Source organism: Leifsonia araucanica (assembly GCF_051161895.1).
Classification (GTDB): domain Bacteria; phylum Actinomycetota; class Actinomycetes; order Actinomycetales; family Microbacteriaceae; genus Leifsonia.
On sequence record NZ_JBMBTW010000002.1, the window covers coordinates 1,804,711 to 2,031,655 of the forward strand.

At 68.7% G+C, this 226,945-nt stretch carries 216 protein-coding genes (2 of these 216 running past the window's edge); 65 read left to right on the top strand and 151 right to left on the bottom strand.

Annotated elements, in window-relative coordinates; genetic code table 11:
* From ACN6M5_RS08660 to purN, 6 genes are all read right to left on the bottom strand, one after another.
* Nucleotides 1-1,354, bottom strand: partial view of an ABC transporter ATP-binding protein gene (locus ACN6M5_RS08660; protein WP_085370198.1) — the 5' portion only. Its footprint begins 461 nt before the window's first position; the window shows 1,354 of its 1,815 coding nt (coding positions 1-1,354); its start codon is at nt 1,352-1,354; its stop codon lies off the left edge, out of view.
* On the bottom strand, nt 1,351-3,195 hold the full coding sequence (locus tag ACN6M5_RS08665; protein ID WP_434949304.1) for an ABC transporter ATP-binding protein: 1,845 nt from the start codon (nt 3,193-3,195) through the stop codon (nt 1,351-1,353). The genes ACN6M5_RS08660 and ACN6M5_RS08665 overlap by 4 nt, the downstream gene beginning before the upstream one ends.
* 391 nt (nt 3,196-3,586) lie before the next feature.
* On the bottom strand, nt 3,587-4,792 hold the full coding sequence (gene ddaH / locus ACN6M5_RS08670) for a dimethylargininase (protein WP_434949305.1): 1,206 nt from the start codon (nt 4,790-4,792) through the stop codon (nt 3,587-3,589).
* Between the two features lie 25 nt (nt 4,793-4,817).
* A complete protein-coding gene (locus ACN6M5_RS08675; protein WP_434949306.1) occupies nt 4,818-5,897 on the bottom strand; it encodes a Glu/Leu/Phe/Val dehydrogenase family protein in 1,080 nt (359 codons plus the stop codon).
* Nucleotides 5,898-6,001: 104 nt separating this feature from the next.
* Nucleotides 6,002-7,597, bottom strand: a complete 1,596-nt coding sequence (gene purH, locus ACN6M5_RS08680) for a bifunctional phosphoribosylaminoimidazolecarboxamide formyltransferase/IMP cyclohydrolase (protein ID WP_434949307.1) — start codon at nt 7,595-7,597, stop codon at nt 6,002-6,004.
* Entirely contained in the window at nt 7,594-8,187 is a 594-nt protein-coding gene (gene purN / locus ACN6M5_RS08685) for a phosphoribosylglycinamide formyltransferase (RefSeq protein WP_434949308.1), read from the bottom strand. Before purN ends, purH begins: the two co-directional genes overlap by 4 nt.
* Before the next feature lie 95 nt (nt 8,188-8,282).
* On the opposite strand from purN, the gene ACN6M5_RS08690 reads away from it, so the two are divergent.
* Nucleotides 8,283-8,681 carry an ArsR/SmtB family transcription factor gene (locus ACN6M5_RS08690; RefSeq protein ID WP_434949309.1) on the top strand — a complete coding sequence of 133 codons (399 nt, stop codon included), beginning with the start codon at nt 8,283-8,285 and terminating at the stop codon, nt 8,679-8,681.
* A gap of 3 nt (nt 8,682-8,684) precedes the next feature.
* Nucleotides 8,685-9,350: an SRPBCC domain-containing protein gene (locus tag ACN6M5_RS08695; RefSeq protein WP_434949310.1), complete on the top strand. Its 666-nt coding sequence runs from the start codon at nt 8,685-8,687 to the stop codon at nt 9,348-9,350.
* Nucleotides 9,351-9,366: 16 nt separating this feature from the next.
* Here the strand turns inward: ACN6M5_RS08695 and ACN6M5_RS08700 are convergent, their stop codons facing one another.
* From ACN6M5_RS08700 to sucC, 5 genes are all read right to left on the bottom strand, one after another.
* Nucleotides 9,367-10,689 carry a threonine/serine exporter family protein gene (locus tag ACN6M5_RS08700; RefSeq protein WP_434949311.1) on the bottom strand — a complete coding sequence of 441 codons (1,323 nt, stop codon included), beginning with the start codon at nt 10,687-10,689 and terminating at the stop codon, nt 9,367-9,369.
* Nucleotides 10,686-11,981 (bottom strand): cell division protein PerM, encoded by a 1,296-nt coding sequence (locus ACN6M5_RS08705; RefSeq protein WP_434949312.1) that lies wholly within the window; start codon nt 11,979-11,981, stop codon nt 10,686-10,688. Before ACN6M5_RS08705 ends, ACN6M5_RS08700 begins: the two co-directional genes overlap by 4 nt.
* 55 nt (nt 11,982-12,036) lie before the next feature.
* Nucleotides 12,037-13,446 (bottom strand): hypothetical protein, encoded by a 1,410-nt coding sequence (locus tag ACN6M5_RS08710; RefSeq protein ID WP_434949313.1) that lies wholly within the window; start codon nt 13,444-13,446, stop codon nt 12,037-12,039.
* A gap of 130 nt (nt 13,447-13,576) precedes the next feature.
* Nucleotides 13,577-14,464 (bottom strand): succinate--CoA ligase subunit alpha, encoded by an 888-nt coding sequence (gene sucD / locus ACN6M5_RS08715; RefSeq protein WP_085370209.1) that lies wholly within the window; start codon nt 14,462-14,464, stop codon nt 13,577-13,579.
* A 17-nt stretch (nt 14,465-14,481) separates the two neighbouring features.
* Entirely contained in the window at nt 14,482-15,645 is a 1,164-nt protein-coding gene (sucC, locus tag ACN6M5_RS08720; RefSeq protein ID WP_085370210.1) for an ADP-forming succinate--CoA ligase subunit beta, read from the bottom strand.
* A 263-nt stretch (nt 15,646-15,908) separates the two neighbouring features.
* Between sucC and ACN6M5_RS08725 the strand changes: the two genes are divergently transcribed.
* Together ACN6M5_RS08725 and ACN6M5_RS08730 are read left to right on the top strand one after the other, a co-directional pair.
* Nucleotides 15,909-17,624 (top strand): hypothetical protein, encoded by a 1,716-nt coding sequence (locus ACN6M5_RS08725; protein ID WP_434949314.1) that lies wholly within the window; start codon nt 15,909-15,911, stop codon nt 17,622-17,624.
* Between the two features lie 69 nt (nt 17,625-17,693).
* A complete protein-coding gene (locus tag ACN6M5_RS08730) occupies nt 17,694-18,509 on the top strand; it encodes an oxygenase MpaB family protein (protein WP_434949315.1) in 816 nt (271 codons plus the stop codon).
* Between the two features lie 17 nt (nt 18,510-18,526).
* Here the strand turns inward: ACN6M5_RS08730 and ACN6M5_RS08735 are convergent, their stop codons facing one another.
* The 3 genes from ACN6M5_RS08735 to ACN6M5_RS08745 form a co-directional block, all read right to left on the bottom strand.
* Nucleotides 18,527-19,564 carry an FUSC family protein gene (locus ACN6M5_RS08735; RefSeq protein WP_434949317.1) on the bottom strand — a complete coding sequence of 346 codons (1,038 nt, stop codon included), beginning with the start codon at nt 19,562-19,564 and terminating at the stop codon, nt 18,527-18,529.
* Nucleotides 19,561-22,056: an ATP-dependent helicase gene (locus tag ACN6M5_RS08740; protein ID WP_434949318.1), complete on the bottom strand. Its 2,496-nt coding sequence runs from the start codon at nt 22,054-22,056 to the stop codon at nt 19,561-19,563. The genes ACN6M5_RS08735 and ACN6M5_RS08740 overlap by 4 nt, the downstream gene beginning before the upstream one ends.
* Nucleotides 22,057-22,122: 66 nt before the next feature.
* Complete coding sequence (locus tag ACN6M5_RS08745) at nt 22,123-23,187, bottom strand: glycerophosphodiester phosphodiesterase family protein (protein ID WP_434949319.1); 1,065 nt, start codon at nt 23,185-23,187, stop codon at nt 22,123-22,125.
* A 63-nt stretch (nt 23,188-23,250) separates the two neighbouring features.
* Here ACN6M5_RS08745 and ACN6M5_RS08750 point away from each other — a divergent pair, with 63 nt between their 5' ends.
* Together ACN6M5_RS08750 and ACN6M5_RS08755 are read left to right on the top strand one after the other, a co-directional pair.
* On the top strand, nt 23,251-23,784 hold the full coding sequence (locus ACN6M5_RS08750; RefSeq protein ID WP_434949320.1) for a hypothetical protein: 534 nt from the start codon (nt 23,251-23,253) through the stop codon (nt 23,782-23,784).
* Between the two features lie 60 nt (nt 23,785-23,844).
* Nucleotides 23,845-24,642: a Bax inhibitor-1/YccA family protein gene (locus ACN6M5_RS08755; protein ID WP_168690015.1), complete on the top strand. Its 798-nt coding sequence runs from the start codon at nt 23,845-23,847 to the stop codon at nt 24,640-24,642.
* A gap of 75 nt (nt 24,643-24,717) precedes the next feature.
* On the opposite strand, the gene ACN6M5_RS08760 is transcribed toward ACN6M5_RS08755, so the two are convergent.
* Nucleotides 24,718-26,448: a DUF4012 domain-containing protein gene (locus tag ACN6M5_RS08760; protein WP_434949322.1), complete on the bottom strand. Its 1,731-nt coding sequence runs from the start codon at nt 26,446-26,448 to the stop codon at nt 24,718-24,720.
* Nucleotides 26,449-26,785: 337 nt separating this feature from the next.
* Here ACN6M5_RS08760 and ACN6M5_RS08765 point away from each other — a divergent pair, with 337 nt between their 5' ends.
* The 4 genes from ACN6M5_RS08765 to ACN6M5_RS08780 are packed head-to-tail and all read left to right on the top strand — an operon-like array spanning nt 26,786 to nt 31,518.
* A complete protein-coding gene (locus tag ACN6M5_RS08765; protein WP_434949323.1) occupies nt 26,786-28,054 on the top strand; it encodes a nucleotide sugar dehydrogenase in 1,269 nt (422 codons plus the stop codon).
* Nucleotides 28,051-29,367, top strand: coding sequence for a hypothetical protein (locus ACN6M5_RS08770; protein ID WP_434949324.1), 1,317 nt, complete (start codon nt 28,051-28,053; stop codon nt 29,365-29,367). Before ACN6M5_RS08765 ends, ACN6M5_RS08770 begins: the two co-directional genes overlap by 4 nt.
* Nucleotides 29,364-30,602, top strand: a complete 1,239-nt coding sequence (locus ACN6M5_RS08775; RefSeq protein WP_434949325.1) for an MATE family efflux transporter — start codon at nt 29,364-29,366, stop codon at nt 30,600-30,602. The genes ACN6M5_RS08770 and ACN6M5_RS08775 overlap by 4 nt, the downstream gene beginning before the upstream one ends.
* Nucleotides 30,595-31,518 carry a glycosyltransferase family 2 protein gene (locus ACN6M5_RS08780; RefSeq protein WP_434949327.1) on the top strand — a complete coding sequence of 308 codons (924 nt, stop codon included), beginning with the start codon at nt 30,595-30,597 and terminating at the stop codon, nt 31,516-31,518. The genes ACN6M5_RS08775 and ACN6M5_RS08780 overlap by 8 nt, the downstream gene beginning before the upstream one ends.
* An 18-nt stretch (nt 31,519-31,536) precedes the next feature.
* Here the strand turns inward: ACN6M5_RS08780 and ACN6M5_RS08785 are convergent, their stop codons facing one another.
* The 18 genes from ACN6M5_RS08785 to ACN6M5_RS08870 all read right to left on the bottom strand — a co-directional run bounded on the left by ACN6M5_RS08785 (nt 31,537) and on the right by ACN6M5_RS08870 (nt 51,476).
* Nucleotides 31,537-32,580, bottom strand: coding sequence for a glycosyltransferase (locus ACN6M5_RS08785; protein WP_434949328.1), 1,044 nt, complete (start codon nt 32,578-32,580; stop codon nt 31,537-31,539).
* Nucleotides 32,573-33,730 (bottom strand): glycosyltransferase family 4 protein, encoded by a 1,158-nt coding sequence (locus ACN6M5_RS08790; RefSeq protein ID WP_434949329.1) that lies wholly within the window; start codon nt 33,728-33,730, stop codon nt 32,573-32,575. Before ACN6M5_RS08790 ends, ACN6M5_RS08785 begins: the two co-directional genes overlap by 8 nt.
* The gene (locus tag ACN6M5_RS08795; protein ID WP_434949330.1) at nt 33,727-34,668 is read right to left on the bottom strand and encodes an NAD-dependent epimerase/dehydratase family protein; all 942 of its coding nucleotides are present in this window, start codon (nt 34,666-34,668) and stop codon (nt 33,727-33,729) included. The genes ACN6M5_RS08790 and ACN6M5_RS08795 overlap by 4 nt, the downstream gene beginning before the upstream one ends.
* The gene (locus ACN6M5_RS08800; protein WP_434949331.1) at nt 34,665-35,324 is read right to left on the bottom strand and encodes an acetyltransferase; all 660 of its coding nucleotides are present in this window, start codon (nt 35,322-35,324) and stop codon (nt 34,665-34,667) included. Before ACN6M5_RS08800 ends, ACN6M5_RS08795 begins: the two co-directional genes overlap by 4 nt.
* A complete protein-coding gene (locus tag ACN6M5_RS08805; RefSeq protein WP_434949332.1) occupies nt 35,321-35,950 on the bottom strand; it encodes a sugar transferase in 630 nt (209 codons plus the stop codon). Before ACN6M5_RS08805 ends, ACN6M5_RS08800 begins: the two co-directional genes overlap by 4 nt.
* Complete coding sequence (locus tag ACN6M5_RS08810; protein ID WP_434949333.1) at nt 35,947-37,083, bottom strand: DegT/DnrJ/EryC1/StrS family aminotransferase; 1,137 nt, start codon at nt 37,081-37,083, stop codon at nt 35,947-35,949. Before ACN6M5_RS08810 ends, ACN6M5_RS08805 begins: the two co-directional genes overlap by 4 nt.
* Nucleotides 37,080-38,942: a polysaccharide biosynthesis protein gene (locus ACN6M5_RS08815; RefSeq protein ID WP_434949335.1), complete on the bottom strand. Its 1,863-nt coding sequence runs from the start codon at nt 38,940-38,942 to the stop codon at nt 37,080-37,082. Before ACN6M5_RS08815 ends, ACN6M5_RS08810 begins: the two co-directional genes overlap by 4 nt.
* Nucleotides 38,943-39,113: 171 nt before the next feature.
* Nucleotides 39,114-40,700, bottom strand: coding sequence for a glutamine-hydrolyzing GMP synthase (guaA, locus tag ACN6M5_RS08820; RefSeq protein ID WP_085370252.1), 1,587 nt, complete (start codon nt 40,698-40,700; stop codon nt 39,114-39,116).
* 22 nt (nt 40,701-40,722) lie between these two features.
* Nucleotides 40,723-41,172, bottom strand: coding sequence for a DUF3817 domain-containing protein (locus ACN6M5_RS08825; protein WP_085370226.1), 450 nt, complete (start codon nt 41,170-41,172; stop codon nt 40,723-40,725).
* 4 nt (nt 41,173-41,176) lie between these two features.
* Complete coding sequence (locus ACN6M5_RS08830) at nt 41,177-41,971, bottom strand: SURF1 family protein (RefSeq protein WP_434949337.1); 795 nt, start codon at nt 41,969-41,971, stop codon at nt 41,177-41,179.
* Between the two features lie 45 nt (nt 41,972-42,016).
* A complete protein-coding gene (locus ACN6M5_RS08835; protein WP_434949338.1) occupies nt 42,017-43,369 on the bottom strand; it encodes a cation:proton antiporter in 1,353 nt (450 codons plus the stop codon).
* A 2-nt stretch (nt 43,370-43,371) separates the two neighbouring features.
* Nucleotides 43,372-43,902 carry a cation:proton antiporter regulatory subunit gene (locus tag ACN6M5_RS08840; protein WP_085370229.1) on the bottom strand — a complete coding sequence of 177 codons (531 nt, stop codon included), beginning with the start codon at nt 43,900-43,902 and terminating at the stop codon, nt 43,372-43,374.
* An 89-nt stretch (nt 43,903-43,991) separates the two neighbouring features.
* Nucleotides 43,992-45,881 (bottom strand): ABC transporter ATP-binding protein/permease, encoded by a 1,890-nt coding sequence (locus ACN6M5_RS08845; RefSeq protein ID WP_434949339.1) that lies wholly within the window; start codon nt 45,879-45,881, stop codon nt 43,992-43,994.
* The gene (locus ACN6M5_RS08850; protein WP_434949340.1) at nt 45,859-47,061 is read right to left on the bottom strand and encodes a peptidoglycan-binding protein; all 1,203 of its coding nucleotides are present in this window, start codon (nt 47,059-47,061) and stop codon (nt 45,859-45,861) included. Before ACN6M5_RS08850 ends, ACN6M5_RS08845 begins: the two co-directional genes overlap by 23 nt.
* A complete protein-coding gene (locus tag ACN6M5_RS08855) occupies nt 47,058-47,984 on the bottom strand; it encodes a hypothetical protein (RefSeq protein WP_434949341.1) in 927 nt (308 codons plus the stop codon). The genes ACN6M5_RS08850 and ACN6M5_RS08855 overlap by 4 nt, the downstream gene beginning before the upstream one ends.
* The gene (locus ACN6M5_RS08860; protein ID WP_434949343.1) at nt 47,985-48,413 is read right to left on the bottom strand and encodes a peptidase inhibitor family I36 protein; all 429 of its coding nucleotides are present in this window, start codon (nt 48,411-48,413) and stop codon (nt 47,985-47,987) included. It lies immediately after the preceding gene.
* Nucleotides 48,414-48,532: 119 nt separating this feature from the next.
* Nucleotides 48,533-50,320: a glycerol-3-phosphate dehydrogenase/oxidase gene (locus ACN6M5_RS08865; RefSeq protein WP_434949344.1), complete on the bottom strand. Its 1,788-nt coding sequence runs from the start codon at nt 50,318-50,320 to the stop codon at nt 48,533-48,535.
* A 37-nt stretch (nt 50,321-50,357) separates the two neighbouring features.
* Nucleotides 50,358-51,476 (bottom strand): GuaB3 family IMP dehydrogenase-related protein, encoded by a 1,119-nt coding sequence (locus ACN6M5_RS08870; RefSeq protein WP_168690924.1) that lies wholly within the window; start codon nt 51,474-51,476, stop codon nt 50,358-50,360.
* Between the two features lie 44 nt (nt 51,477-51,520).
* On the opposite strand from ACN6M5_RS08870, the gene ACN6M5_RS08875 reads away from it, so the two are divergent.
* On the top strand, nt 51,521-52,666 hold the full coding sequence (locus ACN6M5_RS08875; RefSeq protein ID WP_434949346.1) for a MalY/PatB family protein: 1,146 nt from the start codon (nt 51,521-51,523) through the stop codon (nt 52,664-52,666).
* A 19-nt stretch (nt 52,667-52,685) separates the two neighbouring features.
* Here ACN6M5_RS08875 and ACN6M5_RS08880 read toward each other — a convergent pair whose 3' ends face one another.
* The 4 genes from ACN6M5_RS08880 to groES form a co-directional block, all read right to left on the bottom strand.
* Nucleotides 52,686-54,374 (bottom strand): ABC-F family ATP-binding cassette domain-containing protein, encoded by a 1,689-nt coding sequence (locus ACN6M5_RS08880; RefSeq protein WP_434952358.1) that lies wholly within the window; start codon nt 54,372-54,374, stop codon nt 52,686-52,688.
* 97 nt (nt 54,375-54,471) lie between these two features.
* Nucleotides 54,472-55,974: an IMP dehydrogenase gene (guaB, locus tag ACN6M5_RS08885; protein WP_168690035.1), complete on the bottom strand. Its 1,503-nt coding sequence runs from the start codon at nt 55,972-55,974 to the stop codon at nt 54,472-54,474.
* Between the two features lie 88 nt (nt 55,975-56,062).
* Complete coding sequence (gene rarD, locus ACN6M5_RS08890; protein ID WP_434952360.1) at nt 56,063-57,004, bottom strand: EamA family transporter RarD; 942 nt, start codon at nt 57,002-57,004, stop codon at nt 56,063-56,065.
* A gap of 119 nt (nt 57,005-57,123) precedes the next feature.
* Complete coding sequence (gene groES, locus ACN6M5_RS08895) at nt 57,124-57,420, bottom strand: co-chaperone GroES (protein WP_055894868.1); 297 nt, start codon at nt 57,418-57,420, stop codon at nt 57,124-57,126.
* 137 nt (nt 57,421-57,557) lie between these two features.
* On the opposite strand from groES, the gene ACN6M5_RS08900 reads away from it, so the two are divergent.
* Nucleotides 57,558-58,748, top strand: a complete 1,191-nt coding sequence (locus ACN6M5_RS08900) for a THUMP-like domain-containing protein (RefSeq protein WP_434949347.1) — start codon at nt 57,558-57,560, stop codon at nt 58,746-58,748.
* 67 nt (nt 58,749-58,815) lie between these two features.
* Here ACN6M5_RS08900 and ACN6M5_RS08905 read toward each other — a convergent pair whose 3' ends face one another.
* From ACN6M5_RS08905 to glmS, 8 genes are all read right to left on the bottom strand, one after another.
* Entirely contained in the window at nt 58,816-59,457 is a 642-nt protein-coding gene (locus ACN6M5_RS08905) for a DUF4190 domain-containing protein (protein WP_434949348.1), read from the bottom strand.
* Nucleotides 59,458-59,649: 192 nt separating this feature from the next.
* On the bottom strand, nt 59,650-60,732 hold the full coding sequence (gene tsaD / locus ACN6M5_RS08910; RefSeq protein ID WP_434949349.1) for a tRNA (adenosine(37)-N6)-threonylcarbamoyltransferase complex transferase subunit TsaD: 1,083 nt from the start codon (nt 60,730-60,732) through the stop codon (nt 59,650-59,652).
* Nucleotides 60,729-61,214, bottom strand: a complete 486-nt coding sequence (rimI, locus tag ACN6M5_RS08915) for a ribosomal protein S18-alanine N-acetyltransferase (RefSeq protein WP_434949350.1) — start codon at nt 61,212-61,214, stop codon at nt 60,729-60,731. The genes tsaD and rimI overlap by 4 nt, the downstream gene beginning before the upstream one ends.
* On the bottom strand, nt 61,211-61,831 hold the full coding sequence (tsaB, locus tag ACN6M5_RS08920; RefSeq protein WP_434949351.1) for a tRNA (adenosine(37)-N6)-threonylcarbamoyltransferase complex dimerization subunit type 1 TsaB: 621 nt from the start codon (nt 61,829-61,831) through the stop codon (nt 61,211-61,213). Before tsaB ends, rimI begins: the two co-directional genes overlap by 4 nt.
* A gap of 9 nt (nt 61,832-61,840) precedes the next feature.
* Nucleotides 61,841-62,320: a tRNA (adenosine(37)-N6)-threonylcarbamoyltransferase complex ATPase subunit type 1 TsaE gene (gene tsaE / locus ACN6M5_RS08925; protein ID WP_434952362.1), complete on the bottom strand. Its 480-nt coding sequence runs from the start codon at nt 62,318-62,320 to the stop codon at nt 61,841-61,843.
* Between the two features lie 50 nt (nt 62,321-62,370).
* Nucleotides 62,371-63,534 carry an alanine racemase gene (gene alr, locus ACN6M5_RS08930; protein WP_434949353.1) on the bottom strand — a complete coding sequence of 388 codons (1,164 nt, stop codon included), beginning with the start codon at nt 63,532-63,534 and terminating at the stop codon, nt 62,371-62,373.
* Nucleotides 63,531-63,887 carry a holo-ACP synthase gene (locus ACN6M5_RS08935; RefSeq protein ID WP_085370240.1) on the bottom strand — a complete coding sequence of 119 codons (357 nt, stop codon included), beginning with the start codon at nt 63,885-63,887 and terminating at the stop codon, nt 63,531-63,533. Before ACN6M5_RS08935 ends, alr begins: the two co-directional genes overlap by 4 nt.
* Before the next feature lie 10 nt (nt 63,888-63,897).
* On the bottom strand, nt 63,898-65,748 hold the full coding sequence (glmS, locus tag ACN6M5_RS08940) for a glutamine--fructose-6-phosphate transaminase (isomerizing) (RefSeq protein WP_434949354.1): 1,851 nt from the start codon (nt 65,746-65,748) through the stop codon (nt 63,898-63,900).
* 43 nt (nt 65,749-65,791) lie between these two features.
* On the opposite strand from glmS, the gene coaA reads away from it, so the two are divergent.
* The 3 genes from coaA to ACN6M5_RS08955 all read left to right on the top strand — a co-directional run bounded on the left by coaA (nt 65,792) and on the right by ACN6M5_RS08955 (nt 67,471).
* Nucleotides 65,792-66,757: a type I pantothenate kinase gene (coaA, locus tag ACN6M5_RS08945; protein ID WP_085370242.1), complete on the top strand. Its 966-nt coding sequence runs from the start codon at nt 65,792-65,794 to the stop codon at nt 66,755-66,757.
* A gap of 82 nt (nt 66,758-66,839) precedes the next feature.
* Nucleotides 66,840-67,148 (top strand): helix-turn-helix domain-containing protein, encoded by a 309-nt coding sequence (locus ACN6M5_RS08950; RefSeq protein ID WP_434949355.1) that lies wholly within the window; start codon nt 66,840-66,842, stop codon nt 67,146-67,148.
* Between the two features lie 17 nt (nt 67,149-67,165).
* Nucleotides 67,166-67,471, top strand: a complete 306-nt coding sequence (locus tag ACN6M5_RS08955; RefSeq protein ID WP_247597133.1) for a helix-turn-helix domain-containing protein — start codon at nt 67,166-67,168, stop codon at nt 67,469-67,471.
* Between the two features lie 13 nt (nt 67,472-67,484).
* Here ACN6M5_RS08955 and glmM read toward each other — a convergent pair whose 3' ends face one another.
* The 3 genes from glmM to rplM are packed head-to-tail and all read right to left on the bottom strand — an operon-like array spanning nt 67,485 to nt 69,865.
* A complete protein-coding gene (glmM, locus tag ACN6M5_RS08960) occupies nt 67,485-68,846 on the bottom strand; it encodes a phosphoglucosamine mutase (protein ID WP_434949356.1) in 1,362 nt (453 codons plus the stop codon).
* Nucleotides 68,847-68,873: 27 nt separating this feature from the next.
* Entirely contained in the window at nt 68,874-69,371 is a 498-nt protein-coding gene (rpsI, locus tag ACN6M5_RS08965) for a 30S ribosomal protein S9 (protein ID WP_085370245.1), read from the bottom strand.
* A gap of 47 nt (nt 69,372-69,418) precedes the next feature.
* Complete coding sequence (gene rplM, locus ACN6M5_RS08970) at nt 69,419-69,865, bottom strand: 50S ribosomal protein L13 (RefSeq protein WP_055894840.1); 447 nt, start codon at nt 69,863-69,865, stop codon at nt 69,419-69,421.
* Nucleotides 69,866-70,123: 258 nt separating this feature from the next.
* On the opposite strand from rplM, the gene ACN6M5_RS08975 reads away from it, so the two are divergent.
* The gene (locus tag ACN6M5_RS08975; protein WP_434949358.1) at nt 70,124-71,371 is read left to right on the top strand and encodes a sensor histidine kinase; all 1,248 of its coding nucleotides are present in this window, start codon (nt 70,124-70,126) and stop codon (nt 71,369-71,371) included.
* Entirely contained in the window at nt 71,368-72,015 is a 648-nt protein-coding gene (locus ACN6M5_RS08980) for a response regulator (RefSeq protein ID WP_434949359.1), read from the top strand. Before ACN6M5_RS08975 ends, ACN6M5_RS08980 begins: the two co-directional genes overlap by 4 nt.
* 36 nt (nt 72,016-72,051) lie before the next feature.
* On the opposite strand, the gene truA is transcribed toward ACN6M5_RS08980, so the two are convergent.
* The gene (gene truA, locus ACN6M5_RS08985; RefSeq protein ID WP_434949360.1) at nt 72,052-72,921 is read right to left on the bottom strand and encodes a tRNA pseudouridine(38-40) synthase TruA; all 870 of its coding nucleotides are present in this window, start codon (nt 72,919-72,921) and stop codon (nt 72,052-72,054) included.
* Nucleotides 72,922-72,998: 77 nt separating this feature from the next.
* On the opposite strand from truA, the gene ACN6M5_RS08990 reads away from it, so the two are divergent.
* A complete protein-coding gene (locus tag ACN6M5_RS08990; protein WP_434949361.1) occupies nt 72,999-75,026 on the top strand; it encodes an acyltransferase family protein in 2,028 nt (675 codons plus the stop codon).
* A gap of 10 nt (nt 75,027-75,036) precedes the next feature.
* On the opposite strand, the gene ACN6M5_RS08995 is transcribed toward ACN6M5_RS08990, so the two are convergent.
* The 39 genes from ACN6M5_RS08995 to ACN6M5_RS09185 form a co-directional block, all read right to left on the bottom strand.
* Nucleotides 75,037-76,065 carry a GNAT family N-acetyltransferase gene (locus ACN6M5_RS08995; protein WP_434949363.1) on the bottom strand — a complete coding sequence of 343 codons (1,029 nt, stop codon included), beginning with the start codon at nt 76,063-76,065 and terminating at the stop codon, nt 75,037-75,039.
* A 78-nt stretch (nt 76,066-76,143) separates the two neighbouring features.
* On the bottom strand, nt 76,144-76,698 hold the full coding sequence (rplQ, locus tag ACN6M5_RS09000) for a 50S ribosomal protein L17 (RefSeq protein ID WP_168690044.1): 555 nt from the start codon (nt 76,696-76,698) through the stop codon (nt 76,144-76,146).
* Between the two features lie 69 nt (nt 76,699-76,767).
* The gene (locus tag ACN6M5_RS09005; protein WP_055894825.1) at nt 76,768-77,763 is read right to left on the bottom strand and encodes a DNA-directed RNA polymerase subunit alpha; all 996 of its coding nucleotides are present in this window, start codon (nt 77,761-77,763) and stop codon (nt 76,768-76,770) included.
* Nucleotides 77,764-77,888: 125 nt separating this feature from the next.
* Nucleotides 77,889-78,287 carry a 30S ribosomal protein S11 gene (gene rpsK / locus ACN6M5_RS09010; protein ID WP_055821293.1) on the bottom strand — a complete coding sequence of 133 codons (399 nt, stop codon included), beginning with the start codon at nt 78,285-78,287 and terminating at the stop codon, nt 77,889-77,891.
* A 41-nt stretch (nt 78,288-78,328) separates the two neighbouring features.
* The gene (rpsM, locus tag ACN6M5_RS09015) at nt 78,329-78,703 is read right to left on the bottom strand and encodes a 30S ribosomal protein S13 (RefSeq protein WP_055894822.1); all 375 of its coding nucleotides are present in this window, start codon (nt 78,701-78,703) and stop codon (nt 78,329-78,331) included.
* Between the two features lie 170 nt (nt 78,704-78,873).
* Nucleotides 78,874-78,987, bottom strand: coding sequence for a 50S ribosomal protein L36 (rpmJ, locus tag ACN6M5_RS09020; RefSeq protein WP_021759549.1), 114 nt, complete (start codon nt 78,985-78,987; stop codon nt 78,874-78,876).
* 78 nt (nt 78,988-79,065) lie between these two features.
* Entirely contained in the window at nt 79,066-79,287 is a 222-nt protein-coding gene (gene infA / locus ACN6M5_RS09025; RefSeq protein ID WP_021759551.1) for a translation initiation factor IF-1, read from the bottom strand.
* A 185-nt stretch (nt 79,288-79,472) separates the two neighbouring features.
* A complete protein-coding gene (gene map / locus ACN6M5_RS09030; RefSeq protein WP_434949369.1) occupies nt 79,473-80,303 on the bottom strand; it encodes a type I methionyl aminopeptidase in 831 nt (276 codons plus the stop codon).
* 6 nt (nt 80,304-80,309) lie between these two features.
* Entirely contained in the window at nt 80,310-80,918 is a 609-nt protein-coding gene (locus tag ACN6M5_RS09035) for an adenylate kinase (RefSeq protein ID WP_179150747.1), read from the bottom strand.
* Nucleotides 80,915-82,237, bottom strand: a complete 1,323-nt coding sequence (secY, locus tag ACN6M5_RS09040; RefSeq protein WP_085368809.1) for a preprotein translocase subunit SecY — start codon at nt 82,235-82,237, stop codon at nt 80,915-80,917. Before secY ends, ACN6M5_RS09035 begins: the two co-directional genes overlap by 4 nt.
* An 83-nt stretch (nt 82,238-82,320) precedes the next feature.
* Nucleotides 82,321-83,055: a 50S ribosomal protein L15 gene (gene rplO, locus ACN6M5_RS09045; RefSeq protein WP_168690046.1), complete on the bottom strand. Its 735-nt coding sequence runs from the start codon at nt 83,053-83,055 to the stop codon at nt 82,321-82,323.
* Nucleotides 83,055-83,240, bottom strand: coding sequence for a 50S ribosomal protein L30 (gene rpmD, locus ACN6M5_RS09050; protein ID WP_085368811.1), 186 nt, complete (start codon nt 83,238-83,240; stop codon nt 83,055-83,057). The genes rplO and rpmD overlap by 1 nt, the downstream gene beginning before the upstream one ends.
* The gene (rpsE, locus tag ACN6M5_RS09055) at nt 83,240-83,959 is read right to left on the bottom strand and encodes a 30S ribosomal protein S5 (RefSeq protein ID WP_082581390.1); all 720 of its coding nucleotides are present in this window, start codon (nt 83,957-83,959) and stop codon (nt 83,240-83,242) included. Before rpsE ends, rpmD begins: the two co-directional genes overlap by 1 nt.
* Nucleotides 83,956-84,327: a 50S ribosomal protein L18 gene (gene rplR / locus ACN6M5_RS09060; protein ID WP_085368812.1), complete on the bottom strand. Its 372-nt coding sequence runs from the start codon at nt 84,325-84,327 to the stop codon at nt 83,956-83,958. Before rplR ends, rpsE begins: the two co-directional genes overlap by 4 nt.
* A gap of 2 nt (nt 84,328-84,329) precedes the next feature.
* The gene (gene rplF, locus ACN6M5_RS09065) at nt 84,330-84,866 is read right to left on the bottom strand and encodes a 50S ribosomal protein L6 (protein WP_085368813.1); all 537 of its coding nucleotides are present in this window, start codon (nt 84,864-84,866) and stop codon (nt 84,330-84,332) included.
* Nucleotides 84,867-84,872: 6 nt separating this feature from the next.
* Nucleotides 84,873-85,271, bottom strand: coding sequence for a 30S ribosomal protein S8 (gene rpsH / locus ACN6M5_RS09070; protein ID WP_055894808.1), 399 nt, complete (start codon nt 85,269-85,271; stop codon nt 84,873-84,875).
* A gap of 103 nt (nt 85,272-85,374) precedes the next feature.
* Nucleotides 85,375-85,962: a 50S ribosomal protein L5 gene (gene rplE, locus ACN6M5_RS09075; RefSeq protein ID WP_085368814.1), complete on the bottom strand. Its 588-nt coding sequence runs from the start codon at nt 85,960-85,962 to the stop codon at nt 85,375-85,377.
* Entirely contained in the window at nt 85,962-86,321 is a 360-nt protein-coding gene (gene rplX / locus ACN6M5_RS09080) for a 50S ribosomal protein L24 (RefSeq protein WP_085368815.1), read from the bottom strand. Before rplX ends, rplE begins: the two co-directional genes overlap by 1 nt.
* A 3-nt stretch (nt 86,322-86,324) precedes the next feature.
* Nucleotides 86,325-86,693, bottom strand: coding sequence for a 50S ribosomal protein L14 (rplN, locus tag ACN6M5_RS09085; RefSeq protein ID WP_055894798.1), 369 nt, complete (start codon nt 86,691-86,693; stop codon nt 86,325-86,327).
* Nucleotides 86,690-86,995 (bottom strand): 30S ribosomal protein S17, encoded by a 306-nt coding sequence (gene rpsQ / locus ACN6M5_RS09090; RefSeq protein WP_055894793.1) that lies wholly within the window; start codon nt 86,993-86,995, stop codon nt 86,690-86,692. The genes rplN and rpsQ overlap by 4 nt, the downstream gene beginning before the upstream one ends.
* Nucleotides 86,995-87,324: a 50S ribosomal protein L29 gene (gene rpmC / locus ACN6M5_RS09095; RefSeq protein ID WP_085368816.1), complete on the bottom strand. Its 330-nt coding sequence runs from the start codon at nt 87,322-87,324 to the stop codon at nt 86,995-86,997. Before rpmC ends, rpsQ begins: the two co-directional genes overlap by 1 nt.
* Complete coding sequence (gene rplP, locus ACN6M5_RS09100) at nt 87,324-87,743, bottom strand: 50S ribosomal protein L16 (protein ID WP_055894786.1); 420 nt, start codon at nt 87,741-87,743, stop codon at nt 87,324-87,326. The genes rpmC and rplP overlap by 1 nt, the downstream gene beginning before the upstream one ends.
* A 2-nt stretch (nt 87,744-87,745) precedes the next feature.
* Nucleotides 87,746-88,522, bottom strand: a complete 777-nt coding sequence (gene rpsC / locus ACN6M5_RS09105) for a 30S ribosomal protein S3 (RefSeq protein ID WP_085368817.1) — start codon at nt 88,520-88,522, stop codon at nt 87,746-87,748.
* Nucleotides 88,522-88,914: a 50S ribosomal protein L22 gene (gene rplV / locus ACN6M5_RS09110; RefSeq protein ID WP_055894778.1), complete on the bottom strand. Its 393-nt coding sequence runs from the start codon at nt 88,912-88,914 to the stop codon at nt 88,522-88,524. The genes rpsC and rplV overlap by 1 nt, the downstream gene beginning before the upstream one ends.
* Before the next feature lie 24 nt (nt 88,915-88,938).
* The gene (rpsS, locus tag ACN6M5_RS09115) at nt 88,939-89,220 is read right to left on the bottom strand and encodes a 30S ribosomal protein S19 (RefSeq protein WP_055894775.1); all 282 of its coding nucleotides are present in this window, start codon (nt 89,218-89,220) and stop codon (nt 88,939-88,941) included.
* 9 nt (nt 89,221-89,229) lie between these two features.
* Nucleotides 89,230-90,069 (bottom strand): 50S ribosomal protein L2, encoded by an 840-nt coding sequence (rplB, locus tag ACN6M5_RS09120; protein ID WP_055894771.1) that lies wholly within the window; start codon nt 90,067-90,069, stop codon nt 89,230-89,232.
* Between the two features lie 26 nt (nt 90,070-90,095).
* Nucleotides 90,096-90,392, bottom strand: coding sequence for a 50S ribosomal protein L23 (rplW, locus tag ACN6M5_RS09125; protein ID WP_085368818.1), 297 nt, complete (start codon nt 90,390-90,392; stop codon nt 90,096-90,098).
* On the bottom strand, nt 90,392-91,042 hold the full coding sequence (gene rplD, locus ACN6M5_RS09130; RefSeq protein ID WP_085368819.1) for a 50S ribosomal protein L4: 651 nt from the start codon (nt 91,040-91,042) through the stop codon (nt 90,392-90,394). Before rplD ends, rplW begins: the two co-directional genes overlap by 1 nt.
* Before the next feature lie 4 nt (nt 91,043-91,046).
* Nucleotides 91,047-91,706 carry a 50S ribosomal protein L3 gene (gene rplC / locus ACN6M5_RS09135; RefSeq protein ID WP_055894761.1) on the bottom strand — a complete coding sequence of 220 codons (660 nt, stop codon included), beginning with the start codon at nt 91,704-91,706 and terminating at the stop codon, nt 91,047-91,049.
* An 11-nt stretch (nt 91,707-91,717) separates the two neighbouring features.
* A complete protein-coding gene (gene rpsJ, locus ACN6M5_RS09140; protein WP_005050520.1) occupies nt 91,718-92,026 on the bottom strand; it encodes a 30S ribosomal protein S10 in 309 nt (102 codons plus the stop codon).
* Nucleotides 92,027-92,407: 381 nt separating this feature from the next.
* A complete protein-coding gene (locus tag ACN6M5_RS09145; RefSeq protein ID WP_434949379.1) occupies nt 92,408-92,881 on the bottom strand; it encodes a hypothetical protein in 474 nt (157 codons plus the stop codon).
* Nucleotides 92,882-92,884: 3 nt separating this feature from the next.
* A complete protein-coding gene (locus tag ACN6M5_RS09150; RefSeq protein WP_434949380.1) occupies nt 92,885-93,766 on the bottom strand; it encodes a hypothetical protein in 882 nt (293 codons plus the stop codon).
* A gap of 412 nt (nt 93,767-94,178) precedes the next feature.
* Nucleotides 94,179-95,372, bottom strand: coding sequence for an elongation factor Tu (gene tuf, locus ACN6M5_RS09155; RefSeq protein ID WP_055894752.1), 1,194 nt, complete (start codon nt 95,370-95,372; stop codon nt 94,179-94,181).
* Nucleotides 95,373-95,485: 113 nt separating this feature from the next.
* Entirely contained in the window at nt 95,486-97,600 is a 2,115-nt protein-coding gene (gene fusA, locus ACN6M5_RS09160; protein ID WP_085368821.1) for an elongation factor G, read from the bottom strand.
* A gap of 118 nt (nt 97,601-97,718) precedes the next feature.
* Nucleotides 97,719-98,189, bottom strand: coding sequence for a 30S ribosomal protein S7 (gene rpsG, locus ACN6M5_RS09165; RefSeq protein ID WP_055894744.1), 471 nt, complete (start codon nt 98,187-98,189; stop codon nt 97,719-97,721).
* Nucleotides 98,189-98,563 carry a 30S ribosomal protein S12 gene (gene rpsL, locus ACN6M5_RS09170; protein WP_055787040.1) on the bottom strand — a complete coding sequence of 125 codons (375 nt, stop codon included), beginning with the start codon at nt 98,561-98,563 and terminating at the stop codon, nt 98,189-98,191. The genes rpsG and rpsL overlap by 1 nt, the downstream gene beginning before the upstream one ends.
* A gap of 387 nt (nt 98,564-98,950) precedes the next feature.
* Entirely contained in the window at nt 98,951-99,247 is a 297-nt protein-coding gene (locus ACN6M5_RS09175; RefSeq protein ID WP_085368822.1) for a WXG100 family type VII secretion target, read from the bottom strand.
* Nucleotides 99,248-99,372: 125 nt separating this feature from the next.
* A complete protein-coding gene (locus ACN6M5_RS09180) occupies nt 99,373-100,047 on the bottom strand; it encodes a hypothetical protein (RefSeq protein WP_434949381.1) in 675 nt (224 codons plus the stop codon).
* 68 nt (nt 100,048-100,115) lie between these two features.
* Nucleotides 100,116-101,426, bottom strand: a complete 1,311-nt coding sequence (locus ACN6M5_RS09185; protein ID WP_434949382.1) for an alpha/beta hydrolase — start codon at nt 101,424-101,426, stop codon at nt 100,116-100,118.
* Between ACN6M5_RS09185 and ACN6M5_RS09190 the strand changes: the two genes are divergently transcribed.
* Complete coding sequence (locus tag ACN6M5_RS09190) at nt 101,416-101,733, top strand: hypothetical protein (protein WP_434949383.1); 318 nt, start codon at nt 101,416-101,418, stop codon at nt 101,731-101,733. The genes ACN6M5_RS09185 and ACN6M5_RS09190 overlap by 11 nt on opposite strands.
* Before the next feature lie 459 nt (nt 101,734-102,192).
* Here ACN6M5_RS09190 and ACN6M5_RS09195 read toward each other — a convergent pair whose 3' ends face one another.
* From ACN6M5_RS09195 to ACN6M5_RS09215, 5 genes are read right to left on the bottom strand one after another with little or no spacing between them, the layout of a single operon-like run.
* Nucleotides 102,193-103,083, bottom strand: a complete 891-nt coding sequence (locus ACN6M5_RS09195; RefSeq protein ID WP_434949384.1) for a hypothetical protein — start codon at nt 103,081-103,083, stop codon at nt 102,193-102,195.
* Entirely contained in the window at nt 103,080-103,682 is a 603-nt protein-coding gene (locus ACN6M5_RS09200; RefSeq protein ID WP_434949385.1) for an alpha/beta fold hydrolase, read from the bottom strand. The genes ACN6M5_RS09195 and ACN6M5_RS09200 overlap by 4 nt, the downstream gene beginning before the upstream one ends.
* A complete protein-coding gene (locus tag ACN6M5_RS09205; RefSeq protein ID WP_434949386.1) occupies nt 103,679-104,305 on the bottom strand; it encodes a hypothetical protein in 627 nt (208 codons plus the stop codon). The genes ACN6M5_RS09200 and ACN6M5_RS09205 overlap by 4 nt, the downstream gene beginning before the upstream one ends.
* A 34-nt stretch (nt 104,306-104,339) precedes the next feature.
* On the bottom strand, nt 104,340-105,749 hold the full coding sequence (locus tag ACN6M5_RS09210) for a putative T7SS-secreted protein (protein WP_434949387.1): 1,410 nt from the start codon (nt 105,747-105,749) through the stop codon (nt 104,340-104,342).
* 9 nt (nt 105,750-105,758) lie between these two features.
* Nucleotides 105,759-106,082, bottom strand: coding sequence for a hypothetical protein (locus ACN6M5_RS09215; protein WP_085368827.1), 324 nt, complete (start codon nt 106,080-106,082; stop codon nt 105,759-105,761).
* Between the two features lie 112 nt (nt 106,083-106,194).
* Here ACN6M5_RS09215 and ACN6M5_RS09220 point away from each other — a divergent pair, with 112 nt between their 5' ends.
* Nucleotides 106,195-110,682, top strand: a complete 4,488-nt coding sequence (locus ACN6M5_RS09220) for a type VII secretion EssC family protein (RefSeq protein ID WP_434949388.1) — start codon at nt 106,195-106,197, stop codon at nt 110,680-110,682.
* Between the two features lie 19 nt (nt 110,683-110,701).
* Here the strand turns inward: ACN6M5_RS09220 and ACN6M5_RS09225 are convergent, their stop codons facing one another.
* From ACN6M5_RS09225 to ACN6M5_RS09320, 20 genes are all read right to left on the bottom strand, one after another.
* Nucleotides 110,702-111,190 (bottom strand): DUF6121 family protein, encoded by a 489-nt coding sequence (locus ACN6M5_RS09225; RefSeq protein ID WP_434949389.1) that lies wholly within the window; start codon nt 111,188-111,190, stop codon nt 110,702-110,704.
* A gap of 47 nt (nt 111,191-111,237) precedes the next feature.
* Nucleotides 111,238-112,410 carry a cation:proton antiporter gene (locus ACN6M5_RS09230; RefSeq protein ID WP_434949390.1) on the bottom strand — a complete coding sequence of 391 codons (1,173 nt, stop codon included), beginning with the start codon at nt 112,408-112,410 and terminating at the stop codon, nt 111,238-111,240.
* Nucleotides 112,411-112,515: 105 nt separating this feature from the next.
* Complete coding sequence (locus ACN6M5_RS09235; RefSeq protein WP_143465684.1) at nt 112,516-113,235, bottom strand: hypothetical protein; 720 nt, start codon at nt 113,233-113,235, stop codon at nt 112,516-112,518.
* 2 nt (nt 113,236-113,237) lie between these two features.
* Nucleotides 113,238-114,047 (bottom strand): hypothetical protein, encoded by an 810-nt coding sequence (locus ACN6M5_RS09240; RefSeq protein ID WP_085368832.1) that lies wholly within the window; start codon nt 114,045-114,047, stop codon nt 113,238-113,240.
* Nucleotides 114,044-115,093 (bottom strand): type IV pilus assembly protein PilM, encoded by a 1,050-nt coding sequence (gene pilM, locus ACN6M5_RS09245; RefSeq protein ID WP_434949391.1) that lies wholly within the window; start codon nt 115,091-115,093, stop codon nt 114,044-114,046. Before pilM ends, ACN6M5_RS09240 begins: the two co-directional genes overlap by 4 nt.
* Before the next feature lie 19 nt (nt 115,094-115,112).
* Nucleotides 115,113-115,958 carry a prepilin peptidase gene (locus ACN6M5_RS09250; RefSeq protein ID WP_434949392.1) on the bottom strand — a complete coding sequence of 282 codons (846 nt, stop codon included), beginning with the start codon at nt 115,956-115,958 and terminating at the stop codon, nt 115,113-115,115.
* Nucleotides 115,955-117,685 carry a hypothetical protein gene (locus tag ACN6M5_RS09255; RefSeq protein ID WP_434949393.1) on the bottom strand — a complete coding sequence of 577 codons (1,731 nt, stop codon included), beginning with the start codon at nt 117,683-117,685 and terminating at the stop codon, nt 115,955-115,957. Before ACN6M5_RS09255 ends, ACN6M5_RS09250 begins: the two co-directional genes overlap by 4 nt.
* Nucleotides 117,685-118,362 (bottom strand): PulJ/GspJ family protein, encoded by a 678-nt coding sequence (locus ACN6M5_RS09260; RefSeq protein WP_434949394.1) that lies wholly within the window; start codon nt 118,360-118,362, stop codon nt 117,685-117,687. Before ACN6M5_RS09260 ends, ACN6M5_RS09255 begins: the two co-directional genes overlap by 1 nt.
* Nucleotides 118,359-119,717 carry a type IV pilus modification PilV family protein gene (locus ACN6M5_RS09265; RefSeq protein ID WP_434949395.1) on the bottom strand — a complete coding sequence of 453 codons (1,359 nt, stop codon included), beginning with the start codon at nt 119,715-119,717 and terminating at the stop codon, nt 118,359-118,361. The genes ACN6M5_RS09260 and ACN6M5_RS09265 overlap by 4 nt, the downstream gene beginning before the upstream one ends.
* A 102-nt stretch (nt 119,718-119,819) precedes the next feature.
* Nucleotides 119,820-120,251 (bottom strand): type IV pilin protein, encoded by a 432-nt coding sequence (locus tag ACN6M5_RS09270; protein WP_434949396.1) that lies wholly within the window; start codon nt 120,249-120,251, stop codon nt 119,820-119,822.
* Between the two features lie 171 nt (nt 120,252-120,422).
* The gene (locus ACN6M5_RS09275; protein WP_434949397.1) at nt 120,423-121,649 is read right to left on the bottom strand and encodes a type II secretion system F family protein; all 1,227 of its coding nucleotides are present in this window, start codon (nt 121,647-121,649) and stop codon (nt 120,423-120,425) included.
* Nucleotides 121,649-123,199 carry a type IV pilus twitching motility protein PilT gene (locus tag ACN6M5_RS09280; RefSeq protein ID WP_434949398.1) on the bottom strand — a complete coding sequence of 517 codons (1,551 nt, stop codon included), beginning with the start codon at nt 123,197-123,199 and terminating at the stop codon, nt 121,649-121,651. Before ACN6M5_RS09280 ends, ACN6M5_RS09275 begins: the two co-directional genes overlap by 1 nt.
* An 8-nt stretch (nt 123,200-123,207) precedes the next feature.
* The gene (locus ACN6M5_RS09285; RefSeq protein WP_085368839.1) at nt 123,208-124,878 is read right to left on the bottom strand and encodes a GspE/PulE family protein; all 1,671 of its coding nucleotides are present in this window, start codon (nt 124,876-124,878) and stop codon (nt 123,208-123,210) included.
* Nucleotides 124,879-125,044: 166 nt separating this feature from the next.
* Nucleotides 125,045-125,275, bottom strand: a complete 231-nt coding sequence (locus ACN6M5_RS09290; protein ID WP_085368840.1) for a hypothetical protein — start codon at nt 125,273-125,275, stop codon at nt 125,045-125,047.
* A gap of 101 nt (nt 125,276-125,376) precedes the next feature.
* Nucleotides 125,377-129,252 (bottom strand): DNA-directed RNA polymerase subunit beta', encoded by a 3,876-nt coding sequence (locus ACN6M5_RS09295; RefSeq protein ID WP_168690063.1) that lies wholly within the window; start codon nt 129,250-129,252, stop codon nt 125,377-125,379.
* A gap of 44 nt (nt 129,253-129,296) precedes the next feature.
* Nucleotides 129,297-132,794, bottom strand: coding sequence for a DNA-directed RNA polymerase subunit beta (gene rpoB, locus ACN6M5_RS09300; protein ID WP_085368842.1), 3,498 nt, complete (start codon nt 132,792-132,794; stop codon nt 129,297-129,299).
* A gap of 298 nt (nt 132,795-133,092) precedes the next feature.
* A complete protein-coding gene (locus ACN6M5_RS09305; RefSeq protein ID WP_434949399.1) occupies nt 133,093-134,118 on the bottom strand; it encodes an SDR family oxidoreductase in 1,026 nt (341 codons plus the stop codon).
* A gap of 82 nt (nt 134,119-134,200) precedes the next feature.
* Entirely contained in the window at nt 134,201-134,878 is a 678-nt protein-coding gene (locus tag ACN6M5_RS09310; RefSeq protein WP_434949400.1) for a response regulator, read from the bottom strand.
* Nucleotides 134,875-136,023, bottom strand: a complete 1,149-nt coding sequence (locus tag ACN6M5_RS09315; protein ID WP_434949401.1) for a sensor histidine kinase — start codon at nt 136,021-136,023, stop codon at nt 134,875-134,877. The genes ACN6M5_RS09310 and ACN6M5_RS09315 overlap by 4 nt, the downstream gene beginning before the upstream one ends.
* Nucleotides 136,020-136,574, bottom strand: coding sequence for a hypothetical protein (locus tag ACN6M5_RS09320; RefSeq protein WP_434949402.1), 555 nt, complete (start codon nt 136,572-136,574; stop codon nt 136,020-136,022). Before ACN6M5_RS09320 ends, ACN6M5_RS09315 begins: the two co-directional genes overlap by 4 nt.
* Before the next feature lie 95 nt (nt 136,575-136,669).
* On the opposite strand from ACN6M5_RS09320, the gene ACN6M5_RS09325 reads away from it, so the two are divergent.
* Nucleotides 136,670-137,584 (top strand): spermidine synthase, encoded by a 915-nt coding sequence (locus ACN6M5_RS09325; protein WP_085368934.1) that lies wholly within the window; start codon nt 136,670-136,672, stop codon nt 137,582-137,584.
* Nucleotides 137,585-137,616: 32 nt separating this feature from the next.
* On the opposite strand, the gene ACN6M5_RS09330 is transcribed toward ACN6M5_RS09325, so the two are convergent.
* The 4 genes from ACN6M5_RS09330 to ACN6M5_RS09345 form a co-directional block, all read right to left on the bottom strand.
* A complete protein-coding gene (locus ACN6M5_RS09330) occupies nt 137,617-138,519 on the bottom strand; it encodes a 5-oxoprolinase subunit C family protein (RefSeq protein WP_434949403.1) in 903 nt (300 codons plus the stop codon).
* Nucleotides 138,516-139,133, bottom strand: a complete 618-nt coding sequence (locus ACN6M5_RS09335; RefSeq protein ID WP_434949404.1) for a 5-oxoprolinase subunit B family protein — start codon at nt 139,131-139,133, stop codon at nt 138,516-138,518. The genes ACN6M5_RS09330 and ACN6M5_RS09335 overlap by 4 nt, the downstream gene beginning before the upstream one ends.
* Entirely contained in the window at nt 139,130-139,891 is a 762-nt protein-coding gene (locus ACN6M5_RS09340) for a LamB/YcsF family protein (RefSeq protein WP_434949405.1), read from the bottom strand. Before ACN6M5_RS09340 ends, ACN6M5_RS09335 begins: the two co-directional genes overlap by 4 nt.
* A 106-nt stretch (nt 139,892-139,997) precedes the next feature.
* Nucleotides 139,998-140,624 (bottom strand): CGNR zinc finger domain-containing protein, encoded by a 627-nt coding sequence (locus ACN6M5_RS09345; protein WP_434949406.1) that lies wholly within the window; start codon nt 140,622-140,624, stop codon nt 139,998-140,000.
* Nucleotides 140,625-140,671: 47 nt separating this feature from the next.
* On the opposite strand from ACN6M5_RS09345, the gene ACN6M5_RS09350 reads away from it, so the two are divergent.
* A complete protein-coding gene (locus tag ACN6M5_RS09350; RefSeq protein WP_434949407.1) occupies nt 140,672-141,319 on the top strand; it encodes a GNAT family N-acetyltransferase in 648 nt (215 codons plus the stop codon).
* On the opposite strand, the gene ACN6M5_RS09355 is transcribed toward ACN6M5_RS09350, so the two are convergent.
* The 7 genes from ACN6M5_RS09355 to ACN6M5_RS09385 form a co-directional block, all read right to left on the bottom strand.
* Nucleotides 141,316-141,846, bottom strand: coding sequence for a SprT-like domain-containing protein (locus ACN6M5_RS09355; protein WP_168690071.1), 531 nt, complete (start codon nt 141,844-141,846; stop codon nt 141,316-141,318). The two genes, ACN6M5_RS09350 and ACN6M5_RS09355, sit on opposite strands and share 4 nt — an antisense overlap.
* Nucleotides 141,847-141,936: 90 nt before the next feature.
* Nucleotides 141,937-142,533, bottom strand: coding sequence for a hypothetical protein (locus tag ACN6M5_RS09360; protein WP_247597136.1), 597 nt, complete (start codon nt 142,531-142,533; stop codon nt 141,937-141,939).
* Nucleotides 142,534-142,615: 82 nt separating this feature from the next.
* The gene (locus tag ACN6M5_RS09365; RefSeq protein ID WP_434949408.1) at nt 142,616-143,785 is read right to left on the bottom strand and encodes a PQQ-dependent sugar dehydrogenase; all 1,170 of its coding nucleotides are present in this window, start codon (nt 143,783-143,785) and stop codon (nt 142,616-142,618) included.
* An 83-nt stretch (nt 143,786-143,868) separates the two neighbouring features.
* Nucleotides 143,869-150,303, bottom strand: coding sequence for a DUF5979 domain-containing protein (locus ACN6M5_RS09370; RefSeq protein WP_434949409.1), 6,435 nt, complete (start codon nt 150,301-150,303; stop codon nt 143,869-143,871).
* Nucleotides 150,304-150,541: 238 nt separating this feature from the next.
* Nucleotides 150,542-150,844: a DUF427 domain-containing protein gene (locus tag ACN6M5_RS09375; protein WP_168690074.1), complete on the bottom strand. Its 303-nt coding sequence runs from the start codon at nt 150,842-150,844 to the stop codon at nt 150,542-150,544.
* Between the two features lie 43 nt (nt 150,845-150,887).
* Nucleotides 150,888-151,514 (bottom strand): 2-phosphosulfolactate phosphatase, encoded by a 627-nt coding sequence (locus ACN6M5_RS09380; RefSeq protein WP_434949410.1) that lies wholly within the window; start codon nt 151,512-151,514, stop codon nt 150,888-150,890.
* Nucleotides 151,511-152,011, bottom strand: coding sequence for an EVE domain-containing protein (locus ACN6M5_RS09385; RefSeq protein WP_434949411.1), 501 nt, complete (start codon nt 152,009-152,011; stop codon nt 151,511-151,513). Before ACN6M5_RS09385 ends, ACN6M5_RS09380 begins: the two co-directional genes overlap by 4 nt.
* Before the next feature lie 241 nt (nt 152,012-152,252).
* Between ACN6M5_RS09385 and ACN6M5_RS09390 the strand changes: the two genes are divergently transcribed.
* Genes ACN6M5_RS09390 through ACN6M5_RS09405 form a run of 4 tightly spaced genes read left to right on the top strand, consistent with a single transcriptional unit; the run spans nt 152,253 to nt 155,209 of the window.
* The gene (locus ACN6M5_RS09390; protein WP_085368856.1) at nt 152,253-152,669 is read left to right on the top strand and encodes a YciI family protein; all 417 of its coding nucleotides are present in this window, start codon (nt 152,253-152,255) and stop codon (nt 152,667-152,669) included.
* A gap of 4 nt (nt 152,670-152,673) precedes the next feature.
* The gene (locus tag ACN6M5_RS09395) at nt 152,674-153,945 is read left to right on the top strand and encodes an RNA polymerase sigma factor (protein ID WP_434949412.1); all 1,272 of its coding nucleotides are present in this window, start codon (nt 152,674-152,676) and stop codon (nt 153,943-153,945) included.
* Between the two features lie 44 nt (nt 153,946-153,989).
* Nucleotides 153,990-154,553 carry a hypothetical protein gene (locus tag ACN6M5_RS09400; RefSeq protein WP_085368858.1) on the top strand — a complete coding sequence of 188 codons (564 nt, stop codon included), beginning with the start codon at nt 153,990-153,992 and terminating at the stop codon, nt 154,551-154,553.
* Complete coding sequence (locus ACN6M5_RS09405) at nt 154,550-155,209, top strand: DUF1684 domain-containing protein (RefSeq protein WP_434949413.1); 660 nt, start codon at nt 154,550-154,552, stop codon at nt 155,207-155,209. Before ACN6M5_RS09400 ends, ACN6M5_RS09405 begins: the two co-directional genes overlap by 4 nt.
* A 17-nt stretch (nt 155,210-155,226) precedes the next feature.
* Here ACN6M5_RS09405 and ACN6M5_RS09410 read toward each other — a convergent pair whose 3' ends face one another.
* On the bottom strand, nt 155,227-157,449 hold the full coding sequence (locus tag ACN6M5_RS09410) for a HelD family protein (protein ID WP_434949414.1): 2,223 nt from the start codon (nt 157,447-157,449) through the stop codon (nt 155,227-155,229).
* A gap of 276 nt (nt 157,450-157,725) precedes the next feature.
* On the opposite strand from ACN6M5_RS09410, the gene ACN6M5_RS09415 reads away from it, so the two are divergent.
* On the top strand, nt 157,726-159,420 hold the full coding sequence (locus tag ACN6M5_RS09415) for a DEAD/DEAH box helicase (RefSeq protein WP_434949415.1): 1,695 nt from the start codon (nt 157,726-157,728) through the stop codon (nt 159,418-159,420).
* An 84-nt stretch (nt 159,421-159,504) separates the two neighbouring features.
* On the opposite strand, the gene ACN6M5_RS09420 is transcribed toward ACN6M5_RS09415, so the two are convergent.
* Together ACN6M5_RS09420 and ACN6M5_RS09425 are read right to left on the bottom strand one after the other, a co-directional pair.
* Nucleotides 159,505-160,092, bottom strand: coding sequence for a TetR/AcrR family transcriptional regulator (locus ACN6M5_RS09420; RefSeq protein WP_434949416.1), 588 nt, complete (start codon nt 160,090-160,092; stop codon nt 159,505-159,507).
* The gene (locus ACN6M5_RS09425; RefSeq protein ID WP_434949417.1) at nt 160,085-160,969 is read right to left on the bottom strand and encodes an alpha/beta fold hydrolase; all 885 of its coding nucleotides are present in this window, start codon (nt 160,967-160,969) and stop codon (nt 160,085-160,087) included. The genes ACN6M5_RS09420 and ACN6M5_RS09425 overlap by 8 nt, the downstream gene beginning before the upstream one ends.
* A 30-nt stretch (nt 160,970-160,999) precedes the next feature.
* Here ACN6M5_RS09425 and ACN6M5_RS09430 point away from each other — a divergent pair, with 30 nt between their 5' ends.
* Together ACN6M5_RS09430 and ACN6M5_RS09435 are read left to right on the top strand one after the other, a co-directional pair.
* Nucleotides 161,000-161,611, top strand: a complete 612-nt coding sequence (locus ACN6M5_RS09430; RefSeq protein ID WP_434949418.1) for a hypothetical protein — start codon at nt 161,000-161,002, stop codon at nt 161,609-161,611.
* Between the two features lie 9 nt (nt 161,612-161,620).
* Entirely contained in the window at nt 161,621-161,989 is a 369-nt protein-coding gene (locus ACN6M5_RS09435) for a hypothetical protein (protein WP_434949419.1), read from the top strand.
* A 106-nt stretch (nt 161,990-162,095) separates the two neighbouring features.
* Here ACN6M5_RS09435 and ACN6M5_RS09440 read toward each other — a convergent pair whose 3' ends face one another.
* Nucleotides 162,096-162,551: a universal stress protein gene (locus ACN6M5_RS09440; RefSeq protein ID WP_434949420.1), complete on the bottom strand. Its 456-nt coding sequence runs from the start codon at nt 162,549-162,551 to the stop codon at nt 162,096-162,098.
* 192 nt (nt 162,552-162,743) lie between these two features.
* Between ACN6M5_RS09440 and ACN6M5_RS09445 the strand changes: the two genes are divergently transcribed.
* Both ACN6M5_RS09445 and ACN6M5_RS09450 read left to right on the top strand, forming a co-directional pair.
* Nucleotides 162,744-163,349 carry a M15 family metallopeptidase gene (locus tag ACN6M5_RS09445; RefSeq protein WP_434949421.1) on the top strand — a complete coding sequence of 202 codons (606 nt, stop codon included), beginning with the start codon at nt 162,744-162,746 and terminating at the stop codon, nt 163,347-163,349.
* A 138-nt stretch (nt 163,350-163,487) separates the two neighbouring features.
* On the top strand, nt 163,488-164,309 hold the full coding sequence (locus ACN6M5_RS09450) for an alpha/beta fold hydrolase (RefSeq protein WP_434949422.1): 822 nt from the start codon (nt 163,488-163,490) through the stop codon (nt 164,307-164,309).
* 10 nt (nt 164,310-164,319) lie between these two features.
* Here the strand turns inward: ACN6M5_RS09450 and ACN6M5_RS09455 are convergent, their stop codons facing one another.
* Both ACN6M5_RS09455 and ACN6M5_RS09460 read right to left on the bottom strand, forming a co-directional pair.
* The gene (locus ACN6M5_RS09455) at nt 164,320-164,703 is read right to left on the bottom strand and encodes a UBP-type zinc finger domain-containing protein (protein ID WP_434949423.1); all 384 of its coding nucleotides are present in this window, start codon (nt 164,701-164,703) and stop codon (nt 164,320-164,322) included.
* A 29-nt stretch (nt 164,704-164,732) separates the two neighbouring features.
* Nucleotides 164,733-165,308 carry an NUDIX hydrolase family protein gene (locus ACN6M5_RS09460; protein ID WP_085368872.1) on the bottom strand — a complete coding sequence of 192 codons (576 nt, stop codon included), beginning with the start codon at nt 165,306-165,308 and terminating at the stop codon, nt 164,733-164,735.
* Nucleotides 165,309-165,425: 117 nt separating this feature from the next.
* Here ACN6M5_RS09460 and ACN6M5_RS09465 point away from each other — a divergent pair, with 117 nt between their 5' ends.
* The 3 genes from ACN6M5_RS09465 (at nt 165,426) to ACN6M5_RS09475 (ending at nt 171,835) form a co-directional block, all read left to right on the top strand.
* Nucleotides 165,426-166,076 carry an alpha/beta hydrolase gene (locus tag ACN6M5_RS09465; RefSeq protein WP_434949424.1) on the top strand — a complete coding sequence of 217 codons (651 nt, stop codon included), beginning with the start codon at nt 165,426-165,428 and terminating at the stop codon, nt 166,074-166,076.
* Between the two features lie 68 nt (nt 166,077-166,144).
* Entirely contained in the window at nt 166,145-171,046 is a 4,902-nt protein-coding gene (locus ACN6M5_RS09470; protein WP_434949425.1) for an Lhr family ATP-dependent helicase, read from the top strand.
* Between the two features lie 12 nt (nt 171,047-171,058).
* Complete coding sequence (locus ACN6M5_RS09475; protein WP_434949426.1) at nt 171,059-171,835, top strand: DNA-formamidopyrimidine glycosylase family protein; 777 nt, start codon at nt 171,059-171,061, stop codon at nt 171,833-171,835.
* A 118-nt stretch (nt 171,836-171,953) separates the two neighbouring features.
* On the opposite strand, the gene ACN6M5_RS09480 is transcribed toward ACN6M5_RS09475, so the two are convergent.
* Together ACN6M5_RS09480 and ACN6M5_RS09485 are read right to left on the bottom strand one after the other, a co-directional pair.
* Nucleotides 171,954-172,529, bottom strand: coding sequence for an NADPH-dependent FMN reductase (locus tag ACN6M5_RS09480; RefSeq protein ID WP_085368876.1), 576 nt, complete (start codon nt 172,527-172,529; stop codon nt 171,954-171,956).
* A gap of 102 nt (nt 172,530-172,631) precedes the next feature.
* Nucleotides 172,632-173,480: a DEAD/DEAH box helicase family protein gene (locus ACN6M5_RS09485; protein WP_434949427.1), complete on the bottom strand. Its 849-nt coding sequence runs from the start codon at nt 173,478-173,480 to the stop codon at nt 172,632-172,634.
* 200 nt (nt 173,481-173,680) lie between these two features.
* Here ACN6M5_RS09485 and ACN6M5_RS09490 point away from each other — a divergent pair, with 200 nt between their 5' ends.
* The 3 genes from ACN6M5_RS09490 (at nt 173,681) to ACN6M5_RS09500 (ending at nt 176,678) form a co-directional block, all read left to right on the top strand.
* On the top strand, nt 173,681-174,220 hold the full coding sequence (locus ACN6M5_RS09490; protein WP_434949428.1) for a hypothetical protein: 540 nt from the start codon (nt 173,681-173,683) through the stop codon (nt 174,218-174,220).
* 53 nt (nt 174,221-174,273) lie between these two features.
* Nucleotides 174,274-174,825 carry a MarR family winged helix-turn-helix transcriptional regulator gene (locus ACN6M5_RS09495; RefSeq protein ID WP_434949429.1) on the top strand — a complete coding sequence of 184 codons (552 nt, stop codon included), beginning with the start codon at nt 174,274-174,276 and terminating at the stop codon, nt 174,823-174,825.
* Nucleotides 174,826-174,926: 101 nt separating this feature from the next.
* Nucleotides 174,927-176,678, top strand: coding sequence for an LCP family protein (locus ACN6M5_RS09500; RefSeq protein WP_434949430.1), 1,752 nt, complete (start codon nt 174,927-174,929; stop codon nt 176,676-176,678).
* A 111-nt stretch (nt 176,679-176,789) separates the two neighbouring features.
* Here the strand turns inward: ACN6M5_RS09500 and poxB are convergent, their stop codons facing one another.
* A complete protein-coding gene (gene poxB / locus ACN6M5_RS09505; protein WP_434949431.1) occupies nt 176,790-178,523 on the bottom strand; it encodes a ubiquinone-dependent pyruvate dehydrogenase in 1,734 nt (577 codons plus the stop codon).
* Between the two features lie 173 nt (nt 178,524-178,696).
* On the opposite strand from poxB, the gene ACN6M5_RS09510 reads away from it, so the two are divergent.
* The 3 genes from ACN6M5_RS09510 to ACN6M5_RS09520 all read left to right on the top strand — a co-directional run bounded on the left by ACN6M5_RS09510 (nt 178,697) and on the right by ACN6M5_RS09520 (nt 180,294).
* The gene (locus ACN6M5_RS09510; protein ID WP_085368883.1) at nt 178,697-179,044 is read left to right on the top strand and encodes a VOC family protein; all 348 of its coding nucleotides are present in this window, start codon (nt 178,697-178,699) and stop codon (nt 179,042-179,044) included.
* A gap of 153 nt (nt 179,045-179,197) precedes the next feature.
* Nucleotides 179,198-179,833 (top strand): ScbR family autoregulator-binding transcription factor, encoded by a 636-nt coding sequence (locus ACN6M5_RS09515; RefSeq protein ID WP_434949432.1) that lies wholly within the window; start codon nt 179,198-179,200, stop codon nt 179,831-179,833.
* Between the two features lie 80 nt (nt 179,834-179,913).
* A complete protein-coding gene (locus tag ACN6M5_RS09520; protein WP_085368885.1) occupies nt 179,914-180,294 on the top strand; it encodes a DUF3566 domain-containing protein in 381 nt (126 codons plus the stop codon).
* On the opposite strand, the gene ACN6M5_RS09525 is transcribed toward ACN6M5_RS09520, so the two are convergent.
* Nucleotides 180,275-180,934, bottom strand: coding sequence for a TetR family transcriptional regulator (locus tag ACN6M5_RS09525; RefSeq protein WP_434949433.1), 660 nt, complete (start codon nt 180,932-180,934; stop codon nt 180,275-180,277). The genes ACN6M5_RS09520 and ACN6M5_RS09525 overlap by 20 nt on opposite strands.
* A gap of 109 nt (nt 180,935-181,043) precedes the next feature.
* On the opposite strand from ACN6M5_RS09525, the gene ACN6M5_RS09530 reads away from it, so the two are divergent.
* The 6 genes from ACN6M5_RS09530 to ACN6M5_RS09555 are packed head-to-tail and all read left to right on the top strand — an operon-like array spanning nt 181,044 to nt 185,577.
* Complete coding sequence (locus tag ACN6M5_RS09530) at nt 181,044-181,670, top strand: biotin transporter BioY (RefSeq protein ID WP_434949434.1); 627 nt, start codon at nt 181,044-181,046, stop codon at nt 181,668-181,670.
* Nucleotides 181,667-182,827 carry a class I adenylate-forming enzyme family protein gene (locus ACN6M5_RS09535; RefSeq protein ID WP_434949435.1) on the top strand — a complete coding sequence of 387 codons (1,161 nt, stop codon included), beginning with the start codon at nt 181,667-181,669 and terminating at the stop codon, nt 182,825-182,827. The genes ACN6M5_RS09530 and ACN6M5_RS09535 overlap by 4 nt, the downstream gene beginning before the upstream one ends.
* Nucleotides 182,824-183,987 (top strand): thiolase family protein, encoded by a 1,164-nt coding sequence (locus ACN6M5_RS09540; RefSeq protein ID WP_434949436.1) that lies wholly within the window; start codon nt 182,824-182,826, stop codon nt 183,985-183,987. Before ACN6M5_RS09535 ends, ACN6M5_RS09540 begins: the two co-directional genes overlap by 4 nt.
* Nucleotides 183,984-184,670: an energy-coupling factor ABC transporter ATP-binding protein gene (locus ACN6M5_RS09545; protein WP_434949437.1), complete on the top strand. Its 687-nt coding sequence runs from the start codon at nt 183,984-183,986 to the stop codon at nt 184,668-184,670. Before ACN6M5_RS09540 ends, ACN6M5_RS09545 begins: the two co-directional genes overlap by 4 nt.
* Nucleotides 184,664-185,260 carry an energy-coupling factor transporter transmembrane component T family protein gene (locus ACN6M5_RS09550; RefSeq protein WP_434949438.1) on the top strand — a complete coding sequence of 199 codons (597 nt, stop codon included), beginning with the start codon at nt 184,664-184,666 and terminating at the stop codon, nt 185,258-185,260. Before ACN6M5_RS09545 ends, ACN6M5_RS09550 begins: the two co-directional genes overlap by 7 nt.
* Nucleotides 185,257-185,577: a CHY zinc finger protein gene (locus ACN6M5_RS09555; protein ID WP_434949439.1), complete on the top strand. Its 321-nt coding sequence runs from the start codon at nt 185,257-185,259 to the stop codon at nt 185,575-185,577. Before ACN6M5_RS09550 ends, ACN6M5_RS09555 begins: the two co-directional genes overlap by 4 nt.
* 26 nt (nt 185,578-185,603) lie before the next feature.
* Here the strand turns inward: ACN6M5_RS09555 and ACN6M5_RS09560 are convergent, their stop codons facing one another.
* From ACN6M5_RS09560 to ACN6M5_RS09575, 4 genes are all read right to left on the bottom strand, one after another.
* Nucleotides 185,604-186,596, bottom strand: coding sequence for an NAD(P)-dependent alcohol dehydrogenase (locus ACN6M5_RS09560; RefSeq protein WP_434949440.1), 993 nt, complete (start codon nt 186,594-186,596; stop codon nt 185,604-185,606).
* Between the two features lie 35 nt (nt 186,597-186,631).
* A complete protein-coding gene (locus tag ACN6M5_RS09565) occupies nt 186,632-186,850 on the bottom strand; it encodes a helix-turn-helix transcriptional regulator (protein ID WP_434949441.1) in 219 nt (72 codons plus the stop codon).
* Nucleotides 186,844-187,272 (bottom strand): hypothetical protein, encoded by a 429-nt coding sequence (locus tag ACN6M5_RS09570; RefSeq protein WP_434949442.1) that lies wholly within the window; start codon nt 187,270-187,272, stop codon nt 186,844-186,846. Before ACN6M5_RS09570 ends, ACN6M5_RS09565 begins: the two co-directional genes overlap by 7 nt.
* Nucleotides 187,273-187,412: 140 nt before the next feature.
* A complete protein-coding gene (locus tag ACN6M5_RS09575) occupies nt 187,413-192,401 on the bottom strand; it encodes an ExeM/NucH family extracellular endonuclease (protein WP_434949443.1) in 4,989 nt (1,662 codons plus the stop codon).
* Between the two features lie 214 nt (nt 192,402-192,615).
* Here ACN6M5_RS09575 and ACN6M5_RS09580 point away from each other — a divergent pair, with 214 nt between their 5' ends.
* Nucleotides 192,616-193,497: a LysR substrate-binding domain-containing protein gene (locus tag ACN6M5_RS09580; protein ID WP_434949444.1), complete on the top strand. Its 882-nt coding sequence runs from the start codon at nt 192,616-192,618 to the stop codon at nt 193,495-193,497.
* 58 nt (nt 193,498-193,555) lie between these two features.
* Nucleotides 193,556-194,122 (top strand): GIY-YIG nuclease family protein, encoded by a 567-nt coding sequence (locus ACN6M5_RS09585; protein WP_434949445.1) that lies wholly within the window; start codon nt 193,556-193,558, stop codon nt 194,120-194,122.
* Here the strand turns inward: ACN6M5_RS09585 and ACN6M5_RS09590 are convergent.
* A complete protein-coding gene (locus ACN6M5_RS09590; RefSeq protein WP_434949446.1) occupies nt 194,061-194,780 on the bottom strand; it encodes a TetR/AcrR family transcriptional regulator in 720 nt (239 codons plus the stop codon). The two genes, ACN6M5_RS09585 and ACN6M5_RS09590, sit on opposite strands and share 62 nt — an antisense overlap.
* 69 nt (nt 194,781-194,849) lie before the next feature.
* Between ACN6M5_RS09590 and ACN6M5_RS09595 the strand changes: the two genes are divergently transcribed.
* Nucleotides 194,850-196,169, top strand: coding sequence for a glycosyltransferase (locus ACN6M5_RS09595; RefSeq protein ID WP_434949447.1), 1,320 nt, complete (start codon nt 194,850-194,852; stop codon nt 196,167-196,169).
* A gap of 19 nt (nt 196,170-196,188) precedes the next feature.
* On the top strand, nt 196,189-196,824 hold the full coding sequence (locus ACN6M5_RS09600; RefSeq protein ID WP_434949448.1) for a hypothetical protein: 636 nt from the start codon (nt 196,189-196,191) through the stop codon (nt 196,822-196,824).
* Nucleotides 196,825-196,873: 49 nt separating this feature from the next.
* On the opposite strand, the gene ACN6M5_RS09605 is transcribed toward ACN6M5_RS09600, so the two are convergent.
* Nucleotides 196,874-197,284, bottom strand: coding sequence for a RidA family protein (locus tag ACN6M5_RS09605; protein WP_434949449.1), 411 nt, complete (start codon nt 197,282-197,284; stop codon nt 196,874-196,876).
* Nucleotides 197,285-197,344: 60 nt separating this feature from the next.
* On the opposite strand from ACN6M5_RS09605, the gene ACN6M5_RS09610 reads away from it, so the two are divergent.
* From ACN6M5_RS09610 to ACN6M5_RS09620, 3 genes are read left to right on the top strand one after another with little or no spacing between them, the layout of a single operon-like run.
* Entirely contained in the window at nt 197,345-197,689 is a 345-nt protein-coding gene (locus ACN6M5_RS09610) for a hypothetical protein (RefSeq protein WP_434949450.1), read from the top strand.
* Nucleotides 197,690-197,737: 48 nt separating this feature from the next.
* Nucleotides 197,738-198,544: an IclR family transcriptional regulator gene (locus ACN6M5_RS09615; protein ID WP_434949451.1), complete on the top strand. Its 807-nt coding sequence runs from the start codon at nt 197,738-197,740 to the stop codon at nt 198,542-198,544.
* On the top strand, nt 198,541-199,569 hold the full coding sequence (locus ACN6M5_RS09620; RefSeq protein ID WP_434949452.1) for a Gfo/Idh/MocA family protein: 1,029 nt from the start codon (nt 198,541-198,543) through the stop codon (nt 199,567-199,569). Before ACN6M5_RS09615 ends, ACN6M5_RS09620 begins: the two co-directional genes overlap by 4 nt.
* On the opposite strand, the gene ACN6M5_RS09625 is transcribed toward ACN6M5_RS09620, so the two are convergent.
* A complete protein-coding gene (locus ACN6M5_RS09625) occupies nt 199,559-200,320 on the bottom strand; it encodes an MBL fold metallo-hydrolase (RefSeq protein ID WP_434949453.1) in 762 nt (253 codons plus the stop codon). The genes ACN6M5_RS09620 and ACN6M5_RS09625 overlap by 11 nt on opposite strands.
* Nucleotides 200,320-201,522: a M20 family metallopeptidase gene (locus ACN6M5_RS09630; protein ID WP_434949454.1), complete on the bottom strand. Its 1,203-nt coding sequence runs from the start codon at nt 201,520-201,522 to the stop codon at nt 200,320-200,322. The genes ACN6M5_RS09625 and ACN6M5_RS09630 overlap by 1 nt, the downstream gene beginning before the upstream one ends.
* 222 nt (nt 201,523-201,744) lie before the next feature.
* Between ACN6M5_RS09630 and ACN6M5_RS09635 the strand changes: the two genes are divergently transcribed.
* The gene (locus tag ACN6M5_RS09635; protein ID WP_434949455.1) at nt 201,745-202,776 is read left to right on the top strand and encodes a pyridoxal-phosphate dependent enzyme; all 1,032 of its coding nucleotides are present in this window, start codon (nt 201,745-201,747) and stop codon (nt 202,774-202,776) included.
* A gap of 7 nt (nt 202,777-202,783) precedes the next feature.
* On the opposite strand, the gene ACN6M5_RS09640 is transcribed toward ACN6M5_RS09635, so the two are convergent.
* Nucleotides 202,784-203,497, bottom strand: coding sequence for a GntR family transcriptional regulator (locus ACN6M5_RS09640; protein WP_434949456.1), 714 nt, complete (start codon nt 203,495-203,497; stop codon nt 202,784-202,786).
* A 310-nt stretch (nt 203,498-203,807) separates the two neighbouring features.
* Here ACN6M5_RS09640 and ACN6M5_RS09645 point away from each other — a divergent pair, with 310 nt between their 5' ends.
* From ACN6M5_RS09645 to ACN6M5_RS09670, 6 genes are read left to right on the top strand one after another with little or no spacing between them, the layout of a single operon-like run.
* Nucleotides 203,808-205,004: an ABC transporter substrate-binding protein gene (locus ACN6M5_RS09645; RefSeq protein WP_434949457.1), complete on the top strand. Its 1,197-nt coding sequence runs from the start codon at nt 203,808-203,810 to the stop codon at nt 205,002-205,004.
* Nucleotides 205,001-205,945 carry a carbohydrate ABC transporter permease gene (locus ACN6M5_RS09650; RefSeq protein WP_434949458.1) on the top strand — a complete coding sequence of 315 codons (945 nt, stop codon included), beginning with the start codon at nt 205,001-205,003 and terminating at the stop codon, nt 205,943-205,945. The genes ACN6M5_RS09645 and ACN6M5_RS09650 overlap by 4 nt, the downstream gene beginning before the upstream one ends.
* Complete coding sequence (locus tag ACN6M5_RS09655; RefSeq protein WP_434949459.1) at nt 205,942-206,772, top strand: carbohydrate ABC transporter permease; 831 nt, start codon at nt 205,942-205,944, stop codon at nt 206,770-206,772. Before ACN6M5_RS09650 ends, ACN6M5_RS09655 begins: the two co-directional genes overlap by 4 nt.
* On the top strand, nt 206,769-207,521 hold the full coding sequence (locus ACN6M5_RS09660; RefSeq protein ID WP_434949460.1) for an SIS domain-containing protein: 753 nt from the start codon (nt 206,769-206,771) through the stop codon (nt 207,519-207,521). Before ACN6M5_RS09655 ends, ACN6M5_RS09660 begins: the two co-directional genes overlap by 4 nt.
* Nucleotides 207,522-207,576: 55 nt before the next feature.
* On the top strand, nt 207,577-208,524 hold the full coding sequence (locus ACN6M5_RS09665) for a sugar phosphate isomerase/epimerase family protein (protein WP_434949461.1): 948 nt from the start codon (nt 207,577-207,579) through the stop codon (nt 208,522-208,524).
* A 4-nt stretch (nt 208,525-208,528) separates the two neighbouring features.
* Nucleotides 208,529-209,959, top strand: a complete 1,431-nt coding sequence (locus ACN6M5_RS09670; protein WP_434949462.1) for a xylulokinase — start codon at nt 208,529-208,531, stop codon at nt 209,957-209,959.
* A 38-nt stretch (nt 209,960-209,997) separates the two neighbouring features.
* On the opposite strand, the gene ACN6M5_RS09675 is transcribed toward ACN6M5_RS09670, so the two are convergent.
* Nucleotides 209,998-211,650: a phospholipase D-like domain-containing protein gene (locus tag ACN6M5_RS09675; protein ID WP_434949463.1), complete on the bottom strand. Its 1,653-nt coding sequence runs from the start codon at nt 211,648-211,650 to the stop codon at nt 209,998-210,000.
* Between the two features lie 173 nt (nt 211,651-211,823).
* Here ACN6M5_RS09675 and ACN6M5_RS09680 point away from each other — a divergent pair, with 173 nt between their 5' ends.
* A complete protein-coding gene (locus ACN6M5_RS09680) occupies nt 211,824-214,199 on the top strand; it encodes an ATP-binding cassette domain-containing protein (protein WP_434949464.1) in 2,376 nt (791 codons plus the stop codon).
* Nucleotides 214,200-214,246: 47 nt separating this feature from the next.
* Here ACN6M5_RS09680 and ACN6M5_RS09685 read toward each other — a convergent pair whose 3' ends face one another.
* The 6 genes from ACN6M5_RS09685 to ACN6M5_RS09710 form a co-directional block, all read right to left on the bottom strand.
* A complete protein-coding gene (locus ACN6M5_RS09685; protein WP_434949465.1) occupies nt 214,247-216,364 on the bottom strand; it encodes an RICIN domain-containing protein in 2,118 nt (705 codons plus the stop codon).
* Nucleotides 216,365-216,488: 124 nt separating this feature from the next.
* The gene (gene arfA / locus ACN6M5_RS09690) at nt 216,489-218,024 is read right to left on the bottom strand and encodes an arabinosylfuranosidase ArfA (protein WP_434949466.1); all 1,536 of its coding nucleotides are present in this window, start codon (nt 218,022-218,024) and stop codon (nt 216,489-216,491) included.
* Between the two features lie 12 nt (nt 218,025-218,036).
* Complete coding sequence (locus ACN6M5_RS09695) at nt 218,037-219,338, bottom strand: family 1 glycosylhydrolase (RefSeq protein WP_434949467.1); 1,302 nt, start codon at nt 219,336-219,338, stop codon at nt 218,037-218,039.
* A gap of 5 nt (nt 219,339-219,343) precedes the next feature.
* Nucleotides 219,344-220,222, bottom strand: a complete 879-nt coding sequence (locus ACN6M5_RS09700; protein ID WP_434949468.1) for a carbohydrate ABC transporter permease — start codon at nt 220,220-220,222, stop codon at nt 219,344-219,346.
* Entirely contained in the window at nt 220,222-221,172 is a 951-nt protein-coding gene (locus ACN6M5_RS09705; protein ID WP_085368902.1) for a carbohydrate ABC transporter permease, read from the bottom strand. Before ACN6M5_RS09705 ends, ACN6M5_RS09700 begins: the two co-directional genes overlap by 1 nt.
* Nucleotides 221,173-221,265: 93 nt before the next feature.
* Nucleotides 221,266-222,528 (bottom strand): ABC transporter substrate-binding protein, encoded by a 1,263-nt coding sequence (locus ACN6M5_RS09710; RefSeq protein WP_434949469.1) that lies wholly within the window; start codon nt 222,526-222,528, stop codon nt 221,266-221,268.
* Nucleotides 222,529-222,695: 167 nt separating this feature from the next.
* Between ACN6M5_RS09710 and ACN6M5_RS09715 the strand changes: the two genes are divergently transcribed.
* The gene (locus ACN6M5_RS09715; RefSeq protein WP_434949470.1) at nt 222,696-223,295 is read left to right on the top strand and encodes a gamma carbonic anhydrase family protein; all 600 of its coding nucleotides are present in this window, start codon (nt 222,696-222,698) and stop codon (nt 223,293-223,295) included.
* 9 nt (nt 223,296-223,304) lie between these two features.
* Here the strand turns inward: ACN6M5_RS09715 and ACN6M5_RS09720 are convergent, their stop codons facing one another.
* Nucleotides 223,305-224,348, bottom strand: coding sequence for a LacI family DNA-binding transcriptional regulator (locus ACN6M5_RS09720; RefSeq protein WP_085368905.1), 1,044 nt, complete (start codon nt 224,346-224,348; stop codon nt 223,305-223,307).
* A gap of 369 nt (nt 224,349-224,717) precedes the next feature.
* On the opposite strand from ACN6M5_RS09720, the gene ACN6M5_RS09725 reads away from it, so the two are divergent.
* The 3 genes in view from ACN6M5_RS09725 to ACN6M5_RS09735 are tightly spaced (at most 13 nt apart) and all read left to right on the top strand, a layout consistent with a single transcriptional unit that may run on beyond the window.
* The gene (locus ACN6M5_RS09725; RefSeq protein WP_434949471.1) at nt 224,718-225,620 is read left to right on the top strand and encodes a UbiA family prenyltransferase; all 903 of its coding nucleotides are present in this window, start codon (nt 224,718-224,720) and stop codon (nt 225,618-225,620) included.
* Between the two features lie 13 nt (nt 225,621-225,633).
* The gene (locus tag ACN6M5_RS09730; protein ID WP_434949472.1) at nt 225,634-226,680 is read left to right on the top strand and encodes a sensor histidine kinase; all 1,047 of its coding nucleotides are present in this window, start codon (nt 225,634-225,636) and stop codon (nt 226,678-226,680) included.
* On the top strand, nt 226,677-226,945 hold the 5' portion of the coding sequence (locus tag ACN6M5_RS09735) for a response regulator transcription factor (RefSeq protein ID WP_434949473.1). The gene runs 364 nt beyond the window's last position; only the first 269 of its 633 coding nucleotides appear in the window; its start codon is at nt 226,677-226,679; its stop codon lies off the right edge, out of view. Before ACN6M5_RS09730 ends, ACN6M5_RS09735 begins: the two co-directional genes overlap by 4 nt.

The window sequence follows — 226,945 nt, forward strand, 5'->3', positions numbered from 1 at the left end:
CGCTGAACAGGTACGCCTCCTGCGTCACCATCACGATCGCCCTCCGGAGGTCCTTCGGGTGCAGGTCGCGCAGATCGACGCCGTCGAGCGTGACGGAGCCGTCACTCGGGTCGTAGAACCGCGAGATCAGCTTCGCCAGCGTCGACTTGCCCGCTCCGGTGGATCCGACGAGCGCGATCGTCTGCCCGGCCGGGATGTCCAGGCTGAAGTTGGGCAGGATGACCCGGTCGCGCTTGTACGCGAACGTGACCTCGTCGAAGCGGACGTTGCCCTCCGCGTCCCACAGGTCGACGGCCTTGACCGGATCCGGAACCGAGGGCTCCTCCTCCAGCACGCCCGAGATCTTCTCGAGCGCAGCGGCGGCCGACTGGTAGGAGTTGTAGAACATGGCCATCTCCTCCATCGGGTCGAAGAACCGGCGCGTGTACAGCAGCGCGGCGAGCAGCACGCCGATGGCGAGCTGGCCGTCCGCCACCCGGAAGCCGCCGACGAGCAGGACGACACCGACGGTCACGTTTCCGATCATCACGAGACCGGGATCGAAGATCCCGAACAGCTGGATGACGCGGGCGTTGACGTCGCGGTAATCCTCGACGAGACCGCCGAACTCCTTCTCGTTGCGCTTCTCCTTGCGGAACGCCTTGACGGCGCGGATGCCCGTCATCGTCTCGACGAACTGCACGATCAGCTTCGCCGACGCCACCCGCGAGATGCGGAACAGCCTCTGCGAGCGCTTCTGGAACCAGCGGGTCAGGAAGTACAGCGGCACCAGCGAGCACACCAGCACCACACCGCTCACCCAGTCGAGGGAGAACAGCGCGATGGCGATGAACAGCATGTACAGGAAGCCCTGCACCAGCTGGTTGATGCCGGAGTCGAGCAGCTCGCGGATCGAGTCAAGGTCGCTCGTCTGACGCGAGATGATGCGACCGGACGTGTACGACTCGTGGAACTCGAGCGAGAGCTTCTGCGTGTGCAGGAACACCCGCTTGCGCAGGTCGATCAGGATGGCCTGACTGATCCGCGCGCTCAGCACCGTGTACCAGGCGATCAGCACGGCGCCGATGACGCCGGTGAACAGGTACGCGATCCCGGCGGCCGCCAGCGGGAACCAGTCCTCCTTGAGGAGGGCAGGCAGACCGTTGTCGATACCGAACGCGATGATCGCGGGGCCGGCCACCTGGCCTGCCGTGCTGACCACGACGACGGCTGCCGTCAGGATCAGCCGCAGGCGCAGCGGGCGCATCAGCGAACCGAGCAGGCGCAGGGACCGCTTGCGGATCTGCTTGCTCTCCTCTTTGGTGAAGTCGTTGCGCTCTTCGCCTTCGACTCCCAATACGGTCGCGGTGCTCACAGGTTCACCTCCTGAAGGATCTCTTCTGTCTGTTCGTCTTCGAGGCTCGAGATGACGAACCGGTAGTGCTCGTTCGTCTCGAGGAGCTCATGGTGGGTGCCGACCGCTGTGATGCGGCCGTTCTCGAGCAGGGCGACCCGGTCGGCGAGCATCACCGTCGACGGACGGTGGGCGACGACCAGCGCCGTGGTGGCGGCGAGGACGCGGCGGAGTGCCGCCTCGACGAGGGCCTCGGTGTCCACATCCAGTGCGGACAGCGGGTCGTCGAGCACCAGGATGGACGGGTTTGCCGCGACGGCACGCGCGAGCGCCAGGCGCTGACGCTGACCGCCGGACAGGCTGAGCCCCTCCTCGCCGACCTTCGTCTCCACGCCCTCCGGGAGGTCGTAGACGAAGCCGGCCTGGGCGATCTCGACGGCCTCGGCGAGCACGCGCTCCGCCTCGTCCGAGTTCGGGTCGAGGTCGTCACGGCCGAGCAGCACGTTCTCCCTGACCGACGCGGAGAACAGCGTGGCGTCCTCGAACGCCATCGCGATGCTCTTGCGGAGGTCGTAGCGGGTGAGGTCGCGCACATCCACGCCGTCGACGCGCAGCGAACCGCCCGTGACGTCGTAGAGCCGGGTCGTGAGGGCCGTGAGCGTCGACTTGCCGGATCCGGTGAGACCGACGAGCGCCATCGTCTCCCCCGGCTCGACCGTGAGGTCGATGCCGTCGAGGAGGTCGGGGAAGCGCTCCGGCGAATCCTGGTACCGGAAGTGCACGTCGTCGAACACGAGCTCTCCGCGCGGGTTCTCGATCTTCTTCGGCTCTGCCGGGTCCTGGATGGTGTTCGCCTCGTCCATCACCTCGAAGAACCGGTCGGCAGCCGTGCGGGTGTCGAAGGTCATCGAGAGCAGGAAGCCGATCGACTCGACGGGGAACCGCAGCACGGTCGCCGTCGCGAAGAACGCCACCAGCTCGCCGACGGACAGCTGACCCTGCGAGGACAGCCAGACGCCGACCACCAGGCAGATGCCGAACGCCACATCCGGGACCAGCAGCAGCCAGAGCCAGATGCCGGCGATGGCCTTCGCCTTCTCGATCTCGGTGCCGCGCAGCTCCTCGGCCTGCGACTCGAACCTCTTCAGGGCGTGCTTGCCCCTGCCGAACGCCTTGAGGACGCGGATGCCGTGCACCGACTCCTCGACAGCGGTCGCGAGGTCGCCTGCCTGGTCCTGGCTGCGGCGGGCGATCACCGAGTATTTGCCCTCGAAGATGAACCCGTAGATCCACAGCGGGATCGAGCAGACCAGGAAAATCAGTCCGAGGATCCAGTTCCAGCTGATCAGGATGGCGAAGCCGACGACGATCGTCACGACGTTCACCACCAGCAGCACGATGCCGAACGACAGCCACCGGCGGATGAGGCCGAGGTCGCTGACGGCGCGCGACAGCAGCTGGCCACTCGGCCAGCGGTCGTGGAACGCGACGGGCAGGTCCTGCAGCTTCTCGTAGAGGCCGTTGCGCATCTTCGCCTCGACGTGCGTGCCCGGCGTGAGCACGAACCAGCGGCGCAGCGAGATGAACACGGCCTCGGCCGCGCCCAGCCCGACGACGAGCAGCGCCGCCGGCCACACGGCCGACGAGTCACCCGTCGACAGCGGTCCGTCGACCAGCCAGCGGAGCACCTGCGGGATGCTCAGTGCGACCAGGCTGGCGAGGAGGGCGGCGACCATGCCGAGCAGGATGCGCGGAGCAGCCGACTTGGCGAACGGCAGGATGCGCAGCAGAGTCCGCACGGTGCCCGCCCGTGCTTTCGTATCTTTTTGTGGGGGGTGCTGATGAGTTTCAGCGACAGACATTATCGATCCGTTTTCTTGTGTAGTGATTGCTTCGCGGGTCAGACAGTGACCCGATTCTGAGCGTGCTGAGAGGTCGTGCGGGGTCGTCAAAAGGGAGCGTTCCACCGGGGGTGGACTCCGCGGACCGTTGATGGTCCGCGCGACGTGCCGACGACAGTCAGCCGGGAAGCATGTCCTGCCTGGGACCTACCAGGCGGGGGCTGGCTCCGGGGACGCATAAGCGACGGCGGCGACGAGTCCGAACCCGATCATGGTTCGTGTGTTCTCTGTCGTTGTCATGGCGTCCTCCCTAGCCCGAATGCGTTCACGTAAATGCCGCCTAGGCAGCCCTACAGCCTATGGCCGCGCACAGCCGATGCACAAGAGGGGAAGGAAAACTCGTCGCGCCCGGCTACCGGATGCGGATCGACAGGCAGGTCACGCATCCCTCGAGCTTCTCGAACTCGCTGATGTCGACCTGCACGACCGTGTATCCGAGGTCCTCGACGAGGGCGATCGACGCCGGGGCGGACGACGACATCAGCACCGTGTCGTCCGAGAGGACCACGACGGCGGTGCCGTGCGCTTCGGGAACGGGGAGGAAGCGCTCGAACACGCTGGGGTTGTCCACGAGGGGCTCGTAGCCGATGACGGTGCCGTCCGGCAGCGCGGTCACAGCTGTCTTGAGGTGCAGCGCCTTGGTCACCGGAACGCCGACGACGGTGTAGCCGAGCGGCGCGACGAGAGCACGCAGCTGGCGGATGCCCTCCGCGTTGGTGCGGCCGCCGCGGCCGACGTAGACAGTCGAGCCGACCTTGAGCACGTCCCCGCCGTCGAGCGTCCCCGGCTCCTGGATGCGCTCGATACGCAGCCCCTGCGCGCGCAGCGCCGCCTCGGTGCCCGGGGTCTCCGCACGGCGCGAGTCCGCGCCAGGGAGGCTGATCACGGCGGTGTCGCCGAACACGATGGCCGTGTCCTCGACGAAGACGGAGTCCGCGAGCCCGTCCGCGCTCGCGACCTCGACGGTCTGCCAGCCGGCCTGAGAGAGGGCGGCGACGTACGCATCCCACTGCTTGTCGGCGAGCTCGGCATCCACCGGCTCACGGTCGATGTGGGTGACGAGGCCGTCTGCCAGGTTGGTGGCCGGGATGCGGACGAGCGCGATCCTGGTGCCGGAGCCGAACGCCGACTCGTCGTCGATGGCGTGGTAGACAGCGTATCCGGCGGTGGGCAGCGCGATGGCGACCGCGAGCCAGAACGGCAGGTTCAGCCCGATGAAGGACTGGAAGATCTGCGCCCAGGCCGCGGCGGCGAAACCGACGTTCAGAGCGGTGAACAGCACGATCGTGCCGAGCAGGGTGCTCACCAGCGCCACGACGACACCCGTGATGACGGCGATCCAGCGACGGACCAGGCCGCCGAGGAGTGCCGCGGCGAAGGTGAGCACCAGCGCGACCAGCGCGTTGTACATCACGTATGGCGTGATGCTTCCGAGCGCTGCGGCGTTCAGCTGGTTGGCCGCCAGCAGAACGAAGGTCGCCGCGATGAACGCGATAGCGCCCACCGCGACGGCAGCGGAAACGGATGCGATGAGCCGGCGGCCCCACGAAGTCGTCATGGGAACCAACCCTAGCGGAGCGTTTCTATGCGTTTGCTGGCTCGCGCAGGCGCGCGAGTGCGATCTCCTCCGCCGCTTCCAGCGTGGTGATCCCGCGCTCCTCGGCGACGGCGAAGATCTCAGTGACGGTGTCGCCGATCCGCTCCACCCTCTCCTGCGTGGCAGCAGCGGATGCGTCCTCCTCGTTCATCATCGAGAGGAAGATCACCCCGCCCGCGTTCACGACGAAGTCGGGCGCCCAGAGGATGCCGCGCGCCGCGAGACGCTCCGCTCCCGCACGGTGCGCGAGCTGGTTGTTGGCCGGGCCGACCACGGCCTTGACCCGCAGTTCGTCGATCACCGTGTCCGTCAGCACGCCGCCGACACCGGCGGGCACGAACAGGTCGCCATCGACGGTGTGCGCCTCGGCCGGCTCCACCCAGCGTGCGCCGAGCGCATCCGCCAGTGCGCGCTTCGCCGGGTTGACGTCGGTGACCGTGAGCTCGGCGCCCTCGCTCGCCAGTCGCATCGCGATGATCGAGCCGACGTGGCCGAGCCCGAGGACGGTGACGCGGCGACCGGCCACCGAGCGGGTGCCGACAGCGCGCTCCAGCGTCGAGAGCAGGCCGGCGTACACACCGGCCGCCGTCGCGTCGCTCGGCTCTCCGACGCCGCCCTCGGAGGACGGCAGGCCGCAGACGTGCGCCGTGCGCGTCGCGACGATCGACATGTCCTCGGCCGAGGTGCCGACGTCTTCGGCGGTCATGTAGGCGCCGCCGAGGCTCTCCACGGCGTCGCCGAGGTCGAGCATCAGCTCGTAGCGCTGTTCGTTCGTGAGCACCGTGCCGCGCGGGAGGTAGACGACCGTCTTCCCTCCGCCGCGGTTGAGGCCGGCGGCCGCGTTCTTGAGGGTCATGCCCTCCGCAAGCCGGAGCGAGTCCGCAACCGCCTCCGCCCAGGAGTCGTACGTCCAGACACGGCAGCCGCCGAGCGCGGGGCCGAGGATGGTGGAGTGCACCGCGACGCTGATGGTCAGGCCGCTCCGCCTCCCCTTCACGACATGCAGCGTTTCGTGCGGCAGGTTCACTCCGGTCGTTTCGACCAGTTCAGCGGGCAGGACGGACATCGGTGTCTCCTCGTGGGATCGCGGTTGTGCAATTTCGGTGGCCTTGTGAGCCGCCGATCATTCTCCCACGAGTCCCGCCCGTGCGCCTCCCCTGCGGGAGCGCACTAGTGGAAGAAGTGACGCTCCCCGGTGAAGTACATCGTCACGCCCGCGGCCTTCGCTGCGGCGATGACGTCCTCGTCGCGGATCGAGCCGCCCGGCTGCACGATCGCGCGCACACCGGCGTTGATCAGGATCTCCGCCCCGTCGGCGAACGGGAAGAACGCGTCGGACGCGGCGACGGCACCGGATGCGCGCTCACCGGCGCGCGTGACGGCCAGGTTGCACGAATCCACCCTGTTCACCTGCCCCATGCCCACGCCGACGGATGCGCCGTCGTTCGCCAGCAGGATCGCGTTGGACTTCACAGCGCGGCACGCCTTCCAGGCGAACTCGAGGTCGGCGCGGGTCGCCGCGTCCGCCTCCTCGCCGGAGACGAGCGTCCAGCCGGCCGAGCTGCCGTACGACGTGGATGCGGTGTCGAAGCGGTCCGCATCCTGAACGAGCACGCCGCCCGAGATCTGCCGGAACTCCGTGGCCTTGCGGGTGTAGTCCTCCGGCAGCTGCAGGATGCGAAGGTTCTTCTTCGTCTGCAGGAGTTCGAGCGCCTCCGGCTCGAAGCCCGGCGCGATCAGGACCTCGGTGAAGATGCCCTTCACCGCTTCCGCCATCGCCAGCGTCACGATGCCGTTGGCCGCGATCACGCCGCCGTACGCGGAGACGGGGTCGCACTCGTGCGCCTTCCTGTGCGCCTCGGCGATGTCGTCGGCGACCGCGATGCCGCACGGGTTCGCGTGCTTGATGATGGCGACGGCCGGCTGGTCGAAGTCGTACGCGCTGCGGAGGGCTGCGTCAGCATCCACGTAGTTGTTGTACGACATCTCCTTGCCGCCGAGCTGGGTGGCCTGCGCGATGCCGCGCCCCGTCGGGTCGGCGTAGAGCGCTGCTGCCTGGTGCGAGTTCTCGCCGTAGCGCAGGGTCTGCTTGAGTTCGGCTGCGACCTCGAAACGTTCGGGGAAGTCGGCCGTGCTCGGCGCATCCCCCGCGAACCAGGCGGCGACGGCGCCGTCGTATGCAGCGGTGTGCGCGAACGCCCGCGCGGCGAACTCCCTGCGCTGGTCGAAGGTGGTTCCGCCGGCCGCGATGGCGTCGGCGATGCTGCCGTAGTCGCCGGGAGAGACGACGATGGCGACGTTGGCGTGGTTCTTCGCCGATGCGCGGACCATCGCAGGGCCGCCGATGTCGATCTGCTCGACCACGTCGTTGCCGACGGCGCCGGAGGCGACCGTCTCCACGAACGGGTAGAGGTTCACGACCACGAGCTCGAACGGCTTGATCTCCAGGTCTTTCAGCTGCTCCTCGTGCGAGGCCAGCCGGAGGTCGGCGAGCAGGCCGGAGTGGATGGCGGGGTGCAGGGTCTTCACGCGGCCGTCGAGCGACTCGGGGAAACCGGTGACGCTGGCGACGTCGGTGACCTCGTAGCCCGCATCCCGGATCGTGGACGCCGTGCTCCCGGTGGAGACGATCTCGACACCCGCGTCTGCGAGCGTCTTCGCGAGCTCGAGGAGCCCGGTCTTGTCGCTGACCGAGATCAGCGCGCGGCGGATCGGGACGATGTCCCTTTCGCGGTAGAGGCTGGCGTCGTGGCGGGGTCCACTCATGCTCGTGCAAGCTCCTTGAGGTCGATGTGTCCGTTGGCGATGTCGAGGACGGCGTCGATGAGCAGCCGTCGCTCCACTGGTTTGATGCGTTCGTGCAGGGCGGCCTCCGTGTCATCGGGATGCACGGGGACGCGCTCCTGGCTGATGATCGGCCCGGCGTCCACGCCGTTGTCGACCACGATGAGGCTCGCGCCGGTCTGGGTGACTCCGGCGGCCAGCGCATCCCGGACCCCGTGGGCGCCGGGGAACTCCGGAAGGTATGCGGGGTGGGTGTTGATGAGGTTGGGCGAGAATGCGGCAACGACCCTCGGTGGCACGAGGCGCATGAAGCCGGAGAGGATCACCAGGTCCGGCTGCCACTGCTCGATCTGCTTCAGGAGCTCGTCGCCCCACTCGTCCCTGTCGTCGAACGACGAGAACGGGACGGTGAACGACGGGATGCCGAACTCTTCCGCGTGCGCGAGCCCGTCCGCGTCGCGGTCGGCGCCGACGGCGACCACCCTGGCGGGGAACTCCGCGTCCTGCGACGCTTCGAGCAGGGCGCGCAGGTTGGACCCGCCGCCGGAGATCAGCACCACAATCGAGAGCACGCCACAAGCCTAGCGGCGGGCACGGTGGGAGGCGGACCACCGCTTTGATAGTTTAAGACTTGACTTATATAAGCAGTGACGCAATCATGGATGCCATGCACGCTTTCGATGTCCTCGGCGATCCGGTCAGACGCCGCATCCTCGAACTGCTCGTGGACGGCGAAGAGGCCGCCGGCGACATCACGGCGGTCATCGCCCGGGAGTTCGGCATCAGCCAGCCGGCCGTCTCGCAGCACCTGCGCGTGCTGAGAGAACACGGCTTCGCGAGCGTGCGCGCGGACGGCACCCGCCGGATGTACGCGGTCGCCCCCGACGGACTTCGGCAGGCGCACACCTGGCTGAGCCCGTTCGAGCGGTTCTGGACAGGGCCGCTCTCCGCCCTCGGGACGGAGCTCGCCCGGGGCAAGCGCGCCGCGCGGATCGCCGCTTCCGGCGGCGACGCCGCGCACCACCCATCTGATTCCACTCACACCACACCGCAGGACGAGGAGTAAATCATGGTCGACGTCAACGCACAGATCGACGCGGTCAGCCGCGCCCTCCGCACCGAGGAGATCGACGGGGAGCCGACGCGCATCCAGACCATCTCCCAGGACTACCCGGCGGACATCGCCGACGTCTGGGACGCCACCACCACGGCGGACAGGATCGCGCGCTGGTTCCTCCCGGTCACCGGCGACCTCCGCCTCGGCGGCCGCTACCAGCTCACCGGCAACGCCGGGGGCGAGATCCTCGCCTGCTCCGCGCCGGCGGATGGGTCGGCGGAGTACCGGATCACGTGGGAGTTCGGCGGCGGCGTCACCTGGGTCACCGTCCGGCTCACGTCGATCGGGCAGGACAGCACCCGGTTCACCCTCGAACACAGCGCGCGGGTGGCCGACGTCCCCGAACAGCTGTGGGAGACGTACGGGCCGGGCGCGACCGGCGTGGGCTGGGACCAGGCCGTGCTCGGGCTCGCCCTCCACTTCGGCACGCAGGACAGCGCCATCTCGCCCGAGGAGGGCCAGGCCTGGGCACTCTCCGACGAGGGCGCGGCGTTCACCCGCGCGGCGGCCGACCGCTGGGCGGAGGCCCACCTCTTGGCGGGCGCAGAGCCCGAGACGGCAGCGCGGACCGCGGACGCGACCTTCGCCTTCTACACCGGCAGGACAGTGGAGGACTGACGCCGCCGCGGGCCGGTCAGACCAGCCGCAGGCCCCACGCGGTCGGGGCGACGCTGTAGATCTGTCGGTACAGCGCCGTCCCCACCAGCACACCGAGCGCGATGGCGACGATCGAGCCGACGATGGTCGGGAAGCTGCTCGAATCGAAGTTCACTCCGGATGCGCTCTGGGTGAGACCGATCAGCCCGGTCGCACCCGGCACCAGCAGCCAGAACGCGGGCAGGAAGCACACCACCGCCGGAGGCGCGCCCCTGATCGACTGCACCAGATACGCCACCACGGTGAGCGCGAGCGCCCCGAAGAACCCGCTGAACTCGCTCCCCATGATCACCGCGCCGAGCAGCTGGGCTCCGTATGCGACGAGCAGCACCAGGGTGAGGAAGTAGAGCGAGCGCCGCGGCCCGCAGTAATAGAGGAAGATTCCGAGCGAGAACAGCAGGACGCCCACCCACGGCTGGAAGGCGCCGAGCGGCGGGTGCGTGGTGAGCAGAGCAGTGGATGCTGGGACGCCCGTGATCGTCAGGGCCGCCAGGATCCCGAACGACAGGAAGAGCAGTTGCGCGATCCCGGAGACGAGCCTGCTCGCCCCCGCGACCATGTCCCCCGCCGCGAGCTCCTGGATGCCCGTGGTGAGCACCGCGCCGGGCAGCAGGGTGACCAGCGGCGGCACGAGCACCTGCAGCGGCTCGGGGACCAGATCGGTGCGCGCGGCGGCGAAGACGATCAGCGCGAGCGCGAACGCCGTGAAGACGGGGAGCAGGATGGCGGCGTACGTGCCGGGCCGCACCAGCAGCTTGGCCACACCGACCAGCACACCGAGCACGAACGCGTAGACCATGCTGATCGGCTCAGCGCCGAGGAGCACGAGGCCGACCCCCGCCGCCGCGAGGCCGTGACCGAGCACACGCACGACCGTCGGGAAGCGCGGCTTGGCCGCCGTGACCGCTTCGATGGCCTCGATGCCCTGGACGGCGGTGATCGTTCCGGCGAGCGCGTGGTCGACCACGGTGTAGATCTTGGCCGCCCTGTCGAACCGCACCTCGCCGCCCGGCGACTCCGCGATGTCGAAGCGCGTCTCTTTCTCGTCCGGCATCCCCACGAAGATCAGAGTCGGGAACACGATGAGGGCGGCGTTCGGCGACCCGAGCGCGACGGAGACGCGTTTCAGCGTGCGCTGGATGTCCGTCGCCGCCGTACCGACCGAGAGCAGCGCGCTGCCCAGCTTGACCAGGAACTCCTGCAACTGCGCCGACGGGCTCTCGACGAGCTGCCTCGCCTCGACCGACCGGCGGTGGATCTCCAACTTCGGGAAGCGGAACGGCACGTTCCAGCGGCTCATCGTCTCGCCCGACCTCCCGCCACCAGCCCGATGATCGCCGCGACGGCGACCTCCGCCGCCGCGATCGAACCCACCAGCCACGGATTCGGACCGACGTCGTGCAGCCGTCCTGGACCGATGGCGCCGGACGACCACCAGGCCAGGAGGCCGAGTTCGATGCCCGCAACGATACCGATGCCGAGCGCGGCCACCAAGAGTCCGGATGTCCCATGCAGGTCGTGCATCCTGGTCGCTCGCGAGCGGAGCAGCGCCGCGGCGAGGAAGCCGGCGACGATCGGCACGAGCACGCCGATCAGCCCGAACGAGAACCCTCCGGCGGGGATGACGCCGAACAGCGGCAGCCCGGGCAGCGGCCCGAGCTCCGTGCCGATCGGGCTGACCGACGAGCCGGTGCCGATCGCGAAACCGGGGCCGACCATCCAGGAGGCGAGCCAGATGACCAGGTTCGGGATGAACGCGAGCTGCGCGATGGTGAGCGCCGCGCCGCCGAGAGCACCCGCCTGCAGTTGCTCGTACAGGCTGATGATGCCGCCGTAGTTGCCGAGGATGAGAATCGTGAGCACGAGGGCGGCGCCCGCGATCACCAGCGCGGCAGCCCCGGTGCCGGCGCGGAGGGCCACGGCCGACGCATCCCGGATCATCGGCGGGATGCGGTTGGTCGCGGCTGCGGTGGCGGAGAGCACGGCGCCCCGGGACTGTGGCGCTTCCGCCTGGCCGCTCCGCTCGCCCCGGTCGTTCCGGTCGTTCCGGTCGCTCAGCCCGATGTCTTTGCCATCGCGCTCGGCCCGCAGGGCGGCGAAGCCGAACCCGCAGAGCACCCCGACGGCGTAGACGAACGGCGGCAGAACGATCCCCTGCCAGACCGATGGATGCACGGGGGCGCTCCCCGCGGAGAAGGTGACGGCCGCCGAGAGCACGGCGAAGGCGACGACGGCGCTCACGGCGCCCGTGAGGCGGAACGGCGTCTCCGCGGCGCGCAGGCCGGTGCGCACGCCGAGTCCTGCGGTGAGCACGGCGAAGCCGAGCGCCGCGATCGTGACCTGGAACGGGATGACGGCGCCGGGCAGCCCGAGGGTCGCCGCCGCCTGAGCGTCGAGCGTGACGGTGAGGTTGACGCCGTGGCCGACGAGCCAGATGTCCGCGGACGCCCGCCAGAACGTGAACCAGTCCGCCGCGAGGTGATACTGGGCCGCCCAGAGGACGGTGAGCGGCACGAGGGAGATCGCGAGGCCGATCGCGACGACGATGACCGCCTCCAGCGCGGCGAGCAGGGCGACGGTTGTGCGATTCATGACCGAATGGAGCCTACCGGTCGGGCGTCGCGCCGCTCCGCCGACACTTCGGCGGTCAGGAGACGGTCATGACGGGGGTCTCGTCGTCCGCCGCCTCCGGCACCGTGATGACCGGCCGCTGCACCAGTTCGAGCACGGCCACCACCAGGGCGGCGATGACCAGCGTCCAGATGATGAGCGACGGCGTCAGCGGGCGGACGAACAGCACGATGGCCGCGGCGATGGCAGCGATGAGCGCGCGCAGCAGGGTCCGCTGCGCGTACAGCCACTCCCCCGTCCGCCCCGTGCTGATCCCGTGTCGTTCGGCGGAGGTCCGCACCCAGGCGACCCCGGATCCGAAGAAGCCGCGCAGCCGTCTCGGCACGGCGAACGGTCCCGAGTACCAGCCGACGACCGCCACCACGATGGCGAGCACGAGCACGGCGATCCCGGTGTCCCTCATCGCCGTGGTGAGTGTGTCGAACACGGTCCGCGCGACACCGGACGGGATCAGCGACGGCGACACGGAGCCGACGAACACCAGCCTGCCGATGCCGATCCCCGCCACGATGATGACCATCGACAACGCCAGCGCCACGGCCGCCCAGACCAGGGCGAGTGCGCGGCGTCTGGCCACGACCACGCCTGCCGCGAGCAGGAGCAGCGCCACCCACGGGAGCCACGCCCCCGCCGCGACCGCGACGCCATAGAACAGCTGGATGGTCGGAAGCGACGAATTCTGCGCGATCGTGATGGTGCGATCCACCGACGGGATCTGCGACGCGAAGGTGAGCCCCTGCTTCACCAGGATCGCCTTGACCCTGTCGATGATCGGCCCGAGCTGAACGCCGACCGAGCCGTCAGACCCGACGGCGATGGCCGCCTTCGGATCGTTCTGCATCGTCGCGACCAACTGGGTGTGGCTCGCCCGGAGTGCTTCCTGCCAGACCTGGGCGAACGCGTCCGACCGCACGAACCCATCCACTGTCGATCGCATCAGCGACAGGATGCCCTGGGCGGCCGGCCCCTTCAGCGCCTCGAGAGCGCGGGTGGCCGCCGGACCGGTGCCGAGCGAGGTGATGCCATCGACCACGTCGGACGTGATCGCCGGCACATCCACGTTCTCCTGGATGACGTCCATCGTCTGGCTGGTGACGAACGACTGCACACCGGGGTCCTTGGCCAGCGGTGCGTATGCCGCGACGAACGCATCCGTGTCTGTCAGCTGCACCTTTGCCCAGGACGAGACGACGGCGACCGGGGCGAGCAGGGCGCCGATCAGGATGAGCACGGCGGCGAGCAGAGTCCAGGCCCAGCTCCTGGTGTGCCTTCGCGGCACAGCGGTGCTGGCAACGGCTGCGTCGTGCGGGGGAATCGGCTGCGTCGGATCGTTCTCGATGGTCTCGATGGTCTCGCGCAGTCCGGCGTTCTCGGCTTCGAGCTGGGCGATGCGCTGGAGCAACTCGCTGTTGGTGATGCGTGCCATGTCGCTCCCCCCTTTCCCGCTGCTGCTCACTGTAGCGCTCGGGGCCGTCCCCGCGGCGGAAAAAACAAGGACCCCGTGGAGAACTCCACGGGGTCCTTGCCTGTGGAGGGATGCGCTCCCTCCGATGGTTCTACAGCGCCGCGTAGACCTCGCGGAGCAGGGCTGCGGTCTCGGACGGCGTCTTGCCGACCTTGACACCGGCGGCCTCGAGGGCCTCCTTCTTCGCCTGGGCGGTGCCCGCCGAGCCGGAGACGATGGCGCCGGCGTGGCCCATCGTCTTGCCCTCGGGAGCAGTGAAGCCTGCCACGTAGCCGACGACCGGCTTGGTGACGTTCGCCTTGATGAAGTCGGCGGCGCGCTCTTCCGCGTCGCCACCGATCTCGCCGATCATGACGATGGCCTTGGTCTCCGGGTCCGCCTCGAACGCCGCGAGAGCGTCGATGTGGGTCGTGCCGATGATCGGGTCGCCGCCGATGCCGATGGCGGTCGAGAACCCGAGGTCACGGAGTTCGTACATCATCTGGTAGGTGAGCGTTCCCGACTTCGAGACGAGGCCGATCGGGCCCTTGCCGGTGATGTTCGCCGGGGTGATGCCGACGAGCGACTCACCGGGGGTGATGATGCCGGGGCAGTTCGGCCCGATGATGCGGGTCTTGTTGCCCTTCTCCTGCGCGTACGCCCAGAACTCGGCGGAGTCCTGCACGGGCACGCCCTCGGTGATGATGACGAGCAGCGGGATCTCGGCGTCGATGGCCTCGATGACAGCATCCTTCGTGAACGCGGGCGGGACGAACGCGATGGACACGTCCGCGCCGGTCTTCTCGATCGCTTCCGCGACCGTTCCGAAGACGGGGAGCTCGACATCGCCGTGCGTGACGGTCGTTCCGGCCTTGCGGGCGTTCACGCCACCGACCACCTGGGTGCCCGCCTTCAGCATGAGGGCGGTGTGCTTCGTGCCCTCACCTCCGGTGATGCCCTGAACGATGACCTTGGAATCCTTGTTGAGGAAGATAGACATTCTTGATCGCGCCCTTACTACTTCGCAGCCAGTTCGGCGGCCTTGTCGGCGCCTTCGTCCATGGTGAGAGCCAGCGTCACCAGCGGGTGCGCGGCTTCGGTGAGGATGCGGCGACCCTCGTCGACGTTGTTGCCGTCGAGACGGACGACGAGCGGCTTGTTGGCCTCGTCGCCGAGGATCTCGAGCGCCTTGACGATGCCGTTGGCGACCGCGTCACAGGCGGTGATGCCGCCGAACACGTTCACGAACACGCTCTTGACCTGCGGGTCGTTCAGGATGACGTCCAGACCGGCGGCCATGACGGCTGCCGATGCTCCGCCGCCGATGTCGAGGAAGTTGGCCGGCTTGACGCCCTTGTGCTTCTCGCCCGCGTACGCGACGACATCGAGCGTGCTCATGACGAGCCCTGCGCCGTTTCCGATGATGCCGACTTCTCCGTCGAGCTTCACGTAGTTGAGGTCGCTCGCCTTGGCCTTCGCCTCCAGCGGGTCGGCTGCTGCCTTGTCCTCGAGCGCCTCGTGGTTCGGGTGGCGGAAGCCGGCGTTCTCGTCGAGCGTGACCTTGCCGTCCAGGGCGATGATGTCGCCCTCCTCGGTGAGCACGAGCGGGTTGACCTCGACCAACGTCGCGTCCTCGCCCTTGTAGACCTCGTACAGCTTCACGAAGACGTCGGCGACCTTGCCTGCAAGGTCGTCCGGGAATCCGGCGGCCTTCGCGATCTCGGCGGCCTTCGCCGCGTCGACACCGGTGATCGGGTCGACCTCGATGCGCGCCAGCGCCTCGGGCTTCTCGACGGCGAGCTGCTCGATCTCCATGCCGCCCTCGACGCTGGTGAGCGACAGGTACGAGCGGTTGGCCCGGTCGAGCAGGACCGAGAAGTAGAACTCTTTCGCGATGCGGGCGCCACCGGCGACCATCACGCGACGGACGATGTGACCCTTGATGTCGAGCCCGAGGATGGCCTTCGCGGCTTCCTCCGCCTCATCCGGGTTCTTGGCGACCTTGACGCCGCCGGCCTTACCACGACCACCGACCTTCACCTGCGCCTTGACGACGACCACTCCGCCGAGCTTCTCCGCCGCTGCGCGCACCTCCTCAGGGGTGTCCGCGACGATGCCCGGAAGGACCGGGACACCGTACTGCTCAAACAGGTCTCTGGCCTGATACTCGTATAGATCCACGGTTATCCAATCCGCTGGTTCCGGCACGCTCGTGGCGCTTGCCGGCCGATTTCTCCTAGGCAGTTCGGCGGGAGAATAGCTCGACGCCGAGATAAATTTCGCCAGAAAGAACTCTAGCGCGTCCTGCTGAACGCCCGCGAAACGAGCCGCGAAATCCACAGCGATCGTGGATGCTCCCTCCACAGCCGGGCTCCCCCATCCACTTCTCCACAGCTTCGGCCCCGAGCCCCACTGCCCCCTCCCGACAGACGACGGTGGATGCCATGACACACCGAATAACAACTCTCATCACCTCCTTCGCGGTGGCCGGTCTGCTGTTCTTCTTCTCGGCGATCCATCTCGCCACCGGAGCGCAGGCCCTCTCGGCGAATGGCCACGGACCCGGCTATCTCTCCGCGGACGGCTGGTGGCTCGGCACGTACTCGCTCGACGACGGATCGCGCGGCTTCTGCCTGCAGGCCGGCAAGAAGAGTCCGACCGGCCACGAGGTCGATCTCGTGGCCGGGTCCACCCTCGACTGGTACTCGCCGGAGCAGGCGGCGAAGCTCGCCTTCATCTCGCGCTCCTGGGCGGGCACCTCCGATCGAGGAACGGCGGCGGCGGGGCAGCTCGCGACCTGGATGGTCACCGGCCTCGACACCGCCACCGCGGCGTCATACGCGGCCAGGGCCGGAGCGGACGCGGCGACCGTTCTCAGCTGGGCGCACTCGATGGTCGCCGAGTCCGGCACGCTCGGCTCACGGTCGGTCGAAGCCGCCGCGCTGGTGGAGCTCGCGGAGGACGGGGCGGGCCGGTTCCGCGTCGAGCTCACGGTCGACCGGCTGACGAGCGGCGCCGAGGTCCTCCCGCCCCGCAAGCACTGGGGAACGGCCACGCTGACCGGGGCCACCTTCGAAGACGGCTCGACGACCGCCGACATCCAGAACGGCGTCGACATCCCCATCCTTCCCACCGGCGCGGCGGCGAGTGTGTCCGTCACCGCCGACGCCCGGTTCGTTGGACTTCCCTACGGCGACAGGCTGACGATCGCCATCCCTCGCGGTGACGCGCAGGCGCTCCTCGTCGCCGTTCCGGCCGACGCGGAAGCCCACGCGAAAGCCGACGCCACCGGCGTCTCCCCCCTCCCCTTCCAGCCGACGGTCTCGACCGTGACCAGCGAGGCCGTCGCCGAGCCGGGCGCGACGATCTCGGACCACCTCACCGTCGGCGTCGCCGGCGACGACGGCCTGCTGCCCACCTGGGCTGTCTGGTCGTCACCGGACGGCCTTGCCCCGGTGCGCGCCACCATCAGGAGCCGGCTGCTCGGCCCGTTCGCCGACCCGATCGTCGAGGCCCCGGATGCACCGTCCGACGCTCCCATCGCGTGCGAGGTGGAACTGGTGGTCAGCGGTACAGGCGAATACGAGACGCCCGAGTGCGAGCTGCCCGCCGTCGGTCACTACGTGTGGGTCGAGTCGATCACGCCCGCCGACACCCCTGCGACAGAAGGCGGCAGCCGCCTGCGCCCGTGGCGCTCCGCGTTCGGCGTGGCGTCGGAGATCACCCGGGGCGTGAAGCCGGAGGTTCCCGAGGTTCCCGAGGTTCCGGAGGTTCCGGAGGTTCCGGAGGTTCCGGAGGTACCGGAGGTTCCCGAGGTGCCGGAAGTACCCGAGGTTCCCGAAGTACCAGAGGTTCCCGAAGAACCGGAGCCCGAAGTCCCCGACGCGCCGGAAGTGCCCGAATCGCCGGAGGTCCCCGAGGAACCGGCCACGCCCGAGCTGCCTGCCGTCCCCGAGCCGCCTGCCGCGCCCGAGCCACCCGCGCTCCCCGCCGTCTCGCCAGCCACCGTCCGCGACCCCGAACTGGCGAACACAGGATCGGACGCCGACGGGCTGATCCCGGCCGTCTGCGCGGGCGGCGCCGCTCTCTCCCTCGGCTTGGGCCTCACCGGACTCACCATCCGCAGCCGCGAGCGTCGAGCCGCCCTGGCCGCACGATGATGCCCAGCGAGCTGACCGGCGCGGACGCGCATCCCGGACCTTCGCAGACTGTCGCGGCAGGATGGGGCGATGCGAACCCGTCAGGCTCCGGCCGGTCTCAGCGCGAAGGACATCGCGGCCGAGGCCATCTATCTGGCCGGAGGCGGCAGGGCGCTCCTCCTTCAGATCGCGCACCCGGCCGTCGGACGGGGCGTGGTGGAGCACAGCGACTTCGCCAACCGGATGATGGACAGACTCCACGCCACCATGACCTTCGTCTATGCGTCGGTGTACGCCTCGCCGGACGAGTTCGCCGTGGTCAGGCGGTCGGTCAACAGAGCGCACGCGCCGGTGCGCGCCGCGGCGAGCGCGGACGCCCCCGCGTACAACGCGTTCGATCCGCAGTTGCAGCTGTGGGTCGCCTCCACTCTGTACGCCACGATGGTCGACCTTTACGAACGCTTCTTCGGCCGGATCCCCGACGCCGACGGCGAGCGGATCTACCGCGAGTTCACGGTGCTCGGCTCCGCCCTGCAGGTGCCGCGGGAGGCCTGGCCGGCGACCCGCGCGGACTTCGACGCGTACTGGGCGGAGACCGTGGCCGGCCTGCGCCCGACCGCGGACACCAAGCGGGTCGCCCGGCAGATCCTCTACCCGTCCGCCATTCCCCGGTGGATGCGCGCCGTGTTCCCGCAGGCGCGGCTGGTCACGGTCGGCCTCCTGCCACCGGACGTGCGGCGCCGCTTCGGCCTCGCCTGGAACGTCCGGCTGCAGCGGCGGTTCGACCGGTGGATGGGGTGGGCTGTCCTCGTCTACCCGCGCCTTCCCGCGCGGCTCCGGCACCGACCACGGGATGCGTACCTGAAGCGGCTGCGCGCGACCATCGGCGAGCGCTCAGCCGCCTGACCGGCCGGCGGCCCTGCTCAGGCCGCGAGTCCGCGCGCGCGTTCGATCCATCGCGCCGCGAGGACGAGCAGGATTCCGACCGCAGCGCCCAGCACGGTCTCCAGCACCCGGTCCACGGCGAGGGTCGAGAGCGCGACCTTCGTCGTCGACAGGTAGGAGACGGACAGCGCCATCGGGGTGATGAACACCAGAGCGGTGCCGTAGTGGGCGCCGACGAGCACTTCGGCGAAGACCTGGCACACCACGATCACGCCGATCACGAACAGCGGAGATGGGGACCAGAACAACAACAGGACGGTCAGGCCCACCCCGATGATCGTGCCGACCACGCGGTGGACGGAGCGCGAGATGGAGTGCGCTGCCCGTGCAGGCGGGATGACGGCCACGAGGCTGACGACGGCCCAGTACGCGTGGCCCAGCCCGAACGCCAACGCGATCCCGCCCGCGACGACCACCCCGACGACGTTCTGCGCCACGGCGAGCCAGACCCGCGCATCCCGGATCGCCGACGTGTCGACAGCCGGGGCCCGGCGCAGCTCTTTCAGGAGCACGGGGTTGGAGGCGGTGCCCGTGAGGCGCCGGATGAGCCAGCCGGACATGGTCAGCAGCCAGGAGAATGCTGCGGACAGGGCGGCGAGCCCGATCCGGAGCCCGATCTCGTGCGCCGGTGTCGGCACGGCGGCGCAGACGAGGAGGGCGAAGACGAAGAACAGCGGTTGAGCGGGGAGCAACTGGAACGTCGCGGCCAGGATGGTGCCGAGCGTGACCACCACGATGAGCAACGGCACGAGCAGTGCCAGCGGTTCTCCGAGCGCGGCGACCACCGTTCCGAGCGAGATGGTCGTAACGAGCACCACCGCCGCGATCGAGACGCTCCGGATGCGCAGGCGGTACGGCTCGTTCCGTCCGTACAGCGCGGTGAACGCGCCGAAGGATGCGTACGCTGCGAGGTCGAGCCTGCCGACCGCGAAGAGGATCAGCAACGGAACGGCCACGGCCGTCGCGGCCCGCAGGCCGACCTCGACGCTCAGCGTTGTGAGCTGCGGGGCCCTCACAGTTTTTCGATGGGGGCGATCTTGATGAGCAGCTTCTTCGCTCCCACCTTCTCGAACTGTACGTGCGCGACCCGCTTGGCTCCTTCGCCGGTCACCTGCGTCACCCGGCCATCGCCGAAGTCCGTGTGCCGGATGCGGTCACCGGAGGCGAGCTCCAGGTCGCCGTTGTCCCGCACCTGGCCGGTGACCCTGTTCGGCCACTCGGTCTTCGGACGATCGGAGGGCCGCCCGCCCGCGGAGAACCCGCCCGACGTGAGGCTCTCGTTCCAGCGGCCTCCGCCGCCGGATCCCGACCCGGAGCCGAGACCGGGACGCCGCGCGTTGAGCGCGCGAGACTGGCTACCTCCCCGACCGTTCGCGGTGCCGGGCGACTGCTTCCAGTCGATCAGATCGGCGGGGATCTCTTGCAGGTAGCGACTCGGCATGGCCACGGCGGTCTCGCCGAACTGCGCGCGTGTCATGGCCAGCGACAGGAAGAGGCGCTTCTTGGCGCGCGTGATACCCACGTAGAACAGGCGTCTCTCCTCGGCCGGCCCTCCCGGCTCGTTCGCGGACATCCGGTGCGGAAGGAGGTCCTCCTCGATGCCGGTCAGGAAGACGGCATCGTACTCCAGGCCCTTCGCGGTGTGCAGGGTCATCAGCGAGACGGTTCCGCTCGAATCGTCGATCTCGTCCGCTGCCGCCACGAGGGAGACCTCGGTGAGGAAGTCGACCAGACCGCCATCCGGGTTGTTGCGTGCGAACTCGCGGGTCACCGCGACGAGCTCGTCCACGTTCTCCGCGCGGGCCTCGTCCTGCGGATCCCTGCTGTTGCGGAGCACATCCAGGTAGCCGCTGCCGTCGAGCAGGAAGGTGAGCACATCGGCGACCGACGAGACCCCCGCGGGATTCTCCGGGTCGATCTTGGCGGCCGCGTCGTCCAGCAACGTCGCGAGCTGCAGGATCGCGGTCGTCACCTTCGGTCCGAGCCCGAGCGAACCCGCGTCGCGCATCGCCTGGCGGAAGTTGATCCCGTTGTCCTCCGCGTAGCTGGCCAGCTGGGTCTCGGTCGCCGGACCGATCCCGCGCTTGGGGGTGTTCAGGATGCGGCGCAGCGCGAGGGTGTCGTCCGGGTTCGCGACGGCGATCAGATACGCCATCGAGTCCTTGATCTCGGCGCGCTCGTAGAACTTGGTGCCGCCCATGATCCGGTACGGCAGGGCGGAGCGGATGAAGATCTCTTCGAGCGCACGGGTCTGAGCGTTCGTCCGGTAGAACACGGCGATGTCTTTGTAGTCCATGCCGGCGCTGTGCAGCTTCTCGATCTCGTCGGCGACGAACTGCGCCTCGTCGTGACCGGAATACCCCGTGAAGCCGATGATCTTCTCACCGTCGCCGACCGCGGTCCACAGCTTCTTGTCCTTGCGGTCGAAGTTGTTGGCGATGACGGCGTTGGCTGCGCTCAGGATGTTCTGCGTCGACCGGTAGTTCTGCTCGAGCAGCACCACCTTCGCGCCGGGGAAGTCGCGCTCGAACTCGACGATGTTCCGGATGTCCGCGCCGCGGAACGCATAGATCGACTGGTCGGAGTCGCCGACGACGGTGAGGGAGGCGCCGGGGATCACGCCCACCGCATCCCGCATCGACTCGACGTGGTGGCCCTGGGCCTCCAGCTCGTCGGCGATGGCCGGCGCGATCGGCATGGTCAGCTCGCGGATCAGGGAGTACTGCGCGTGGTTCGTGTCCTGGTACTCGTCGACCAGGATGTGGCGGAAGCGCCGCTGGTACAGGGCCGCCACCTTCGGGAAGGCGCGGAACAGGAACACGGTCTCCGCGATGAGGTCGTCGAAGTCGAACGCGTTCGCCGTGCGCAGGGCGCGCGTGTACTGTCGGAAGATTTCGAGGAACATCACCTCCTGCGGGTCGCTCAGGTTCGCAGAGCGTGCATACGTCTCGATGTCGGTCAGCTCGTTCTTGAGCTTGGAGATGCGGCCGGCCGCTCCCGCCACCGTGAAGCCGAGCGTGTCGGCGTCGAGTCCCTTGATGATCCGCTTGAGCAGCGCCCGGGTGTCGCCGGAGTCGTAAATCGTGAAGCTCTGCGTCTTGCCGATGGTCTCTGCCTCACGACGCAGGATGCGGACGCAGGCCGAGTGGAACGTGGAGATCCACATGCCCTGCGCCTTGCCGCCGAGCAGCACCTCGACGCGCTCGCGCATCTCGGCGGCGGCCTTGTTCGTGAACGTGATCGCGAGGATCTGGCTCGGCCAGGCCTCTCGGGTCTCGATGAGGCCGGCGATGCGGCGCGTCAGCACGCTGGTCTTGCCCGATCCGGCGCCGGCAACGATCAGCAGGGCTGCTCCGCGGTACTCCGCCGCCTCGCGCTGCTGGGGGTTCAGACCGGCGAAAAGCCGGTCGTTCGCGGAGTCTCCACCGTCGCCGGGGCGCCCGTGACCGGATCGGCCGTCGAGGATGATCGGGGTGGCGGAGGGAGAGGCGTCGGGGAGGCTCGTCATGTCTCCAACGATTTTAGCCTCCACCCCTGTCATCCCAGCCGCGAGACGTTCAGGGACCCGGTGATATCAGTGTTCGTCGCGCACGGCGACGGCCAGATCCGGGTGGTCGGCGAAGACCCCATCCACTCCGGAGTGCAGCAGGATCGAGAACAGCCTCCGCCAATCGCCCCACTGGTCGTCGCGGCCCTGCCCGCGGAAATCCTCCGGCATCAGCGCGTTCTCCGGCCGGAGCGTCCAGCAGTACACGCCGAGGCCCGCCGAGTGGGCGGTGTCGACCAGGTCCGAGGTCACCGCGCCGACATCGATGTCCGACGGGTCGTCCTCGAACAGGGAGACGGCGACGGAACCGGATGCGAGCACCTGCGACACCTCGACGCTGATGCCGTCGACGCGGTCGGGGGCGGCCGCCGCTCCGAGCGCGTACAGCCCGCGCGCCGTCAGGTCGTCGGCATATCCGGCGGCAGCGGACCCCTGCGCTGCCGCGCGATCGGCGGGGACGCCCGAGTCCTCGAGCAGGTAGACGCGCGTGCCGCGGAAGCCCTGCCTGCGCACCTGACCGAGCACGGTCTTCTCGAAGCTCTCGACGACCAGCCCCGGATTGTCGAGCCACCCGGCCTCCGCCACCTCCGCCGCGAAGAGCTCAGCGAGCGGCAGGCCGATGGAGTCGAAGTATGTCGCGTGCTTGATCTCCGCCACCACCCCGAGCCGGCGTGCGGCATCGTCCGACGCCGTGTCGACGATCTCGAGCAGATCCCGCAGCCTCAGCACCGGATATCTGCCGTCGAAGGTCGAGCTCGCCTGCCGGATCGCGGGCAGCCGCTCCTTCGCCCGCAGCATCGCGAGCTCCTCCCAGGTGAAGTCCTCCGTGAACCACCCGGTCAGCGGCGTGCCGTCGATCTCCTTGGTCGTCCTCCGCCCGGCGAACTCTGCACGCGTCGCGACGTCTGTCGTGCCCGAGATCTCGTTCTCGTGCCGGAGCACGAGGACGCCGTCCTTCGTGGCGACGATGTCCGGCTCGACCGCGTCGGCACCCAGCGCGAACGCGAGCTCGTACGAGGCCGCCGTGTGCTCCGGACGGTACCCGGGCGCGCCCCGGTGACCGATCACCAGAGGGGCCGTCCGAGCTCGCATGTTGAGATACTAGCCCGCGGGTTGGGGGTTCTCTCGCGCGCATCCGGGTGACAGAATCAAGCGGTGTCCGAAGCGGAACCGCCCTCTCCGAACGGCTGGGTCGAGCCAGCGAGCCGACTGGATCTGCACTGGGGCGCGTACCGCCAGCGACTCGTCATCGGCCTCGGGATGCTCGTGGTCGGCACCGGCTTCATCCTCATGACGAGCGCGTACAGCCTGCCGTTCCTCCTCGTCGGCTCCGTGCTCCAGCCCGCAGGCTGGGCCGTGCTCCCCTCAACGATCGGACGCAGGGTCTCCGTCGCCATCCCTGTGCTCGGGTTCACCTGGCTCATGCTCGGCGGGGCCGGCTTCGCCTGGTGCTTCTGCGTCCCGCTCGCCGCGTGGCTGCTGATCCGGCTGCGCCCGCTGCTGAGTTACGTCGTGCTCGTGCTGCCGATCGCATCCAGCATCGTCCTGGCCAAAACGATCCACGAGTACTCCCAGGGCTGGGTGTCGATCGCGGTGAGCACGGTGGTCATCGTGGCGGCCGCGTGGCTGGCACGATGGGTCGCGATCACCCTTGATTCAAGGCAATCTGTCAGAACTCTCAGACAATAAATCGGTAGGTTTAGTGCACAGATCCGGCTCGTCCGGACCCCACACGCAAGCAGAGGAATCATGGCTACCTCCAACCCGGCATTCTCACAGAGCCCGGCCTTCCAGAACGGGTCAGCGGCCGCTGCGACACTCAGCGCCGAGAACCTCCAGGAGATGTACAACGCACCGGCGGCCGGCGCCGTCGAAACCGACCGCATGACCGTCGAAGACACGATCGTCAAGACCGCGGTCAGCTTCGGCGTGCTCCTCGTCGGAGCGGTCATCGGCTGGATCGTCCCCGTCCTATGGATCCCCGCTGCGATCGTCGGACTCGTTCTGGCCTTCGTCAACATCTTCAAGAACCGCAAGAAGCCGTCTCCGGCGCTCACGCTGGCATATGCCGGCGCGCAGGGCATCTTCATCGGCGGGATCTCGCTGTTCTACGAAAACCTGGCCGGCGGCGTCGTTCTCCAGGCCGTCATCGGCACGATCGTCGTGGTGGGTGTCACGCTCGCCCTCTTCGCCAGCGGCAAGATCCGAGCATCCGCGAAGGCGACGAAGGTCTTCCTCATCGCGATGGTCGGCTACCTGCTGTTCTCCGTGGTCAACGTCATCCTGATGCTCACGAACGTTTCGGACGACCCCTGGGGCCTCCGCGGCGAGTTCCGCATTTTCGGCATTCCGCTCGGACTGATCATCGGCGTCCTCGTCGTCATCATGTGCGCATACTCGCTCGTGCTCGACTTCGACGCCATCCAGCAGGGCGTGAAGAACCGCGCACCGCGCGTCTTCGGCTGGGCCGGCGCCTTCGGCATCATGGTCACGGTCATCTGGCTCTACCTCGAGCTGCTCCGCATCTTCGCGATCTCGCGCAACTAGCACACCCGCACCGAAAGGGCGGGCAGGGAGCACACGCTCCCTGCCCGCCCTTTTCGCGTCGGCCTGCGGTCGCCCCTACTTGCCGATCGCCGCGCAGTCCAGCGTGCCGTAGCTGGTGACGATCGGGTTGACCATCGGAGTCACCGTCGCGTCCAGCTTCTTGGTCTTCGTCTCGCCGGCATCGAACAGCACGTCGAGGGTCATCGTCTGGCCGGGGCCCATCTGCTGGACTCCCTGCGCGACGGTGTACTCGCCATCCGTCCCGATCATCGGGGCGGTAGACGGCTTGGCGTCGATAGCCGTACCGAGAACCTTGTATCCCTTCGGGGCGTACACGCTGGTGCCGATCTGCACGTAGCCCTGCGCGACGAGCACGCCGTTGCCCATGACGTACGGCGGGAGGATCTCAGCGGCGTTCGCGGGCGCAGTGCTGTTCAGAGCGACCCGCGTGAACACGTAGCGATGCTTGTCTGAGCAGACCGCCTGCGACACCTCCACCTTGGCCTTGAGGAAGTAGTCCATCTTCGACGGGGTCTGGTCCATGAAGTAGACGCCGAACTTGTCGGTGTCCGCTGTACTCACCGGCGGCTCCGAGTAGAACGGGGTCTGCTTGATCAGATCCTGTTCCGCCTTGTTGCCGGTCCACATCTTGACACGTCCCTCTTCACCGGACTTGAGGAGCGTGGCGAGCAACGATTTGGGGTTGGCTCCGCCCCCGAGGATCTTCGAGAAGGCCCCGACCGAAATGGTCTGGTTGATCCTGTCCACGGTCGCCGGGTCCGGATACATCGTGTAGATGTCGATGAGCAGGATTCGGACGGCGTTCTCCGAGTTGATCTGCAGGCCGGGGAGGACGTTGATGGGTCCGGTCGCCTTGAGGAGGTTGCCCAGCGTGACCGTGTCCATGGCGATGACGCCGTCGATGTCATCACCCTTGGCGGTCTTCCACATCGTCTTTGCCACCTCATAGGTGAGGGAGAAGCGAGGGGTGATGGTGAGGTCCTGGACCTGCCGGCCGAGACCGTACGGGTAGAGCTTCTTCACGTCCTCCGGTATCGGGACGACGTAGTCGCTGAACGCGGGAAAGTCTCGTCCCGACGCCGACGACTGCTTGACGAGGTTGATCTTGCCCTTGTCGAGCTGGAGGAGGGCCATGGACCCCGTCGTCCCGCCGTTGGGGAGCAGTTCGCCGCTGTTCTCGAACACGATCAGGTAATTGCGCGGGCGGTCGTTGCCCATCGCTCCGGGGAGGACGTGCAGCGCGTTCTTGACCTGAACGACCTGCGAGTCGACCTTCGTCAGCATGTCCGCCATCTGCTTGGTGGCTTTGGTGACCGGTCCGATGGTGCTCGAGGTGTCGATCGCCTCGACCTGCTTGGTCGCTTTGCTGAACGCTGCAGCAGCCGCATCGACCTTCGGGGTGGCCGCGACGATGGGCTTGAGGTTGATCGCACCGTTCACCGGCTTGATGCTGTCGGGCGAGACAGTGTCGAGCAGCCCGACGAGGGGGTCGATCGCGTCCACCACGACGCTGTCGGTCGCGCCGGCGAGTGTCCTCACCGCGCTGAGGTTCGGGCCGACGAACGGGACGACCTCGCCCGCTCGCCAAATAGGATCGCTCGTCAGGTCACGAGCCGAGTTCACCTTGGGGCGCAGCTTCGCGAGCGTGGCCTTCGCGCCCTTCACATCCTGGGCGACGATCTGCGTCTTGAGGGTCGTCACCATGGGAAGCGCAGACTCGAGTTCCGACTTCGCGGTGAGGGCTCGCAGACCCACCCAGGCGACGCACCCGATGAGTACGATCACGAAGGCGCCTGCGCCGATCAACCAGTAGCGACGGCGACGACTCGGCTTCCGCGCGTGGGCAACGCCAGCACGTCGTTGAGGGAGCGGTTCGGGCATTGGACCATTGAAGCAGACCAGACCTGAAGATACGGCTGAGAACCTTCTGCACGGCACCCGAATGTCACCCGTACAGGTCACGTCTGTCCGCTCTTTCAGGCGTCGGACGGCGACCAGGGCGTGAGCCAGGGAATCGTCTGATAATTTAGAGTTTCGGAACGGGCGGTCTGTCCCGTATCTGGACTAGCAGGTCGTGCGCGGGACACGCGTGTAGCGTCCGCGAACGGAACCCGGGGAACCCATGAGCCTCCAGAATGAAATCGTCGTCGTCATCGGCCAGGGCTATGTCGGCCTGCCCGTCGCGATGCGCGCCGTCGAAGTCGGATACACGGTCGTCGGTCTCGATGTCGACGAACGCCGCACGAACAGCCTGCGCGAAGGCGTCTCGTACGTCGACGACATCTCCTCCGAAGAGCTGGTGGCGGCCATCGAATCCGGACGGTACACGCCGACGACCGACTACGCAGCCGCCGAAGGCTTCGACATCGCCGTCATCACCGTTCCGACGCCGCTTCGCGAGGGCCTTCCCGATCTCAGCTTCATCGAGGATTCGGCCGCCTCGCTGTCCGAGCGGCTGAAGCCCGGCGCGACCGTCATCCTCGAGTCGACGACATACCCCGGCACCACGGAGGAACTGCTCGTCCCCATCCTCGAGCGCGGCTCCGGCCTGACCGCCGGAACCGACTTCTCCGTCGGATACAGCCCGGAGCGCATCGACCCGGGCAACGCCACCTGGGGCTTCCGCGAGACCCCGAAGGTCGTCTCCGGCATCGACGATGTGTCGCTCTCCCGCGTCCAGGCGTTCTACGACCGCCTCGTCGCCACCACCGTTCCGGTGTCCGGCACGAAAGAGGCGGAGCTGACGAAGCTGCTCGAGAACACCTTCCGGCACGTCAACATCGCGCTCGTGAACGAGTTGGCGATCTTCGGCCACCAGCTCGGCGTCAACGTCTGGGAGTCGATCGACGCTGCATCCACCAAGCCGTTCGGATTCATGAAGTTCACGCCCGGCCCCGGCGTCGGAGGCCACTGCCTCCCCGTCGACCCGAGCTATCTTTCGTGGCAGGTGCGCCGCAAGCTGGGCCAGAGCTTCCGTTTCGTGGAACTCGCGAACGACATCAACGACCACATGCCCGACTACGTCGCCCAGCGTCTCATGGTCCTCCTCAACCGCAAGGGCAAGGCCATCAACGGAGCGCGCATCGTGCTCGTGGGCCTGTCGTACAAGCGCAACACCGGCGACATCCGTGAATCCCCCTCGCTGCGCCTGATCGACGTGCTCGCCGACCTGGGCGCGGAGATCGTCGGGGTCGACGACCGCGTCGAGGACTACCGGTGGCCGGCAGGCATCGCACGCGCCGCATACACGGAGGAGACGATCTCCGGCGCCGACGCCGTCGTCCTCATCACCGACCACGACGACTTCGACCTCGATCTGCTGAACTCGGCGACCGTCCCGGTGCTCGACACGAAGAACCGCCTCAGCGGCGCCACGTCCGAGCGACTGTGATCGAGGCGCTCGGCCGAGCGGTCGACCGGGTCTCACCGGTCGGCGGGCAGACGTCCGTGTGGAGGATCACGGGGTATGCCCTCTTCTTCCTCGTCCTCGCGACGCCCACACTCTTCCAACCGGTCAAGATCCTCCTGCTGCTGATCGTTCTCGCGGCGATCGCTGCCGGATGGTGGCGCGGTACCGCGCCGATCATCCCTCGTCGCGAGCTCGTCGTGCCGGTCGTCGCGCTCTCGGCCGTCGGCGCGGGGTACGTCATCCTCGGCATCGCCCACGGGTTCACGGCCGGTGCGCTGTCCACGGCGCAGGTGTACGTGGTCTGGCCGCTCATCTTCCTGGCGCTCACACTCGCCATCACGACCGAGACGCACCTCCGCGGCCTGTACCGCACGATCATCATCGCGTGCATCAGTTGCGGGATCTTCGGCTGCTGGTTCATCGTCGCGAACATCGGACTGCTGCCGGGAAAAGCTCTTCTCGACGCACTTCCCCTGAAGACGATCTTCGCCTCGACCGGCCCCGGTCAATACTCCGCGAGCTTCCCCTTCCTCTCGACGCTCCTCTTCGCCGTGCCGTTCCTCCTCGGGATGCTCGCCTGGCCGCGAGGCCGACGCGCGCCGTTGCACCGGGCATTCGTCATCGTCGCCATCGTCCTCTGCGTCGCAGTCATCCTGCTCTCCGGTCGCCGCGCCCTCCTGCTGGCGATCGCCGTGGCGATCATCCTCTTCCCCGTCCTCTACCTGCTCACAGCGAGTCGGCGGCCGACCGCCCGATTCTGGTGGACCTTCTCCGGCAGTGTCCTCGCGGCGATCGCCCTCCTGCTGGCGGGCGCTGCCGTCGCCGGAATCGACCTCGGCGCGGTCTTCGGATCGTTTCTCCAAGGATTCCAGCCTGGTCACAGCCAAGACGCCCTGATCAGGACGGAACAGTCGCGATACCTGTGGGAGGGTTGGCTCCGCTGGCCGATTTTCGGCTCCGGTCTGGGCGGCACCACCGCCGGCTTCGTTCGGGACGCAGCCACTCCGTGGGCATTCGAGCTCTCGTACAACGCCGCGCTGTACAACTTCGGTCTCTACGGCGTCGCGGTCTACGGGATCGCGATCGTCGGGATGATCGTCCACTCCATCATCGTCGCGCGGCGGAACCCGAGTGTCCGGCCGTACATGATCCCGGCCCTGATGGGACTCGTGTGCTTCCTCGTCGGCAATGCCACGAACCCCTATCTCGCGAAGTTCGACTCCCTGTGGGTTCTCTTCCTCCCTCTCGCTATTCTCAACGTCGCCGCGCTCCGCGGTTTTCGGAGGGAGTCATGAGGCTGCGCACCCCGTCGATGTCGAAAGCGATCGACCTGGTGCTGTCGCAGGTGGTCCCCTTCGCACTCGCTGCGATCACCACCTTCGCGACGGCCGGCATCCTCGGCACCGCTGATCGGGGTCGTCTCGCCCTCATCCTGAGCACAGGAGGGCTGATCGGGGCGATCGGCTTCCTCAGCCTCCACGTCGGCATCGTGCACGCGACCGTCAGAGGCGATCGCACCGCCACCCGGCGGGGCTGGATCGTCGGAGCCTGCATCGCGGGCGGCGTGCTCGTCGTCGGTGTCATCGGCGGTCTCTTCGTTCCTCCCGCTGCCGACGCCAGCACGCTGTACGGCCGGAACACGGTCATCTTCGCCTCGATCGGCGGAGCACTCGTGCTCTTCAATCTCGTCGTCCTCCGCACCCGCCAGGGCCTTGGCGCCTCGCGGACCTTCCGGAACGCCTGGTTCATCCAGTCCGCGGTGTTCCCCCTGATCGGCCTCCCGGTCGCTGTCATCACCCACGACCCGTACGCCGTCGCCGTGTGCTGGTTCATCGCCCTCATCGCCTCGACGCTCTACGCCGCGTTCCGCCGGATGCCCGACGTCTCGACGGCCGACGCCGTGCACGTCCCGACGCGCTCGATCGTCGCGACCGCGCTCGCCAGTCACGTTGCCGTCCTCGGCCAGCAGCTGCTGTTCCGGGGGGACATCGTCGTTCTCGGTTTCTTCGTCAGCGCTCAGCAACTCGGCATCTACTCCGTCGCCGCGCCCATCGCCGGCATGATCTGGGTCTTCTCGGAAGCTCTCAGCCTGCTGGCCTTCGACACCGGAGGCAAGGTCCAGACACCCGAGGAGACTCGCGCGCGGCGGCGGCGTCTCGTCGCCGTGAACGCGATCGTCGGCGGCATCGGCGCGGTGATCGTCGCACTCCTGAGCTGGCTCCTCATCCCCTGGCTGCTTCCCGAGTATGTGGACGCCATTCCACTGATCCTGATCCTCCTCCCCGGCGTCGTCGTGCAGGGCTACGCACGCATCACCCTGTCCAGCGTCCTCACCTCCGGCGATCGGCGTGCACCGCTCTGGATCGGGATCGGGTCCGCCATTCTCAGCGTCGTGTACATCCCGTTGTCCGCACTGCTGGGGATCGCCGGCGCCGCCATCGCGTCGAGCATCATCTACGCCCTTCAGAGCGTCCTCGTAGCCATCGTCGTCCGGAGATCGCGGAAGCAGAGGAGCGAACAGCTTGCCTGAGCACGAGAAGGTGACCGTCGGAGCCGTCGTGGTCGCGTACAACTCCGAGGACCTCCTGGCCGGTTGTGTGACGTCGATCGCGCAGGACCCGCAGGTGGTCTCCATCGTCGTCGTCGACAATTCTTCGAGCCCCGCCGCCCGCGCCGTCGTCGACGGTCTCGACCTGCCGGATGGGTTGGTCACCTACGTCGACCCCGGCGCGAACCTCGGGTTCGCACGTGGCTGCAATCTCGGCGCGGCGAGCGCCGGCTCCGTCACCCACCTCGCCTTCGTCAACCCCGACGTCCGTCTCACCCGGCCCCTGTCGGAGCTCGCTCGAGCCGCCTCGTCCTCCGGGTCGGCGGTGACGGCTGGTCTGTTGGTGTCTCCGACGACGGGCGTCGCCAGCAACACCAGAGCCCTCGCGTCCTGGCGCCACGAGTTCGCGAAGGCGATCGTCGGCAGTCGCGCGTATGTCGGATCGTCCGTTCAACCGTCACAAGAGAGTGAGCCCGTCGACGTCGGCCAGGTGGATGGTGCGCTCCTCGTCATCGCAGCTCAGACGTTCGAGAGACTCAACGGGTTCGACGAACGCTTCGAGCTCTACTACGAGGACGTCGATCTCTGCGCCCGCGCCCATGCCGCCGGCCGGGTCACGGCGATCCCGCATGCCTGGGGGGATCACGTCGGGGGCGCGAGCTCAGCGTCGGCGTCCACCACGTCGTACTGTCTGAGCCGCATCAGCCGCATCCGGTACTTCCGCAAGGCGTACGGCCCAAGCGGCTTCACGCGGCTCCGGCTCTTGTGCCTCGGCGTCACGGAGTTTCTCGCGCGGTCGCTGACCAGGCAGGGTGAGGGGCAGCGGACACGGAGGACCTCGCTCGCTCAACAACGCGCAGAGCTGCGCTCCCCCGGCTCGGTGCGCCTCCTCGGCTGAACGATCAGTCGACGGTGTTCAGAGTCCGACGGCCGCGAGCCAGTCCGGCTCCCACCTGTCGTACGAAAACTGCGTGACGGCCGTATCCAGGGCGGTTCTCCCCCGGGCGCTCCTCGACGATTCCGGCTCGCCGCAGATCGCCACGAGCGCGTCCGTCCATTCGCTCGCGCTCGACGCGGCGAGCCCGTCTGCGCGCGAGAGGATGGTCGCATTCACACCGACGGGACTTCCCACCAGCGGAAGACCGGTCGCGGCATACTGCAGTAACTTGTACCCGCATTTCCCGCGGTTCCACAGGCTGTCCGGGAGCGGCATGATGCCGAAGTCGGCAGCTGCCAGTTCCGCAGCCACGGTGGACGGGTTCCACTCGACACGGTCCACCATCGATTCGAGCCCGCCGAGATCGGCCTGTCCGGCACTGATCAGCTTCACGCGCAGACCGGTCACCGAGTGCGCGCGAAGGAGTGCGGGCTCGATGCTGAGAAGGTGTGCCTCGGTCGACGGTGACCCGAGCCAGACCGCTACCGGATGGCCCGTGTCGATGGCATAGTCCCGCTTGACGATGTAGTCACCAGGCTCGATGCAACTCGGGATGACGACGACCTCGCCCGATGCGGAGGACGCCAGCTCGGCGAGGAAATCGTTCCCCGCGATCACGACGTCCGAAGCGCGCACGCTGCGCTCCCAGACGCGTCGCTTCGACCACAGTCGGTCGATGGCGCGCGGCGGGGTGTGCGGCAACGCATCGTCGAAGTCGTAGACGCCCCGCGCGCTCGATCGGAGCAGGCGCGATTCGATCCCCCCGTTGGAGAACGGGGATGCTTGCCGCGAGATCAGCAGCGGTGATGACGAGTTCCGCTGGGCCAGCCGCCGGAGGCGCGTCTCCGCAGAGAGGACGCGTGCCGGATGCCGCAGCAACTCCCCCGGCGCGTTGGTCCGCCCACCGAGATAGTCGGAGACCGTCGCGCCATCGCGCAACCGGTCGGTCCAGCTGAAGACACGCACACGCGCGCTCCCGCCGCCGCGACCGTACGTTGTGACCGCTGTGAGGACGTCAGCCACGCCGTCGCCTGCTCGTCAATTGGCTTCGATAGAACGCCTCGTGACGCTCCCAGACGATGTGGTTGCTGAACTCGGCCACCACGCGCGCCCGCGCTGCCTGCCCCATGCGTTCACGAACATCCCGGTCGGCGAGAAGAGTGGCGAGCGCCTCGGCCAGCGCGGACGACGACGTCCGTGGAACGACGAATCCGGTGACGCCGTCGACCACGGAATCCACGGCTCCCGTCGCATCCGTCGTGACGGTGGGTCTGGATGCCGCCGCAGCCTCGAGGACCACGTTCGGGAACCCCTCCCGCTTCGTGGGGAGGCACAGCACGTCGATGAGGTGGAAATACGGTTCAGGGTCGTCGACATGACCGGTCAGGACGGTCTTCGATTGCCAGTCTCGCCGATCTCCGGTGTCGTCCTCGCTGCCCCCGACGACGAGGAGCTGATGAGGGATCCCTTTCGCGACGAGGTCGGAAAGAGCCTCGGAGAGGAGGTCCAGACCCTTGTCAGCGGTGAGCCTGCCGACGAAGCCGATGGTCGGGATGCGGCGGTCGATTCCGTGTCGCTCGGCGAGCGCGTCGAGCGCGGCGTCGTCGAAGTTCGCTCTGTCGAGCGCGGCGACGTCGACACCGTTGGAGCTGCCCAACCCGAGGACGCGCACTTTCGAGGCAGGGGTGACGCCGAGTTCGACCGCGCGCGCGGCGAGGCTCTGACTCACCGCGAGGACCACGTTCGCCGAGCGGACGGCCAGACGCTCCAACAGCGTGAACACACGGCGACTCACACCCGTCGAGGTTTCCAGGCGGAGACCGCGGAGCATGTAGACGCGACCAGGGACCCGTGTCAGACGAGCGGCGATGCCGCCGAGGAGGCCGGCCTTGGGGGTGCCGACCGAGACGACGTCAGGGCGCAGTCTGCGCAGCAGGCGCGTCCAGGCGATCAGCGAGCGCAGGTCGGACAGGGGGGACGGCTCGCGGGCCATCGTCAGTGCGTGGACCGTCACGCCGTCGACCTCTGCCAGCGCATCCAGCCGGGCGCCCGGCGACGATACGACGTGGACGTCCCAGCCGCGTTCGGCGAGGAACTGCGGGAAGCCCGCCATCAGGCGCAACGAGAGGTCGACCGTCACGCCGAGGACGATGCGCGGCTTGCCCGCGGTCATCGGCTCGCGTGCCGCTCTCGGTACCAGTCGATGGTCTGTCCGAGCGCCGTCTCGAAGTCGGTCGGCTTCACATCGGGGAACAGCTCCCGGATGCGGATGCCATCCGCCTGAGACGCGCGCACGTCGCCGACGCGCGGCTCGACGTGCTCGACGGCGACGTCGATGCCGAGGTGCTCCTGCATCAGGTCGATGACGCGCAGCAGCGGGGTGCTCGTGCCGAACGCGAGGTTGACGGGATCGAGGGAGCTGACCCGGCGCTGCACCGCGTCCAGCAGAGCGGAGCAGACGGTTTCGACGTACGTGAAGTCGCGGGACTGCAGGCCGTCGCCGTGCACGGTCAGCGGCTGGCCGTTGAGTGCTGCGTCGAGGAACTTGGGGATCACGGCCGCGTAGACGTGGTCGGCGGCCTGGTACGGGCCGAAGACGTTGAAGAAGCGGAACGCGAGGGTGCTCATCCCGTACGAGTAGTTGTACGCGATCGTGTAGCCCTCTGTCGCGTGCTTGGTGACCGCATACGGGCTCATCGGCCTGGTCCAGTCGAACTCCGACTTCGGGAGCTTGGTGTTGCTGCCGTAGACCGAGCTCGACGACGCGACGACCACGTGCTCGACACCGGCGAGACGGGATGCTTCGAGCACGTGCAGCGTGCCCGTTGCGTTCGCGTGGTGCGAGGGCAGCGGCGCGGCCACCGAGCGCGGAACGCTGCCGAGCGCCGCGAGGTGCACGACCGAGTCGACGCCGGAGACGGCCTCGTTCAGGGCGTCCTCGTCGAGGATCGACGCTTCGATGAAACGCACGTCGACGCCGTCCAGGTTGTCCAGGCGACCGGTGCTGAGGTCGTCGATGACGCGGACCTCAGCGCCGGGGACGTGCGAGGTGACATAGCGTGCGAGGTTGGAGCCGATGAATCCGGCCCCGCCTGTGATGAGTAGTTTCATTGGTCTTTCGAATATTCGCGTGCAGGTACACCGACCACGGTGCTGCCTTCGGGGAAATCTCTGGTGACGCAGGCGGCAGCGCCGACGACGCTTCCCCCTCCGACGTGGAGACCTTGCAGCACAACGCTACCTGCTCCGATCAGCGTGGAAGCTCCGACACTGACCTCGCCGGAGACGATGGCGCCGGGGTTGACGGAAACGAAGTCGCCGAGCACCGCGTCGTGGCCGACGATGGAACCCGGGTTGAGGTGCACAGCGCGGCCGAGCCGGACGTTCGTGGACACCTGGGCGCCGGAGCAGATCACCGAGCCGGCACCGATCAGCGCGACCGAACCGACGACGGCGCTGGGATGGATCAGGGTGGCCGGTTCCAGGCCTGCGGCGCTCAGGCGCGCGTCGATGCGCTCCCGGACCGCCGGGCTACCGATGGCGACGACATAGTGCGCGGAGACACCGCGCGCCAGCCAGTCGTCGATCGGGCCGAGGAGGTCGACATTCCGCGCAGCCAGGCGAGAGCCGACGAGGCCGTCTGCGCCGTCGTCGAGCACGCCGAGGATATCGAACCGTCCGGGGTGGGCTGCGTTGACCGCTTCTGCGACGTCCAGCGTCTCCCGGCCGAATCCCCCTCCACCGACGATGACGAGCGGAACCGTCACGCCCCGCCTCCCGACGGCTCTGCCGCACCGAACTCCGGCATCGTGGCGTGGCCGTCGTGCGAGATGCCCTCCCGCACGAACACGGAGCGGACGGTGCGCACGAGGATCAGCGCATCCAGCCGGAAGCTGCGGGTGTCGACATACTCGACGTCGAGTTCCAGCCTGCGCTCCCACGGCACGTCGTTGCGGCCGCTGGACTGGGCGAGGCCGGTGATTCCGGGACGGACCTCGTGGCGTCGTGCCTGGCGAGGGGTGTACCGCCCCAGGTAGGACACGAGCAGCGGGCGGGGGCCGACGAAGCTCATGTCTCCGCGCAGGACGTTCACCAGGCTCGGCAGCTCGTCCAGGCTGGAGGCGCGGAGCGTCTTCCCGAAGCGGGTCAGCCGGTCCTCGTCGCTCACCAGGCCGGCCTCGACGTCCACGGACTTCATGCTCCGGAACTTGCGCAGGGTGAACACGGTGCCGCCTCGGCCGGGACGCGGCTGCGAGAAGATCACAGGACGGCCGAGCTTGATCGCGACGAGCACGGCCACGATGCCGATGACCGGCGAGAGTACGACGAGAAGGATGCCGGACGCGACGGCGTCGAGCAGGCGCTTGCCTTTGTCATACCCTCGCGTGCTCACGAATGCGCTCCGAGGAAGGAGTGGATGCGATCCTGCACGCGGTCGAGCTGATCCTGATCGAGCACGGACCCGCTGGGGAGGGTGATGCCGACCTCGAAGAGGTGCTGTGCACTGCCGTCGACGAGTGCCCCCGCGTCGGCGAACGCCGGCTGCAGGTGCATCGGCTTCCAGAGCGGACGGCTCTCGATCTGGTCGGCGTTCAGCCACTCGCGCAGCTCTTCCGCCGTCCAACCGGACTCGGACGGCTCGACCAGGATGGAGGTCAGCCACTTGTTGTCCGACTCGTCGCCTTCTCCCTGGAAGATCGAGACGCCCTGGACGGGTGCGAACAGGTCACGGTAGAGCTCCCGGACGGCGGCGCGGCGTGCGATCATCGCGTCGAGTCGCGAGAGCTGCGCACGGCCGAGAGCGGCCAGGAGGTTACTCATCCGGTAGTTGTAACCGATGTCGACGTGCTCGTAGTGCACCACCGGCTGACGCGCCTGCGTCGCCAGGTAGCGTGCACGGGAGGCGAGCGCCTCGTCGTCGGTCAGCAGCATTCCGCCGCCGGAGGTGGTGAGGATCTTGTTGCCGTTGAACGACAGCGCGGCCGCGACCCCGTATGAGCCAGCCGCCTTGCCGCGGTAGCTCGCCCCCAGCGACTCCGCCGCGTCGGCGAGGACCGGGATCCCGTAACGCTCTGCCAGAGGCAGGATCTCGTCGTAGTCGGCGGAACGGCCGAGGAGGTCGACAGGGACGATCGCCGCGACACGTCGTCCTTCGGCAGCGAGCTGGGCGAGAGCCTGCTCGAGGAGCGCAGGCGAGATGTTGCCGGTGACGGGGTCGGAGTCGACGAAGAACGGCGATGCCCCCGTGTATGCGATGGCGTTCGCGGTCGCGGCGAACGTCATCGTCGCGGTGGCCACGGTGTCTCCGGCGCCGACGCCCAGCCCGAGGAGCGCGAGGTGGAGGGCGGCCGTGCCCGAGGAGAGGGCGACCGCGTGCTGCACGCCGAGGCGCGTGGCGATGTCCTGCTCAAAGCCGTCGACGTCAGGACCGAGCGGGGCGATCCAGCCGGAGCGCATCGCGTTGAGCACATACTCCTGCTCGAGGTCTCCGACATCCGGCGAAGACATGTAGATCTTGGAACTCAACGCTTCACTCCCCCGAGGCTTCCGCGCTCGATTCCGACGATCGCCGTCTCGGCCTGGTCGTCTTCCCAGCGGCGCTGCCATTCGGAGCGGTCCAGCCTGCTGGGATCGATCGGCAGCACCCGTGCGTGCGAGATGAGCGCGTGCGTGCGGTGCGCGCCCGCCTCGCCGACGCCGGTCAGCTCTTCGTGCAGCTTCTCGCCGTCGCGGAGGCCCGTGTAGATGATTTCGAGGCTCTTACCGGACTGCGCGATCATGCGCCGCGCGATGTCCAGGATGCGCACGGGCTTGCCCATGTCGAGGATCAGGACCTCGCCGGGCGAACCGATGGCGCCTGCCTGCATGACGAGCTGGCACGCCTCAGGGATGGTCATGAAGTACCGGGTGGCATCCGGATGCGTGACGGTCAGCGGCTTGTCAGCGGCGATCAGCGCTTGGAAGGTGGGCAGAAGCGAGCCCCTGCTGCCGAGCACGTTGCCGAACCGCACGGAGAGGTAGGAGTGACCGGTCTCTTTGCCCGCCCACGCCGTCAGCCGCTCCGCCGCACGCTTGGAGTGCCCCAGGATGCTCGTGGGGTTCGCCGCCTTGTCGGTGGAGATGTTCACGAAGGTCTCCACACCGATCGCCATCGCTGCGCGGAGCACGTTGAGCGTCCCCAGCACGTTCGTCTTCCACGCCTCGTCCGGATACTGTTCGAGCATCGGCAGGTGCTTGAGGGCTGCGGCGTGGAACACCACCTCTGGCCGGCGGGCGACGAAGATGCGCTCGAGCGCGTCGGCGTCGCGGATGTCCGCGAGGATGACGTCTGTCGAGTCGAGCAGGCCGTGTCCGGAGATCTGCAGCTGGGTCTGCTGGAGGCCGGTCTCGTCGCGGTCGAGCATCATCAGCTCGGCCGGACCGAACTTCGCGATCTGCCGGCACAGCTCCGAACCGATGGAGCCGCCGGCGCCGGTGACCAGGATGCGCTTGTTCGAGAGGTAGTCGGCGATGGACGCGACGTCCGTGTCGACCGGGTGCCGCCCGATGAGGTCTTCGATGGAGAGGTCGCGGACGTCCTTGAGCGTGGTGCGGCCGTCGTTGAGGTCGTCGAGCTCGGGAAGCACCTTGACCTTGAGGCCGACGGAGTCTGCCATCGCGGTGACGCGCTGCAGCAGATTGGAGTCCGCACGGGCGACGCACACGACGAGCGCCGTGGCGCGTGTGGAATTCGCGACCTTGACGATGTCCTTGAACCGTCCGAGGACGGGCACACCCATCAGGTGCAGATTGCGCTTGCTCCTGTCGTCGTCGAGGAAGCCGACCGGGATGTACTCGGACTCGCGGTCCGTCAGCATCCGGCGCGCCATCAGGCTGCCCATGAAGCCTGCACCGAGCAGGAGCACGGGCTGCGCGTTGTCCGGGCGCATCCGCTGGGTGACGTACATCCGCTTCAGATACCGCACGGCCCCCATCAGCCCGTATGCGATGAACCCCGAGATCAGCATGAGGCTGCGCGGGACTCCGATCTGGGCCGAGAAGATCACGACGGGCACGGAGGAGAACAGGGCGATCGTGACGACCGTGTATGCGACGGCGCGTGCTTCCTCGAAGCTGCCGTATGTGAACCGTCCGCGGTAGACACCGAAGGTCCAGCCGAGCAGGAGCTGGAGGACGATCACCACCAGGCAGAGGAAGAGGACGGGCACCCAGTGCACCCGGGAGACGACGAAGTCGTAGCGGAAGACGACGGCGGCGACGATGGCGAGAGCCCAGGCGACCGCATCGGTCAGGTACTGGACGCCGAAGCGGACGAAGATCGACTCACCGCGCGCTCGCGTCTCATCCTGGACGTGAGTGCTCCAGAGCCAGTTCTTCACGGACATCGGTGGTGCGGACTCGCTTTCGTGTACTACGGCATCGGGATGGCGCAGAGGCCGACGCCATTTTCCCACACATTGTCAGGGTTTTCGTACCCTACGGTATTTATCACGTGTTAAGGGCCGGGACGCGCAAGCATCCCGGCCCTTTTCAGGCGGTGGCCTCAGCCGGGCCGCCTACTCCCATTCGATGGTTCCCGGCGGCTTCGACGTGACGTCGAGCACGACGCGGTTGACGCCGTCGACCTCGTTGGTGATGCGGTTGGAGATCTTGGCGAGCAGGTCGTACGGCAGGCGCGTCCAGTCGGCGGTCATCGCGTCTTCGCTGGACACCGGGCGCAGCACGATCGGGTGACCGTATGTGCGACCGTCGCCCTGCACTCCGACCGAGCGGACGTCGGCGAGGAGCACGACCGGGCACTGCCAGATCTCGGTGTCGAGGCCGGCGGCGGTGAGCTCTGCGCGCACGATGGCGTCCGCGTCGCGGAGGAGGTCGAGACGCTCGCGCGTGACCTCTCCGACGATCCGGATGCCCAGCCCTGGGCCGGGGAACGGCTGGCGGCCGACGATCTCCTCCGGGAGGCCGAGCTCGCGGCCGATGGCGCGCACCTCGTCCTTGAACAGGGTGCGCAGCGGCTCGACGAGCTCGAACTGCAGGTCTTCCGGGAGGCCGCCGACGTTGTGGTGGCTCTTGATGTTGGCGGTGCCCGTCCCCCCGCCGGACTCGACCACATCCGGATACAGGGTGCCCTGCACGAGGAAGCGGATCGGGTCGCCCTCGCTGGCCGCCTCGGCGATCAGGTCGGCCTGGGCCTTCTCGAAGGTGCGGATGAACTCGCGGCCGATGATCTTGCGCTTGGTCTCCGGGTCGCTCACGCCGGCGAGCGCGTCGAGGAACTGGTCCTGCGCGTTCACGGTCACCAGGCGGATGCCCGTGGCCTTGACGTAGTCCTCCTCGACCTGACGGGCCTCGTCCTTGCGCAGCAGGCCGTGGTCGACGAACACGCAGACGAGCTGGTCGCCGACGGCCTCGTGCACGAGCGCGGCGGCCACGGCGGAGTCGACGCCGCCGGACAGGCCGCAGATGACCCGGCCGGAACCGACCTGGGCGCGGATCGCGGCCACCTGGTCGGCGATCACGTTTCCGCTGTTCCAGTCGGCGGGGATGCCGGCGGCGCGGTGCAGGAAGTTCTCGAGCACGGCCTGGCCGTACGCGGAGTGCTTGACCTCGGGGTGCCACTGCACGCCGTAGAGCTTGCGCTCGTCGTTCGCGAAAGCGGCGACCGGGGTGGAGTCGGTGGACGCGAGCACCTCGAAGCCCTCAGGGGCCTTGGAGACCGAGTCTCCGTGGCTCATCCACGCCGTCTGCTCCTCGGGCTGGCCGTCGAGCAAGACGCCCGCGTCGCTGATCCGCACGGCGGTCGAGCCGTACTCGCGCTGACCGGTGTGCGCGACCTCGCCGCCGAGCGCCGTGGCCATCACCTGGAAGCCGTAGCAGATGCCGAGCACGGGGACGCCGAGGTCGAAGATCGCCTCGTCGAGCTGCGGGGCGCCCTCCTCGTAGACGCTGGACGGGCCGCCGGACAGGACGATGCCCGCCGGACGCTTGGCCGCGATCTCGGAGGCGGTGACGGTGTGCGGCACGATCTCGGAGTAGACGTTCGCCTCGCGCACGCGCCGGGCGATCAGCTGCGCGTACTGCGCGCCGAAGTCGACGACGAGCACCGGACCGGACGGGTTGGCGGAGTCTGCGCCTCCGAGCAGGTCGGAGAATGCTGGGTCAGTGCTAATTTGATGCCTCCACGAGGGTCGCTTCCTCGGCCTCACGGCCGGCCAGATAAGACTTCACCTGCTTGGTGATGCGGGTTTCCACGAAGAACGACAGGAACGGGATGACGCCACCGAGGGCGATCGCCACGAACTTCGTGAAGTTCCACCGCATCAGGCTCCACAGGCGGAAGTCGGAGAACAGGTACACGACGTACAGCCAGCCGTGCGCGATCAGGATGCCCGTGCTCAGGTCGACGCCCGTCGGCGTCACCGGGTCGTTCACCGGAACCAGGGCGAAGACGCCGTGGTTGCCGAACGCGAAGAGCTGGTAGCCCATCCCGTACTTGATGACCATCTCGAGGCAGAGCAGCAGCAGCATGATGCCCGTGATGTATGCGAACACCTGGTAGAACCGGAGCGCCCCGCGGATCTTCGGGAAATCGGCGAGCTTGGGAGCGAGGGGCATGGGTCTATTCTACTTTCCCGAGCGGGGCGGCCGTTCCGGCGGCGAGCTCGCGCAATTCGTCTTCCTTCTCCTTCGCGTCCTTCACCAGGCGATACCAGAAGAAGACCGCGAATCCGGCGAAGATGATCCACTCCGCCGCGTAGAAGATGTTGAGCCAGTTGAGCGTGCGCTCCTGGATGGGCGGGGGCGAGTCGATCTTCGTCAGCCCGGCGGGCGGCGTCTTCTCGACGACGTATGCGGAGTACACGTCCATGCCGTCCACACCGGTCCAGAGGTTGTAGAGGGCGGCGACCGACATGGTGGTCATCGCCGTCGGGTGCTTCTTGTCGCTCGGGACCTCCGGCCCCTCTGTCGGCAGCAGCCTGCCGACGATCTCCTGCTGGGCGGCCGGCTCATCGGCGAGCCGCGCCATGACCGACTTCGCGGTCGCTTCGTCGGCGGCCCACCCGCGCGCGACGGCGAGGGCGACGGGACGCGCGCCCTCCTCGGCGCCTGGCACGGTCGCGTGCGCGACGACCCACCAGCCGGCGGTTCCGTGGTTGAGCCTGCCCTGCACCAGCTGATAGTCGGTCGGCACGAACGAGCCGGTCACGCTGATGAGCTGGCCGGTCGCCGTGTCGGCGATCGGGCCGCCCGGCTTCGCCACCTTCGCGAGCGGCAGCACGGTCTCGCTCGGGATCTCGACGACCTTGCCCGCCTCGACGGCGCGTTCCAGCTGCCACTGGCCCAGCCACGCGAATCCACCGGCCAGCAGCAGCGCGAAGACGAGTGCGCCGATCCACCGCGGGCGCAGCATCATCTGGAACAGTGTGGTCTCTCCACTGCCGCTGGTCGTGCTAATGGCTCAGTCCCGCTTTCGGTCGCTGCTGTCTTCGTGCATGGCCTGCTCGACGACGCGGTCGATGGCCTGCCGGGTGTCGTCCGATCGCGCCTCTGGGTCGAGGTCGGCTGTCGCCGCCTCCACGAGCGCGATCTCCTCGTCGAGCATCGGATCGCGCTCGGGTTTCTTCGTGCGCTTCTTCTTCGGGCTTTTGCCGGTCCGGAGAATCATCGCACCGATCTTCTCGGAGTTTGCTGCGAGCACGGGCCCGAGGACGGCCATGATCAGCACGTACAGGCCGGCGAACGGCTGGATGCGCTCATCCAGCCCCGCGCTCAGCGACAGCGTGGCGAGGATCAGCGCGAACTCGCCGCGGTTCTGCAGGATGACGGTGGTGTTGATGCCGGCCTGCACGCCCATCCCATTGATCCAGGCGACGAACTGCCCTGCGAGGATGTTCAGCACGATCGTCAGCAGCACCGCCAGCAGCACGGGGACCACGACGGACGGGAACTGGGCAGGGTTCAGCGCGAGGCCGAAGTTGAGGAAGAAGAACGCGGCGAACACGTCCCGCAACGGGATCGCGATGTGCTCGATCTTGTTGCGGTACTTCGTCGCGCCGAGCACGAGCCCGATGAGGAACGCGCCGATCGCATCCGTGACGCCGAGGATCTCGCCGATGCCGGCGAACAGCACGGCGAAGCCGAAGAACAGGATGGTGAACAGTTCGTCGTCTTTGGTGCGGAACAGCTTGGACACGTACCGGCCGCCGAACCGCGCGATCGTGAACATCACCACGAGGAAGGTGAACGCGATCGCCAGTTTGGCGACGATCGGCCAGAAGTCCGTCTCGCCGCTCAGCACCACGGAGACGATCGCGAGGTAGATCGCGATGAAGATGTCCTCGACGACGGTGACGCCCAGGATCATCGGCGTCTCTGTGTTCGCCAGGCGTTTCAGCTCGATCAGCAGCTTGGTCACGATCGCACTGGACGACGTGGCCGTCATTCCGGCGATGATCAGGGCTTCCCTGGTGCCCCAGCCGACCATGAAGCCGAAGATGAGGCCGACGCCCATGTTCACGACGATGTACGAACCGCCGGAGATGATGAGCTTGCCGAAGTTGCCGAAGAATTCGTCCTGATCGAACTCCAGCCCCAGGTTGAACAGCAGCAGGACCAACCCGAAGATCGCGATGAGCTCGATGTAGTTCGACTCGAAATTGAGCGGGAACCACCCGGTGTGCGGGCTGGCGAGCAGCCCGACGAGCATGTAGATGGGGATCGCGGGGAGACCCACCAGCTTGCCGAGACGCCCGAGCACGTATGCCACGAGCAGGAGGACGCCGAGAATGATGAGGTCTTCGCCGAGATGCATGGCTACCCCCCAGGCGGTGCGTCGACGGTGGCGCGGACGGGCAGCTCACCGGTGCGGAAGAATGCGAAAGCCTTTGCCACCTTCTCCGGCGACCCCGCGACGACGAGCGTGTCGCCGGGGAACACCTTGAAGTCGGGAGCCGGCGCCGGGTTGGCGGACTCGCCGCGCACGACGGCGACGACGGTCAGCCCGACCATCCCGCGGTCGGCGGGGCTGCCGAGCTGCTGCCCGGCGATGTGGTCTTCGTAGTCGACGCTGAACCAGTCGATGCTGAGGCCGGGGATCTGGTCGAGCGCGGTGAGCGACTCGGTGATCTGCGTGCCACCGAGCAGCTCGGCGAGCGTGTGGGCCTCGTCGTCGTTCAGGCGCAGCGAGACCTTCGTCACGTCTGCACCGTCTTCGTGGTCGGAAAAAGTGATGAGGTCGCTGTGACCGGACCGGTGGGCGATCACGCCGACCTTTCCGCCATCGTCTGTGACGAAGGTATGCAGCACCCCGACCCCGGGCAACTTGACCCGTCGAACGTCAACCATGTTCCGTCTCCAACCGACTCACGTGGAGCTACAAGCCTACCGGAGGGCATCTGTGCGTGAGCCCTGGACCAGATCGTGGAGCGAGGTGGTCAGTGGCGTAGTGCGTCACTCGGCCGGATTCGCGCGGCACTGATGGCTGCCAGCATCCCACCGATCGATCCAACAACGATCCCGCCGACAACCGCGCCCGGCGCGAGTGCCAGATCGAAGACGGGAGCCCAGCGTTGCGCGATGGTCACGATCAGAAGACCTCCCACTCCTGTCGCCAGTCCGACTACCCCGCCGACCGCGCCAAGCATCACTGCCTCCACGATGACCTGCCAGAAAAGATGCGACGCCCTCGCTCCGATCGCGCGCCGCAACCCGAACTCCTGCCTGCGTTCCATCACGGCAGAGACCATCGCGTTACCTAAACCGAAGATTGCTGCGATGACGGAGATGCCGGTAAGGACGTAGAGCAGACTCTGGACATCGGCTTCCACCTCCGCCCGAAGATCGCTCGGGTCTGTCGGTGCCGTTACTTCGACTCGTGACGGTAGGAAGGGATCGATTGCGAACGAAATCTGCTTTGCGACTTGCTGCGCTGCACCTGCACGTGAGACCACGAGGGCGACCACTCGGTCTGAGCGGCCGAGCGCGGCTGAATCCTCGTTCGAGACGATCACGGCGTTCGGAAGGTGCGGAAGCCGAGACGAAGAGTTGATTGTCCCGGCGACGACGAACGGCTGGGAATTGATTGTCACGACCGGGCGGAGGTCGGGGGAAGCCAGTTGGAGACGCTTGGCGAGAACGCTTCCGACCAGCACGTGACCAGTTTCGAGGCGCTCGACTCCGTCTGCCCAATCCAGGTCCGCTCGCGCTGCCTCCGCTATCTCGGGCGTCGCACTGTAGCCGACCACCTCAATCGGCTCTCTCGTCGTCGTCGCTTGCGCTGTAGCCGGTGAATGAGTAGCGAGCAAGCCAGCAGACTCCACGCCGCTAATGCGCTCGATGTCCCTGAGCGTCTCGCCCGTTCGCTGCGACGAGCGCGGCGTCCATTCCGCTTTCACGTCTCGATTGACATGCGCGTCGAACGTGTCGCGCACCTGAGCCTGCGATGACTGGGCAACGCCCATGGTGCCCACCGCGAGAGCGACTCCGAGCGCTACTGCGGACACGAGGCCGACGGACCGCGCTACACGCGACGCCAGTGTAGAGAAAGCATCCCCGATGAGGTCAGCAATTCGAAGGCGGGACGGGCGTCCCGGCCCGCCTGGGCTAGGGCGAGGCTCCGGGAGTTCGAAAGCACCCGTCGTCGATCTCTCCGTGAGGCGGCCGTCTACCATGACGACGCCGCGGCGCGCTGACTGTGCAACCTCCGGTGAATGTGTGACGAGGACGACAGTTGCACCAGACCGATTCACCTGCTGCAGGGCAGCGACGACGCTCGCTCCACTTTCGGAATCAAGATTGCCCGTCGGCTCATCGGCAAGCACGATCGGCGCGCCCGACGCTAGCGCACGCGCAATCGCCACACGCTGACGCTCGCCCCCTGAAAGATTCGCCGCTCGTGTGAACGCGAGCGATTCGATTCCGAGCGATGCGAGTGACTCCAGAGCGCGCTTCCGTCGTTCCGTCCGGCGAAGGCCTCTGTACAGAAGTCCCAGTTCGACGCTGTCGATCGCCGGCCTTCGGTCCAGGAGATGAAAACTCTGAAAGATGAACGCGAATGTGTCAGAGCGGAATCGCGCCAGGTCTTTGCGGGAGAGAGAACGGGTGTCGACGCTGCCGAGCAGGTAGTCACCGGCATCCGGCGTGTCAAGCAGTCCGATGATGTTCAGCATCGTCGACTTGCCGCCGCCCGAGGATCCCTCGATCGCTACGAACTCGCCCGGCGCGACGGAGAAGTCCAGTCCAGAAAGCACGTCTCGGTTCGGAGGAAACGCCTTCGAGATGGATCGGAGAACGACTGCGTTCTCAGCCGACTCGGACAACGTCACCTGCCTTGAGCGCCCCCTGCTGCGACGGTTCGATAGCGCTGCGTCCTTCCAGCACCGCCTTCTCGGTCACCGCGACGCGGCGAAACGATCCGTCTGGTTCCCGCTTGAGAACATGCGATCTGCCACCGGACTCCGCGACGACGGCGCTCGCGGGAACCTGAAGCGCGGATCGAGCGAGGATCGCAACGACGATGGATGCGTGGTGACGTTGACTTCGGTAATCATCGGCGATTTCGCCGCCCAGCGTGAGCGTTACGCTGGTGCTACCGGTACTCGTCTTCTCGCCTTCGTCTGAGTTTCCCGTGCTCGGCGCGACATCCGACACCTCCGCGGTCACGGTGTCTCCATTCGGCAAGGTGATATGCGCGGGCATTCCCGATGTCAACTGTGACGCCGCGGAGTCGCCCACCTCGGCCCGGGCGACCAATCCTCCGAACTCAAGCGCAAGCGCCGTCTCAGTGCTAACGACGGTTCCTACCGATGGAGTGCTTGCGACGCGCGCGGGGAGGACAGGAGACACCAGCAACTCTGACATCGGGACGACAGGAGTTCGAAGGGATTCGGGCACCTCTACGTCGGAAGTCGGCGTTTCCGTTTCGGGTCCTGAGACCGTCTTTGCAGGACTGTTCGCCGTCGGAGCGGGTGGCGGAAGCACGAGCTTGTGATCCGCCGCCTCATAGAGGGATTCCACAGCGCGCATCGTCTGCCTGCCGAACCGCCCGTCATCGTCAATTGGATATCCCGCGACAGCGAGGCTCCGTTGCAGCTGAGCGACATCCGGGCCTTCCATACCGAGGGCGAGATCCCGGTAGAAGGGAAAGGTTCCGACCATTGCAAAGATGGGCCGCCCGTTCAGGACGGTTACCACGTCGCCCGCCTTGAGGGTGGCCCCCGGCACCGACTGTTGATCGGTGACTACGACGAGGGAAGCATCCCTCGGCTGGGGAAGGGCGAACGACTGGGTTGCCTCCGCGACGAGCGCGATCGGCACAGTGACGATCCGCTCGAGGTCGCCTTCTGTCACTTCAGCGACGATCGGCTTCGGGGCAGGCGGACGTGCGGCCGCTTCGCGCTGTGCGGGAGACTGCAGGATCGACGCCGCCAACCATCCGCCGGAGATGAGCAGTACGCCAACAGCAGCCCCTGCGATGACGAGCAGCCGACGCAGACGCTTTGTCATTCGGTCGCGTTCCCGCTGTGGAGTCTGCGCACAGCATCCGCCCAGTCGTCCTGGATCGCCTTTCTAGCACGCTCCAGTTCGTCAGCATGCTTGCGCACCTGTTCGCGCTGTTCGTCCCAGGATGCGTCGTAGTACGCCTGAGAGAACCCGCTCTCCCGACGGCACTTCGCATCCTCCGTCGCCGTCTCGATCTCTGCGCTCGAAGCCGTCGATCCGGCACTCCACATCGACGTCAAATCTCCGCCCAATATGCCGAGCTTCTCCCTCATTGCCTCCGTTGGCATATCGATCGGCGATCGTGGGACTTCGAATGAAATCTTCGGTGTCAGACACGTCCGCCACCGCTTCGCCGCCGCTTCAACTTCCTCGGAAGCGAGAGCGACCGCATCGGCGTCCATAGCAAGGCTTGTCGCTCCCTGGTACTTCGTCACTGCGAGCGGATACTCCTTGTCCGCTCGCTTGTGACAGGCGTCAAGCGTGTCGGCGTATGACGGCGACGCCTCTCCCCGGGTCGTCGAATACTCAATCGCCTCGCGGCGATCCGCCTCGTAGGATCCTGGGGGTGGAGCCGGGCGATAGCCCCATTCGGATGCAATCGCAACGGAGAACAGTTTCCGCCCATACCGCGTAGATGTTTCGCTCCCTCTGGACTCCGGATCCACGATCGCAACCTTGTACTCTTCGCCGCTGTCAACCATGCAGGCACGAACAATCGCGCTGCTGACCGCCGACGCGACAGTGAAGTGCATCTCAGTCGGACGGTACTCGTCGAGCGGCATGACCCACTGATCGAGATTCTTGTCGGGAAGCCCGGGCGTCGTCGTTGGCCCTTCTGCGCCGGAGCAGCCGGCGAGCACGATGAGCAGAGGCGCAACGCCGGCTATCGCGTAGAGCGATGACCGGCGCCCATTCGCGAAGACCATCTAGACGAACTTGCCCGACGAGATACGGTCGTGGAACTGCTTGGTCACGACGCCGGCCGCATCGTGGATGTTGCCGTCATACTTCCCGACACCCACGAAGACGTAGTCGCCGCCGTAGTTGGGATGCTGGTACCACATAACGTTGCTGGAGCCACCGTTGTTGAACAGCGACGATGCAGACTCCGCACCGCTGATATTCGTGCCCTCGTACTTGCCGTAGGCCTTGGCATAGTCGTCCATCCAATACTGGAACTTACTGAGACCGAGCCCGTTGCCGGCGGTCTCGTACATCGTGTCCCTCCAGATGCACGCGTAGTACTTCGGGCAGTGCGATGTGGCGGCCGAGGCGGGGTCGGTTGCGATCACTGAAAGGGTTGCGGCGGCCATAACCGTTGCGCTCGCCGCGACGAGCTTCTTGAATCGAGACATTCTTCTCCTTGGTGGTGCTCCCCGTGATATTGAAAATCACAGGGTGAAACCCACAGTACACCACTAGAAGAATCTAAAACTCCACCTTCCGGATTCGAGCCCTACTTCGCCTACTTCGCCTACTTCGCCGTCTTTGGCGACTTCTCCGCTTTCAGTGCCGCGGCGTCGACATCCACGATGTCCGGCGCCTCCAACCGGATGCGGTCGGCCGATTCGTCGTCCGGCTGCAGCTGGCTCGCGCGTTCGGCGGCGACGCGTTCGAGGTAGGTGCGCACCTCGCGCTCCTCGCGCGCCTTGTCCCAGCCGAGCACGCCGGCGAGCAGCCGCGCGGCGACGGGGGCGGCGGAGACGCCGCGGTCCCACGCTTCGATCGAGATGCGGGTGCGCCGGGCGAGCACGTCTTCGAGGTGCAGCGCGCCCTCGTGCGACGCCGCGTAGACGACCTCCGCGCCGATGTAGTCGTCCGCGCCGGGCAGCGGGTTGCCGAGCTCCGGATCGTCGCGGACGAGGGCGAGGATGTCTTCGGCCATCGTGCCGTAGCGGTTGAGCAGGTGCTCGATGCGGGCGACGTGCAGGCCGCTGTCCGCCGCGATGCGCTTGCGCCTGTTCCAGGCCGCCTGGTATCCCTCCGCGCCGACGAGGGCGATGTCCATCGTCGCGCTCGCGGGGATCTTGCCGTCGAGCGCATCCACGGCCGCGTCGATCGCGTCCTTCGCCATGATGCGGTACGTGGTCCACTTGCCGCCGGCGATCACGACCAGGCCGGGCACGGAGTGCGCGACGAGGTGCTCGCGGGAGAGCTTGCTGGTCTCCTCCGACTCCCCGGCGAGCAGCGGCCGCAGCCCGGCGTACACGCCCTCCACGTCCTCGCGGGTCAACGGGATGCCGAGCACCGCGTTCACGTGCGCCAGCAGGTAGTCGATGTCCGCGGCCGTCGCGGCGGGGTGGGCCTTGTCGAGGTGCCAGTCGGTGTCCGTGGTGCCGATCAGCCAGTGCCTGCCCCACGGGATGACGAAGAGCACGCTCTTCTCCGTGCGCAGCAGCAGGCCCATCTTCGACTGGAACCTGTCTCTCGGCACGACCAGGTGGATGCCCTTGGAGGCCCGCACCTTGAACTGGCCGCGCTCCCCCACCATCGCCTGGGTGTCGTCCGTCCACACACCGGTCGCGTTGACGACCTGCTTGGCCCGGATCTCGAACCGCTCCCCGGTCTCCAGGTCGTGCGCCTGCACGCCGACCACGCGCTCGCCCACCTTGATGAAGCCCTCGACGCGCACCCTGGTGGCCACGTGGGCCCCGTAGTGCGCTGCGGTGCGGGCGAGGTTCGCGACATAGCGCGCGTCGTCCACCTGCGCGTCGTAGTAGGTGATGCCGCCGACCAGCGCGTCGTTCGCCAGGCTCGGGATGGCGCGCTGCACCTGCCGCTTGGACAGGTGACGGTGGTGCGGAACGCCCGGCGGGCGGAGGCCGGTGTAGGAGAAGATGTCGTACAGCATCATGCCGGCGCCGACGTATGCCCGCTCGACCACCCGCTTCTTGAGGGGGTAGAGGAAGCGCACCGGCTTCACCAGGTGCGGGGCGATGCGCTGCAGCAGCAGGCCGCGCTCGATCAGCGCCTCGCGCACCAGGCGGAAGTCGAGCTGCTCCAGGTACCGGATGCCGCCGTGCACGAGCTTCGACGACCTGCTCGACGTGCCGGAGGCGAAGTCGCGCGCCTCGACCAGTCCGACGCTGAGGCCGCGGGTGACCGCATCCACCGCGCTGCCGGTGCCGACGATGCCGCCACCGACCACGAGGATGTCGAGCTCGGTGTCTTTGAGCGCGGCGATCGCGTCTGCTCGCTCTGCGGGGCCGAGCCGTGACGGATACGTCACGGCGGGGTTGGACGCGGATCCTTGTGTGACCATCGTTCTCTCCCTTACTCGGCCGCCTTCGGCCGACGTCTTATTGCGCTCGGTACGGCGCGACGACGACCTCGACGCGCTGGAACTCCTTCAAGTCCGAGTATCCCGTGGTTGCCATCGAGCGTCGAAGGGCTCCCACCAGATTCGCAGAGCCTTCGGCGACCGGGGCCGGGCCGTAGAGGATCTCCTCGAGCGGGGCGACCTGGCCGACGGAGACGCGGTTGCCGCGCGGCAACTGCGAGTGGTGCGCCTCTGCGCCCCAGTGGTATCCGCCGCCGGGGGCGTCCGTCGCCCTGGCCAGCGTCGAGCCGAGCATGACGGCGTCCGCACCGCAGGCGATGGCCTTGACGATGTCGCCGGAGCTGCCGAGGCCGCCGTCCGCGATGACGTGCACGTAGCGTCCGCCCGACTCGTCCATGTAGTCGCGGCGAGCGCCGGCGACGTCAGCGACCGCCGTGGCCATCGGAGCGTGGATGCCCAGGGTCGAGCGGGTGGTGGACGCCGCGCCGCCGCCGAAGCCGACGAGCACGCCGGCAGCACCGGTGCGCATGAGGTGCAGGGCGGCCGTGTACGTGGCCGCGCCGCCGACGATGACGGGCACATCCAGTTCGTAGATGAACTTCTTGAGGTTGAGCGGCTCGACGCTCTTGGAGACGTGCTCGGCGGACACCGTCGTGCCGCGGATCACGAACAGGTCGACGCCGGCGGCGACGACGGTCTCGTAGAGCTCCTGCGTGCGCTGCGGAGAAAGCGCTCCGGCCACGGTGACGCCGCCCTCGCGGATCTCGGCCAGGCGTGCCGTGACGAGCTCCGGCTTGATCGGCTCCGCGTAGATCTCCTGCATCCTGGCCGTCGCCTTGTCGGCGGGGAGGCCGCGGATCTCGGCGAGCAGCGGCTCCGGGTCTTCGTAGCGCGTCCAGACGCCTTCGAGGTCGAGGACGCCGAGGCCGCCGAGCTGGCCCATCATGATCGCGGTGGTCGGAGAGACGACGGAGTCCATCGGCGCCGCGAGGAACGGGATGGAGAACTGGTACGCGTCGATGGACCACGACACCGACACATCCTCGGGGTCGCGGGTGCGCCGGCTCGGAACCACGGCGATGTCATCGAAGGCGTAAACGCGGCGAGCGCGCTTGGCGCGCCCGATCTCAATCTCCATACTCACTCGTTCAGTCTATGGCGGAGGGCTGGCAGAGTGGTCCCATGACGGTCGAAGCCTCCCCGCTCTCCCAGCTCAGGACCCGCACCAGCGAGAAGTGGCGCGCGTATCCGGACGACGTGCTCCCGCTGTTCGTCGCCGAGATGGACTACCCGCTCGCCGAGACGGTCGCCGCTGCGCTGCACGACGCCATCGCCCGCTCCGACACCGGATACATCGGGCCGGACGACGCCGCGAAGCGCGCCTTCGCCGACTTCGCCTCCGCATCCTGGGGCTGGGAGGCGGAGCCGGAGCGCACGCTGACGACCACGGACGTGAGCGTCGTCATCGTCGAATCCCTGCGGCTGGCGATCCGGCCGGGCGACCGGGTGATCATCACGCCCCCTGTCTACCCGCCGTTCTTCGAGCTGGTGCCCGAGGCCGGCGGAGTGGTCGACGAGGTGCCGCTGCAGTTCTCCGATGCAGACGGCTGGGCGCTCGACCTGGACGGCATCGAGCGCGCGTTCGCCGCGGGCGCCCGTGCGTTCCTGCTCTGCAACCCGCACAACCCGCTCGGGTTGGTGCACTCCGCCGAGCAGCTGGCGGAGGTGGCCGCGCTGGCCGCGCGGTACGACGCCGTGGTGGTGAGCGACGAGGTGCACGCGCCGCTGACCCACCCGGACGCCACGTTCACCCCGTTCCTCTCCGTCTCCGCGGAGGCCCGCCGCCACGGGATCGCCGCCCACGCCGCGAGCAAGGCCTGGAACCTCGCCGGGCTGAAGTGCGCGTTCTTCGTGACGGCCGACGACAGGATGACCGACCGCATCAGGTCGCTGCCCATCGAAGTGGAGGTGCGCACCAGCCACCTGGGACGCATCGCCACCGAGGCCGCATACCGCGACGGCCGCGCCTGGTTGACGGATGCCCTGGCCACCATCGGCAGCAATCGCGCGCGGCTCACGACGCTGCTGGCCGAGCACCTCCCGGATGCGCGCTACCGCGAACCGCACGCGAGCTACCTCGCCTGGGTGGACCTGCGCGCGCTCGGCTGGGGAGACGACCCGAGCGCGCGCATCCTGACCGAGGCGAAGGTGGCGCTGAACCCCGGCGCCGACTTCGGCCGGCAGGGCGCCGGGTTCGTGCGGCTGAACTTCGCGTGCTCGCCCGCAGTGCTGGAGGAGGCGGTCACGCGCATCGCCCGGATGCGCTGACCCGGGATGCGCTGACCCGTCAGCGCGCCCTCGCCACCCGCCCTTCGTCCCACACCGGCTCGTCCGTCTCGTACACCTCGCCGTCCGCGCCGAAGACGAGGAACCGGTCGAACCCGCGCGCGAACCAACGGTCGTGGGTCACCGCGAGCACCGTGCCCTCGAACCCGGCCAGTCCGTCTTCGAGAGCCTCCGCCGACACCAGGTCGAGGTTGTCCGTCGGCTCGTCGAGGAGCAGCAGCGTCGCCCCGGACAGTTCGAGCAGCAGGATCTGCAGCCGCGCCTGCTGCCCGCCGGACAGCGACTCGAAGTTCTGCTCGGCCGCGACAGCGAGGCCGTAGCGGTCGAGCACCCTGCTGGCCGCCTCCCTCGGCATCCCGTCCCTGCGGTCGTCGCCGCGGTGCAGGATGTCGAGCAGCGTCCTGCCGACCAGCTCCGGATGCTCGTGGGCCTGCGCGAACAGTCCGGGCGCCACGCGCGCCCCGAGCTTCACGACACCCGTGTGCGGCACCGCCGTACCCGCCACCTCTGCGGAGGCCAGGTGACCGGCCGCCGGGTCGGGATCGGTCCCTCCCGCGGCCAGCAGCCGCAGGAAGTGCGACTTGCCGGAGCCGTTGGAGCCGAGCACGGCGATGCGCTCGCCGAACCAGACCTCCGCGTCGAACGGGCGCATCAGCCCGGTCAGTTCCAGGCCGTGGCATTCGACGACGCGGCGTCCCGTGCGCGCGCCGGTCAGCTGCATCCGCACGTTCTGCTCGCGCGGTCTGGCCTCCGGCGGACCGGCGGCGAGGAACTTCGCGAGCCTGGTCTGCGCAGCCTGGTACGCGGAGGCGAGATCGCTGTTGTACTTCGCTTTCTCCTTGAAGCGCAGCGCGAGCGCCTTGAGCTTCGCGTGCTCCTCGTCCCAGCGCCTGCGCAACTCGTCCAGGCGCTCCATGCGCTCCTCGCGGGCCGCGTGGTAGCCGCCGAAACCGCCGCCGTGCGTCCAGGTGGTGTTGCCTGCCGCGCCGAGCTCCAGCGTGACGATACGGTCGGCGGCGCTCGCGAGCAGCTCCCTGTCGTGCGAGACGAGCAGCACCGTCTTGCGGGTGGCGCGCAGCTGCTCCTCCAGCCAGCGCTTGCCTGGCACATCCAGGTAGTTGTCCGGCTCGTCGAGCAGCAGCACTTGCTCCGGACCGCGCAGCAGCGCCTCCAGCACGACGCGTTTCTGCTCTCCGCCGGACAGACTGCGCACCGGCCGCAGCCTGGCGCGCTCGAACGGGATGCCGAGCGCCGCGACTGTGCAGTTGTCCCAGAGCACTTCCTGGTCGTATCCGCCCGCATCCGCGTACTCGGCGATGGCCGTGGCGTAGCGCAGCTGGGTGTCCGTCTCGTCGCGCTCGATGATCGCGTCCTCCGCGGCGATCAGCCGCTCGGCCGCCGCGCGCACAGCGGGAGGGGCCACCTGCACGAGGAGGTCGTGCACCGTCCGGTCGTCGCGCACGTGGCCGACGAACTGGTCCATCACCCCGAGACCGCCGTCGATGACCACCGAACCGGAATCCGGTCGCAGCTCACCCCGGATGATCCGCAGCAGCGTCGACTTCCCCGCGCCGTTCGCGCCGATCAGTGCCGAGACGCGTCCATCACCCACCCGGAACGAGACGTCGTCGAGCAGCGGCCGGCCGTCGGCGAGAGTGTACGAGACGCCCGAGACGTCGATGTGGCCGATGACGGGACTCCTGAACTGGATGCGGACAAAGCCTTCCAGAATAGACGAAACCGCCGCCCACGGGGAGTGGGCGGCGGTTTCGGTGGAGCAGGTGGCGTCAGCGCGTGTAGTTCGGCGACTCGACGACCATCTGGATGTCGTGCGGGTGCGACTCCTTGAGCCCGGCCGGCGTGATGCGCACGAACTTGCCGCGCTCTTTGAGCTCGGGGATGGTGCGGGCGCCGACGTAGAACATCGACTGACGCAGGCCGCCGAGCAGCTGGTACGCCACGGCGGACAGCGGGCCGCGGTACGGGACCTGACCCTCGATGCCCTCGGCGATGAGCTGCTCGTCGCTCGGGACGTCCGCCTGGAAGTAGCGGTCGCGGGAGTACGAGGTCTTCTTGCCGCGGGTCTGCATCGCGCCGAGCGAGCCCATGCCTCGATAGTTCTTGAACTGCTTGCCGTTGACGAACACCAGGTCGCCGGGCGACTCGGCGGTTCCGGCGAGCAGCGAGCCGAGCATGACGGTGTCCGCTCCGGCGACGAGCGCCTTCGCGATGTCTCCCGAGTACTGCAGGCCGCCGTCGGCGATCAGCGGCACACCGGCCGGACGCGCGGCGAGCGAGGACTCGTAGACGGCGGTCACCTGCGGAACGCCGACGCCGGCGACGACGCGGGTGGTGCAGATGGAGCCTGGTCCGACGCCGACCTTGATGGCGTCCGCGCCGGCGTCGATCAGTGCCTGGGCGCCGGAGCGGGTGGCCGCCTGGCCGCCGATCACGTCGACGTGGGCGGCGCGCGGCTCGTGCTTGAGCCTGCTGATGATGTCGAGGACGCCGCGGCTCTCGCCGTTCGCCGTGTCGACGACGATCACGTCGACTCCGGCGTCGATGAGGGTCATCGCGCGCTCCCAGCCGTCGCCGAAGAAGCCGATGGCGGCGCCGACGCGCAGGCGGCCCTCGTCGTCCTTGGTGGCGTTCGGGTACTTCTCGCTCTTGTCGAAGTCCTTGACGGTGATGAGACCGCGCAGGCGACCGTCGGCGTCGACCAGCGGGAGCTTCTCGATCTTGTGCTCGGCGAAGATGGCGACGGCGGAGTCCGGGTCGATGCCGACCGGCGCGGTGATCAGCGGCATGCGGGTCATCACGTCGCGCACGTACGTGCTGGTGCGCTCGAACGGCGACACGAAACGCATGTCGCGGTTGGTGATGATGCCGACGAGCTTGCCGTCCGCCTCGACCACGGGGAGGCCGCTCACGCGGAACTGGCCGCAGAGCGCATCCACTTCTTCGACGGTGGCGTCAGGAGTGGTGGTGACCGGGTTGGTGATCATGCCGGACTCCGACCGCTTGACCTTGTCGACGTGTGCCGCCTGGTCTTCGATCGAGAGGTTGCGGTGCAGGATGCCGATGCCGCCCTGGCGCGCCATGGCGACGGCCATGCGGGACTCGGTGACGGTGTCCATCGCGCTCGACAGGAGCGGGGCGGAGACCGAGATGCGCTTGGTGAGCCGCGAGGAGGTGTCGACCTCGCTCGGGATGACGTCCGTGTAGCCGGGAAGCAGCATCACGTCGTCGTAGGTCAAACCGATGAAACCGAACGGATCCGACTGATCCATTTCACCCCTTAGTCGTTGCGGAGTTGGAAGAAGTCCGCCGCCACCAGCGCCTGCGGATAATCAATCGTAACGGCAGAACCCTGGTGTTTTATTCCACGGTCGCGACGTCGAGTTCCGCGCCTTTCCGCCCGGAGCGGCTGGCGACGATCATGTCGACGCACAGGATGAGCAGCGCCAGCCAGACGATCGCGAACCCGAACCAGCGCTCGGGCGGCATGGCCTCGTGCAGCACCACCACGCCCACCAGGAACTGGATGAACGGCGCGAAGTACTGGATGAACCCCATGTAGACCAGCGGCAGCCTCCGCGACGCGGCGGCGAAGAACAGCAGAGGGACGGCCGTGATCACGCCCGCGCCCGCCATCGCGACCGTGTGCCAGACGCTCACGGTGCCGATGGTGATGCCGACCGTCGCGCCCACCACCACCAGCTGCACGATGGCGACCGGCGTCAGCCACATGGTCTCCAGGGTCAGCCCGGAAACCGCATCCACCGCCCCGCCGACGCGCTTCTTGATCAGGCCGTACAGCCCGAACGAGAACGCCAGGATGAGGGCGATCCACGGCATCGAGCCGTAGCCGATCGCCAGCACGACCACGGCGACGATGCTCACGCCGACCGCCACCCACTGCGCGACCCGCAGCTTCTCGCGCTGCACGAGAACACCGAGGAACACGGTGACGATCGGGTTGATGAAGTAGCCGAGCGCCGCCTCCACGACGTGCCCGCTGACCGTCGCGAGCACGTAGGTCTGCCAGTTCACGTAGATGAGGGCGCCGGCGACGCCCATCGTGAACACGACGCGCTTGTTCAGCAGCAGCGCTCCGAACACCCGCCAGCTGCGCGTGACGGTGAGCAGGATCGCGCAGAACACGAGAGAGAACAGCACCCGCCACGCCACGATCTCCCACGCGCTCGCCGGCACCAGCGACAGGAAGTAGATCGGCAGGATGCCCCAGAGCACGTATGCGGAGATGGCGTAGACGAGTCCGGAGCGGCGGTGTTCGGACAGCGGCTTCTCTGCGACGATCTTCTGGCCGGGGGTGGTTTCGCTCTGGGACACGGAGCGATCCTACGCGGGGCTGCCGACGCCGGGACGCGAAAGGGCCCGGATGCGCGTACGCATCCGGGCCCTCGAACAGCCGGTCGTCAGCGGACGACGACGGCCAGAACGTCGCGAGCGGAGAGGACGAGGTAGTCCTCGCCACCGAACTTGACCTCGGTTCCCCCGTACTTGGAGTAGATGACCTTGTCGCCGACGGCGACGTCGAGCGGAACGCGGTTGCCGTTGTCGTCGATGCGGCCGGGACCGACGGCGACGACTTCACCCTCCTGCGGCTTCTCCTTGGCAGTGTCAGGAATGACCAGACCAGATGCAGTGGTCTGCTCAGCCTCGACCTGCTTGATGACGATGCGATCCTCGAGCGGCTTGATGGAGACCGACACGTTTGACCCTCTTTCCTACAAACACAGGCGTGAACAAAGACGTGAGTTAGCAAACTCATAGTGAGAGTGCTAATAGGAGTTTAGGGGGTGCGTTAGCAGTCACGCAACGTGAGTGCCAAGAGGGTAGCGTGAGGGGCATGGATCGGTCGGAACTCGTCGAGCTGCTCTCCACCGAGGGGCTGCGGCTGCTCGATTCCCTGCCGCCGTACCACTCCGAGCGGGATGTGCTCCGGATGGTCAGCGACCTGCGCAAAGCCGGGCACTCCCCCGGGCTCGTCGCCGCCGTCCTCACCCAGGCGAAACTGCGGTCGAAGGCGAAAGCGAAGTTCGGCCCGTTCGCCGACAGGATGCTGTTCACCGAGGCCGGGCTGGAGCAGGCGACGCGGCTGCCGGTCGCCGCACGCCACGCCGGCCGCTTCCAGGCCGCCGGCCTCGAGCGCGTGGCCGACCTCGGCTGCGGCATCGGCGGTGACGCACTCGCGATCTCCGCGCTCGACATCGACGTGCTCGCCGTCGACGCCGACGAGGTCACCGCGGCCATCGCCAGCTACAACCTCGCCCCGTTCCCGGGCACCACCGTGGAGCACAGGAGGGCGGAGGACGTGGACCTGCGCTCGTTCGACGGCGTCTTCCTCGACCCCGCCAGGCGCACGGCGGGGCACGGCCAGACCTCTCGCCTCACCGATCCGGACGAGTACTCGCCGTCCCTCGGCTTCGCCTTCGAGCTCGCGACGGGCCGGTCGCTCGGCGTGAAGCTCGGCCCCGGCCTCGACCGCGACCTCATCCCGTCGACGGCGGAGGCGCAGTGGGTCTCCGTCGACGGCCAGGTGGTCGAGATGGGCCTGTGGTTCGGCGTGCTCGCGCGCCCCGGCGTCGGCCGCGCAGCGCTCGTCATCCGCGGGGACGCTGCCGACGAGTTGACGGCGGCCTCCGACAGCGACGACGCAGAGACCGGCGCGCTCGGCGAATACCTCTACGAACCGGACGGCTCCGTCATCCGGGCCCGCCTGATCGGCGACCTCGCCCGGAGCATCGACGGCAGGATGCTCGCAGACGGCATCGCATACATCACGTCCGACACCAGGACCGAGACGCCGTTCGCCACCGGCTTCCGGGTGGTCGACACCCTCCCGTTCAACGAGCGCGACCTGAAGCGTGCGCTCCGGGAGCGCGGGATCGGCACCCTGGAGATCAAGAAGCGCGGGGTGGATGTGGACCCGGCCACCCTGCGCAAGCGCCTGTCCCTGAGCGGTCAGGCGTCCGCGACGCTGCTGCTCACGCGGGTGGCGGGCAAGCACACGGCCCTGCTGGTCGAACGCATCCGCTGACCACCGGCGGAGACGACGGCGGCCGGGGCACGCTTTCGCGCATCCCGGCCGCCGGAGTCTCTGACGATCAGTACCCGTAGTTGTTGTACGAGGCGCTGAACGCGATCACCGCGATGATGATGATGATCCAGATGATCAGCGAGAAGAGCACGCTGACGAAACCGGTGATGATGCCGGTGAGCCAGAAGCCCTTGGCCGCCGGCTCCTTCCTCTTGCCGATGAAGCCGAGGATGATCGCGGCGACGCCGAACGGGAAGCCGATGCCGTACACCCAGCCGAGGACGACACCGATGATGCCGCCGACCATCGACAGGATGCTCAGCGTCGGCGACTTGGCGGGCGCAGCGTACGGCTGCGCGTATCCGGGGGCGGGCTGGCCGTATGCCGGCTGGCCGTACGCCTGCTGCTGCCCGTACGGCTGCTGCTGTCCATACGGCTGCTGGCTGTACTGCTGCTGCTGACCGTACGGCTGCTGGGGCTGCTGGCCGTATGCCTGCTGCTGGCCGTACGGCTGGCCGGGCGCCGGCGGCTGCTGACCGTATCCGGCCGGGGGCACGGGCGGCGCCGGTGGCGCGGGAGGCACGGGCGCAGCGGGGGCGGCCTCGGGCGGAACAGGCGGGACGGCGCCGGTCTGTGCGTCGCCGGACGGTGCTTCACCGTTCTGCGCGTTGGGGTCCACCGGCTCCGCCGGCACGTTCGGATCGGTCATGAGACCCTTCTCCTTCAATCCTGAGAAATCGCTGTAACGCAGCCAATGCTGGCAGCGCGGGCACAGGGGTGTCAACGACGTTGCAGTCGGTTCCCCCTGCACACCACCATAGCCACCGGGATGCCCGACCGTGAGCGCTCGCACAGGATTGGGCACCCGGGTACCACGTAGCGCCGTACTGCGGCGCGACCGTCAGCCCGCGACCTGGATCTCGGTCACCGGCAGTGTCGAGTCCGCCGAGAATCCGAGGGTGCTCGGCTCGTGGCCCGCCATGATCAGCTGCGCGCCGAGCGCCGCGATCATCGCGCCGTTGTCCGTGCACAGCGACAGGTCCGGGATGCGCAGGGCGACCCCGGCTGCCGTCGCGCGTTCCTGCGCCACCTGACGCACCCGCGCGTTCGCGACGACCCCTCCGCCGAGCAGCAGCCGCGGCACGCCGTGGTCGGCGCAGGCGGCGAGCGCCTTCGTGATCAGCACATCCACGACGGCCTCGCGGAACGACGCAGCGACATCGGCGACGGGCACCGGCTCTCCGGCGTCCTGCCGCTGCTCGACCCAGCGGGCGACCGCCGTCTTGAGGCCGGAGAACGAGAAGTCGTAGCGGTGGTGCTCCAAGTCTTTCGGCTTGGTGAGGCCGCGCGGGAACCGGATCGCCTTCGGGTCGCCGCCGACGGCGACCCTGTCGATCTGCGGGCCGCCCGGATACGGCAGGCCGAGCACGCGTGCCACCTTGTCGAACGCCTCGCCGGCCGCGTCGTCGATGGTCTCGCCGAGCAGCTCGACGTCGGAGACGAGGTCGCGCACCAGGAGCAGCGAGGTGTGGCCGCCGGAGACGAGGAGCGCGATGGTCGGCAGCTCGACGGGGCGGCCCTGGCCTCCGTGGGCGTCGAGCAGGTCGGCCCCGACGTGGCCGACCAGGTGGTTCACGGCGTACACCGGCTTGCCGAGCGACAGCGCGAGCGCCTTCGCCGCCCCGACGCCGACCATGAGCGCGCCGGACAGGCCCGGCCCGCTGGTGACCGCGACGGCGTCGATGTCCGCCAGCTCGATGCCCGCGTCGGCGACCGCCGTGCGGAGCGTGGGGGTGAGCGCTTCGAGGTGGGCGCGCGCGGCGACCTCGGGCACGACGCCGCCGTAGCGGGCGTGCTCGTCCATCGACGACGCGATGGTGTTGGCGAGCAGCCTGGTGCCGCGCACGATGCCGATGCCGGTCTCGTCGCAGGAGGTCTCGATGCCGAGGACGAGCGGGTCGCGCGTGTTCATGCTCGTGGTCATGCTGTGGTCGTCTCCGGGGTCGGGACGGCGAGACGCATGACGATCGCGTCGACGCCGTCCGGCTGGTAGTAGCGGGGCCGCACGCCGATCTCCTCGAAACCGAGTTCGAGGTACAGGGTCTGCGCTCCGGGGTTGTCCGCCCGCACCTCGAGGAACACCTCGCGTGCTCCGCGCTTCCTCGCCTCACCGATCAGCGAGAGCATCAGCACCCTGCCGAGCCCGCGGCGCCGCGCGTGCGGTGCGACGGCGATGGTCTGGATGTCCCCCTCGCCGGCCCCCTGCGGTGCGAGCAGTCCCGCGTAGCCGTCGATGCGCTCCGGGTGCTCCGGCTCGAACGCCACGAGGTAGTACCCGTTCGCGCTCGCCACCTCCGACCGCATCGAGTGCTCCGACCAGGCGTCGGAGACGAACGTCGCGCGCTCCAGCTGCATGATCGCATCCACGTCGTCGTCCGTGGCACGCCGGAGCTGCCAGGCGGTCACGCGCTCACCCGCTTCGGACCGTTCGAGAGCGTCACATCCGGTGAGCGGAGGTACAGCGGCTCGTCGGCGTCGAACGGCAGCCTGTTCGCGAACCGCAGCTCGGCGATCATCCCGAGCGCTCCCGCGGAGACCGTGGAGGCGTCGAACCGCTCGATCTCCGCGTGCGGCAGGTCGTCCGGCTTGGTGAGCCCCGGCCCGTCGAGCCGGATCGGGAGGCCGTGCTCGTCCGTGCCGGAGTACGCCGACCAGTAGAGCTCCCTGCGCCGCGCGTCGGTGACGACCAGCAGGTCGCCCGTCGAGCCCGCGCGGTAGCGCTCGAACGCGACGGCGTCGTGGCTGACCACCGGCACGAGCGGTTTGCCAGCTCCGAACGCGAACGCCTTCGCCGCGGCGATGCCGACCCGCAGACCGGTGAACGGCCCTGGTCCCATCCCGGCGACCACGCCCGAGAGCGCGCTGACGGGCACTCCGGACTGCGCGAGGACCGCCTCGATCAGCTCGCCGATGACCTCGGCGTGACGCATCGTGTCCGCCTCGGTGCGCTCGGCGATGATCCAGCGGTCACGGTCGACCACGGCGACACTCGTTCCGGCGGAGGTGTCGATGGCGAGAAGCATGGATCAAGCCTAAACGTGTTCCGGCGCGGCAGCCGCGGCCCAGCGCGGACCGTAGCCGGTCACTGTCACGGTGCGCGGCTCGTCGGCGTCGAGCTCGGCGTCCTCCACGTCGTCGCCATCCCCGTCGGCCTCCGCAGCGCCCGTCGGCCGCGCGATCTCCACCTCGAGCCACGAGTCCGCGACCCCGTCGAGCATCCCGCTGCCCCACTCGACCACCACGACGGAGCGGGCGAAGTCGATGTCGAGGTCGTCGAGCTCCAGCGCGCTGCCGAGCCGGTACGCATCCACGTGCACGAGGGGCGGGCCTCCGACGACACTGGGATGCGTCCTCGCCAGCACGAACGTCGGGCTCGTCACCGGCCCGCGCACCTGCAGGCCGTCGCCGATCCCGCGGGTCATCGTGGTCTTGCCTGCGCCGAGCGGACCGCTCAGCACGACCAGGTCGCCGGCGTGCAGGATCGCGGAGAGCTCGACGCCGAACGTGTGCATCTCCGCCGCCGTGGGCACCACGCGCGTCGCGGGAGGCCAGAGGTAACCGGTCACGGCATTCCCACGTAGCGGCGGCGCACCCTGGCTCCGATGCGCGTCACGATCTCGTAGTTGATGGTGCCTGCCGCCTCCGCCCAGTCGTCGGCCGAGGGGACACCGGTGGCGGGGTCGCCGAACAGCACGACCCGGTCGCCGACCTGCACGGGGTGGTCGTCGATGTCGACGACGAACTGGTCCATCGCGATCCGGCCGGAGACGCGGAACGTCGCCCCGGCGATCGACACGGGCGCCCGGTTGGACGCGTGCCGGGGGATGCCCTCCGCATAGCCGAGCGGGACGAGCGCCAGCGAGGTGTCACCGGAGGTGCGGTACGTGTAGTCGTACGAGACGCCGGTGCCGGACGGCACGCGGCGCACCGCGGCGACGCTCCCGCACAGCGTCATCACCGGACGCAGCCCGAGGTCGGCGCTCGACCGGCCGGCGAGCGGCGACAGACCGTAGATGGTGACGCCGAGACGCACCAGGTTGAACCGGGCATCCGGGATGGTCAGGGCAGCGGCGGAGGCGGCGAGGTGCCGCAGCTCGGGCGTGAGCCCGGCGGCCGTCGCCCGGTCGAGGCCCCTGCTGTACACGGCGACAGCGGCGCGGTCGTCGTCGGGGGACGCGTTCGAGACGTGGCTGAAGATGCCGCGCACGACGATGTCGCCCGCCTGCTCCAGCGCGCGTGCCCTGGCGAACGCGGCATCCCACTGCGGTTCGGAGATGCCGTTGCGGCTGAGCCCCGTCTCGAGCTTCAGCTGCACGAACGCCTGGCCGTGCAGCTCACCGCGTTCCACGAGGGACCTGCGGGCTGCGGCGACCGCCTCCAGCTGCTCCACCGACGAGACGCCGATGTCGACCCCGGCCGCGATGGCCGGCGCGAAGTCCACCTCCGGATCGTGCAGCCAGGCCAACAGCGGAGCGTCGATGCCCGCATCCCGCAGCTGCAACGCCTCCGTCAGGTCGGCGACACCGAGCCAGTCCGCTCCCCCGGCGAGCGCGGCACGCGCGCACTCGACGGCGCCGTGACCGTACGCGTTCGCCTTGACCACCGCCATCACGTGCTCCGTGCCGACCACCTCGCGCAGGTGGGCGACGTTGGCGGCGAGCGCGCCCAGGTCGATCACCGCCTCGCGGAAGTCCGCCCGTTCTCCGGCAGGGTGCCCGATGGTCACTTCTCCCTCTCCGTCACGACGAACGCCGTTGCAACGCCTGCGTCGTGCGACATCGTCACGTGGATGTGCGCGATCCCCCGGTCACGCACATCCCGCTCGACGACGTTGTGCAGCACGAACCCCGGATTGCGGTCGTCGTCCGACACGATCTCCATGTCGTGCCAGCGCACCCCCTCCGAGCCGCCGAGTGCCTTGATGAGCGCCTCTTTGGCCGCGAAGCGCGCGGCGAGCGAGTGCACGGGGAGTCCGCGCTCCGCCTCGGTGAAGAGCCGTTCGCGCAGGCGCGGCGTCCTCTCCAGCGAGCGGGCGAAGCGTTCCAGGTCGACGACGTCGACCCCGATCCCGGCGATCACGGCAGTCCGGCTACTCGACGGTGACGGACTTGGCCAGGTTGCGCGGCTGGTCGACGTCGAGTCCCTTCGCCGCCGACAGCTCCATGGCGAAGATCTGCAGCGGAACGACGGCCAGCAGCGGCTCGAACAGCGGTGCGGCCAGCGGGATGCGGATGACCTCGTCGGCGAACGGGAGGACGGCGGCGTCGCCTGCTTCGGCGATCGCGATGACGCGGGCGCCACGGGCGCGGATCTCCTGGATGTTCGAGACGACCTTCTTGTGCATCTCGTCCGACCAGCGCGGGCTCGGGACGACGACGAACACCGGCTGACCGGGCTCGATGAGCGCGATCGGGCCGTGCTTCAGCTCGCCGGCCGCGAAGCCCTCCGCGTGGATGTACGCCAGCTCCTTGAGCTTGAGCGCACCCTCGAGGGCGATCGGGTATCCGACGTGACGGCCGAGGAAGAGCACCGAACGGGTGTCGGACATCCACCTGGCCAGCTGGGCGATGGTGTCGTGCGACTCGAGCACGGAGGCGATCTTCTCCGGAACGGCCTGCAGCTCGTCGATGGCGTCGTGCTGCTGGGCCTCGGACAGCGTGCCGCGCACGCGGGCCAGGTGCAGGCCGAACAGGTAGAGCGCCGTGATCTGGGCGACGAACGCCTTGGTCGACGCGACGGCGACCTCCGGACCGGCGTGCGTGTAGAGTGCCGCGTCCGACTCGCGCGGGATGGTCGCACCCTGCGTGTTGCAGACCGAGATGGCGGTCGCGCCGGCCTCGCGGGCGTACTTGACGGCCATCAGCGTGTCCATGGTCTCGCCGGACTGGCTGATCGAGATGACCAGCGTGCCTTCGGTGATGACCGGCTCGCGGTAGCGGAACTCGTGGCTCAGCTCGACCGTGACGGGGACGCGCGCCCACTTCTCGATGGCGTAGCTGCCCACCAGACCGGCGTAGGCCGCCGTCCCGCAGGCGATGATCGTGATGCGGTCGATGGTGGCGAGCTTGTCGTCGCCGAGCACGTCCAGCTCCGGGATGTGCACCGTTCCGTCGACCAGACGGCCGCGCAGGGTGTTGGCAACGGCATCCGGCTCCTCGGCGATCTCCTTCGCCATGAACGACGACCAGCCGCCCTTCTCCGCGGCGGACGCGTCCCAGGCGATCTCGAACGGCTCGACCTCGACGGGGGCGCCGGAGAAGTCGGTGACGGTGACCGCATCCGGGGTGATGGTCACGATCTGGTCCTGGCCGATGGCCAGCGCGTTGCGGGTGTGCTCGACGAAGGCGGCGACGTCGGAGCCGAGGAAGTTCTCCCCGTCGCCCAGACCGATCACGAGCGGCGAGTTGCGGCGGGCGCCGACCACGACGTGCGGCTGGTCCTTGTGCAGGGCGAGCAGGGTGAACGCGCCCTCCAAGCGGGAGACGACGCGCTGGAACGCCTCGTTCAGGTCGCCCGTCGTGCGGTACTCGCGGCCGAGGAGCACGGCGGCGACCTCGGTGTCGGTCTCCGACTCGAAGGTGAAGCCGTCGGCGAGCAGCTCGTCGCGCAGCGTGGCGAAGTTCTCGATGATGCCGTTGTGGATGACGGCGAGCTTGCCGTCGTCTCCGAGGTGCGGGTGCGCGTTGCGGTCGGTCGGGCCGCCGTGCGTCGCCCAGCGGGTGTGGCCGATGCCGGTTCCGCCGTTCGGGATGGGGTGCGCATCCAGCTCGTCGGCGAGCGCGGACAGCTTGCCGGCCTTCTTCGCCGTGCCCAGCTGACCGTCCGGGCCGATCACGGCGATACCCGCCGAGTCGTACCCGCGGTACTCCAGACGCTTCAGGCCGCCGAGCAGGACCTCAACACTCTTGTCGGTACCGACGTACCCCACGATTCCACACATGCTGCCGATTTTAGCCTGGCGCGACACCCTAGACTTGTCGCCTATGGCGGTGAACGGCGCAGCACAGGGCGTATCCACAGGCAACGGCGACTCGTCCCCGTTCGTCGAGCTGAGCAGAGCCGACTGGGCCGACCTCGCCCAGAGCACCCGCCTCCCGCTCAAAGAGACGGAGATCGTGCAGCTGCGCGGCCTCGGCGATCCGCTCGACATGCGCGAGGTCGAAGAGGTCTACCTGCCGCTCAGCCGCCTCCTGAACCTCTACGTCGGAGGCGCGAAGCAGCTGCACAGGGTGACCAGCCAGTTCCTCGGCGAGCGGGCGGCGAGCACGCCGTTCGTCATCGGCGTCGCCGGTTCCGTGGCCGTCGGCAAGTCGACGATCGCCCGCCTGATGCGCGAACTGCTGTCCCGCTGGGACGACACCCCGCGCGTCGAGCTCGTCACCACGGACGGCTTCCTGCTGCCCAACGCCGAACTGGAGCGGCGCGGCCTGATGGAGCGCAAAGGGTTCCCGGAGTCGTACGACCGCAAGGCGCTGCTGCGCTTCGTCACCGCCGTCAAGAGCGGGGCCGCCGAGGTGCGGGCGCCGTTCTATTCCCACCTCAGCTACGACATCGTCCCCGACGCAGAGATCGTGGTGCGGCGACCGGATGTGCTCATCGTCGAGGGGCTCAACGTGCTGCAGCCGGCAGGAGGAGGCAACCAGCTCGCCGTCAGCGACCTCTTCGACTTCTCCGTCTACGTGGATGCGCGCACCCGCGACATCGCCAACTGGTACCAGGAGCGGTTCCTCAAGCTGCAGCGGGGCGCGTTCGCCAACCCCAAGTCGTACTTCCACCGCTTCTCGCAGCTCACCGAGGAGCAGGCGCGGGCCCGCGCATCCAGCATCTGGGAGTCGATCAACGAACCGAACCTCACCCAGAACATCCGGCCGACGCGCTCGCGCGCCAAGCTGGTGCTGCGCAAGGGCGCGGACCACGCGGTGAGCTCGGTCCTGCTGCGCAAGCTCTGATCCGGGCCTAAAAACCTCAGGTGTTCAGCACCACCGTTTCTACGCTCTGGTATTCAAAGCGCGTGTGATTCCATCATGGGGTATGGCTGCTCCACACTCCCGCGCCGCGGAGCTGTTCGGCGCGCGCGTCCGCGCGGCCAGAATCGCCCTCGGCCTCAGCCAGGAGGACGCGGCGCACCTCGCCGACATGCACTCCACGAACTACGGACGGATCGAGCGCGGAGAGGCCAACGCCGAGCTGCACACGATCGTGCGCCTCGCGACCGCGCTCAACGTCGACCCCGGCGACCTGCTGAAGGGCCTGTACGGCGACGAGCTGCTGCCCAAGCGCACGCGCGCATACTCCGTCGCCGACTTCATCGCATCCAGAAAGGCGGACGGCGGCCACTGAGCCGACCGGAGGACACCGTGCCAGAACAGCGCTCGAACGCCGCAGGGATCATCGGCGACCGCATCCGGGATGCGCGCCTCACCTTCGGCCTGCCGCAGAGCGACATCGCGCACCTCGCCGGGATGGACGTGGCCAACTACGGCAAGCTGGAGCGCGGCCAGAGCAACCCGACGCTCGAGACGCTGGTGCAGGTGGCCACCGTGCTCGGCGTCGACCTCGGCGCGCTCACCTCCGGCCTCAGCGGCCTGGACATGCTTCCGCCGTCCGAGAGCGTGTTCACGGCCGCGGACTTCCTCGAAGCCCGCGGCCGCCGAACGCGCTAGAAACGCGAACCCGCTAGAAGGACAGCCGCTCGCGGACGACCGTGGCGAGTTCCTCCGCCAGACGTTCCGCCGTGTGGATGTCCGCCGCCTCGACCATGACACGCACGAGTGGCTCGGTGCCCGACGGACGCAGCAGCACCCGTCCGGTGTCCCCGAGGGCCGCCTCCGCGGTCTGCACGGCCGCCTTGAGGCCGTCGTCGGTGTGCACGGCGTGGTGGTCGACGTTCTTCACGTTCACCATCACCTGCGGGTACACCGTCATGACCTGGGCGAGCTCGGCCAGCGACTTGCGCTGACGCGCCATCTCGCTGAGCAGGTGCAGCCCGGTCAGGATGCCGTCGCCGGTCGTGGCGAACTCGCGCATGATGACGTGCCCGGACTGCTCGCCGCCGAGCGAGTAGTCGTTCTGGTTCATCTCTTCGAGCACGTACCGGTCGCCGACCGCCGTCTCGACCATCCGGATGCCGTTGTCGCGCATCGCGAGCTTGAGCCCGAGGTTGCTCATCACCGTCGCCACGAGCGTGTTGTCGCGCAGCTTGCCGCGCTCCTTCATGCCGAGGGCGAGGATCGCCATGATCTGGTCGCCGTCGACGACCTTGCCGTTCGCGTCGATCGCGAGGCACCGGTCTGCGTCACCGTCGTGCGCGATGCCGACGTCGGCGCCGGCCGCGAGGACCGCCGCAGCCAGGTTGTCGAGGTGGGTCGAACCGACACCGTCGTTGATGTTCATGCCGTCCGGCGAATCGCCGATGACGGTGACGCGGGCTCCCGCGTCCGTGAACACCTCGGGCGAGACGCCGGCCGCCGCGCCGTGGGCGCAGTCGAGCACGACGTGGATGCCGTCGAGGCGGTGCGGGAGGCTGCCGAGCAGGTGGAGGACATAGCGGTCCTCGGCGTCTGCGAACCGGCGGATGCGCCCGACGCCGGCACCGGTCGGGGCCAGCTTCTCGAGGGAGAGGTGCTCCTCGATGCGGTTCTCGACCACATCCGGGAGCTTGGTGCCTCCGCGGGCGAAGATCTTGATGCCGTTGTCCGGCGCAGGGTTGTGGGACGCGGACACCATGACGCCGAAGTCGGCGTCGAAGTCCGCGATCAGGAACGCCGCGGCAGGCGTCGGGATGACCCCGGCGTCGTACACGTCGACACCGGAGCTGGCGAGCCCGGCGGACACGGCCGCAGAGATGAACTCGCCCGAGACGCGGGGGTCACGGGCGACGATCGCCGTCGGGCGCTTGCCCGCGGCACGCCGCGCCTCCGCGCTGCGGCCTTGCGTCAGGACAGCAGCAGCTGCCTGAGCAAGGCCGAGCGCGAGGTCGGCGGTGAGACTACCGTTTGCGAGTCCGCGGACTCCGTCGGTACCGAAGAGGCGTGGCATGAACCGAAGCCTAAGCGCTCTCGACGCTTAGCGCTTGGAGAACTGCGACGCCTTGCGGGCCTTCTTGAGACCGGCCTTCTTGCGCTCGATGACGCGAGCGTCACGAGTGAGGAAGCCGGCCTTCTTCAGGGTGGGACGGTTGTTGTCGCGGTCGATCTCGTTGAGGGCACGAGCGATCGCGAGACGCAGCGCGCCGGCCTGGCCGGAAGGGCCACCGCCGGTGATGCGTGCGACGACGTCGTAGCCGCCGATGAGGTCGAGGACCTTGAACGGGTCGGTGATCAGCTGCTGGTGCAGCTTGTTCGGGAAGTAGTCGGCGAACTCACGGCCGTTGACCGTGATGGTGCCGGAGCCCGGGACGAGGCGCGCGCGGGCGATGGCCTGCTTGCGACGGCCGACGGCCGCACCGGGAACGGTGAGGACGGGGCGCTGCGTCTGGGGGGCCTCGGAGGCCGGGGTCTCGGTCGAGTAGGACTCGACGTTGTCGGCCTGGGCCGACTCGATGCTGTCTGCGATCTTCGCCACGATGGTGATAATCCTTTATCTCTGAGTCTGAAAGGTCTGTCGGTCGCTTACTGAGCGACCTGGCCGAGGGTGTACGGCTTCGGCTGCTGGGCGGCGTGCGGGTGCTCGCTGCCCGTGTAGACCTTCAGCTTGCGGAGCTGGGCGCGGCCGATCGAGTTCTTGGGGAGCATTCCGCGGACGGCCTTCTCCACAGCGCGGATCGGGTTCTTCTCGAGGAGCTCGGCGTACGTCACGGCGGTGAGGCCGCCCGGGTAACCGGAGTGGCGGTACGCCTTCTTCTGCGCAGCCTTGGCGCCGGTGAGGGCGACCTTGTCTGCGTTGACGATGATGACGAAGTCGCCGGAGTCCATGTGCGGGGCGAAGGTCGCCTTGTGCTTTCCACGGAGGAGAGCTGCGGTGTGGCTGGCGAGACGGCCGAGCACGACGTCAGTCGCGTCGATGATGACCCAGTCGCGCTGGATCTCGTCTGCCTTCGGGGTGTAAGTGCGCGTCACAGTAGTGGCTGCTTTCTGTATCGAACGGAGGTGTTCGTGAATCCCACTCCCTGGCTGTTCCGCTCCTGATGAGGAGGGAACCTGCCCTTCGGAGGGCTCACGTTCGCGTGTCGCACCGCAGAGGCGCGGACACCAAAGATCAATAGTACGCGACAGGCGGGATGCCGGTCAAACCGCGGGCGGGACGGGCTCAGCCCCAGGGCTGAATTCGGGGCAGAAACCGTGCGGCGACGGTCCCGGCACTCTAGCGTGATCGGCATGGTCAAGCTCCTCCCCCACGCTCAGCGGTACATCGAGCCCGTGGTCGCCGTCGCCTTCTTCCTGTTCTGGGCCTTCGCCGAGGTCGGGCGGCATCAGATCCTTCCCGGATTCCTGCGCAGCGCCCTCCCCTGGTGGGCGGCGCTGCTCGGCGTCGCGTTCGCCATCGCCGTGGCGCGGATCTGGCCGATGGTCGCGATGGCGGTCTGCACCGCGGTGGTGATCGGCCAACTGCTCGTCCCCGCCGGCGCCTTCTCGTCCACCGACTGGCCGATCTCGTTCGGCTACCTGGTGGTGATCGTTGGCGTGAGCGCGAGCATCCAGGATCGGTGGCGCCCGCTGTCGTTCGCGTTCGCGCTCGGGCTCGCCGTCGCGGTCGCCGGGCTGCTCATCTCCGGGCCACGGCTCGACTGGTACGGCCCGTTCGGAGACACGAACGGCAACGTCGGCACGATCGTGGTCAACCGGGTGATCCTGTTCGCCGTCGCGATCCTGCTCGCCGTCGGCGCGTGGCTCCTCGGTTTCTTCGGCCGCGCGTGGCAGCAGAAGCTGCACAGCGACGCGCTCCTCGCCAAGACGACGGACGAGCTGCACAGCGCGGAGGTCGACCTGCTGGTGTCGCAGGAGCGCGATCGCATCGCCCAGGATGTGCACGACATCATGGCGCACTCCCTCTCGGTGATCATCGCCCAGGCCGACGGCGCGCGCTTCGTCGCCCCTGCGCGCCCGGAGGCGGTCGCCGAGTCGCTGGAGAACATCGCCGCGTCGGCGCGCACGTCGCTGACCGAGGTGCGGATGCTCATCCAGACCCTCGTCGCCGACCCCGTCGGGCACTCGACGCCGACCGTCGACGACATCGACGAACTGGTCGACCGGATGCGCACAGCGGGGCTCGACGTGCAGCTCGAGGAGTTCGGAGAAAGGGAGCACCTCACCGGCACCCAGGAGCTCGCCGTCTACCGCATCGTGCAGGAGAGCCTCACGAACGCGCTCAAGCACGCGGGAGCGGAGCCGTCTGCGCGCATCTCGCTGGACTGGCGCGGTCAGGGGCTCTCCATCGCCGTCTCCTCCAGCGGCACGGCGACCGAACGTCCGCAGCAGACCACCACGTCTCGCGGACTGTACGGGATGCACGAGCGCGCCAGGCTCGCCGGCGGCTGGCTCACGGCGGGAGAGGACGACGAGGTGCCCGGCGGCTATGTGGTCGCAGCGTTCATCCCCACCGCTCCCCTGGAGCAGGCGTCGTGAGCGCCATCCGGGTGGCGGTGGTCGACGACCAGGTGCTGTTCTGCTCCGGCCTCGCCATGCTGATCGAGTCGCAGGCCGACCTGGAGTTCGCCGGGTCGGCGCACGACGGGATGGCCGCCGTCGACCTCGTCGAGCGCGAACGACCGGAGGTGGTGCTGATGGATGTGCGGATGCCGCTGCTCGACGGCATCGCCGCGACAGAGCGCATCCTGTCGGGGCCGACGGCGGACGACGCTCCGAAGATCATCGTGCTCACCACGTTCCAGCGCGACGAGGCCGTCGCCCGCGCCCTGCGCGCCGGAGCATCCGGTTTCATCATGAAGGACACGACCCCCGAGTTCGTCCTCGCCGCGATCCGGACCGTCGCCGCAGGTCACGCGGTGATCGCGCCGAAGGACGCCGCCGAGCTGTTCGGCGCCCATCGGCGGCCACCCGCCCCGGATGCGATCGCCGACCTGTCCGTGCGGGAGAGGGAGGTCTTCCTGCTCGCCGCCCGCGGCCTGAGCAATGCGGAAGTGGGACAGACCGCGTTCATCAGCGAGGCCACCGTCAAGAGCCACATGCGGAGCATTCTCGCCAAGCTCGGCCTCGCGTCGCGGGTGCAGCTGGTCGCGTTCGCGTACGAGAACGGGCTGGTGCGCTGAGCCGGGACGACAGCGCCGGGGATGCAGGCTCCGGGCCTACAGCGTCCGCATCGCCCTGGTCTGCAGCGCGCGGAGCGCGAGCCCCACGTCGTCCGGGTAGCCGACCTGCTTCAGTGTCAGGCCCCGCGCCGGCATCACCTTGAAGGCGTTGGTGCGCTGCCGGTCGTCGCGCAGCGCGATCAGCTCCTCCGCAGCCAGCCTGCCCTCGCCGACCGCGACGCACGCTCCGACCAGGGCGCGCACCATGCTGTGGCAGAACGCGTCGGCTTTCACCTCGGCGACCAGCACGCCGTCGTCGTCCTTCGTCCAGCCGAAGCTCTGCAGCGTCCGGATGGTCGTCGCCCCGTCTCGGGGTTTGCAGTAGCTGGCGAAGTCGTGGAGTCCGAGCAGGCCGAGCGCGGCCGCATCCATCGCCTCGACGTCGAGCTGCGCGGAGACCCACGCCGTGCGGTGCCGCTGCAGCGGGTCGTGGAGGGCGACGGCATCGGCGACGCGGTACTCGTAGCGGCGCCAGATCGCCGAGAAGCGCGCGTCGAAGCCCTCCGGCGCGACGGTCGCCCCGGTCAGAATGACGTCGGCGACGGGGCCGAGCACGCCGTTGACGCGTCTCCGCAGTGCCTCGCCGAGCGGGAACTGCTGGTGCGTGCCCCTGCGGCGCTGCAGGCTCGCGACCTGCGCATCCGTCAGGTCGACGTGGGCGACCTGACCGGTCGCGTGCACGCCGGCGTCCGTGCGCCCGGCGACGGTGAGCGTCGGGGCGTCGCCGTGCCTCCGGAAGATCGTCGCGAACGCCGCCTCGATCTCTCCCTGCACCGTCCGCAGCCCCGGCTGCCGTCCCCAGCCGTTGAAATCGGTGCCCTGGTACGCGATGTCGAGGCGGAATCGGGTCGTCGACTGGTCTTCCACACGTCGATTCTACGGAAGCGGCAATGACTGTCAGGAGCCGTTGCTATCGTGGTCCCTTCGCGATCCCCCGACCCGCTATGACTCCACAGACTTCCCCATCCCCCAGCACCTCCCCCACCCGCACTCTCCCCCCGCATCCCGGCCACCAGCCCCGGCTCACGGTCCGCCCCACCGTCACCGTGCGTCCCTCCGGACACCCGCCGTTCGCGGGCAGGACCGCGCGGCGCCGCTACGCGGGACTGGACGGCCTGCGCGCGTTCGCGGTCGCCGCCGTGCTCGTCTACCACCTGTTCCCCGGCATCCTGCCCGGCGGGTTCATCGGTGTCGACATCTTCTTCGTGGTGAGCGGCTTCCTGATCACCAGCCTGCTGATGCGCGAGCGCTCGGGCACGGGCCGCATCGACCTGCGCGGCTTCTGGGTGCGGCGTGCGCGACGGCTCGTGCCGGCGATCGTGGTGCTCGTCCTCGTCTGCTCCGCTGCCGCGCTGGCTGTGGGAGGGGATGTGCTCGTCGGGTTGCCGCGGCAGATCCTCGGGGCGGCGACGTTCAGCGCCAATTGGCTGTCGATCGGGGCCGACAGCAGCTACTTCGCCCAGGATGCCCCCGAGCTGTACCGCAACCTCTGGTCGCTGGCGGTCGAGGAGCAGTTCTACCTCGTCTGGCCGCTCGTCATCCTCGCCGTCGCACTGCTGCGCCCGTGGTGGGCGAGGCTCGCGGTCGTATCCGCGGTGGCGGTCGCATCGGCCGTGGCGATGTTCGCGCTGTACCCGCCGGACGGCGACCCGACCCGCGTCTACTTCGGTTCGGACACGCACAGCTTCGGGCTGGCCATCGGCGCCGCCCTCGCCATCCTGATCGCGCGCTCCCGCCCGCTCGACCTCGACGCCGGCGAGACGGCGATGCAGACCTTCGTCCGGAGGTGGCTGCCACCGCTCGGGGTCCTCTCGCTGGCCGCTCTGGTCGCGGCCTGCGTGCTGCTGCCCGACGACGCCGCGTTCACCTACCGCGGCGGCCTCGTGCTGGTCAGCGTTTTCAGCGCCATCGCGATCTGGGCAGCCGTCGTCCCCGGCGCGCGGCTCGGCCGCATCCTCGACGCCCGACCGCTCCAGGCGGTCGGCGCGCGATCGTACGGACTGTACCTCTGGCACTGGCCGGTGTTCGTGCTCGTCTGCGCCATCGTCCCCGACGAGCACGACCCGGTGATGGCCCCGATCGTCGGCGTCGGAGCGCTCGCCATCGCATCGGCCGCCGCCTTCTTGTCCTACCGCTGGGTCGAGCAGCCCATCCGCCGGCACGGGATGCGCGGAGTGCTCGCCGCGGGCAGGCGCAGGATGCGCGCATCCCGGGCTGCACGTGCCGGCGGCGTCTCTGTGGTCGCGGTCGCCGCCGTGCTCTCCGTGGCGACGGTCGCGGCGATGGTCGTCGCGCCCGCGGCGACGGGCGCCCAGCGCTTCATCGAGCGCGGCTCGGCCTCGCTCGGCGGACCGGCCGCCGGCCAGCAGCGCGGAGGAGCCTCCGTCCCGCACGACCGGCAGCACCTGCGCATCCCGCCAGACCCGCAGCCGGTCGCCACCGGCACGGACATCTCGGCGTTCGGCGACTCGGTGATGCTCGCGTCCGCTCCCGCACTGCAGGAACGGTTCCCGGGCATCCGGATCGACGCCGTCGTCTCCCGGCAGCTGAGCGCGGCGCCCGCACTCGTGCGCTCGGCCGCGGAGGCGGGCGAGCTGCGGCCCGTCGTGCTGGTGGGGCTCGGGACGAACGGCTCGATCAGCGCCGACACCCTCGGCGACCTCCTCGACGCCATCGGGCCGAGCAGGAAGCTCGTGCTGGTCACCGTGCAGGCGCCGCGATCCTGGACGGAGGGCGTCAACAGCACCATCGCCGGTTTCGCCGCTGCCCACCCGAAGCAGGTCGCCGTCGCGCCCTGGCGAGAGGTCATCGCCGGCCACCTCGACCTGCTGGCCGACGACCAGATCCACCCCGGCCACCGCGGCGGCCTCGTCTACGCCGTCGCGCTCCGGGATGCATTGCTCCAGCTGGCGCGTAACTCGCCCGTTCGCGTCGCCAACCCGTGGGACACGGCGGGCCCGCGCCCGCAGTGACGCAGCGGGCTCAGTACGTGCGCACCAGGCTGACCTCGGCCTTCGTACGCTCGAACCCCATCCCGGTGTAGAGGCCGAGGGCGCCGGACGGGTTCTCCGCGTCCACGGACAGCGTCACCGTCTGCCAGCCGAGCGCCGCGCACGCCTCCATCGTCCGGCCGAGGAGGGCGGGAGCGATCCGCTTGCCGCGCGCGTCGCGGATGGTCCCGACCATCCCGATGTACGCGCCGGTGAAGCCCTGGGTCTCCCAGTCGCCCTCGTTCACCTGGTTGAGCGCGAAGCCGACGACCCGGTCGCCGGACAGCGCGAGGAACGAGATGTCCGGCCGGAACGTGCCGCCGATCCACGCGTCCCACTGCTCCTCGCTCATCGGCTGGCTCGCCCAGTGGTCGCGGAACGAGTCGTTGCGCGCGGCCAGCGCCCCGGCGGACAGCTCGTCGCTGAACGGCACGATCCGGATGCCGTCCGCCGGCTCGACCACGGGGATCGGCTCCGCGAGGTCGCGCTCCAGCTCGAAGAAGTAGCGCGCGGTCTCGAACCCGTCGTGGTGGAACAGCCGCACGGCGTCCTCCGCGCGCTCGTCGGCGTACGCCATGATCCAGGCGGGAAGACGCTTGGTCGACGCCGCCAGCTTCTGCTCGGCACGCGCGCGCGACCACGCCAGCAGTTCGCGCCCGATGCCCCTGCCTCGCACCTCGGGATGCACGCCGCCCTCCAGGAACACGCGCACGAGCGATTCCTGCAGCGGGGGCATCGTGGTCACCCCGACCGCCACGAGCCTGCCGTCCCCGTCGAACCCGAGCACGGTGTCCTCCGCGAGGTCGACGAACGAGTAGTCGAACAGCTCCTGCACCTCCTCACGGGTGTGCAGCCACTCGGGGTGGTCCACCGCATCCATCGCCCGCTGCGCCTCGGTGACGGCGTCGACATCCGCCTGCGTGGCAGGACGCCACAGCGCGACCAGTGGATGCGTGGGGGCGTGCGTCGCAGGCGCGGTCACGCGCTCGGTCACGGGCAGGAGGTCGTCGAGGTCGGCCATGCCTCCACCCTAGCGACGGGTCCAGCAACGACGAAGGCCCCGCATCCAGTGGATGCGGGGCCTTCGTGAACCGTGAGGTCAGGCCTTCTCGGCCTCGGCCTCTGCGGTGGTCTCCTCCGGGGTGACCTCCGCGTCGGCGGTGGTCTCCTCGACGACCTCGGCCTCAGCGGCCTCGGTCTCGGTGGAAGCTGCCTCGACCGGCGCCTCTTCTGCTGCCGGGGCAGCCTTCGGGGCGGCGGTGGTGCTCGACTTGGTCGACTTCACCTTCGGGGTGACAGGCTCGAGCACGAGCTCGATCTGCACCATCGAGGCGTTGTCGCCCTTGCGGAAGCCCAGCTTCGTGATGCGGGTGTATCCACCCTCGCGCTCGGCGACGAGCGGAGCGATCTCGGTGAACAGCTCGTGCACCACACCCTTGTCGTGGATGGTGGCCAGCACGCGACGGCGGGCGTGCAGGTCGCCGCGCTTCGCGAACGTGATGAGGCGCTCGGCGATCGGACGCAGGCGCTTCGCCTTGGTCTCCGTGGTCTTGATGCTCTTGTGGGTGAAGAGCGCAGCGGCCAGGTTGGCGAGCATCAGGCGCTCGTGCGCGGGGCCGCCTCCGAGGCGGGGGCCCTTGGTGGGCTTAGGCATGATCGGTTATCTCCAGTTGTAAAAATCGACAGTGTCGATGTATCAGGTGGCGTCGTCGGAAGACAAGCCTCAGATGGTGGTCTCGTCTTCTTCGTAGCCGCTGTAGAAGTGGGCGCCGTCGAAGCCGGGGACCGAGTCCTTGAGCGAAAGGCCCATCTCGGTCAGCTTGTCCTTGACCTCATCCACCGACTTCTGACCGAAGTTGCGGATGTTCATCAGCTGCGTCTCCGAGAGCGAGACGAGCTCGCTGACGGTGTTGATGCCCTCACGCTTGAGGCAGTTGTACGACCGGACCGACAGGTCGAGGTCCTCGATCGGCATCGACAGCTCGGAGCTGAGGACGGCGTCGACCGGCGCGGGGCCGATCTCGATGCCCTCTGCCGCGGTGTTGAGCTCGCGGGCCAGACCGAACAGCTCGGTCAGCGTGCGGCCGGCCGAAGCGATGGCGTCGCGGGGGCTGATCGCGGGCTTGGTCTCGACGTCGACCACGAGGCGGTCGAAGTCGGTGCGCTCACCGGCACGCGTCGCCTCGACACGGTAGGTGACCTTGAGGACCGGGGAGTAGATCGAGTCGATCGGGATCTGACCGGCCTCGCTGTACTCGTTGCGGTTCTGGGTCGCCGACACGTAGCCGCGGCCACGCTCGATGGTCAGCTCGACCTCGAACTTCGCCTTGTCGTTGAGGGTCGCGATGACGAGCTCGGGGTTGTGGATCTCCACACCGGCCGGAGCCGAGATGTCGGCGGCGGTCACCTGACCGGAGCCGGTCTTGCGGAGGTACGCCGTGATCGGCTCGTCGTGCTCGCTGGAGACGACGAGTCCCTTGATGTTCAGGATGATCTCGGTGACGTCTTCCTTGACACCCGGGACCGTGCTGAACTCGTGCAGCACGCCGTCGATGCGGATGCTGGTGACAGCCGCGCCGGGGATCGAGGACAGCAGGGTGCGGCGAAGCGAGTTGCCGAGGGTGTAACCGAAACCGGGCTCGAGGGGCTCGATCACGAACCGCGAGCGGAACTCGGAAATGTTCTCTTCGGCGAGCGTAGGACGCTGTGCAATGAGCACTGTTGATTCCTTTCGGCTAAGTGTCCGCTATATGACACTTGCGATTTGCGCGCCGGGATCGATGACGGCCAACCGCCACCGATCCCCGCCTGCGCGAAAATGGATACTGAGAGAACTACTACTGCTTAGACGCGACGACGCTTCGGCGGGCGGCAACCGTTGTGCGCCTGCGGGGTGACATCGTTGATCGAGCCGACCTCGAGGCCTGCGGCCTGGAGCGAACGGATCGCGGTCTCGCGACCGGAGCCCGGTCCCTTGACGAAGACGTCGACCTTCTTCATGCCGTGCTCCTGCGCCTGACGCGCAGCAGACTCGGCGGCGAGCTGAGCGGCGAACGGGGTCGACTTACGCGAACCCTTGAAGCCGACGCCGCCGGACGATGCCCAGCTGATGACCGCACCGGTGGTGTCGGTGATCGAAACGATGGTGTTGTTGAACGTCGACTTGATGTGGGCCTGGCCCACGGCGATGTTCTTCTTCTCTTTCTTGCGCGGCTTGCGAACGGCCGACTTGGGTGCTGCCATGATTTCTCCTGAATCCTATGGGCGAGGCTGCTGGCTAAGGCCTAGCGAGCCTTCTTCTTGCCGGCCACGGTGCGCTTCGGGCCCTTGCGGGTGCGAGCGTTGGTCTTGGTGCGCTGACCGCGGACCGGGAGGCCCTTGCGGTGACGGATACCCTCGTAGCTGCCGATCTCGACCTTGCGCCGGATGTCGGCCGCGACCTCGCGGCGGAGGTCACCCTCGACCTTGAAGTTGCCTTCGATGTAGTCGCGGAGGGCGACGAGCTGGTCGTCGGACAGATCCTTGACGCGGATGTTGCCGTCGATCGCGGTGTCGGCGAGGGTCTTCAGAGCCCGCGTGCGGCCGACGCCGTAGATGTAAGTGAGTGCGACTTCCACGCGCTTCTCGCGCGGGATGTCAACGCCTGCTAGACGTGCCATTGTGGCTTCTCCTGTGAGTGAGTGGAGGTCTGCAGCAGTCTCGGTGCCCCGGCCTCCAACCAGGGGTGTCCCCCTCCTCGCTCACGCGATTCGGGATCTGGGACTGCCAGATTTCGATATTGAGTTATGGGTGGCCGGCGGGAAATGCATCCCACCGGCCGGAACCGCGATTAACCCTGGCGCTGCTTGTGGCGCGGGTTCTCGCAGATGACCATGACCCGGCCGTTACGACGGATGACCTTGCACTTGTCGCAGATCTTCTTGACGGAGGGCTTGACCTTCATATTTCTTTACCTTTGTTCGCTGTCCTCGTACCTCGCCAGGGGCTACCCGGTGGCGAGGCCGTTACTTACAGCAGACCTTTACTTGTAGCGGTAGACGATCCGGCCGCGGGTCAGGTCGTATGGGCTCAGCTCCACGATCACGCGGTCCTCGGGGAGGATGCGGATGTAGTGCTGGCGCATTTTGCCGGAGATGTGGGCAAGGACCTTGTGGCCGTTGGTCAACTCAACGCGGAACATCGCGTTGGGAAGAGCTTCGACTACGGATCCTTCGATCTCGATGACGCCGTCTTTTTTGGCCATAGCCTCACTGTCGCTAAAAGTCGTGGTTTGCTGGTCGTGCGTTGATTGTGGTGACGGCACGCTGAAACGCGCCTAAGACACCAAGGATCAATCTTATGGGATTGTCTGGCGTTTTGCCAATCCTTGTGTATGATCTGCGCACGCTGACCGCGAACAGCCCGGTCGGGGCGGGATTCCCTGCCCGGTCACGCGATCGGAGTCGGGGTGATGCCGAACGGTGCGAGACCGGCCACTCCCCCGTCGGCAGCGGTCAGCACCCAGATGCCGTCCTTGTGCACGGCGACGCTGTGCTCCCAGTGCGCTGCCGCCGAGCCGTCCTCGGTGGCGACGGTCCAGCCGTCGTCCTTCACGTAGGTCTCCGGGTCGCCGAGCACCACCATCGGCTCGATCGCGACGACCAGGCCCGGCTTCACCTCCGGACCCTTCGCGCGAACGCGGTAGTTGAAGACCGGGGGCTCCTCGTGCATCCTGCGGCCGATCCCGTGTCCGATGTAGTCGGTCAGGATGCCGTACTCGCCCTGCGAGAGGATGTGGTCCTCCACGGCCTCGCCCACCTCGTTGAGGTGCTTCGCCGTCGCGAGCCTGGCGATGCCGTGCCAGAGCGACTGCTCTGTCACGTCGGAGAGCTTCTGGCGCTCGGCGACCAGCTCCGACCTGGCCGGGTCCGGCAGCACGAAGCTGCGCGCCGAGTCGCCGTTCCAGCCGTCGAGGATCGCACCGCTGTCGATGGAGACGATGTCCCCCGGCTGCACGATGCGCGAACCGGGGATGCCGTGAACGACCTCGTCGTTCACCGACGAGCAGATGGTGTGGTGGTAGCCGTGCTCGAGCTTGAAGTTCGGCTTTCCGCCTGCGGCGATGATCGCCTGCTCAGCGAGCTCGTCGAGCTGCAGCGTTGTGACGCCGGCGACCAGCGCATCCCGGACGGCGTCGAGCGATGCGGCGGTCGCGAGACCGGGCGCCACCATCAGCCTGAGCTGCGCCGGCGACTTGTAGATCGAACGCTTGAAGACCAACGGAGCCTATGCCACCGACTCGTCGCGCTCCGCGACGGGCAGGATGCCCTTGCTCGCGAGCGCCGACTTGATGCGTGCTGCCACCTCGTCCATGTCGCCGAGCCCGTCGACCTCGACGAGGAGCCCGCGCGAGCGGTACACGTCGATCAGCGGAGAGGTCTCGCGCACGTAGACCTCCTGGCGGTGCCGGATGGCCTCCTCGGAGTCGTCTGCACGACCCTGCTCCTGCGCACGCTTCGAGAGGCGGGCGACGATCTCGTCCTGGTCTGCGACCAGCTGGATGACCGCGTCGAGCTTCTGCCCGTTCTTCTCGAGCAGCTCATCCAGGTATGCCACCTGGTCGAGCGTGCGCGGGTATCCGTCGAGCAGGAAGCCGTTCTTGGCGTCGTCCTCCGCGATGCGGTTGGTGACGAGCTCGTTGGTGAGGCTGTCCGGGACGTAGTCGCCCGCGTCGACGATCGCCTTGACCTGCAGGCCGAGCGGCGTCTCGTTCTTGATGTTGGCCCTGAAGATGTCGCCCGTGGAGATGTCCGGGATCCCGTACGCGGTGGTGATGCGAGAGGCCTGAGTGCCCTTGCCCGCTCCGGGAGGTCCGACGATCAGCATACGGGTCAACGCAGAAGCCCTTCGTAGTGCCGCTGCTGGAGCTGGGAGTCGATCTGCTTGACCGTCTCCAATCCGACACCGACGATGATCAGGATGGACGTGCCGCCGAACATGAAGTTCTGACTGGCTCCGATGACCGCGAATGCGACAAGCGGTATCAGCGCGACGAGACCCAGATAGATCGAACCGGGGAGGGTGACGCGGGTGAGCACGTAGTCGAGGTATTCGGCGGTCGGACGGCCGGCACGGATGCCGGGGATGAAGCCGCCGTACTTCTTCATGTTGTCGGCGACTTCTTCCGGGTTGAACGTGATGGCCACGTAGAAGTAGGTGAAGCCGACGATCAGCAGGAAGTAGAGCAGCATGTAGAGCGGGTGGTCGCCCTTGGTGAGGTAGTTCGTGATCCAGGTCACCCAGGGCGCGGGAGCCTTGCCCGCTGCCGGCTGGTTGAACTGCGCGATCAGCGCCGGCAGGTAGAGCAGCGACGACGCGAAGATCACGGGCACGACGCCGGCCATGTTGACCTTGATCGGGATGTACGTGTTGTTACCGCCGTAGGTCCGCCTGCCCACCATTCGCTTGGCGTACTGCACAGGGATGCGCCGCTGCGACTGTTCGACGAAGACGACCGCCATGACGATCAGCAAGCCGATCGCGATCACCAGCAGCAGCGTCTCGATGCTCTGCGACTGGGCGATGGCCCAGAGCGAGCTCGGGAACTGAGCCGCGATCGAGGTGAAGATGAGGAGGGACATGCCGTTGCCGATGCCGCGCTCGGTGACGAGCTCGCCCATCCACATGATGAGGCCGGTGCCGGCGGTCATGGTGATGACCATGAGCATGATGGCGTACCAGGAGTCGTCCGTGATGAGCTGGGTGCACTGCGAGACGGCGGTGGTGCCGAAGAGTGCGCCGCTGCGGGCGACGGTGATCAGCGTGGTCGACTGGAGGACGCCGAGCGCGATCGTGAGGTAACGCGTGTACTGCGTGAGCTTGGCCTGACCGGCCTGGCCCTCCTTGTAGAGGGTCTCGAAGCGCGGAATGACCACGCGCAACAGCTGCACGATGATCGACGCGGTGATGTACGGCATGATGCCGAGCGCGAAGATCGAGAGTTTGAGGAGCGCGCCACCCGAGAACAGGTTGACGAGCGAGTAGAGACCAGAAGTGTCCTGGTTGGCGTTGAGACAGGTCTGCACATTGCCGAAGTCAACGAACGGCGCCGGGATGAACGAGCCAAGGCGGAACAGGGCGATGACGCCCAAGGTGAAGGCGATCTTCCGGCGAAGATCTGGTGTGCGGAAGATCCGCGCAACGGCGCTAAACAAAAGTGCGTCCTGCTTTCCTGTAAGGAGTCAGCCGGGTGACCGGAGAAATACCGGTCACCCGACTGTACAGCTTTACGGTGTGGCTACTTGACCGAGCCACCCGCGGCGACGATCTTCTGCTCCGCAGAGCCGGAGACCTTGTCGACCGCAACGTTCAGCTTAACCGCAATGTCCCCGTTGCCGAGAACCTTGACCTTCTCGTTCTTGCGAACGGCGCCCTTGGCGACGAGATCGGTGACGGTGACGTCACCACCCGACGGGTAGAGCTCGGCGAGCTTCTCCAGGTTCACGACCTGGTACTCGACGCGGAACGGGTTCTTGAAGCCGCGAAGCTTCGGAGCACGCATGTGGAACGGCAGCTGGCCACCCTGGAATCCGGGGCGGACCGAGTAGCGAGCCTTCGTACCCTTGGTACCACGGCCGGCCGTCTTACCCTTCGAGCCCTCACCGCGTCCGACGCGGGTGCGGTCCTTCTTGGCACCTGCTGCTGGACGGAGGTGGTGAACCTTGAGCACGTGCTCGCGGGTCTCCGAGGGCGCTGCCTTCTTGGCCGGGGCCTTCGCGGCGGGCTTGTCAGCCTTGGCGACGGTCTCGTCCTTCGACGCTGCGGCAGCCTTGGCAGGAGCCTTGGCGGCCGGAGCCTTCGCAGCAGGCGCCTTCTTCTCGGCGGCCGGCTTGTCGGCAGCGGCCTTCGCCGGAGCCTTCTTGGCCGGAGCCTTCTCAGCAGCGGCCTTGGCCGGAGCCTTGGCAGCAGCTGCCTTCTTCTCGGCGGCCGGCTTGGCGGCAGCCTTGGTGGTTGCTTCCTTTTCGTCAGCCATTAGTCAATCTCCTCGACCTTGACAAGGTGAGCGACGGTCTTGACGTACCCGCGGTTCTGCGAGTTGTCCTCGCGAACGACGACGTCACCGATGCGCTTGAGTCCCAGGCTGCGAAGGGTGTCGCGCTGGTACTGCTTCTCACTTACTTTGGACTTGATCTGCGTGATCTTCAGACGCGCAGCCATCAGGCACCTGCCTTCGCGGTCGCGGCGGCCTCTGCCGCCTGGGCCTCGGCACGCAGCAGGCGAGCCGGAGCCACCTGGTCGTAGTCGAGTCCACGGCGAGCGGCAACGGCGCGAGGTTCCTCGAGCTGCTGCAGCGCCTCGACGGTCGCGTGCACGATGTTGATCGTGTTGGACGAACCGAGCGACTTGCTCAGGACGTCGTGGATACCGGCGCACTCGAGGACGGCGCGGACCGGGCCACCGGCGATAACACCGGTACCTGCCGCGGCGGGGCGCAGGAGCACCACACCGGCTGCAGCCTCACCCTGGACGGGGTGCGGGATGGTGTTGCCGACGCGCGGGACGCGGAAGAAGTTCTTCTTCGCCTCCTCGACGCCCTTCGAGATCGCCAGCGGGACCTCGCGGGCCTTGCCGTAGCCGACACCGACCAGACCGTTGCCGTCTCCGACGACGACGAGGGCGGTGAAGCTGAAGCGACGTCCACCCTTGACGACCTTCGAGACGCGGTTGATGGTCACAACGCGCTCGAGGAACTGGCTCTTGTCCTGGTCGCGGCTGCCGCGATCACGGTTGGGGTTGCGCTCGCGACCACCACGGCGGGCCTCACGGGGCTCGCTCTGGGTGTTGGTGGTCGATGCCGCAGTCTCAACCGGCGCCTGGGCGTCGGTCGTCTGCTCAGAGGCCACGGTCTGCTCCTTGTTGTTCTGTTCGTCGCTCACAGGTTCAATCCACCCTCTCGAGCTCCTTCGGCGACAGCTGCGACGCGACCTGCGTACTTGCTGCCTCCACGGTCGAATACGACGGCGTCGACGCCAGCGCTCTTGGCGCGCTCGGCGACGAGCTCGCCGACCTTGCGTGCCTTGGCGGTCTTGTCACCGTCGAAGCTGCGGAGGTCCGCCTCCATGGTCGAAGCAGACGCGAGGGTGTGACCCTTGCTGTCGTCGACGATCTGGACGAAGACGTGACGTGCCGAGCGGTTGACGACCAGACGCGGACGGACCGCGGTGCCCTCGACCTTCTTGCGGAGCCGGGTGTGACGGCGGCCGCGTGCTGCGGACTTGCTCTTTCCTCTGGTTCCGAGAGCCATGGTTACTTACCAGCCTTTCCGGCCTTGCGGCGGACAACCTCGCCGGCGTAGCGCACACCCTTGCCCTTGTAGGGCTCGGGCTTGCGGATCTTACGGATGTTGGCGGCGACCTCACCGACGGCCTGCTTGTCGATACCACTGACCGTGAGCTTGTTGTTGCCCTCGACCGTGAACGTGATACCCGCGGGCGGCTCGACGTTGACCGGGTGCGAGAAGCCGAGAGCGAACTCGACGCCCGCGCCCTTCTGCGCGACACGGTAACCGGTGCCGACGATCTCGAGTCCCTTGGAGTAACCCTCGGTGACGCCGATGATCTGGTTGTTGATCAGGGTGCGGGTCAGGCCGTGCAGCGAACGCGATGCGCGCTCGTCGTCGGGACGGGTGACGAGCACCTGGCCCTCTTCCAGCTTGACCTCGATCGGGCTGGCGACGACGAGGCTGAGCTCGCCCTTCGGGCCCTTGACGGTGACGGCCTGGCCGTCGATCTTCACATCAACCCCGGCAGGGATGCTGATGGGCAGTCTTCCAATACGCGACATGACGAACTACCACACGTAGGCGAGGACTTCCCCACCCACGCCCTTCTTCTCAGCCTGACGGTCGGTGAGCAGACCGGAGGAGGTGGACAGGATGGCGACGCCGAGGCCGCCGAGAACCTTGGGGATCTCGGTGGACTTCGCGTAGACGCGGAGTCCGGGCTTGGAGACGCGCTTGATGCCGGCGATGGAACGCTCGCGGTTCGGTCCGAACTTCAGACCGAGCGTGAGGGTCTGGCCGACGCGTGCGTCGCTGACCTCCCAGCTCGCGATGTAACCCTCGGACTTGAGGATGTCGGCGATGTGCGCCTTGAGCTTCGAGTGCGGCATCGACACGGTGTCGTGGTGCGCCGAGTTCGCGTTGCGCAGTCTGGTCAGCATGTCTGCGACCGGATCTGTCATTGTCATTTCGGTGTTTCCTTTGTTCACCAGGTTTCGTTCAGCCGTTACACGACTGACGACCTGTGGTGGAAGCGGGCCGGCCGGATCGGCCGGCCCGACAGGGTGAGGACTAGTTCGCGGCCTCGTTGGAACGGAAGGGGAAGCCGAGCTGCTTGAGCAGCGCGCGGCCCTCTTCGTCGTTCTTCGCGGTGGTCACCACAGTGATGTCCATTCCGCGGACGCGGTCGATGCGGTCCTGGTCGATCTCGTGGAACATCGCCTGCTCCGTGAGACCGAAGGTGTAGTTGCCCGTTCCGTCGAACTGCTTGTCCGACAGACCGCGGAAGTCGCGGATACGGGGAAGTGCAAGAGACAGCAGGCGGTCGAGGAACTCCCACATGCGGTCGCCGCGCAGCGTGACGTGCGCGCCGATCGGCTGACCCTCGCGCAGCTTGAACTGCGCGATGGACTTGCGGGCCTTGGTGACCTGCGGCTTCTGACCGGTGATCTTGGTGAGGTCTGCGACCGCACCATCCATGACCTTGCCGTCACGAGCAGCCTCGCCGACGCCCATGTTGACGACGATCTTCACGAGACCCGGCACCTGGTGCGGGTTGGTGAAGCCGAGGTCCTTGGACAGCTGCGCTGCGATCTCGTTCTTGTACTTCTGCTTGAGACGCGGCTGGATTTTGCCAGCAGCGGTTGCAGTGTCGGTCATTACAGGTCCTTACCTGACTTCTTGGCGTAACGAACGCGGACCGTCTTGGTGACGCCGTCCTTCGTGACAGTCTCGTTGCGGAAACCGACGCGGGTCGGCTTCTTGGTCTCGGGGTCGACGAGCGCCACGTTGGAGACGTGGATCGGAGCCTCGTGCGTCTCGATGCCGCCGGTCTTCGTGCCACGCTGCGTCTGTCCGACGCGGACGTGCTTGGTGACGAAGTTGACGCCCTCGACGATCACGCGGTTCTTCTCGACGAGAACCTCGATGACGCGACCCTGCTTGCCCTTGTCGCCTCCGCGCGCCTGCGACGCACCGGAGATGACCTGGACCAGGTCGCCCTTCTTGATGTTCGCCATGTGTTACAGCACCTCCGGGGCCAGCGAGATGATCTTCATGAACTTCTTGTCGCGGAGTTCGCGACCGACCGGTCCGAAGATGCGGGTACCGCGGGGGTCCCCGTCGTTCTTCAAGATCACTGCGGCGTTCTCATCGAACTTGATGTATGAGCCGTCCGGGCGGCGGGTGTTCTTCACCACGCGCACGATGACAGCCTTGACGACGTCGCCCTTCTTGACGTTGCCGCCGGGGATCGCGTCCTTGACCGTGGCGACGATCGTGTCGCCCAGGCCGGCGTAACGACGGCCGGAGCCGCCGAGCACGCGAATCGTGAGGAGCTCCTTGGCGCCCGTGTTATCGGCGACCTTGACTCGGGATTCCTGCTGAATCACTTGGCCTTCTCCAGAATCTCAACCAGGCGCCACCGCTTGGAGGCGCTCAGCGGACGGGTTTCGTTGATGAGAACGAGGTCGCCGATGCCGGCGCTGTTGCTCTCATCGTGCGCCTTCACCTTGGAGGTGCGGCGGATGACCTTGCCGTACAGGGGGTGCTTCACGCGGTCTTCGACCTCGACGACGATGGTCTTGTCCATCTTGTCGCTGACGACGTAACCGCGACGGGCCTTGCGGTACCCGCGGACGAGGGCCTCGTCGGCCGCCGACTCCGCGGCCGCAGCCTTGGTGGTCTCAGCCATTACTTGGCCTCCTCAGTCTCAGTCTCGGCGTCGGCGGCCGCGGGGGCGGCCTTCTTCGCCTTGGTCTTCTTCTCAGCCTTCGCGTCGGCGACCTCGGCGGGGGCCGGGGTGGCCCTGATGCCGAGCTCGCGCTCACGGATGACCGTGTAGATACGAGCGATGTCGCGCTTCACGGCGCGCAGGCGGCCGTGGCTCTCGAGCTGGCCGGTGGCCGACTGGAAGCGCAGGTTGAACAGCTCTTCCTTGGCCTTCTTCAGCTCGTCGACGAGACGCTCGTCTTCGAAAGTGTCGAGCTCTGCGGATGCGAGCTCCTTGGATCCGATCGCCATTACGCGTCGCCCTCCTCGCGCTTGATGATGCGTGCCTTGAGGGGCAGCTTGTGAATTGCACGGGTCATGGCCTCGCGAGCGAGTTCCTCGCTGACACCAGAGACCTCGAAGAGGACTCGACCCGGCTTGACGTTGGCGACCCACCACTCGGGGGAACCCTTACCGGAACCCATGCGGGTTTCGGCCGGCTTCTTCGTGAGCGGACGGTCGGGGTAGATGTTGATCCACACCTTGCCACCACGCTTGATGTGACGGGTCATCGCGATACGAGCGGACTCGATCTGACGGTTCGTCACGTACGCGGGGGTCAGGGCCTGGATGCCGAACTCGCCGAAGGAGACCTTCGTGCCACCAGTGGCCTGGCCGGAACGGCCGGGGTGGTGCTGCTTGCGGTGCTTGACTCTACGTGGGATCAACATGGTTATGCCTCAACTCCTGCTGCGGCCGGCGCGCTCTCGGCTGCAGGGGCGTTGCCCCGGCCACCGCCGCGACGCGGACGGTCACGGTCGTTGCGCTCGCGCGACGGCTTCTGGTTGGCCTGCTCGCGAGCAAGCTCCTTGTTCGTGATGTCGCCCTTGTAGATCCACACCTTGACACCGATGCGACCGAAAGTGGTCTTGGCCTCGTAGAAGCCGTAGTCGATGTTGGCGCGGAGCGTGTGCAGCGGCACACGGCCCTCGCGGTAGAACTCCGAGCGGCTCATCTCAGCGCCGCCGAGACGGCCGGACACCTGGATGCGGACACCCTTGGCGCCTGCGCGCTGGGCGCCCTGCAGGCCCTTGCGCATCGCGCGGCGGAACGCCACACGTGCGGAGAGCTGCTCCGCGATGCCCTGAGCGACGAGCTGAGCGTCGGCCTCGGGGTTCTTGACCTCGAGGATGTTCAGCTGGATCTGCTTGCCCGTGAGCTTCTCGAGGTCGGCGCGGATGCGCTCTGCCTCTGCGCCACGACGACCGATCACGATGCCCGGGCGGGCGGTGTGGATGTCGACGCGGACACGGTCACGGGTGCGCTCGATCTCGATGCGGGAAACACCCGCGCGGTCGAGCGACGTCTGCAGCAGACGACGGATCTTGACGTCCTCGGCGAGGTAGTCACTGTACCGCTGACCCGGCTTGGTGCTGTCCGAGAACCACCGCGACACGTGGTCGGTGGTGATGCCCAGACGGAAGCCGTATGGATTGACTTTCTGACCCATTACTTGCTCGCCTTCTTCGTAGCCTTGGCAGCTGCGGCCTCATCCGGCGTCGCGAGGACGATCGTGATGTGGCTGGTGCGCTTGTTGATGCGGAAGGCCCGGCCCTGTGCACGCGGCTGGAAGCGCTTGAGGGTCGTGCCCTCGTCAACGAATGCGCTGCTCACGTACAGGTCCTGCTCGTCCAGATAAGTGTTCGACTGGTCGGCCTTGACTCGCGCATTGGCGATCGCCGAGGCGACGAGCTTGTACACCGGCTCGCTCGCACCCTGCGGGGCGAACTTCAGGATGGCCAGGGCCTCCTGTGCCTGCTTGCCGCGAATCAGGTTGACGACGCGACGAGCCTTCTGGGGGGTCACGCGGATGTGTCGCACGCGTGCGATCGACTCCACCATTTCTCTCCTCCTTACGTCACCGCGTTAGCGGCGACGACCCTTCTTGTCGTCCTTCACGTGTCCACGGAAGGTGCGGGTGGGAGCAAACTCACCGAGCTTGTGCCCAACCATGGTCTCGGTGACGAACACCGGGATGTGCTTGCGACCGTCGTGCACCGCGATGGTGTGACCCAGCATGGCCGGGACGATCATCGAGCGGCGCGACCAGGTCTTGATCACGTTCTTGCTGTTGGCCTCGTTCGCGGCGACAACCTTGCGAAGCAGGTGGTCGTCGACGAAGGGGCCCTTTTTGAGACTGCGTGGCATCTTCTACTCCTACTTACGCTTCTTGCCGACAGTACGACGACGCACGATGAGCTTGTCGCTTTCCTTGTTCGGGTGGCGGGTGCGGCCTTCCTTCTGACCCCACGGGCTGACCGGGTGACGACCACCGGAGGTCTTGCCCTCACCACCACCGTGCGGGTGGTCGATCGGGTTCATGGCAACACCACGGACGGTCGGGCGGACGCCCTTCCAGCGCATGCGGCCTGCCTTGCCCCAGTTGATGTTCGACTGCTCGGCGTTGCCGACCTCGCCGATCGTCGCGCGGCAGCGTGCATCCACGTTGCGGATCTCACCCGACGGCAGACGGAGCTGCGCGTACGGGCCGTCCTTGGCGACGAGACGCACGGAAGCGCCGGCCGAACGGGCGAGCTTTGCGCCACCGCCCGGCTTGAGCTCGATCGCGTGGATCACGGTACCGGTGGGGATGTTGCGAAGCGGCAGGTTGTTGCCCGGCTTGATGTCCGCGCCTGCACCCGACTCGACGATGTCGCCCTGCGACAGCTTGTTCGGGGCCAGGATGTAGCGCTTGGTGCCGTCCACGAAGTGGAGCAGCGCGATACGTGCGGTGCGGTTGGGGTCGTACTCGATGTGAGCGACCTTCGCGTTGACGCCGTCCTTGTCGTTGCGACGGAAGTCGATCACGCGGTACTGGCGCTTGTGGCCACCACCGATGTGACGGGTCGTGATGCGGCCCTGGTTGTTGCGGCCACCGGTCTTCGACAGCGGACGGAGCAGCGACTTCTCGGGCGTCGACCGGGTGATCTCAGCGAAGTCGGCAACGCTCGAACCGCGACGACCGGGGGTCGTGGGCTTGTACTTACGAATAGCCATTGTCTGTTTTCCTCTAGATCCCGGCCTTAGCCAACTGCCGTGAAGATGTCGATGGAACCGGACTTGAGCGTGACGATGGCACGCTTGGTGTCCTTGCGCTTGCCGGTGCCGAACTTGGTGCGACGCGTCTTGCCCTGACGGTTCAGGGTGTTGATCGAGGCGACCTGGACCTTGAAGATGCTCTCGATGGCGAGCTTGATCTCGGTCTTGTTCGAACGCGGGTCGACGACGAACGTGTACTTGCCCTCGTCGATCAGGCCGTAGCTCTTCTCAGAGACGACCGGGGCGATGATGATGTCGCGCGGGTCCTTGTTGACGGCCATTACGCGTTCACCTCTTCCTTGTTGGACTTCGAGGCGATGAAGCCTTCGAGCGCACCCTTCGTGAAGACGATGTCGTCACTGACGAGCACGTCGTACGCGTTCAGCTGGTCGAAGGTCAGCGTGTGGACGGTGGGCAGGTTGCGGACGCTCTTGAGGCTCACCGCGTCGTCGCGCTCGAGCACGATGAGGACGTGCTTCGAGGTGGCGACAGTGGCGAGGTACTCTGCGACGGCCTTGGTCGACGGGGTCTCACCGAGGGCGAGCGACTCGACGGCGTGCAGGCGGCTTCCGCGGGCGCGGTCGGAGAGAGCACCGAGCAGAGCAGCGGCGATCATCTTCTTGGGGGTGCGCTGCGCATAGCTGCGGGGCACCGGTCCGTGGACGATGCCACCACCGGTCATCTGAGGGGCGCGGATCGAGCCCTGACGAGCGCGACCGGTTCCCTTCTGCTTGAACGGCTTGCGACCTGCACCGGAGACCTCACCACGACGCTTGGTCTTGTGAGTTCCCTGACGCGCCGCAGCGAGCTGCGCGACGACGACCTGGTGGATCAGCGGAATGTTGGTCTGGACGTCGAAGAGCTCGGCGGGAAGCTCGACAGAGCCTGCCTTCTTGCCCTTGACATCGAGAACGTCAATCGAGGTAGCCATGCGACTAGGCCCCCTTCACTGCGTTGCGGACGAAAACGATGCGGCCGCGAGCGCCGGGAACGGCGCCCTTGACCAGCAGGAGGCCCTTCTCTGCGTCGACGGCCTGAACCTTGAGGTTCAGAACGGTCACACGCTCGCCACCCATGCGACCGGCCATGCGCATGCCCTTGAAGACACGGCTCGGGGTCGAGGAGGCGCCGATGGAACCCGGCTTGCGGTGGTTGCGGTGCGCACCGTGCGAGGCGGAGACACCCTTGAAGTTGTGACGCTTCATCACACCGGCGAAGCCCTTACCCTTGGACGTTCCGACGACGTCGACCAGCTGGCCGGCCTCGAACGTGGCGTCGACGGTGAGCTCCTGGCCGGCCGAGTACTCGGCGGCGTCTGCGGTGCGGACCTCGGTGAGGTGACGGCGCGGCGTGACGCCGGCCTTGTCGAAGTGACCTGCCGACGGCTTGTTGACCTTGCGCGGGTCGATCTGGCCGTAGGCGATCTGGACGGCGTTGTAGCCGTCGACCTCGGGGGTGCGGACCTGGGTGACGACGTTCGGCGTGATCTCGATGACGGTCACGGGGATGAGCTTGTTGTTCTCATCCCAGACCTGGGTCATTCCGAGCTTCTTGCCGAGGAGGCCACGGGAGGTCTTGGTTTCGATGTTCGACATGGCACTCCCCCTTAGAGCTTGATCTCGATGTTGACGTCGGCGGGCAGGTCGAGACGCATGAGCGAGTCGACGGCCTTCGGCGTCGGGTCGATGATGTCGATCAGCCGCTTGTGCGTGCGCATCTCGAAGTGCTCACGGCTGTCCTTGTACTTGTGGGGAGAACGGATGACACACACCACGTTCTTCTCGGTGGGAAGGGGCACCGGGCCGACGACGGTAGCGCCTGCACGGGTAACCGTGTCGACGATCTTGCGCGCCGAGGTGTCGATGACCTCGTGGTCATACGACTTAAGCCGGATGCGGATCTTCTGTCCCGCCATGTCTGACTCACTCTCTTGTTATGGCGTCGTACGAGACCGGCTCCCGAGAGAACCTGACTCGCATTGGACGCGGATGCGACGAACGCTTGTTGGGGAACGCCACTATTCTTCTGTCAACTCATCGACCGCCCGCGGACATGGGTGAACCCTTGTCTTCGAGGTTGTCGATTAAGCTTTGCTCTTCTACCCGCGGCCTAACCATCTTCCGAATGCCGCCTGGCGGCGTCTCGGTGGGCTATGCACTGCCTGGCAGTGATCCGTTCGGAGCGCACATGAGCGCACTCGTTCCGAAATGTTGAACTAGACAAGTTTGCCAGACTCCGGCCCAAGCTGCAACCCGGGCGTGTCGCGGGCGCGTCGCACGCCGCTTCGCGCGAGCTCTCAGCCCGAGAAGGCCCGGACGATCACGTCGACGGCGAGCACGACGACGACGATCCCGACCAGCAGATCCGTCCACGTCGCGAGCGTCTCCTGCGCGTTCTTGCCCCTCTTCGGCAGGTGCATGAGCCCGGCGATCAGGAGGAAGACGCCGCCCGCGATCCCCGCGGGGAGGGCCCACCCGGGAACGACTGCCAGCAGGCCGGCCATCCCCATGCCGAGGTTGGCCGTGCCGAGTTCGCGCGTGAGCTGCTTCTCCTGCACGGTCGGCGTGGCAGCGCCCAGGATCACCGTGGTCGGCCCCCGTCCGGAGACCTGCGCGACGCCGGCAACGAGCAGCCGCGTGCCGACTCCCCAGAACACCCACCACTTGCCGAAGACCAGCACGGGGTCTCCCCCGCCCAGCGCCAGCTCGATCGAACCGGAGACGACCGGAAGCACCACGGTCTGCGCGATCACGAGCACGAAGTAGCCCATGGCTCAGGACCTTATCGGCAGCACCCCGTGACGCGCCAGCAGCGGTCCGAGACGGTCTGCACGACGGGCGGTGTCCCAGCCCCAGCGGACCACGCGCATCCCCGTCTCCTTCTCGATGGCCCGCTGGCGCGCGAGCTGGCTGCGCAGCACCTGCATCGGTGAGCGACCGGCCAGCATCCGCGGGTCGGCGATCTTCACGTCCCCGTCTGCCTCTCCGATGACGCCGAGCCGCGGCCACGCGAAGTCGACGCGGGCGGTGATCCCCGGCAGGTCGACCTCGTGCTGCAGCTCCGGCGGGGGAAGACCAAGGATGTCCATGACGGCCCTGCTCACCGACTCGATCGGACTCTCCGCCCTGCCGTCGCAGAAGGCCGCGGCCTTTAGCGCGCGCGTTCGCTCAACCGGATCGCGCAGGTGCGCCGCCGCCGTTACGAGAGCCTCCCTGGTCGCCAGCGGCGTCCGTTCCCCGAACGCGCCGGCCGAGACTGCGTGGTCGGCAGCAACCACCCCGCCGACGAAGGAGCCACGCGCCGCCAGGTCTGCGACCGTCGCCGCCACCGAGGTCGCGGCCAGTCCGCGACGCACCACGGTGGCGTCCCCGGCGCGCGCCCTGTGCTCCACGATGCCGCGCCACGCGCGCTCGTCGACCCCGCTGCGACCCAGGATGTGGATGGTGGCCGGAGGAGGGCCGAGCATGGGGAGCCCGTGGACGACGGCGGCCGACCAGTGGCTGAACACGGGAGCCACCGGACGCACGGCGGCGAGGGTGCGCAAGCGCGCGAGATAGTCGTCGCGCACGCGGGCGCGACCTCGGGATGCGTGGCGCGAGGCGTCCGCTGGATCGACGACGGCGAGAAGCTGGTGGGAGAGGGCTGGAGTGGTCATGCATCCAGCATCGGCCGGGTGGTCGTCTGGTGGGGCCGGTCGGATGGATCGGTGGAGAACGTGGGGGTGTGGAGAACGCCGGACACGAAGAGCGGGGCCCGGCTGAACGCCGGAGCCCCGCTCGGGTGACGCCTCGCGCCGTCACCCCGTGCTAATGCCAATGGGACCGCTTACGCGACTCCCGAACTTTCCGTCCGAATGCCTGTCTGCGGGTTGGCCTGGTTTGCGAGGTCATGGATATCCATACGCTCTCCCTTCATCGACGGAACCGTCCGGTTGAAACGGTGTCCTCATTCTGCGCTTCGCCCAGCGGGAGGTAAACCCCCTGGAGCAAACGTCCAGGACCCGATGGGGGGATGTAAAAAGGGGCCGGACCTTTCGGTCCAGCCCCTTTCCGAGCAGTCGGAGAAGACTACTTGATGATCTTCGTGACCGTACCAGCGCCCACGGTGCGGCCACCCTCACGGATGGCGAAGCCGAGGCCCTCCTCCATAGCGATCGGCTGGATCAGCTCGACCGTCATGTCGGTGGTGTCGCCGGGCATGACCATCTCGGTGCCCTCGGGCAGCGTGATGACGCCGGTGACGTCGGTGGTGCGGAAGTAGAACTGCGGACGGTAGTTCGCGTAGAACGGGTTGTGACGCCCACCCTCATCCTTGGACAGGATGTACGCGGTGCCCTCGAAGTTGGTGTGCGGCGTAACCGAACCCGGCTTCACGACGACCTGACCGCGCTCGACGTCCTCACGCTTGGTTCCACGGAGGAGCAGACCACAGTTCTCGCCGGCCCATGCCTCGTCGAGCTGCTTGTGGAACATCTCGATACCAGTGACCGTGGTCTTCTGCGTCGGGCGGATGCCGACGATCTCGACCTCGGAGTTGATGGCGAGGGTTCCACGCTCGGCGCGGCCGGTGACGACGGTTCCACGACCGGTGATCGTGAAGACGTCCTCGATCGGCATCAGGAACGGCTTGTCCTTGTCGCGCACCGGGTCGGGGATGGAGTTGTCGACGGCGTCCATGAGCTCGACGATCGACTCGACCCACTTCTCGTCGCCCTCGAGAGCCTTGAGGCCCGAGACGCGAACGACGGGGGCGTTGTCGCCATCGAAGTCCTGGCTCGACAGAAGCTCGCGAACCTCGAGCTCGACGAGCTCCAGGATCTCCTCGTCGTCGACCATGTCGGACTTGTTGAGCGCGACGAGCAGGTACGGAACACCGACCTGCTTCGCGAGCAGCACGTGCTCACGGGTCTGCGCCATCGGGCCGTCGGTAGCGGCGACCACGAGGATCGCGCCGTCCATCTGAGCGGCACCGGTGATCATGTTCTTGATGTAGTCGGCGTGCCCAGGGGCGTCAACGTGCGCGTAGTGGCGCTTCGGGGTCTCGTACTCGACGTGCGAGATGTTGATCGTGATACCGCGCTGACGCTCTTCCGGAGCCGAGTCGATCGACGCGAAGTCGCGCTGAACGTTGGTCGCCGACGGGTACTTGTCAGCAAGCACCTTCGAGATCGCCGCAGTGAGCGTCGTCTTTCCGTGGTCGACGTGACCGATGGTTCCGATGTTGACGTGCGGCTTAGTCCGCTCGAACTTGGCCTTAGCCACTGGGTCCTCCTCAGGACTCTCGTGTAGAAGCCCCGGCCGATGGTTTCCGGCCGGCAACTCTACGGGATTGTTTATCTATGTTACGGGATACTGCGAAAGGAGGGTGACCGGAGTCACTCGCCCTTGTTCTTCTGGACGATCTCGTCGGCAACAGCCTTGGGAACCTCCGCGTAGCTGTCGAAGGTCATCGAGTAGACCGCACGGCCCGAGGTCTTCGACCGCAGGTCGCCGATGTACCCGAACATCTCCGACAGCGGAACGTTCGCGCGGATCACCTTGACCCCGCTCGCGTCCTCCATCGACTGGATCTGACCACGTCGTGAGTTGAGGTCACCGATCACATCGCCCATGTACTCTTCCGGCGTGCGAACCTCGACCGCCATGAGCGGTTCGAGGAGCACGGGGTTCGCCTTGCGCGCGGCCTCCTTGTAGGCCATCGAGCCGGCGATCTTGAACGCCATCTCCGAGGAGTCGACGTCGTGCGAAGCGCCATCCACGAGGGTGGCCTTGACACCCACGGTCGGGAAGCCGGCGAGAACACCCACCTGCATCGCGTCCTGGATACCGTGGTCGACCGAGGGGATGTACTCGCGCGGGACGCGGCCACCCGTCACAGCGTTGACGAACTCGTAGCTCGTCTCCGGCGTGACATCCATCGGCTCGATCGTGATCTGGATCTTGGCGAACTGGCCAGAACCACCGGTCTGCTTCTTGTGGGTGTAGTCGTACTTCTCGACCGCGCGACGGATGGTCTCGCGGTAGGCCACCTGGGGCTTGCCGACGTTGGCCTCGACGTTGAACTCGCGCTTCATGCGGTCGACCAGGATGTCCAGGTGAAGCTCACCCATACCCTTGATGACCGTCTGACCGGTCTCCTGGTTCTGCTCGGTGCGGAACGTCGGGTCTTCCTCGGCGAGCTTCTGGATCGCGGTGCCCAGCTTCTCCTGGTCGGCCTTGGTCTTCGGCTCGATCGCGACCTCGATGACGGGCTCGGGGAACGTCATCGACTCGAGGACGACCTGGTTGTCCGGGTCGCACAGGGTGTCACCGGTGGTGGTGTCCTTGAGGCCGATCACGGCGTAGATGTTGCCAGCGGTCAGGAAGTCGACCGGGTTCTCCTTGTTGGCGTGCATCTGGAAGATCTTCCCGATGCGCTCCTTCTTGCCCTTGGTCGAGTTGACGATGCCTGCACCGCTGTCGACACGGCCGGAGTACACGCGCACGTAGGTCAGACGACCGAAGAACGGGTGGACGGCGACTTTGAAGGCCAAGGCCGAGAACGGCTCGGACGCGTCGGCGTGGCGAAGGATGACCTTCTCCTCGTCGCGCGGGTCGTGAGCCTCGATGGCCGGAACGTCGATCGGCGACGGAAGGAAGTCGATCACAGCGTCGAGCATCGGCTGCACGCCGCGGTTCTTGAACGCGGAACCGCAGAGCACCGGGTAGAGCTCGCTGTTGATCGTCATCTTGCGGATGGCGCCCTTGATCTCTGCGACCGTGAGCTCCTCACCGCCGAAGAACTTCTCGAGCAGTGCGTCGTCGCTCTCCGCGACGGTCTCGAGCAGCGTCTGACGGTACTCGTTTGCCTTGTCGACCAGGTCGGCCGGGATCTCCTCGATGGCGTACTTGGCGCCCATCTGGACGTCACCCTTTGCGTCACCGCGCCAGGTCAGCGCACGCATCTCGATGAGGTCGACGACGCCCTCGAAGGCGGACTCGGAACCGATCGGGAGCTGCAGCACCAGCGGCTTGGCGCCGAGGCGGCTGACGATGGTGTCGACCGTGTAGTAGAAGTCGGCGCCGAGCTTGTCCATCTTGTTGACGAAGCAGATGCGCGGGACGTTGTACTTGTCGGCCTGACGCCAGACGGTCTCGGACTGGGGCTCGACGCCCTCCTTGCCGTCGAAGACGGCGACAGCGCCGTCGAGGACGCGGAGCGAACGCTCCACCTCGACGGTGAAGTCCACGTGACCCGGGGTGTCGATGATGTTGATCTGGTTCTTGTTCCAGAAACAGGTGACGGCCGCGGACGTGATGGTGATGCCGCGCTCCTTCTCCTGCTCCATCCAGTCGGTCGTCGAAGCGCCGTCGTGGGTCTCGCCGATCTTGTGGTTGACGCCCGTGTAGAACAGGATGCGCTCGGTCGTAGTGGTCTTGCCGGCATCGATGTGGGCCATGATGCCGATGTTGCGGACCTTGTTCAGGTCGGTGAGCACGTCCTGTGCCACAGGGTTCCTCCGAAAAGTAGAAAGGTGAAGGGGTGCCGGCCCGGGTGGGGCACTCCGTGGAGTACAACACCCGGACCGGCGTGGTAATGCCCGAACCGGGATTACCAGCGAGCCGGATTTACCAGCGGTAGTGCGCGAAGGCCTTGTTCGACTCGGCCATCTTGTGCGTGTCCTCGCGACGCTTGACAGCGGCGCCGAGGCCGTTCGACGCGTCGAGGATCTCGTTGGTGAGGCGCTCGGTCATGGTCTTCTCGCGACGACCCTTGGCGTAGCTGGTGAGCCAGCGCAGCGCGAGCGTGTTCGCGCGGTGCGGCTTGACCTCGACGGGGACCTGGTAGGTCGAGCCACCGACGCGGCGGCTGCGGACCTCGAGGGTCGGGCGGACGTTGTCGAGTGCCTTCTTGAGCGTGACGACGGCATCCTGACCGGACTTGGAGGCGACGCCTTCGAGCGCGTCATACACGATGCGCTCTGCGAGGCCCTTCTTGCCGTCGAGCAGGATCTTGTTGACGAGCTGGCTGACGATCGGTGCGCCGTAGACCGGGTCTGCGACGACGGGGCGCTTGGGAGCTGGACCCTTGCGAGGCATTACTTCTTCTCCATCTTCGCGCCGTACCGGCTGCGAGCCTGCTTGCGGTTCTTGACGGCCTGGGTGTCCAGCGCGCCACGGACGATCTTGTAGCGAACACCGGGGAGGTCCTTCACACGACCGCCGCGGACGAGCACCATCGAGTGCTCCTGCAGGTTGTGGCCCTCACCGGGGATGTAGGCCGTGACCTCTGTCCCGTTGGAAAGCTTGACGCGAGCCACCTTGCGGAGAGCCGAGTTCGGCTTCTTCGGGGTGGTGGTGTAGACGCGGGTGCACACGCCGCGCTGCTGGGGGTTGGCCTTCAGGGCGGGCGCCTTGGTCTTTGTGACCTTGGGGCTGCGGCCCTTCCGAACCAACTGCTGAATGGTTGGCACTGAACTTCTCCTTATATGGACTGCACGGTGACAGGTGTTGCTTCCCCGAGCCAGGGCACGCCCTGCTGGGCGTGTCTTTTCTCAGGGGGACCGATCGACGTTCAGAAGTGTTCGTCATCGATATGCCGTGGGGGCTGGACTCCCGTGCGGTTGTCCTGCCCATCGGATGAGTACGTGCCTGCCCACTCGCGGTGGCCATTCCTGGGCACCAGACGAGCGCGCGACAGAGCGCACACCCGATAAATCTTAGCTCGCGGGCAGCGCCCGGTCAAATGGATGCGGGTGCGCGCGGCGCGTCTGCAGCCCGTGATCTCCCCGCTGGGAGTATACGGCGAAGCGCGGGCATCCATCGTGGATGCCCGCGCTTCGCGGTGGAGGCGGAGAGACTCAGCCGCCGATGCCCTTGGCGAGCTCGCTGTCGACGTTCTGCAGAGCGTCAGCGGCCTTGGTGAGGAACTGCGACATCCCGTCGAGACCGTTCACCGCGTCGGTCGTGCCCTTGGTGAACTGCTCGTACGAGGTGTGGAATGCGCCGGAGGCCTGGTCGGTGACGAAGCCGCCGTTGACGAGTCCGTTGACCAGGTTCTGCAGTTCGTGGAGCTTGGCGGTGATGTCGTCCTTGCCCGAGATGAGGCGGTTGGCGGCATCGGTCATCTCGCCGTACGTGACGTTCATGTTTGCCATGATGTCGTTCCCTTCGTGTTGTCCGAGAGGCCAACCCCTCGGCCGACCAGTGATATCAAACTATCCGTGGATGCTGGTGGAGTGGAATGGGGAGCACTCCCCATGCGGGTGGCGCGCCGCCCGCATCAGTCTTCTTCGACGTCGGGGCCCCAGAGTTTCGGGTCGCTCCACTTCGGGAACGGGATGTACACGCCGGGGACGGAGGTCTCGTCCGGTGGGAAGAACTGGCCTTTGGGGATGCGATAGGTGATGTCGCTGGAGAGTTCATCCCGGTCGCCCCAGAACCGCTGGCTGATGACGCTCATGTTGTATTGGCCGTTTTCCTGCACTTCGTAGATCAGGCGGTAGCCGTCGTCGGTGATGGCGCGGACGTCGTAACGACCGGAACCCGGACTGAGCTCGTCCTCGATCCAGATGAGCTCTGCCGCCCATCCTTTCGATTCGAAGTAGTCGTAGACCGGTTCGGCATCGGCCCGCTCCCCGGTGGCGCCGGGTGGGTTGATCGACCGCGTCATGTCGAAGCAATACGTGTTCTGTCCGGTGGAACCGGCCAGCGGATCGTATGCGTACGAACCCGGCGCCGGTCCGCCCACCCCACCACTGAGCCAGTCCCATGATTCTGAACTGACCTGCTCCTGCGCCTCGGTCATCAACTCCTTCACCCGCTCGTACCGCTCCCGGTAGAGGTCGAACCGTTGCTCCGGGGTGAGCTGCTCGACCTCGCCCCGGGTCATTCCTGCCGCGTCCTGCACCGTCGATGTCATCATTGCTCCCACTTCCGCGCACCCGCTGACGCTCATTGCCAACACTGTCATCACGAGACCCGCTATCCATCGCGAACGGGTCGAAGCGTGTCCGCGGCCGCGTGTCATTTCGCCCCGTTCGCGAGCATCCTGGCCAGGTAGTCGTGCGCGGTCGCGTCTGGTGAGAGGTAGCCGACGGTGCCTGCCCACAGATTCCACGGCGAGTGGTCGTCGTCTTCTCGGTACATGTCGTGCATGGTGGTCCGCTTCAATTTTCCCCCATCCGCGCTGACGGAGTCCTCGGCGCTGAATTCCTTCACGCCCGGGATGTTGCGGGGGTCGAGCTTCTTGCCGCCTCTCTGCCCGAGCTTGGCGATGGGGTCCCCGTCCGCGTGGGTGGCCAGGACATCTTTGGCGTGTAGCTGGTCGGTGGTGGTGCCGTTCTTCACCCCTGCGGAACCGTATGTGGCGAGAACGTCGATGTCGAAGTCGAGGTGTTTGAGTGCTTCGACGGCGACGGTTGATCCGTAGGAGTGTGCGTACACGTTGAACTGCTCGATCGGAACTCCGCTTTGGTGTCGGCTGGCGTGTATGCCGTTGAGGAAGTCCGCCAACTGTTCCCCGCCGGACTCTGCTCGGTCCATGCCGTGCACGTCGTTCACGGTTGGTGACCGATACCCGATCCAATTCACCACCGCAAACGACTCCGACTTATTCTTGCCGTGGGCACTCCGGTACAGCTGGGCGGCTGCTTCATTCCCGTTCTCCATGTCGCCGACGCCGGAGTACATCCCTGACACATTCACCCCGACATGGGAAGCGGTCTCGAGGTCCCCGAACGAGATCGCCGCGACCAGCGCACCGTCGTGCGAACCGAGCCCAATGAGCTGCACGACAGGGTTTCCGGGAAGCTGAGTCGCGTCCTTGTCCGCCTTCTTGAGTGCGTTGTCGATCGCGTGCAACTGGTCGGTGAACTGCTGAATGTCGAGGTCCTCGCTGGTCCGGAACGGGGAACCGTACAGCGGATACTTCCATGGGTTGGCGAAGCCCATCATGCGGTACGCGTCCTCCGGGTGCTTCAGCGCGTACTTCAGGAACTCGCGCGACGCCGCATCCTGCGCTGCCGCCGGCAGCCCCGGCAGACTTGACAGGCGAAGCAGCGTCTCCGGCGGCAGCAACCGGATCTCGTCGACGTCGAGGCCAAGGGAGTTCCAGTACGCGGCCGCCTCGGCCGGGGACAGGTTCCCGTTGAGGAAGTTCTGGAACGCCGTCCCCTTCGCCACGTCCAGGACCGTTGACCGGGCCGCCTTGTTCAACACCGTGTGCGACAGCGTGCCACCGCCGGCTTTCTCGAATTGGGCGGCGACCCGCTCGATCCAGGTCGCGTCCGCGTGGTTCTCCGCCAGCATCCGCTCGAACCCGCCCGTGAACGTCACCGTGCCCACCCGCACCCACGAACATCCAGCAGCGAACCCGGCCCACGCGTTCCTGACCGCCGCCACCTCCGACTCCAACACCGCGTTCAACGCCCGCGACCGGGTCACGAACCCCCGCAACGCCACCGGATCCGCCGACGTCTTCCCCTTCGCCGACCCGTCCGCGGTCCGGCGGCGCTCCCTGGACGCGAACGCCGCAGACACCGTCGGCGGCGCCACCGCCACAGCAGACGGCTCCGGATCGGTCAGCGCACTGTCCGCATGTACAAGCCCGGTGGGATCCGCCGCCCGGTCCCTGACCCGCTGATCCTCACGCACCCGCCACTGCGCGACCGCAGTCAACCGGTCCTTCTCCCGCTGCGCCAGAACCTTCGCCTCCGCCAGCCCAGCCGCCAACTCCTCCAGCACGACCGCCAACCGGATCCGGTCCTCGGACTCCGCCCCGCACGCCTGCTCGAACAACCGCCCTAACACGCCAGAGAAATCCGCCGCAGCACCCTCCGCACTACTACGCCGCTCCCCAGCCTGATCCCGCAACCGTTGCGCACCCGACGACACCACCCGGATCAGAGAGTCGGCAGCACCATCGTCGAACACCACCCGCATACCGACCAGAACTCCCCGCACTCACCGACCCTGCGCGGGCATCAGAGCCCACGGCGAATGCGAAGCCCGCCCGAACAGCGAGGAACTTTGCATTCCTGATATCAGTCTAGATAAACTATTCTGTATATCAAGTCGGCGGGTGAAAAGGAGACGTCGAGACCTACGCGGCGGACTCCCCGGAGCCCAGCTCCTCGCCCGCGCGCCAGAACTGCGTCGCGCAGACGATGCCGGCGACGATCAGCACGAGGCCGAGGGCGCAGAACGACAGGGTCCAGGGCAGCGCGTCTGCGAGCTCGGAGCTGGACGAGGTCGGGCCGACGGCGGAGGACAGCGGCGTGAACGCGAGCACCAGGATCACGCCGCCGAGACCGGAGAGCCAGAGGTCGAAGCGCCAGCGGTAGTCGAAGAAGCGCCAGAAGCGGCGCCCGGGTGCATCCACCCCCTGCTGCACCTTTCCTGCGGCCTGCGCGCGGTAGTAGGAGAGCTTCTTGATGAGCGAGGTGATCGCCGCGACGGTCACGCCGAAGCCGATGGAGCCGTAGATGACCCAGTAGCGCGAGAAGTCGTTCTCGTCGCCGACGCTCGCCGGCCAGCCGCCGGTGAACCAGGAGACGACCGGCACCAGCACGAGCAGCACGGAGATCAGCAGGCCGACGACGATCCAGAAGACGTGCCAGCCGACGGGGAGGACGCGGAAGCGGGAGACCATGCTCGCCGACGGCAGCACCGTGTCCGGAGGCGCCGGGTTGCGCTTCATCGCACCCCTGCGCAGCTGCTCGCCCGCGACGAGGCCGCACATGGCGAGCAGCAGGATCACGCCGGGGGTCGCGCCCATCGCGACGGCGGCGACGCCGCGGATGCCGTCGAGCGAACCGTCGTCAGGGCCTCCGGCAACGGCGGTCATGACGAGGCCGCCGCCGACCAGCAGCACGAACGCGATGGCGGCGAGGATGCCCCCGCCCACGCTGAGCACGCGCCCGAACGCCCGGTTGGATGCTGCGACCCGCTCCCTGCGCTGTGCGAGCGCCTCCTCGGTCAGTTCGTCGGTCACGAGACCTCCTCGGTCTGCAGTTCGGCCCAGGTGAGGGAATCGACGATCGCGTCGAAGAAGAGCGTGTACAGCTCGGGGTCGTGGGCGGTGGGGGCGGAGACGCTGATGGTCAGCAGGCCGGCGTCCGCCGGGTACGGCACCGAGTATTCGAGGTAGAGGGACGGCTCGCGCGTCTCCCCGATGACGTCCTCGCCGATCTCCCGGATGCGGGCGACCGGTCCCGTGCGCTGCTCGATGAGCTGCGCACCGGGCGTCGCGGCGGCGAGCCGTTCGGCGAGAGGGCGCTCGGCGTCGACCTCCTCCGGCCACGCGCGGTCGCGCGCGATGAGGGCTGCGGGCAGCGGGATGCCGGGGAGGACTTCGAGCGACATCCAGAACGCGGTCGCGCCGGCGGCCCGCGCACGCTCTGCCGTAGTCACCAGCTCTTCGCGCGCATCCCGTCTCATCCGCGCCAGGCGGTCGTTGCGGCCGACCTGCTGCAGCACCAGGGTCCGGATGCGCTCGCGCATGGTCTCCTCGTCGACCAGCGGGATCTCGGCCCAGGTGCCGGGGAGGATGATCGAGTACGAGCCCTGCGGGGAACGGGCGGTGTACGTCATGCGTCCACCCTGTCCGCGAGTGTGACCGTGAGCGTCGCGACCAGCGCCTGCACGTCGGAGGCCATGTCGGTGAACACGCCGAGGTTCTCCGCCGACGCCACGAACTGCACGACCTGTGCGGCGTCCGGCGGGTAGACCACCGCCACGACCCGCTCCTCCAGCTCGGCGCCGCCGTCCGGGAGGGCGTGGGCGATGAGGTTGTGAGATCCGACCAGTTCGCCGGCGTCCACGGCGGAGCGCCAGGTCTGCACGGCGAAATAGCTCTGGCCGGAATCCGGCTCGACGACGGGAGCAGCGAGCGCCTCCTCGTACTGGTCCGGCGTTCCGACCAGCTCGATGGGGGCGAGCGAGAAGACGAGTGCCGCCCCTGCCCGGCCGATCTCCGGGTACGGGATCCAGACCGCCGCGGTCATCGCCGGGTTGCGCATCTCGCGGAAGCGCGAGCGCGCGAACGCGAGTTCGTCGGCGAGCTTGGCGCGCATCCCCTGGTCGTCGACGAGGGATGCAGCGAGGTGCGCCGGCCAGTCCGGGTCTGAGCCCTCCGCGAGCGGCATCGGATACCAGCGCTCCGGTGTGCCGATGCTGAAGTCGACGATGTCGCGCCGTGTTCCGTTCGCCGTCACTGAGCCTCCCCTTCGCCCACCGGTACCCTACCCGCTACTTCGTGCCGTTGTTGGCGACGTTCCAGACGTCCTTGACCACGCCGACCGTGCTGCTCGTCGCTCCGCCGATCTTGTCGTAGTCGCCGGGAACGAACGACGAACCGGTGTCGATGGCCTGCCCGATCGGGTTGTTGGTGAAGCCGGAGACCGCGCCCGTGACCACCTTGACCGTGTTGTGCACCTGATAGAGGGTCGCGGCCCCCGCGGTGAACTTCATGCCGTTGGTGAGCAGGCTCGGGTCCGCCTTGGCCAGGTTGTAGAAGCCGACCAGGTCCTTGTTGATGCCGAAGCCCTTGCTGATGCTGAGGTTCAGGCCGGGGAACGCCTCGCGCGCCGCTTCCTTGATGAGCTCTGGACCGGACTTGGTGCCGGACTGGAACGCGGTGAGCGCCGCCTTCTGCGCATCCGTGCGGATGAACGGGGACTTGAACGCGTCGGAGAGCGGCTTGCTCAGGGCCTCGTTGGCCTTGGTGGCGCTCATGAAGTCCGTGCTGTGCCTGCTGACCCCCTGCAGACGTGCCAGCTGGCGGCTGTCGGTGATGCCGGTGCGGACGATGGCGGTGGCGCGCAGGTTCTTGGCCACCATCGCGAAGATCTTCCCGCCGAACAGCGTGAGCACGCAGCCGACGGCGGCGAACGCGACATCCCACCAGGAGCCGTCGCCGTTGATGACCTTGACGATGGACTCGACCAGGTCGATGATCGCGCCGATCGCGCCGAGCACGATCAGGATCTGGCCGAGGATGGGCACCCAGGCGAAGAAGATCGCCAGCACGCCCGCCCACTTGCAGATGGTCTTGAAGATGCTGAAGACGGTGGAGCCCCAGTCGTCCCAGAACGAGTCCTTCAGGCCGTGATTGTTCTTGTCGACGACGTTGACGATGGCGGCGATGGCGGTCTCGGCGGCGGAGTTCTTCGCATCCAGCGCTGTGTGCCACTCCGCGTGCGCCGCCCGCAGGTCGGCGTCGGCTGCGTCGGCGGCATCCTGCGACTTGGTGGCCGCCGTGGATGCCGTTGCCTTGTCGGCGTCTGCAGCGGTGTCCGCGGCATGCTGCGCGGTGGTCGCCGCGTGCTTGGCGGTGTTTGCCGCCTCCTGCTTGCTCTCGATGTGCGCGATGGCGGTGGTGGCCGCATCCTGGGCCGAGCGCAGGGACGACGAGTACGTGATGAGGGCGTCCGCGGTCGTGCGGTAGCGGTCGTGGGCCTTGTCGATGTCTCCGGCGACATCCTTGGCGGAGTCGCGGAACGCGTCGATGGCCTTGCTGACCATCTGGTCGACGTCGCCGATCTTCTTCAGCGTGGTGACCGAGCGCTGGATGGCGTCGGCGATCTCGGCGTAGTGGCGGGCCTTGGACAGCACCAGGTCCGGGTCGCCCTTGAGCGGCTGGTATTCGACGTCACTCATCTGCGTCTCCTAGTTCTTCGCCGGCGCTGCCGGGTAGTCCTGCGACTTCGCCGCGTCTTCCAGTGCGGTGGCGAGCCCCTCGTCCACCTTGGTGAAGCCGTCCGTGACCCCGGCGACGGACTTGGAGAGGCTCTCCACCGACTCGGTCATCTTCTTGCGCTTGTCGTTCCACTTGTGGGCGAAGTCGCGCACGTGGCCGGAGAGTCCGTCGTGGCCGGTGGCGTCCGCGACGGCGTCACTGAAGTCGTCTGCGCCCTTGAACTCGGAGACGATGGCCTCGAGGTCGGACTTGAGCTGTCCGAGCAGTTCCAGGTCGAGCTTCAGATCGGTCATGACGTTCCCCTCCGTTTTCAGGCTGTAGCCAACCTACCGAGCGCGGCATGGTGAGGCGATGGGGAGCAGTCCCCATGCAGCGACGTGCATGTATATAGGTATCGTTCTTTGCGTGCGCCTCAAACTCACGCTCTCCCGCCCATCCGGTGCCGGCGATGACATCGTCGTCACCGCAGACGCCGCAGCCAGCATCTCGGAAGTCGCCGCGAGCATCCGGCGTGTCGACCCGCGCGGCGGGGAAGGGCCGGTCACCGACGACAGGGCGCTGACCCTCCGCGCCGCCATCCCCGGCCAGGCGGAGACGCTCGTGCTGCCACCGGATGCGCCGATCGGCGAGGCCTGGATCGGAAGCGGGGCGACGGTCAGCCTGGCGGACGCCGGGGTGTACTACGCCCCGAGCGACCTCGGCGACGCGCCGGCGGTCGCGACGGCGCAGATCCTCACCGGCCCCGACACCGGGCGTGAGTTCCCGCTCCGGCCGGGAACGGCCCTCCTCGGCAGGGACGACAGCTGCGACATCGTGCTCAACGACCCGCTGGTGTCGAAGCGGCACGTGCGCCTCGAGGTGGGCGACGGCGTCGAGGTGATCGACCTCGGCTCCGCCAACGGCGTGGTGGTGGACGGCGGCATCGTGACCCGCCTCACCGTGCGGAGGTCGGAGACGCTGCTGATCGGAGACACCGAGGTGCGCATCGCGGTGTCCGGGCTGTCCGGCATCCCCGCTGCTGCGCCGAAAGCCGGACCGGTCTTCTTCAACAGGTCGCCGCGGGTGGAGCAGCGGTACGCGGGCCAGGTGTTCCAGGCGCCGGAGGTGCCGACGGAGAAGGATGACCCGCCCTTCCCGCTGCTCGCGATGATCACGCCGCTGCTGCTCGGCGGGGCGATGTTCGCGCTCACCCGCCAGCCGACGTCCCTGCTGTTCGTGCTGCTCTCCCCGGTGATGCTCATCGGCAACTACATGACCGGGCGCACCCGCGGCAAGCGCAAGCTCAAGAAGGCCATCGCGGTCTTCGACAAGCGACTGGATGCGCTCACCACCAAGCTGGACGCCGAGCGCCTCCGCGAGGTCGAGCTCCGGCGTGCGGAATCGCCGACCACGCACGCGGCCCTCGCGGACGCCGTGCAGCGCGGCCCGCTGCTCTGGACCAGGCGCCCCGAGCACTGGTCGTTCCTCAACCTGCAGCTCGGGATCGGCTCGATGCGGTCGAGGAACACGATCGCGAGCAACGATCGTGGCGAGATGATCGTCGAGTTCCAGGAGCGGCTGGACGCGGTCATCGACGCCAACGAACGCGTCTCGGACGTCCCCGTGCTCGACAACCTGTTCGAGTCCGGCGCGCTCGGCATCGCCGGCCCCGCCGAACACATCGCCGGGTCAGTCAATTCGACCCTGGTGCAGCTGACCGCGCTGCACTCCCCCGCCGAGCTCGTGGTCGCCGCCCTCGTCTCCCCGCGCTGGTCGCGGGAACTGGAATGGCTCAAGTGGATGCCGCACACCTCGTCGCCGCACAGCCCGCTCGCCGGAGGCCACCTCGCGGACAGCGCTTCCAGTGCATCCACTGTCCTCAGCGCGCTCGAAGGGCTCGTGGAGGAGCGGCTCGCCCGCGCGAAGGGCCCGCAGCGCCGCGGTGCGATGGAGCAGGAGCGCGCCGCGATCGAGCGCGGGGCCGAGGTCGGCAAATCGCAGACCGTCGACGGAACGCCGTCCCCCGTTCCCGCCGTGGTGGTCGTCATCTCCGGCGACGTGGCGATCGACCGGCCGCGTCTAGTGCAGCTGGCGGAGGCCGCGGCCGACGCCGGCGTCTTCCCGATCTGGCTGGACACCGACGTCGCGGCCCTTCCTGCCGTCTGCCGCACATACGTGGCGCACGCGGAGCGGGACGACCGCGCGACGGTCGGCTTCGTGCGCATCGGCGAGACCATCGACGACGTGGTCACCGAGCCTGTCGACCGCGCCACAGCGCTCGACTACGCGAAGCGCATGGCCCCCGTGATCGATGCGGGCGCGCTCGTCGCCGACGCCAGCGACCTGCCGCGCAGCATCTCGCTCGTCAGCCTGCTCGGCCACGACCTGACCGAATCGTCCGGCGCCGTCATCGACCGGTGGCGGCAGAACGCCTCCATCCACGACCGGTCGGGCGCGCGCCCCGTGAAACGCAGAGCGGGCACCCTGCGGGCCATCATCGGCTCCGCCGGCGTGGATGCGATGCATCTCGACCTGCGCAGCCAGGGCCCGCACGCCCTCGTCGGCGGCACGACGGGCGCAGGCAAGAGCGAGTTCCTGCAGGCGTGGGTGCTCGGGATGGCCGCCGAGTACAGCCCGGACCGGGTCACCTTCCTGTTCGTCGACTACAAGGGCGGCTCCGCCTTCGCGGACTGCGTGAGCCTGCCGCACTGTGTCGGCCTGGTCACCGACCTCAGCCCGCACCTGGTGCGCCGTGCGCTCACCAGCCTGCGCGCCGAACTGCACCACCGCGAGCACCTGCTCAACCGCAAGAAGGCCAAGGACCTGCTGGAGCTGGAGAAGCGCGGCGACCCGGAGTGCCCTCCTGCGCTCGTGCTGGTGATCGACGAGTTCGCAGCGCTCGTCGGCGAGGTGCCGGAGTTCGTGGACGGCGTGGTCGACATCGCCCAGCGCGGACGGTCGCTCGGCATCCACCTCATCATGGCCACCCAGCGCCCCGCCGGCGTCATCAAGGACAACCTGCGCGCGAACACTAACCTGCGCATCGCGCTGAGGATGGCGGACGAGTCCGACAGCCAGGACGTTGTCGGCGTCTCGGACGCCGCCCACTTCGACCCGGCCATCCCCGGGCGCGGCATGGCCAAGACCGGCCCGGGCAGGCTCGCCCCGTTCCAGTCCGCGTACGCGGGCGGCTGGACCAGCCGCGAACCGGAGCGCGCGGGCGTCGAGGTCGCCGAGCTGCGCTTCGGCGGCGAGATCCGCTGGGAGGAGGAGGGCTCCGGCCGCGAGGAGGAGCGCGACCTCGGGCCGACGGACCAGCAGCGCCTCGTGACCTCGATCGTGCGGGCGCAGGGCGAGGCCCGCATCCCGTCGCCGCGGCGTCCCTGGCTGGACGAGCTGGCCGCGGTCTACGACCTCGGGCTGCTGCGGCAGCGCACGGACGCAGAGCTGCTGCTCGGCGTGAGCGACGTGCCGGACAGGCAGCAGCAGCTGCCGGTGTACTTCCAGCCGGACGTGGACGGCAACATCGCCATCTACGGCACGGGCGGCGCGGGCAAGTCCGCTGCGCTCCGCACGCTGGCGTCGTCCGCGGCGATCACCCCGCGCGGCGGCCCCGTGCGCGTCTACGCGCTCGACTTCGGCGCCGGCAGCCTCCGGATGCTCGAGAAGATGCCGCACGTCGGCTCCGTGATCCCTGGCGACGACGCCGAGCGCATCATCCGCCTGTTCCGGATGCTCAAGGAGGAACTCGAGACGCGAGGGCCGCGGTTCGCGGAGGCCAACGCCTCCAGCATCACCGAATACCGCAGGCTCACCGGACGCCAGAACGAGGCGCGCATCCTGTTGCTGATCGACGGCTTCCCGAACTTCCGCGAGGACTTCGAGATCCCGGCGGGACGCTCGCAGTGGTACGACGTGTTCAAGGACATCCTCAGCGACGGCCGCCAGCTCGGGATGCACGTCGCACTCACCGGCGACCGGGCCGGCGCCGTCCCCACCGCGATCCGGTCGCTCGTGCAGCGCTCCGTGGTGCTGCGGCTCGCCGACGACGGCTACGGGATGCTCGACGTGCCGAGCGACATCCTCGGCCCGTCCTCCCCTCCCGGGCGCGCGATCGTCGACGGCTACGAGACGCAGCTCGCGGTGCTGGGCGGGAGCGCATCCGTGTCGGACCAGTCGGCGGCGACGACGCGCCTGGCCGAGGCGATGGTGCGCGCCGGGGTGCAGGAGACGCCGCCGATCGGCTCGCTGCCCAAGGAGTTCGCCATCGAGACGCTCCCGCCGTCGCACGACGGGGCGCCGGTGCTCGGGGTCAGCGACCTCGACCTCGGGCCGTTCGGGTTCGAGCCCGCTGGAACGCTGCTCGTCGCAGGCCCTCCGGCGAGCGGCCGGTCGACCACCCTGGCGGCGCTCGCGGCCTCTGTGCTGCGGTTCGACCCGCAGGCGCGGCTCTACTACCTGGGAAACGCGCGGTCGGCGCTCGGGCGGTCGAGCCACTGGACAGACGCGGCGACGACGCCGGAGACCGCGGCGGCGCTGGCGAAAGACCTGGTCGCCGCCGTCGCCGACCCGGACACGGAGGGGCGCATCGCGGTGATCGTGGAGAGCATCGGGGACTTCCTGCAGACCCCGGCCGACTCCCCCATCGTCGAGCTCGTGCGCGCCGTGCGCCGCAGCGACCACCTGCTGGTCGCCGAGGCTGAGTCGAGCGCCTGGGGGTCGTCGTGGCCGCTCCTCGGCGAGGTGAAGAACGGCCGCCGCGGTCTGCTGCTGCAGCCGGACTCCGTCGAAGGCGACCTGCTGCTCAAGACGCCGCTGCCGAGGCTGAACCGCTCCGAGTTCCCTCCCGGGCGCGGGGTCTACATCGCCAAGGGTCGCTTCGCACGCGTGCAGGTGCCGCTGGTCGGGGAGTAGAGGGAGTCGCGGGCGTCCGCTACTTCTCCTTCTCCCACGGCCAGCGCGGGCGACCGCGCTGCTGGAAGCGGCCGACGAGGACGAGCTGGTACAGGACCGTCACGACGAACCCGGCGATGCCGACCGTGATCGCGTAGATGCTGCCCAACTGCCCGACGGCGAACAGGACGTACGCGAACGGCTGCGACGGGTCTCCCGCCGCACCGGCGACCCCTCCGGCGACGATGAACACGAAGTAGCAGGCGAACCCGACGGCCAGCGCGACCCCCGGCGAGATGCGCTGCTTCTCCGCCGGGACGCGGGTGCCGATCACCAGGAGGAACACGAACAGCATCAGCGTCGCGCATCCGGTCATGATCGGTCCGACGAGCGGGCCGATGTCCGGGTCCGCGATCACGTCCGTGTTCGTCGCCAGCGAGATCAGCCCGAAGGCGGCGACCACCAGCGCCAGGTAGAGGAACGTGGCGAAGGCCGACAAGACGGCTGCGTACGCACGATACTCACGCATGAGTGGAGTCACGCATCACTGGAGTCACGCAGGGCGGTGCGTGCCGGTCAGTACCCCTGCGGCGTGGCGTACGCGGCGACGGCCTGGTTCTGCGCGTCGGCGAGCTGCTGGTCGTATGCGGCCTGAGCCTCGGCGTTGCGGATCTTGAGCTTGCGGCCGCGCGCTGCGAGCCACGCACCCGTCCACATCGAGATCTCGCGCGCGATCACACCGGCGAGCACCGCGAACGGGGCGACCCAGAGACGCTGAACGACCACGACGGCCTCGTTGGCGGTGAGCGTCCAGACGTGGAGGTCGACCAGCGACGCCCCGACGTACGCGAAGTAGACGAACAGCGCCACGAACAGGCCACCGAGGATGTAGGCCCACCAGCGGGCGCGGTTGATGATCTGGATGAGCACGACCATGCCGACGAAGAACGCCACCACGGGCACCCACCCGGCGGACTGCGACAGGAAGAAGCGCGACAGCGACTCGGCGAACTGGTCGGTCGGGGTGAGGGCGTAGCCGACGAGCACGACGGCGATCACCCACAGCACCGCGAACACGACCGTGCCGACGAGCGCGATCAGGATGCCGAAGCCCCTGTTGCTCTTCTTCTTCGGCGGCTCCGGGCGCTGCACGTAGATCGGCGTGACCGGCTGCGCGTACCCGGGGGCCGGAGCTGCGCCGGGCTCGGGAGCCCAGGTGGCCTCTCCTGCCACGGGCTGGGCGGTCGGCTGCACGGTGGTGGGCTGGGCGGCGGTGGCCGCCTCTGCCGCGACGATCACGGGCGTGGCCGACTGGGCGGGGGATGCGGTGTCCACGGTGGCCGTTCCGGCTGCGGCGGCCGCCGGCACGTCTCCGGTGTGCGAGCGGGCGACGGCGGCTGCGATGTCGTCGTCGGTCGCGACGACGGGCTCCGGCTCGGTCACCTTGGCCGGGGCGCTGGGGGCCGGAGTCGCGGGGACCTCGGTGGCCGGGGCCTCCTGCGCGTCTGCGGCAGGCGCATCCGGTCGATTGACGTGGCCGCGTGCAGACACCGGGCTCGACGGCGGGTCGACGACCTCAGGGTCGGTGTCGCGGGGCTCGGCGGCCGCGGACTCCGCCGCCGCGGGCTCTGCCGCTGCAGTCTGGGCGGGGGCCGTCGCCGGCGCCGTTCCGGCCGTGGTCGGCGCATTCTCCCCCGCGGGCTCCGCGGCTGCGCCGTTGTTCCGCGCAGATTCCGGCGTCTCGCTCATGGTGCCACTCCTCGATCGGCCCGGTCGGGCATCCGTCAGTGCTGCCCACTGTAGCAACGGGGTGAAGGAAGTCCAGGGAGGGCTGGCGGTGAGCGGGAGGAGTGGTTATTTCTGCGCTGCGGCCGCCTTCGGGAGGGTGAGGACGTATGTGTAGCCGTTGATCTTGGCGTCGACGCCCGTGCCGCCGGATGCTGGACCGGAGGAGAAGCCGTCCACCAGGAACAGCCGCTGGCCGGTCTGAGCGGCGTGCAGAAACGCCACGACGTTGGTGTATCCGCCTGTCACGGTGAAGCTGACGGGCACCACCGTGAAGTTCTGGGCCGTGATGAGGGGACTGACGACGGGCGGCATCCCGGCGACGGGGACCGGCGCAGCCGTGGCCGTCGGAGCGGGGGTCGGCGTCGCCGACGGCGACGGGGTGGCCGTCGAGGCGGCGGACGAGCCGGTGGAGGCGACGGGGGCCGCCGGTGCTGCCGGGGCTGCGTACGGCTGCCCGTCCGCGATCGCCCAGCCCGAGATCACCACGCCGTTCGCCGCTGCGAAGCCATTGAGCTCGTCCATGAACGCCGCGTTGGCTGACTCGGTCGGCACGGAGGCGGCGAGTGATGCCAGCGTCTTCTTCAGCGCCGGGAGGTTCGCCGAGTCCTTCTTCAGCCGGTCGAGCACGGCGGTGTTCGCTGTGATGGTCTGGTCGACCTGCGCGGTCTGCGTGTCAGCGGCGGCGGCCTGGTCGAGCTGGGGCTGGATGCCGACCACCCAGCCGAGCGCCACGAGGGCGACCATCACGATGACGGAGCCGATCATCCAGAGTCTCGTCTTGTCCATGATCACTTGCCCTTCTGCTCGAAGCGCTTCGCGTAGCGCGTCTGGTCGACATGGAGGGTGATGGTGACCTTGTACTGACCGGTCGTCGTGTCGAGTGAACCGATGCTCGGCACCACGTCCGCGACGCCAGGGATCTTCTCCAGCTCGCGCACCCAGGCGGTGACGTCGGGGATGGTGGGACTGGAACTGACGGTGGTGACGGTCCCGATCCTGGCCAGCTGCAGCGGGTCCGGAGACTGCTGGTAGATCGCGAGCGGCGACGCGGAGTCCGCCGCGACCGTGTCGAGCGCGACCCCGGCCGGTTGCACGGCGCCCACCTGGTCGAGCAGCGCTTTCCAGTCGATCTCGGTGGACGCGCCCACCCGCTGCGCCGCCTGGGCGAGCGCGACCTCTTTCTGCACATCCCGGACGCCGGTGAACTTCTGCTGCTGGGTGAGCAGGTCGGCGGTGGCGAGCTGGGCTCCGAGGAACCTGGCCTGGGCCGCGACGTTGTAGACGAACGCCCCACCGATGGCGAGGACGACGGCGAGCAGCACGGCGAGGACTCCCCAGCCGAAACCGCGGCGGGTGCTCCTGTTCTTCCGTTCGGCCCTGACCTCCGGCGGCAGGAGGTCGACGCGCGGCTCGCTGCCGATGTCGATGCTCTCCGCGCGGCCGGCGGATTTCGGCGCGGACGCTCTGGTGGCCTTGAGTTCGGCCGGGGCTGTGGGCTTCTTGGGCGCTTTCGGCGCCCTGCGGCCCTTCGTCGCCGGAGCGACCGTCGGCAGCTGCTCCGTCTCCTGGGCGTCTGAGCGCCTCGTCGTGATACTCATGCTGCGCTCCCGAGTGCGAGGCCGAGCGCCACCGTGAGCGCCGACCGGTTCTGCCGAAGCGCATCCGCGTTGAGACTCCGCGAGAGGGCGACGGCGTGGAAAGGGTCGCCGACGGCGACGGGCAGCCTGGTCATCTCGCTCAGCGCGTCGGTGAGGCCGGGCAGCTGGGCTCCGCCTCCCGTCACGACGAGCCCGCTGACCGGGTTGTTCGGGCGGGTGTTCACGAAATAGCTGACCGTGTTCCGCAGGCTGGTGAGCAACTCGCTGGTCACGCGATAGATGATCTCGACCGCCTGCTGCTCCTCGATGGTGGTCACCTGCTTGGCCAGGCCGATCGTCGCCTTGATGCGCTCGGCCTCGCCGAGCTCGACGCCGAGCCCCTCCCTCAACGCCTGGGTCAGCTCCGCTCCCCCGGCCGGGATGATGCGCACGAACTGCGGCACGCCGTCGGTGACGACCACCACGCTCGTCGTGTTCGCGCCGATCTCGATCAGGGCGACGGTGCCGCCGATCCTGGCCCTGCTGATCAGGATGCGGCTGAGCGCGAACGGGATGAGGTCCACATCCACCGTGGTCAGCCCGGCGAGCTGCGTCGCCTTCACGTTGCCGAGCACCGCCTCCTTCACGGCGGCGACGAGCAGGCCGTTCACCACCGGGCCGTTGTCGCTCATGCCCTCGGAGACCGGGTAGAAGTCGAGTAGCGCCTCAGCGACCGGCACGGGCAGCATGTCCTGCACCTGGAACGGCAGGGCCTCCCTGATGCGGGTGCGCGACATCCGCGGCACCGTGAGGTCACGGGCGAGCACTCGCTGGTTGCCCATCCCGAGCACCACGTCTTTGCTCTTGAAGCCGCCCTGCTGCCAGAGCCGTCTGAGGCTCGCGGCGACGGTGTTCGGTTCGAGCACCTCTCCGCGGCTGACGGCGCCCTCCGGCAACGGGACCTCGAAGTGGCGCAGCAGCGTCGGCCGTGCCTTGGCCGGGTCGGCGACCTCCACGGCGCGAACGGTCGAACTTCCGACGTCGATGCCGACGATGCTCGTAGCCATTCGATCTCCTCAGGTTCTTCTATGCGATTCCGAGAAGCGCCAGGTAGGCGCCCCACACTGCGTTGCCTGCGAGGACGCCGATCCAGGCCCCGCCGAGCATCCACGGCCCGAACGGGATGCCGGACCCGCGGCGCGCGCGGCGCGAGACCAGGAGCGCGGTGGCGAACAGACCGCCGAGCAGGAAGGCGGCGAACGCGCCCACGACGAGAGCACCCCAGCCGAGGAAGCCGAGGAAGAGGCCGAGGACGCCCGCGAGCTTGACGTCGCCGAACCCCATCCCGCCCGGCGCGATCATCGCGAGGATGAGGTAGACGGCGAACAGTCCTGCGGCGCCGACGACCGCCCGCACCAGCACACCGGGCTCGCCGTTCAGCAGCGCGGCGGCGCCGAGCAGCACGGCGCCCACCGCGTACGAGGGGAGCACGATCGCGTTCGGCAGGCGGTGCGCATCCAGGTCGATGAGGGCGAGGGCGATGCTGACGGCGGAAAGATAGAGGAACGCGACCACGACGAGCACGGCGGCGACGGTGGATGCGGTCCCCACCGGATGCACGGAGCCCGGCCCGGCCCAGAACCACCAGGCCACGAATGCGAACGCCAGGCCGGTCGCCGCCTCCACGAGCGGGTACCGCGCCGAGATGCCGCTGCGGCAGGACCGGCACTTGCCGCCGAGGAACAGCCACGACAGCACCGGGATGTTGTCGTACGGCTTGATCTCGGTGCCGCAGCTTCCGCACGCACTCGGCGGCGACACGATCGACCGTCCAGCAGGAACGCGGTAGACGACCACGTTGAGGAAGGAGCCGATCAGCAGGCCGAACACGGCGACGAAGCCGACGGCGGCGATGGCGAAGGCGGCGGTCACGGTATCGCCGCCCCGCTCGGGGCATATGCCGTCTTGACTTCGACGACGGCGCTTGTTCCATAGGTCGTCGACACGGGAGAGAGAAACTTCGGCGGAGCGGTGTACTGGAGACGCGCATCGTATTGATAGCTCTTCGCGTAGCCCGTCGTGATCGTGCCACCCGACGATTGAGCGACAGGACCCCTGAATTTCTGAGCGATGGCTCCCTTGATCGTCAGGGTTCCCTTTTTTCCGGCCGTGTAGTTCTGGACTTGGAACGTGTGTGCGACTGAGAGGATCGCGGCGTCGATCTCCAGTCCGGCCGTCGACGAGTCGAGCAGTGTTCCGCCGGAATCCACGGGGTTGTAGACCCACACCGCGTTCTGGCCGACCAGCCCGAGCATGTCGGCCTGAGGGTCGACGTAGGTGATCGGCCCGACCACGTAGATGTAGTTGTCCGCCGCGACCGTCGCCGCTGCGTGGACGCTGCCCTTGACGAAGGCGTCCCCGTTCCTGCAGCCGTACGACGGTGCGGCAGTCGTGGATGACGGCGCCTTCTCGGAGGCGGCGGGATAGCCGAGCCCGTTGCTTGTGCCCGAGCTGCCCGCCACATTCGCGCAACTGAAATTCGACGGGAGCGCGGTGGCAGCCCAGTAGTTCGGATCTCCCGCGGTCACCGGAACGCCCTGGACGAAGATGAGGTTGTTTGCAGGAACAGGGATGGTCTGCCCCGCCGGACTGCCGAGCGTTCCCACCGCCGCATAGCCCGGCGTCCCGCATTGCGCGCTCACGGTTCCGCTCGACGGCGGGTTGCCCGCGACGTTCGTGTAGATCGTCCACGGGCTCCGAACGGTCATGGTTCCGCCCGCGTTGAACGTGATCGTCGTCGGACCGGTGTAAAGGCAGCCCGGTCGAGGGACGGACGTCAGATCGCTCCGCGTCTCCTGCTTCATCTGCGTGTTCGTCGACGGCATAGCGACAACGGGGCTGAATCGCGGGTACCCGGAGATCGCGAAGTTTCCCGCGGAGCACCCGTTCGGCGTCACATACGCCGGACCCGACGTGGGGTTGTATCCCGTTGTGACGATGTTGTTGAAGGTCGTGCCGCAGATCTGCAGCGTGTCATTCGAATGGACCGGCCCATTGATCGTGTCGGCTGCGGCGAACTGGATTGCCGTGCAATTCGGCCTGCTGGCGACGGCCCACGCGTACGCCGGCGTGCACGATGTCGACGAGGTCGCTGGATCCTGGATCTCGTAGTCGGTGAAGTAGAGGAAGTCGATGAACCCTGACTGTTTGAGATCGGCGACGATCGACCGCGTGGTCTGGCCGACCTTTCCCGTCGATCGGATACGCAGCGTGCCGCTGGTGGAGTATTGCGAGTTGTCCACCTCATACCGATAGCTGGCGCGGCCGTCGCTGCCGGCCACCGTTGCCCATGAACCTGTGGTGCCCGTCCCGAATGCCGGGTTCGAGTTCGTCCCTGTGAACGAACTCGTCGCGCTGAACGCCGCCGCCGTCGTGCCGTATTGCTGATAGGTGTTGTCGTTGGCGAGCTTCGCCTGGTAGTCCTCGACCCCCGCGTACGCAGCGGACATCGCCGCGTTCCAGTCCTGATCACTGTCGGCCTTCTGGAACCCGCCCAGTGACGAGGCGAGCATGATCGAGACGAGAAGCATCAGCGCCGCCCCGATGCCGATCACCATCGCGAGAGCCATGCCGTCGTCGCCACCGGTCACCCGCCGCATCACAGCGACCTCGACAGCGGGAGATTCGGCATGCCGACTGTGTTCTGCAACGTGACGTTCGAGCTGTTCCCCGCCGCGGTCGCACTCAGGGTGAGAGTGACCCGTACCGCGGCGATGCTGCGCAGATTGCCCGTTGTGTATCCTCCCGACGGGATGGGAAGCGGTTGGTTGTCGACCCCGAGGTATGTGAAAAGGGACGGATTCGATCCCGTCTGGGTGACGACTTTGCCTCCAAGGTTGCGCGTCGAACTCGCCGACGTCGAAAAGCCCCAGTAGCCCGGGCTCAGCGCGTACGCGTTGTACTTCGTCTCGATGAGGTTCCGATTCACATCCACACTGAAGGTGACCTTGACCGGCTGCTCGGCAGAAGAAGCGAGATTAACATAGGCGTAAACAGTCACCGACTCCGGCGTCGCTGTCGTGAACGCGGGATCGTTGAGCGCCTGGCCGCTGACGGGATTCTCCGTTGCGGCCCGAAGGATCCGTGAGATCTCGTTCATCCCGTTCGATGCCGTCTTCGAGTTGGTCCCGACCGACTGGTTGAGGGAGAACGACTTCGTCGCGGTCACGAAGAAGCCGGCCACTGCGGCGAGGATGACACCGAAGATCGTGATGGCGACGAGGAATTCGGCGACAGTGAAGCCGGCGTCTTGGCGGAACCGACGCGCCCCGATCACGGCCCCACCGTCCGAGGGTCGAGAGTGATCGTGGCTTGAACGGGAGAGGCCACTCCACGGGTGACGAACGCGATCGCCGTCGTGGCGATCGTGGTCGCTGTGCTTCCAGAGGACGACCCGGTATAGAGCTTCCACGCGCCGAACGGAAGGGCGATCGTCATCGAGGACCCTGACGTGAGCTTGGGGAACGTGTACGTGTTCGGCGTCGTGCAGCCAGGGTCTCCCGTCGCCGGGATCGGCGCCTGCGAGACGGCGGTGAGATAGCTGTTGCTCGCGAGGCCTGTCACGGTAACCACCCCCATTGCGATCAGCCGCGTGGACTGCGTTTGACCGGGCAGGGCCGCTGCCGCCTGGACCGTGTGCCCGACCGCCCCATCGGCGGCGGGCGTCGTCCATGCTGCAGGATCGACGTTCGTGCAGCTGGGAGCAGTTCCGATCGGCGCTACGTACTTCCCGGCGAGCGCGGCATAGCCGTCGGAGAAGGGGAAGAGCCTGGTCGTCGTCGCAGCGCCGATCGGCTGTACGTACGCGCCTCCGATGGGGTTGACGAAGGTGAGGTTCAAATTCGTCGGTCGGACGGCGGTGGGGTTCTGGTACTGCAGCGTGAAGATGCCGCTGTTGTCATAGGTGAACGGCGCAGATGCGGCCGTTCCGGCGGTGACTTGAAGGGTGCTCAGAACAGGCGTCGGGTTCTGATTGATGTCCAGGTAGTTGGGGTTCGACAGCGTGACATCGTAGTTGCCAGGAGAGACCTTCAACGCGTATGTGCATCCATCGGAGTCTGTCGCTGCCGGCGTCGTGGTGAGCGCCGTAGCGCCGTTGGGAGTGCTCGATGGCGCGACGGAGACGACCACTCCAGGGGTGCCGGCCCCGGATGCCGATTTCACCGAGACGATGATCGTGCCGAGCGTCGGGTCGTTGATGCGGCTGTTCGGAGCGATCAGGGTGTCTGCGCGTACCGGCTGCGTCGCCGCCCGCATCCCTGCCCAGGTGACGGCGATGTTCACCTTCTTGTATTGCAGGGTTCCGCCACCCGCGCCGCAGGCGACACTGCTGTTGTTCGTGGACACCCAGTCCGTGCCCCGCGCAATGGTGAACGTCGTGCCATTGACGACGGTGGTCCACGAGGTGTCCGTGACCGCGAAGACATTGCTGGCCGACCGGTCGAGGTCGATCTCCTGGGCCGCGAGATTGGCGGCCGTCTCACGTGCGCGCGTGTCGTTCGTGAGCAGGAGCGAGCTGGAGATGGAGAGAGCGATGCCGATCGAGATGAGCGCGAAGATGAACATCGCCACCATCACCTCGATGAGGGTCAGGCCGGATTCGCCGTCCGGCGTTGTGGTTGGTCGAGTCACGGTCACCTCCTCATCGGGTTGTCTCGGAGTGATTTTGGAGCGACGGCGGGCGGAGACCCGATTCGGTCCCCGCCCGCCGCCACAGCGGTGCGGTTACGGGTGTCAGCAGCCGGCGGGCGCGGTGTTCGCGGCCGATACGCCTGAGTTGTCGGTGGTGTAGAACTTGTTTCCGGACGCGCTCGTCGCGACCAGGCAGTACGTCGTCGCGGTCGTGGCAGGCGCCGAGGGGCTCCAGGCGACGCTCGTGCCGCTGTAGCCGAAGGTGCCGAGTGCGGCCGAGGTGATCGCCGTCGGAAGTGCGCTGTTGCTCGTCTGATACGCCACCACCGCGGTCTTCGCGTTGGTCAGGTCGGACTTGGCCGCGCTGTCCTTGGCGTTGTTCTGGATCCCCAGGTAGACGGGGATGGCGATGGCAGCGAGGATGCCGATGATGATGACGACGACCAAGAGTTCGATGAGGGTGAAGCCCTTCTCGTCGTCTTCGAGGAGGCCCTTGCGGCGGGCGTTCAGTTTGCCCATGAGTCGGAAGTACATTGCAGTGTCCATTCGGTCGGGTGAATCGTTCGGTTCGAACGGGTGCGAGGTCCGTCCGGTGGTTGATGGTAATTCCGAGAAAACTCACGGCAGAATCCCACGAATGGGGGCAATATCACTCATTTATCACCCCAGTTCAGGGGCGAAAATATGAAAAATACCTATCGGTTTCTATTTGACCAGTGTGGCGATTTGGAAAATAGGCATATACAGAGCGATGACCATCCCACCGATGACGACGCCGAGGAAGGCGATCATCAGCGGCTCGATCATCGCTGTGAGCTGTTCGGTCGCAGCTTCGACCTCTTGCTCATAGAAGTCCGCGATCTTGTCCAGCATCGTCTCCAGTGAGCCCGCGTCCTCTCCGACTGCGATCATCTGGGTGACCATCGGAGGAAAGACCGGCTGCGCGGCGAGGGGCTTGGCGATGGACTCGCCCTGGCGCACGGATTCCGCCACATCGACGAGCGCGTTCTCGATGACCCAGTTCCCGCTCGTCTCCCCCACGATGCGGAGCGCCTGCAAGATCGGGACACCGGCCGAGATCATGTTCGCGAAATTCCTGCTGAACCGCGCCACCGCGATCTTCTTGAGCAGCGAACCGAATACAGGTATTCGGAGCTTGACAGGGTCGACGCGTCGCCGGACCGACTCATTGTTCTTGTTGCGACCCCACCACACGGCGAACACGATCGTGCCCACCACGAGAACCGGAGCCACCCACACCATCGCGTGCGATGCGACGACGAGAATCTCGGTCGGCAGCGGCAGCTGGCCACCAAGACCTTTGAACATGTTCTCGAACACCGGCACGATGAAGAGGAGCATCGCGATCACCGCGACGATCGACATGATCAGCACGATCACCGGGTAGGTCAGCGCGGATTTGATCGTGCCCTTCAGCTTCACCTCTTTCTCGAAGGTCGCTGCAATCGACTCCAGAGCATCGTCGAGGAAGCCGCCTGTCTCGCCGGCCTTCACCATGTTGATCATGAGCGGCGGAAAGACCTCACTCCGCTTCCTCAGCGCGTCGGACACGGCTACGCCGGTCTCGACATCATCGCGGACCCCCGCGATGATCGTGGCGAGCTTCTTGTTGTCCGTCTGCTCCGCGAGGATGTGCAGCGTGCGGAGCAGCGAGAGCCCGGAGCCGATCATGGTGGCCATCTGGCGACTGAGGATCGCGAGATCCTTGAGCTTCACCCCGCTGCCGAAGGACAGCGACACTTCGCGGTTGAGACCCGTCCCAGCGGGCGCCTCCTGCAGCGAGATCGGAGAGAGCCCCATCGTTCTCAGCCGCGCGACAGCGGATGCTTCACCCGCGGCGTCGAGTCGCCCCTTCACGACCTTTCCGGCTGCGTCCCTGCCCGTATATGCGTATGCGGTCGTGGTCGCCATCAGTGCACTCCTGAGTATGTGTCGCCGAAGTCCGGCCCGCTGGATGCGATGGCCATCGCCGAGGAGTCTGTCGGAGACTCCGCGCGCTGGATGAGCCTGGTGATGCCTTCCACGTCGTGGGCCTTGTCCATGGCCGCCTTGCGGGTGATCTGGCCGGAGTTGACGAGGTCGGCGAGGTGCTGGTCCATCGTGCGCATCCCGGAGTCGCGGCCCGCCTGCATCATCGAGGCGATCTGGTAAGTCTTGCCCTCGCGGATGAGGTTGGCGACGGCGGGAGTCATCATCAGGATCTCGGTGGCCACCACGCGGCCGCGGCCGTTCGCCCGCTTCACGAGGGTCTGGCAGACCACGCCCTGCAGGGTGGCGGCGAGCTGGGCGCGCACCTGGTCCTGCTGGTGCGGAGGGAACACGTCGATGACGCGGTCGATGGTCTGCGGCGCATCCTGGGTGTGCAGGGTGGCGAAGACCAGGTGGCCGGTCTCGGCGGCGGTGAGTGCGACCGAGATGGTCTCCAGGTCGCGGAGCTCGCCGATCAGGATGACGTCGGGGTCCTGGCGCAGGACGTGCTTGAGGGCAGCACCGAAGCTGTGGGTGTCGTGCCCGACCTCGCGCTGGTTGACGATCGACTTCTTGTGGGTGTGCATGAACTCGATCGGGTCCTCGACCGTCACGATATGGTCTGCGCGCGTGGTGTTGACCAGGTCGATGAGGGCGGCGAGGGTGGTCGACTTGCCGGAGCCTGTCGGGCCGGTGACCAGCACGAGACCGCGCGGCAGTTGCGAGAACGAGCCGACGGCATCCGGGACGCCCAGCTCGTGCAGCTGCTTGATCTCGGTCGGGATGAGACGGAACGCGGCTCCGACGGAGCCGCGCTGCTGGTAGACGTTGACGCGGAAACGGGAGTTGGCGGAGATGGTGAACGCGAAGTCGAGTTCGAGCTCCCGGTCGAAGACCTCGCGCTGCCGGTCGGTGAGGAGACTGGTGAGCGCCGCCCTGGTGCGGTCGTGGTTCCACGGGGTCACGGAGCCCGCCGGCCGCAGGCTGCCGTCGACGCGCACCATCGGTGCCGTCCCGACGGTGACGTGCAGGTCGGACGCGCCCTGGTAGACCACCTCGTGCAGCGCCGCGACCAGCTCGGCGTCCGCGCGTTCGAGCGCTTCGCGCTCCACGGTGGTGAGCGTCTCGTCGATGGGCTCAGGCTCGTGCGGGTGCAGGGCGACGGGAAGCACGGGCTCGGGGAGCGGGTCGGCGGCGCGACGCCCGGACGGGACGAGCCGCTGCACCGGATACGCATCGTCGACCGCGGGGAACGGGACGGTCGGAAGCGCGGCCGTGGGCGGCGCGGCAACCGGCGGGGCGACGACAGGCGCGGCGACGGGCGGCGCGACGGGCGGCGCCAGCAACGGCGGCGGCAGCAGCGGTGTGCCATCCCCCGGCGCCCAGCCTCCGGCCGTCGAGCCCGGTGGGGTCACCGGGATCTCATACACCGGCTTCTGCTCCGGCGGCGGAAAGCCGCCCCAACTCGTGTCGTTGCTCGCATCCGATGCCATGAGCCCTCCTAGGCCACCACTCGCAGGATCTCTTCCACCGAGGTCAGGCCGAGTCTGGCCTTCTCCCAGCCGTCTTCGCGCAGGGTGAGCATCCCCTGCTCCCGTGCCGCCCGGCCGATCTCGGCACTGGATGCCCGGCCGACGGCGAGCCGCTCGATCTCCTCGCTCACCGCCATCACCTCGTGCACGGCGATGCGACCCCGGTAGCCCGTGTTCGAGCAGGTGGGGCAGCCGACGGGCACGAACACCTGCGGCGGCTGCTGGTCGGCGGACACCGGGAACCGGAGCCGCTGCAGGTCGTCGACCGAGTAGACGGCCGGCTGCTTGCAGCGATCGCAGAGCCTGCGCGCGAGACGTTGGGCGACCACGCAGTCCAGGGCGGACCCAACCAGGAACGGCTCGATGTCCATCTCGGTGAGCCGGGTGACGGCGCTCGGGGCGTCGTTGGTGTGCAGGGTCGACAGCACGAGGTGGCCGGTCAGCGACGCCTCGATGGCGATCTGCGCCGTCTCGTGGTCGCGGATCTCGCCGAGGAGGACCACATCCGGGTCGCTGCGCAGGATGCTGCGGAGCGCGCTGGCGAACGTGAGTCCCGCCTTCGGGTTCACTTGCACCTGGTTGATGCCCGCCATCCGGTACTCCACCGGGTCCTCGACCGTGATGACGTTGATCTCCGGCCGCGCGACGGCGTTGAGCGTCGTGTACAGCGTCGTCGACTTGCCGGAGCCGGTCGGGCCGGTGACCAGGATCATCCCGTACGGCTTCGAATAGGAGGCTCGGTACGTCTCGAAGTTGCGCTCCAGCAGGTTGAGGTCGCGCAGCGTCATCCCGGTGTTGGTGTTGTCCAGGATGCGCATGACGACCTTCTCGCCCCACACCGTCGGCAGCGTCGCGACGCGCAGGTCGATCTGGCGGCCGCCGTGCACGACCGACATGCGGCCGTCCTGCGGTTTGCGCCGCTCGGCGATGTCGATGTCGCTCATGATCTTGAGGCGCGAGATGACACCGTTCTGGATGCTCTTGGGCGCGCTCTGCATGGCGTGCAGCACCCCGTCGATCCTGTACCGCACGCGCACGTCGTGCTCGGCCGGCTCGATGTGGATGTCGGAGGCGTGATCCTGGATGGCCTGGCTCACCAGCAGGTTCACGAACCGGACGATGGGGGCATCGTCGTCGCTCGACTCGGCGATGGTGAGGCTGGAATCGTCCGGGGTCGCCGACTCCTCCTCGAGCGTGGTGGTGAGGTCGCTCAGCTCGTCGTCCGCGCGGATGTACCTGTCGATCGCGGTGAGCAGGTCGCCGAGCTCCGCGACGGCGGGGGCGACGTTCATCCGGGCGGCGGCGCGCACATCGTCGATGGCGAACACGTTGCCCGGATCGGCCATCGCGAGGATCACGGTGCCGTCGGCGGTCCCGATCGGCAGGACGGAGTGGCGGCGGCAGATCGCGCCGGTCACCAGCGAGACCGCGGTGCGGTCAACCGGGTAGTCGCCGAGCTCCACGAACGGGAGGCCGGACTGGGCTGCGCGGGCGCGGGCCAGCTGCATCGCGCTGATGGCGCCGCGCGCGAGCAGGTCGCGCACGGCGGCCTCATCGGCTGTCGGCTCGCTCGTCACCGTGTCGAGATACTCGATCGGCAGATGGCCGTGCAGGATCAGGATTTCCGTCATCGACGCCACGGGAGCCTCCTCGCAAGGACGATGCCGGGGCGGGTCGGGGGTCTCGGCAGATGCGGCGGTACTGCAATATCACTTCTTCGGGTGAAGCGATGTCACACTATTCGCGCGTGTCACACACGCACCACTCCCACCTACAGGTGCCACACACCTGGGGGGCAGACCACGGTCAGCGGCGACGGATGTCCGCGCGCCGCGAAGCGAGGTAGACGAGGACGCCCGCGACGACCGCGGAACCCATGGTGGTGATCCAGAACGGCAGCGTGCTCGCGGCATGGCCGGTCGTGGCCTGCACGATCCCGACCAGGAAGCTCCCCACGGCGACGACCAGCAGTGCCACCGCGACACCGACCATCGCGCGGCCGGTCGAGTCGGTGTATTCGAGGAGGTGACGCCACATGCATCCATTGTCGCGCATCCCGCTGGGTCGGCCATCCACCCCCGCAACGAGGACGGCCCCCGGTGCCGAAGCACCGGGGGCCGTCCGTCGTACGGAATCGCTTAGTTGTACGTTCCCGGGGTGTAGTCGTCCGAGCTGAAGCTGTCGAAGTCGACGAAGCTCAGGTCGTTCTCGCTGAAGGCCGAGTCGTCGGCGAAGATGCGGTTGGGGTACCGCTCCGCCTTCGCCTCTTCCGTGGCCTCGACCGTCACGTTGCGGTAGCGAGCCAGGCCGGTACCGGCCGGGATCAGCTTTCCGATGATGACGTTCTCCTTGAGGCCGATCAGCGGGTCGGACTTGCCCTCCATGGCCGCCTGCGTCAGGACGCGGGTGGTCTCCTGGAAGGACGCGGCCGACAGCCACGACTCGGTCGCGAGGGAAGCCTTGGTGATACCCATGACCTCCTGGCGAGCCGACGCGGTCTTCTTGCCCTCGGTGAGAGTGGCGCGGTTGACCTCGTTGTACTTCGAGCGGTCGACCAGCTCGCCGGGCAGCAGGTCGGTGTCGCCGTGCTCGACGACGGTGACCTTGCGCAGCATCTGGCGGACGATGACCTCGATGTGCTTGTCGTGGATCGGAACACCCTGCGACCGGTAGACGCCCTGCACACCACCGACGAGGTGCTTCTGCACCTCACGGACACCCTTGACGCGAAGAACTTCCTTCGGGTCGACGGCGCCGACGATGATCTGCGTTCCGAGCTCGACGTGCTGGCCGTCCTCGACGAGGAGGGTCGAACGCTTGAGCACCGGGTAGACGTGCGGCTCGTCGCCGTTGTCCGGGGTCAGGATGACCTTGCGGCTGCGCTCCGTGTCCTCGATGGTGATGCGTCCTGCTGCCTCGGCGATCGGGGAAGCACCCTTGGGGGTACGAGCCTCGAACAGCTCCTGCACGCGGGGAAGACCCTGCGTGATGTCGTCAGCGGATGCGGAACCACCGGTGTGGAACGTACGCATGGTCAGCTGGGTTCCGGGCTCACCGATCGACTGGGCCGCGATGATGCCGACGGCCTCTCCGATGTCGACGAGCTTTCCGGTCGCGAGCGAGCGGCCGTAGCAGGCTGCACACACACCGACGGCCGACTCACAGGTGAGCACGGAGCGCACCTTGATGTCGGTGACACCGGCGGCGACCAGCTTGTCGATGAGGACGTCTCCGACGTCGTCACCGGCCTTCGCCACGACGGTTCCCTCCGGCGAGACAGCGTCGGCGGCGAGGGTACGGGCGAACACCGAGTTCTCCACGTTCGCGTCGCGCACCAGCACGCCGTCGGCGCCGGCCTCGGCGATCGGAAGGTCGAGACCCTTGGTCGTGCCACAGTCGTCCTCACGGATGATGACGTCCTGCGACACGTCCACCAGACGACGCGTCAGGTACCCGGAGTCTGCCGTACGGAGAGCCGTGTCGGCCAGACCCTTACGGGCACCGTGCGTCGCGATGAAGTACTCCGCCACCGACAGACCCTCGCGGTACGAGGAAATGATCGGACGGGGGATGATCTCACCCTTCGGGTTGTTCACCAGACCACGCATACCGGCGATGTTGCGCACCTGCAGCCAGTTACCACGGGCACCGGAGGTGACCATGCGGTTGATGGTGTTGTCCGCCGGGAAGTTGGCGCGCATGGCCTCTGCGACCTCGTTGGTCGCTTCGGTCCAGATCTTCACCAGTTCCTGACGACGCTCGAGGTCGGTCGTGAGACCCTTCTCGAACTCGGCAGTGACCTTGGCGGCCTTCTTCTCGTAGCCGGCAACGATCTGCGGCTTGTTCGGCGGCGTCAGGATGTCGCTCAGCGACACCGTCACACCGGACCGGGTGGCCCAGTAGAAACCGGCGTCCTTGATGCGGTCCAGCGCAGCTGCGACCTCCACCTTCGGGTAGCGCTCCGCGAGGGCATTGACGATCGAGGAGATCACGCCCTTGTCAGCGACCTCGTCGACGAACGGGTAGTCCGCCGGCAGCGCCTCGTTGAAGAGGGCGCGGCCGAGGGTCGTCTCGACGATGGCGGTGACACCCTCGGTGCCGGTCTCGTTCGCGTCGGAGGGCACGTAGTCCTCGAGACGGATCTTGACCTTGGCGTTGAGGTGCAGCGAACCCTGGTCCTTGGCGAGGATCGCCTCGGAGACCGACGAGAACGCGCGCCCCTCGCCCTCGGCGCCTTCGCGCACGGTGGTGAGGTGGTGCAGACCGATGATCATGTCCTGCGAAGGCAGGGTGACCGGACGGCCGTCCGACGGCTTCAGGATGTTGTTCGACGCGAGCATCAGGATGCGGGCCTCGGCCTGAGCCTCGACCGACAGCGGCAGGTGGACAGCCATCTGGTCGCCGTCGAAGTCCGCGTTGAACGCGGCGCACACGAGCGGGTGCAGCTGGATGGCCTTGCCCTCGACGAGCTGAGGCTCGAACGCCTGGATGCCGAGACGGTGCAGGGTAGGTGCACGGTTCAGCAGCACGGGGCGCTCGCGGATGATCTCCTCGAGCACGTCCCAGACCTGCGGACGCGAACGCTCGACCATGCGCTTGGCCGCCTTGATGTTCTGAGCGTGGCTCAGGTCGATCAGGCGCTTGATCACGAACGGCTTGAACAGCTCCAGCGCCATCTGCTTGGGCAGACCACACTGGTGCAGCTTGAGCTGCGGGCCGACGATGATGACCGAACGGCCGGAGTAGTCGACGCGCTTTCCGAGCAGGTTCTGACGGAAACGACCCTGCTTGCCCTTCAGCATGTCGCTGAGGGACTTGAGGGCACGGTTGCCGGTGCCGGTGACGGGACGACCGCGGCGGCCGTTGTCGAACAGTGCGTCGACGGCCTCCTGCAGCATCCGCTTCTCGTTGTTCACGATGATCTCGGGAGCCCCGAGGTCGAGCAGACGACGCAGACGGTTGTTGCGGTTGATCACGCGGCGGTACAGGTCGTTCAGGTCGCTGGTCGCGAAGCGGCCACCGTCGAGCTGCACCATCGGGCGCAGCTCCGGCGGGATGACCGGGACGACATCCAGGACCATCGCAGCAGGCGAGTTGCCCGTGGCGAGGAATGAGGAGACGACGCGCAGACGCTTGATCGCGCGGATCTTCTTCTGTCCCTTGCCGTTCGCGATCTGGTCGCGGAGCAGCTCGGCCTCAGCGGCCAGGTCGAACGCGAGCAGGCGACGCTTGATCGCCTCGGCTCCCATGTACGCCTCGAAGTACAGCCCGAAGCGGTCGACCAGCTCGTTGAAGTCCGCGTCCTCCGGCTTGAGGTCGCCGACCTTGAGGGTGCGGAAGGACTCCCACACGCGCTCGAGACGGGCGATGTCCTCGTCGTAGGACTTGCGGATCTGGCCCATTTCCTTCTCGGCCGTGTCCTTGACGCGACGCTTCTGGTCGGCCTTGGCGCCTTCCTCCTCCAGTGCGGCGAGGTCGGTCTCCAGGCGCTGCAGACGGTCCGCGATGCGGCTGTCGCGCTGGTCGGACAGGGTCTTGATCTCGAGACGGAGCTCGTTCTCAAGGCCGGGCATGTCGGCGTGACGGCCCTCTTCGTCGACCTCGATCACCATGTATGCGGCGAAGTAGATGACCTTCTCGAGGTCCTTCGGCGCCATGTCGAGCAGGTAGCCGAGGCGCGAGGGAACACCCTTGAAGTACCAGATGTGGGTCACGGGAGCAGCGAGCTCGATGTGGCCCATACGCTCGCGGCGGACGGAGGACTTGGTGACCTCCACGCCACAGCGCTCACAGACGATGCCCTTGAAGCGCACGCGCTTGTACTTACCGCACGAGCACTCCCAGTCACGGCTCGGCCCGAAGATCTGCTCTCCGAAGAGGCCGTCCTTCTCGGGCTTCAGCGTGCGGTAGTTGATGGTCTCGGGCTTCTTGACCTCGCCGTACGACCAACGACGGATGTCGTCAGCAGTGGCCAGGCCGATACGCAGTTCATCGAACGTTGTTGCGTCGATCAATTTTCCTTCTTTCCTGGAAAAAGTGTGTCAGTAGGTCTGGCGGCTTAGATCTCGTCGATCGACGACGACTCGAAGCGCGAGGAGATGTTGATGCCGAGCTCTTCCGCAGCGCGGAACGCTTCGTCGTCCGCGTCGCGCAGGCTGACCTGCTGGCCGTCGGCCGAGAGCACCTCGACGTTCAGGCACAGCGACTGCATCTCCTTGATGAGGACCTTGAAGGACTCCGGGATGCCCGGCTCCTGGATGTTCTCGCCCTTGACGATTGCCTCGTAGACCTTGACGCGACCGAGGATGTCATCCGACTTGATGGTCAGGAGCTCCTGCAGGGCGTACGCGGCACCGTATGCCTCGAGCGCCCACACCTCCATCTCACCGAATCGCTGTCCACCGAACTGCGCCTTACCACCGAGCGGCTGCTGGGTGATCATCGAGTACGGTCCGGTCGAACGCGCGTGGATCTTGTCGTCGACCAGGTGGTGCAGCTTCAGGATGTACATGTAGCCGACCGAAACGGGGTCAGGGTACGGCTCGCCGGAGCGGCCGTCGAACAGCTGGGTCTTGCCGGAGCCGCCGATGAGCCGGTCGCCGTCGCGGGTGACGGTGGTCGAGTCGAGCAGACCGGCGATCTCCTCCTCCTTGGCACCGTCGAACACCGGAGTGGCGACCTTGGTGTTCGGGGCGGCGGAGAACGCAGCCTCAGGGAGCTCTGCAGCCCACTTCGGCTTGCCCTTGACCTCCCAGCCGTTCTTCGCGATCCAGCCGAGGTGGATCTCGAGGACCTGACCGAAGTTCATTCGACCGGGGACACCCAGCGGGTTGAGGATGACGTCGACCGGGGTTCCGTCCGCGAGGAACGGCATGTCCTCGACCGGCAGGATCTTGGAGATGACACCCTTGTTGCCGTGACGGCCGGCGAGCTTGTCACCAGCGGTGATCTTGCGCTTCTGGGCGATGTAGACCACGACACGCTGGTTGACGCCGGAGCCGAGCTCGTCGTCGCCGTCCTGCGAGTCGAAGACCTTGACACCGATGATCGTGCCCTCTTCACCGTGGGGAACCTTGAGCGACGTGTCGCGCACCTCGCGGCTCTTCTCGTTGAAGATCGCGCGGAGCAGACGCTCCTCGGCCGAGAGCTCGGTCTCGCCCTTCGGCGTGACCTTTCCGACCAGGATGTCGCCGGGACGAACCTCGGCGCCGATGCGGATGATGCCGCGCTCGTCGAGGTCGGCCAGGAGGTCCGGGCTGACGTTCGGCAGGTCGCGGGTGATCTCTTCCTTGCCCAGCTTGGTGTCGCGGGCGTCGACCTCGTACTCCTCGATGTGGATCGAGGAGAGGGTGTCGTCCTTCACCAGGTTCTGGCTGAGGATGATCGCGTCCTCGTAGTTGTGACCCTCCCACGGCATGAACGCGACGAGCAGGTTCTTGCCGAGCGCCAGCTCACCGTTCTCGGTGGCTGGACCGTCGGCGATGACCTCGCCTGCTTCGATCCTGTCGCCCTCGGAGACGATGACGCGGTGGTTGTACGACGTGCCCTGGTTGGAGCGGTCGAACTTGCGCAGGTAGTAGGTCTTCGTGCCGCCCTCATCGAGCTGGATGGTGACGGCGTCAGCCGACACCTCCGACACGACTCCGGCCTTGTCGTTGATGAGCACGTCACCGGCGTCGATGGCCGCGTAGCCCTCCATACCGGTTCCGACGAGCGGGCTCTCCGAACGCACGAGCGGCACAGCCTGACGCTGCATGTTCGCACCCATGAGGGCGCGGTTCGCGTCGTCGTGCTCGAGGAACGGGATGAGCGAGGTCGCGACGGAAACCATCTGGCGCGGCGACACATCCATGTAGCCGATCTCGTCTGCGGGGATCAGGTCGACCTCTCCACCCTTCTGACGTGCCAGGACGCGGTCTTCCGCGAAGTGGCTGTCAGCGGTCAGCGGAGCGTTGGCCTGGGCGACGATGTAGTCGTCCTCCTCGCTCGCCGTGAGGTAGTCGATCTGGTCGGTGACCTTGCCGCCGACGACCTTGCGGTACGGCGTCTCGATGAAACCGAACGAGTTGATCCGCGCGAACGATGCGAGCGAACCGATCAGGCCGATGTTCGGGCCTTCCGGGGTCTCGATCGGGCACATGCGGCCGTAGTGCGACGGGTGGACGTCACGGACCTCGACGCCGGCGCGCTCGCGGCTCAGACCACCGGGGCCGAGGGCCGAGAGGCGGCGCTTGTGGGTCAGACCCGCGAGCGGGTTGTTCTGGTCCATGAACTGCGACAGCTGGCTCGTTCCGAAGAACTCCTTGATCGCGGCGACGACGGGGCGCACGTTGATCAGGGTCTGCGGCGTGATGGCCTCGATGTCCTGCGTGGTCATGCGCTCGCGGACGACGCGCTCCATGCGGGACAGACCCGTGCGGACCTGGTTCTGGATGAGCTCGCCGACGGCGCGGATGCGACGGTTGCCGAAGTGGTCGATGTCGTCGACGTCGAGACGGATCTCGACCGGCTCACCGTTGCGGACGCCGTTGAAGGTGGTGCGGCCGTCGTGCAGCGCGACGAGGTACTTGATCGTGGCCAGGATGTCCTGGACGGTCAGCACGGAGTCGCTGAGCGGGGCGTCGAGCCCGAGCTTGCGGTTGATCTTGTAACGGCCGACCTTCGCGAGGTCGTAGCGCTTCGGGTTGAAGTAGAAGTTGTCGAGGAGCGCACGCGCAGCCTCGGCAGCGACCTGCTCGCCCGGACGCAGCTTGCGGTAGATGTCCTTGAGCGCCTCCTCCTTGGTGAGGATGGCGTCCTTCTCGAGCGTGAGCTCGATCGACTGGTACCCGGCGAACTCCGAGAGGATCTCCTCGGAGGTGAGGCCGAGGGCCTTGAGGAACACCGTGACCGACTGCTTGCGCTTGCGGTCGATGCGGACACCGACCTGGTCGCGCTTGTCGATCTCGAACTCGAGCCATGCACCACGGCTCGGGATGACGCGTGCAGAGTAGATGTCCTTGTCGGACGTCTTCTCTGGCGTGCGCTCGAAGTAGACGCCGGGGCTGCGGACGAGCTGCGACACGACGACACGCTCGGTGCCGTTGATGACGAAGGTGCCCTTCTCGGTCATCAGGGGGAAGTCGCCCATGAAGACGGTCTGCGTCTTGATCTCACCGGTGAGGTGATTCATGAACTCGGCTTCGACGTAGAGAGGAGCGGAGTAGGTCTTACCCTTCTCCTTGCACTCGTCGATCGAGTACTTCTTCTCTTCGAGGAAGGGGTTGGTGAAGGAGAGCTGCATCGTCTCACCGAGGTCTTCGATGGGAGAGATCTCCTCGAAGATCTCCTCGAGACCGGTGTTGCTCGGCAGATCCTGTCGACCCTGCTCCTGGGCTTCGGCGACGCGAGCCTTCCACGCGTCGTTTCCGACCAGCCAGTCGAAGCTCTCGGTCTGCAGTGCGAGCAGATCCGGAACGGTGAGGGTGTCAGTGATCTTTGCGAACGAGAGACGAGATGCGTTTCGTCCGTTCTTGGGTGTCTTGTCAGTGTTGGTTGCGTTGCGCGCAGCAGCCAAGGAAATAACCTCCGTGGGCCCCGTCGGGCCTCAGTTACTGTCTGTCAGTGTGTGTACTGTATGGACGAGAACTCCCAGGGGATCGTGCTGGCGCCCATCTGACCTGTGAACCAGGCCCAGGCGCGCACGGAAGATAAGCAAGGCCGACCGCAATATGAAGGCAGATGTTTGTCTGGGAGCGCAAAAGACAACTATATGTCAAATGGACGCGCCGTGTCCACTCTTTTCTTGACCCGACGCGCATCCTTGCGGTATAACCCGCGAAGGCTCTCCGATATTTCCGCGGAACGACGCGGATCTAGCCCGTCGGAAGCGAGTCGACCGTCGCCAGAATCGCCTCTTCGTGCGACCGCGGAGACCAGCCGAGCACCCGTTCCGCCTTGGCAGCGGACGCCCGGCGCACCACGCCGACGTCCGGGAGCGACCCCCGCACGGTGCGGCTGAACGGCGCGAGCGCTTTGAGCACCCAGTCCGGCATCGTCTTGGTCGTGATGCGGGCTCCCCCTTCTCCGAGGTGGCCCCGGATGAGCAGGGCGACCTCCTGGGCGCTCATCACGTCGCCCGAGATGGCGAGGAAGCGCTGACCGGCCGCCTCCTGCCTGGTCATTGCGAGCAGGTGCAGCGCCGCGACGTCGCGCACGTCGACGATGCCGAAGCTGACGTTCGGCAGGCGAGGGAGCCGCCCATCCCGAACAGCCTTGATCAGCTGCACCGAGCTGGAGTAGTCGTGGCCGAGCACGGGACCGAGAATGCCGACCGGGTTGACGGTCGCCAGTTCGAGCCCGCCTCCCTCGCGCTGGACGAAATCCCAGGCGGCGCGCTCGGCGAGCGTCTTGGACTTCACGTACGCGCTGACGGGGACGCCGCTGTCGAGGTCTGTCCAGTCGTCCTCGGTGAACGGGCGGTCCGTCGGCGGGTGGCCGTAGCCGATCGCGGCGAACGAGGAGGTGAGCACGACCCGCTGCACGCCGGCATCCCGTGCGGCACGCAGCACGCGGAGGGCGCCGTCGCGGGCAGGCACGATGAGCTCGTTCTCGTCCTTGGGCTGCGTCGCCGGGAACGGGGAGGCGACGTGCAGCACGACGTCGCAGCCGGCGACGGCCTCCGCCCAGCCGGCGTCGGCGGTGAGGTCGGCGACGGCGAAGGTCAGCCTGTCGCCTCCCGCATCCTCCAGGCCGCCCGCGACGAGTTGCGAGCGGACGTCGGCGGCACGAGCCGGCGTGCGGATGGTCGTGCGCACCTCGTATCCGGCCTGCAGTGCCTGCAGCACGCAGGCGGCGCCGACGAAGCCGGAGCCTCCGGTGACGAGCACTCGTTGTGTCATGCGGCCCATCCTCCCCCAGAACCGGTGGCTGCTCCAGGACCCAGGACTCAGGACTCAGGACTCAGGACTCAGGACTCAGGACTCAGGAACGGACGAGGGCGATGGCCTGAGCGCGGTCGCGCACGGCGAGCTTGGCGAAGATGGCGTTGATGTGCGTCTTGACCGTGGCGACGCTGACGAACAGGGTGGCCGCGATCTCCCCGTTGCTGAGGCCGTCGGCGACGAGCGCCAGCACGTCCGCCTCCCGCCGGGTGAGGGAGGGGAAGCGGGAGGAGAGGGATGCGGCGGGGGTCTCTGCCTGTTGCTGGGCCTGCTGCTGCTTCCCGGAGCCGGTCAGGCTGTTGACGAGGAGGGCCCCCACCTCGGGCGCGAACGTCGACTGGCCGCGGGCGACGGCCCGCACGGCGGCCGCGAGCTCCGCGCGGCCCGCGTCCTTGGTGAGGTAGCCGCGGGCTCCAGCGCGCAGGGCGCCGAGGATCGACTCGTCGTCGGCGTACGTGGTGAGCACCAGGATCGCCGTTCCCGGCACCTCGCTCACGATCCGCTCCGTGGCGGCGACCCCGTCGACACCGGGCATGCGCAGGTCCATCAGCACCACATCCGGATGCTCGGCCACGGCGAGCGCGACCGCACGCTCCCCGTCCTCCGCAGCGCCGACCACCTCGATGTCCGGCAGCAGGCCGAGCACGGTGACGAGGCCGTCGCGGATGATGGCCTGGTCGTCCGCGACGACGACGCGGATCCGGGGTTCGTCGGTCATGAGAGCCTCGCCTCCACGGTCACGGTGAAGCGGTCGCCGACGACGCCGGCCGTCGCAGCACCACCGAGCGGGAGGGCGGCGACGCGTTCGCGCATCCCGTCGAGGCCGTGCCCTCCTCCGGTCGCCGCGAGCTCGCCGACGTCGTCGGAGAGCGGGTTGGAGACGGTGAGGCGCACGCGACCACTCTGCCAGTCGATGTCGGCGCGCACCGGCTCGCCCTGCGCGTGCTTGCGCGCGTTGCTCAGCGATTCCTGCAGGGCGCGCTGCAGTGCGGCGCCCTGCGCGGCGGTGAGCTCGGCCGGCTCGCCGTGGGTGGTGAAGTCGACCACGCCGCCGAGGGAGCGGTGGGCGGCGAGCAGGTCGTCGACCGCCGCCGCGAAGGCCGCTGGCTCGACGACCATCCCGGATGCGCCGCTCCCCGCTGGATCGCGCAGCGCGGCGACCGCGCGCCTGGCCTCGCTCAGCCCGCTCGCGGCGAGCGCACGCGCGTCGGTCACCCTGGCGGTCGCGGCCGCGGTGTCCCCCGCTTCGAGGAGGGCTTCGACCGCGTCCAGCTGGATGACCAGACCGCCGAGGCTGTGCGCGAGCACGTCGTGCAGGTCACGGGCGATGGCGACGCGGGCCGCCTCCTCGCGCATCTCGCGTTCGCGCTCCTGCAGCAGCGCCGCCTGCTCCTCCGACTGGCGGAACTGGCGGCGGCTGAGCCCGGCGAACACCGCGAGCACCACGCCGCCCATCATGGCGAGCACGGCGCCGACACTCGTTCCGAACGGCACCGCACCGGCGGCGACGAGCGCCAGTGTCACCACGGCCAGACCGAATCCCTCCAGCACCGGCCGGCGTGGAGCGCCGACCGTGGCGAGCACGGCGATGGCGGCCGGGACGACGGAGAGCCCGTCGGACGGTGCTGCGACGAGTCCGCCGGCGACAGCGGCGACGACCAGAAGCGCCGTCTCCCCTGCGCGGACGCCCGCGAGCGCGATGGCGCCGCGGGCCACCCAGGCGGCGTCCGCGATCAGAGCGAGGACCAGCACCCAGACCGGCCGCTCCGCCGAGTGCGAGACGATCAGCGAGAACCCGATGGCCAGCGCGCCGACGAGGTTCAGCGCGAAGGCCAGCGGGCTCTGCTGTCTGGGCGGGTTCACGATCCCATCATGCTGCGATTCGGGTCCGCGGCGTTGACGGTGGCCGCAGCGTGGCGGCCGAGCCGCTGGGCGAACACCGCGGTGCGCGCCGCCCGGTTGGCCGCGAGCATGAGCAGGATGACGCCGGTGGACGCCGCCAGGTGCGATCCGGCCATCCCGGCCAGCACGTCGATGCCGACGCGGACGACGAACACGAGCACCCAGAGCGCGAGCCCCCACGCACCCGTGCGCGACTCGTAGGTCGCCACGTCCCTGCGGTCCTTGCCGATGTCGATCGGCTCCGGCAGCAGCCGGAAGTGGGCGATCGCCCCCATCCACGCTCCGATGCCGAGCGAGATCGCGAGCTCGACGACGAGGACGCCGATGTCGAGGGCGGTGAGCGCGGCGGGCTTGGTGGTCTGCGCGATGAGGACGAGGCCGATGATGCCGAAGATCGCGGGGCCCCGCCACATGCGGCCGAGCGAGACGGGCCGCCAGGTCATCTGCCGGAAGCCGATCCAGCCGATCGCCGCGACGATGAGAAGAGCGTTTCCGAGCATTTGGATGGTCATGACCGGCCTTTCGTGAGCGTGTGGCGCCGGGAGGTTCCCGGCACTGTTCCAGCGTGCTGCGCGGGCCGCGCATCCGGCACCGCCCCTGGGTGGAGATGCGGGTGGAGATCAGGCGGGCGGCGGGCGCGACTAGGGTGGATGCCGTGCCAGAGAACCCGTCCGTCGTGCTCAAGGAGAGCGGTTACCTCGCGACGATCGAACCGGACAGGTTCGTGCCGGGTTCGTACCAGCTCGTGGTCGACGGCACACCCCAGTCGCACGTGAACCTCGACGACCCCTCCCAACTGTTCTTCGAGTACGTCCAGCGGATGGGGAACGTCATCGACCTCATCGGCGATCCTGGCGAGCCGATCACCGCCGTGCACCTGGGCGCCGGGGCGCTGACGCTGCCGCGTTACATCGCGCACACCCGGCCGGGTTCCCGCCAGCAGGTGGTGGAGCTGGAGAGCAACCTCGTCGACCTGGTGCGCGAGAACCTGCCGCTCCCCCGCTATGCGCAGGTGCGCATCCGGCACGGGGACGCCCGCGAGGTGGTCGGCAAGCTGCCCGCCGGGCTGCGCGGGTCCGTCGACCTGCTGGTCATCGACATCTTCAGCGGCGCCCGCACGCCCGCACACGTGACGAGTGTGGAGTTCTACCGCTCGGCCGTCTCCCTGCTCGCCCCGGACGGGATCGTGCTGGTGAACGTCGCTGACGGTCCCCCGCTGTCGTTCGCCCGCAGTCAGATCGCGACGCTCGGCGCCGTGGTGGAGAACGTCGCGGCGCTGGCCGAGACGCAGGTGCTCAAGGGGCGGCGGTTCGGCAACGTGGTGCTGGTGGGCTCGAACGCCTCCCTGCCCCTCGACTGGCTGCCGCGCCTGCTGGCGAGCGGGCCGCATCCGGCCAAGGCGGTGGCCGGGGCCGAGCTGAAGACGTTCGCCGGGAAGGCGCCGATCGTCACGGATGCGACGAGCGTGCCGTCCCCTCCCCCTGCGCGCAGCATCTTCCAGACGGGGACGCGGCGCGACTGACGGCGGCCGCCCGACCGCCGCCGCCCGACGCGTCAGGCGTGCCGGAAGGTGACGGCCTGGCCGGGCCGCAGCTGCGCGAAGGCGTCGAGCGAGGCGTCGGCGACGACGGCGATCACCGGATAGCCGCCCGTGACGGGATGGTCGGCGAGCAGCACGGTCGGCCTGCCGTCCGGTGAGACCTGCACGGAGCCTGCGACCATCGGCTCGCTCGGCAGCTCCGCGGGGTTCGACCGTTCCAGCAGCGGCACGGGATGCGCATCGACCCCGGCGGCGTGCGCCGGGCGACGCGGAGGGTCGAGCCGCGCGCCGACCCGGTTGCTCGCCGCGCTCAGCCGCCACTCCGCGGTGTAGAACGCGTCGATGGCCTCCGCCGTGAACCAGTCGGCGCGGGGGCCGGGATGGGCGCGCACCTCCACCACGCCCGCCACCGGCTCCGCGACGGGCACGAAGTCGAGCAGGGGCACCTCGGCTCGTGGATGCTCGCCCACCGGCAGCACGTCCCCCGCCAGGACGGGCGCGGGCCCGAGCGCTGAGAGCAGGTCGGTGGAGCGCGACCCGAGCACCGGCTCGGCGATGACGCCGCCGCGGACGGCGAGATAGCTGCGCGCACCGGCCGCCGGCGGGGCGATCCGCAGCACGGCACCGGCGTCCGCGTGCTGCGCGAGGTGCGGATCGACGGGCACGCCGTCGAGCGTGATCGGCCCGGCTGCGCCGGTCACCGCGAACCAGGCCGGTGCGTCGAACCGGGCGGTGAAGCCGCCGAACAGGATTTCCAGGCCGGCGCATCCAGCGTCGTTGCCGAGCAGGCGGTTGCCGAGCGACAGCGCTGCCCTGTCGAGCGCGCCGGACGGGCTGACGCCCAGGTGCGAGAGCCCAGGCCGTCCCCTGTCCTGGACGACGGTGAGCGGACCCGGCTCGATGACGACGATGCTCACGGCGCCTCCACGAACCGGACGACCGTGCCGGGCGAGAGGAGCGCCGGAGTCTCGGAGGCCGCATCCCAGACGGTCGCGGCGGTGCTGCCGATCAGCTGCCAGCCGCCGGGACTCGACCGCGGGTACACGCCGCTGAACTCGCCGGCCAGGCCGACGGCGCCGGCGGGGACCGCTGTGCGCGGGGTCGCACGGCGGGGCACCACGAGGCGGTCGTGGTCGGTGACCAGATAGCCGAAACCGGGCGCGAAGCCGCAGAACGCGACCCGCCAGGTGGAGCCGGTGTGCAGCGCGACGACCTCGGCGGGGCGCATCCCGAGCAGGGCGGCGACCTCGGCCAGGTCATCGCCGTCGTACCGCACGGGAAGCTCGACGGCGCTCCGGTCGCCTGTGGCCTGTTGCTCGGGGACGGCGTGCGCCAGCCAGTTCGCCGCGACGCTCAGCGGCAGCACGGCCGGATCGACGGCGACGCCGATCGTGCGCGCTGCCGGCACCAGTTCGACGACCCCGGCCGGGCGCGTGCGCTCGAGCGTGCCATAGAGGGCGAGCACCCCATCCAGGTCGTCGAGCTCGGCCAGCAGGGCACTGTCACCGTTCGGGAGCACGCGCACGGTCATCTCCACGCCTCCACGCGCACGCCAGCGTCGGTGAGTGCGGCCCGGACGGCGGCGGCCATCGCGACGGCGCCCGGGGTGTCGCCGTGCACGCAGAGTGAGTCGACGCGCACCTCGATGTCCGTGCCGTCTGCGGCGACGACGCGGCCGTCGAGCGCGAGGCGCACGGCGCGCTCCGCGATGGCGGCGTCTCTGGAGAGGACGGCGCCCGGCTCGGTGCGCGGCACCAGGGTGCCGTCGGCGCGGTAGGCGCGGTCGACGAACGCCTCGTTGACGAAGCGGAGTCCGGCATCCCGTGCCGCCTCCGCGATGGCGGAGCCGGCGAGACCGAGGATCGGGAGGGACGGGTCGAAAGCGGCGACCGCGCTCGCGACGGCGCGCGCCTGCTCCCGGTCGGTGACGATGCGATTGTAGAGGGCGCCGTGCGGCTTCACGTACGAGACGCGCGTTCCGGCGACACAGGCGATGCCGCTCAGCGCGGCGAGCTGGTAGAGCGTCTCGTCGTGCAGAGTGCCGGGTTCCACCTCCATGCTGCGGCGGCCGAACCCGGCGAGGTCCCGGTAGGAGACGTGTGCACCGACGGCGACGCCCTGCTCGGCGGCGAGGCGGCAGGTGGCCAGCATCATGGATGCGTCGCCCGCGTGGAACCCGCACGCCACGTTGGCGCTCGACACCAGTCGCAGCATGGCGGCGTCGTCGCCCATCCGCCAGGCGCCGAACGACTCGCCGAGGTCGCTGTTGAGGTCGATCGAACGTTCCACCCCTCCATTGTGCCGGGGTGGTCGGGTTGCGCAGCCATCGAGTCCGAAGTTGTTCACGCCCCACACCGGCGTGTCGCGTGAACAACTTCGGACTCGATTGTTTGGGTCAGGCGGGGGCGGGCGGGGTGGAGGCGGCGGCGCGGGCGCGGTGGGCGCGGACCTTGGCGCGGTTGCCGCAACGCTGCATCGAGCACCAGCGGCGGTTGCCGGACCGCGAGGTGTCGAGGTAGACGAGGTCGCAGTCGTCGGCGGAGCACTCCCGGATGCGGCCGTCCGCCTCGGCGGAGAACAGCCGGACCGCATCCCGGGCGATCGTGCTGAGCGCCTGGTGCGGCCGCGCGTTGGTCCTGCCCGCCTGACGGCCGCCTCCCGCCAGCACGGGAGGGATGTCCGGGGTCGCCGCGAACAGGTTGACCACGTCGACGTCGTCGGGGCCGAGCGCCGCTCTGCCGCTTTGCTGCCTGGCGAGGCGGCCGATCGCGGAGCCGAGCGCCGACGCATCCCGGAACTCCCGGTCACCCGCGGTCGGAGCGACCTCGGGGAAGCGGGTGGTCAGCCAGTCGTTCAGTTCTTTGGCATCATGGACTGTCTGCCATTCGCCGCCGTCCCGGTCGAGTCCGCCGGTGTACGAGAAGTCGAGCGCGAGCGATCCGGAGTCGAACCAGAAGTGCTGGCCGTCGGAGGAATCCATCCACTGACCCGTGCCGCCGGTGAGTATCGCTTCGATCGCCATGTAACCAATATAGTCGGTTACTGTACCCCGGATGCGATACTGAGCGGATGGCCGCCACCCGCCCCGACCCCACGCACATCATCGACGGCAGCATCGTGCGCCTCCGCCCGCTGACGCGCGAAGACCTGCCGGACCTCTTCGACGCCATCGGGCATCCAGAGGTGTTCGCCGGAGGCTGGGGAGGCGGCCCTGCCGCATACCGGGACACCTACGAGGAGTGGCACGAGTTCATCTCGAACTACCTGCAGTGGGGCGCAGGCAACGTGACCGTCGTCTGCCTGCGCCAGGACGGCGACCGGGTGGTCGGGACAACCACGCTCGGCGACTTCGACCTCGTCAACGAATCGGCGCACATCGGCTGGACCGCGTACGCCCCGGAGGTCTGGGGCACCCTCGTCAACGCCGAGACCAAGCGCCTCCTGCTCGGCGCCGCCTTCGACAACGGCTTCGAGCGGGTCAAACTGCAGGCCGACGTGCTCAACACGCGCTCGCGAGCGGCGATCGCACGCCTCGGCGCGAAGCCGGAGGGGATCCTGCGCCACATGCAGCGTCGCGCGGACGGAACCTGGCGGGACACCGCCGTGTTCTCGATCCTGCGCGAGGAATGGCCGGAGGTGCGGGCCGGACTGGATGCGCGGCTCGCGGGAGCGGGCGCAGGCACGGGCACAGCTACCGGCACCGGCACAGACCGCTAAGCGCGCCCGGGCAGCTCGCTGCTCATCCCTTGCTCGCTCGCGGCCGACGCCGCCATCCTGCGCTGTGCAGGGGAGACCTCTCTGTGCTGCCACGAGATGAGGTTCGCCGCGTCGAAGCGGCGCGAGCACGCTCCGCAGGCGAGCGCTCTGGCGGGCTTGCGGTATCGGTAGTGCGTGTGGCCGCGCGGGCAGGTGCCGACCCACGGCGCGAGGTCGTCGGCGATCGCGCCGCCGTGCAGGCGTTTGCCCTCGTAGCCGAGGTCGATCGCGGTGGAGCGCCAGCGCGGTCCGTGACCGGCGCGGGAGCCGGCGAGGGCGTGCGCGACCTCGTGCAGGAGGATCTGGTGGATCTCGTCGTCGTCGTACCGCGCCGCCAGATAGCGGGAGACCGTGATGCGCTTGGCCGTGTAGTTGCAGAGCCCGGCCCTGGTCTTCGCGTTGTCGAAGTCGAACGTCCACACGGCGGGGTCGAGATGCAGAGCGATCAGCGCGTTCGCCCAGCGCCTGACCCGCTCGAGATCAGCCATCAGCGCCCACCGAGAGGGGGATGCGCACGACAGCCGGACAACTCATATCAGAATCCTACGCGCGTTCCCCGCGGTCGTTCCAGGGCGGCGTCAGCGTGCGCGGTCGGACGACGGAGCGGACGACTCCGGCGGCTCGGGCGCGCGGTTGGCCGCATCCGGGCCCCGGCGCTCGGAGGCCGCGGCGGCCGCCTCGTCGCGCGCACCGCGGTTGGCGTCGGCGAACGACTTGACCACGGCGACCGCGATCAGCGAGCTCTCGATGTCGGCCGGAGACGCCCCCAGCTTCTCCCGCAGGAACACGGCGGCGGTCACGTCGGCGAGCGCGTTGTCGTACTCCTCGGCGTCGAAGTAGGCCTTGCCGCGGTTCTGCGTTGCGAAGGCTTCGAGGGCCGTCCACTCGTGCGCGTGGGCCTCGTCGACGCATCCCGTCAGCTCGGTGATCGCCTCGTCGAGCTTGCCCTGGAACTGCAGCACCTGCGCCCTGCGCACCCTGGCGCCGAGCAGCTGCTCCCTGTCGCCGGTGAACCTGGCCTGCCGAACGGCCTCGTTGCCGACCTGCATGGCCTCGTCCAGCCTGCCGAGCAGACGGAGCAGCACGGTCTTCTCGTTGAGCGCGCTGAGACTGCGCAGGCCGCCGAGTTCGTCGAGCCTCAGGCCGGCCGCGCGCAGGTCGACGCGCTCGCGCAAAGTGGTCGGGTCGTAGCCGAGGATGATGCTCAGGGTTCTGCTCCAGGTCGTGTAACCATCCCAGACTAACCCGAGAGGCGGATCAGCCGGGGTGCTTCACCGATTGCGCAGGGATGAGGGTGACCTGCACGAGCCTGTCGTCGCCGGGACGCGGGTCTCCCCTGCCGTCGGTGTTGTTCGTCAGCAGCCACAGCGTGTCGCCGTGCGCCACCGCATCCCGCAGCCGCCCGAAGGTGCCGTCGAAGAACGGCTTCACGGTGACCGGGGCGTGGCCGTCCGTCGTCCAGATGGTCCAGAGTCGCTGCCCGCCGAGCCCGGCCAGGAAGAGGGTGTCCCCCACGACGGCCAGGCCGCTCGGGCTCGCCACGTCGGTCGGCCACTGGAAGACGGGATCCGTGTACTTCGGATCTCCGCCGATTCCCTCCACGTTCGGCCAGCCATAGTTGGACCCCGGCGTGATGATGTTCAGCTCGTCCCAGGTGTTCTGCCCGAACTCGCTCGCCCACATCGTCCCCCGCGAATCCCAGGCGATGCCCTGCGGGTTGCGATGCCCGTACGACCAGACCGGCGAGCCGGGAAACGGGTTGTCGCCCGGTACCCCGCCCTCCGGCGTGACCCGCAGGATCTTGCCGCCGAGCGAGGCGACGTTCTGCGCGTTCGCGGGGTTCGAGGCGTCGCCGGCGGTGATGTAGAGCATCCCGTCGGGTCCGAACGCGATCCGGCCTCCGTCGTGGTTCGACGCCTTCGGGATGCCCGTGACGACGTTCTCCTGCGCGCCGAGCGCATAGCTTCCCGGCACGCCGGTGATGGGCATCCGCACGACGCGGTTGTCGTCGGCCGTGGTCTCATATGCGTAGAGGAACGTGGGCGCCTCCTCGTCCTGCACGGCCAGGCCGAGCAGTCCGCCCTCTCCGGAGTGCACGACGCCGGCGACGGTGCCGGCCGTGCGCGTCCCGCCCTGCGGCAGGCGTTCGAGCACGGTGCCGCTGTCGCGTTCGCTGATCAGCGCAGAGCCGCTGCGCAGCGGGACGACGGACCACGGAGCGACCAGCCCCTTTTCGAGATCCACCGTCTCGCCGGACGGCTCCCACGGGATCGCGGCGACCGCCGGGATGCTCCGCGTCGGCGACGGGCGAGGTTCAGGCGTCCGGGTGGTGGGCGGCGGAGGAACGGGGGCAGGGGCGGTGCAGCCGGTGAGCGCGGTCGCGACGGCGACTCCGGCTGCAAGCAGCGTCACGCCGACTCTGTTCATCGCTCCGTCTCCCTCCCGAACGCGCGGACCGCCAGGGCCGTTGGGTCATGGTAACCCCACGGTCCTGGCGGTCGGTCGGAGCGCTACGCCTGCCCGCGCCTGCGGCGGCTCACGAAGGCCGCGCCGATCAGCAGGAGGATGGCACCCCATCCGGCGACGAGGAGGTAGTCACCGGCCGATCCGGTTGCCGCCAGTCCACCGGCGGTGGTGCTGGGGGCCGGAGCGGGCACCGACGTGAACGTCGGCTGAGGCGTCGTCGTCGGCTTCGGCGTGGGCGTCGGCGTGACGACGGGACCGGTCGGCTCGCCGGGGCCCGCCGGGTCGACCGGCTTGTTCACGACCACCTGGGAGCAGGCGGCATCCGGCAGACCGGAGCAGGAGCCACCCGTCGTCGGCGGCTTCCACGGCCCCACCGGCGGGGTGCTGACGGTCGCGATGTTCGCGTACGTCCCCGCGGCGGCGAAGGTGAGCGTGACGTGGACGTCGATGGATGCGCCCTTCGCCAGCAGCGGGATCGCCCAGCTCACCACGCCGCTGCCTTCGGTGCCGCCGTGGTCGGCGGAGACGAACGTCGACCCCTTCGGCAGCGTGTCCGTAATGGTGAAGGCGGTCGCGTCGAGCGCTCCCTGGTTGGTGACCGTGATGGTGTACTCGACCGCGTCCTTCTCCATGACACTCAGCGCCTTGGCGGTCTTGGCGATCGACAGCGCCCCGAACTCGTAGGTGTTCGTGATCGTCGCGGTCTGGGCGGCGGGGACGGCACCCGCCTGCTCGGTGGAGAGCACGTGGATGGTGCCTCCCGCGATCGTGCGGTCCGCCTCGCCGTAGCTGCCTGCAGCCCCGTGCTCGGCGACCGTGCAGTCCGCTCCGAGCGGGATGCCGTCGATCCGTGCGCTGAGGCCGGTGGCCGTCGCGAGCGTGAGCTGCGCCGCCGCCCCGAGGTCGACGGGCGCACCGGCCACCGTGCAGGCGACATCGGCGACGAACTGCGCGGGGGCGGACGACGCCGCGGAGCCCGTGACGATCTTGTCGACCTGCAGCGGACCGGTGACGATGGTCACACCCGCCTTGACGGGAGCGCGGCGCACCGCGCCTCCACCGGTCAGTGCTGCGGTCGCGCCGAACTGGTTCCACGCGAAGGAGGGGGCGGACGCGATCGAGACGGGCGCCCCATCCGGTGCTGCCGCGGTCGCCGGGCGGTTCACCGTGCGGTATGTCGCACCGACGGTCGCGCCGGGGGCGAGGGTGCCCGCCGCCGTCGTGGTGAAGTCGAGCGTCACGCGGAGGCCGGTGACGGCCGACCAGTCGCCCGTGAACGCGGTGGACGGCACCCACTCGGAGGCCACCGGGTTGGTGGAACAGGTGGGGTCGCTCGGCCAGGCGGTCGCCCCGGCGCCGACGCAGACGTCGGGAGCGGTGGTGACCTCCCACGTCATGGTCGTGCCTGCCGGTGCGTCCGCGACCAGGCCGTAGTCCTGGTCGAACACCGGACGGTACGTGGAGCCGCGGGGACCGCCCGTCGCGAGCATCCTGTCGCCCGGGGTCGGCAGCGGCTCGACGAACACGAGGGCGTCGTACGTGACGGTGCCGCTGTTGATCGCGCGGAGGCGCCACTGGTCGGTTCCGCCGACGACGGTGTTCGCCGCGCACGGCGAGACGAAGTATCCGTCGGCGTCCGGGGTGCAGGTGGCGGACGGGCTGGACGGGTTGACAGCACCGGAGACGATGCCCCCGACCACGTCGCCCTTCACGCCCTTGCTGGTGTACAGCGACGGGCCGGAGATCGGCTGGACGTAGTTGCTCGTGCCGCAGGCGTTCGCGGCGAGACCGGAGAGCGTGCCCTGCCCGTTGCCGGACGTGTTGGTGCACGCATCCAGCGTCTGTGCCGTCGTGACCGAGAACCTGTTGACCGCCTGCTGCGAGCCGGTGAGGCCCGGCTGCAGCACGAGGTTCAGCTGCACGGTGAACCGTTCGCCGGGCGACATCCGCGCTCCGCCGGCCGGCCAGGAGAGCGTGAGTTCCCGCGTCGCGGTGTCGAAGCCGGTCGCCGGCGTCACGGAGAGCGTGCCTCCCGGCGTCGTGGAGAAGGTCGGCGCCTCGCCGTCCCAGGCCAGGGAGGCCGGGAGGGTGTCGACGAGTTTCGTCACGTCGACGAACCCGGTGCCGGTGTTGGCGAAGGTCAGCGTCCAGCCGCCCGGGTCGCCGACGCTCACGGTGTGGATGCCGTTCTCCGGCGTCTTCGACACGTCCAGGCTGTGCGTGCCGGTCAGGAGCGCGATGCTCGCGGTGGCGTCCGCCGTCCTGTCGGCATACACGGCCGGGTTGTCCGTCCGGTGCGTGAGAGCCGTCACGGTGTCGTCCACGGTGCTCGGGAACACGGTCGGCGAACCGTCGACGGACGCATCCCGCAGCTGCACGTGCAGGATGGCCGTCGCGGTGAAGTTCGCCGGCACGGCGGTGCGGCTGAACAGGTCGCCGTCCGCCCTGCTGAACACGAACCGGATGCCCGTGATCTGGTCGAGCGCGGTGGTCGGCAGGGACGCGGTCGCGGCGGTCGTGCCCGCGATCCAGGTGGAGGTGCCGCCGGTCTGCACGTCGACGCGCACGCGATCGGCGCCCGCCGGCAGCGTCACGTCGCCCGCGGAGAGGCCGGTGAGCGCGAAGCGGTTCCAGAACCCGGAGTCGGCGTCGGTCAGCGTCACTTGGTGGGTGGCGGCCGTCGCCTGGCCCTGCGTGGCGGTGAGGGTGACCGCGACCGGCGTGTGCCTGTCCTTCTCCAGCACGGACGGCGTGGAGAAGCTCTTGGCGGCCGTCACGTCGAGCGTCGCGGTCGTGAGCGTCAGGCTCGTGGTGTCACTGTCGTTCGGCTGCGAGCCCTGACCGCTCGGGTAGAGCACGGGGTCGTAGCCCTGCGCGAAGGCGGCGTTGTCGACCCGGAAAGCCTTCACCTCTGCCGACGCGTCGCTGCGCTGGGTCACCCTGACCTGCGTGCTCAGCGTCATCACGAGGTTCTGACCGCTGACGATCGTGCCTCCTCCTGTCACGGGATTCGTGCCCTGGTAGACGACGCTGACGCCGACCACATCCAGCAGGTCGGCGGGCTGAAGCCCAGCCGCCTGGGTCATCGACACCCTCGTGGTGCTGAGCGTGCCGTCGGACGCGCGGTGCCACAGCGTCACCTGCGAGGCGACGGGATCGACTTGGGCGGAGGGCGCCGAGAAGCGGATCCTGGTGAGGGTGAGCCGCTCGAACGGGTTGGCTGTGCTGTAGCTGGCGCCGGCGAACGGGTCGGCCGACCAGGCGTTCGCCGCGGAGAGGCAGGCGCCCATGGATGCGCTGTCGCACGGCGACGGGTCCGTCACCCTGATGTACGAGGCGCGGGCGGCGGCGGCGTTCTTCGCCGTGATGGTGAAGTCGTTCGTCGGGTATGCGGACGGGTCGACGTCGCCGGCCTTGGGCACGACCATCGTGGAGCGCTGGCTCGTCTTCGCGACGTCGACGAGCGGCGGCTGGTCGATCAGCGCGAGGTTGTCAGCGGCGTCGACGGGGCCGACCGGGGTTCCGTTGTGGACACCGGACGCCGAGCTGCGGTTCCAGATCGTGCCGGCCGTCGAGTCGTTGAAGAGCGTGTCCGCGGAGGCGAACGGGTCACTCGCGGCGGCAGGGTCGCGGAGCAGGTTGCGCAGCTGCCAGACCAGGCCGAAGCTGCGGGACTGGCCGAAGGCGACCGTGGCGATGCCGGAGCCTGCCGGTGGTGCGGCCGGGTCGGTCGCCGTCGCTCTGGCAGGGTCGTTCGGGATCACGGTGATGCGCACGCCGGTGGTGCCGCTGAGTTCCGCGGGGGTGAGCGCGTATCCCTTGAAGCCGGTGCCGTTCATCCAGGTTCCGCCGGGTGCAGGGACGAGGTTCCATGCGCCGTCGTGGTAGAGGCGGATCTCGCTGACCGCATCCCATTTCAGCAGGGGCTGCGACGCGAAGCTGACCGGTGCGATGCTGACGAGGTCGAACGCCTGGAACACGGTCTGCGCCGGGTCGGCCTCGTTCGACGCGGGGTCGGAGATGGTCACCGAGCTGTATCCGGTGTCCGTGACGCCCCAGGAGAGCACCGTGCCCGCCTGCTGGCCGGACTGCGACGGCAGTTCGGTGAGGTCCCCGGTGAGGTCGGGCTTCGTCCACTTCTTGGCGGTGCCGAGCGAACCGGAGCCGCTCTGGCTCTGGATCGCGGCGGTGGCCGTCGCGGTCAGCACCGGGCTGACGACGGGCGGCGCTCCGGCGATGACGCCGGAGGCGTGCGAGCTCGCGAGGTTCTGATAGGTGCTCTTCGGTCCGTTGGCGACCGAGGTGGAGCCGCTACCGTCGCGGAGGGCGGCGCGCGCCTGCGCGGTGATGTTCGGGCTCACCGTCGTGCCCTGGCCGAATCCGGCCGGGTTGGCGAAGGTGAAGCGCAGCCCGGTGATGCTGCCGACGAGCCCGGTGGGGAGAGCGGCGCTGTAGTTCGTCGCCGCAGTGGTCGCATCGACCACGGTGAACACCGAGTACGTGGCGCCCCCGTCGGTCGAGTATTCGACCGTCAGCGTTGAGCCGAGCGGCACCTGCGTCGGTGCGATGGCGATCGGGTTGAACGCGTTGAAGAAGTCGTCTGCGCGGCCGGAGCGCCAGGCGTCCTCGACCACGATGGTGTTCGGACGCACGTACGCGGAGTCGGTGGAGGTCGTCGCCGGCAGCTTGGCCACGACCGTCGAGCCCGGCGAGACCGCGCCGGAGGGCGCGATGGACTTCGACAGCTTCAGCGAGATCTCCGGGAAGAAGACTTTGAGCGGCGCCGTCGCCGTCCTGTTCGCCGTTCCGGCGGGATTCGTGCCGGTGACCGTGACGGTGTTCGTCACATCAGCGGGGCTGTCGTTCTGCGCGACGTAGTCGGCGGCGGGAGCGATCAGGAACTGCGCGCTGCCGATGGCGCCGACAGCGACGGCCCCCGTGTACGCCAGCTCGAAGCCGGTGAGGTGGGCGCCGGTCGGTGCGGCGGGCGCGACAGGGGTGGCGCCGTCGGCGAACGGCGCGGACACGCTGCTGCCGTCCGAGAAGATCCAGACGACGGAGGCGCCGGTCGCGCCGGACGGGTACGACAGCGGGGCGGCGAAGCCGCCGAAGCCGAGCGACGCGGTGAAGAAGTCGCGGTCGCCGAGCGTCAGGGTGCTCAGCGGGCCGTTCGAGTCGTTCTTGCCGGTGATCGTGGCGGTCGCGGTCGTGCCTGCCGGGATGCGGCTCGGCGCGATGGTCTTGCCCGCGCTGACGAGCACCGTGAGGCCGCCGACGGTGAACGGAGCCTGCGCGGTTTTGGAGACCGGCGGCTTGCCGGGCACGGTGACGATGCCCGTGACCTTGTTGGTGACCGTCGCGCCGCCGACGAGCGAGGCGGCGGTGCTGCGGTTGACCGCGCGCTGTGCGACGGAGACGGCGACGCTGCCCGCTGCCCCGTTGGCCGCGAGCGTGGTTCCAGTGCTGCTCGAGTACGTGAAACGGAGACCGCCCACGTTCGCTGCTGCGACGCCGGAGGGGAGCTGGATGTCGGCCACCGCGGTGGGCGGACCCGTCTGCCACTTCCACGCGTGGGAACCGCTGTCGTACACGTACGCGTCGACCTGCACGAGGTCGGCGCCCGCGGGCAGGGTGACGGCGCCGAAGCCCGCGAAGTCGACGATCGCGAACGGGTTGGCCGCATCGAGGGACGCCGCGCCGTCCTGCGCGACCGTCGGGTCCTGCACGGACAGCGTCGCGGCGGGGACGTTGGAGGTGTTCTGGCTGGTCAGCGTCACGGTCGAGGTCGCGCCGGGCGCGAACTGCTGGTTCGCCGGGGCCCAGGTCTTCCCGACCTTCTCATCCACCGACACCGGGATGCTCACGGTCACGTCGGCCGAGCCGGTGTCGTCGGGAGCCGTGCTCGACGTGCCGAGCGCGGTGTTGGTGACCTTCACGCCGTTGTACGCCCAGTCCGGCGCGAGGTTCTGCGGCGCCTTGAGCGTCACCGTCACGCGGTACGTCCCTCCCGCGGGGATGCCGACGCCCCCGGCGACCTGCTCGGTGAAGAGCACGGTGAGCACGCACGAGGAGGTGACCGTGCTCGTGCATCCTGTCAGCGACTTGGTGAAGGGCTTCGAACTCGGGGAGACGCTCGTGTCCAGGATGCTGAACCCGGCGAACTCGGCGGGGAGCGCATCCACCAGCTTGGCGTCGAGGCAGTCGTTGTCGTCACAGCCCACCATCACGGTGTACGTGAACTCGGACCCGTTCGTCACCGCGACCGCCGCCTTGCCGTCGACGGACTTGTCGACGGACAGGGAGGCGGTCGCGGCGAACGCCGGCCCCGCCAGCACACTTCCGCCCACGAGGGCGACGACGAGTGCGACGGAGACGGCACCGAGGCGCTTCAGCCTGCTGAGGGCGAGAGCGCTGCTGTCTCGGTGTTTCGCTGTGGTGCTGAACGGAATGCGGGCATGGCGGAAGACGCGACGAATCACAGAATCGGGTTTCTGAGTAAGCGGAAGCCGGGTAAGCACGCGCTGAGCACGATCGGGTCAGCTCACGCGGCGCGACTCCCGGTTCGGGTTCCGGGAGTTTCTTCCGCCCTTCATGTATATCCACTCAGGCAGGGTGGATGAAAGCACCTTTGTACCCCACCTTATGGTTACAGTCCCCGAAAATGAGGACACCGCCGGGGTTGTAGCCCTGACGGTGTCCTCTGGTCCGAGCGGTCGGTCAGTCGACCACCTTCACGTCCTTCCAGAACGCGACGTAGTTGCTGTAGTCGGAGCCGACGCGGTCGAACGAACTCGGGTACGGGTTCGGGTAGCTCCACGCGCGGTCCTGCAGGAGCGTGTCGCCGTCCTTCACGGAGAAGTACTGGCACTCGCCCTTCCAGGGACAGGTGTACGGGGTGTCGCTCTTCTCCAGCAGGTCGGCGTTGACGCTCGCCGGCGGGAAATACCAGTTGCCTTCGATGCGGACGAGCTCCGACTCGGGAGCCTCGGCGATCACGGTGTCGTTCAGAACAGCTTTCATGGGTTGAAACCTCCTTCTGGGGCGAACGCGGCGCGGGGACGGATCATTCCGCGCCTGACGGGCCTCGCAGGATCGTCACGTCGTTCACGGTGTCCACACGGCCGGCCGGGGCGATCTCCGCGGGCGTCCTGCCCGCTGCCACGTGCTCCTGACCGGACACCGACGCGGTGAGCAGGTGCGCGACGGCGCCGCGCAGACCGGTGAACGCGGCACACGCCGCCGCGGCCTCCGGGGAGCTGTAGTCGATGCCGACGGCGGCGAGCGCATCCACGATCGCCCCTGCCGCCAGCTGGTCCTCGACGGCGAACCGCACGCCACCGGATGCGGTGGTCCCTCCCGCTGCGACGATCGCGACCATCGCGCGGCGGCCGAGCCGCACCTGCTCGGCGATGATCCACGCGGCGACGGCCGAAGCGGTGGTCAGGCCGCCGGAGATGACCGCGGCGAACTCGGGGATGTGGGGCAGCGCATCCCGTGCTGTCGCGTGCTGGTCGGCGCCCACCGGAGGGAGCACGTCGACCCAGACCACGATGTCGGCGTCGGAAGCGACCGTGGCGAGGCCGTCGTGCGCCCAGTCGAAGCGGAGCTGGTACTTGGCCTGCGCGTGAGCGGGGGATGCGGTGGTGGCGGTGGTGCTGGTGGCTGTGGATGCGGTGGCGTGCTCGGTCACCGGGACATCGTAGCCCGGCGCGCGAGCGGTTTCGCGTGTGGGTCGTCCGGTGACGGACGGCGCATCTGACGGCGGATCAGCTCGAAGTCGTGGCGGGTGATCTCGATCAGCCCACGGCGCAGCTGGTAGCCCCAATCCGGCTTGTCCCTGGTGAAGTCGAGCACGGGCAGCAGGGGCCGGATGGGCGTCGCCTCCGCCTCGTGCTCCCAGTCGACGCGACGGCGCCACGGCTTGAAATCGCCGGCGGGACCGCGCATCGACGGACCCTGGGTGGTCTGGTAGACGTCGTCGTCCGCGATGCGGCCGATGGCGGTGAACTGCTTGAGCGGCTCGCCGTCCGGGAAGGTGGTCTTCGGCGAGTAGTAGACGAAACCGTCCGCTGCGCTCATGCGTTCGAGCGGCGCCTTGGCCCCGTGGTTGACCTGCGCGATGCCTGCGGCGACCCCGCGGAGCACATGGTCCTGCTGCACCACTCCCAGCCAGTACCGGATCGCCATGCTCCAGTTGTAGCGCACACCTCCGTCAGAGCCGCGATCAGCCGCGCACAGCCGCTCACACCGGCGACTTATCCACAGATTCCGTGCCCCGCTCGACGGGCGGGAGGCGCTCCCGCGAGACTGGCACGGAAGAAAACCTCCGCCGATGTCGATTCCGGGCCCGGTCGTTCGACGTGGAGGTGAGGGGCGCAGTCGCCCACGGCACACGGCGGGGAATCGCCGGTCAGAGAAAGAGACAGCCATGAAGTACATGCTCATCCTCACCGCAGACGAGACGACGGAAGCGGGCGGCACCCCCAGCGAGGACGACCTCAACGCGATGGGCGCATACAACGACGAACTGGTCAAGGCGGGCGTGCTGCTCGCGGGCGAGGGGCTGCACCCCAGTTCGGAAGGCGCGCGCGTCGAATATGCGGGCGACGAGCGCACGGTCGTCGACGGACCGTTCACCGAGAGCAAGGAGCTCATCGCCGGATTCTGGATCATCCAGACGGCGAGCAGGGAAGAGGCGCTCGAATGGGCGCGCCGCATCCCGCTCACCACGGGCAGCGTGCAGGTGCGCAAGGTGTTCGACGTTGCCGAGTTCGACCAGGACAACGTCTACGTGCAGAAGGAGAAGGCCTGGCGCGAGGCCGGCGGAGAGCCCAGGACGGCGTAACGGGATGGGGGATGTGGGCGGCGAGGCGGCGCGCACCGTCGAGGCGGTGTGGCGGATCGAGTCGGGCAAGCTGGTGGCCGTGCTCACCCGGCTGGTCGGCGACGTCGGCTTGGCCGAGGAGCTGGCCCAGGATGCGCTGGTCGCCGCCCTGGAGCAGTGGCCGCAGTCCGGCGTGCCCCGCAACGCCGGAGCCTGGCTGACCGCCGTCGCCAAGCGCAGGGCGATCGACGGCTGGCGCAGGCAGGAGCGCCTGGGCGACAGGTACGCACAGCTCGCCCACGACCTCGAGACGGAGCGCGGGGCGGACGATCCGGCCCTGCTCGCCGAGGAGACCATCGACGACGACCTGCTCCGGCTCGTCTTCATCTCCTGCCACCCCGTCCTCACCAAGCCGTCGAGGGTGGCGCTCACCCTCAAGCTGCTCGGCGGGCTGTCCACCGACGAGATCGCCCGCGCCTACCTCGTGCCGCCGCCCACCATCGCGCAGAGGATCGTCCGCGCCAAACGCACCCTCAGCGCCGCGCGGGTTCCGTTCGAGGTGCCGGACAGGTCCGAGTTCGCCGCCAGGCTCGGTTCCGTCCTCGAAGTTATCTACCTGATCTTCAACGAGGGCTACGCGGCGACGGCCGGAGACGACTGGATGCGCCCCAGTCTTTGCCAGGAAGCCCTCCGGCTCGGCCGCGTCCTCGCCGAGCTCACCCCGCGCGAGCCCGAGGTGCACGGGCTGGTGGCGCTGATGGAGTTCCAGGCGTCCCGGCTCGGCGCCCGCACCACCCCCGCCGGCGAGCCCGTGCTGCTGCAGGACCAGGACAGGTCGAAGTGGGATCGCATCCTGATCACCAGAGGCGTCGAGGCGCTGCGTCGCTCGGAGCGCCTGGACCGCGGCCGCGGGCCGTACGCCCTGCAGGCCGCCATCGCCGCCTGTCACGCCACGGCGCCGACCGCGGAGGCGACCGACTGGGAGGAGATCGTCGCGATCTACGGCGCGCTCGCCGAACTGCAGCCGAATGCGGTGGTCGAACTGAACAGAGCGGTAGCGCTGTCGATGGCGTATGGACCGGAGGCAGGCCTGGACGTGGTCGACCGGCTGGTGATCGACGGGGCGCTCAGCAGCTACCACCTCCTGCCGACGGTGCGGGCCGACCTGCTCTTCCGCCTTGGGCGGCTCGCGGAGGCCGAGCGGGAGTTCGAGCGGGCGGCGGCGCTCACCGGGAACGAGCGCGAGCGGACGCTGCTGCTGGCGCGGGCGGAGGAGTGCCGACGCGGCAAAGGGTGAGAGCCGAGGGGTGAGACGCGGGCGGGATGCGCGACACTGGGGAGATGAGGGTTCTGCTGAAGTTCCTCCTTGACTGCGATCCGGATGCGGCCTGGCGCGCGCTGCAGAGTCCGACGGCGTTCCGCGAGGTCGCCCTGCCGTGGGTCGACTTCCGGTCGGACGAGCCTGCCGGGTTCCCCACCGTATGGGGGAACGGCGAGCACCGCGTGGCCGTGCGGGCCTTCGGAGCGTTCACCGTCGGCACCCAGGCGATCCGGCTCAGCACCAGCGAGGTGGGTGAGCCGGCTCAGCCGGTGCGCATCCTGAGGGACACCGGTGGCGGCACGGGCGGCCTGCTCTCCGCCATGCCGCACCTCGACCACCGGATGGCCATCGCCCCCGACCCGGCGGGGCCGGACGCGGACGGTCGGCTGAAGACGCTCTACCGGGATCAGCTGATCGTGAAGGCCGGGGTGCTCACCCCGCTGGCCTGGTACACGATGTGGGCGTTCTGGCAGTGGAGAGGGATGCGGCTGCGACAACTCGCGCCGACGTGGGCGTACGACCCGCCGGCGCGAGAAGATGAGGCGTCGGAAGGTCCGGCGGCAGAGCGGGAGGAACAGGCATGACGATCGAGACACCGCAGGCGGCGAAAGCCGTCACCGCCGTGCAGACGGCCGACTGGCGGCGGCGCGTGTTCGGGATGTACGCGTCCGTGCGCAGGATGGCGGCGACCGACCCCGCCACGGCCCACGCCCACTGGATCTCCTGCCGCAACGACCTGTTCTCCTCGCATCCGGCCACTCCCCTGCTGCCGGAGGACAGGGACACGTTCACCGGGCTCCCCGTCGTCCCGTACGACCCGGAATGGCGGTTCGAGCTGCCGATCATCCCCGCCGCGGAGCCGCGGAGGATGGATGTGGAGACTGGCACGGACGGAGTCGTGCCGTTCGAGCTGCTCGGCGCCGTGCACGTGCCGTTCGCCGGGTCGCTCGACGTGTGGCGGCTGTCGTCGTACGGCGGAGGGATTTTCGTCCCGGTGAAAGACGCGCTCGCCGGAAAGCCGGGAGGCACGTACGGCGGGGGCCGCTACCTGATCGACACCGTCAAGGGCGCCGACCTGGGGATCGACGCCGGCGACGAGGCCACCCTGGTGCTCGACTTCAACTTCGCGTACAACCCGTCCTGCGCATACGACCCCGCGTGGGCGTGCCCGCTCGCGCAGGCGGGGAACACCCTCGCGGTCGAGGTCCCGGTGGGCGAGCGGTACACCGGCGAGCACTGAGCGGCGCCCGGCGCCGACTACGCCCGTGTCACCAGCGTGAGTCGTTGCGTCGGGCGCGTCATCGCCACGTACAGCGACGCGGCGCCGCGCGGGGTCTCGCCGGCCAGCGCATCCGGGTCGGCCAGCACCACCGCGTCGAACTCGAGGCCCTTCGCCTCGTAGCCGGTGAGCACGGCGATCGGCTTCGACAGGCCCGCCGCCCCTCTGGCCGCCTCGTCGCCGAAGCGGCGCGTGACCGCCTCGGCCACCGCATCCACTGTCGCCGACGTCGCGATCACCGCCACCGTTCCGGAGGCGTCGATGCCGCGGTCGTGCCCGACCGCGTCGGCGACAGCATCCGGGAGCGCGTCGGCCACTACGGCCACCCTGCGGATCGGCCAGTCGCCCTTGCGCACAGCGCGCGTCGGCGTGATCGGCAGACCGGCCTGCGTGGCCAGCTCCTCCGCCTCCCGGGTGATCTGCGCGGGGGTGCGGTAGTTGACCGTCAGCTCCTCCAGACGCCAGGCGTCCTTGAACGACGGGCGCAGCGCCTCGTCCCAACTCGTCGCACCGGCGGCCGACGCCACCTGGGCGATGTCCCCGACGATCGTGAACGACTTCATCGGGCAGCGGCGCACCAGCATCCGCCACTGCATCGGCGACAGCTCCTGCGCCTCGTCCACCACCACGTGACCGTACGTCCACAGCCGGTCGGCCTCCGCGCGCTCGGCCGTCGTGCCCGTGTCCTCGCGCTCGGCGAAACCGTCGGCCAGCTGCTCCGCGTTCACGAGGCCCTGCACCCCCATGTTCCGGATGGCCGCCTTCGCGTTCTCCACATCCCGCTTCCTCTGCCGCTCCCGCTCGCGCGCCCCGGCATCCGGGCGCCCGGGGAAGTCGCCGAGCAGGTCGGCCGCCTCGTCGAGCAGCGGGACGTCGGACACCGTGAATCGGCCGGTGCGCTCGCGGAACAGGGATGCCCGCTGCGCGTCGGACCAGCGCGGCGTCAGCTCGGCGAGCCACGCTGGACGCGAGTACAGGTCTTGCAGGAACTTCTGCGGAGTGAGCGGCAGCCAGGCGGTGTTGAGCAGCACCCGCACGTCGTACGAGGTGCGCAGGTCTTCCCGAAGCACCTTGAGGTCGGCCTCGTCGATGGTCGAGCCGCCCGCCCTCAACTGCGCAGCCAGCAGGTCGACGAGCTCGCCGAGCGCGTGCTTCACGAACGTGACCCTCGCCACGTTGTGCGGCTTGCCCGTGCGCTGGGCCCGGGAGATCGCCCGCTGGATCAGTTCGGGCTGCACGGTCAGCCGCTCGTTGTCGACCACCACCACCTGCTCGGCGTCCGGCGCCTTCTGCCGGGAGCGCACAGCACGCGACAGCAGCCGCACCATCTGCACGGAGCCCTTCAGCTTCGCCGCCTCTGGCTCGTCGTCGCCGCTCGCCTCGACGCCGGGGAACATGTCACCGAGCGTGCGCAGCACGACGCCGGTCTCACCGAGCGACGGGAGCACCGCCTCGATGTAACGCAGGAACGCGGGAGACGGACCGACGACGAGCACACCGGATGCGCTCAGCCGCTGCCGGTTCGCGTACAGCAGGAACGCGGCCCGGTGCAGAGCCACCGCCGTCTTGCCCGTGCCAGGGCCGCCCTGCACCACGAGCGCTCCGCGCAGGTCCGACCGGATGATGCGGTCCTGCTCCGCCTGGATGGTCGCGACGATGTCGTGCATCCGGCCGGTGCGCTGGGCGGTGAGCGCAGCGAGCAGCGCGCCCTCCCCCTGCACCTGCCCGCTGTCCGAGTCCTCCCCGTCGAGCAGCGCCTCGTCGAACACCTCGTCGTCGACGCGGACCACCTCGCGGCCCGTCATCGTCAGGTGCCGTCTGGCGCGGACGCCCATCCGCTCATTCGCCGTCGCCTGGTAGAACGCGCTGGCCTGCTGGGCGCGCCAGTCAACGAGCAGCGACCGCTGGTCGTCGTCGCGCAGCCCGATGCGGCCGATGTAGCGGTGGGCGGAGCCGTCGACCGGCTGTTCGAGCAGCAGTCTGCCGAAGACCAGGCGGGAGTCGACCTCGCGCAGCTGGGTCAGCTGGTCTTCGTAGAGGCGGGCGAACGCATCCCGTTCGCTCCGCGCCTGGTGGTTGCTCCCGACGCTCTCACGCCGCACACGGGTGAGCCGATCCTCGGTTTCCGCTCGGAGCGCATCCAGTCGCTCATACAGTCCGGAGACCACGGCGCGCTCACGTTCGAGTTCCGTTTCCTGCACGCAGACCACCCTCTCGATTCGGGCCGATAGTCTACTTCCTCCGGCCGGGAAGTCGCCTGTGCCGAGTTCCCAGCCTGATCGGGTAGGCTTTCAGTACTTGCGAGTCCGTGTCGGACTCCCTGCGTCGCAGAACGCACCACGCACAGCGCCGGGCATCAGCCCCGCCTGCGTCACTTTCTACGGCGAACGATCGTGCCGCTCGGCACCTTCGCCACTACTGCCCCGAACCTGCATCGACAAGATGCGCGGGGTCCTGATGCCCGAAAGGCACCACCTTTGTCTCAGAACACTTTCGCCGGTCTCGGCGTGCCCGCCCCTCTCGTCGCCGTGCTCGCAGCCGACGGCAAGACCGAGCCGTTCCCGATCCAGGCAGACACGCTGCCGGACACCCTGGCCGGCCGCGACGTGCTCGGCCGCGGCAAGACCGGGTCAGGCAAGACCATCGCCTTCGCGCTCCCGATGGCCGCGCGCCTCGGCACGAAGCTCGCCGGCGGCAAGCGTCGCGCCGGCCGTCCCCTCGGCCTCGTCCTCGCCCCCACCCGCGAGCTCGCCACCCAGATCTCCGCCACGATGCAGCCGCTCGCCGACGCGTACGGCCTGAAGACCACCACGATCTTCGGCGGCGTCTCCCAGCAGCGCCAGGTCGCAGCGCTGAAGGACGGCGTCGACATCGTCGTCGCCTGCCCCGGCCGCCTCGAAGACCTGATGAAGCAGGGCTTCGTCTCCCTCGACGCCGTCGAGATCACCGTGCTCGACGAGGCGGACCACATGGCCGACCTCGGCTTCCTGCCTGTCGTCACGCGCATCCTGGACAAGACGCCCACCGGCGGCCAGCGCCTGCTGTTCTCGGCGACGCTCGACAACGGCGTGGACAAGATCGTCAAGAAGTTCCTCAGCAACGAGGTGCTGCACTCGGTCGACGACGCGAACAGCCACGTGGATGCGATGACCCACCACGTCTTCGAGGTCGACTCCCTCGAAGCCAAGAAGGACCTGGTCGAGAAGCTCGCGTCCGGCGCCAGCCGCCGCATCCTGTTCACCAGGACCAAGCACCACGCCAAGAAGCTGGCCAAACAGCTCACCGCCTCCGGGATCCCGGCGGTCGACCTGCACGGCAACCTGTCGCAGGTGGCCCGCGACCGCAACCTCGCCGCGTTCGGCGCAGGGGATGTGCGCGTGCTCGTCGCGACGGACGTCGCGGCCCGCGGTGTGCACGTCGACAACGTCGAGCTGGTCGTGCACGTCGACCCGCCGATGGAGCACAAGGCGTACCTGCACCGCTCCGGCCGCACGGCCCGTGCAGGCAGCTCGGGCGACGTGGTGACGGTCATGCTGTCGTCGCAGAAGTCCGACGTGAAGACGCTGCTGCGCAAGGCAGCGATCGACGCAGCACCCCAGGCGGTCACCGCGACCTCGGCCGCTGTGGTCACGCTCGTCGGCGAGACGGCCGCGTACGTGAAGCCCGCTCCGAAGGAAGCCGTGCAGCAGCAGCGCGGCGGTGGCCAGTCGCAGGGAGCGAACGCCCAGCGCAAGCGCGCCCAGCGCGACGGCTCAGGAGCAGACGGCGAGCGCGGCGGTCGTGGCGGAGGACGCGGTCGTGGCGGACGCGGTGGCGACGCTGCACGCGGCGACGGCGGGCGCGGACGCGACGGCGGCCAGGGCCGCGACGGCCAGGCTCGCGACGGACAGGCTCGCGACGGGCGCGCATCGGGTGAGGCCGGGCGTCCGCGCCGCGACCGCTCCGGACGCCCGGCCGGCGCAGGCCGCGGAGCCGCAGCGACCACGTCGCACGGTTCCGGCTCCGCCTCGGCCGGCGGCCAGCGCTCCGGCGGTTCCGGCAACGGCGGCCAGCGCAGCGGTGGATCCGGCAACGGCGGCCAGCGCTCCGGCAACGGCGGCGGCCTGCGCGTCGGCAGCCTCGTCGGCGGCAGCACCCAGCGCGGCAACGGCCCGCGCCGCGCGCGCGGCTAGTCCCACCAGCCCCTCAGCACTCGAGCCCAGGGTTCTCGCCTCACGGAGGCGAAGAACCCTGGGCTCGACTGCGTTCGGCGCCGGTCAGGCGGGCGTCAGCGACTCGATGCCGCGGAGCACCCCGTCCATCAGGAACCGGTAGCTGCGGTCGAGGTCGTCGGGGAGGCCGAAGCCGCCGCCGAGTTCCAGGGTGACGAAACCGTGGATGGCGCTACGGAGCATCCGGAGGGCGTCGACCGTGCTGTCCTCCGGCAGGTCGAACGCGCGGAGGGCCGCCGTCAGGACGGCGAGCGCCTCCGCAGCCCGCTGCGCGAGTTCGGCGTCCGCGTCGTCGCCGAGCCGCGGCGCCACCTGCGTGGCCGCGTACCGCCCGGGATGCGCGTGCGCGAAGGCGCGCATCGCGTCCGCCGCTGCGTGCAGGGCGTCGCCGCCGGAGCGTCCGATGGTCGCCGCCGCGAGCATCCTGGTCAGCTCGGCGACGGACTCGGTGGCGACCAGGCGCCGGAGGTCGTCGAGCGACGCGACGTGCTTGTAGAGGCTCGGCACCGCGACGCCCGCACTGCTCGCGACGGCCGCCAGGGTGAGGCGGTCGAACCCGGCCGCCCCGCCCGCATCCACCAGGTCGAGGGCGACGGCGGTGACCGCCGCCCGAGAGAGTCCTGCCCTAGGCACGGGCGGCCCAGGCGGCGGTGACCGCGTTCGCGCCCCGCTCCGACCCGTCGCGGAGGCGGGAGAGGAAGTCGACGGTCTGCGGGACGGTGATGTCCGGCCGCGCTGCGTGCGGGTAGTGTCCCGACTCGCCCACCAGCACAGCGGTGGCGCCGATGGATGCGATCCACGCGGCCTCGGCCGCCGGGTCCTTGTAGTCGGGGTCGAGTTCGCCGACGAACGCGAGGATCGGGGCGTGAACTTCCGGCAGCCGGGGCTCGACCACCGAGTGGGTGAGCTGCAGGGTGAGGCGACGGAACGACGACAGGCGGCCCGGCTCCTTCATGTTCGCCTTGATGGCGGCGACGTGCTCGCCGAGCCACGGGGCCTGGCGGCCCTTGTTGAGCGTCGAGCGGTAGTAGCCGGACCACATGGATGCACCCCACGGCGCCGCGAACAGCACGCGGTACATCCCGTGGATCGACGCGACGGCGAAGGCGCTCATCGCCGGGTCGCGCAGGAGCGGGCCGTACAGGGCGAGCCCGGCGACCGCATCCGGTCGCTCGGCCGCCGCCCACGCCGCGGCGGCCGCTCCCATCGAGTTGCCGAGGATGACGGCCGGGCCGCCGAGCTCGTCGATGAGGGCGATGATGTCGCGGCCGGTGGCGATGTCGCCGAACTCGCGGAAGGTGGTGTCGCTGTCGCCGTGCGCCCGCAGGTCGGTGACGGCCACGCGGTATCCGGCGCGGACGAGCGGGCCGACGAGCTCGCGGTAGCTGGAGCGGAGGTCGCCCATGCCGGGCACGGCGACGACGAGCGGGCCGGAGCCCTCGACGGTGTAGCTCACGCGTCCCTCGGGGCGCTGGAGGAAGCGGACCTCACGAGCGATGGAAGTATTCATAGCCGCAAAGCTAATACCATTAGCTAGAAAATGCAACCCTATTCCCGCGTCTTCGCAGTGGGCATCGAGCCGCCCCGTCTCTTCGGCGGTCCGGTGCCAGGGGCGCGCATCAGTGTCGGAATGCGCAATGGGATGTCCGGAACGCTCGCTTTGCGGGACGGAGTTCGAGGTTTTCTGACCGCAGGGCACGTCGCCCCCGACATCGGCGCGCTGGTGCGCGACCTTTCCGGAACCGCGATTGGGATCGTCCGAGATTCGCGGTCCCTCGGCAACGACTCGCTCGACCCGGCGGCAGACATCGCCTTCATCGAATGCGACGCAGACACTGTGACCCGCACACCTCGGCTTCTACGGACGCTGGCCGAGCGGGATGCGGTCGCTTACAGCGGCCTTCGGGGTCCCGTAAACACCTGGATTCAGGCACTCTCGTCGAATTTCTTGGTCGACAGAACACGTGCCGGCTGGGCGGAGATCGCGATGACGGGCGATCCCGTCGCAAACGAAGGCGACTCCGGAGGTCCTGTCTTCTCTGAGGACGGCACCCTCGCGGGGCACGTGGTAGGTGGCACGAAGTCGAGCTACACCCTCGTGCAGGAAGCAGCGTTCCAGCTCGACGCGATCGGAGCCATAGCAATCGATTAGGAGCAACACATGACTGACAACATCACCAACGTGATCGCCTGGTTCTCGATGATCGCCGCCTCGATAGTCTTTCTGGCTGCAGTCATCGACCTCGTGACGACATGGTCGGGCAGGCAAAAAGCGACGAACGCCGTCGCGGCAGGATCCGAGAAGGTGAAGGACATCGCGGAAGCGACACCGGGCAGCGACAAGGCGAAGGAGTACGCAGGGATCGACTTCAAAGGCAGTTGGGAAGCTCTGGGAAGCCTTGCCACCGCGCTGAAGGACCTTGATCGGTCGTCCAGACTCTTCATGCTGTCTCTCGCTTTCCTCGCCGTGGCCGGCGCGACCGTGGGATTGCAGGCCATCGGGACGGGACTCGCCGGCATCGGTTCCTGAGCGCAGAGTGCACCTGGATCAGCGGAGAGAACTGGAGCAGTCCCCACGATTTACGCGGTTGCAGCCCTGGACGAACCCGGGACGACTGAGCAAATCGTGGCGAACATCACATCGGCTCTGCCACATCCGGCCCGACGATGAGCACGGGGCAGCGCGCGTGCGACGCGCAGTGGACGCTCACCGAACCGAGCAGCGTCGTGGTCAGCCCGCCCCTCCCCCGGCTGCCGAGCACCAGATACGACGCTGTGCGGCTCGCCTCGACGAACACCGCGCCCGGGTTCCCCTGCTGCGCCCGCGTGCTGAACCAGTCCGGAGGCTTCGCGCCGAACGCCGCGGTCGACGCCTCCTGCGCGTTCCGCAGGGCCACACTGTGCGGCGACGACTCGGCGTCGGGGTAGTACGCGTCGTACATCGAGGTCGACGGCTGCCAGACGGCGACGGCCTCGAGCGGCAGCCTGAAGGCCTCCGCCAGGATGACCGCCTCCCTGAGCGCGGCCAGCGCGCCGGTGGAACCGTCGATGCCCACCAACACGGGCCCGTGACCGTGGCCGCGATCGTTCATGGCACTCTCCCTCACCCGTCGAGAAGTCCCGCGCCTCATTGTCCACCCCGCCCAGCGGACGCCCAAGGACGTTTGTCCGGCGTGACAAACCGCGCTGGCGTCATCCCTCCGATGGACACGGTTGCATCCGCGGCCGGACTCGGCCGGGCCGGTGCGGACGCGAGGCTGGTGGGGAACCGAAAGGACCGCACCGTGCGTCTCAGAAACCTCCTCGTCGCCGTGACGGCGGCGACCATCGTCGTCGTCATCGCCGGATGCTCCTCCCCGGGCATCCACTCGGGCGCCGGCTCGCTCGGGGCGGCGCCTCAGCTCCCGTCCGCCGGGTCGGGCTCGGGCTCAGGCTCGGGCTCGGCGCAGCTCGGCCAGGACGACGGGTACATCCCCACCGGCGAGACCGTCGCTCTCACCGACGACGTCCCTGCCGTCACCCGGCTCGACCCCCGGCTGCTGGATGCGCTGGACGGGGCCGCGACGGCGGCCGCCGACCGCGACGTGACCTTCACCCTCACCGACGGCTGGCGCAGCGAGCGCTACCAGCAGACCCTCTTCGACGATGCCGTGCAGAAGTACGGCAGCGAGGAGGAGGCGAGCAAGTGGGTGAAGCGGGGAGACGAGTCGAAGCACGTGCGCGGCGAGGCGGTCGACATCGCGACGGCCGACGCGATGGATTGGCTCACCCGGTTCGGCGGGGAGTACGGGCTGTGCCAGGTCTACGCGAACGAGGCGTGGCATTTCGAGCTGACGGCCGACAGTGACGGTGTGTGCCCGGCGCAACTGCCGGATGGGACCGCCGGCTGACGACTCGGCGAACGCCTGCGGAATTCTCGCCCCCGCCCTTCCGGTGCGCGCATACAGAGCCGTATCGTCGGACGTGGCAGCACCGTCGCCGTCGTCCTGCAGCGAGTTCGCACAGCACCGAACCCAAGGAGATCGCACATGCCGTACATCACCACGTCCGACGGAACACAGATCTACTACACCGACCAGGGCGAAGGGCAGCCGGTCGTCCTGAGCCACGGCTGGCCGCTCAGCTCCGACGCCTGGCAGGTCGAGCTCAAACTCCTCGCCGACAACGGCTACCGCGCCATCGCCCACGACCGCCGCGGTCACGGGCGCTCGTCGCAGCCGTACACCGGCAACGACATGGACACCTACGCCCGCGACCTCGCCGAGCTGGTCGAGCAGCTCGACCTGCACGACCTCGTCGTGATCGGCCACTCCACCGGCGGAGGCGAGGTGGTGCGCTACGCCGCGCAGCACGGTGTGGGCCGCGTGACGAAGGTCATCACCGCTGGCGCCGTCCCGCCGATCATGGTCAAGTCGGACAGCAACCCGGACGGCACCCCCATCGAGGTCTTCGACGAGATCCGCGCCGGCGTGCTCAAGGACCGCTCGCAGTACTACCTCGACCTCGCCGTCCCGTTCTACGGTGCGAACCGCGACGGAGCGGAGGTGTCGGACGGTGCGAAATACGACTTCTGGCGCCAGGGGATGCTGGTCGGGCTGACCGCCGCGTACGACTGCATCAAGGCGTTCTCGGAGACCGACTTCACCGACGACCTGAAGGCGCTGGATGTGCCCATCCTCATCGCCCAGGGCGACGACGACCAGATCGTCCCGATCGCCGACGCGGCGCACAAGTCGATCGACCTCGTCTCCCACGGCACGCTGAAGGTGTACCCGGGCGCCCCGCACGGCATCTACGGCGCGTACCAGGAGGCTCTGGACAAGGACATCCTGGCGTTCATCGCCGGCTGACCGCCCGCCCTCAGGTGTGGGGGCCATCCTGCGCCTCGACGATCTCCAGCCAGTTCCCCGGCACACGTCCAGCTGGGCCGGGGACCGGCTGCGAGTCCGGCCTGCTGGTCGGCGGCGCGAGCCGCGGCCCGTCGGCGAACTCCTGCGCGCTGTAGTCCCAGAACCAGTCCTCGCCGGGCTCGAAGCTCTGGATGTACCGGTGCCCCGTCTGCTCGGCGTGGGCGGTGGCGTGCCGGTTGATCGAGTCGTCGCAGCAGCCGATGTGCCCGCAGGTCGCGCAGCGGCGGAGGTGCACCCACCAGCTGCCGTCGCGGTCGCACTCCACACATCCCGTGCCGGATGGCGGGACGTCCTGGTGGATCCCGGTGTCTCCCGCGCCCGTCGTGTCGCTCATGCTGCAGCCCTCCGTTGTGTCAGCCCTCGTCAGACGATGCGCCCCACGGACGCCAGCGCGGCCTTGAGCAGGATGCCCCTGCCGCCCTCCATCTCTTCGCAGACCGAGGGGGACACCGCTTCCTCCGGGGTCATCCAGGTGAGTTCGAGCGCATCCTGGCGCGGTTCGCAGGTGCCGGTGACCGGCACGACGTAGGCCAGCGAGACGGCGTGCTGCCTGTCGTCGGTGAACGGCGTGACACCCGGCATGGGGAAGTACTCCGCCACCTGGAACGGGATGGGACTCGCCGGCAGCTGCGGGAACGCCATCGGGCCGAGGTCTTTCTCCAGGTGCCGGAACAGCGCCTCGCGCAGCGTCTCCCCGTACATCACCCGGCCGGACACGAGGGTGCGGGTCATCTCACCCACCGCGTTGGCGCGCAGCAGCACGCCGAGCTCGGTCACCTGCCCGAGCCCGTCCACCCGCACGGGCACCGCCTCCACGTACAGCAGCGGGAGGCGCCTGCGCACCTGCTCAAGCTCGATATCGCTCAGCCACGCCGGGCCCTGCTGGCGACCGTCGTCGGGCAGCGGGTCTGGGGTCGGGTCCGGAGTGCGTACGCTCATGCACCGATCCTACGGAAACGCCGGATGCTCGGGCACCCTTCCACCGGATGCTGTGGAAAAGACACGAGATTGCCGCCCTGTGCAGAAACCACCCGCATCCCCGCGCCAGAATGAGGCATGCCCTTCCCGACACCCGACCTCCGCATCGACAGGGACGCCGTGCTGTGGTCTGCGTCGGAACGCGACAGAGCCGGCCGGCCGCTCCTCGTCCTCCTGCACGGATACGCCTCCGACGAGGCCGATCTCTTCGGCATCTCCGCGTACCTCCCGCTGGAGCCGGTGATCGCCTCGGTGCGCGCCCCCATCCCCGAGGGCCAGGGGTTCGCCTGGTTCTCCCGGTACACCAACATGCCGGGCGACCCGCTCGCCGCCAACGCCGACGCAGCGGCGGCGGCCGTCCTCGACTGGCTCGACGAGCAGCCGCAGACCCCGACCGGCCTGCTCGGCTTCTCCCAGGGCGGCGCAATGGCCCTGCAGCTGCTGCGCAGGGCGCCGGAGCGCTTCGACTACGCGGTGCAGCTGTCCGGATTCGTCGTGCACGGAGAGCAGGACGGGGACGCGCACCTGGCCGCATCCAAGATGCCGGTGTTCTGGGGCCGCGGGACGCTCGACGAGGTGATCTCGTCCGACGCCGTCGACCGCACGACGGCCTGGCTGCCCGACCATTCAGCCCTGGATGCGCGCATCTACGAGGGCATGGGGCACAACATCTCCTCGGCCGAGCTCGCCGACGTCTCCGCGTTCATCCGGAGCGGCCTGCGTCGCTGAGCGGGGCTCCGGACAATGCTTCCGATGGTGCCGACCACGATGTCGGTGGTGGGGTGTTGGATGGAGGGATGAGCGACGTGCTCGAACGGTTCTCCCCCGCCACCCGTGAGTGGTTCAGCGGGGCCTTCGACGCGCCGACGCCCGCCCAGATCGGAGCGTGGGATGCGATCTCGCGCGGCAGGCACGCTCTGGTCATCGCGCCGACGGGGTCGGGCAAGACGCTCGCCGCATTCCTGTGGGCGATCGACCGGCTGGCCGCCGCCGACCGCGCTGCGGAGGGTGGGGCCGTCGATGCCGGAGGCGGCAGGTCCACGCGCGCGGCGGAAGGCGGGACCGCCGAGAGCCCGTCCACCGCACCGGCCGCGCGCGCCAAGGCAGCTCCGGCGGCCAAGCGCGGCACCCGCGTGCTCTACATCTCGCCGCTGAAGGCGCTCGGCGTCGACGTGGAGCGCAACCTGCGCGCACCGCTCGTCGGCGTCACGCAGACCGCCAAGCGGCTCGGGGCTGAGCCGCCGCACGTCACCGTCGGCGTCCGGTCCGGCGACACCACCTCCGCCGACCGGCGGGCGCTCGTGTCGACACCGCCGGACATCCTGATCACCACGCCGGAGTCCCTCTTCCTCATGCTGACCTCGGCGGCGCGGGAGACGCTGACCTCGGTGGAGACCATCATCATCGACGAGGTGCACGCGGTCGCCGCGACCAAGCGCGGAGCCCACCTGGCGCTGTCGCTCGAACGACTGGATGCGATGCTCGCCACCCCGGCGCAGCGCATCGGGCTCTCCGCCACCGTCCGCCCGCCGGAGGAGGTCGCCCGGTTCCTCGGCGGCCGCGCACCCGTCGAGGTGGTCGCGCCGCCGTCCGGCAAGCGGTTCGATCTGCGGGTCGTCGTCCCGGTCGAGGACATGAGCGAGCTGGGCACCTCCACCTTCGCGAGCGACAACGACGACGGCTCAGCGCCACAGTCCGGCTCGATCTGGCCGCATGTCGAGGAGGCGATCGTCGACCGCGTACTCAATCACCGGTCGTCGATCGTCTTCGCGAACTCCCGCCGCCTCGCCGAGCGCCTGACCGCGCGACTCAACGAGATCTACGAGGAGCGCATCCTGGGCGGCGGGGAGGACGGTCCGTCCGACGGGTTCGTGCCGCAGCCGCGTGGCCCGCGTGGCTCGCGTCCCCCGGCGGAGCTGGCGGGAGCGTCCGGCCAAACGCGAGGGTCGGATGCGGCGCGCGGATCGGATGCGGCGGCGGGCGCTGCGCCCGGCGCGCAGGGCGCCCTCGCCGACGACCCAGGGTCGCTCGTGCTCGCGCGCGCCCACCACGGCTCGGTGAGCAAGGAGCAGCGCGCCATCATCGAAGACGACCTCAAGGCCGGGCGGCTGCGCTGCGTCGTCGCGACCTCGAGCCTCGAACTCGGCATCGACATGGGCGCGGTCGACCTCGTCGTGCAGGTCGAGTCCCCTCCCTCCGTCGCGAGCGGGCTGCAGCGGGTGGGACGAGCGGGCCACCAGGTGGGCGAGGTGTCGCGCGGCGTGGTGTTCCCCAAGCACAGGGCCGACCTCATCCACTCCGCGGTGGCCAGCGAGCGGATGACCTCCGGGCTGATCGAGACGCTGCGGGTGCCGGCGAACCCGCTCGACATCCTCGCGCAGCAGACCGTCGCCGCCACCGCGCTGGAGTCGATCGACGCGGACGAGTGGTTCGACACCGTGCGCCGCAGCGCGCCGTTCGCGACCCTGCCGCGCAGCGCATACGACGCAACCCTCGACCTGCTGGCCGGACGATACCCGTCCGACGAGTTCGCCGAGCTGCGCCCGCGCATCGTCTGGGACAGGGATGCCGGCACGCTCACCGGACGTCCAGGAGCGCAGCGCCTGGCCGTGACCAGCGGCGGCACCATCCCCGACCGCGGCCTCTTCGGCGTCTACATGGTGGGCGAGAAGGCCAGCAGGGTCGGCGAGCTGGACGAGGAGATGGTCTACGAGTCGCGCGTCGGCGACGTGTTCGCGCTCGGCTCGACCAGCTGGCGCATCCAGGAGATCACGCACGACAGGGTGCTCGTCACCCCCGCGTTCGGCGAGCCGGGACGACTACCGTTCTGGAAGGGCGACGGCCTCGGCCGGCCTGCCGAGTTGGGTCGCGCGGTCGGCGAGTTCATGCGCGAGGTGAGCAGCGCATCCGAAACAGACGCCGAGCTGCGCTGCGTGGAGGCCGGGCTCGACACCTGGGCCACCGGCAACCTGCTCGCCTTCCTGAGCGAGCAGAAGACGGCGACGGGACATGTCCCGACCGATCGCACCCTCGTGGTCGAGCGGTTCAGGGACGAGCTGGGCGACTGGCGCGTCGTGCTGCATTCCCCGTACGGCATGCAGGTGCACTCGCCGTGGGCACTGGCCGTGCAGTCGCGGGTGCGCGACCGCTACGGCATCGACGGCGGGGCGATGGCGGCGGACGACGGGATCATCGTTCGTATTCCCGACACGGAATCCCAGCCGCCCGGCGCGGAGCTGTTCGTGTTCGAGCCGCAGGAACTGGATGCGCTGGTCACCGAGGAGGTCGGCGGCTCCGCGCTGTTCGCCGCGCGGTTCCGCGAGTGCGCCGCCCGCGCTCTGCTGCTGCCGAAGTACAACCCCGGCAAGCGTTCGCCGCTCTGGCAGCAGCGGCAGAAGGCGTCGCAGCTGCTGGATGTCGCGCGCAAGTACCCGAGCTTCCCGATCATCCTCGAGACGGTGCGCGAGTGCCTGCAAGACGTCTACGACCTGCCGGCGCTCGACGAGGTGACGCAGCAGATCGCTCAGCGGCGCATCCGGCTGGTGGAGGCGAGCACCGAGGTGGCGTCGCCGTTCGCGCGGTCGCTGCTGTTCGGCTACGTCGCGGCCTTCATGTACGAGGGCGACAGCCCACTGGCCGAACGCAGGGCGGCGGCGCTCTCGCTCGACGCCGGGCTGCTCGCCGAACTGCTCGGGCGGGCGGAACTCCGCGAGCTGCTCGACCCCGCGGTGATCGAGCGCGTCGAACGGGAACTCCAGCGACTCGCCCCCGAACGACGGGTGCGCGGGATCGAGGGCGTCGCCGACCTGCTCAGGATGCTCGGCCCGCTGTCGGCGGAGGAGGTCGCGGAGCGGCTGCAGGGCGACGTGGTCGCGGCGGCTGCGATCGCAGAGACCGCCGAGCCCGAGTCCACCTCGGGCCCCGAGTCCACCTCGGGCCCCGAATCCACCACCGACCCGCTTCTCCCGCCCGCCGCCGACGTCGCCACCGCCGCCGCACACCTCGCGGCGCTGGTCGACACCAAACGTGCTCTCGCCGTCCACATCGCCGGCGTGCAGCGCTACGCCACCATCGAGGACGCGAGCCGGTTGCGCGACGCACTCGGCGTCCCGCTGCCGATCGGTGTGCCCGTCGCGTTCATCGAGCCGGTCGACGATCCGCTCGGCGACCTGGTCAGCCGGTTCGCCCGCACGCACGGTCCGTTCGTCACGTCCGACGTCGCGGAGCGTTTCGGTCTCGGGGCCGCCATCGTCCACGACGCGCTCCGTCGTCTCGCGCACGACCGGCGCGTGGTCGACGGCGAGTTCCGCCCGCACGCCCACGGCTCGGAGTGGTGCGACGCCGATGTCTTGCGCCGTCTGCGGAGGATGTCGCTCGCCGCGCTCCGCCACGAGGTCGAGCCGGTCGACACCGCCACCTTCGCGCGGTTCCTTCCCGACTGGCAGCACATCGGCGGAACCCTCCGGGGCGTGGATGCGGTCGCCTCTGTGATCGAGCAGCTGGCCGGGGCGCGCATCCCGGCGTCGGCGTGGGAGTCGCTGATCCTGCCCAGCAGGGTGAGCGACTACAGCCCGGCGATGCTCGACGAGCTGACGGCGACCGGCGAGGTGATCTGGGCCGGAGACGGTGCACTGCCGGGCAGCGACGGCTGGATCAGCCTGCACCTGGCCGACTCGGCGCCGCTCACCCTCGCTCCTCCCGGCGACCACGAGACCGACGAGCTGCAGCGCTCCGTCCTGGAGGCGCTCGGCCGCGGAGGAGGGTACTTCTTCCGCCAGCTGTCCGACGTGCTCGGCACAGCGGCGGGCGCTCCGGTGGACGACACCGCGCTCGTGACCGCCCTGTGGGACCTGGTCTGGGACGGCAGGGTGACGAACGACACCCTCGCCCCGCTGCGCACGATGACCGGAGCATCCGGAGCCCACAAGCGCCCGAAGCAGGCGCCGCGCTCGCGGCTCTACCGCGGCAGGGCGGCCACGCGCTCCGCGATGGTGACCAGGATGGGCCCTCCGACGGTCGCCGGTCGCTGGTCGCTGCTGCCCGAGCGCGACCTGGAGTCGACCGTGCGCGCGCACGGTCAGGCCGAGACACTGCTCGACCGCTACGGCGTCGTCACCCGCGGCTCGGTGATGAACGAGGGCTCCCCCGGCGGCTTCGCGCTGGCGTACAAGGTCCTGAGCGGCTTCGAGGAGACCGGGCGCGCCCGCCGCGGCTACTTCGTCGAGACGCTCGGCGCCGCGCAGTTCGCCACGGGCGCCACCGTCGACCGGCTGCGGTCGTTCGCCAGGGACCACACCCAGGATGCGCCGCTCGAGTCCGTCGCGCTGGCGGCCACCGACCCCGCGAACGCCTACGGAGCGGCGCTCCCCTGGCCGGGCGTCCCCGGCGACGCCGGCACCGGACACCGGCCTGGCAGGAAGGCGGGGGCGCTGGTGGTCCTGGTCGACGGCGCGCTCACGATCTACGTCGAGCGCGGAGGAAAGAGCCTCCTCTGCTTCGCCGACCAGGAGCAACCGGATGCGCGCCCGGCGCTGCTCGCCGCATCCCGGGCCCTCGCCGCGCTCATCACCCGGGGTCGCGTCGACAAGCTCGCCATCGAGACGGTGAACGGGGCGTTCGTGCTCGGCACCCCGCTCGGCGACGCCCTCGGCGAGGCCGGGTTCCTCCCCACCCCGCGCGGGCTGCGGCTGCGATCGTGAGCGAGCATCCCGGTGCCTGAGGGCGACACCGTCTGGCGTGCGGCGAAGCGGCTGAACGCCGCCCTCGCCGGGAAGGTGCTCACCGAGACGGACTTCCGGGTGCCCGCATACGCGACGGTCGACCTGTCCGGGCGACAGGTGGATGCCGTGGTGAGCAGGGGAAAACACCTGCTGATGCGGGTGGGCGACGCGACCATCCACAGCCACCTCAAGATGGAGGGGTCGTGGGAGTTGTACACGCCGGGTGCGCGCTGGCGGCACCCGGCGTTCGAGGCGCGGGCCGTGCTGCGCACGGAGGACGTGACCGCGGTGGGCTTCCTGCTGGGCATCCTCGAGGTGATCCCGCGCGACAGGGAAGACGACGTGGTCGGCTACCTCGGCCCCGACCTGCTCGGCCCGGACTGGGACGCCGACGAGGCGCTGCGACGGCTGGCGGCGCATCCCGACCAGCCGATCGCCGTCGCCCTGCTCGACCAGCGCAACCTCGCCGGACTCGGCAACGAGTACGTCAACGAGCTGTGCTTCCTGCGCGGGATGCTGCCCACCCGTCCCGTCGCGGAGGCCGACCTGCCCGCCGCGGTGTCGCTCGCACGGCGGCTCATCCTCGCCAACCGGGACCGGCCGAACCGCGTGACGACAGGTGACACCCGACGCGGGCGCACCAGCTGGGTGTACGGGCGGAGAGGCGAGCCGTGCCGTCGCTGCGGCACGCGCATCCACCGGTCGGCGCTCGGGCGCACCGACCTGGAGGAGCGGGTCACGTACTACTGCCCGTCCTGCCAGACCTGACGCACGCGCCCGCTCCCCCGCCCGCTCCCAGATCATCGAGTCCGAAGTTGTTCACGCTGCGCGCGGCGTTTCGCGTGAACAACGTCGGACTCGATTGTGTGTGAGTCCGCGAAACGGGTCAGGCGGCGAGGGAGTCGGCCTGAGTGCGGACGGAGGCGAGGGCCTCCGACCAGGACTCGACCTGGTCGAAGAGCGGGGTGAGCGCCGCCTCCTGCTGGGCGGTGGGGTTGAGCGACCAGTTCTCGAAGTCGTGGGCGAGGCTGAGGCCCACGTGGGCGCTGACGGTCGCGACCTGCAGCTGCGACAGCACCAGACGCAGGTGCTCGACGGCGCGGGCGCCACCGAAGACGCCGTAGCTGACGAACCCGGCCGCCTTGTTGTTCCACTCGGCGCCGACGAAGTCGATCGCGTTCTTGAGCGCGCCGGAGGTGCTGTGGTTGTACTCGGGGGTCACGAAGATGTATCCGTCGAACTCGTCGATCTTGGCGGCCCAGGCCTTGGTGTGGTCGTTCGCGTACTGGCCCATCGCGGCGGGCATGGCCTCGTCGAGATGGGGGAGGTTCCAGTCCATCAGGTCGACGAGCTCGTACTCGACTCCGTCGCGCGTGGCGGCGTGGTCGTAGACCCAGCGTGCGACGGCTTCTCCGTTGCGTCCGGGGCGGGTGCTTCCGATGATGATGGCGATCTTCGTCATGTCAGGCCTTTCGTGTTGGTGACGTGTCACCTAACGCGAACCCGGGATGCGCGCGGAACATTCCCGGCGCGGTCGGCGGCCTGGAAGCGGGCTGGAAGCGGCCTAGAAGAAGTCGCCTCCGCCGAAGTCGCCCCCGCCGAAGTCCCCTCCGCCGAAGCCGCCGTCGCCACCGAAGCCGCCGCCGTTGTCCCAGCCGCCGCCGTCCGCGGAGACCGTGCCCGCGTCGCCGCCCCAGCCGCCGGCGTCGGAGGAACCGGCGCCGCTGTCGCCCGAGTCGGCGTCGCCGGAGCCGGTGTCGCCCGAGCCGTTGTCGCCCGAGGCGTTGTCGGCGGAACCGTTGTCGCCCGAACCGTTGTCACCATCGGTGGAGCCCGCATCCCCGGCCTGCTGGTCGACGGGAGACGGCAGGAACGCACTGACGAGCGCGGAGCCGATGACGTATCCGGCGACGCTTCCGAGCAGCGAGCTGGCGAACATCCCGCCGAAGCCGACACCGCCACGTCCCCCGCCCATGCCGTTGCCGCCGCCCATGCCGTTGCCGCCGCCGAGGGACCGCTCAAGGGTGCCCGGCTGCCGGAGTTCTGCGCGGGTGGCGGACTGCGCGAGAGAATGGGCGTCGTCGCCGCGCGGCTGCTCACCGGCGGGCGCGTTGGCGGAGAGCTGCTGGAACAGGAGCGAGCGCTGCTCGGGCGTCAGCTTCGCGAACGCCTCCTCGTGCACCTGCTCGATGGTCTCCGGCGGCGCGGTGCGCAGCAGGTAGCGGTAGCGCTCGACGGCGATCTCGTCCTCGGAGCGCTGCTCGGCTGCCACCTGGCCACCGGCGGGTGCGCCCGCGGAGGCGTTGACGGGCTGCCGCTGTGCAGGAACCTGCTGCGCGGGAACCTGCGCAGGAACCTGCTGCGCTGGCGCCTGCTGCTCGTCGCGTCCGAAGAGGCGGTCGAGGAATCCCATGGTGTTCTCCGTTCGAGGCGACGCTCGCGCGTCGGCGACAGTGTGTGAATCCGTACAGAGAAGTGTTCCGTGAGCGGCTGAGCGAGCGCTGTGTCCGCGCTGCGACCTCGCCGCGTGCTCCCGGTAGGCTCGATCCGCGCGGTGAGCGGTGCTGCGGCGCGGTGCCAACGGCTGCGGCGAGCGCGGGAGACGAGGACGGAATGGCCAGGCGAGACGAACCGAGCGACACGCGACTCCCCGACGACGCCACCCCGGATGAGCGCAGACAGGCGGGCGACCGGCTGCGCGAGCGGATCTACGCCACCTTCACCGCCCTCGCCATCCTGATGGCGCTCAGCAGCCACGGGGAGACGCTCGATCCGCTGAACGTGCTGCTCACGCTCCTCATCTCGGTCGGCGGTGTGCTGCTCGCCGGGCTCGCGTCCGACCTGGTGTCGCACATGATCGTGCACAACACGCTGCCGAGCGCGCTGGAGTTCCGGCACATGGTGGCCGTCGCATCCCGTGCGCTGACGGTGCTGTTCGTCCCCGCCGTGATGCTGCTCATCGCCGCGGCGGGCGGTGTGAGCGTGAAGGCGGCGATGACGACCGCCGTCGTCGCGCTGATCGTCTCGCTGGCGGTGATCGCGCAGATCGCCGTGAAGCGCACCACCCTCGGCACGGGCAAGCGCATCCTGGTGCTGGCGGCGATCGTCGCGCTCGGAGTGGCCGTGGTGACGCTGGAGCAGCTGGCGCACTGAACCCGTGGGGACGGAACCCCGTGGAGGGCTGAACCCGTGGGAGGATGACTGCCATGTCCCCTATCCGCCAGCGGCCAGACCCGAGGAAGCTGAGCGACGAGGAGATCGAGCTCTTCAACGCGTTCTACGTGATGCGCCGTGGGTTCGACCGCACGCTCGACGCGCAACTGCAGCGGGATCACGGCATCTCCATCTCCGAACTGGAGGTGCTGATGGCGCTCGTGCGCGCACCGGGTCGGCGCCTGCGGGTGCGCGAGCTGGTCGACGTCACCGGCTGGGAGAAGAGCAGGGTCTCGCACCAGGTGACCAGGATGGCCGCGCGCGGATTCGTCGAGCGGCAGGAGTGCGCGGAGGACAGGCGCGCCAGCTACATCCACCTCACCGGGGATGGGCGGAGGGTGCTGGTCCGGGCGCTGCCGGAGCACACGGCGACGATCAGGCGGGTGCTGTTCGACGTGCTCTCGGACGATCAGCAGGCGGAGTTCCTGGAGATCGCGAAGAACATGATCGCCGCGAACGAGGCGGAGACCGCCGTCTGCGAGCGGGAGGACGCGGCGGAAGCCGAACCCGCCGATGAACGGGTTCGCAGCGACGTCACCTCCTGAGCGGCGCCGATCTGGGAGCACGGCTCGGAAAGCCTGACGATTCGTCGAGAAACGCATGGATCGCCAGGGCTCTCGCAGGGTTGCACCCCTAGCGTTTCCCTGTGCGACGCCCGACCTTCCCCAGCCCCGAGGAACCCAGAGACCCTCGGCAGCACTCCGGCGACCCCGAACCGGCCACCGAGGTGTTCGGGCGGGTGCCCCAGCCTGACCCGCGCCGCCCGGTCCGCGCCACGCGGCCTGCCGACGGCCGGTATGGCGGAAGCCGGGCTGCCGGTGCTGCGGGAGCCGCATCCGGTGGTGGCGTCGACGCGCTGTTCGGCGGCGCAGGCGGAGGCTCCGGGCGCGACGGCGGCGGGCGCAACGGCGGCGGCAACGGCGGCGGCGGCAACGGCCACGACGGCGGCGACGGCACCGGCGACGGTCCAGACTCCCCCACTCCCGGCGGCCGCAGAGGCCGCACACCCCGCAAGCGGCGCTCCCGCACCAAGCGCATCATCGGCTGGACGGCCTTCGGCCTCGCCGTGATCCTCGTGGTCGTCGGCGGGTACGCCGCGTACAGCTACTTCCGCTTCGTCAACAACGTCAAGCACGTGGATGTGATCTCCGAGCAGCACAAGCCGAAGACCGACGTCGACGGCTCCGACCAGAACATCCTGCTCGTCGGTGACGACCACCGGCCGGACGGCGCATCGCAGGCCGAGCTCGACCAGCTCGGCACCACCGACGACGGGGGCGGCACCAACACCGACACGATGATGGTGCTGCACATCCCGGCCGACGGGAAGTCCGCCACCCTCATCTCCCTCCCCCGCGACTCGTGGGTGGATGTGCCCGGCCACGGCATGAACAAGCTCAACTCCGCCTTCTCCCTCGGCGGCGGCGCGACCGATGCGACCAGCGGCGCGAAGCTCCTCATCCAGACCGTGCAGAACCTCACCGGTCTGACGATCGACCACTACGTGCGCATCTCCCTGCTCGGCTTCTACGACATCGCCCAGGCGCTCGGCCCCATCCAGGTGTGCCTGAACAACGCCGTCGACGACCCGTACTCGCAGGCCAACTTCCCCGCAGGCGTGTCGACGCTGGATGCGCACCAGGCGCTCGCGTTCGTCCGCCAGCGCCACGGTCTGCCGCAGGGCGACCTCGACCGCGTCGTGCGCCAGCAGTACTTCCTGTCGGTGGAGGCGCACAAGTTCCTCTCCGCGGGCACGCTGCTGAACCCCGGCAAGCTGTCGAAGGTCCTGGATGCGGTGAGCGGATCGCTCGAGACCGACCCCGGCCTCAACTTCCTCTCCCTCGCCACGCAGTTGCAGGGGCTCACCGGCGGCAAGATCCAGTCGGCGACCATCCCGATCTCCGGCACCCCGACCATCACCGTCGACGGCGAGGACCTGTCGATCGTGGAGGTGGACACGGCCGCGATGCCCGCGTTCATCCAGAGCCTGATGGGCACGCCGAGCGCGTTCGAGAAGGCGACAGCTGCAAAGCCGGCAGACACGACCGTCACCGTGCTGAACGGCGGGGAGACAAACGGTGCGGCAGGAACCGCGACCGCGACGTTCGCCGCCGCCGGCTTCAAGACGGGCACGGCCGGGGATGCTGACACGCAGCCGAGCACGGTGATCAAGTACCCGAGCGGGCAGGAGGCGCAGGCCAAGGCGGTCGCGGCGTACCTGCCCGGCGCGTCCGTGCAGGAGACGTCGTCGGTGTCCGGCGTCACGGTGGTCCTCGGCGACGACGGGCTGATGCCGGCGGCCCCGGCAGCCGGCGGGGCGCCCGCCTCCGGCGGAGCACCCGCGCCGACCCCGTCGTCGCCCGCGAAGAACTACAGCGACACGGTCTGCATCAACTAGCCGGGCCTCCGTTCGGACGGAGATCCTAGGCGACACGCCGCCGGATCGTCCGTTCGAGCAGAGAATTTGCGCGGGACGGCGGGAGATTCCTCCGTTGCGCGAGCCACCGCGCTAGTCGAAGAGCCTCCGGAACACGTTCGTGTCCGCCAGGTCGACGAGCTCGTCGCCGCGGCCGGACATGATCGTGCGCAGGGCGTAGAGCGTGAAGCCCTTGACCTGCTCGGCGGTGATCGCCGGCGGGATGGACAGCTCCTGGCGGGCGGTGACCACATCCACCAGGGCCGGTCCGTCGTGGTCGAAGGCGGCGCGGAGGGCGGCCTGCAGGTCGTCCGGCTTCTCGACCCGCTGGCCGTGGATGCCCATCGCGTTGGCGACATCGGCGAAGTTCGGGTTGTCCAGCCCGGTGCCGAAGTTGACGAAACCGGCCGCCTTCATCTCCACCTCGACGAAGTTCAGCGACGAGTTGTTGAACACGACGATCTTCACCGGCAGCTTGTTCTGCCGCAGGGTGAGCAGTTCGCCGAGCAGCATCGCCAGCCCGCCGTCTCCGGCGAGCGCCACCACCTGCCGGTCGGGGAACGCCGACTGCGCGCCGATGGCGTGCGGAACGGCGTTCGCCATCGTGCCGTGCGAGAACGAGCCGATCAGGCGGCGCCGTCCGTTCATCTCCAGGTAGCGGGACGCCCACACCACGGGCGAGCCGACATCCGGGATGAACACGGCGTCGTCGGTCGACAGATCGCTGATCAGCTTCGCGACGTACTGCGGGTGGATGGGCGTGCGGTTGCGGTCGTTCGTCGCGAGGTCGTCGAGCCCCTTGCGGGACTTGCGGTAGTGCGCGGTGGACGAGTCGAGGTGCTTGGTGTCGGTGCGGTCCTTGAGCAGCGGGAGCAGCGCATCCACGGTGTCCCGGACGCTGCCCACCAGGCCGAGGTCGACCGGGGTGCGCCTGCCCAGGTTCTCGCCACGGATGTCGACCTGGATGATCTTGGCCTTCGACGGGTAGAACTGCTGATACGGGAAGTCGGTGCCGAGCATCAGCAGCACGTCGCAGCTCTCCATCGCCCGGTAGCCGGAGGCGAACCCGAGCAGGCCGGTCATGCCGACGTCGTACGGGTTGTCGTACTCGATGAACTCCTTGCCGCGCAGTGCGTGGACGACCGGCGCCTTGAGCTTGTCCGCAATGGCGACCAGCTGCGGGTGAGCGCCCTCCACGCCCGCTCCGCCCAGGATGGTGACCTTCTTGGCCGAGTTGAGCAGGTCGGCTGCCGCGTGCAGCTCGGCGTCGGCGGGCCGGGTGACGCGCGGCGAGAACGCGATCGGCGCCGACTTGCGGCGGCCGGTGCTGTCCTTCAGGAAGATCTCGCCCGGGATGACGACCACCGCGACGCCGCGACGCTCGATGGCGGTGCGCATCGCGATCTCGAGCACCCGTGGCAGCTGCTCCGGCACACTGACGAGCTCGGTGTAGACGGCGGCCTCGCGGAACAGGTCCTGCGGGTGCGTCTCCTGGAAGTACGTGCTGCCGATCTCCGGACCCGGGATCTGCGCGGCGATGGCGAGCACGGGAACCCTGCTCCTGTTCGCGTCGAACAGGCCGTTGATGAGGTGCAGGTTGCCCGGCCCGCAGCTGCCGGCGCAGACGGCGAGCTCGCCGGTCAGGGCGGCCTCCGCCGCGGCGGCGAACGCCGCGGCCTCCTCGTGCCGCACATGCTGCCAGGCGACCGACCCGTTCCTGCGCAGCGCATCCGTGAACCCGTTGAGCGAATCGCCCGGCAACCCGTAGACGCGTTTCACCCCCGCGTCCTCGATGATCTCGACGATGGTGTCGGCGACGGTCGGCATAGTGCACTCCCTCGAATCGGCGGATGCCTCCAACGTACGCCGAGGAAGGGTGCCAGCGGGAGAGGCGCTGGGACGATGTGCAGGGTGCGGGGATGCGGCAGGGGCAAGACCCGCGCGCAGACCGCACGGCCGCATCCATTGCCCACGGCCGAACATGCGCGCACAATCGCTGCATGAGCAATGAGGTGGACTACTTCGAGATCGGGTCGCCGGATCCGGAGGCGAGCACGGCGTTCTACTCCGGGATGTTCGGGTGGGAGATCGGGCCGCCGTCCCCCGCCGGATACAGCATGGTCGGCGGGGACAAGGGCGGGTTGTGGGACACGAACGGCGTCGGGGGCGGGTCGTGGGCCGTGTTCTATGTGCACGTCGACGACGTCGCCGCGGCGGTCGAGCGGGCGACGGCGCTCGGGGCGACCGTCGCGCTGCCGCTGGTGGACAACGGGTCGATCCAGTTCGCGCACCTGCTCGACCCGACGGGGAACCGGTTCGCGGTCTGGCGCCCCAACAACACCGACTGAGAGGGGGCGTGAGCCGACAGACAGGTCGTTTCGCTAGACGATGCGGTCCGCGCGGAGATTCGGACAATGCACACAAGTCTCGATTACGGTGTGCTTACCCCCGTTACTCTCCCACACGACACTCGTCGTCGTCCCCATAGGAGAACCCACCTCATGGTCAAACAGGCGCGCGCCCAAGCCACCAGAGACGCCATCATCCTCGGCGCAGCCGAGACGTTCGAGCGCTCGGGTTACGGCCTCTCCTCGATCGCCGACATCGCCACAGCATCCTCTGTCACGAAGGGCGCGCTGTACTTCCACTTCCAGTCGAAGGACGACATCGCCAGGGCGGTGATCGACGAGCAGCACGAGCGCGCGTTCGCCTCCGGCTCCGAGATCATGGCGAAGAAGCTGCCGGCCCTGCAGACGATGGTGCTGCTCTGCGCCGGACTCGCCCAGCAACTGCTCACCGACCCGGTGGTCAAGGCCGGCATCCGGCTGACCACGGACAGGTCGGGGTTCGAGCAGCCCGTCGACGGCCCGTACGACGACTGGCTGCGCGCCGTCGAGGACCTCACCGTCCGCGGCATCGCGGAAGGCGACATCGTCGCGACGGTGGACCCGTCGATGTTCGCGCATTTCCTGATCCCGGCGTTCACCGGTGTGCAGCTGGTCTCGGAGACCCTCTCCGACCGCGCCGACCTGCTGCAGCGGGTCAGAGAGCTGTGGATCGTGCTCCTGCCCGGCATCGTGCCGCCGGAGAGGTACGAGGCGCTGTCGACGCTTCCCCTGCTCGTCCCTGAGGGCTGAACGTCGCGCCCGCCGTTACACTGACAGCGGGGATCGCCTCTGAATCATGGTGGCGAACAGCGACACCGGGAGGGGCCGATATGAGCGCAGCACGGAAGGCCAAAAGTAAACGCGCAGTGATGCGCATGGTCTACATCGATTTCTGGTCGGCGCTCAAGCTGTCGTTCCTGGTGGCCGTCGTGCTCGCCGTGCTCACGGTGGTGATCGCCCTGTTGGTGTGGAGCGTGCTCGACAAGCTCGGCGCGATCGGCTCCCTCCGCGACTTCCTCGAGAGCATCGCGGGGACGCAAGGCTCTGCGCTGGTCTCCGACCTGACGTTCTCGAACATGCTCACGTTCACGCTGGTGGTCGCACTGCTCGAACTGATCGTGGTGTCAGCGCTCGGCGCGATCTTCGCCGCCCTGTTCAACCTGGCCACCCGCGTCGTCGGCGGCTGGAAGCTCACCTTCGGGAGCGACTGAACTCCAACCCGCCGACCAGCAGGTCGACGCCGAACCGGAATGCCGCAGCGGGGTCGTCCTCGTCGATGCTGGATGCGGTCACGCCGTCGGCGAGCACGCCGAAGCTGTCGTACTGCATCCGCTGCTGCTCGTGCGAGACGTGCCCGAGGATGAAGTGCAGCAGCGCGGTCGCCGCACGGCCGCTGGTGTGGTCGTCGAACCCGCCGAGCGCGACGGCGGAGGCGAGCCGGTCGACGGCGGCGGTGGACCCGAGGCCGAGGGCGAACGTGCTGGAGACCACCTCGGCTCCGTCGCGGTAGGCGAGCAGCGCATCCCGGAGCGTGGCGGCCTCGGAGCGGACGGCGTGCATCCAGTCGGTGGGCGCGGTGGCGGTGGATGCGGTGGCGGTGGATGCGGTGGCGGTGGATGCGGTGGCCGTCGCGACGGGGCGGCCGTGGGAGACGATGCGGTCGGCGAGTTCGGCCAGCAGCGTCTGCTTGTTCGGGAAGTGCCAGTAGAGGGCGCTCGGCTGCACGTCGAGGGCAGCGGCCAGGCGGCGCATGGTGAGGTCGGGGAGGCCGTGGTCGTCCAGGATGCGCAGGGCCGTGCGCGCCACGTCGTCGCGGGTGTGCCGCCTGCCGGTGCTTTCCGTTTCCGTCACCCGATCAGTATAGTGAACGCTGTTCAGGTGAACGGTGTTCAGGTGCGGAGCTTTCCGGTGGACGGCGTTACGGAGCAGCACCCGCACCCCGACCGTGAGGAAGCCCCCCATGTCCCGACCCGCCAGCACGCGCATCGACGCGACAGACATCGCCAGGATCGCGGTCTTCGCCGCCATCGTGGCCGTCCTCGGCCTCCCCGGCGGCTTCTCGGTGTTCGGCGCCGTCCCGATCACGGCGCAGACGCTGGGGGTGATGCTCGCCGGAGCGATCCTCGGACCGTGGCGCGGCGCCCTCTCGATGCTGGTACTGCTCGCCCTGGTGGCGGTCGGCCTCCCCCTGCTCTCCGGAGGCCGCGGCGGCATCGGCGTCTTCGTCGGCCCGTCGGCCGGCTACCTGTTCGGCTGGGTGGTCGGCGCGTTCGTGATCGGACTGATCGTGCACGCGGGCGGCCGCACCCCCACCTGGACGAGGACGATCGTCGGCATCATCACCGGCGGCATCATCACGATCTACGCGTTCGGCATCCCGGTCCAGGCACTCGTGACCCGCCTCCCCCTCGCGGAGACGGCGCTGCAGAGCACGGTGTTCCTGCCCGGCGACCTCATCAAGGCGGCGCTGGCGGTGGCCATCACGATGACGCTGGCGCGGGCATACCCGCGGGCGTTCCGGACGCGCGGGCGCGTGCGGGCGGACGAGGAGCGCGAGCCGGTGCGCGACGAGGCCGGGGTGTCGTGACCGTGGTGATCGTGCCGCTGGTGGGGGCGGGTTCGGCGACCGCGGGTGCGGCGCGCGAGCTGATCGGCCGCATCCACTCGGTGCGGGCTGCGGGCGATGTGCCGCTGGTCGGCGACGACCGGTGGCCGGAGAAGCAGTGGCGGCAGGTGCGCGCGGCCGCGGAGGCGGCGGGGCCGCTGCCGGGGATCGGGTGGGCGACGCTCACCTCGGGGAGCACGGGCGCGCCGCGGATCGTGGTGCGCAGCGTGGAGTCGTGGTCCGCGTCGTTCGCGGCAGTGGATGCTCTGCTCGGCGTGCAGGACGGGGACGTGCTGGCGCTCCCGGCACCCGCGGCGTCGTCGCTGTCGTTGTTCTCGATCGCCCGGGCGGCGGAGGGCGGCCCGGAGCTGCTGATGCCGGAAGGGCACGCGGTGGTCGCGAGCGACTTCGCCGACGCCACCCTGTTCCACGGGACGCCGCGCGCGCTCCGCACGATCCTCGACGCCGGCCCGGCCGCGACACCGCTGCTGCGGGCGGCGCTCGTCGGTGGCGCCGACCTGGATGCGGGAACGCGCGCCCGCGCGGAGGAGCGCGGCATCCGGGTGGTGGCGTACTACGGCGCGGCCGAGCTGTCGTTCGTCGCGGTCGACCACGGCGACGGGCTGCGACCGTTCCCGGGGGTGGAGGTGGAGATCCGCGACGGCGAGCTGTGGGTGCGGTCGCCGTATGCGGCCTCGGGGTATCTGGGCGGCGACGGACCGCTGCGGCGGGACGGCGCCTGGTGCACGGTGGGCGACCGGGCGGAACTCGTGGATGGGCGCATCCGGTTGTCGGGGAGGGCGGACGACGCGATTCTCACGGCGGCGGCGACCGTCGTGCCCGCGGAGGTCGAGACCGCGCTGCTCGGGTTGCCGGGCGTGACGGATGCCGTGGTGTTCGGGCTGCCGAACGACGGGGTCGGGGCGCTGGTGGCGGCGGTGTTGGAGTTGGCGCGGGGTGATGGGGAGGATGGGGTTCTCGCTGGTGGGCTGCGCGCGCAGGCCCGTGCGGTGCTCGCGCCGACGCACGTCCCTCGGCGGTGGTTCGTTATGGACGCGCTGCCCCGCACCGCGTCGGGGAAGCCCGCGCGGGCGGAGCTGCTGCGCAGCGTCCTCGCGGGTGAAGTGAGCGGACTGTGAGCGGCGATCCCATCGTGGTGGCGGCACGCCGCACCCCGATCGCCACACGTGGCCGCGGGTTGGCGGACGCCACCGTGGACCGGCTCGCCGCGCCCGTGCTGCGCGCGGTGCTCGATGACTGGGCTGCAGCATCCACTCCCCCGCATCCCACCCCTACCGTCGCGGACGTCGTGCTCGGCAACTGCATGGGACCGGGCGGCAACCCGGCCAGGGTCGCTGCGCTGCTCGCGGGGCTCGGGGTCGAGGTGCCCGGCATGACCGTGGATCGGCAGTGCGGGAGCGGACTGGCCGCCGTCATCGAGGCGGCGAACGCGATTCGCGGCGGCGACGAGCGGCCCAGGATCGCGGGCGGGGTGGAGAGCGCATCGACGGCGCCCGTGCGGTCGGTCGACGGCGTCCCGTATGACAGGGCGCCGTTCGCGCCCGCCGGATTTCCCGACCCCGGCATGACCGAGGCCGCTGAGCGGTTGGCGGCGGAAGACCGCATCCCGCGGTCGCGTCAGGATGCGTATGCTGCGCGCAGCCGTCGCCGTGCGCTCGCGGCGGTGGCCGACGGGCGGTATGCGGGCGAGCTGGTCCCGGTGGAGGGGGTGTCGGGCGACGAGCTCGGCGCATCCGGCGCATCCGGCGCGGACGAGCGGGTGCTGGCCCGGTTCGCGCCGTTGTTCGAGGGCGGTAGTGTGACCGGCGGGAACTCGTGCCGGGTGAGCGACGGGGCGGCTGCCGTGCTGCTCGTGCCGGGATCGCTGCGCGGGGTGGGTGTTCCTGGGCTGGCACTGCGGGCGCACGCGGTGGTCGGCTGCGATCCGGCGCTGCCCGGCGTTGGGGCGGCGGCGGCCATCATCGAAGCGCTCGGTCGCGCGGGTGGCACCGGCCGCACCGTTGCCGACGTGGCGGCGTTCGAGATCGTCGAGGCGTTCGCGTCGCAGACCATCGCCGTGCTCGACCGGATCGGGGTGGCCGACGACGACGTCCGGGTCTGCGCCGACGGGGGTGCGCTGGCGGTCGGGCATCCGTGGGGTGCGAGCGGGGCGGTCGCCGTGGTGCGGCTGTTCAGCAGGCTGGTGCGCGGTGGGGCTCCCCCTGGGACGCTCGGCGTCGCGGCGGCGTCCGTCGGCGGCGGGATGGGCGTCGCGGCCGTGTTCGAGGTGGTGCGATGAGCGCCATCGCCCTCGACCACCTCACCGTGCGGCTCGGCGAGACCGTCGCGCTCGACGATGTGAGTGTCGCGCTCGACGCATCCAGGATCGCCGTGGTCGGCGCCAACGGGTCGGGCAAGTCCACGTTCGCGCGCGTGCTGGCCGGACTCGTGGCGCCCAGCTCGGGGAGCGTCCGGGTGCACGGGCTCGACCCGGGCAGGCAGGCTTCCGCGTTGCGGCGGCTGGTGAGTGTGGTGTTCAGCAACCCGGATGCGCAGATCATCATGCCGACGGTGGCGGAGGACGCCGCGTTCTCCCTCCGCAGCGAGCGCCTGCCGGCCGCCGAGTCCGCCGCGCGGGTGGCCGACGCCCTCGACCGGTTTGGCCTGACCGGGCTCGCCGACCGCGCCGCCCACGACCTGTCCGGCGGGCAGAAGCAGCTGCTCGCGCTGTGCGGGGCGTTCATCCGGCGGCCGCAGCTGGTGATCGCCGACGAGCCGACGGCCTACCTGGATGCGCCCAACGCCCGCCGCGTGGCCGAGCACCTGTTCGAGGACGCCGGGCACCAGCTGGTGCTGCTCACCCACGATCTGCGGTTGGCGGAGCGGTGCGAGGTTGCCGCGCTGTTCGACGCAGGGCGCATCGCCGCGGTGGGCGCTCCGGCGGACGTGATCGCCGCGTACGAGGCGAGCCTGCGATGGTGACCCTCTACCGCCCCGGCACCGGGTGGATGCACCGCGCCCCGGCCGGACCGAAGGCCGCCGTGCTGCTCGCGGTCGTGCTCGGCGTCTCCTTCCTGCCGTCCACCTGGTGGGCGGCCGGGGTCGCAGCGGCGATCGCCGTGGTCGGCTACCTCGTCTGCGGGCTCGGGATGCGGGAGCTCGGCCGGCAGGTGGTCGCGGTCCGCTGGGTGGTGGTCATCACGCTGGTCGGTCAGCTGATCTTCCTCGACGCGGAGGCGGCCGTCGCGAACACGGCGCGCGTCGTCACCGCGATCCTGCTCGCCGGGATGCTCGTCCTCACCACCCGCGTCGCCGCGCTCCTCGACGCGTTCGAGCGGGGGCTGCGACCGTTCGAACGGGTCGGGGTGGACGCGCAGCGCGTCGCACTGATGCTCGCGGTCACCCTCAACACCGTGCCCGTGCTGTCCCGGCTCGCGGCAGGGGTGCGGGAAGCGCAGCGCGCCCGCGGAGCCAGGCCGGGTATCGTCGGCTTCGTGATCCCGTTCCTCGTCGTCTCGCTCAAACACGCCGACGACCTCGGCGACGCCCTCACCGCGCGAGGCGTCCGATGACCGGGATGCGCGTGCTCGGTCCGACCGTCGACGACCAGACCCGGTGCATCCACTACCGGACGCAACTCGACGTGATCGCCATCCGGTTCGCCTGCTGCGGCGAGTACTACCCGTGCCATCTGTGCCACGCGGAGGCGGCCGACCATCCGGCGGAGCAGTGGCCGCTCGACCGTCGCGACGAACGCGCGGTGCTCTGCGGGGTGTGCGAGCACGAGCTGACCGTCACCGAGTACCTCGGGGCGGATGCCTGCCCGGCGTGCGGCGCGGCGTTCAATCCGGGGTGCAAACTGCACACCGAGCTGTACTTCGAGGTCTGACGCGACGGGTGGTCGGGGTCAACCCCTCACGGAACCACGACCACCTTCCCGCGCACCGTTCCTGACGCGACCAGGTCGATGGCCTCGCCGGCGCGGTCGAGCGGGAGCACCGCATCCACCATCGGCGTGAAGGCCCCGGCGTCGACGAGGTCGGCCAGGTCGGTGAGGTCGGACGCGTTCTCTTTCGAGACCAGACCGATCAACCGCTGGCGGACGAACCGGTTGGCGACGGCGGCGGCGAGCACTCGCTCCATGCCGCCGAGGACCGGACCGCCCATCCCTCCGACGATGACCAGGCTGCCCGACGGCGCCAGGATGCTGCGCAGGCGGAAGAGGCGGCGGTCGCCCGCCGTGTCGATGATCGCGTCCCAGCGGCGGCCGGTCGCCGTGACGTCGGTGGCGCGGTAGTCGATGACCTCTGCCGCGCCGAGACCGCGCACGAACTCGGCCTTGGCCGTGCTGCACACCCCGGTGACCGTCGCGCCCGCGGCGACGGCGAGCTGCACGGCGTAGTGGCCGACGCCGCCCGATGCTCCGAGCACCAACACGCTCCCGCCCGCGGGGACGGCCGCGGCGCGCAGCGCCTGCAACGCGGTCACCGCCGAGACGGGGACCGCGGCCGCCTGCTCGTAGCCGATGGATGCGGGCAGCCGCACGAGCGCGGACCGCGGCGCGCGCACGAACTCGGCGAACGCACCGTCTGCAGAGCCGAACACGTCGTCGCCCGGTCGCAGGTCGGTCACGTCGGCGCCGACCGCCGAGACGCGGCCGGCGAACGCGAGGCCGCGCACCCGCGCCTTGGGGCCGCGGACGCCGAAGCCGATCAGCCGCATCAGGTACGGGCGGCCGGTCATCAGGTGCCAGGTGCCCGCATCCACTCCGGCGGCGCGCACGGCGACGACGACGTCGGTGGGGCCGGGGACAGGGACGGCGACGGTCTCGACACGGAGGGCGTCGCTGGTTCCGTATGCGTGCTGCACGACGGCGGACATCGTCGTCGCTGTTGCGGTGTCGCTCATGGGGTCCTCGATTCGGTGGAGGGGCGCGGGCGCGCTCAGCCTTCGGGGTACTGGAACACGTCGTCGAGCGGCACCCCGAAGACGCGCGCGATCTGGAACGCCATCTCGAGCGATGGCGAGTACCGGCCCTGCTCGATGGCGATGACGGTCTGCCTGGTCACTCCCACCCGCTCGGCCAGCTCGGCCTGCGTCATCTCGTTCGCCGCGAACCGCAACGACCGGATGCTGTTGGTCACCCTGGTGGGCTTCACCATGCCGGCAGCCCCTTGCGGTAGGCGACCAGCGTGGCGATGGAGCCGACGACCGCGGAGAGCACGAACATCAGGTAGACGACGTTGGCGATCCAGAACCAGTCGGCGCGGACCAGGGCGAGCAGGAGGGCGGCGACGGCGCCGATGATGACGAACGCCTGACCGACCCTGTCGCCGAACGCCTTGACCTCGCGGTCGCGCTGGTCACGCCTGTCCGCGCCCTTTGGCGATGCCATGCCGATCACGATGCCGGCGACGATGCCGGCGACGATCGCGCCGCCCACCGTCCAGAGCAGGATGGGCGCGTAGTCCACGTCGGTGAGCGGAGCGCCGGCCGCGGTGCCGAACAGCACGGCCAGGTAGGTGGCGTACCCGGCGATCGCGATCACCAGGAACGCCCACGCGTTCTTCTCGTCGAACGTCATCTCAACTCCTCATGTCAAACAAACCTGACATACTCAAAGTAAAGCAAACTTCACTCCATGTCAATGATTCTTGACACGTGATGGAAAGCGAGTGGCCCCGGACGTCCGCCGTGCGCGGGGGTCCGGGGCCACTCGGTCGGCTAGGCCTGCGAGCCGCGCCTGCGCGTGACGATCAGCAGCACGACGAATCCGCCGAGGATGCCGAGCAGTGCAGCACCGAACGCCGGTGCCAGGTCGGCGCCCGTGTTCGCGAGACCGGACTGGATGACGCCGTTACCGCCACCCGAGCCCGCTGCGCCGTTGCCGGTGCCGGTACCGGGGTCGCCCGGCGTGCCCGGCGTGCCGGGGTCGCCCGGGGTGCCGGGGTCGCCGGGGCCGGTCGCCGCCGCCACCGTGATGGCGGTCCAGCCGATCACGTCGCCATTGGCGTCCTGCACCGCGATCCGGTGCTCACCGGCGGGCAGGTCGGCGGGCAGGGTCACCGTGAGCTGACCGCTGGCCGGGACCTGCATCCACCCGCCGCCGAGCTTCTGCGGGGTGGAGTGCACCCACGCGGAGACCCAGCTGCCGGAGAACGCCGAGCCGATGTTGATCGTCACCGTGCCGCCGGGTTGGAACACCCCGTGGTCGCTGCCGAGCGCCTGGATCAGATCCTTGAGCGCCTGGATCAGCTTCTCGATGGCGGCCGCGATGGGGTTCGTCGGCGGCTTCGGGTGTGTGCCGGGGCCGGTCGCGTCCGCGACCAGCAACGGCACACGCACCGTCGTGCCCGAGTCGGGGGCGCGCAGCACGAGCACGCTCGCTCCCGCCGCATCCGCCGGGACCGTGAAGCTCACGGTCGCCGCGCCGTCCGCATCCACCGGGATGGACGGGAGGGTGGATGCGCTGCCCTGCCAGGTGAGGTCCAGCGAGGTGTTCGCCGGGCTGCCCAGGGAGGTCAGGTTGAGCTTCGACACCTGGAAGGCGACCTGCTGGCCACGGTCGAGGGTGCCGGTCGGCACGCCGGAGACGGCGACGCCGCGGCGCTCGAAGCTGGGCGAGAGCGGGCTGTTCGCGGTGATGTACGCGATCCAGGCGTCGCGGTCGATCAGGCCGGAGTCCTTCGTGTTCGCGCCCTGCGCGAAGGCACGGAAGTTGTCTCCGCCCTGCAGCAGGAAGCTGAACGACCCGATCCGGTAGGACTTCGCCGGGTCGATCGGGGCTCCGTTGACCAGGATGCTCGTGATGCGGTCACCGGCGGCGCGGGCTGCGTCGTAGGTGTAGCTCACGTTCTTCGACAGGCCGAGGTTGAGGAACGGACGGCTCGGGACGGACCCGTCCGCGTTCGTCTGCCACTGCTGTTCGAGCGCCTGCTTGAACTGCGCGCCGGTGAGGCTCGTGGTCCACAGGTTGTTCACGAACGGGAGCACCGCGTTGGCCTGTGCGTACGTGACGGAGCCGTCGGTGCCCTTCAGCAGTTCGGCCCGCAGTCCGCCCGGGTTGACCACGCCGATCTCCGCGCCGCCGAGGTCGGGGGCGGAGAGCGTCGACACCAGCGAGTCTGCGACGAGATTGCCGAGCGTCGACTCGGACATCCTGTCGTCGCGGGCCGCGCCGATGTACGCCGTGGTGATGTCGGCGGTCACGGAACCGATCTTCTGGTTGCCGATCACCGCCGCGTCGGCGAGCGCCTTGTCGACGATGGTCTTCACCGCAGCGACCCGGGGGTACGCGGCGACGAGGTCGCTGTCGGCGTCGGTCGTGCGCGCCACGTTGGCCGCGGTGTATCCGGTGACCTTCTTGGTGTCGCCGTCGACCGAGAGGGTGATCTGGCCGATGTTCTCTCCGTAGCTCCCGGTCTGGACGATCGGCCTGGTGGCACCCGAGACGCCGGGGATCGGCGCATCCCACGCGTACTGCTTGTGCGTGTGACCGGTGAAGATCGCGGACACCTTCGCCGAGGTCTTGGTCACGATGTCGGCGAACGCTCCGCCGGCCGCGACCTCCTTGTCGAGCGTCGCACCGTCCGGCGTGCCGAAGCCTGCGCCCTCGTGGTATTCGGCGACGATCACGTCGGCCTCGCCGTTGGACGTGTTGCCGTCCGTCAGCTTCGCAGCGACGCGGTTGACGGCGGCGACGGGGTCGCCGAAGTCGAGCGATGCGACGCCGCCCGGCGACACGAGCGTCGGGGTCTCCTGCGTCACGGCTCCGACCACGGCCACCTTCAGCCCGTCCACGGTGAAGGTCGCGTACTCCGGCAGCGCCGGGGTGGTCGTGCCCTTCGTGTAGACGTTCGCGCCGAGGTAGCTGAAGTCGGCGGCCGAGGTGACCCGGCCGGTGAGGTCGGAGAAGCCCTTGTCGAACTCGTGGTTGCCCACCGCGCTCGCCTTCAGGCCGAGCGTGTTGAGCACCTCGATCGTCGGGAGGTCACCGGCGGACGCCGAGGCGAACAGCGACGCCCCGATGTTGTCGCCGGCGGAGAGGAAGAGTGTGTTCTGGTCCCCCGCTGCCGCACGCAGCTTCTCGATGGTTCCGGCGAACTTGACCGTGTTGCTGTCGATCCGACCGTGGAAGTCGTTGATGTTCAGCAGGTTGACGGTCTTCGCGCCGGCGCCGAGCCCCATCCCGATCACGATCGGGTCGTGGTCGCTCGACCGGTACTGGTCTGCGACGTAGAAGTTGGTCGCGTTGTAGTTGTATCGGCTGTACTCGAGCGCGATGGACTCGCCGGAGTTGATGTTCCAGACGTCTGCGCCGGTGATGACCGCGTTCGCTGCCGGGGAGGCGAGGACGTGGTCGAGCGAGCCGACCGTGCCGCCGAACGAGTACGTCGCCTTGGTGGTGCGGGTGTGCACTTGGTCGATGTACCCGGCGTCGGTGATGACCTTGATCGGGTCTTCGTTGAGGTAGGCGTTGAAGTCGCCGATCAGCAGCACCTTGTCGGAGCCGAGCGTGGACTTCAGCGTGTTCGCGAACCCGACGAGCGCCGTCGCCTGGGCGACTCTGGAGGCGTTCGACGCACCCTGCCCGTCACCCTGGTCTGCGTCGGCTCCCGTTCCCGACCCCTTCGACTTGAAGTGGTTCACGACCGCGATGAACGCGGAGGAGTCCGGCGTGCCGACCTTCTTGAAGGCCTGGGCCAGCGGCTGGCGCGCATTGGCGAACGCCGCATCCATCAGGATGCGCGACTCGCCCACCGGCACAGCGTGCGCCTTCTTGTAGATGAACGCGGTGCGGATGACGTCCTCGCTGGACGGCACGGCTGCCGGAGACGGCACGAACGCCCAGATCTGGCTGCCCGCCGCGGTGTTGAGCGCGGTGACCAGCTTCGAGAGGGCATCGTCGCGGTTCTTGCCGAAGCGCGCGGAGTTCTCGATCTCTTCGAGGGAGACGACGTCGGCGGAGAGCCCGTTGATGGCCGCGACGATCTTGTCCTGCTGGCGCTTGAGGTTGGCGGCGTCCGCTGCTCCTCGCGCGTCGCATCCACTGTTCACCGTGATGTTGTTGCCGTCGCGGTCGGTGTAGAACGTGCAGCCGGTGAGCTGGTCACCGGTGGTGGTGAAGTAGTTCAGCACGTTGAACGTGCCGAGCTTCAGGTCGCCGCCCACGGCGGCCGGGGCGGCGGCGCGGGTGTTGCCGAAGGTGACCGGCTGCACCGTGGATGCGGTGGCCGGGGTCAGCTCGGAGGTGGGCTGGAACTTCCACACGTTGTTGCGGAAGTCGAGGACGACCGGCTTCGTGAAGGTGACCGGCGCGCCGACGCGCACGGGCGCGGTGACGGACAGGTACGGCAGCGGCTTGGCCTTGTTGGCCGCGCTGAGGAAGTTGGTGGACGCTCCGTCGTCGAGCGTGACGGCGCGGGCGGCGTTGTCCGCCACCGCCGCCGCGTACTCCGGCGTGCCGGGACGTGCGGTCTCCGTTGGCTGGACCAGCGGCGTCTCCCCGGCCGCGAGGCCGATCTCGCCGTACTGGTTCGTGGAGTACACGTCGGTCACGGTGAACGCGCCCTGCGGTGCGAGCAGCATGCCCTCCAGGGACTCGCGCTGCGCCGCGGTCGCCGGGAGGCCGACCGTCGCCGGGACCGGCGCGGTGAGTCCGGCTGGGTCGAGCGCGACGACACCGGCGGCGGATGCCGGGGTGATCTCGGTCAGTCCGGCGAACTCGCTGACGGCACCGGTGACCTGCACGTACTGGCCGACGGTGACCGCCGCGGTGGCCGCGGAGCCGTAGACGTAGACCGCGTCGGAGGCCTGGTGCGTCGCGAGGTCGATCGCGCCGCCCGTGCCGGGGGTCTGGATGTAGAAGCCGTTGAAGCCGCCGGTGGCGTACGCGGCCGTCACGAATCCGCTGGTGGTGACCGTCGTGCCCGCCTTCGGGCTGACGTCGGTGGTGCCCTGCACTTCGGCGATCGGGATGCTGTCACCGGCCGGTGGGCTCGGGTCGCCTCCCGTGCCGGGGTCCGTGCCTCCCGGCGCCGGCTCCGTCGCGGGGCCGCCCGCCGGCGTCGAGGCGTTCTGCGGCGTGATGGTGGCGGTCAGGGTGAGGTCTGCGCTGTTGTCGTCGCTGTCCCAGAACCCGGTGCGGGTGAGCGACTTCACGTCGGTGTTTCCGGCCGGCGCCGTGGCGGCCTTGGTCTCGAACGTGTTCGACGTGCCGTAGCCGACGAGGTCGACGATCCCGGATGCGTTCCTGGCGTCGCCGACGGGAGGCGTCACCGCGGTGGCGGTGTTGGAGAGGATGATCGTGCCGCCGGAGCCGGACGGGTTGAGCGTGCCCGTCGCATCCGGAGTCGGAAGAGCGGCGCCGTTGACTCCGTTGGAGCTGCCCTGCACGAGGTAGTAGCCGTAGGCGGCGATGCTCCCGCTGAGCGCGGTGAGGCCGGTGGCCGCCGCCGTGCCCGTCGCCGGGCGGTACTGCACCGACCAGCCGTCGACCGTGACGGGCTGGCTCGACGGGTTGTAGAGCTCGACGAACTTGTTGGAGTACGCGGCGCCCGTGCTTCCCCCTGACAGGTACACCTCGTTGATGACGACGCTCGTGGCGTCGACGCTGGCGGTGGCCGGCACCGCGGTGAGAGGTGCGGCAGCGAGCCCGACCCCCACAGCGGCTGCGGTGGCGATCTGCCACGCTCTGCCGAATCTTCTCAACATGCTTCTCCTCGGTCGGGACTGGTCGGACGGCTGGGTCCTGGCACACCGTATGGAGCGCAGTGAACCGGACCGTGACTCCTGAGTGAACGTACAGACAACACCCCCTGTTCGAGGGTGCTCATTCGAGCACGGGTTCCGACTGATCTACTCACATGTGACATTGAATCACGGGCCGCCGACACACGAAGGGGCGATGGTCCGGCATGATGGCACCATGCGGATCGAAGAGATCGCCCAGTTCAGAGCGCTGGCGGCAGACGGACATCTGGCCGACACAGCGGACACTCTCGGCGTCTCCCAGTCCACGCTGACCAGGACCATCGCCAAGCTCGAGGCGGAGATGGGCGTCGAGCTCTTCGACCGCAAGAAGAACCACCTGGAGCTGAACCAGTACGGCGAGATCCTGCTCGCCCACGGCATCCGGGCGCAGACCGAGCTGGAGGAGGCCCGCGCGCGCATCGACGCACTGCGCGACCCGTCGGCGGGCACGGTGTCCGTCGCGTACGTGTCGTCGTTCGGCCACTGGCTGATCCCGCGCGTGGTGAGCGAGTACCGCGCACTGTTCCCGGACATCCGGTTCGTGCTGCGCGGAGGGACGGCGGACACCGTGCTGGATGCGCTGCGCGAGGGAGCGGCCGACCTCGCGTTCACCAGCCCGGACCCGCGCGACCGCGAGATCGAGTGGCGACCGCTGACCTCCGAGCGGCTGGCGGTCGGGGTGCCGGATGCGCATCCACTGGCCGGACGCGCGGTGATCGACGTGGACGACCTCGAACCGTTCGAGTTCGTCGCGCTGCGCACCGGATCCGGGCTGCGGCACATCGCCGACGCGTACTTCGCCCGGCGCGGGATCGTGCCGAACATCGTGCTGGAGGTCACCGAGCTGGTGACGCTGCAGGCGCTGGTGTGCGACGGGGTCGGGATCGCGCTGCTGCCGGACTCCTCGACCGAGCCGGGCGTGACACTGGTGCCACTGGCGGAAGAGGCGGTGCGCGTTATCGGGCTCGCCAGGAACCTGGCGCGCAGCGAATCGGCCGCCGCATCGCAGTTCGCGCGGTTCGTGCGCGAGGAGCTGGGGCTGGACGGGCGGCGGTAGGGCGGCCGGCAACAACGCTGCTCGCGCCGGTGTCGGTCGCCGCCGTTACGCTTCCCGCATGACAGGCACCACCCCGTGCGCCGTCGTCGCCGGTGGCGTCGCGTGCACGAACCCCGCGCATCCCGGGGCACCGCTGCCGCTCTGCCTGCAGCACCTGCTCGTCGCGGCCGACTGGGTGGCCGACGAGTACGGGCAGATGGATGCGCTGCCGTCGCCGTGCGCGCTCTGCGGCTCGCGGCTGGGGGTGCGCTACCCGTCCGGCTGGCTGTGCGCGGTGTGCGAGTGGCGGGTGGGCGAGACGGTGTCCGGGGAGCTGCCGCCGCCGCGGGTGGATGTGGTCTACTACCTGCGGTTCAGGGACAGGGTGAAGATCGGCACCACCGCCAATCCGCGCGTGCGGTTCTCGAGCCTGCCGCACGACGAGGTGCTCGCTTTCGAGCGCGGCGACCGGGCGCTCGAACAGCGCCGACACGCGCAGTTCGCCGCCCACCGCATCCCGCGCACCGAGTGGTTCGAGCGCAGCGACGAGCTGGATGCGCACCTCGCGACCGTGAGCGCGGGTGTCACCGATCCGTGGTCGCTGCTGGCGCTGTGGCGGAGTCAGGCGATCGCGTTACGGGGGTAGGGGACGCCACCGTCGCCTTCACCGTGGCGATCAGCCAGTCCCGGTAGCGCTCGTACGTCCACCCGCTCTGCTGCACGAGCTGCTGGTGACCCTCGGGCGACATGAGGAAGGAGAGCACGTCGGCGAGCGCCTGGAGGTCGTCGTCGGACGCGGCCCGCGCATCCACTGCCCCGCGGGAAGCGAGGAGGTCGACCAGGCGGCGGTAGTCGGCGTGGCGGCGGTCGAGCAGGGAGGCGAGGACCTCTCCGACGTGGGTGTCCTCTGCCGCGGCGGCGAGGAAGGCCGCCCAAAGGCCGCTGGTCCTGGCGTTCGCCTCGGCGATCATGCCGACCATCGCCGTGAGGAATTCGCCGGTGTCTTCGATGCCCATGATCGCGGCGACCTCCGGCCGCTCGCTCAGCGACTCCTCGCCGGTGCTCCCGGCGAAGGCGAGCTCGAACGCGCCGAGGAGCAGGGCGCGTTTCGGGCCGTGCACCTTCACGCTTTCGACCGAGACCCCAGCGCCGGCGGCGATGTCGGCGAGGGAGGCGCCGGTGTATCCCTTGGCCGAGAACACCTCGAACGCGGAAGCGAGGATGCGCTGCCTGGTCTGCCGCGCCTGCTCCTCGCGGAGCGTCGAGCGGTACGGCCGCGACGTGGCGTTCTCCGAATCAACCATTGACTACCCTTCGTGTGTAGTGAATACTATCAGCGTTCATCAAACTCTAGACCCGAATGCGAGCATCCCATGACCACCCTTCTCCTCTGCAGCACACCGGTCCACGGCCACGTGACCCCGCTGCTCGCCGTCGCCAGGCACCTCGTCGACCGCGGCCACCGCGTACTCTTCCTCACTGGTGGCCGCTACGCCGCGCGCGTCATCGCCACCGGCGCCACCTTCCTCCCGCTCCCCGCCGAGGCCGACTACGACGACACCGACATGGATGCGGCGTTCCCCGGCCGTGTCGGACTCACCGGACCCGCGGGCATCCGGTACGACATGACCACGATCTTCCTGCGCCCGGCCAGCGCCCAGCTCGCCGCCGTGGACGCGATCGTCGCCGAGCACGGAGTGGACGCGGTGCTGGCGGAGAGCCTGTTCCTCGGCGCCGCCCTGCTCTCCACGCGGCCACGCGCATCCCGGCCCGCCGTGGTCAACCTCGGCATCGTGCCGCTCGGGCTGAAGAGCAAAGACGTGGCGCCGTTCGGGCTCGGGGTGCAGCCGAAACCCGGAATCGGCGGGAGACTGCGGAACGCCGCCCTCACTGCGGTCGCGGAGAAGATCATCTTCGCGCCCGTGCAGAAGGCGGCGAGCAGGATCGCGCACGAGGCGACGGGCGCATCCCTCGACGGGTTCATCCTCAACTGGCCGGCGCACGCGGATGCCGTGGTGCAGTTCACGGTCCCGGAGTTCGAATACCCGCGGTCGGACCTGCCGTCGACGGTCCACTTCGTCGGGCCGGTCTCCCGCACCCGGCCGTCGGATACGCAGCTCCCCGCCTGGTGGGACGACCTCGCGGACGGACGCCCGATCGTCCACGTCACCCAGGGGACCGTCGCCAACCGCGACTTCGGCGACCTGCTGCTCCCGACCATCCGGGGACTGGCGGGCGACGACGTCTGGGTGGTCGCCAGCACGGGAGGGCGGCCGGTCGCCGAACTGGATGCGGACCTCCCGCCGAACGCGCGCGTCGCCGCCTACCTGCCGTACGACGCACTGCTCCCCCGGACCTCGGTGTACGTGACGAACGGCGGGTACGGCGGCGTGCACTACGCGATGGAGCACGGCGTCCCCGTCGTGATCGCGGGGACGACGGAGGACAAGGTGGAGGTGTCTGCGCGCGTGGCGTGGTCGGGCGTCGGCGTGAACCTCGCGACGAACCGCCCGACGGACGCCGCGGTGGCCGGGGCGGTGCGGACGGTGCTCGCCGAGCCGGGATACGCCGAGCGCAGCACCGCCATCGGGGACGCGATCCGCGCATCCACCGGGCTGGCCGGACTGGAACGCGCGGTCCTGGGGCTGGTGGATGCGGCGGGCGGCACCCGCACTCATTCGTCGCGTCGCTGAATCGCAGAAACGCGCGCTGTTGGATTCGATGAATGGCGCTGCGTACGATCGGAGAAGGCAGACCACCGTCGCTCGGCCACCCCACCACCGCATCACCGCATCACCGCCGCCGAACGATCTCCGAGGAGTCGCCATCACCGAGTTCCGCATCGAGCTGGTCGCTCGCGACGAGTTCGGCTCCATCGTCACCCTGTTCACGTCGCACGGCGCCGTCGACGCCGCGACGGCCGCCGCCGAGATCGCGAACGGCACGGCCACATACGTGACAGGACCGGACAGCTACGTGCGCGCCGTCGTCAGCCCCATCTCGTCGCCGGTCGGGCCGTACCTCTACGTGAACTGGGACGGCACCCGCCGCAACAACCTGCACGACCTGTCGACGGGCAGGCGGGTGCCGCTGCCGCGCCGGTCGGCGGCGGCGGCGCGCGCGGCGGCGCGGGATGCGGCACCCGCAGCGGCGCGAGACGCCGCGGCGCAGGACGCGACGGCGGCGCAGGGCGCGACGGCGGCGCAAAGCGCGTGGATGCGCATCCTCACCTCCCTCACGCGCCCGGCGGCCCTGCCGCGCCGGCGCCCCATCCTCTTCGCCCCGCTCTTCCTCGACCTCCTCCGCCCCCACGGCATCACGCGGCGCCGCAGCACGAGACACCACTAACTGCGCCGCATCCCGGGCGTTTCGCGACAGTTACTGGAGTCTCGCCGCGTTAGGGCGCGACGGCGGCGACGGCCTCGACTTCGACGAGCTGGTCGGGGTAGCCGAGGACGGTGACGCCGAGCAGCGTGCTCGGCACGTCATGGTCGCCGAACGCCGCCCGGACGACGGCCCACGCCGTACCGAGGTCCTCGCGACGGGCCGACGCGACGAGCACCCGCGTGCTGACCACATCGCCGAGCGACGCGCCGGCCGCGTCCAGGGCCGTCACGAGGTTCGCGACCGCCGCCTCGGCCTGCGAAGCGTAGTCGCCGACGCCCGCTGTCGACCCGTCGAGCGCGAGCGGGCACGCCCCGGCCAGGAAGATGTACCGGCTGCCCGCCGGGGCCGTCGCCGCATACGCGTACTCGGCGATCCCCGACAGTCTCTCCGTGCGAATCAGCTCGACCCTGCCAGCCGTCATGGTGCCTCCCTCGCAGCCCGACCACGGTACCGCACCGGATGCGCCGCTAGGCTCTGCCGCATGGATGCGACATGGCTGCGGTCCCCGGAGGAACCGACCTGGGATCGTGGAGGGCCGACCGTGTACCGCGTGCGCCTCTGGGCTCCGGCGCCCGGGCCGTACACCGGCTGGAACCTGGACGACTGGGCCGTCACCGGCGCCACCGACGTGACCGAGGTCATCGCCTGGGCGGAGCAGGAGGCGGCGCGCCTCCGCGGCGGCCGATGCGAGGTGTTCGTGCAGGCGACCGAGCACGGCACCCTCCGCGACGGCACCCTCGCCGAGCAGGTGCACCACATCCGGGTGTACGGGGAGCCAGCGGACACCGCCGCGACGGAGACGGTGCTGACGTTCCGGACGGAGTGAGCCGCGCGCAGTATGATTATGGATGGGCATTCCGAAATGAGGGGGAACGTGAGTACGATCGAGGGCGCTGCAGTGGAAGACGATCCCAAGCGCAAAGGTCCGGACGGATTGCGGGCGCTGGAGCGGGTGATGAGCATCCTGTTCCTGCTCGCCGCGCACCCGCAGGGGATGACGCTGGCCGACATCGCCAGAGAGACGGGCATCACGCTGAGCACCGTGCATCGGATGGTCGGCGTGCTCAAGCAGCACCGGCTCGCGCGTGAGACCCCGACCGGGATGCAGGCACTCGGTTCCGCTTCGCTGGTGCTGGCACGCGGATTCCTCGGCGGCCTGGACTTCCGCGTCGAGGCGTTGCCCGTGATGTCCGAGCTGCGGGAGCGCACGGGTGAAGCGTGCCATCTCGGAACCCTGGCGTCGCCGCACGTGGTCGTGGTCGACAAGCTGGAGACCGTGCACGCGGTGCAGACCTCGTCGCGGATCGGTGGGACGTCCCCTGCTGCGCTCACCGCCTTGGGGCGTGCGATTCTCGCGTATTCGCCTCAGACGGTCGTCGAGGCAGTGCGCGTGGCGACGCACGACCTCCTCGGCAGGACCATCGACGAAGCGACACTCACCGAGGCCCTGGCCGCCACGCGCGAACGCGGATACAGCGTCGACCGCGAGGAGAACGAGCCGGGCGTCGACTGCGTCGGCGCACCGATCTTCGACGACAGCGGGCGCGCCATCGCCGCCATCAGCGTCTCCGTGCCTGCAGAACGCTTCGACGACGAGCGGCTGGAGGAGATCGGCGCACTCGTGGCCGCCTCCGCCCGGCGCGTCTCCCAAGCCCTCGGTCACCCCGGCTCGATCGGATGAGCGACCCGTTGCGCGTCGTCGTCGCCGGAGCCGGACGCTTCGGCGAGCTGCACGTGCGCGCGTGGCAGGAGGCCGGCGCGCGTGTCGTCGGCGTCGTCGACGTGGATGCGGGACGCGCAGAGGCCGTCGCCCGGCGATGGGGCGTCGCTCGATACGGGACCGGCCTGTCGGCCGTCCGCTCCGCCGAGGGTGTCGACGTGGTCGTGGTCGCGTCCGACGAGTCATCGCATTCCGCGCTGACCGACGGAGCCATCGACGCGGGATGCGACGTCTTCGTCGAGAAGCCGTTCGCCCTGAGCGCCGCAGCGGCAGAGCGCACCGCCGCCGCGGCGAGGGCGGCCGGCAGGGAGATCGTGGTCGGCCACATCTCTCGCTTCGCCCAGCCGTACCGCTACCTGCGGTCCGCACTGCACGACGGGATGCTCGGCACACTCTGGGCGACCCGCCTCCACCGTGACTTCAGCCGGTCCTGGTTCGCCGACTTCGGCGACCGGGTGCATCCGGTGTGGGAGTCCTGCATCCACGACATCGACCTGGCCGTGTTCTTCCACGCCGAGCCGGCGGCGCGTGTCTTCGCAACAGAGTCACGGGCGGCAGGCGATGCTGCGCCCAGCGTGATCAGCGCCATCGTCGAGTTCGCCTCGGGCGCGACGAGCACGATCCAGTCGGCGTGGACCGTTCCGCTGCGCGGCCCCCAGAGTCTCGCCGGGCTGCTCGCGCTGGACGGCACGATCGATGGCGAGGCGCAGCTCATCGGTTCGCTGGGCACCGCACGACAGCGGCTCATCGGTGACGCGCTCACCGTGTGGACGGACGACGCGAGCCTCACCCCCGACCTCTCGCTGTGGCCGGAGGAGGATGGCCGCGTCGGCGGCGCACTCCGCGCGGAGATCGCGTACGCGTCGGCCGTGTTCCGTCGCGAGCGGGCCAACTCGATCATGCCTGTCGATCAGGCCGTCTGGGGTGTTGCCATCGCCGAGGCTGTGGTGGCGTCGTCCGCCACCGGTGAGCCCGTCAGTCTGTGAGCCACTCCGGCTGAAGCAGATTGGGCGGAGGGATCAGCCTGCCGAACGACGCCGCGGCCCGTTCGATGTCGCTCGAGGCCCCGTCGAGCACCGGTGCTCCGTGGCCGGGAAAGAGCTCGTCCACGTCGAGTTCGGCGAGACCGCGGACAGTGTCGCCGTAGAGGTCGAGCCGGCAGTCGGGGATCGCCTGCATGCTCACGCGCCCGCCCGCGAAGATCACGTCACCGCTGAACAGGGAACGCCGTCCTGCCGCATCCACGAGGAAGACCAGGTGGCCATCGCAGTGACCTGGCGCCTCCAATGCCGTGACCGTCAGCGAGCCGAGGTTCAGGACCGCAGAGCTGGGCAGCACCCTGACACCGGTGGCCGGCTGCAGCCGGAAGTCCGAGGGGTACACCCCCACACGCCTCGCCCTGGCCAGCTGCGTGGCCTCCTCATCCCCCGCCTCGAGCGCGGCGACCGTCACCTCGTCGGCGTAGACGTCGATGCCTGCGCGGAGCGCCGCCGCGGCTCCCCCGGCGTGGTCAGCGTGATAGTGAGTGATCAGCACACCGAACGGCGCAGCGTCCCCGCAGATCGCCTCGACGTTGGCGAGCCACGCCTCGCTTCCGAGACCCGTACCCGCGTCGATGAGCACACCGGTGGTGCCGTCCCAGACAAGGTAGTGCAGCCCGTCGTAACCGCTGGTCGTCTCCGGCCCCGACGGCCCTCCGACGACCCACACCGTGTCGGTGAGCTGTCGAGCAGGCATCAGACCGCGCCGCTCTGTGCGCGGGACGGCTCGGCGACGCAGAACTCGGCGGCGATCCGCTCATAGATGTCGACCGCCTCGACCAGCTGCCCGACTCCGACGCACTCGTTTGCGCCGTGCGCGACGCTGATCCACCCGGGCCCCAGGCTCGTCACCGTGGGGACACCACCCGCTCCGAGGAAGTACGTGGCGTCCGTCCCTCCGGGAAAGGCTGCGACAGGAACGGTTCGGCCGAGGACGTGCTGGGCCGCCTCGCGCGCGGCAACGGCGACCGGCTCATCCGGACCGAGCTCGACAGCGGGCATCCAGCCCTGCCCGCTCTGCACATAGTGGATGCGGTAGTCGACACCCTCGGGGAGGTTCGACCGGACGAAGGCGTCGATCTCCGCACGCACCGTCTCGCGGTCCATGCCGGGCACCAGCCGGATCTCGACCCCCACCCGGCAACTACCCGGCCAGGTGCCCCAGCTGACGCCGCCGCTCACGAAGATCCCAGGATTGACCGTCGGCGCGCATTCCACAGCTCCGGGATGCGAGACGGTCGGCTGGAACGCTTCGAACGCCCGGAGCAGATCTCCGGCGACCAGGGTCGCGTTCCGGCCGAGGCGATGCGAGAGACCGCTGTGACCCTGGTGCGTGATCACCTCGACCTCGAAGCAGCAGATCCCGCGGGAGACGAGGTGAAGCGCCTCCCACGGCTCGTCGATCCCGCTCGGCTCGCCGATGACGAGCCCATCCAGCCTCGGGATGTTGCCGGTCTCCGCGAGCGCCTTGGCACCAGCGTCCGAACCCTGCTCCTCGTCCGCGGTGAGCACCAGGCTGAGTGCGCCGTCTCCCGGGATGGACGCGAAGCGTTCGAGTGCGACCATCATGGCGGCGATGGCGCCCTTCATGTCCGTGGCTCCCAGTCCGTATGCCAGGTCGCCGTCGACGGTGAGGATGAACGGATCGGTGTTCCACAGGGAACGGGCGTCCCCGATCGGCTTGGTGTCCAGGTGCCCGGAGAGCCCGAGGCGCGGCCCCGGCCCGCGGTCGACCGTGATCACGAGGTTGGGGCGGCCCTCCCGGAGTTCGATCCGCTCGGCCGCGAAGCCTCTCGCACCCGCCCACCCCAGGAGGAAGTCCGCCATCCCCTGCTCCTGTCCTCCGGGATTCTGCGAGTCGATGGCGACGAGTTCTCGTGTCAGCTCCAGCACCTGCACGGGGGCCTCCGTTCGGGGGAAGTTGAGGGTCGGACGATCGTGAGTGTAGCTTTTAGAATACCTTTCCACAATCATCGGTCCGAGGGAGAACACATGGACGTGGGCAGATCCTCCCGCCCCCGTGGCCACCGCTACCGGTGCGCGGACGGCGACTGGTCCGGGCCCCGGTTCCGGTATGACTGCCCCCGGTGCGGCGGTGCCGTGCTTGTGTACGCGGACCCCTTGACCACCGCGCCGACGTGGGACGCGAGCGCGCCCGGCATCTGGCGCAGAGCGGCACTCTTCCCGCCCGTCACGGCACGGGTGAGCCTGGGAGAGGGCGAGACGCCGCTGCTCGACTGGCCCGGATCGGATGGACGGGTGCTCCTCAAGCTGGAGGGTGCGAATCCGACCCTGTCCTTCAAGGACAGGGCGATGGCCCTCGCGGCGTCGTTCGCCGTGGACGGCGGGTACGAGGGCATGGTCGTCGCATCGACGGGGAATGCAGCGGCCTCGGCGAGCGCCTATGCCGCTCGCGCCGGACTCCGCTGCCGCGTGATCGTCGGCTCGGAGAGCAACGCCGCCGCCAAGTTGCGCGCCTGTCGGGCGTACGGCGCCGAGGTCACGGAGGTCGCGGGCGACTACAGCGCGGCGTATGCCGCAGCGCTCGCGGCCGAGGGCGACGGATGGCTGAACGTCTCGACGACCTTCCGGAACCCCGTGCCGGCCGAGGCGTACCGCGGGGTGGCCTTCGAGCTGACCGAGCAGCTGGGCGGAGTGCCGGAGGCCGTGTGCATCCCGATCGGCGCCGGTCCCCTCTTGCGCGGAATCGAGCGGGGATTCTCGGACGTCACCGCAGCGAGGGGCGGCGGCGTCGCCCCTCGGCTCATCGGCGTCCAGGCGCGAGCCGTCTCGCCGATCGTCGCGGCCTGGGAGGCGTCGGCAGACTCACCGTCGGCGTGGGAGGCCGCGCTGACCACCCACCGGACCGATTGGCAGCAGACGGCGGCGACAGCCATCGCCGACCCGCTTCGCGGCTATGAGCGGCAGGGCATGCTGACACTGTCGGCGATCCGCGCGACGCGGGGCAGTGCCATCGCTCTCGACGAGAGGGAGATCACCGAGGCGACGACGCGGCTGCGCACAGCCGGCCTCTGGGTGGAGCCGTCGTCCGCCATCGCCCTCGTCGCCGCGGAGCGCGCTGCCCGCACGGCGGACGGACCGGTGGTCGCCGTCCTGACCGGCCACGGGATCAAGGTCCAGGATGCGTCCTGACGGGTGCTCAGCGAGCCGCTCCCGGCAGCCGATCGATCTTGCTCAGCACCTCGTACCTGTCGAACCGGTATCGGGTGCGGACATGCTGGAACGGCTGGCTCAGCGCATCCGAGAAGGTGTCGCTGATCTCCAGGGCGGGAGACGCGACGGGCAGCCCGAGCAGCTCGCATTCGCGGTCGGGCGCGACGACGGCACGCACCCGTCGGAACGTCGAATACGGCGCCGTGCCGGCCGCGGCGAGCGCCTCATGCACGGACCCGGCGAGGTCGGCGCCCGCCAGCGCGTCTGCGAGACGGGAAGGGAAGACGCTGATCTCGTGGCACATCGGTTCGCCGTCGGCGAAGCGGAGCCGTTCGAGCACGATCGCCTGTTCCGTCGGCCGGAGGGAGAGACGGGTCACCGTCTCCAGATCCGGCTTGACCGTTTCGAATCGCAGCACCTCCGACGACGGCTGCAGGCCGAGCCGCAGCATGTCCTCCGTGTACGAGGTGAGACTCGGTCCCATCGTGACGGTCGGGCGACTCACATAGGTGCCGCTCCCCTGCGAGCGGTGCACCCAGCCTTCTTCCGCGAGTTTGGCGAGCGACTGACGGACCGTCATCGCGCTCACGTCGAACTCTTCCGCCAGGGCGCGCTCCGAAGCGAGGCGACTACCGGGGGCGAGCCCGGCGCAGCGTTCGCGAAGCTGGTCGAGGATCTCGATGTAGCGGGGTGCGCTCACGAATTCTGCCTCCTTGGCCTGGGTGCCTGAAACAAAAGGTTACTCTCCCGAAATCTAATTGATACAAATGTGTGGCCAGATTGCTCTATAGCAGTTATCGTAGATGAACACCGGCAGCCCGACCCCCACCCGCCACACAGTAACAGCGACAATCCCCGAATCGGGCACCGGTCTCACAGAGAGGTGAAACGCAATGCGTTCTAAAGCACTTGCAGCGATTGCTCTAGCAGCCGCAACAGCGCTCGGGCTCAGTGCCTGTGGAGGGAGTCCCTCCAGCAATTCCGCTGACAAAGAGGTCGTCCTCTGGCACATGGAGAACACGCCATCCCGCGAGAAGGCGTTCCAGAAGCTGGCGGACGAGTACAACGCGACCAACCCCGAGTATCCGGTCAAGATCCAGGTGCAGGACTGGGGCCAGGTGTACACCAAGATCGCCGCAGCGGCGCAGTCCGGAAAGCAGCCGGACATCCTGTTCGCCATCCCGGACTTCGCGACATACGTGCGCGGTCTCGGTCTCGGCCAGCCGGTGAACGACGTGGTCGACGACATCACGAGCAAGGACGGACTCATCAAGGCGGCCACCGCTCCGTACACGGACGACGGCGACGTCTGGGCCGTCCCGCTCTACGGCATGGTGCAGATGCTCTGGTACCGGGCCGACATGTTCAAGGCCGCCGGAATCGATGCTGCGCCCGCCACCTGGAGCGAGCTGGTCGCCGACGCCAAGAAGCTGTCGGCGGGAAGCACCTCCGGCATCGCGGTCCCGTCCGGCAAGAACCTCGCCACGGATCAGGTGCTCTACAGCTTCATGGTCACCGGCGGAGCGGCGAACATGTTCACCAAGGATGGAAAGGTCGCGATCGACAACGACAAGACCGTCGCTGCCTTCGAGCTCTACAAGCAGCTGGCGGCTCTCTCGCCGAAGGATGCGGGCAACTACTCCTGGCCGGAGCCGCAGGCAGCGCTGAACAGCGGAGCAGCGGCGATGGCGGTCGAGAAGGGCCAGTACCTGGCACCGTTCGAAGAGGAATCCGGACGACCGGCGAGCGACCTCGGCTGCGCGCCGATCCCCGTGGCGGACGACGGCGGCAAGACCGGCAGCATCTACTACTCGAATGGCGGCATGATCCTGAGCAAGGACAAGGCCAAGCAGAAGGGTGCAGGCAAGTTCCTCGAATGGGTGCTCGATCCGAAGCACTACGGTGACTTCCTCAACGCGGAACCCGGCCTGTTCCTCCCGGTGACCGAGAACGGCGCAACGGAGAGCAACTGGCGCGAGAACCCGGTCATCAGCACGTACAAGACCTGTGTGGATGCGATGCTCAAGCAGTCGGAGACCGGTGAACTCTTCGGGTTCGTCGACGGTCAGTACATCTCGTCCATCGGCGAGATCTCCGGCCAGAACATCCTGGCGCAGGCTGTTCAGCAGATGACTGTGAACGGCATGAGCGCCAAGGAAGCAGTGGCGTGGGCGCAGAAGCAGATGCAGGACGCGATCGCCAAATGACCGCTCCCGTCTCCACCCGGCCGGCGCGGACGGCGAACAGCCGCCCGCGCCGGTCGGCGGGCGTCGGACGCACCACCACCTCGACCAAGGTGCTCGGCTACGTCCTCGTCGCCCCCATCGTGCTCATCATGGCTTTCGTCATCGCGTTCCCTTTGGTGAACGCGGTCGTCACGAGCCTCCAGGATCAGCGCGTCATCGGCAGCCCCGCGGACTTCGTCGGCTTCGACACATACTCGAAGGTGCTCGGCGACGACAAGTTCTGGGCGGCTCTCGGCCGCTCCGGGATCTGGTTGATCGTCAACATGATCGTCCAGACGATCCTCGCGTTCGCCACCGCGCTGCTGCTGCAGCGCAGCGGCTGGTGGTCGAAGAGCGCCCGCACCTGGGTCGTGCTGCCCTGGGTCGTCCCGACCGTCGCCGTCGCGGTGATCTGGCAGTGGCTCCTCAACAGCAACTACGGCATCATCCACAAGATCTTCGCCGCGGTCGGCATCGACATCGGCGCCCCGTTCGCGGATGGCCCGCTCACGCTCATCACGGTCATCCTCGTCAACAGCTGGCACTGGTTCCCGCTCAGCGCCGTGGTGATCTACGGGGCACTCGCGACCGTGCCGCACGAGGTCATCGAAGCGGCGAAGATGGACGGCGCCAATGCCTGGCGCACGTTCTGGTCCGTGACCTTCCCGCTGTTGCAGCCCGTCCTGTTCGCTCTCGGTCTCGTCGGATCGCTGTGGTCGTTCAACGTCCTCGACACGATCTACCTCACCACCAAGGGCGGTCCTGCCGGCGCGACCACGACGATGCCCGTCTACATTTACGACACGGCGTTCAGCGCCTTCCGTTCCAGCGAGGCCGCAGCGGCCTCGGTGCTGACGGTGATCGTGCTCGCGATCGCGGGCCTGCTGTTCGTGCGGTTCGCCAAACCGAAGGACTTCGCATGAGGCCGACACTGAGGCTGGGGCGCATCCCGGCCGCGCTCGCGATGATCGTGCTGACGATCGTCGTCATCGGACCGATCTACTGGGTCGTCAGCTCGGCCTTCAAGAGCCGTCAGGAGATCTTGCAGGCAACACCGACCTGGTGGCCGCAGACGTTCACGCTGTCGAACTTCGAGCAGTTGTTCGTCACCACCGACTACGCCGTGTACCTGCGCAACAGCGTGATCGTCGCAGTCGCGACCACCGTCGTCACGCTCATCGTCTCTCTCGCCGCCGCGTACGGCCTCTACCGTCTGCGCGTGCCGGGCAGCGGGAAGATCGCGGGCATCGTGCTGCTGTCGTACATGATCCCCGGCACTCTGCTCATCGTGCCCCTGTACCGGACGCTCGCCGGAGCTGGACTGATCGACACCTACGCCGGGCTCGTCCTCGTGAACGTCGCGTTCACCGCGCCGTTCTGCACCTGGCTGCTGCGAGGGTTCATCTTCTCTGTGCCGCCCGAACTGGACGAGGCGGCCTCGATCGACGGCGCCGGCCCGGTCCGCACGATGGTGCAGGTGGTGCTCCCGCTGATGGCGCCCGGCGTGGCGACGGTCGCGGTCTACTCGTTCGTGTATTCGTGGACCGAGTTCGTCTTCGCCTCCCAGTTCGTCGTCAGCGACACCCTCAAGACGCTGCCGATCGGGCTGAGCGCCCTGGTGGGGCAGTACACGGTCAACTGGGGTCTCGTGATGGCCGGAACGGTATCCACGCTTCTGCCCACCGTCATCCTGTTCCTCTTCGTCGGCAAGTACTTCGTCGGCGGACTCATCTCGGGAGCGACGAAATGACCATCGCCGCCGACGAGACCAGGACCTCCGACCTGTACCTGCGCCGCGTGCAGGAAGTGCTGTCCGTCGCGGCTCGCGAGGAGTCCGGCGCGATCCGCCGAGCGGCGGAGACGGTCGCAGACGTCTTCCAGCGCGACGGCATCCTGTACGTGTTCGGCAGCGGCCACTCGCACGTCTTCGCGGAGGAAGCGTTTTACCGGGCCGGAGGATCTGCGCGCATCTCGCCGATCCTGCAGGACGATTACATGCTCCATGTCAGCGCGCAGCGCAGCACCGAGCTGGAGCGCCAGGCAGGGCATGCGGACGACATCCTCGCGCACTATCCGATCCGGCCGGGAGTGGATGCGATGCTCGTGGTGTCGAATTCCGGATCGAACGCGCTCCCGATCGAGGTGGCAGGAGCGGCGAAACGGCTCGACCTGCCTGTCATCGCGATCACCTCAGTGGCATACGCGCGATCGACCGCCGGATCCGGGCCGCGCCTGCACGACGTGGCCGACATCGTGCTCGACAACCACTGCCCGCCCGGGGATGCGCTCGTTCCGATCGCCCCCGGCCTGCCGAAGGCCGGCCCGGGGTCGAGCGCGGTCGGAATCGCCCTGCTCAACGCCGTGATCGTCCAGGCGATGGCTCTGCAGGCCGCATCCGGTGTCGACCCGGACATCTACCTCAGCGCGGGGATGCCGGGGGCGCTCGACCACAACAGCGCCCTGGCCGACCGGTTCCGGTCGCGCATCCCGCACATCTGACGCCGCTCGGCGGACGAGACACCACCACGATCAGGAAAAAGAGAAAGAGAACGAGATGAAGATCAGTTTCGAAGTCTGGCCGAACATGCCGTGGGGCCGCCTGGAGGCGGCAGGTCCCGCGTGGAACTCGTGGGGCGACCTGACGTCGGCGGAGACGGTGACCAAGGTCGCCGACTACGGGTACGACGCGGTCGACTTCATGCTCGGCCACCTCATGAACGGCCCGAAGGCGGAGTACGACCAGCGCCTCGCCGACACCAAGGCCGCGGCGGACGCCGCTGGGATCGAGATCGGCTACGTGGCCAACCACACCACGTTCGTCAGCCCGCGCGAATACGACCGCGAGCGCGGCATCGAGAGCTTCAAGAAGGCGCTCGACGCCGCCAAAGTCCTCGGAGCGAAATCGGCCTGCACCCTCCTCGGCGACGGATACTACGACCCGCCCCTCAACGTGCTCCTCAGCCGCAAGGACGCCTGGCGCCAGGCGAAGGAAGCCATCACCGAGGTGTGCGACTACGCAGCCAAGCTCGACCTCAACGTCAGCATCGAGCTCCTGCAGGGCACCATCCTGAACAAGGTCGAGTCGGTGGAGCGCATGTTCGAGGAGATCGGCGCATCCAATCTGCGGATGACGATGGACACGGGTGCGTTCTACGTGGCGGTCAAACCGTTCATGACCGTGCCGCAGGCGGTCAAGCGGCTCGCGCAATACATCGATATCGTGCAGATCAAGGACGAGGTCGGCCTGCCGACCATCGTGAACTGCAACCACATCTGGTTCGGCGGCGGCCTCGTCGACTTCCGGGAGACGTTCGAGACCCTCGGCGAGATCGGGTTCGACGGCTACGTGAGCGTGGAGTGGGAGGGCTGGCAGGTGGGTGGACAGATCGGCGTCGGCGAACCGGCGGGCATCGGCCTGTCCAACTTCGACCGCGTCGCGGAGGAGTCGCTCGATTTCCTGCGCGAGTACGGTTTCACCACGCAGCGCGAACGGGCAGCCTGACCCCGTGACGGAACACCAGGACGGGCTCGTCGTCGGCATCGACGCCGGCACCACCACGGTCAAGGTGCTGGCGCTCGATGTCGCGACGCGGCGTCCCGTCGCCGAGGCGTCTGCGGAGTACCCGACCGCGTCGCCGGAGCCGGGGGCTCACGAGCAGAACCCGGACGATTGGTGGGATGCGGCCGTCACCGCCCTGCACGCCGTGCTCGCGCGCGTCGACGCCTCCTCCATCCTGGCCGTCGGAATGTCCGGCCACATGCACTCCCTGCTCCTGGTCGGCGCAGACGATCGACCCATCGCCCCGACCCTCACCTGGGCGGACAGGCGAGTGGCAGAGCAGACCCGGCGGCTTGCGGCGAACCCCGCGTTCGAGCGGCGGGCGGCGAACGGCGTCGTCGACGCGTTCACCGCGCCCAAGCTCGCCTGGTTCGCCGAGCGGTACCCCGAGCGAATGCGCGAGGCGACGCGTCTGGTGCTGGCGAAGGACCTGCTCCGGTTCCGGCTCACGGGCGAGTGGGCGACGGACGAGACCGATGCTGCCGGCACGCTCCTCTACGACGTGCGCGAACGCGAGTGGGCAGACGAGCTGTGGACCGCATCCGGGGCCGACTCGCGACTCGCCCCACGCGTGCTGGGATCGAGCGAGGTGGCCGGCGTCGTCACGGCGGAGGCCGCTGCCGCGACCGGCCTGCGCGCGGGAACGCCCGTCGTCACCGGAGCAGGCGACGTCCCGGCTGCGGTGCTCGGCTCGGGTGTGGTGTCGCGCGGAGTCCTCAGCGTGAACGTCGGCACGGCAGCGCAGATCATGGGGGTGTCCCCCGAGCCGGTCGCGGGCGGTGGCTTCGTCTTCGCGGCAGCGACCGGCGACGGATTCGTGGTGATGTCGTCGCTGTACGCGGCGGGCGCGAGCATCCGGTGGGCGGAGCGTGCCATCCTCGACGGCGGTCCGATCGGGGAAGCGGCCAGGCTCGCCCCTCCCGGCAGCGACGGACTGACCTACCTGCCCTTCATGTTCGGAGCGACCGTGCCCGTGAAGAACGACGCTGCGAGGGCGGCGTTCGTCGGCCAGGATGCACGGCACGGGCGCGAGCATCTCGCGCGCGCGGTGGTCGAGGGCGTGGCCTTCGGGTGCGCGGACGCCGTCGAGGCCGTCTCGGCTGTGGTGGGGCGTCCTCGGGAGATCCGCATCGTCGGCGGTGTCACAGGCTCCGAGGAGTGGTGCGAGACCTTCGCGGCGGCCGTGGGCGCCGACATCCGGGTGGTGCGGGGCGACGGCGGTTCCGCGCGCGGCGCAGCGACGCTGGCGGCGATCGGCGCCGGTGTGTGGACGGTGGACACGGTAGCCGCGACGTCGGGCCCTCTGGTCGTTCGCGGCGGCGGGGCGGTGGCCGATGCGTACGCCCGGTACCGGGATGCGTGCGCCCGACTGCTCTGAGCATCCTCGGGCCTCGGCTCTGCGGCCCTGCGCGCGCCTCAATCCGGCGCGACGGAACGGGACGCCAGCACGGCCCAGTCGTGCTCGAACAGCTGGGTGAAGTATGCGGCGATCTCCGCGTTTTCGAGGATCACGCCCGCATCCCGGTTGGTCAGCGTCCCGGCCGGCGACCAGTTCTGGCTGCTGACGAGCGCGGCCCGGCCGTCGACGACGATGCCCTTGTTGTGCACGTTGTTCTGCAGCTTCACCCTGTTCACGACGTCGAGGCCTTCGGCCTGCAGCTTCTCGAGGTAGCCGGCCGTCTCGAACTGGCTCATGATGATGCGCACGTCGACTCCGGCCTGCTGCCGCTCGATCACCGCGTGGATCAGCGCGAGGAACTCGGCGGGGGCGTCCGCGACCGTCTTCGGCAGTTCGATGTACTGGAACTGCATCAGCAACGACGTCGTGGCGCTCCGGATGAGGTCCAGGATGTGCGGGACGTAGCTGCCAGCATCCGGGGTGAGCAGCGGGGTCACCGTCAGCTGGCGCTCGGCGGTGTCTGCGGCGAAGAAGCGCTGGTACGGCGGAGTGGTCGCGAGCGGGGCGAGCAGGGCAGGGACAGGCCCGGCGGCCGGAGTGGTGACCTGGTGCTGCGCGGCGACGGCGAGGTCGTTGAGCAGGAAGGCCTCGAAGGTTCGCGCCAGCTGCTCGTTCTCGATGACGACGTGCCAGTCGCGGTCGCCGGAGCGGGCGGCCTCGGCGTCGGCCGGCGTGGTCACCGGGTCGATGTCCGGCTGGTTCGAGTTGTTCCAGTTGCCGCTGGACAGCCAGACGGCGGACGAATCCCGCACGGCGACTTTGATGTGGTACGCCGACGGGAAGATCCAGGCGGCGGCGAGCGGGTCCATCCTGGAGAGCGCCCACGCCTGCGTGAGGTGGTCGCCGAAGGCGGTGGTGAGGGCTGCGACGGTCTGCTCGTCGGTTTGGTCGGCGGTGGGATTCTTGGCGGGATGGTCGAGGACGAGCCGCACGGTTCGGCCCGCGAGGACGGTTTCGACGGTCTGCAGGATGTGCCGCGAGGTGAAGTCGTAGAGGCCGACGGTGAGGGTCTCGCGCACCCCGGAGAGGAACGCGCCGAGCGTCGGCCAGCCGGAGTCCGGACTCGCGCTCAACGTCACGCGCATGGTGCCGGAGACCGGGGCGAGGGTGGCGCCGGGCGGGGGTGCGTACGGGAGCTGGGGTTTGGTGGCGGCGGCGAAGTCGACGCGGGGGACGATGGATGCGCGTGCGCGGGATGCGGCGGGTGGGGCGGGTTGGCCGGGTGCACCAGATGCGGCGGACCCACCGGATGCCTCACTGCCGACCGGGCCCGTCAGCTCGTACTCGTCGGCGAACTCCGGCACCGCGCCGCGATCGGGCGCTGGCCCCGCCGTGCGCGCGAAGGCGGCGGGCTCGGTCAGCATGCGCTCCTTGGCCGCCGACGCAACGCGCACATCCACGGGGAGGCCATCCACCTCGGTGGGCAGGGCGTCGCGGAGGGCGGGGAGCGACGCATCCCGTGCTGCGGTCACCACGATGGCCGGGGTGTCCGTGATCCACCCGTCGGCCAGCAGGTAGCCCGGTCGCACGCTGAGGGCGCCGGGGACGGCGAACTCGGGGAGGTGCTCGCGGATGACGGAGCCGATGCGATCGGCGTTCAGGTTCGGCATACCCCTGGCTTACTCCGCGAGACGGCGCAGCGCCAGCATCCGCGAGATACCAGTTTCTGTCGCCGATCTCGGGCGTGTTGCAACAGTTTCTGGCATCTCGTAAACCCGCTGAATACGTGCAATTCTGTGGCATCTAGGATGAGGCGCACAGCCAGACAGATGGAGATCCCACCATGAGCACCGACGCGCCGACCGCCGCACACCGCGCCGACAGTCACGACCTGATCCGCGTGCAAGGGGCGCGCGTCAACAACCTCAAAGACGTGAGCGTCGAGATCCCGAAACGGCGGCTGACCGTGTTCACCGGTGTCTCCGGCTCCGGCAAGAGCTCGTTGGTGTTCGGCACCATCGCGGCCGAGTCGCAGCGGATGATCAACGAGACGTACAGCGCGTTCGTGCAGGGCTTCATGCCGACCCTCGCCCGGCCAGACGTGGATGTGCTCGACGGCCTGACCACGGCGATCATCGTCGACCAGGAGCGGATGGGGGCGAACGCCCGGTCGACGGTCGGCACGGCCACCGACGTGAACGCGATGCTGCGCATCCTGTTCAGCAGGCTCGGACAGCCGTACATCGGGTCGCCGCAGGCGTTCTCGTTCAACGTCGCCTCCGTGTCCGGGTCCGGTGCCATCACCATCGAGCGCGGAGAGGCCACCACGAAGGAGCGGCGCAGCTTCACGGTCACCGGCGGGATGTGCCCGCGCTGCGAGGGCATGGGCAGCGTCAACGACATCGACCTCACTCAGCTGTACGACGAGACGAAGTCGCTGGCGGAGGGTGCACTGACCATCCCTGGGTACACAGCGGATGGCTGGAGCGTGCGTATCTTCACGGGCTCCGGATTCCTCGACGCCGACAAACCGATCAAGGACTACACGAAGAAAGAGCTGCACGACTTCCTCTACCGCGACCCGGTCAAGGTGAAGATCGGCGACATCAACCTCACCTACGAGGGTCTGGTGCCCAAGCTGCAGAAGTCGATGTTGTCGAAGGACCGCGAGGCGATGCAGCCGCACATCCGCGCGTTCGTCGACCGCGCCGTCACGTTCACCACCTGCCCGGACTGCGGAGGCACCCGGCTGAGCGAGGCCGCCCGCTCGTCGAAGATCGGCGGCATCAGCATCGCCGACGCGTGCGCCATGCAGATCAGCGACCTCGCCGACTGGGTGAGCGGGCTCGACGAGCCGTCCGTCGCTCCCCTTCTGAGCGCGCTGCGGCAGACCCTCGAATCGTTCGTGGAGATCGGCCTCGGCTACCTGTCCCTCGACCGGCCGGCGGGCACGCTGTCCGGCGGGGAGGCGCAGCGCACCAAGATCATCCGGCACCTCGGCTCGTCGCTCACCGATGTGACCTACGTGTTCGACGAGCCGACGATCGGGCTGCACCCGCACGACATCCAGCGCATGAACGAACTGCTGCTGCGCCTGCGCGACAAGGGGAACACCGTGCTCGTGGTCGAGCACAAGCCGGAGATGATCGCCATCGCCGACCACGTCGTCGACCTCGGGCCTCGCGCGGGCACCGCGGGCGGGACGATCACATACACCGGCAGCCTCGACGGCCTCCGCGCGAGCGACACCCTCACCGGCCACCACCTCGACGACCGCGCCACCCTCAAAGACACGGTGCGCACCCCCACCGGCACGCTCGCCATCCGCGGCGCGAGTTCCCACAACCTGCGCGACGTGGATGTGGACATCCCGCTCGGGATGCTCGTGGTCGTCACCGGCGTCGCCGGCTCGGGCAAGAGCTCGCTCGTGCACGGGTCGATTCCGGCCAGCGAAGGCGTGATCTCCATCGACCAGGCGGCGATCCGCGGCTCCCGCCGCAGCAACCCCGCCACGTACACCGGCCTGCTCGACCCCATCCGCAAGGCCTTCGCGAAGGCCAACGGCGTGAAGCCCGCGCTGTTCAGCTCCAATTCCGAGGGCGCCTGCCCCAACTGCAACGGCGCTGGCGTGATCTACACCGATCTCGGCATCATGGCCGGGGTCTCCACGGTCTGCGAGGTCTGCGAAGGCAAGCGGTTCCAGGCCTCCGTGCTCGAATACCGCCTCGGCGGCCGCGACATCAGCGAGGTGCTGGCGATGTCCGTCACCACCGCCGACGAGTTCTTCGGCAGCGGCGAGGCGCGCACGCCCGCGGCCCACAGCATCCTGAGCAGGCTGGTGGATGTGGGACTCGGCTACCTGAGCCTGGGCCAGCCGCTCACGACCCTCTCCGGCGGGGAGCGTCAACGCCTCAAACTGGCGACCCACCTCTCCGAGCAGGGCGGCGTGTACGTGCTCGACGAACCGACGACCGGCCTCCACCTGGCCGACGTGGAGCAGCTGCTCGGACTCCTCGACCGCCTGGTCGACTCCGGCAAGTCGGTGATCGTAGTGGAGCACCACCAGGCCGTGATGGCGCACGCGGACTGGATCATCGACCTCGGCCCCGGCGCCGGCCACGACGGCGGGCTGGTGGTGTTCGAGGGCACGCCGGCGGAGCTGGTGGCAGCCAAGTCGACGCTCACCGGGCAGCACCTGGCGACATACGTGGAGGCGTAGGGAAGCGGCCGCTCGCGTACGAGCGGCCGCTCCCTCCTCCACACTCCCTACTGAATACCCTCGCGCACGAACTGCCACTGCTGGTTCGCGGCGCCCGTCGCCGCGTTCTGCTGGGCGGCGGCGCCGTTCGCCGTGGACGAGCCGGCGATCTCCAGGGGCTTGCCGCTGTTCGCGTTGGTCAGCGTCCAGTAGCCGCCGCTGGTCGTGAGGTTCCAGTTCTGGGTGGCGTTCCCGGTCGGCCCCCACTGCCCGGCCTGCACCGCGTTGCCCGTCTGCGCACCCGGGATCTCCAGCAGCTTGCCGCTGTTGTCGTTGAACAGCTGCGTGCTTCCCGTCACCGGGTGGACGTTCCAGATCTGGGTGGGGTTCGCGGTGTCCGCCCACTGGCCGGCCAGCGCGCCGTCGGTGGTGAGCGCCGAGGCGATCTCCAGCAGCTTGCCGCTGTTGCGGTTCACGATCCGGAACTGCGAGTCGAGCTGCGCGCTCGGCTGGTAGACCTGCAGCTGGTCGAGTTCCGCGTACGACGTCCCCTTGCTGAACGCGATCGTGTTGGCGCCCGCATTCAGCGTCACCGTCTTCTGCGCCCAGCCGAAGCGGCCCCAGTCGACCGTCGCCGGATAGCTGATGCTCGACGCCGTCCCACCGTTCACCGAGACGTTGTGCGTGCTCGCCGCACCTGTGCCGTTGTCGTAGCGCACGTTGAGCGTGTACGAGCCCGCGCTCGGAACGCGCACCGTGAACGTGACGGCACTCGTGCTGTTGTTGATGTTGCCGACCTTGCTTCCGTTGGCGGCGTTCACGTCGGTCACCAGCGAGGTGTCGGACGTGCGTGCCGCCTTCTCCGCCTCGTACTGCTGCGCATCCAGCGGGATCGAACCCACGCGGATGTCGTTGTACGTGGTCGCCGCGTTCTCGACGTTCGTCGCCTGGTAGAGCGTGCGCCCGTCGACGCTGGTGTCGAAGCTCTGCGCGAACCCGGAGAACGTGCCGCCCGCCGTGTCGGTCGAGTCGTAGGTGACCGCCATCGGCAGCCGCTCCCACGGTCCGGCGCCCAGGTTGTAGTTGACGTAGAAGTCCTGGCCGCCGCTGATGTTCCCCGAGGCGTCGAGACCCCACTTGGATGCGACGACCACCATCCCCTTCGGGCCCCCGGTCGGCACCCACTTCACGTACGGGGACGAGCCGATCCCGCGTCCGTTGGCGAGGGCGATCTGCGTGCCGATGCTCGTGCTTGGCGACCAGGTGACCCCATCCGGAGAGATCTTGAAGTACACCGGCGCCGTGTTGTTGGTCTGGCTCGGCCGGTTGACGACCTCGAACGTGGCGAGGTAGCGGCCGTCCGGCAGCTTCGTCACCGTGATCATTCCCGGCCGGTCGCTCTGGTTGGTCGGCGCGGACACGTTGCCGAGCGCACCCCAGGTGAGGCCGCCGTCGCTGGACTCACGGTACGAGACCGCCTGCAGCACGCCGTTCGCCTTCTGCCGCTCGTCCGAGAAGTACGCGGCGAGCTTGCCGTTTCCGTCGACGATCAGCGACGGCTCCCACACCGTCGTCGTGGTGGAGGTGGGAGACGGGTCGTACGTCGCCGGGCCGCCGGTGTCGATGGTGCTGAGGTACGACCAGGTGGCTCCGTGGTCCCCGCTCTTGTAGACGACGAGCCTGCTGCTCGACCGGTCCGTCGGCATGATCATGCCGGAGAGCAGGATCGTGCCGGCGGGGAGGCTGCCGACCTGCTGGGGCAGCTCGTAGAGGAACGGCTGCGACGTGCGCGCGAGCGTCGGGAAGTCGTTGTTCGGGACGACGTCGGTGAGGTGCGTCCACGTCGTCCCGTCGTCGGTGCTCCGATAGATCGGGTACACCTGCTTGCCGCCGACGAGCACCAGCTGGTCGTAGGTGACGAGCTGGGTGCCGTTGGATGTTCCGCTGTTCTTCAGGACGATGTTCTTGGCGTATGTGGTTCCCGCCGCGCGTCCGCCCTCCGGGTTGAAGGACGTCCCGGCCGCCGGCGAGTACACCAGCGCGCCGTTGCCTGTCGTGACGGCCTCGGCGGGAGGGGCGATCGCCGCCTGGGCGAACACGGCGACTGCTGCCGCGGTGAGAGCTGCCGCCAGCATCCGGCGGCGGAAGGTTCGCGGCTGGGCCGCTCCCCCGGTGGATCCGATCATCGTGTGTCTCCGATCTGAGAGTTCGCGTCGCGGGAATCCGTGGCGCAGTGCCGACGCGGTGCGCGCCGTCACGCCTGAGGGGGTAAGCGTGCTGGGGGTGGGAGGTTCTACGGGTGGGAAGGGTCTAAGCGGTGACCGGGTTCTGTGGGGTGAGCAGGATCTCCGTCCAGGAGACGGCGGGCAGGTCGATCCGCAGGACGCCCCCGTCCGTGCTGACGGTGGTGTTGTCGGCGAGGACGACGCGTTCCGGGTTCTCGCGGTTGTTGGAGGCGTTGATGTCCGCGTCGCTCAGCGTGCGCGCGGTGACCGCGTACGTGCCGGGGTGCGCGCGGGACGGGAGGTCGATCTCGAGGGAGGTCCCGGCATCCACGGCCCGGTTGACGACGTAGACCGCGATGCTGCCCGTGCTCTCGTCGAGGCTCGCGACGGCGTCGACGAGCGGCACGTCTCCGAAACGCTCGGTCGGATAGCTGTCGCTGACCGGAGTCACGTCGAGGGCGATGCCGTTCGCGTTGGCCGCCGTCGCCGCGAACGGGAAGAAGGTGGTCTGGCGCCAGGATGCGCCCCCCGGCTCCGTCATGATCGGCGCGATCACGTTGACCAGCTGGGCGAGGGAGGCGCTGGTCACCCGGTCGGCGTGCTTCAGCAGGGTGATGAGCAGGCTGCCGAACACCACAGCATCCGCCACCGTGTACTCGTCTTCGAGCAGGCGAGGGGCAACGGGCCAGTTGTCGACGCCGGTGATCTTGTCGACGTTCTCGTAGCGGCTGTTGTACCAGATGTTCCACTCGTCAAACGAGATGTTGATGGTCTTGTCGCTGCCGCGCACCGCTTTGACGTGGTCGGCGGTGGCGGTGACGCTGCGGATGAAGTGGTCCATGTCGATCCCGGATGCGAGGAAGCTCGCCAGGTCGCCGGTGTTCTCGTAGTACGCGTGGCAGGAGATGTAGTCGACCGCGTCGTACGCGTGGGTGAGCACGACGCGCTCCCACTCGGCGAACGTCGGCATCGACGAACTGGACGAGCCGCAGATCACCAGCTCCAGGTCGGGGTCGAACGCCTTCATCGCGCGTGCCGTCTGGGCGGCGACCTTGCCGTAGTCGTCGGCAGAGCGGTGTCCAAGCTGCCACGGGCCGTCCATCTCGTTGCCGAGGCACCAGATGCGCACGTCGAACGGCTCCGTGCGTCCGTTCGCCGCCCGCCGGTCCGCGCGCGCCGTGCCCTGCGCGAGGTTAGCGTACTCGAGCAACTCCAGCGCCTCCGGCGTTCCCCGGGTGCCGAGGTTCACCGCGAGCATGAGCTCGCTGCCCACGGCGTCCAGCCAGCGCTGGAACTCGTGCAGGCCCACCTCGTTCGTCTCGGTGGTGTGCCAGGCCAGGTCGAGCCTGGTCGGCCGTTCCTCCCGCGGCCCGACGCTGTCCTCCCAGTTGAAGCCGGAGACGAAGTTGCCTCCCGGATACCGGATGGCGGTGACGCCGAGCTCCTTGACGAGCTCGATGACGTCGGTGCGGAAGCCGTCGCCGTCGGCCAGCGGGTGGCCGGGCTCGTAGATGCCGTCGTAGACCGAGCGGCCCAGGTGCTCGACGAACGAGCCGAACAGCCGCGGGTTGATGGCGCCGATCCTGGCCGACGTGTTGATGGTGAGGTGTGCGATGTGCATGGATGTGTTCCGTTACGGGTTCGGCGTGAGGCGGCTGGCGGACGGGGCGGGAAGGGCGGACAGGGCGGACGTGGCGTGGTGCCGATAGCGGTCGGCGACCGGGTTCCGGGAGCGGAGGAGACCGTCGCCGGTCTCGACGAGGTCGTAGAGGCCCATCGTGAGCAGGTGGTCGGCGCGCGGGTTCTCGCTGTGCCGCCAGGTCCACTCGTACATGTCGAAGAGAGGCCACCAGGTGTATCCGACGATGTCCGTCCCCTCCGCGCGCATCCGGTGCACGAGCGCGACGGAGTCGTCGAGCCAGGCGATGCGTTCCTCGACGCTGCCGGTGACGCAGGTCTCGGTGACCATGACGGGCGCTCCGTACCGGTCGGCGTACGACTGCAGCGCATCCCGGAGCCCGGCGGCGCCCCTGTCGACCGATGGCCGGGGGTCGGCGAAGCCGCCCGCGTGGTGCACGCCCGCCTCGAACAGCTCGGTGGAGTGGCGCGGGTAGTAGTTGACGCCCATCACATCCGGCTGCACGGTGTGTGCGGCGAACCAGGCGAGGTCGTCGTCGGTCAGCCCGTTGGCGCGCAGGCCGGCGGCCAGTGGATGGCGGTCGTCCACCCGGCCCGTGACGAGGTCCTCCACCAGGTGCACCTGCTCGGAGAGCCGCTCCGCCTCCTCCGCGTGCTCGGGGGCCGTGTCCGCGCCGACGAACCTCATCGCCGCATCCACGTGGACGAAGGATGCGCCGGGCAGCACCTCTGCGATGCCGCGCTGCGTGTGCACGAAGCCGCGCGCGAGGTTGGCCGCGATGGTGGTGAAGCCGCGCGCCCCGGAGAGGTACGGAGGCCAGTACGCGTACTCCCCGGCGAACAGTGCGTGGATCACCGGCTCGTTCACTGGCGTGTAGTCCTGTGCGACGTCGGCATAGCGCTCGGCGAACCGGACGGCGTACTCGGCGACGTGCTGCGGATAGTCCGGATGCGCGAACTGGTCGTCCAGCCACGTCGGCGTGCCGTAGTGCAGCAGGTCGACGATCGGGCGCAGCCCGGCGTCCGCCATGCTCGCCAGCGCACGGTCGGTCCACGACCAGTCCCAGCGTCCTGGCTCGGGTGCGACGCGGTACCAGGGCACGCCCCAGCGCAGCAGCTCAGCACCGACCCCGGCCGCGAGCCGGAAGTCGTCGTCGAACCGTTCGTAGTGCTCTGTCAGCTCGTACTCGTCGATGGCGCGCTCGCCCGGCCGCGTCTGCGGCACGAAGGTGTCCTCGATGCCGAGCGCGAAACGCAGGCGGCCGTCCTCGAACCAGCGAGGGGTCTGTCGGGTCATGCCGGTCACTTCAATCCGGTTGTCGCGACCGATTCGATGAACCGGCGCTGGACGATCAGGAACAGGATGGCGAGGGGCAGCACCGCGATCAGCGAGCCGGCCATCATCGTGCCGTACGGGATGATCCCGCTCGGCCCGGTGAGCAGCGTCAGCCCCGAGGTGACGGTCCCCATCTCCGGCGTGGTCGTGAAGACCAGCGGCCAGAGCAGGTCGTTCCAGTTGTTCACGAAGGTGAAGATGCCGAGCGTGAGCAGGGCGGGCAGCGCGTTCGGAAGCACGACGCTGCGGAACACCCGGAACTCGCTTGCGCCGTCGATGCGCGCCGCGTTGTCGAGGTCGCGCGGGAGGGCGATGAAGAACTGGCGGAGGAAGAAGATCCCGAACGCGTCCGCTGCGCGCGGCAGGATGAGCCCGGCGAACGTGTTCACCAGCCCGAGGTTGCCGACCAGCTGGTAGATCGGGATGAGCGTCGCCTGGAACGGGATCATCAGGCTCGCGACGATCACGATCAGGAGCACCCTGTTCCCGCGGAAGTCCAGCCGCGCCAGGGCGTACGCCGCCAGCGAGTCGAAGACGAGGGCGAACAGCGTCACCCCTCCCGCGAACACGAAGCTGTTCAGGAACAGCCTCGCGAACGGCAGGTCGGCGAAGATGCGCGCGAAGTTGTCGAGCGTCCAGGCGCCCGGCGCGAGCGTCGGAGGGTACGCGTTGATCTCGGAGGACGGCTTGAACGCCGTGAAGACGATGACGATCACGGGCAGCAGCACGATCAGCGTCAGCGCGAGCACCGCCGCGAACAGCAGCCACTTGGATGCGCGCTTGCCGACGCGCAGGCCGGGTCGCGTGAGCGTCCCCCGTCGGTTCTGGATGGTCGAAGTGGTCATCAGCTGAGGTCCTTTTCACGACGGCCGAAGAAGCGGAACTGCACCAGGCTGAGGATCAGCGTCGCCAGCAGCAGCACGTACGACAGGGCGGACGCGAGGCCGAGGTCGAGTTTCTTGAAGCCCTCCTGGTAGATCTCCATGACGACGGTCTGGGTGCTGCGGTACGGGCCGCCTCCCGTCATCACGTAGATCTGGTCGAACGCCTGCAGCGCGGCGATCATGGCGAAGATCACGACGAAGGCGAGCGTGTTGCTCAGCTGCGGCAGCGTGATGTTGGTGAACCGCTTCCAGGCGCCCGCCCCGTCGATGCGGGCCGCCTCGTACAGGCTCACCGGGATCTCCTGCAGTCCGGCGATGAAGATCACCATGTAGAACCCGAAGCTCTTCCACACGGCCACCAGCACGACCGTCGGCATGGCGAGCACGGGGTCCTGCAGGACGTTGCCGAGCTGGATCCCGACCGACCGCAACCAGAAGTTGAGGAGCCCGACCTGCGGGTCGAGCAGGTACGACCACGCGAAGGCGGCGACCGCGAGCGAGACGATGAACGGCACGAATAACGCCGTGCGGAAGAACCCACGCCCGGCCAGCCGGGGGTTGTTGAGCAGCAGCGCGAGGGCGAGCGCCCCGATCAGCGCGGTGGGCGTGAACAGCACGGCGTAGAGGGCGGTGGTCGACAGCGTGCCCAGGATGCTCGGGTTCGTGAAGATCTCGACGTAGTTGCCGAAGCCCACCCACTGCTCCGGCCCGAACCCGCTGCTGTCGGTGAACGACGTGCGGAGCGCCGAGAGCATCGGCCAGGCGACGAAGGCGGTGAGGATGATCAGTGCAGGCAGCAGGAAGATCAGCGCGATGCGGGCCGATCCCTTGCGCGTCCTGATCGGTCCGCGACCCCCGAGGGGCGCCGGAGGCCGGTAGGCCCGTTTGGGTGGTCTGACGGTCGTTGTCATGGTGTCTCCACAGCGGTAGCCGCCGCGCCGGACGGGCGGCGGCTACCGGGTTGTCGGAACTGCTCTGTTACGTGCTCAGCGCTTGCTCAGCGCCTATTTACCCAGCGCTTGGGTGACCTTGGTGGACGCCGCGCTCAGCAGGTCGCTGGGGTCTCCCCCCGCGAGCGACTTCTGCGTCGCCTCGTCGACCGCCGAGAGCACATCCACACTGTTGGCCACGCCGGGCAGCAGCGGACGGGCGGTTCCCGAGATGGCCGTCAGCGCCGCGACCACCGGGTTCGACGACACGTCGGAGGCGGGGATGTCGGTGCGCAGGGGCGGCCAGCCGGAGCCGAGGGACCACTTCGTCGCGACCTCTTTGGTGAAGAAGTAGTCGAAGAACTTCTTGGCCGCAGCCTGCTTGGTCGAGTCGGCCTGCGCGGTCACGGCCGCGCTGATGCCGATGGCCGACGCCGCCTGCTCCTTCGGGCCGGCGGGGATGCCCGCGATGCCCCAGTCGATCTTCGCGTCTGCCGCGACCCCGGCCATCCACGGGCCGCCGATCTCCATCGCGGCCTTGCCGGAGCTGAACAGCTTGTCGGACGCGACGCCGTCGAGTCCGGTGGGCGAGATGTGCCCGGTGGTGACCGCGTTCGACCAGAACTTCAGGGTCTCCACGTTGGCGGCGGAGTCGACGACGGACTTGCCGCTCTTCACGATGTCTCCGCCGTTGCCGTAGAACAGGCTGGCCCAGACGCCGTTGCCGACGGTGGCGTGGTCGGGCAGCGCGAGGCCGTACTGCTCCGGCGTGCCGTCGCCGTTCTCGTCGACGGTCAACTTCTTGGCGTCGGCGACCCACTCGTCCCAGGTGGCCGGGAAGGTGGTGATGCCGGCTTTCTCGAACAGGCCCTTGTTGTAGATGACGGAGAGCGGGACGAAGCCGGTCGGCACGCCGAAGTACGAGCCGTCGACCTTCTCCATCTCGACGGCGCGCGGGTTGAGGTTGGCGCTCTTGATGCTGTCGGACGCGTAGAAGTCGTCGAGCTTCGTGAACGCGCCCTTGCTGGCGTAGACGGGGAGGTTCTCTGCGGGGAGGGCGACGATGTCCGGGCCCTTCTTCGCGCTGAGCGCCGGGAGGAGGGTGTCGCCGATGACGGCCCAGGTCTTGGTGGTGGTCTTGATCGTGATGTTCTTCTGCGACTTGTTGAAGTCGTCGACGATCTGATCGAGGACCTTGCCGTCTGCCTCGGTGTATCCGTGCCAGAAGGTCAGATCGACGTGGGAGGAGGACGATGAGCCGGTGCCGGAGCCTGAGCAGCCCGCCAGCGCGACGGCCGCCCCCGCCGCGAGCGCGACGGCCGCGATGAGTTTCTTCATTGAATGCCTCTCAGAGTGACCGACGACGGCGTCGATCCACGGGTTTTTACAACGTTGAATTTTCAACGTTGTATCGGATTATAGAAAGAACCATTTCCGGATGTCAACGTTCGGTATCGTTAGCGTCTCACGCCCTCGATGGCGCGACCGACGAATGGAGTCGCCGAATGCTCGTCAGACACCGCGATGCCGAACCCTCGATCGACCCCGCCGCCTTCGTGGCGTCGACGGCCGTCATCGTGGGGAAGGTCCGGATCGCGGCGGGCGCCCGCATCCTGCACGGCGCGGTGATCAGCGCAGAAGACGGCGAGGTCGTCATCGGCGAGGACACCGTCGTCATGGAGCACGCCGTCATCCGGGGAAGGGCCGAGCATCCCGCCCTGGTCGGCGCCGCCGTGATGATCGGTCCGCACGCGCACATCAACGGGAGCACGGTGGGCGACGAGGCGTTCATCGCGACCGGCGCAGCGCTCTTCCCCGGAAGCACCGTCGCTGCGGGAGCCGAGGTCCGCATCCACGGCGTCGTGCAGGTCAACACGACGCTGCAGCCCGGCGCCGTCGTCCCGATCGGCTGGGTCGCCGTCGGAGACCCGGCGGTCATCCTCCCTCCGGACCGTCATGACGAGATCTGGGCGATCCAGCGCGGACTGGACTTCACCGGCACGGTCTACGGCGTCGACCCGGATGCGGGGATGAGGACGATCATGCAGAAGCAATCCGATTTCTACGGCGCGCATTCCGCCGACCAGGCCGTCGACCCGCACTGACCCCGTCCGTCAGCTGCTGTGCGCCGACGTGACTGCCGACATCGACAGGGTGGACTCCCTGGCGACCGTGGTGAACGGCACCTCGATCATCCTAGGCGCTCCGATGTGCCCGTCACGGTCGCCGATGCGCTCGATGAGCGCTGCGACGGCGCGCTCGGCGATGTCGGCACGGCCGGGATCGATGGTGCTCAGGCTCGGCATCGCGAACTGACCTTCGATGAGGTTGTCGAACCCGATCACCGCGACGTCGTCCGGCACCCGCACGTTGTCCTGGTGCAGCACGCGCAGCGCGCCGAGGGCGAGCTCGTCGTTGAGTGCGAAGATCGCATCGAACGGCGTGCCGGAATCCAGCAGCTCGCGCGTCGCTGCCGCGCCGTCCGTGCGGTGCCAGCCCTCGCGGAACACGACCAGCTCGTCCCCGGTGTCGATGCCGGCGTCCGCGAGCGCCCGACGGTACCCCTCCAGCCGCAGGGACGCGGAGCCGACCCGCTCAGCGACGTGCGCGCCGAGCACGGCGATGCGCCGCCGGCCGGAGTCGATGAGATGCGCGGTGGCCGCATACCCGCCGTTGACGTTCTGCATGACGACGTGATCGGTCGGGCCGCCGAAGATGCGCTCGCCGAGCAGCACCAGCGGGTAGTCGACGTTCAGGGAGTCCGCGTCGTCGGTCGACATGCCGAGCGGGGAGAACAGCAGGCCGTCGAGCATGGACAGCCGCGACCCGCGCAACAGCTCGAGTTCCGCATCCCGGTCGCCGCCCGTCTGCTCGATCAGGGTGACGAAGCCGAGCTTGCGTGACGCCTCGAGCACGGCATCCGCCAGCTCGGCGAAGTAGCTGAAGCTGAGGGAGGGGACGGCCAGGCCGATCACGCCGGTGCGGCCCGCGCGCAGATTCCGCGCGGCGAGATTCGGCTGGTAGCCGAGCTCCTCGATCGCGGAGAGGACACGCTCCCTCGTCGACGCCTTGACGAACTCGTACCCGTTGACGACGTTGGACACGGTCTTCACGGAGACACCGGCCGCCCCGGCGACATCCTTCAGCGTCGCGACCACCTGGCGCCTCCCTCGGACGGATTTACAACGTTGCTAGCTTCGCACACGTTGCCGTCACGACGTCAAGGATCGCCCGATTCGGCCTCTCAGCGCGCCGCCCGGGGCCCCCGGTCAGACACCGGGTGTATTCACCCAGTGTCTGACCGCTCCCCCCAATACGGCGCGACGCGCATGCGCCACCCGAGACGTAGCGCCATCGGTGCCAGAGTGGCGAAGCCGAATAAGCCACTCCCCCTTAACGTACGAACTCTCCACGGCGGAGAAAATGCCACTTTGGTCGCATATCCGGAGGCGCGGACGGCAAAGATGTGACTTTGGTCGTAGTCTCCGGCATCGTGCTGCGGGCTGCGGCGTACGCATGATGAGCGGGTGACCCGAACCATCGGGGTCCGCGCAGAGGCGAGCGGGCCCCTCTCCGTCCTGCGTACCCTCTGCTGGTCGTACACCGAAGCACGGCCCATCGTGCTGTGGGTGTTCAACCTGCGGTTCCTGGTGGGCGGGATGCTGGCGTTCGGCGGGGAGATCCCGGTCGTCAGAGCGGTGGTCGGGGGCGCGTCGTGGTTCCTGGCCGTGTGGGTGGTCTACCTCGTGAACGGCATCAGCGACATCGCCGGGGACCGGGCGAACGGGTCGCACCGGCCGCTCGCATCCGGAGCGCTCACGACGAACGCGGCCGGCTCGTGGTGCGTGGTGCTCGCCGTGGCGTCGCTGAGCATAGCCGTGCACGTCACCCTGGTGTTCGTGCTGCTCGTCGTCCTGATGCTGACCCTCGGCCTCGCGTACTCGCTCGGTGCTCACGCCGCGAAGAAGTGGGCGGTTCCCGCCCTGGCGGTGGCCGCATCCGGTGGCCTGCTCACCTACCTGGCCGGCGCGGAGGCGTTCCATGGCACCATCCCGTCCGCCGTGCCCGTATTCGCGGTGGTGATGGCGCTGTGGATCGCGGTGGTCGGGCACGCGAAAGACTTCGGCGACGCCGTCGGGGACAGGATCGCCGGGCGGCGGACACTGCCGATCGTGCTGGGCGAGCGGGCGGCGCGGCTGGCCGTCGCCACCGGGTCGGCGGCGATCGGCGGGCTGGGCGTGCTGGCCGCCGCCCTCAATCCCGCTCTGCTGTCGCTGGCAGCGCTCGGTCCGTGCGCCGTCGCCGTCAGCGGCCTGTCGATCGCCGGACGCGGACAGGACCGGCGCGCGCAGCGACGGCCGTATCGCGCATTCATGGTGTCGCAGTACACGGTCAACCTGCTCGCCGTGGGCCTGGCGGCCACGCCGTGATAGAAAGCACAGGATGACTACGAGACCGATCGACGCCGACCTCGCCGAGGCGCGCGCCGCCGTCGTGGAGCGCGTGACCAGCGCCCTGCGTTCGGCGGACAGCGTCCTCGTCTCCGACTCGTACATCGAGGCCGAGTTCCTGGCGCAGGTGCAGCGCATCCTCGCCCAGACCTTCGCGTCCCTCGGGCTGCTGCCGCCCTCCGAGCCGCGGCAGGCGTCGCGCGGCGCGGAGGTGGGCGAGCAGCGGGCCCGCCAGAACGTGCATCCGGTGGACAGCCTCAAGGCGGCGACGCTGCTGTTCGACGAGGCACTCAGCGTGCTGGTGGATGCGGTGGGCCACCTCGTGGGGAACGACGAGATCGCCAGGGCGCTCAACGCATCCATCATGGGCAACGTCATCCCCGCCTCCGTCGCGTACGTGAACGTGCTGCTGGAACGGCTCGCCGTCGCGCACAGCGAGGAGCGGCTCGGCATCTCCCGCGAGCTGCACGACAGGGTCGCGCACAGCATCGCGGCCGGGATGCAGCGCGTCGACCTCAGCGGCCTCTCCGACCCGGAGGGCAGCGCAGCCCAGGCCAGGCTGGCGGAGGGCATGGCCCTGTTCGACGGCGCGCTCGACGAGACGAGGGCCATCGCCAGGGATCTGCGGCACTTCGTGGGAGACAAGCGGCTCGACGAAGCGCTCGACGACTACGTCGCCGACCTCGACGAGGCCGGGCCTCCGGTGATCGTCGAGCTGGACGGGCAGCCGTTCCGGCTCGGCACCGGAACGCAGGAGGAGGCGTTCATCATCGTGCGCGAGGCCATCCACAACGCCCGCCGCCACTCCGACGCCGACAGTATCGTCGTGCGTTCCACCTGGCGGCCGGAGAGCGTGCTGCTGTCGGTGCGCGACGACGGTCACGGGTTCGAGCACGACAGGATCCGCTCCGGCGCGCTCGGGCTGGTCGCGGCGCAGGAGCGCGCGGAACTCATCGGGGCCGACCTCACCATCGACCCCGGCCCCGGCGTCGGCACGAGGGTCGAGCTCACCATCCCTGTCCAGGAGGCCGGCGTATGACGGCGGAACGTCGCAGCATCGTGATCATCGACGACCACAGCCTGTTCCGGCAGGGCATCCGAGCGCTGCTGGAGAGCGCGTTCGACATCGTCGGAGAGGGCGGAACGAGCTACGACGCTCTCCGGCTCGTCGCAGACAGCGCGCCCGACGTGCTCCTGCTGGACGTCGAGCTGCCCGGCATCCCCGCCGAGCAGACCATCACGCGCATCCGGAGGGACCACCCCCAGGTGGCGGTGGTCGTGCTCACCATGCACAACGACGTCGC

Excerpts from the sequence above, each read along its gene's own strand:
- ACN6M5_RS08665 (WP_434949304.1), bottom strand. The coding sequence starts at position 3,195 with ATGTCTGTCGCTGAAACTCATCAGCACCCCCCACAAAAAGATACGAAA.
- ddaH (WP_434949305.1), bottom strand. The coding sequence starts at position 4,792 with ATGACGACTTCGTGGGGCCGCCGGCTCATCGCATCCGTTTCCGCTGCC.
- ACN6M5_RS08675 (WP_434949306.1), bottom strand. The coding sequence starts at position 5,897 with ATGTCCGTCCTGCCCGCTGAACTGGTCGAAACGACCGGAGTGAACCTG.
- purH (WP_434949307.1), bottom strand. The coding sequence starts at position 7,597 with ATGAGTGGACCCCGCCACGACGCCAGCCTCTACCGCGAAAGGGACATC.
- ACN6M5_RS08690 (WP_434949309.1), top strand. The coding sequence starts at position 8,283 with ATGCACGCTTTCGATGTCCTCGGCGATCCGGTCAGACGCCGCATCCTC.
- ACN6M5_RS08695 (WP_434949310.1), top strand. The coding sequence starts at position 8,685 with ATGGTCGACGTCAACGCACAGATCGACGCGGTCAGCCGCGCCCTCCGC.
- ACN6M5_RS08700 (WP_434949311.1), bottom strand. The coding sequence starts at position 10,689 with ATGAGCCGCTGGAACGTGCCGTTCCGCTTCCCGAAGTTGGAGATCCAC.
- ACN6M5_RS08705 (WP_434949312.1), bottom strand. The coding sequence starts at position 11,981 with ATGAATCGCACAACCGTCGCCCTGCTCGCCGCGCTGGAGGCGGTCATC.
- ACN6M5_RS08710 (WP_434949313.1), bottom strand. The coding sequence starts at position 13,446 with ATGGCACGCATCACCAACAGCGAGTTGCTCCAGCGCATCGCCCAGCTC.
- sucD (WP_085370209.1), bottom strand. The coding sequence starts at position 14,464 with ATGTCTATCTTCCTCAACAAGGATTCCAAGGTCATCGTTCAGGGCATC.
- ACN6M5_RS08725 (WP_434949314.1), top strand. The coding sequence starts at position 15,909 with ATGACACACCGAATAACAACTCTCATCACCTCCTTCGCGGTGGCCGGT.
- ACN6M5_RS08730 (WP_434949315.1), top strand. The coding sequence starts at position 17,694 with ATGCGAACCCGTCAGGCTCCGGCCGGTCTCAGCGCGAAGGACATCGCG.
- ACN6M5_RS08740 (WP_434949318.1), bottom strand. The coding sequence starts at position 22,056 with ATGACGAGCCTCCCCGACGCCTCTCCCTCCGCCACCCCGATCATCCTC.
- ACN6M5_RS08745 (WP_434949319.1), bottom strand. The coding sequence starts at position 23,187 with ATGCGAGCTCGGACGGCCCCTCTGGTGATCGGTCACCGGGGCGCGCCC.
- ACN6M5_RS08755 (WP_168690015.1), top strand. The coding sequence starts at position 23,845 with ATGGCTACCTCCAACCCGGCATTCTCACAGAGCCCGGCCTTCCAGAAC.
- ACN6M5_RS08765 (WP_434949323.1), top strand. The coding sequence starts at position 26,786 with ATGAGCCTCCAGAATGAAATCGTCGTCGTCATCGGCCAGGGCTATGTC.
- ACN6M5_RS08775 (WP_434949325.1), top strand. The coding sequence starts at position 29,364 with ATGAGGCTGCGCACCCCGTCGATGTCGAAAGCGATCGACCTGGTGCTG.
- ACN6M5_RS08790 (WP_434949329.1), bottom strand. The coding sequence starts at position 33,730 with ATGACCGCGGGCAAGCCGCGCATCGTCCTCGGCGTGACGGTCGACCTC.
- ACN6M5_RS08795 (WP_434949330.1), bottom strand. The coding sequence starts at position 34,668 with ATGAAACTACTCATCACAGGCGGGGCCGGATTCATCGGCTCCAACCTC.
- ACN6M5_RS08815 (WP_434949335.1), bottom strand. The coding sequence starts at position 38,942 with ATGTCCGTGAAGAACTGGCTCTGGAGCACTCACGTCCAGGATGAGACG.
- ACN6M5_RS08825 (WP_085370226.1), bottom strand. The coding sequence starts at position 41,172 with ATGCCCCTCGCTCCCAAGCTCGCCGATTTCCCGAAGATCCGCGGGGCG.
- ACN6M5_RS08830 (WP_434949337.1), bottom strand. The coding sequence starts at position 41,971 with ATGATGCTGCGCCCGCGGTGGATCGGCGCACTCGTCTTCGCGCTGCTG.
- ACN6M5_RS08835 (WP_434949338.1), bottom strand. The coding sequence starts at position 43,369 with ATGCATCTCGGCGAAGACCTCATCATTCTCGGCGTCCTCCTGCTCGTG.
- ACN6M5_RS08840 (WP_085370229.1), bottom strand. The coding sequence starts at position 43,902 with ATGGTTGACGTTCGACGGGTCAAGTTGCCCGGGGTCGGGGTGCTGCAT.
- ACN6M5_RS08850 (WP_434949340.1), bottom strand. The coding sequence starts at position 47,061 with ATGACAAAGCGTCTGCGTCGGCTGCTCGTCATCGCAGGGGCTGCTGTT.
- ACN6M5_RS08855 (WP_434949341.1), bottom strand. The coding sequence starts at position 47,984 with ATGGTCTTCGCGAATGGGCGCCGGTCATCGCTCTACGCGATAGCCGGC.
- ACN6M5_RS08860 (WP_434949343.1), bottom strand. The coding sequence starts at position 48,413 with ATGTCTCGATTCAAGAAGCTCGTCGCGGCGAGCGCAACGGTTATGGCC.
- ACN6M5_RS08865 (WP_434949344.1), bottom strand. The coding sequence starts at position 50,320 with ATGGTCACACAAGGATCCGCGTCCAACCCCGCCGTGACGTATCCGTCA.
- ACN6M5_RS08870 (WP_168690924.1), bottom strand. The coding sequence starts at position 51,476 with ATGGAGATTGAGATCGGGCGCGCCAAGCGCGCTCGCCGCGTTTACGCC.
- ACN6M5_RS08875 (WP_434949346.1), top strand. The coding sequence starts at position 51,521 with ATGACGGTCGAAGCCTCCCCGCTCTCCCAGCTCAGGACCCGCACCAGC.
- guaB (WP_168690035.1), bottom strand. The coding sequence starts at position 55,974 with ATGGATCAGTCGGATCCGTTCGGTTTCATCGGTTTGACCTACGACGAC.
- ACN6M5_RS08900 (WP_434949347.1), top strand. The coding sequence starts at position 57,558 with ATGGATCGGTCGGAACTCGTCGAGCTGCTCTCCACCGAGGGGCTGCGG.
- ACN6M5_RS08905 (WP_434949348.1), bottom strand. The coding sequence starts at position 59,457 with ATGACCGATCCGAACGTGCCGGCGGAGCCGGTGGACCCCAACGCGCAG.
- tsaD (WP_434949349.1), bottom strand. The coding sequence starts at position 60,732 with ATGACCACGAGCATGAACACGCGCGACCCGCTCGTCCTCGGCATCGAG.
- tsaB (WP_434949351.1), bottom strand. The coding sequence starts at position 61,831 with ATGCTTCTCGCCATCGACACCTCCGCCGGAACGAGTGTCGCCGTGGTC.
- tsaE (WP_434952362.1), bottom strand. The coding sequence starts at position 62,320 with ATGCACACGTTCGGCGTCGAGCTCTCCGCGATCCTGCACGCCGGCGAC.
- glmS (WP_434949354.1), bottom strand. The coding sequence starts at position 65,748 with ATGTGTGGAATCGTGGGGTACGTCGGTACCGACAAGAGTGTTGAGGTC.
- coaA (WP_085370242.1), top strand. The coding sequence starts at position 65,792 with ATGGCGGTGAACGGCGCAGCACAGGGCGTATCCACAGGCAACGGCGAC.
- ACN6M5_RS08950 (WP_434949355.1), top strand. The coding sequence starts at position 66,840 with ATGGCTGCTCCACACTCCCGCGCCGCGGAGCTGTTCGGCGCGCGCGTC.
- glmM (WP_434949356.1), bottom strand. The coding sequence starts at position 68,846 with ATGCCACGCCTCTTCGGTACCGACGGAGTCCGCGGACTCGCAAACGGT.
- ACN6M5_RS08975 (WP_434949358.1), top strand. The coding sequence starts at position 70,124 with ATGGTCAAGCTCCTCCCCCACGCTCAGCGGTACATCGAGCCCGTGGTC.
- ACN6M5_RS08990 (WP_434949361.1), top strand. The coding sequence starts at position 72,999 with ATGACTCCACAGACTTCCCCATCCCCCAGCACCTCCCCCACCCGCACT.
- ACN6M5_RS08995 (WP_434949363.1), bottom strand. The coding sequence starts at position 76,065 with ATGGCCGACCTCGACGACCTCCTGCCCGTGACCGAGCGCGTGACCGCG.
- rplQ (WP_168690044.1), bottom strand. The coding sequence starts at position 76,698 with ATGCCTAAGCCCACCAAGGGCCCCCGCCTCGGAGGCGGCCCCGCGCAC.
- rpsK (WP_055821293.1), bottom strand. The coding sequence starts at position 78,287 with ATGGCAGCACCCAAGTCGGCCGTTCGCAAGCCGCGCAAGAAAGAGAAG.
- rpsM (WP_055894822.1), bottom strand. The coding sequence starts at position 78,703 with ATGGCACGTCTAGCAGGCGTTGACATCCCGCGCGAGAAGCGCGTGGAA.
- rpmJ (WP_021759549.1), bottom strand. The coding sequence starts at position 78,987 with ATGAAGGTCAAGCCCTCCGTCAAGAAGATCTGCGACAAGTGCAAGGTC.
- infA (WP_021759551.1), bottom strand. The coding sequence starts at position 79,287 with ATGGCCAAAAAAGACGGCGTCATCGAGATCGAAGGATCCGTAGTCGAA.
- rplO (WP_168690046.1), bottom strand. The coding sequence starts at position 83,055 with ATGGCTGACGAAAAGGAAGCAACCACCAAGGCTGCCGCCAAGCCGGCC.
- rpmD (WP_085368811.1), bottom strand. The coding sequence starts at position 83,240 with ATGGCTGCGCGTCTGAAGATCACGCAGATCAAGTCCAAAGTAAGTGAG.
- rplR (WP_085368812.1), bottom strand. The coding sequence starts at position 84,327 with ATGGCTCTCGGAACCAGAGGAAAGAGCAAGTCCGCAGCACGCGGCCGC.
- rplF (WP_085368813.1), bottom strand. The coding sequence starts at position 84,866 with ATGTCGCGTATTGGAAGACTGCCCATCAGCATCCCTGCCGGGGTTGAT.
- rpsH (WP_055894808.1), bottom strand. The coding sequence starts at position 85,271 with ATGACAATGACAGATCCGGTCGCAGACATGCTGACCAGACTGCGCAAC.
- rplE (WP_085368814.1), bottom strand. The coding sequence starts at position 85,962 with ATGACCGACACTGCAACCGCTGCTGGCAAAATCCAGCCGCGTCTCAAG.
- rplX (WP_085368815.1), bottom strand. The coding sequence starts at position 86,321 with ATGGCGAACATCAAGAAGGGCGACCTGGTCCAGGTCATCTCCGGTGCG.
- rpsQ (WP_055894793.1), bottom strand. The coding sequence starts at position 86,995 with ATGGCTGAGACCACCAAGGCTGCGGCCGCGGAGTCGGCGGCCGACGAG.
- rpmC (WP_085368816.1), bottom strand. The coding sequence starts at position 87,324 with ATGGCGATCGGATCCAAGGAGCTCGCATCCGCAGAGCTCGACACTTTC.
- rplP (WP_055894786.1), bottom strand. The coding sequence starts at position 87,743 with ATGTTGATCCCACGTAGAGTCAAGCACCGCAAGCAGCACCACCCCGGC.
- rpsC (WP_085368817.1), bottom strand. The coding sequence starts at position 88,522 with ATGGGTCAGAAAGTCAATCCATACGGCTTCCGTCTGGGCATCACCACC.
- rplV (WP_055894778.1), bottom strand. The coding sequence starts at position 88,914 with ATGGTGGAGTCGATCGCACGCGTGCGACACATCCGCGTGACCCCCCAG.
- rpsS (WP_055894775.1), bottom strand. The coding sequence starts at position 89,220 with ATGCCACGCAGTCTCAAAAAGGGCCCCTTCGTCGACGACCACCTGCTT.
- rplB (WP_055894771.1), bottom strand. The coding sequence starts at position 90,069 with ATGGCTATTCGTAAGTACAAGCCCACGACCCCCGGTCGTCGCGGTTCG.
- rplW (WP_085368818.1), bottom strand. The coding sequence starts at position 90,392 with ATGGCCGTCAACAAGGACCCGCGCGACATCATCATCGCCCCGGTCGTC.
- rplD (WP_085368819.1), bottom strand. The coding sequence starts at position 91,042 with ATGGCTACCTCGATTGACGTTCTCGATGTCAAGGGCAAGAAGGCAGGC.
- rplC (WP_055894761.1), bottom strand. The coding sequence starts at position 91,706 with ATGTCGAACATCGAAACCAAGACCTCCCGTGGCCTCCTCGGCAAGAAG.
- rpsJ (WP_005050520.1), bottom strand. The coding sequence starts at position 92,026 with ATGGCGGGACAGAAGATCCGCATCCGGCTTAAGTCGTATGACCACGAG.
- ACN6M5_RS09145 (WP_434949379.1), bottom strand. The coding sequence starts at position 92,881 with ATGGGCTACTTCGTGCTCGTGATCGCGCAGACCGTGGTGCTTCCGGTC.
- ACN6M5_RS09150 (WP_434949380.1), bottom strand. The coding sequence starts at position 93,766 with ATGACCACTCCAGCCCTCTCCCACCAGCTTCTCGCCGTCGTCGATCCA.
- rpsG (WP_055894744.1), bottom strand. The coding sequence starts at position 98,189 with ATGCCTCGCAAGGGTCCAGCTCCCAAGCGCCCCGTCGTCGCAGACCCG.
- ACN6M5_RS09175 (WP_085368822.1), bottom strand. The coding sequence starts at position 99,247 with ATGGCAAACATGAACGTCACGTACGGCGAGATGACCGATGCCGCCAAC.
- ACN6M5_RS09180 (WP_434949381.1), bottom strand. The coding sequence starts at position 100,047 with ATGAGCGTCAGCGGGTGCGCGGAAGTGGGAGCAATGATGACATCGACG.
- ACN6M5_RS09200 (WP_434949385.1), bottom strand. The coding sequence starts at position 103,682 with ATGACGTACACCGCCCGTTCCCCGCAGGGCTCGTACTCGATCATCCTC.
- ACN6M5_RS09210 (WP_434949387.1), bottom strand. The coding sequence starts at position 105,749 with ATGAGTGACGTCGAATACCAGCCGCTCAAGGGCGACCCGGACCTGGTG.
- ACN6M5_RS09215 (WP_085368827.1), bottom strand. The coding sequence starts at position 106,082 with ATGACCGATCTGAAGCTCGACCTGGAACTGCTCGGACAGCTCAAGTCC.
- ACN6M5_RS09225 (WP_434949389.1), bottom strand. The coding sequence starts at position 111,190 with ATGCGTGAGTATCGTGCGTACGCAGCCGTCTTGTCGGCCTTCGCCACG.
- ACN6M5_RS09230 (WP_434949390.1), bottom strand. The coding sequence starts at position 112,410 with ATGAGCGAGACGCCGGAATCTGCGCGGAACAACGGCGCAGCCGCGGAG.
- ACN6M5_RS09235 (WP_143465684.1), bottom strand. The coding sequence starts at position 113,235 with ATGGACAAGACGAGACTCTGGATGATCGGCTCCGTCATCGTGATGGTC.
- ACN6M5_RS09240 (WP_085368832.1), bottom strand. The coding sequence starts at position 114,047 with ATGAGTATCACGACGAGGCGCTCAGACGCCCAGGAGACGGAGCAGCTG.
- pilM (WP_434949391.1), bottom strand. The coding sequence starts at position 115,093 with ATGGCTACGAGCATCGTCGGCATCGACGTCGGAAGTTCGACCGTTCGC.
- ACN6M5_RS09255 (WP_434949393.1), bottom strand. The coding sequence starts at position 117,685 with ATGCGGCGGGTGACCGGTGGCGACGACGGCATGGCTCTCGCGATGGTG.
- ACN6M5_RS09270 (WP_434949396.1), bottom strand. The coding sequence starts at position 120,251 with ATGTACTTCCGACTCATGGGCAAACTGAACGCCCGCCGCAAGGGCCTC.
- ACN6M5_RS09275 (WP_434949397.1), bottom strand. The coding sequence starts at position 121,649 with ATGGCGACCACGACCGCATACGCATATACGGGCAGGGACGCAGCCGGA.
- ACN6M5_RS09280 (WP_434949398.1), bottom strand. The coding sequence starts at position 123,199 with ATGGCATCGGATGCGAGCAACGACACGAGTTGGGGCGGCTTTCCGCCG.
- ACN6M5_RS09290 (WP_085368840.1), bottom strand. The coding sequence starts at position 125,275 with ATGTGGCGTCACCTCCTCGAATACACCGACTCGACCGGCCGCGCGATG.
- ACN6M5_RS09305 (WP_434949399.1), bottom strand. The coding sequence starts at position 134,118 with ATGACACAACGAGTGCTCGTCACCGGAGGCTCCGGCTTCGTCGGCGCC.
- ACN6M5_RS09310 (WP_434949400.1), bottom strand. The coding sequence starts at position 134,878 with ATGACCGACGAACCCCGGATCCGCGTCGTCGTCGCGGACGACCAGGCC.
- ACN6M5_RS09320 (WP_434949402.1), bottom strand. The coding sequence starts at position 136,574 with ATGACCATCCAAATGCTCGGAAACGCTCTTCTCATCGTCGCGGCGATC.
- ACN6M5_RS09325 (WP_085368934.1), top strand. The coding sequence starts at position 136,670 with ATGCGGGTGGAGATCAGGCGGGCGGCGGGCGCGACTAGGGTGGATGCC.
- ACN6M5_RS09335 (WP_434949404.1), bottom strand. The coding sequence starts at position 139,133 with ATGACCGTGCGCGTGCTCCCGAACGGTGACAGTGCCCTGCTGGCCGAG.
- ACN6M5_RS09345 (WP_434949406.1), bottom strand. The coding sequence starts at position 140,624 with ATGGCGATCGAAGCGATACTCACCGGCGGCACGGGTCAGTGGATGGAT.
- ACN6M5_RS09350 (WP_434949407.1), top strand. The coding sequence starts at position 140,672 with ATGGCCGCCACCCGCCCCGACCCCACGCACATCATCGACGGCAGCATC.
- ACN6M5_RS09355 (WP_168690071.1), bottom strand. The coding sequence starts at position 141,846 with ATGGCTGATCTCGAGCGGGTCAGGCGCTGGGCGAACGCGCTGATCGCT.
- ACN6M5_RS09365 (WP_434949408.1), bottom strand. The coding sequence starts at position 143,785 with ATGAACAGAGTCGGCGTGACGCTGCTTGCAGCCGGAGTCGCCGTCGCG.
- ACN6M5_RS09375 (WP_168690074.1), bottom strand. The coding sequence starts at position 150,844 with ATGAAAGCTGTTCTGAACGACACCGTGATCGCCGAGGCTCCCGAGTCG.
- ACN6M5_RS09385 (WP_434949411.1), bottom strand. The coding sequence starts at position 152,011 with ATGGCGATCCGGTACTGGCTGGGAGTGGTGCAGCAGGACCATGTGCTC.
- ACN6M5_RS09390 (WP_085368856.1), top strand. The coding sequence starts at position 152,253 with ATGAAGTACATGCTCATCCTCACCGCAGACGAGACGACGGAAGCGGGC.
- ACN6M5_RS09395 (WP_434949412.1), top strand. The coding sequence starts at position 152,674 with ATGGGGGATGTGGGCGGCGAGGCGGCGCGCACCGTCGAGGCGGTGTGG.
- ACN6M5_RS09400 (WP_085368858.1), top strand. The coding sequence starts at position 153,990 with ATGAGGGTTCTGCTGAAGTTCCTCCTTGACTGCGATCCGGATGCGGCC.
- ACN6M5_RS09405 (WP_434949413.1), top strand. The coding sequence starts at position 154,550 with ATGACGATCGAGACACCGCAGGCGGCGAAAGCCGTCACCGCCGTGCAG.
- ACN6M5_RS09425 (WP_434949417.1), bottom strand. The coding sequence starts at position 160,969 with ATGAATACTTCCATCGCTCGTGAGGTCCGCTTCCTCCAGCGCCCCGAG.
- ACN6M5_RS09430 (WP_434949418.1), top strand. The coding sequence starts at position 161,000 with ATGCAACCCTATTCCCGCGTCTTCGCAGTGGGCATCGAGCCGCCCCGT.
- ACN6M5_RS09435 (WP_434949419.1), top strand. The coding sequence starts at position 161,621 with ATGACTGACAACATCACCAACGTGATCGCCTGGTTCTCGATGATCGCC.
- ACN6M5_RS09440 (WP_434949420.1), bottom strand. The coding sequence starts at position 162,551 with ATGAACGATCGCGGCCACGGTCACGGGCCCGTGTTGGTGGGCATCGAC.
- ACN6M5_RS09450 (WP_434949422.1), top strand. The coding sequence starts at position 163,488 with ATGCCGTACATCACCACGTCCGACGGAACACAGATCTACTACACCGAC.
- ACN6M5_RS09455 (WP_434949423.1), bottom strand. The coding sequence starts at position 164,703 with ATGAGCGACACGACGGGCGCGGGAGACACCGGGATCCACCAGGACGTC.
- ACN6M5_RS09460 (WP_085368872.1), bottom strand. The coding sequence starts at position 165,308 with ATGAGCGTACGCACTCCGGACCCGACCCCAGACCCGCTGCCCGACGAC.
- ACN6M5_RS09465 (WP_434949424.1), top strand. The coding sequence starts at position 165,426 with ATGCCCTTCCCGACACCCGACCTCCGCATCGACAGGGACGCCGTGCTG.
- ACN6M5_RS09470 (WP_434949425.1), top strand. The coding sequence starts at position 166,145 with ATGAGCGACGTGCTCGAACGGTTCTCCCCCGCCACCCGTGAGTGGTTC.
- ACN6M5_RS09480 (WP_085368876.1), bottom strand. The coding sequence starts at position 172,529 with ATGACGAAGATCGCCATCATCATCGGAAGCACCCGCCCCGGACGCAAC.
- ACN6M5_RS09485 (WP_434949427.1), bottom strand. The coding sequence starts at position 173,480 with ATGGGATTCCTCGACCGCCTCTTCGGACGCGACGAGCAGCAGGCGCCA.
- ACN6M5_RS09490 (WP_434949428.1), top strand. The coding sequence starts at position 173,681 with ATGGCCAGGCGAGACGAACCGAGCGACACGCGACTCCCCGACGACGCC.
- ACN6M5_RS09495 (WP_434949429.1), top strand. The coding sequence starts at position 174,274 with ATGTCCCCTATCCGCCAGCGGCCAGACCCGAGGAAGCTGAGCGACGAG.
- poxB (WP_434949431.1), bottom strand. The coding sequence starts at position 178,523 with ATGCCGACCGTCGCCGACACCATCGTCGAGATCATCGAGGACGCGGGG.
- ACN6M5_RS09510 (WP_085368883.1), top strand. The coding sequence starts at position 178,697 with ATGAGCAATGAGGTGGACTACTTCGAGATCGGGTCGCCGGATCCGGAG.
- ACN6M5_RS09515 (WP_434949432.1), top strand. The coding sequence starts at position 179,198 with ATGGTCAAACAGGCGCGCGCCCAAGCCACCAGAGACGCCATCATCCTC.
- ACN6M5_RS09520 (WP_085368885.1), top strand. The coding sequence starts at position 179,914 with ATGAGCGCAGCACGGAAGGCCAAAAGTAAACGCGCAGTGATGCGCATG.
- ACN6M5_RS09530 (WP_434949434.1), top strand. The coding sequence starts at position 181,044 with ATGTCCCGACCCGCCAGCACGCGCATCGACGCGACAGACATCGCCAGG.
- ACN6M5_RS09545 (WP_434949437.1), top strand. The coding sequence starts at position 183,984 with ATGAGCGCCATCGCCCTCGACCACCTCACCGTGCGGCTCGGCGAGACC.
- ACN6M5_RS09550 (WP_434949438.1), top strand. The coding sequence starts at position 184,664 with ATGGTGACCCTCTACCGCCCCGGCACCGGGTGGATGCACCGCGCCCCG.
- ACN6M5_RS09555 (WP_434949439.1), top strand. The coding sequence starts at position 185,257 with ATGACCGGGATGCGCGTGCTCGGTCCGACCGTCGACGACCAGACCCGG.
- ACN6M5_RS09560 (WP_434949440.1), bottom strand. The coding sequence starts at position 186,596 with ATGAGCGACACCGCAACAGCGACGACGATGTCCGCCGTCGTGCAGCAC.
- ACN6M5_RS09565 (WP_434949441.1), bottom strand. The coding sequence starts at position 186,850 with ATGGTGAAGCCCACCAGGGTGACCAACAGCATCCGGTCGTTGCGGTTC.
- ACN6M5_RS09570 (WP_434949442.1), bottom strand. The coding sequence starts at position 187,272 with ATGACGTTCGACGAGAAGAACGCGTGGGCGTTCCTGGTGATCGCGATC.
- ACN6M5_RS09575 (WP_434949443.1), bottom strand. The coding sequence starts at position 192,401 with ATGTTGAGAAGATTCGGCAGAGCGTGGCAGATCGCCACCGCAGCCGCT.
- ACN6M5_RS09580 (WP_434949444.1), top strand. The coding sequence starts at position 192,616 with ATGCGGATCGAAGAGATCGCCCAGTTCAGAGCGCTGGCGGCAGACGGA.
- ACN6M5_RS09585 (WP_434949445.1), top strand. The coding sequence starts at position 193,556 with ATGACAGGCACCACCCCGTGCGCCGTCGTCGCCGGTGGCGTCGCGTGC.
- ACN6M5_RS09590 (WP_434949446.1), bottom strand. The coding sequence starts at position 194,780 with ATGGTTGATTCGGAGAACGCCACGTCGCGGCCGTACCGCTCGACGCTC.
- ACN6M5_RS09595 (WP_434949447.1), top strand. The coding sequence starts at position 194,850 with ATGACCACCCTTCTCCTCTGCAGCACACCGGTCCACGGCCACGTGACC.
- ACN6M5_RS09605 (WP_434949449.1), bottom strand. The coding sequence starts at position 197,284 with ATGACGGCTGGCAGGGTCGAGCTGATTCGCACGGAGAGACTGTCGGGG.
- ACN6M5_RS09610 (WP_434949450.1), top strand. The coding sequence starts at position 197,345 with ATGGATGCGACATGGCTGCGGTCCCCGGAGGAACCGACCTGGGATCGT.
- ACN6M5_RS09620 (WP_434949452.1), top strand. The coding sequence starts at position 198,541 with ATGAGCGACCCGTTGCGCGTCGTCGTCGCCGGAGCCGGACGCTTCGGC.
- ACN6M5_RS09625 (WP_434949453.1), bottom strand. The coding sequence starts at position 200,320 with ATGCCTGCTCGACAGCTCACCGACACGGTGTGGGTCGTCGGAGGGCCG.
- ACN6M5_RS09645 (WP_434949457.1), top strand. The coding sequence starts at position 203,808 with ATGGAGAACACGCCATCCCGCGAGAAGGCGTTCCAGAAGCTGGCGGAC.
- ACN6M5_RS09650 (WP_434949458.1), top strand. The coding sequence starts at position 205,001 with ATGACCGCTCCCGTCTCCACCCGGCCGGCGCGGACGGCGAACAGCCGC.
- ACN6M5_RS09655 (WP_434949459.1), top strand. The coding sequence starts at position 205,942 with ATGAGGCCGACACTGAGGCTGGGGCGCATCCCGGCCGCGCTCGCGATG.
- ACN6M5_RS09660 (WP_434949460.1), top strand. The coding sequence starts at position 206,769 with ATGACCATCGCCGCCGACGAGACCAGGACCTCCGACCTGTACCTGCGC.
- ACN6M5_RS09665 (WP_434949461.1), top strand. The coding sequence starts at position 207,577 with ATGAAGATCAGTTTCGAAGTCTGGCCGAACATGCCGTGGGGCCGCCTG.
- ACN6M5_RS09675 (WP_434949463.1), bottom strand. The coding sequence starts at position 211,650 with ATGCCGAACCTGAACGCCGATCGCATCGGCTCCGTCATCCGCGAGCAC.
- ACN6M5_RS09680 (WP_434949464.1), top strand. The coding sequence starts at position 211,824 with ATGAGCACCGACGCGCCGACCGCCGCACACCGCGCCGACAGTCACGAC.
- ACN6M5_RS09685 (WP_434949465.1), bottom strand. The coding sequence starts at position 216,364 with ATGATCGGATCCACCGGGGGAGCGGCCCAGCCGCGAACCTTCCGCCGC.
- arfA (WP_434949466.1), bottom strand. The coding sequence starts at position 218,024 with ATGCACATCGCACACCTCACCATCAACACGTCGGCCAGGATCGGCGCC.
- ACN6M5_RS09695 (WP_434949467.1), bottom strand. The coding sequence starts at position 219,338 with ATGACCCGACAGACCCCTCGCTGGTTCGAGGACGGCCGCCTGCGTTTC.
- ACN6M5_RS09700 (WP_434949468.1), bottom strand. The coding sequence starts at position 220,222 with ATGACCACTTCGACCATCCAGAACCGACGGGGGACGCTCACGCGACCC.
- ACN6M5_RS09705 (WP_085368902.1), bottom strand. The coding sequence starts at position 221,172 with ATGACAACGACCGTCAGACCACCCAAACGGGCCTACCGGCCTCCGGCG.
- ACN6M5_RS09710 (WP_434949469.1), bottom strand. The coding sequence starts at position 222,528 with ATGAAGAAACTCATCGCGGCCGTCGCGCTCGCGGCGGGGGCGGCCGTC.
- ACN6M5_RS09715 (WP_434949470.1), top strand. The coding sequence starts at position 222,696 with ATGCTCGTCAGACACCGCGATGCCGAACCCTCGATCGACCCCGCCGCC.
- ACN6M5_RS09730 (WP_434949472.1), top strand. The coding sequence starts at position 225,634 with ATGACTACGAGACCGATCGACGCCGACCTCGCCGAGGCGCGCGCCGCC.